Annotated in this window: 225 protein-coding genes, 2 tRNA genes, 2 pseudogenes and 1 riboswitch (2 of these 230 running past the window's edge); of the genes and pseudogenes, 173 read left to right on the top strand and 56 right to left on the bottom strand. The window is 45.3% G+C overall.

The window, feature by feature from the left end; genetic code table 11:
* From ACFVU8_RS09575 to ACFVU8_RS09490, 18 genes are all read left to right on the top strand, one after another.
* Window positions 1-376: the end of a phage minor capsid protein gene (locus tag ACFVU8_RS09575; RefSeq protein WP_387427039.1), read on the top strand. It extends 722 nt beyond the left edge of the window; only the last 376 of its 1,098 coding nucleotides appear in the window; the start codon falls outside the window, past its left edge; its stop codon occupies window positions 374-376.
* A gap of 179 nt (window positions 377-555) precedes the next feature.
* The gene (locus ACFVU8_RS09570; protein WP_387427036.1) at window positions 556-918 is read left to right on the top strand and encodes a hypothetical protein; all 363 of its coding nucleotides are present in this window, start codon (window positions 556-558) and stop codon (window positions 916-918) included.
* Window positions 919-1,038: 120 nt separating this feature from the next.
* Window positions 1,039-1,728 (top strand): scaffolding protein, encoded by a 690-nt coding sequence (locus ACFVU8_RS09565; RefSeq protein WP_387427034.1) that lies wholly within the window; start codon window positions 1,039-1,041, stop codon window positions 1,726-1,728.
* Between the two features lie 14 nt (window positions 1,729-1,742).
* Entirely contained in the window at window positions 1,743-2,120 is a 378-nt protein-coding gene (locus ACFVU8_RS09560) for a head decoration protein (RefSeq protein ID WP_387427032.1), read from the top strand.
* Window positions 2,121-2,150: 30 nt separating this feature from the next.
* The gene (locus ACFVU8_RS09555; protein ID WP_387427030.1) at window positions 2,151-3,284 is read left to right on the top strand and encodes a major capsid protein; all 1,134 of its coding nucleotides are present in this window, start codon (window positions 2,151-2,153) and stop codon (window positions 3,282-3,284) included.
* 61 nt (window positions 3,285-3,345) lie between these two features.
* The gene (locus ACFVU8_RS09550; protein WP_387427027.1) at window positions 3,346-3,696 is read left to right on the top strand and encodes a DUF7210 family protein; all 351 of its coding nucleotides are present in this window, start codon (window positions 3,346-3,348) and stop codon (window positions 3,694-3,696) included.
* 9 nt (window positions 3,697-3,705) lie between these two features.
* Window positions 3,706-4,089: a hypothetical protein gene (locus tag ACFVU8_RS09545; protein ID WP_387427025.1), complete on the top strand. Its 384-nt coding sequence runs from the start codon at window positions 3,706-3,708 to the stop codon at window positions 4,087-4,089.
* Window positions 4,086-4,403, top strand: coding sequence for a hypothetical protein (locus ACFVU8_RS09540; protein ID WP_387427023.1), 318 nt, complete (start codon window positions 4,086-4,088; stop codon window positions 4,401-4,403). Before ACFVU8_RS09545 ends, ACFVU8_RS09540 begins: the two co-directional genes overlap by 4 nt.
* Window positions 4,396-4,842, top strand: a complete 447-nt coding sequence (locus ACFVU8_RS09535) for a hypothetical protein (protein ID WP_387427020.1) — start codon at window positions 4,396-4,398, stop codon at window positions 4,840-4,842. Before ACFVU8_RS09540 ends, ACFVU8_RS09535 begins: the two co-directional genes overlap by 8 nt.
* A gap of 3 nt (window positions 4,843-4,845) precedes the next feature.
* Complete coding sequence (locus ACFVU8_RS09530) at window positions 4,846-5,247, top strand: minor capsid protein (RefSeq protein ID WP_387427236.1); 402 nt, start codon at window positions 4,846-4,848, stop codon at window positions 5,245-5,247.
* 3 nt (window positions 5,248-5,250) lie between these two features.
* On the top strand, window positions 5,251-5,808 hold the full coding sequence (locus ACFVU8_RS09525) for a hypothetical protein (RefSeq protein WP_387427017.1): 558 nt from the start codon (window positions 5,251-5,253) through the stop codon (window positions 5,806-5,808).
* An 82-nt stretch (window positions 5,809-5,890) separates the two neighbouring features.
* Window positions 5,891-6,316, top strand: a complete 426-nt coding sequence (locus ACFVU8_RS09520) for a hypothetical protein (protein ID WP_246317293.1) — start codon at window positions 5,891-5,893, stop codon at window positions 6,314-6,316.
* A gap of 56 nt (window positions 6,317-6,372) precedes the next feature.
* Window positions 6,373-6,615 carry a hypothetical protein gene (locus ACFVU8_RS09515; RefSeq protein WP_387427015.1) on the top strand — a complete coding sequence of 81 codons (243 nt, stop codon included), beginning with the start codon at window positions 6,373-6,375 and terminating at the stop codon, window positions 6,613-6,615.
* Window positions 6,616-6,618: 3 nt separating this feature from the next.
* A complete protein-coding gene (locus tag ACFVU8_RS09510; protein WP_387427013.1) occupies window positions 6,619-10,971 on the top strand; it encodes a hypothetical protein in 4,353 nt (1,450 codons plus the stop codon).
* On the top strand, window positions 10,968-11,762 hold the full coding sequence (locus tag ACFVU8_RS09505) for a phage tail domain-containing protein (RefSeq protein WP_387427011.1): 795 nt from the start codon (window positions 10,968-10,970) through the stop codon (window positions 11,760-11,762). The genes ACFVU8_RS09510 and ACFVU8_RS09505 overlap by 4 nt, the downstream gene beginning before the upstream one ends.
* 15 nt (window positions 11,763-11,777) lie before the next feature.
* The gene (locus tag ACFVU8_RS09500; protein WP_387427009.1) at window positions 11,778-13,460 is read left to right on the top strand and encodes a glycosyl hydrolase family 28-related protein; all 1,683 of its coding nucleotides are present in this window, start codon (window positions 11,778-11,780) and stop codon (window positions 13,458-13,460) included.
* Between the two features lie 13 nt (window positions 13,461-13,473).
* Entirely contained in the window at window positions 13,474-13,758 is a 285-nt protein-coding gene (locus tag ACFVU8_RS09495) for a hypothetical protein (RefSeq protein ID WP_387427007.1), read from the top strand.
* 66 nt (window positions 13,759-13,824) lie between these two features.
* A complete protein-coding gene (locus ACFVU8_RS09490) occupies window positions 13,825-14,976 on the top strand; it encodes an acyltransferase family protein (protein ID WP_387427006.1) in 1,152 nt (383 codons plus the stop codon).
* Between the two features lie 100 nt (window positions 14,977-15,076).
* Here ACFVU8_RS09490 and ACFVU8_RS09485 read toward each other — a convergent pair whose 3' ends face one another.
* A complete protein-coding gene (locus ACFVU8_RS09485) occupies window positions 15,077-15,670 on the bottom strand; it encodes a hypothetical protein (protein ID WP_387427004.1) in 594 nt (197 codons plus the stop codon).
* A gap of 287 nt (window positions 15,671-15,957) precedes the next feature.
* Between ACFVU8_RS09485 and ACFVU8_RS09480 the strand changes: the two genes are divergently transcribed.
* The 3 genes from ACFVU8_RS09480 (at window position 15,958) to ACFVU8_RS09470 (ending at window position 19,502) form a co-directional block, all read left to right on the top strand.
* The gene (locus tag ACFVU8_RS09480) at window positions 15,958-16,776 is read left to right on the top strand and encodes a DUF4393 domain-containing protein (protein ID WP_387427001.1); all 819 of its coding nucleotides are present in this window, start codon (window positions 15,958-15,960) and stop codon (window positions 16,774-16,776) included.
* 61 nt (window positions 16,777-16,837) lie between these two features.
* Entirely contained in the window at window positions 16,838-18,886 is a 2,049-nt protein-coding gene (locus ACFVU8_RS09475) for a phage tail protein (RefSeq protein WP_387426998.1), read from the top strand.
* A 64-nt stretch (window positions 18,887-18,950) separates the two neighbouring features.
* Complete coding sequence (locus tag ACFVU8_RS09470; RefSeq protein ID WP_387426995.1) at window positions 18,951-19,502, top strand: hypothetical protein; 552 nt, start codon at window positions 18,951-18,953, stop codon at window positions 19,500-19,502.
* A 117-nt stretch (window positions 19,503-19,619) separates the two neighbouring features.
* Here the strand turns inward: ACFVU8_RS09470 and ACFVU8_RS09465 are convergent, their stop codons facing one another.
* Window positions 19,620-20,351, bottom strand: coding sequence for a hypothetical protein (locus ACFVU8_RS09465; RefSeq protein WP_387426993.1), 732 nt, complete (start codon window positions 20,349-20,351; stop codon window positions 19,620-19,622).
* A gap of 164 nt (window positions 20,352-20,515) precedes the next feature.
* Here ACFVU8_RS09465 and ACFVU8_RS09460 point away from each other — a divergent pair, with 164 nt between their 5' ends.
* The 10 genes and pseudogenes from ACFVU8_RS09460 to ACFVU8_RS09415 all read left to right on the top strand — a co-directional run bounded on the left by ACFVU8_RS09460 (window position 20,516) and on the right by ACFVU8_RS09415 (window position 25,409).
* Window positions 20,516-20,815, top strand: coding sequence for an XRE family transcriptional regulator (locus ACFVU8_RS09460; protein WP_387426992.1), 300 nt, complete (start codon window positions 20,516-20,518; stop codon window positions 20,813-20,815).
* Window positions 20,816-20,837: 22 nt separating this feature from the next.
* Window positions 20,838-20,915: pseudogene (locus tag ACFVU8_RS09455) on the top strand (helix-turn-helix domain-containing protein); the annotation flags it as partial.
* 15 nt (window positions 20,916-20,930) lie between these two features.
* Complete coding sequence (locus ACFVU8_RS09450) at window positions 20,931-21,737, top strand: phage antirepressor KilAC domain-containing protein (RefSeq protein ID WP_387426990.1); 807 nt, start codon at window positions 20,931-20,933, stop codon at window positions 21,735-21,737.
* Between the two features lie 3 nt (window positions 21,738-21,740).
* Window positions 21,741-22,007 (top strand): hypothetical protein, encoded by a 267-nt coding sequence (locus ACFVU8_RS09445; protein ID WP_387426987.1) that lies wholly within the window; start codon window positions 21,741-21,743, stop codon window positions 22,005-22,007.
* A gap of 259 nt (window positions 22,008-22,266) precedes the next feature.
* Window positions 22,267-22,494: a hypothetical protein gene (locus tag ACFVU8_RS09440; protein ID WP_387426985.1), complete on the top strand. Its 228-nt coding sequence runs from the start codon at window positions 22,267-22,269 to the stop codon at window positions 22,492-22,494.
* A 107-nt stretch (window positions 22,495-22,601) separates the two neighbouring features.
* A complete protein-coding gene (locus ACFVU8_RS09435; RefSeq protein WP_387427234.1) occupies window positions 22,602-22,979 on the top strand; it encodes a phage holin family protein in 378 nt (125 codons plus the stop codon).
* On the top strand, window positions 22,979-23,668 hold the full coding sequence (locus ACFVU8_RS09430; protein ID WP_387426984.1) for a M15 family metallopeptidase: 690 nt from the start codon (window positions 22,979-22,981) through the stop codon (window positions 23,666-23,668). The genes ACFVU8_RS09435 and ACFVU8_RS09430 overlap by 1 nt, the downstream gene beginning before the upstream one ends.
* Window positions 23,669-23,955: 287 nt before the next feature.
* Window positions 23,956-24,384, top strand: coding sequence for a hypothetical protein (locus tag ACFVU8_RS09425; protein ID WP_387426981.1), 429 nt, complete (start codon window positions 23,956-23,958; stop codon window positions 24,382-24,384).
* Window positions 24,381-25,097, top strand: coding sequence for a hypothetical protein (locus ACFVU8_RS09420; RefSeq protein WP_387426980.1), 717 nt, complete (start codon window positions 24,381-24,383; stop codon window positions 25,095-25,097). The genes ACFVU8_RS09425 and ACFVU8_RS09420 overlap by 4 nt, the downstream gene beginning before the upstream one ends.
* 3 nt (window positions 25,098-25,100) lie before the next feature.
* Window positions 25,101-25,409: a hypothetical protein gene (locus ACFVU8_RS09415; protein WP_387426979.1), complete on the top strand. Its 309-nt coding sequence runs from the start codon at window positions 25,101-25,103 to the stop codon at window positions 25,407-25,409.
* Between the two features lie 246 nt (window positions 25,410-25,655).
* Here the strand turns inward: ACFVU8_RS09415 and ACFVU8_RS09410 are convergent, their stop codons facing one another.
* Window positions 25,656-26,771 (bottom strand): fibronectin type III domain-containing protein, encoded by a 1,116-nt coding sequence (locus ACFVU8_RS09410; RefSeq protein ID WP_387426977.1) that lies wholly within the window; start codon window positions 26,769-26,771, stop codon window positions 25,656-25,658.
* Window positions 26,772-26,980: 209 nt separating this feature from the next.
* On the opposite strand from ACFVU8_RS09410, the gene ACFVU8_RS09405 reads away from it, so the two are divergent.
* Genes ACFVU8_RS09405 through ACFVU8_RS09395 form a run of 3 tightly spaced genes read left to right on the top strand, consistent with a single transcriptional unit; the run spans window position 26,981 to window position 27,799 of the window.
* Window positions 26,981-27,178, top strand: coding sequence for a hypothetical protein (locus ACFVU8_RS09405; RefSeq protein ID WP_387426975.1), 198 nt, complete (start codon window positions 26,981-26,983; stop codon window positions 27,176-27,178).
* Complete coding sequence (locus ACFVU8_RS09400) at window positions 27,171-27,458, top strand: LexA family transcriptional regulator (protein ID WP_387426972.1); 288 nt, start codon at window positions 27,171-27,173, stop codon at window positions 27,456-27,458. Before ACFVU8_RS09405 ends, ACFVU8_RS09400 begins: the two co-directional genes overlap by 8 nt.
* Before the next feature lie 14 nt (window positions 27,459-27,472).
* Window positions 27,473-27,799, top strand: coding sequence for a YolD-like family protein (locus tag ACFVU8_RS09395; protein WP_387426971.1), 327 nt, complete (start codon window positions 27,473-27,475; stop codon window positions 27,797-27,799).
* 13 nt (window positions 27,800-27,812) lie between these two features.
* Here the strand turns inward: ACFVU8_RS09395 and ACFVU8_RS09390 are convergent, their stop codons facing one another.
* Window positions 27,813-28,034 (bottom strand): helix-turn-helix domain-containing protein, encoded by a 222-nt coding sequence (locus ACFVU8_RS09390; protein ID WP_387427232.1) that lies wholly within the window; start codon window positions 28,032-28,034, stop codon window positions 27,813-27,815.
* 128 nt (window positions 28,035-28,162) lie between these two features.
* Between ACFVU8_RS09390 and ACFVU8_RS09385 the strand changes: the two genes are divergently transcribed.
* From ACFVU8_RS09385 to ACFVU8_RS29980, 7 genes and pseudogenes are all read left to right on the top strand, one after another.
* Complete coding sequence (locus ACFVU8_RS09385; RefSeq protein ID WP_387426969.1) at window positions 28,163-28,405, top strand: DUF7667 family protein; 243 nt, start codon at window positions 28,163-28,165, stop codon at window positions 28,403-28,405.
* A gap of 426 nt (window positions 28,406-28,831) precedes the next feature.
* Window positions 28,832-29,185: a hypothetical protein gene (locus ACFVU8_RS09380; RefSeq protein ID WP_379468851.1), complete on the top strand. Its 354-nt coding sequence runs from the start codon at window positions 28,832-28,834 to the stop codon at window positions 29,183-29,185.
* Window positions 29,186-29,355: 170 nt separating this feature from the next.
* Window positions 29,356-30,000, top strand: coding sequence for a hypothetical protein (locus ACFVU8_RS09375; RefSeq protein WP_379468855.1), 645 nt, complete (start codon window positions 29,356-29,358; stop codon window positions 29,998-30,000).
* A 244-nt stretch (window positions 30,001-30,244) separates the two neighbouring features.
* Window positions 30,245-30,958: a tyrosine-type recombinase/integrase gene (locus ACFVU8_RS09370; RefSeq protein WP_387426967.1), complete on the top strand. Its 714-nt coding sequence runs from the start codon at window positions 30,245-30,247 to the stop codon at window positions 30,956-30,958.
* A gap of 350 nt (window positions 30,959-31,308) precedes the next feature.
* A complete protein-coding gene (locus tag ACFVU8_RS09365; protein ID WP_387426964.1) occupies window positions 31,309-32,148 on the top strand; it encodes a GNAT family N-acetyltransferase in 840 nt (279 codons plus the stop codon).
* A gap of 266 nt (window positions 32,149-32,414) precedes the next feature.
* Window positions 32,415-32,765, top strand: a complete 351-nt coding sequence (locus ACFVU8_RS09360; protein WP_387426962.1) for a hypothetical protein — start codon at window positions 32,415-32,417, stop codon at window positions 32,763-32,765.
* A 39-nt stretch (window positions 32,766-32,804) separates the two neighbouring features.
* A pseudogene (locus ACFVU8_RS29980) lies at window positions 32,805-33,086 on the top strand (serine hydrolase domain-containing protein); the annotation flags it as partial.
* 326 nt (window positions 33,087-33,412) lie between these two features.
* Here ACFVU8_RS29980 and ACFVU8_RS09350 read toward each other — a convergent pair.
* Complete coding sequence (locus ACFVU8_RS09350; protein ID WP_387426959.1) at window positions 33,413-34,291, bottom strand: MBL fold metallo-hydrolase; 879 nt, start codon at window positions 34,289-34,291, stop codon at window positions 33,413-33,415.
* Between the two features lie 244 nt (window positions 34,292-34,535).
* Here ACFVU8_RS09350 and ACFVU8_RS09345 point away from each other — a divergent pair, with 244 nt between their 5' ends.
* Entirely contained in the window at window positions 34,536-35,108 is a 573-nt protein-coding gene (locus ACFVU8_RS09345) for a TetR/AcrR family transcriptional regulator (RefSeq protein ID WP_387426957.1), read from the top strand.
* An 89-nt stretch (window positions 35,109-35,197) separates the two neighbouring features.
* On the opposite strand, the gene ACFVU8_RS09340 is transcribed toward ACFVU8_RS09345, so the two are convergent.
* The gene (locus tag ACFVU8_RS09340) at window positions 35,198-36,226 is read right to left on the bottom strand and encodes an NAD-dependent epimerase/dehydratase family protein (RefSeq protein WP_379468865.1); all 1,029 of its coding nucleotides are present in this window, start codon (window positions 36,224-36,226) and stop codon (window positions 35,198-35,200) included.
* A 492-nt stretch (window positions 36,227-36,718) separates the two neighbouring features.
* On the opposite strand from ACFVU8_RS09340, the gene ACFVU8_RS09335 reads away from it, so the two are divergent.
* Window positions 36,719-37,183 carry a DinB family protein gene (locus tag ACFVU8_RS09335; protein WP_379468867.1) on the top strand — a complete coding sequence of 155 codons (465 nt, stop codon included), beginning with the start codon at window positions 36,719-36,721 and terminating at the stop codon, window positions 37,181-37,183.
* A gap of 195 nt (window positions 37,184-37,378) precedes the next feature.
* Here the strand turns inward: ACFVU8_RS09335 and ACFVU8_RS09330 are convergent, their stop codons facing one another.
* Window positions 37,379-38,746, bottom strand: a complete 1,368-nt coding sequence (locus tag ACFVU8_RS09330; RefSeq protein ID WP_387426954.1) for an MFS transporter — start codon at window positions 38,744-38,746, stop codon at window positions 37,379-37,381.
* A 111-nt stretch (window positions 38,747-38,857) separates the two neighbouring features.
* Between ACFVU8_RS09330 and ACFVU8_RS09325 the strand changes: the two genes are divergently transcribed.
* The 6 genes from ACFVU8_RS09325 to ACFVU8_RS09300 all read left to right on the top strand — a co-directional run bounded on the left by ACFVU8_RS09325 (window position 38,858) and on the right by ACFVU8_RS09300 (window position 43,839).
* Window positions 38,858-39,745, top strand: coding sequence for a LysR family transcriptional regulator (locus ACFVU8_RS09325; protein WP_387426952.1), 888 nt, complete (start codon window positions 38,858-38,860; stop codon window positions 39,743-39,745).
* A 51-nt stretch (window positions 39,746-39,796) separates the two neighbouring features.
* The gene (locus ACFVU8_RS09320; protein WP_387426950.1) at window positions 39,797-40,219 is read left to right on the top strand and encodes an NUDIX domain-containing protein; all 423 of its coding nucleotides are present in this window, start codon (window positions 39,797-39,799) and stop codon (window positions 40,217-40,219) included.
* An 87-nt stretch (window positions 40,220-40,306) separates the two neighbouring features.
* On the top strand, window positions 40,307-40,876 hold the full coding sequence (locus tag ACFVU8_RS09315) for a helix-turn-helix domain-containing protein (protein WP_387427231.1): 570 nt from the start codon (window positions 40,307-40,309) through the stop codon (window positions 40,874-40,876).
* Window positions 40,877-41,069: 193 nt separating this feature from the next.
* Entirely contained in the window at window positions 41,070-42,311 is a 1,242-nt protein-coding gene (locus tag ACFVU8_RS09310; protein WP_387426947.1) for a CynX/NimT family MFS transporter, read from the top strand.
* Window positions 42,312-42,384: 73 nt separating this feature from the next.
* Complete coding sequence (locus tag ACFVU8_RS09305) at window positions 42,385-43,041, top strand: ArsR/SmtB family transcription factor (RefSeq protein ID WP_387426944.1); 657 nt, start codon at window positions 42,385-42,387, stop codon at window positions 43,039-43,041.
* Between the two features lie 66 nt (window positions 43,042-43,107).
* Entirely contained in the window at window positions 43,108-43,839 is a 732-nt protein-coding gene (locus tag ACFVU8_RS09300; protein ID WP_387426941.1) for a type 1 glutamine amidotransferase, read from the top strand.
* A 96-nt stretch (window positions 43,840-43,935) separates the two neighbouring features.
* On the opposite strand, the gene ACFVU8_RS09295 is transcribed toward ACFVU8_RS09300, so the two are convergent.
* Both ACFVU8_RS09295 and ACFVU8_RS09290 read right to left on the bottom strand, forming a co-directional pair.
* Window positions 43,936-44,799: an NmrA family NAD(P)-binding protein gene (locus ACFVU8_RS09295; RefSeq protein WP_387426939.1), complete on the bottom strand. Its 864-nt coding sequence runs from the start codon at window positions 44,797-44,799 to the stop codon at window positions 43,936-43,938.
* Between the two features lie 156 nt (window positions 44,800-44,955).
* Window positions 44,956-45,543 (bottom strand): TetR/AcrR family transcriptional regulator, encoded by a 588-nt coding sequence (locus ACFVU8_RS09290; RefSeq protein ID WP_387426936.1) that lies wholly within the window; start codon window positions 45,541-45,543, stop codon window positions 44,956-44,958.
* Window positions 45,544-45,755: 212 nt separating this feature from the next.
* Here ACFVU8_RS09290 and ACFVU8_RS09285 point away from each other — a divergent pair.
* The 8 genes from ACFVU8_RS09285 to ACFVU8_RS09250 all read left to right on the top strand — a co-directional run bounded on the left by ACFVU8_RS09285 (window position 45,756) and on the right by ACFVU8_RS09250 (window position 54,332).
* A tRNA-Leu gene (locus tag ACFVU8_RS09285) sits at window positions 45,756-45,839 on the top strand.
* A gap of 264 nt (window positions 45,840-46,103) precedes the next feature.
* Entirely contained in the window at window positions 46,104-46,649 is a 546-nt protein-coding gene (locus tag ACFVU8_RS09280; RefSeq protein WP_387426933.1) for a 5' nucleotidase, NT5C type, read from the top strand.
* Window positions 46,646-48,400, top strand: a complete 1,755-nt coding sequence (locus ACFVU8_RS09275; RefSeq protein ID WP_387426931.1) for a LamG-like jellyroll fold domain-containing protein — start codon at window positions 46,646-46,648, stop codon at window positions 48,398-48,400. Before ACFVU8_RS09280 ends, ACFVU8_RS09275 begins: the two co-directional genes overlap by 4 nt.
* A gap of 28 nt (window positions 48,401-48,428) precedes the next feature.
* Window positions 48,429-49,223 carry a DeoR/GlpR family DNA-binding transcription regulator gene (locus tag ACFVU8_RS09270; RefSeq protein WP_387426928.1) on the top strand — a complete coding sequence of 265 codons (795 nt, stop codon included), beginning with the start codon at window positions 48,429-48,431 and terminating at the stop codon, window positions 49,221-49,223.
* Window positions 49,224-49,252: 29 nt separating this feature from the next.
* Window positions 49,253-50,224: an ABC transporter permease gene (locus ACFVU8_RS09265; protein ID WP_376767068.1), complete on the top strand. Its 972-nt coding sequence runs from the start codon at window positions 49,253-49,255 to the stop codon at window positions 50,222-50,224.
* A 63-nt stretch (window positions 50,225-50,287) separates the two neighbouring features.
* The gene (locus ACFVU8_RS09260) at window positions 50,288-52,000 is read left to right on the top strand and encodes an extracellular solute-binding protein (protein ID WP_387426927.1); all 1,713 of its coding nucleotides are present in this window, start codon (window positions 50,288-50,290) and stop codon (window positions 51,998-52,000) included.
* Window positions 52,001-52,028: 28 nt separating this feature from the next.
* Entirely contained in the window at window positions 52,029-52,940 is a 912-nt protein-coding gene (locus ACFVU8_RS09255; protein ID WP_387426926.1) for a carbohydrate ABC transporter permease, read from the top strand.
* A gap of 24 nt (window positions 52,941-52,964) precedes the next feature.
* Window positions 52,965-54,332: an MATE family efflux transporter gene (locus ACFVU8_RS09250; RefSeq protein WP_387426925.1), complete on the top strand. Its 1,368-nt coding sequence runs from the start codon at window positions 52,965-52,967 to the stop codon at window positions 54,330-54,332.
* A gap of 53 nt (window positions 54,333-54,385) precedes the next feature.
* Here ACFVU8_RS09250 and ACFVU8_RS09245 read toward each other — a convergent pair whose 3' ends face one another.
* Both ACFVU8_RS09245 and ACFVU8_RS09240 read right to left on the bottom strand, forming a co-directional pair.
* Window positions 54,386-55,033 (bottom strand): FusB/FusC family EF-G-binding protein, encoded by a 648-nt coding sequence (locus ACFVU8_RS09245; protein ID WP_379466359.1) that lies wholly within the window; start codon window positions 55,031-55,033, stop codon window positions 54,386-54,388.
* Window positions 55,034-55,287: 254 nt separating this feature from the next.
* Window positions 55,288-55,869, bottom strand: a complete 582-nt coding sequence (locus tag ACFVU8_RS09240) for a LysE family transporter (RefSeq protein WP_387426924.1) — start codon at window positions 55,867-55,869, stop codon at window positions 55,288-55,290.
* Window positions 55,870-55,985: 116 nt separating this feature from the next.
* On the opposite strand from ACFVU8_RS09240, the gene ACFVU8_RS09235 reads away from it, so the two are divergent.
* On the top strand, window positions 55,986-56,546 hold the full coding sequence (locus ACFVU8_RS09235) for a helix-turn-helix domain-containing protein (RefSeq protein WP_175406440.1): 561 nt from the start codon (window positions 55,986-55,988) through the stop codon (window positions 56,544-56,546).
* Between the two features lie 103 nt (window positions 56,547-56,649).
* Here the strand turns inward: ACFVU8_RS09235 and ACFVU8_RS09230 are convergent, their stop codons facing one another.
* Entirely contained in the window at window positions 56,650-59,118 is a 2,469-nt protein-coding gene (locus tag ACFVU8_RS09230) for a beta-mannosidase (protein WP_387426923.1), read from the bottom strand.
* A 178-nt stretch (window positions 59,119-59,296) separates the two neighbouring features.
* Here ACFVU8_RS09230 and ACFVU8_RS09225 point away from each other — a divergent pair, with 178 nt between their 5' ends.
* Window positions 59,297-60,136 (top strand): helix-turn-helix domain-containing protein, encoded by an 840-nt coding sequence (locus tag ACFVU8_RS09225; RefSeq protein WP_379466356.1) that lies wholly within the window; start codon window positions 59,297-59,299, stop codon window positions 60,134-60,136.
* 114 nt (window positions 60,137-60,250) lie between these two features.
* The gene (locus ACFVU8_RS09220) at window positions 60,251-61,870 is read left to right on the top strand and encodes a carbohydrate-binding protein (RefSeq protein WP_387426921.1); all 1,620 of its coding nucleotides are present in this window, start codon (window positions 60,251-60,253) and stop codon (window positions 61,868-61,870) included.
* Window positions 61,871-62,109: 239 nt separating this feature from the next.
* Here ACFVU8_RS09220 and ACFVU8_RS09215 read toward each other — a convergent pair whose 3' ends face one another.
* Entirely contained in the window at window positions 62,110-62,586 is a 477-nt protein-coding gene (locus tag ACFVU8_RS09215; RefSeq protein WP_379466354.1) for a YbaK/EbsC family protein, read from the bottom strand.
* Between the two features lie 16 nt (window positions 62,587-62,602).
* Entirely contained in the window at window positions 62,603-63,196 is a 594-nt protein-coding gene (locus ACFVU8_RS09210; protein ID WP_379466353.1) for a LysE family transporter, read from the bottom strand.
* Between the two features lie 109 nt (window positions 63,197-63,305).
* Here ACFVU8_RS09210 and ACFVU8_RS09205 point away from each other — a divergent pair, with 109 nt between their 5' ends.
* Complete coding sequence (locus ACFVU8_RS09205) at window positions 63,306-64,190, top strand: LysR family transcriptional regulator (RefSeq protein WP_387426919.1); 885 nt, start codon at window positions 63,306-63,308, stop codon at window positions 64,188-64,190.
* Between the two features lie 75 nt (window positions 64,191-64,265).
* Here the strand turns inward: ACFVU8_RS09205 and ACFVU8_RS09200 are convergent, their stop codons facing one another.
* Window positions 64,266-65,147 (bottom strand): MetQ/NlpA family ABC transporter substrate-binding protein, encoded by an 882-nt coding sequence (locus ACFVU8_RS09200; protein ID WP_387426918.1) that lies wholly within the window; start codon window positions 65,145-65,147, stop codon window positions 64,266-64,268.
* Between the two features lie 256 nt (window positions 65,148-65,403).
* On the opposite strand from ACFVU8_RS09200, the gene ACFVU8_RS09195 reads away from it, so the two are divergent.
* The 9 genes from ACFVU8_RS09195 (at window position 65,404) to ACFVU8_RS09155 (ending at window position 75,619) form a co-directional block, all read left to right on the top strand.
* Window positions 65,404-66,756, top strand: a complete 1,353-nt coding sequence (locus ACFVU8_RS09195) for an LLM class flavin-dependent oxidoreductase (RefSeq protein WP_387426915.1) — start codon at window positions 65,404-65,406, stop codon at window positions 66,754-66,756.
* Between the two features lie 158 nt (window positions 66,757-66,914).
* On the top strand, window positions 66,915-67,583 hold the full coding sequence (locus tag ACFVU8_RS09190) for an S-layer homology domain-containing protein (protein ID WP_387426913.1): 669 nt from the start codon (window positions 66,915-66,917) through the stop codon (window positions 67,581-67,583).
* Window positions 67,584-67,819: 236 nt separating this feature from the next.
* Complete coding sequence (locus ACFVU8_RS09185) at window positions 67,820-68,536, top strand: cytochrome c biogenesis CcdA family protein (RefSeq protein ID WP_379466348.1); 717 nt, start codon at window positions 67,820-67,822, stop codon at window positions 68,534-68,536.
* A 15-nt stretch (window positions 68,537-68,551) separates the two neighbouring features.
* Window positions 68,552-69,094: a TlpA family protein disulfide reductase gene (locus tag ACFVU8_RS09180; protein WP_387426911.1), complete on the top strand. Its 543-nt coding sequence runs from the start codon at window positions 68,552-68,554 to the stop codon at window positions 69,092-69,094.
* Between the two features lie 24 nt (window positions 69,095-69,118).
* Window positions 69,119-70,240: a peptide-methionine (R)-S-oxide reductase MsrB gene (msrB, locus tag ACFVU8_RS09175; protein WP_387426909.1), complete on the top strand. Its 1,122-nt coding sequence runs from the start codon at window positions 69,119-69,121 to the stop codon at window positions 70,238-70,240.
* A gap of 21 nt (window positions 70,241-70,261) precedes the next feature.
* Entirely contained in the window at window positions 70,262-71,041 is a 780-nt protein-coding gene (locus ACFVU8_RS09170; RefSeq protein ID WP_175374428.1) for a response regulator transcription factor, read from the top strand.
* Window positions 71,041-72,771, top strand: coding sequence for a cache domain-containing sensor histidine kinase (locus ACFVU8_RS09165; RefSeq protein WP_379466345.1), 1,731 nt, complete (start codon window positions 71,041-71,043; stop codon window positions 72,769-72,771). The genes ACFVU8_RS09170 and ACFVU8_RS09165 overlap by 1 nt, the downstream gene beginning before the upstream one ends.
* A 26-nt stretch (window positions 72,772-72,797) precedes the next feature.
* Window positions 72,798-74,483, top strand: a complete 1,686-nt coding sequence (locus tag ACFVU8_RS09160; RefSeq protein WP_387426907.1) for a methyl-accepting chemotaxis protein — start codon at window positions 72,798-72,800, stop codon at window positions 74,481-74,483.
* Between the two features lie 209 nt (window positions 74,484-74,692).
* Entirely contained in the window at window positions 74,693-75,619 is a 927-nt protein-coding gene (locus ACFVU8_RS09155; protein WP_387426905.1) for a VanZ family protein, read from the top strand.
* A gap of 52 nt (window positions 75,620-75,671) precedes the next feature.
* Here ACFVU8_RS09155 and ACFVU8_RS09150 read toward each other — a convergent pair whose 3' ends face one another.
* On the bottom strand, window positions 75,672-76,361 hold the full coding sequence (locus tag ACFVU8_RS09150) for a DUF7002 family protein (protein ID WP_387426903.1): 690 nt from the start codon (window positions 76,359-76,361) through the stop codon (window positions 75,672-75,674).
* A 617-nt stretch (window positions 76,362-76,978) separates the two neighbouring features.
* Between ACFVU8_RS09150 and ACFVU8_RS09145 the strand changes: the two genes are divergently transcribed.
* Entirely contained in the window at window positions 76,979-77,929 is a 951-nt protein-coding gene (locus tag ACFVU8_RS09145) for a divergent polysaccharide deacetylase family protein (RefSeq protein ID WP_387426901.1), read from the top strand.
* Here the strand turns inward: ACFVU8_RS09145 and ACFVU8_RS09140 are convergent.
* Window positions 77,916-78,662, bottom strand: coding sequence for an N-acetylmuramoyl-L-alanine amidase family protein (locus ACFVU8_RS09140; protein WP_387426899.1), 747 nt, complete (start codon window positions 78,660-78,662; stop codon window positions 77,916-77,918). The genes ACFVU8_RS09145 and ACFVU8_RS09140 overlap by 14 nt on opposite strands.
* Window positions 78,663-78,850: 188 nt before the next feature.
* Here ACFVU8_RS09140 and ACFVU8_RS09135 point away from each other — a divergent pair, with 188 nt between their 5' ends.
* The gene (locus ACFVU8_RS09135; RefSeq protein ID WP_379466339.1) at window positions 78,851-79,072 is read left to right on the top strand and encodes a YqzE family protein; all 222 of its coding nucleotides are present in this window, start codon (window positions 78,851-78,853) and stop codon (window positions 79,070-79,072) included.
* A gap of 113 nt (window positions 79,073-79,185) precedes the next feature.
* On the opposite strand, the gene ACFVU8_RS09130 is transcribed toward ACFVU8_RS09135, so the two are convergent.
* From ACFVU8_RS09130 to ACFVU8_RS09120, 3 genes are all read right to left on the bottom strand, one after another.
* The gene (locus ACFVU8_RS09130) at window positions 79,186-80,208 is read right to left on the bottom strand and encodes a hypothetical protein (protein ID WP_387426897.1); all 1,023 of its coding nucleotides are present in this window, start codon (window positions 80,206-80,208) and stop codon (window positions 79,186-79,188) included.
* 138 nt (window positions 80,209-80,346) lie between these two features.
* A complete protein-coding gene (locus tag ACFVU8_RS09125) occupies window positions 80,347-81,414 on the bottom strand; it encodes a YqhG family protein (RefSeq protein WP_387426896.1) in 1,068 nt (355 codons plus the stop codon).
* Window positions 81,411-83,156, bottom strand: coding sequence for a DEAD/DEAH box helicase (locus ACFVU8_RS09120; RefSeq protein ID WP_387426894.1), 1,746 nt, complete (start codon window positions 83,154-83,156; stop codon window positions 81,411-81,413). The genes ACFVU8_RS09125 and ACFVU8_RS09120 overlap by 4 nt, the downstream gene beginning before the upstream one ends.
* Before the next feature lie 410 nt (window positions 83,157-83,566).
* Between ACFVU8_RS09120 and ACFVU8_RS09115 the strand changes: the two genes are divergently transcribed.
* Entirely contained in the window at window positions 83,567-84,328 is a 762-nt protein-coding gene (locus ACFVU8_RS09115; protein WP_387426893.1) for an SDR family oxidoreductase, read from the top strand.
* 451 nt (window positions 84,329-84,779) lie between these two features.
* A riboswitch (cyclic di-AMP (ydaO/yuaA leader) is annotated at window positions 84,780-84,916 on the top strand.
* 4 nt (window positions 84,917-84,920) lie between these two features.
* Window positions 84,921-85,397, top strand: coding sequence for a C40 family peptidase (locus ACFVU8_RS09110; protein WP_387427230.1), 477 nt, complete (start codon window positions 84,921-84,923; stop codon window positions 85,395-85,397).
* Between the two features lie 85 nt (window positions 85,398-85,482).
* Here the strand turns inward: ACFVU8_RS09110 and ACFVU8_RS09105 are convergent, their stop codons facing one another.
* Window positions 85,483-86,211 carry an SDR family oxidoreductase gene (locus tag ACFVU8_RS09105; RefSeq protein WP_387426892.1) on the bottom strand — a complete coding sequence of 243 codons (729 nt, stop codon included), beginning with the start codon at window positions 86,209-86,211 and terminating at the stop codon, window positions 85,483-85,485.
* Between the two features lie 172 nt (window positions 86,212-86,383).
* Here ACFVU8_RS09105 and ACFVU8_RS09100 point away from each other — a divergent pair, with 172 nt between their 5' ends.
* The gene (locus ACFVU8_RS09100) at window positions 86,384-86,755 is read left to right on the top strand and encodes a winged helix-turn-helix transcriptional regulator (protein WP_175374812.1); all 372 of its coding nucleotides are present in this window, start codon (window positions 86,384-86,386) and stop codon (window positions 86,753-86,755) included.
* 178 nt (window positions 86,756-86,933) lie between these two features.
* Here ACFVU8_RS09100 and thiD read toward each other — a convergent pair whose 3' ends face one another.
* Window positions 86,934-87,746: a bifunctional hydroxymethylpyrimidine kinase/phosphomethylpyrimidine kinase gene (gene thiD, locus ACFVU8_RS09095; protein WP_387426890.1), complete on the bottom strand. Its 813-nt coding sequence runs from the start codon at window positions 87,744-87,746 to the stop codon at window positions 86,934-86,936.
* A 197-nt stretch (window positions 87,747-87,943) separates the two neighbouring features.
* On the opposite strand from thiD, the gene ACFVU8_RS09090 reads away from it, so the two are divergent.
* Window positions 87,944-88,348 (top strand): CidA/LrgA family protein, encoded by a 405-nt coding sequence (locus ACFVU8_RS09090; RefSeq protein ID WP_387426889.1) that lies wholly within the window; start codon window positions 87,944-87,946, stop codon window positions 88,346-88,348.
* Window positions 88,348-89,034 (top strand): LrgB family protein, encoded by a 687-nt coding sequence (locus tag ACFVU8_RS09085; protein ID WP_379466382.1) that lies wholly within the window; start codon window positions 88,348-88,350, stop codon window positions 89,032-89,034. The genes ACFVU8_RS09090 and ACFVU8_RS09085 overlap by 1 nt, the downstream gene beginning before the upstream one ends.
* A gap of 58 nt (window positions 89,035-89,092) precedes the next feature.
* Here the strand turns inward: ACFVU8_RS09085 and ACFVU8_RS09080 are convergent, their stop codons facing one another.
* Window positions 89,093-90,439 carry a glycoside hydrolase family 30 protein gene (locus tag ACFVU8_RS09080; RefSeq protein ID WP_175374441.1) on the bottom strand — a complete coding sequence of 449 codons (1,347 nt, stop codon included), beginning with the start codon at window positions 90,437-90,439 and terminating at the stop codon, window positions 89,093-89,095.
* A gap of 129 nt (window positions 90,440-90,568) precedes the next feature.
* On the opposite strand from ACFVU8_RS09080, the gene ACFVU8_RS09075 reads away from it, so the two are divergent.
* Complete coding sequence (locus ACFVU8_RS09075) at window positions 90,569-91,363, top strand: AraC family transcriptional regulator (protein ID WP_066371368.1); 795 nt, start codon at window positions 90,569-90,571, stop codon at window positions 91,361-91,363.
* A 110-nt stretch (window positions 91,364-91,473) separates the two neighbouring features.
* Here the strand turns inward: ACFVU8_RS09075 and ACFVU8_RS09070 are convergent, their stop codons facing one another.
* Window positions 91,474-91,869, bottom strand: a complete 396-nt coding sequence (locus ACFVU8_RS09070) for a winged helix-turn-helix transcriptional regulator (RefSeq protein ID WP_175374443.1) — start codon at window positions 91,867-91,869, stop codon at window positions 91,474-91,476.
* A 114-nt stretch (window positions 91,870-91,983) separates the two neighbouring features.
* Here ACFVU8_RS09070 and ACFVU8_RS09065 point away from each other — a divergent pair, with 114 nt between their 5' ends.
* The 4 genes from ACFVU8_RS09065 to ACFVU8_RS09050 all read left to right on the top strand — a co-directional run bounded on the left by ACFVU8_RS09065 (window position 91,984) and on the right by ACFVU8_RS09050 (window position 94,870).
* A complete protein-coding gene (locus tag ACFVU8_RS09065; RefSeq protein WP_387426887.1) occupies window positions 91,984-92,679 on the top strand; it encodes an NAD(P)H-dependent oxidoreductase in 696 nt (231 codons plus the stop codon).
* Window positions 92,680-92,818: 139 nt separating this feature from the next.
* Window positions 92,819-93,724 carry an ArsR/SmtB family transcription factor gene (locus tag ACFVU8_RS09060; RefSeq protein WP_387426885.1) on the top strand — a complete coding sequence of 302 codons (906 nt, stop codon included), beginning with the start codon at window positions 92,819-92,821 and terminating at the stop codon, window positions 93,722-93,724.
* A 184-nt stretch (window positions 93,725-93,908) separates the two neighbouring features.
* Complete coding sequence (locus tag ACFVU8_RS09055; RefSeq protein WP_387426883.1) at window positions 93,909-94,088, top strand: hypothetical protein; 180 nt, start codon at window positions 93,909-93,911, stop codon at window positions 94,086-94,088.
* A gap of 119 nt (window positions 94,089-94,207) precedes the next feature.
* Window positions 94,208-94,870, top strand: coding sequence for a putative ABC transporter permease (locus ACFVU8_RS09050; protein ID WP_387426881.1), 663 nt, complete (start codon window positions 94,208-94,210; stop codon window positions 94,868-94,870).
* A 116-nt stretch (window positions 94,871-94,986) separates the two neighbouring features.
* Here the strand turns inward: ACFVU8_RS09050 and ACFVU8_RS09045 are convergent, their stop codons facing one another.
* Complete coding sequence (locus ACFVU8_RS09045) at window positions 94,987-95,163, bottom strand: hypothetical protein (RefSeq protein WP_175374447.1); 177 nt, start codon at window positions 95,161-95,163, stop codon at window positions 94,987-94,989.
* A 224-nt stretch (window positions 95,164-95,387) separates the two neighbouring features.
* On the opposite strand from ACFVU8_RS09045, the gene ACFVU8_RS09040 reads away from it, so the two are divergent.
* From ACFVU8_RS09040 to ACFVU8_RS09030, 3 genes are all read left to right on the top strand, one after another.
* Window positions 95,388-95,861 carry an NUDIX domain-containing protein gene (locus ACFVU8_RS09040; RefSeq protein WP_387426879.1) on the top strand — a complete coding sequence of 158 codons (474 nt, stop codon included), beginning with the start codon at window positions 95,388-95,390 and terminating at the stop codon, window positions 95,859-95,861.
* A gap of 78 nt (window positions 95,862-95,939) precedes the next feature.
* Window positions 95,940-96,341, top strand: coding sequence for a ribosomal maturation YjgA family protein (locus ACFVU8_RS09035; protein WP_175374449.1), 402 nt, complete (start codon window positions 95,940-95,942; stop codon window positions 96,339-96,341).
* 8 nt (window positions 96,342-96,349) lie between these two features.
* Window positions 96,350-97,141, top strand: a complete 792-nt coding sequence (locus ACFVU8_RS09030; protein ID WP_379466325.1) for a lipid II flippase Amj family protein — start codon at window positions 96,350-96,352, stop codon at window positions 97,139-97,141.
* 42 nt (window positions 97,142-97,183) lie between these two features.
* On the opposite strand, the gene ACFVU8_RS09025 is transcribed toward ACFVU8_RS09030, so the two are convergent.
* Window positions 97,184-98,023: a hypothetical protein gene (locus ACFVU8_RS09025; protein ID WP_379466324.1), complete on the bottom strand. Its 840-nt coding sequence runs from the start codon at window positions 98,021-98,023 to the stop codon at window positions 97,184-97,186.
* A 233-nt stretch (window positions 98,024-98,256) separates the two neighbouring features.
* On the opposite strand from ACFVU8_RS09025, the gene ACFVU8_RS09020 reads away from it, so the two are divergent.
* The 4 genes from ACFVU8_RS09020 to ACFVU8_RS09005 all read left to right on the top strand — a co-directional run bounded on the left by ACFVU8_RS09020 (window position 98,257) and on the right by ACFVU8_RS09005 (window position 100,565).
* A complete protein-coding gene (locus tag ACFVU8_RS09020; RefSeq protein WP_379466323.1) occupies window positions 98,257-99,117 on the top strand; it encodes an SDR family oxidoreductase in 861 nt (286 codons plus the stop codon).
* Between the two features lie 83 nt (window positions 99,118-99,200).
* Window positions 99,201-99,602 carry a DUF4265 domain-containing protein gene (locus ACFVU8_RS09015; RefSeq protein WP_379466322.1) on the top strand — a complete coding sequence of 134 codons (402 nt, stop codon included), beginning with the start codon at window positions 99,201-99,203 and terminating at the stop codon, window positions 99,600-99,602.
* A gap of 42 nt (window positions 99,603-99,644) precedes the next feature.
* Window positions 99,645-100,154, top strand: coding sequence for a signal peptidase I (gene lepB, locus ACFVU8_RS09010; protein WP_379466321.1), 510 nt, complete (start codon window positions 99,645-99,647; stop codon window positions 100,152-100,154).
* A 78-nt stretch (window positions 100,155-100,232) separates the two neighbouring features.
* Window positions 100,233-100,565: a DUF3024 domain-containing protein gene (locus ACFVU8_RS09005; RefSeq protein ID WP_379466320.1), complete on the top strand. Its 333-nt coding sequence runs from the start codon at window positions 100,233-100,235 to the stop codon at window positions 100,563-100,565.
* A 45-nt stretch (window positions 100,566-100,610) separates the two neighbouring features.
* Here the strand turns inward: ACFVU8_RS09005 and ACFVU8_RS09000 are convergent, their stop codons facing one another.
* Entirely contained in the window at window positions 100,611-100,913 is a 303-nt protein-coding gene (locus ACFVU8_RS09000) for a Dabb family protein (RefSeq protein WP_379466319.1), read from the bottom strand.
* A gap of 271 nt (window positions 100,914-101,184) precedes the next feature.
* On the opposite strand from ACFVU8_RS09000, the gene ACFVU8_RS08995 reads away from it, so the two are divergent.
* The 5 genes from ACFVU8_RS08995 (at window position 101,185) to ACFVU8_RS08975 (ending at window position 106,019) form a co-directional block, all read left to right on the top strand.
* The gene (locus tag ACFVU8_RS08995) at window positions 101,185-102,219 is read left to right on the top strand and encodes an HD-GYP domain-containing protein (RefSeq protein ID WP_379466318.1); all 1,035 of its coding nucleotides are present in this window, start codon (window positions 101,185-101,187) and stop codon (window positions 102,217-102,219) included.
* A gap of 140 nt (window positions 102,220-102,359) precedes the next feature.
* The gene (locus tag ACFVU8_RS08990) at window positions 102,360-103,100 is read left to right on the top strand and encodes a GTP pyrophosphokinase (RefSeq protein ID WP_387426877.1); all 741 of its coding nucleotides are present in this window, start codon (window positions 102,360-102,362) and stop codon (window positions 103,098-103,100) included.
* A gap of 219 nt (window positions 103,101-103,319) precedes the next feature.
* On the top strand, window positions 103,320-104,927 hold the full coding sequence (locus ACFVU8_RS08985; protein WP_387426875.1) for a sensor domain-containing diguanylate cyclase: 1,608 nt from the start codon (window positions 103,320-103,322) through the stop codon (window positions 104,925-104,927).
* Between the two features lie 34 nt (window positions 104,928-104,961).
* Entirely contained in the window at window positions 104,962-105,102 is a 141-nt protein-coding gene (locus tag ACFVU8_RS08980) for a hypothetical protein (protein ID WP_387426873.1), read from the top strand.
* 113 nt (window positions 105,103-105,215) lie between these two features.
* Window positions 105,216-106,019: a cupin domain-containing protein gene (locus ACFVU8_RS08975; protein ID WP_387427229.1), complete on the top strand. Its 804-nt coding sequence runs from the start codon at window positions 105,216-105,218 to the stop codon at window positions 106,017-106,019.
* Between the two features lie 76 nt (window positions 106,020-106,095).
* Here the strand turns inward: ACFVU8_RS08975 and ACFVU8_RS08970 are convergent, their stop codons facing one another.
* Entirely contained in the window at window positions 106,096-107,103 is a 1,008-nt protein-coding gene (locus ACFVU8_RS08970) for an acrylyl-CoA reductase family protein (protein ID WP_387426872.1), read from the bottom strand.
* Between the two features lie 121 nt (window positions 107,104-107,224).
* On the opposite strand from ACFVU8_RS08970, the gene ACFVU8_RS08965 reads away from it, so the two are divergent.
* From ACFVU8_RS08965 to ACFVU8_RS08955, 3 genes are all read left to right on the top strand, one after another.
* Window positions 107,225-107,836, top strand: coding sequence for a TetR/AcrR family transcriptional regulator (locus tag ACFVU8_RS08965; protein WP_387426871.1), 612 nt, complete (start codon window positions 107,225-107,227; stop codon window positions 107,834-107,836).
* A gap of 86 nt (window positions 107,837-107,922) precedes the next feature.
* Window positions 107,923-108,501 (top strand): histidine phosphatase family protein, encoded by a 579-nt coding sequence (locus tag ACFVU8_RS08960; protein WP_387426869.1) that lies wholly within the window; start codon window positions 107,923-107,925, stop codon window positions 108,499-108,501.
* Between the two features lie 616 nt (window positions 108,502-109,117).
* A complete protein-coding gene (locus ACFVU8_RS08955) occupies window positions 109,118-112,240 on the top strand; it encodes a P-loop NTPase family protein (protein WP_387426868.1) in 3,123 nt (1,040 codons plus the stop codon).
* 3 nt (window positions 112,241-112,243) lie between these two features.
* Here ACFVU8_RS08955 and ACFVU8_RS08950 read toward each other — a convergent pair whose 3' ends face one another.
* Entirely contained in the window at window positions 112,244-113,230 is a 987-nt protein-coding gene (locus ACFVU8_RS08950; protein WP_387426867.1) for a glycosyltransferase family 2 protein, read from the bottom strand.
* A gap of 26 nt (window positions 113,231-113,256) precedes the next feature.
* Window positions 113,257-114,201, bottom strand: a complete 945-nt coding sequence (locus tag ACFVU8_RS08945; protein WP_387426865.1) for a tyrosine-type recombinase/integrase — start codon at window positions 114,199-114,201, stop codon at window positions 113,257-113,259.
* A gap of 505 nt (window positions 114,202-114,706) precedes the next feature.
* Between ACFVU8_RS08945 and ACFVU8_RS08940 the strand changes: the two genes are divergently transcribed.
* Window positions 114,707-116,131: an NAD-dependent malic enzyme gene (locus tag ACFVU8_RS08940; RefSeq protein ID WP_175374462.1), complete on the top strand. Its 1,425-nt coding sequence runs from the start codon at window positions 114,707-114,709 to the stop codon at window positions 116,129-116,131.
* A gap of 92 nt (window positions 116,132-116,223) precedes the next feature.
* On the opposite strand, the gene ACFVU8_RS08935 is transcribed toward ACFVU8_RS08940, so the two are convergent.
* Window positions 116,224-116,760, bottom strand: a complete 537-nt coding sequence (locus ACFVU8_RS08935) for a GNAT family N-acetyltransferase (protein ID WP_387426864.1) — start codon at window positions 116,758-116,760, stop codon at window positions 116,224-116,226.
* Between the two features lie 174 nt (window positions 116,761-116,934).
* Here ACFVU8_RS08935 and ACFVU8_RS08930 point away from each other — a divergent pair, with 174 nt between their 5' ends.
* From ACFVU8_RS08930 to ACFVU8_RS08920, 3 genes are all read left to right on the top strand, one after another.
* Complete coding sequence (locus ACFVU8_RS08930; RefSeq protein ID WP_379466310.1) at window positions 116,935-117,381, top strand: hypothetical protein; 447 nt, start codon at window positions 116,935-116,937, stop codon at window positions 117,379-117,381.
* Window positions 117,382-117,398: 17 nt separating this feature from the next.
* Window positions 117,399-117,836: a GNAT family N-acetyltransferase gene (locus tag ACFVU8_RS08925; RefSeq protein WP_387426862.1), complete on the top strand. Its 438-nt coding sequence runs from the start codon at window positions 117,399-117,401 to the stop codon at window positions 117,834-117,836.
* A gap of 161 nt (window positions 117,837-117,997) precedes the next feature.
* On the top strand, window positions 117,998-118,489 hold the full coding sequence (locus ACFVU8_RS08920) for a DinB family protein (protein ID WP_387426861.1): 492 nt from the start codon (window positions 117,998-118,000) through the stop codon (window positions 118,487-118,489).
* A gap of 42 nt (window positions 118,490-118,531) precedes the next feature.
* On the opposite strand, the gene ACFVU8_RS08915 is transcribed toward ACFVU8_RS08920, so the two are convergent.
* Complete coding sequence (locus ACFVU8_RS08915; RefSeq protein WP_387426859.1) at window positions 118,532-120,220, bottom strand: ABC transporter substrate-binding protein; 1,689 nt, start codon at window positions 120,218-120,220, stop codon at window positions 118,532-118,534.
* A gap of 113 nt (window positions 120,221-120,333) precedes the next feature.
* On the opposite strand from ACFVU8_RS08915, the gene ACFVU8_RS08910 reads away from it, so the two are divergent.
* The 5 genes from ACFVU8_RS08910 (at window position 120,334) to ACFVU8_RS08890 (ending at window position 129,305) form a co-directional block, all read left to right on the top strand.
* Window positions 120,334-121,848: a DUF4153 domain-containing protein gene (locus ACFVU8_RS08910; protein ID WP_387426858.1), complete on the top strand. Its 1,515-nt coding sequence runs from the start codon at window positions 120,334-120,336 to the stop codon at window positions 121,846-121,848.
* 75 nt (window positions 121,849-121,923) lie between these two features.
* On the top strand, window positions 121,924-122,622 hold the full coding sequence (locus tag ACFVU8_RS08905) for a Crp/Fnr family transcriptional regulator (RefSeq protein ID WP_387426857.1): 699 nt from the start codon (window positions 121,924-121,926) through the stop codon (window positions 122,620-122,622).
* 576 nt (window positions 122,623-123,198) lie between these two features.
* On the top strand, window positions 123,199-127,197 hold the full coding sequence (locus tag ACFVU8_RS08900) for a discoidin domain-containing protein (protein WP_387426855.1): 3,999 nt from the start codon (window positions 123,199-123,201) through the stop codon (window positions 127,195-127,197).
* Between the two features lie 188 nt (window positions 127,198-127,385).
* Window positions 127,386-128,306 carry a cysteine synthase A gene (cysK, locus tag ACFVU8_RS08895; protein WP_387426854.1) on the top strand — a complete coding sequence of 307 codons (921 nt, stop codon included), beginning with the start codon at window positions 127,386-127,388 and terminating at the stop codon, window positions 128,304-128,306.
* Window positions 128,307-128,330: 24 nt separating this feature from the next.
* Entirely contained in the window at window positions 128,331-129,305 is a 975-nt protein-coding gene (locus tag ACFVU8_RS08890) for a hypothetical protein (RefSeq protein ID WP_387426853.1), read from the top strand.
* 187 nt (window positions 129,306-129,492) lie between these two features.
* Here ACFVU8_RS08890 and ACFVU8_RS08885 read toward each other — a convergent pair whose 3' ends face one another.
* Window positions 129,493-130,080: a sugar O-acetyltransferase gene (locus tag ACFVU8_RS08885; protein WP_387426851.1), complete on the bottom strand. Its 588-nt coding sequence runs from the start codon at window positions 130,078-130,080 to the stop codon at window positions 129,493-129,495.
* 246 nt (window positions 130,081-130,326) lie between these two features.
* Window positions 130,327-132,075, bottom strand: a complete 1,749-nt coding sequence (locus ACFVU8_RS08880; protein WP_387426849.1) for a glycoside hydrolase family 2 protein — start codon at window positions 132,073-132,075, stop codon at window positions 130,327-130,329.
* Between the two features lie 189 nt (window positions 132,076-132,264).
* Here ACFVU8_RS08880 and ACFVU8_RS08875 point away from each other — a divergent pair, with 189 nt between their 5' ends.
* The 3 genes from ACFVU8_RS08875 (at window position 132,265) to ACFVU8_RS08865 (ending at window position 135,820) form a co-directional block, all read left to right on the top strand.
* Complete coding sequence (locus ACFVU8_RS08875; RefSeq protein WP_387426847.1) at window positions 132,265-133,167, top strand: ArsR/SmtB family transcription factor; 903 nt, start codon at window positions 132,265-132,267, stop codon at window positions 133,165-133,167.
* A 148-nt stretch (window positions 133,168-133,315) separates the two neighbouring features.
* On the top strand, window positions 133,316-134,275 hold the full coding sequence (locus tag ACFVU8_RS08870; protein ID WP_246317488.1) for an ROK family protein: 960 nt from the start codon (window positions 133,316-133,318) through the stop codon (window positions 134,273-134,275).
* Between the two features lie 444 nt (window positions 134,276-134,719).
* Window positions 134,720-135,820 (top strand): DUF1648 domain-containing protein, encoded by a 1,101-nt coding sequence (locus tag ACFVU8_RS08865; protein WP_387426846.1) that lies wholly within the window; start codon window positions 134,720-134,722, stop codon window positions 135,818-135,820.
* A gap of 53 nt (window positions 135,821-135,873) precedes the next feature.
* Here the strand turns inward: ACFVU8_RS08865 and ACFVU8_RS08860 are convergent, their stop codons facing one another.
* A complete protein-coding gene (locus ACFVU8_RS08860; RefSeq protein WP_387426845.1) occupies window positions 135,874-136,110 on the bottom strand; it encodes a sigma factor-like helix-turn-helix DNA-binding protein in 237 nt (78 codons plus the stop codon).
* A 474-nt stretch (window positions 136,111-136,584) separates the two neighbouring features.
* The gene (locus ACFVU8_RS08855) at window positions 136,585-137,709 is read right to left on the bottom strand and encodes a DegT/DnrJ/EryC1/StrS family aminotransferase (protein ID WP_387426844.1); all 1,125 of its coding nucleotides are present in this window, start codon (window positions 137,707-137,709) and stop codon (window positions 136,585-136,587) included.
* 540 nt (window positions 137,710-138,249) lie between these two features.
* Between ACFVU8_RS08855 and ACFVU8_RS08850 the strand changes: the two genes are divergently transcribed.
* The 4 genes from ACFVU8_RS08850 (at window position 138,250) to ACFVU8_RS08835 (ending at window position 142,638) form a co-directional block, all read left to right on the top strand.
* Complete coding sequence (locus ACFVU8_RS08850) at window positions 138,250-139,065, top strand: DUF1648 domain-containing protein (protein WP_387426842.1); 816 nt, start codon at window positions 138,250-138,252, stop codon at window positions 139,063-139,065.
* A 723-nt stretch (window positions 139,066-139,788) separates the two neighbouring features.
* Window positions 139,789-140,526 (top strand): hypothetical protein, encoded by a 738-nt coding sequence (locus ACFVU8_RS08845; RefSeq protein WP_387426841.1) that lies wholly within the window; start codon window positions 139,789-139,791, stop codon window positions 140,524-140,526.
* Window positions 140,527-141,078: 552 nt separating this feature from the next.
* Window positions 141,079-141,720: a hypothetical protein gene (locus ACFVU8_RS08840; protein ID WP_387426840.1), complete on the top strand. Its 642-nt coding sequence runs from the start codon at window positions 141,079-141,081 to the stop codon at window positions 141,718-141,720.
* Between the two features lie 201 nt (window positions 141,721-141,921).
* Complete coding sequence (locus ACFVU8_RS08835) at window positions 141,922-142,638, top strand: endonuclease/exonuclease/phosphatase family protein (RefSeq protein ID WP_387426839.1); 717 nt, start codon at window positions 141,922-141,924, stop codon at window positions 142,636-142,638.
* A 117-nt stretch (window positions 142,639-142,755) separates the two neighbouring features.
* Here ACFVU8_RS08835 and ACFVU8_RS08830 read toward each other — a convergent pair whose 3' ends face one another.
* Window positions 142,756-143,976 (bottom strand): AfsR/SARP family transcriptional regulator, encoded by a 1,221-nt coding sequence (locus ACFVU8_RS08830; RefSeq protein WP_387426838.1) that lies wholly within the window; start codon window positions 143,974-143,976, stop codon window positions 142,756-142,758.
* A 378-nt stretch (window positions 143,977-144,354) separates the two neighbouring features.
* Here ACFVU8_RS08830 and ACFVU8_RS08825 point away from each other — a divergent pair, with 378 nt between their 5' ends.
* The 18 genes from ACFVU8_RS08825 (at window position 144,355) to ACFVU8_RS08740 (ending at window position 166,872) form a co-directional block, all read left to right on the top strand.
* Window positions 144,355-144,945 carry a hypothetical protein gene (locus ACFVU8_RS08825; RefSeq protein WP_387426837.1) on the top strand — a complete coding sequence of 197 codons (591 nt, stop codon included), beginning with the start codon at window positions 144,355-144,357 and terminating at the stop codon, window positions 144,943-144,945.
* A gap of 13 nt (window positions 144,946-144,958) precedes the next feature.
* Window positions 144,959-145,561, top strand: a complete 603-nt coding sequence (locus tag ACFVU8_RS08820) for a recombinase family protein (protein WP_387426836.1) — start codon at window positions 144,959-144,961, stop codon at window positions 145,559-145,561.
* A 20-nt stretch (window positions 145,562-145,581) separates the two neighbouring features.
* On the top strand, window positions 145,582-146,790 hold the full coding sequence (locus ACFVU8_RS08815) for a recombinase family protein (protein ID WP_387426834.1): 1,209 nt from the start codon (window positions 145,582-145,584) through the stop codon (window positions 146,788-146,790).
* 336 nt (window positions 146,791-147,126) lie between these two features.
* Entirely contained in the window at window positions 147,127-149,565 is a 2,439-nt protein-coding gene (locus ACFVU8_RS08810; RefSeq protein WP_387426832.1) for a type I restriction enzyme HsdR N-terminal domain-containing protein, read from the top strand.
* Window positions 149,566-149,971: 406 nt separating this feature from the next.
* Window positions 149,972-150,097, top strand: coding sequence for a hypothetical protein (locus tag ACFVU8_RS08805; RefSeq protein WP_387426831.1), 126 nt, complete (start codon window positions 149,972-149,974; stop codon window positions 150,095-150,097).
* Window positions 150,098-150,277: 180 nt separating this feature from the next.
* The gene (locus ACFVU8_RS08800) at window positions 150,278-152,356 is read left to right on the top strand and encodes an ATP-dependent nuclease (protein WP_387426829.1); all 2,079 of its coding nucleotides are present in this window, start codon (window positions 150,278-150,280) and stop codon (window positions 152,354-152,356) included.
* Window positions 152,338-154,290: a UvrD-helicase domain-containing protein gene (locus ACFVU8_RS08795; RefSeq protein ID WP_387426828.1), complete on the top strand. Its 1,953-nt coding sequence runs from the start codon at window positions 152,338-152,340 to the stop codon at window positions 154,288-154,290. Before ACFVU8_RS08800 ends, ACFVU8_RS08795 begins: the two co-directional genes overlap by 19 nt.
* Before the next feature lie 425 nt (window positions 154,291-154,715).
* The gene (locus ACFVU8_RS08790; RefSeq protein ID WP_387426826.1) at window positions 154,716-155,987 is read left to right on the top strand and encodes a DUF6602 domain-containing protein; all 1,272 of its coding nucleotides are present in this window, start codon (window positions 154,716-154,718) and stop codon (window positions 155,985-155,987) included.
* Window positions 155,988-156,317: 330 nt separating this feature from the next.
* Window positions 156,318-157,022, top strand: a complete 705-nt coding sequence (locus tag ACFVU8_RS08785; RefSeq protein WP_387426825.1) for a hypothetical protein — start codon at window positions 156,318-156,320, stop codon at window positions 157,020-157,022.
* A 15-nt stretch (window positions 157,023-157,037) separates the two neighbouring features.
* The gene (locus ACFVU8_RS08780) at window positions 157,038-158,186 is read left to right on the top strand and encodes a helix-turn-helix domain-containing protein (protein WP_387426824.1); all 1,149 of its coding nucleotides are present in this window, start codon (window positions 157,038-157,040) and stop codon (window positions 158,184-158,186) included.
* A gap of 749 nt (window positions 158,187-158,935) precedes the next feature.
* The gene (locus ACFVU8_RS08775; protein ID WP_387426822.1) at window positions 158,936-159,703 is read left to right on the top strand and encodes a hypothetical protein; all 768 of its coding nucleotides are present in this window, start codon (window positions 158,936-158,938) and stop codon (window positions 159,701-159,703) included.
* Between the two features lie 606 nt (window positions 159,704-160,309).
* Window positions 160,310-161,248, top strand: coding sequence for a hypothetical protein (locus ACFVU8_RS08770; protein WP_387426820.1), 939 nt, complete (start codon window positions 160,310-160,312; stop codon window positions 161,246-161,248).
* A 321-nt stretch (window positions 161,249-161,569) separates the two neighbouring features.
* On the top strand, window positions 161,570-161,815 hold the full coding sequence (locus ACFVU8_RS08765; protein ID WP_387426818.1) for a hypothetical protein: 246 nt from the start codon (window positions 161,570-161,572) through the stop codon (window positions 161,813-161,815).
* A 124-nt stretch (window positions 161,816-161,939) separates the two neighbouring features.
* Window positions 161,940-162,104 carry an AAC(3) family N-acetyltransferase gene (locus ACFVU8_RS08760; protein WP_387426817.1) on the top strand — a complete coding sequence of 55 codons (165 nt, stop codon included), beginning with the start codon at window positions 161,940-161,942 and terminating at the stop codon, window positions 162,102-162,104.
* Between the two features lie 387 nt (window positions 162,105-162,491).
* The gene (locus ACFVU8_RS08755) at window positions 162,492-163,310 is read left to right on the top strand and encodes a sensor histidine kinase (RefSeq protein WP_387426815.1); all 819 of its coding nucleotides are present in this window, start codon (window positions 162,492-162,494) and stop codon (window positions 163,308-163,310) included.
* On the top strand, window positions 163,307-163,975 hold the full coding sequence (locus tag ACFVU8_RS08750) for a response regulator (protein ID WP_175374482.1): 669 nt from the start codon (window positions 163,307-163,309) through the stop codon (window positions 163,973-163,975). The genes ACFVU8_RS08755 and ACFVU8_RS08750 overlap by 4 nt, the downstream gene beginning before the upstream one ends.
* 29 nt (window positions 163,976-164,004) lie before the next feature.
* Complete coding sequence (locus ACFVU8_RS08745; RefSeq protein ID WP_387426813.1) at window positions 164,005-164,625, top strand: YcnI family copper-binding membrane protein; 621 nt, start codon at window positions 164,005-164,007, stop codon at window positions 164,623-164,625.
* A 189-nt stretch (window positions 164,626-164,814) separates the two neighbouring features.
* Window positions 164,815-166,872 carry a methyl-accepting chemotaxis protein gene (locus ACFVU8_RS08740; protein WP_387426812.1) on the top strand — a complete coding sequence of 686 codons (2,058 nt, stop codon included), beginning with the start codon at window positions 164,815-164,817 and terminating at the stop codon, window positions 166,870-166,872.
* 163 nt (window positions 166,873-167,035) lie between these two features.
* On the opposite strand, the gene ACFVU8_RS08735 is transcribed toward ACFVU8_RS08740, so the two are convergent.
* Entirely contained in the window at window positions 167,036-168,097 is a 1,062-nt protein-coding gene (locus ACFVU8_RS08735; RefSeq protein WP_387426810.1) for an endonuclease/exonuclease/phosphatase family protein, read from the bottom strand.
* Between the two features lie 65 nt (window positions 168,098-168,162).
* Window positions 168,163-168,903, bottom strand: a complete 741-nt coding sequence (locus tag ACFVU8_RS08730) for an SDR family NAD(P)-dependent oxidoreductase (RefSeq protein WP_387426808.1) — start codon at window positions 168,901-168,903, stop codon at window positions 168,163-168,165.
* Window positions 168,904-169,037: 134 nt separating this feature from the next.
* On the opposite strand from ACFVU8_RS08730, the gene ACFVU8_RS08725 reads away from it, so the two are divergent.
* From ACFVU8_RS08725 to ACFVU8_RS08705, 5 genes are all read left to right on the top strand, one after another.
* The gene (locus ACFVU8_RS08725; RefSeq protein ID WP_387426807.1) at window positions 169,038-169,934 is read left to right on the top strand and encodes a LysR family transcriptional regulator; all 897 of its coding nucleotides are present in this window, start codon (window positions 169,038-169,040) and stop codon (window positions 169,932-169,934) included.
* Between the two features lie 75 nt (window positions 169,935-170,009).
* Window positions 170,010-170,336, top strand: a complete 327-nt coding sequence (locus ACFVU8_RS08720; protein WP_379466283.1) for a hypothetical protein — start codon at window positions 170,010-170,012, stop codon at window positions 170,334-170,336.
* A gap of 49 nt (window positions 170,337-170,385) precedes the next feature.
* Window positions 170,386-171,006, top strand: a complete 621-nt coding sequence (locus tag ACFVU8_RS08715) for a hypothetical protein (protein ID WP_387426805.1) — start codon at window positions 170,386-170,388, stop codon at window positions 171,004-171,006.
* A gap of 83 nt (window positions 171,007-171,089) precedes the next feature.
* Window positions 171,090-173,285 carry an alpha-galactosidase gene (locus ACFVU8_RS08710; RefSeq protein WP_387426803.1) on the top strand — a complete coding sequence of 732 codons (2,196 nt, stop codon included), beginning with the start codon at window positions 171,090-171,092 and terminating at the stop codon, window positions 173,283-173,285.
* Between the two features lie 296 nt (window positions 173,286-173,581).
* Window positions 173,582-174,142 carry a TetR/AcrR family transcriptional regulator gene (locus ACFVU8_RS08705; protein ID WP_175374489.1) on the top strand — a complete coding sequence of 187 codons (561 nt, stop codon included), beginning with the start codon at window positions 173,582-173,584 and terminating at the stop codon, window positions 174,140-174,142.
* Between the two features lie 216 nt (window positions 174,143-174,358).
* Here ACFVU8_RS08705 and ACFVU8_RS08700 read toward each other — a convergent pair whose 3' ends face one another.
* Window positions 174,359-174,976, bottom strand: coding sequence for a nitroreductase family protein (locus ACFVU8_RS08700; protein ID WP_066371026.1), 618 nt, complete (start codon window positions 174,974-174,976; stop codon window positions 174,359-174,361).
* Window positions 174,977-175,287: 311 nt separating this feature from the next.
* Here ACFVU8_RS08700 and ACFVU8_RS08695 point away from each other — a divergent pair, with 311 nt between their 5' ends.
* The 6 genes from ACFVU8_RS08695 (at window position 175,288) to ACFVU8_RS08670 (ending at window position 180,237) form a co-directional block, all read left to right on the top strand.
* The gene (locus ACFVU8_RS08695) at window positions 175,288-175,914 is read left to right on the top strand and encodes an SGNH/GDSL hydrolase family protein (protein WP_175374491.1); all 627 of its coding nucleotides are present in this window, start codon (window positions 175,288-175,290) and stop codon (window positions 175,912-175,914) included.
* 223 nt (window positions 175,915-176,137) lie between these two features.
* Window positions 176,138-176,542, top strand: a complete 405-nt coding sequence (locus ACFVU8_RS08690; RefSeq protein ID WP_387426801.1) for a YhfM domain-containing protein — start codon at window positions 176,138-176,140, stop codon at window positions 176,540-176,542.
* A 230-nt stretch (window positions 176,543-176,772) separates the two neighbouring features.
* Window positions 176,773-177,519 (top strand): type I methionyl aminopeptidase, encoded by a 747-nt coding sequence (gene map / locus ACFVU8_RS08685; protein WP_175374493.1) that lies wholly within the window; start codon window positions 176,773-176,775, stop codon window positions 177,517-177,519.
* Window positions 177,520-177,631: 112 nt separating this feature from the next.
* Entirely contained in the window at window positions 177,632-178,054 is a 423-nt protein-coding gene (locus ACFVU8_RS08680) for an Rrf2 family transcriptional regulator (RefSeq protein WP_387426799.1), read from the top strand.
* Between the two features lie 188 nt (window positions 178,055-178,242).
* Entirely contained in the window at window positions 178,243-179,100 is an 858-nt protein-coding gene (locus tag ACFVU8_RS08675; RefSeq protein ID WP_387426797.1) for a GNAT family N-acetyltransferase, read from the top strand.
* Window positions 179,101-179,370: 270 nt separating this feature from the next.
* Window positions 179,371-180,237 carry a VOC family protein gene (locus ACFVU8_RS08670; protein ID WP_379466273.1) on the top strand — a complete coding sequence of 289 codons (867 nt, stop codon included), beginning with the start codon at window positions 179,371-179,373 and terminating at the stop codon, window positions 180,235-180,237.
* Window positions 180,238-180,325: 88 nt separating this feature from the next.
* On the opposite strand, the gene ACFVU8_RS08665 is transcribed toward ACFVU8_RS08670, so the two are convergent.
* On the bottom strand, window positions 180,326-181,081 hold the full coding sequence (locus ACFVU8_RS08665) for an MBL fold metallo-hydrolase (RefSeq protein WP_387426795.1): 756 nt from the start codon (window positions 181,079-181,081) through the stop codon (window positions 180,326-180,328).
* A 309-nt stretch (window positions 181,082-181,390) separates the two neighbouring features.
* Here ACFVU8_RS08665 and ACFVU8_RS08660 point away from each other — a divergent pair, with 309 nt between their 5' ends.
* A complete protein-coding gene (locus tag ACFVU8_RS08660) occupies window positions 181,391-183,421 on the top strand; it encodes a Na+/H+ antiporter (RefSeq protein WP_483875051.1) in 2,031 nt (676 codons plus the stop codon).
* 57 nt (window positions 183,422-183,478) lie between these two features.
* Here ACFVU8_RS08660 and ACFVU8_RS08655 read toward each other — a convergent pair whose 3' ends face one another.
* Both ACFVU8_RS08655 and ACFVU8_RS08650 read right to left on the bottom strand, forming a co-directional pair.
* A complete protein-coding gene (locus tag ACFVU8_RS08655) occupies window positions 183,479-183,910 on the bottom strand; it encodes a threonine/serine exporter family protein (RefSeq protein WP_379466270.1) in 432 nt (143 codons plus the stop codon).
* 27 nt (window positions 183,911-183,937) lie between these two features.
* On the bottom strand, window positions 183,938-184,705 hold the full coding sequence (locus ACFVU8_RS08650) for a threonine/serine exporter family protein (protein ID WP_175374500.1): 768 nt from the start codon (window positions 184,703-184,705) through the stop codon (window positions 183,938-183,940).
* Window positions 184,706-184,942: 237 nt separating this feature from the next.
* Here ACFVU8_RS08650 and ACFVU8_RS08645 point away from each other — a divergent pair, with 237 nt between their 5' ends.
* Window positions 184,943-186,298: an arsenic transporter gene (locus ACFVU8_RS08645; RefSeq protein ID WP_387426792.1), complete on the top strand. Its 1,356-nt coding sequence runs from the start codon at window positions 184,943-184,945 to the stop codon at window positions 186,296-186,298.
* Between the two features lie 135 nt (window positions 186,299-186,433).
* On the opposite strand, the gene ACFVU8_RS08640 is transcribed toward ACFVU8_RS08645, so the two are convergent.
* Window positions 186,434-187,108 (bottom strand): hypothetical protein, encoded by a 675-nt coding sequence (locus ACFVU8_RS08640; RefSeq protein WP_379466268.1) that lies wholly within the window; start codon window positions 187,106-187,108, stop codon window positions 186,434-186,436.
* A gap of 167 nt (window positions 187,109-187,275) precedes the next feature.
* Between ACFVU8_RS08640 and ACFVU8_RS08635 the strand changes: the two genes are divergently transcribed.
* Window positions 187,276-187,587 carry a hypothetical protein gene (locus ACFVU8_RS08635; protein WP_379466267.1) on the top strand — a complete coding sequence of 104 codons (312 nt, stop codon included), beginning with the start codon at window positions 187,276-187,278 and terminating at the stop codon, window positions 187,585-187,587.
* A 110-nt stretch (window positions 187,588-187,697) separates the two neighbouring features.
* Here ACFVU8_RS08635 and ACFVU8_RS08630 read toward each other — a convergent pair whose 3' ends face one another.
* The 3 genes from ACFVU8_RS08630 to ACFVU8_RS08620 all read right to left on the bottom strand — a co-directional run bounded on the left by ACFVU8_RS08630 (window position 187,698) and on the right by ACFVU8_RS08620 (window position 190,366).
* Entirely contained in the window at window positions 187,698-188,960 is a 1,263-nt protein-coding gene (locus ACFVU8_RS08630; protein ID WP_387426790.1) for a DNA polymerase IV, read from the bottom strand.
* A gap of 129 nt (window positions 188,961-189,089) precedes the next feature.
* Window positions 189,090-189,671: a YitT family protein gene (locus ACFVU8_RS08625; protein WP_379466265.1), complete on the bottom strand. Its 582-nt coding sequence runs from the start codon at window positions 189,669-189,671 to the stop codon at window positions 189,090-189,092.
* A gap of 176 nt (window positions 189,672-189,847) precedes the next feature.
* Window positions 189,848-190,366, bottom strand: a complete 519-nt coding sequence (locus ACFVU8_RS08620; protein WP_175374503.1) for a DUF3231 family protein — start codon at window positions 190,364-190,366, stop codon at window positions 189,848-189,850.
* Between the two features lie 185 nt (window positions 190,367-190,551).
* Here ACFVU8_RS08620 and ACFVU8_RS08615 point away from each other — a divergent pair, with 185 nt between their 5' ends.
* From ACFVU8_RS08615 to ACFVU8_RS08590, 6 genes are all read left to right on the top strand, one after another.
* Entirely contained in the window at window positions 190,552-190,767 is a 216-nt protein-coding gene (locus ACFVU8_RS08615; protein ID WP_066370982.1) for a hypothetical protein, read from the top strand.
* Window positions 190,768-190,953: 186 nt separating this feature from the next.
* Window positions 190,954-191,976 carry an ABC transporter substrate-binding protein gene (locus ACFVU8_RS08610; protein ID WP_387426788.1) on the top strand — a complete coding sequence of 341 codons (1,023 nt, stop codon included), beginning with the start codon at window positions 190,954-190,956 and terminating at the stop codon, window positions 191,974-191,976.
* Window positions 191,977-192,128: 152 nt separating this feature from the next.
* Window positions 192,129-193,685, top strand: coding sequence for a helix-turn-helix domain-containing protein (locus ACFVU8_RS08605; RefSeq protein WP_387426786.1), 1,557 nt, complete (start codon window positions 192,129-192,131; stop codon window positions 193,683-193,685).
* Between the two features lie 156 nt (window positions 193,686-193,841).
* A complete protein-coding gene (locus ACFVU8_RS08600; protein WP_387426785.1) occupies window positions 193,842-194,309 on the top strand; it encodes a VOC family protein in 468 nt (155 codons plus the stop codon).
* Window positions 194,310-194,370: 61 nt separating this feature from the next.
* A complete protein-coding gene (gene pgsA / locus ACFVU8_RS08595; protein WP_387426783.1) occupies window positions 194,371-194,958 on the top strand; it encodes a CDP-diacylglycerol--glycerol-3-phosphate 3-phosphatidyltransferase in 588 nt (195 codons plus the stop codon).
* A gap of 132 nt (window positions 194,959-195,090) precedes the next feature.
* Window positions 195,091-195,162 (top strand) — tRNA-Val (locus tag ACFVU8_RS08590).
* Between the two features lie 292 nt (window positions 195,163-195,454).
* Here the strand turns inward: ACFVU8_RS08590 and ACFVU8_RS08585 are convergent.
* Window positions 195,455-199,366, bottom strand: a complete 3,912-nt coding sequence (locus tag ACFVU8_RS08585) for an Ig-like domain-containing protein (RefSeq protein WP_387426781.1) — start codon at window positions 199,364-199,366, stop codon at window positions 195,455-195,457.
* Window positions 199,367-199,483: 117 nt separating this feature from the next.
* Window positions 199,484-200,581, bottom strand: a complete 1,098-nt coding sequence (locus ACFVU8_RS08580) for a HupE/UreJ family protein (RefSeq protein ID WP_387426779.1) — start codon at window positions 200,579-200,581, stop codon at window positions 199,484-199,486.
* Window positions 200,582-200,783: 202 nt separating this feature from the next.
* Here ACFVU8_RS08580 and ACFVU8_RS08575 point away from each other — a divergent pair, with 202 nt between their 5' ends.
* Window positions 200,784-200,906 (top strand): hypothetical protein, encoded by a 123-nt coding sequence (locus tag ACFVU8_RS08575; protein WP_387426778.1) that lies wholly within the window; start codon window positions 200,784-200,786, stop codon window positions 200,904-200,906.
* A gap of 103 nt (window positions 200,907-201,009) precedes the next feature.
* Here the strand turns inward: ACFVU8_RS08575 and ACFVU8_RS08570 are convergent, their stop codons facing one another.
* Complete coding sequence (locus ACFVU8_RS08570) at window positions 201,010-201,201, bottom strand: hypothetical protein (RefSeq protein ID WP_387426777.1); 192 nt, start codon at window positions 201,199-201,201, stop codon at window positions 201,010-201,012.
* Between the two features lie 246 nt (window positions 201,202-201,447).
* Between ACFVU8_RS08570 and ACFVU8_RS08565 the strand changes: the two genes are divergently transcribed.
* The 5 genes from ACFVU8_RS08565 (at window position 201,448) to ACFVU8_RS08545 (ending at window position 205,046) form a co-directional block, all read left to right on the top strand.
* A complete protein-coding gene (locus tag ACFVU8_RS08565; RefSeq protein ID WP_387426775.1) occupies window positions 201,448-202,524 on the top strand; it encodes a site-2 protease family protein in 1,077 nt (358 codons plus the stop codon).
* A 92-nt stretch (window positions 202,525-202,616) separates the two neighbouring features.
* A complete protein-coding gene (locus ACFVU8_RS08560) occupies window positions 202,617-203,258 on the top strand; it encodes a stalk domain-containing protein (RefSeq protein ID WP_387426774.1) in 642 nt (213 codons plus the stop codon).
* 668 nt (window positions 203,259-203,926) lie between these two features.
* The gene (locus tag ACFVU8_RS08555; protein ID WP_379466254.1) at window positions 203,927-204,160 is read left to right on the top strand and encodes a hypothetical protein; all 234 of its coding nucleotides are present in this window, start codon (window positions 203,927-203,929) and stop codon (window positions 204,158-204,160) included.
* Window positions 204,161-204,268: 108 nt separating this feature from the next.
* Entirely contained in the window at window positions 204,269-204,712 is a 444-nt protein-coding gene (locus ACFVU8_RS08550; RefSeq protein ID WP_175374513.1) for a GNAT family N-acetyltransferase, read from the top strand.
* A 100-nt stretch (window positions 204,713-204,812) separates the two neighbouring features.
* On the top strand, window positions 204,813-205,046 hold the full coding sequence (locus ACFVU8_RS08545; RefSeq protein ID WP_175374823.1) for a DUF3892 domain-containing protein: 234 nt from the start codon (window positions 204,813-204,815) through the stop codon (window positions 205,044-205,046).
* A 78-nt stretch (window positions 205,047-205,124) separates the two neighbouring features.
* Here the strand turns inward: ACFVU8_RS08545 and ACFVU8_RS08540 are convergent, their stop codons facing one another.
* Complete coding sequence (locus tag ACFVU8_RS08540; RefSeq protein ID WP_387426772.1) at window positions 205,125-205,862, bottom strand: MBL fold metallo-hydrolase; 738 nt, start codon at window positions 205,860-205,862, stop codon at window positions 205,125-205,127.
* 167 nt (window positions 205,863-206,029) lie between these two features.
* Between ACFVU8_RS08540 and ACFVU8_RS08535 the strand changes: the two genes are divergently transcribed.
* Window positions 206,030-206,581: a copper amine oxidase gene (locus ACFVU8_RS08535; RefSeq protein WP_175374515.1), complete on the top strand. Its 552-nt coding sequence runs from the start codon at window positions 206,030-206,032 to the stop codon at window positions 206,579-206,581.
* A gap of 92 nt (window positions 206,582-206,673) precedes the next feature.
* Complete coding sequence (locus tag ACFVU8_RS08530; RefSeq protein WP_175374516.1) at window positions 206,674-206,997, top strand: DUF1292 domain-containing protein; 324 nt, start codon at window positions 206,674-206,676, stop codon at window positions 206,995-206,997.
* Window positions 206,998-207,121: 124 nt separating this feature from the next.
* Here ACFVU8_RS08530 and ACFVU8_RS08525 read toward each other — a convergent pair whose 3' ends face one another.
* On the bottom strand, window positions 207,122-208,597 hold the full coding sequence (locus ACFVU8_RS08525; RefSeq protein WP_175374517.1) for an aminotransferase class I/II-fold pyridoxal phosphate-dependent enzyme: 1,476 nt from the start codon (window positions 208,595-208,597) through the stop codon (window positions 207,122-207,124).
* 90 nt (window positions 208,598-208,687) lie between these two features.
* Between ACFVU8_RS08525 and ACFVU8_RS08520 the strand changes: the two genes are divergently transcribed.
* The 4 genes from ACFVU8_RS08520 to ACFVU8_RS08505 all read left to right on the top strand — a co-directional run bounded on the left by ACFVU8_RS08520 (window position 208,688) and on the right by ACFVU8_RS08505 (window position 213,369).
* Window positions 208,688-209,974 carry an MFS transporter gene (locus ACFVU8_RS08520; RefSeq protein ID WP_379466251.1) on the top strand — a complete coding sequence of 429 codons (1,287 nt, stop codon included), beginning with the start codon at window positions 208,688-208,690 and terminating at the stop codon, window positions 209,972-209,974.
* Window positions 209,975-210,313: 339 nt separating this feature from the next.
* The gene (locus ACFVU8_RS08515) at window positions 210,314-210,910 is read left to right on the top strand and encodes a hypothetical protein (protein ID WP_379466250.1); all 597 of its coding nucleotides are present in this window, start codon (window positions 210,314-210,316) and stop codon (window positions 210,908-210,910) included.
* Between the two features lie 347 nt (window positions 210,911-211,257).
* Window positions 211,258-212,673: an NADP-dependent phosphogluconate dehydrogenase gene (gndA, locus tag ACFVU8_RS08510; protein ID WP_175374520.1), complete on the top strand. Its 1,416-nt coding sequence runs from the start codon at window positions 211,258-211,260 to the stop codon at window positions 212,671-212,673.
* Window positions 212,674-212,862: 189 nt separating this feature from the next.
* Entirely contained in the window at window positions 212,863-213,369 is a 507-nt protein-coding gene (locus tag ACFVU8_RS08505; protein WP_175374521.1) for a shikimate kinase, read from the top strand.
* A 24-nt stretch (window positions 213,370-213,393) separates the two neighbouring features.
* Here the strand turns inward: ACFVU8_RS08505 and ACFVU8_RS08500 are convergent, their stop codons facing one another.
* Complete coding sequence (locus ACFVU8_RS08500; RefSeq protein ID WP_175374522.1) at window positions 213,394-213,708, bottom strand: rhodanese-like domain-containing protein; 315 nt, start codon at window positions 213,706-213,708, stop codon at window positions 213,394-213,396.
* 111 nt (window positions 213,709-213,819) lie between these two features.
* Here ACFVU8_RS08500 and aroA point away from each other — a divergent pair, with 111 nt between their 5' ends.
* From aroA to ACFVU8_RS08470, 6 genes are all read left to right on the top strand, one after another.
* On the top strand, window positions 213,820-215,112 hold the full coding sequence (gene aroA, locus ACFVU8_RS08495) for a 3-phosphoshikimate 1-carboxyvinyltransferase (protein ID WP_379466249.1): 1,293 nt from the start codon (window positions 213,820-213,822) through the stop codon (window positions 215,110-215,112).
* An 82-nt stretch (window positions 215,113-215,194) separates the two neighbouring features.
* On the top strand, window positions 215,195-215,629 hold the full coding sequence (locus tag ACFVU8_RS08490) for a CoA-binding protein (RefSeq protein WP_387426771.1): 435 nt from the start codon (window positions 215,195-215,197) through the stop codon (window positions 215,627-215,629).
* Window positions 215,630-215,853: 224 nt separating this feature from the next.
* Window positions 215,854-217,740: a glucose PTS transporter subunit IIA gene (locus ACFVU8_RS08485; protein WP_175374525.1), complete on the top strand. Its 1,887-nt coding sequence runs from the start codon at window positions 215,854-215,856 to the stop codon at window positions 217,738-217,740.
* Window positions 217,737-219,500 carry a phosphoenolpyruvate--protein phosphotransferase gene (ptsP, locus tag ACFVU8_RS08480; protein ID WP_379466247.1) on the top strand — a complete coding sequence of 588 codons (1,764 nt, stop codon included), beginning with the start codon at window positions 217,737-217,739 and terminating at the stop codon, window positions 219,498-219,500. The genes ACFVU8_RS08485 and ptsP overlap by 4 nt, the downstream gene beginning before the upstream one ends.
* Window positions 219,501-220,288: 788 nt before the next feature.
* A complete protein-coding gene (locus ACFVU8_RS08475) occupies window positions 220,289-220,807 on the top strand; it encodes an RNA polymerase sigma factor (RefSeq protein WP_387426770.1) in 519 nt (172 codons plus the stop codon).
* A gap of 1 nt (window position 220,808) precedes the next feature.
* Window positions 220,809-222,230, top strand: a complete 1,422-nt coding sequence (locus ACFVU8_RS08470) for a DUF4179 domain-containing protein (RefSeq protein ID WP_387426769.1) — start codon at window positions 220,809-220,811, stop codon at window positions 222,228-222,230.
* Between the two features lie 90 nt (window positions 222,231-222,320).
* On the opposite strand, the gene ACFVU8_RS08465 is transcribed toward ACFVU8_RS08470, so the two are convergent.
* Window positions 222,321-222,845, bottom strand: a complete 525-nt coding sequence (locus tag ACFVU8_RS08465; RefSeq protein WP_066370856.1) for a type 1 glutamine amidotransferase domain-containing protein — start codon at window positions 222,843-222,845, stop codon at window positions 222,321-222,323.
* Window positions 222,846-223,054: 209 nt separating this feature from the next.
* Here ACFVU8_RS08465 and ACFVU8_RS08460 point away from each other — a divergent pair, with 209 nt between their 5' ends.
* The 3 genes from ACFVU8_RS08460 (at window position 223,055) to ACFVU8_RS08450 (ending at window position 225,606) form a co-directional block, all read left to right on the top strand.
* Window positions 223,055-223,507 (top strand): hypothetical protein, encoded by a 453-nt coding sequence (locus tag ACFVU8_RS08460; protein WP_387426767.1) that lies wholly within the window; start codon window positions 223,055-223,057, stop codon window positions 223,505-223,507.
* A 295-nt stretch (window positions 223,508-223,802) separates the two neighbouring features.
* Complete coding sequence (ccpA, locus tag ACFVU8_RS08455; protein ID WP_066370851.1) at window positions 223,803-224,813, top strand: catabolite control protein A; 1,011 nt, start codon at window positions 223,803-223,805, stop codon at window positions 224,811-224,813.
* A 97-nt stretch (window positions 224,814-224,910) separates the two neighbouring features.
* A complete protein-coding gene (locus tag ACFVU8_RS08450) occupies window positions 224,911-225,606 on the top strand; it encodes a 5'-methylthioadenosine/adenosylhomocysteine nucleosidase (protein WP_387426766.1) in 696 nt (231 codons plus the stop codon).
* A gap of 13 nt (window positions 225,607-225,619) precedes the next feature.
* Here ACFVU8_RS08450 and ACFVU8_RS08445 read toward each other — a convergent pair whose 3' ends face one another.
* Window positions 225,620-226,252, bottom strand: coding sequence for a GNAT family N-acetyltransferase (locus ACFVU8_RS08445; protein WP_379466242.1), 633 nt, complete (start codon window positions 226,250-226,252; stop codon window positions 225,620-225,622).
* 163 nt (window positions 226,253-226,415) lie between these two features.
* On the opposite strand from ACFVU8_RS08445, the gene acsA reads away from it, so the two are divergent.
* Window positions 226,416-228,140: an acetate--CoA ligase gene (gene acsA, locus ACFVU8_RS08440; RefSeq protein WP_379466241.1), complete on the top strand. Its 1,725-nt coding sequence runs from the start codon at window positions 226,416-226,418 to the stop codon at window positions 228,138-228,140.
* A gap of 111 nt (window positions 228,141-228,251) precedes the next feature.
* Here acsA and ACFVU8_RS08435 read toward each other — a convergent pair whose 3' ends face one another.
* Window positions 228,252-230,686, bottom strand: partial view of a transglycosylase domain-containing protein gene (locus tag ACFVU8_RS08435; protein WP_387426765.1) — the 3' portion only. The gene runs 547 nt beyond the window's last position; only the last 2,435 of its 2,982 coding nucleotides appear in the window; the start codon falls outside the window, past its right edge — the gene reads right to left on this strand; the stop codon is at window positions 228,252-228,254.

Raw genomic sequence — 230,686 nt, 5'->3', positions numbered from 1 at the left:
GTATCACAGCCATTGCGTTCACTCCATGTCCGTATGGGTTGAGGAATTTACGCCTGCTGCCGAGGTTGAGCAGATGATTATAGCTTCAAACCGGGAGTTCGAGGACAACCGAACCGCGGCTAATATGAAACGGTACAACGAGCTGCAGCGGGAGAAATCCCGTAAGAATGCGACCCGTAAGCAGTGGATTAGGTACAAGGCCGTGCTGCCAGATGATACACCAGATCTGAGACAGTTCGCCAGCCACAAGGTGCGAGGGACAGCGAAGTATGCGGAACTGCAGGAGCTTTATCGGAAGGTGAACATTGAGATTAAGAAAAAGGAAGGTTCTCCAGGAGTGGGTCGAAAAAATGAAGCAACCCCAGCCAATACGTAAACCTCAGTGCTCCGGCTGCTTCCGCATCTTGAGACTTGATGAATGCCAGAAGAACGGATATTGGTGTGATTCTTGTGTGGGGAGGTTATACAGCCATCTCAACAAACAGGAATTAATTGTAGACAAGACACCCATTTTATGGTTATGACTTAGGTATCACATAAAAAGGAGTGTTTCTAATGTCGAATTATTTCGTTAAGGTGAAAAAGGTGCCATATAGAAGCGGGGACCACATCGCCTTTCGGGTTTACAAAGAAGAAGTAAGGATTATAGGTGGAGCAAGATGTCCACATTTAACAGTTGAACACTACGAGAGATTCGCATTCGACGAAAGTAGCAAGGTAGGCTTTTCTACGATCATATTAAGCAAAAATGAGACAGACCGGGATAAGTTTTTTGATCTCGGTGATCATTACACTGTTGGACAACTTACTGATTTAGCTGAAGAGATTCAGGTGAATTATAAGTCATATGAAGAACAGTATCATGCCTTTGTTTCTAGTTTAGTAGAGCACGGCTTTCAGGAAATTTTAGAACAATAGAAACATAGGCAAATCAAGTCGCTCATGATGAGCGACTTTTTCTTTTGTCCAAAACGCCGTGATGACGCTATAAAAGCTGCGGTAGGAGCCTACCCGGGCATAAAACAGGAGGTCAATATCATGAAAGAATATATCGCTAAAAAAGCATCCCGTTTCCCTTTGGATTTGCAGTTCTTTGCAGCAGACCCGCCAGCCGATCCACCAGCAGACCCGCCTGCTGATCCTCCGAAGGATAAGACCTTCACGCAGGCTGAATTGGATGCTGCCGTTCAGTCTCGCCTTTCCCGTGCTGAGAAGGCTGCTCAGAAGACACTGGCTAAGGAGCTCGGCTATGATTCCGTCGAAGCCATGCAAGCCGCCTTGAAGCCACCGAAAGACAAGGATAAGGACAAAGACAAGGGGCCACTTGATCCCGCAGAAATCAGCCGCCTGGTTGACGAGCAAATCAAGGAGCGAGAGAAGGAACAGAACGATAAGACCTTCAAACGCTTATTGACTGCCGAGGTAAAGGTGATGGCAAGCGAACTCGGGTTTGCCGATTGGGAGGATGCTTTTGCGCTCGCTGATCTGAAGGATGCCAAGGAAGATGACAAAGGCAACCTGACTGGAGTCAAGGAAGCACTAGAAGAGTTGGCTAAGAAGAAGCCACACCTGCTGAAAGCTAAACAAGGCGGTGGGGCGTTTGGTGCCAATATTTCTAGTAACACGGCTGACGATAAGAAGAAGCGTCGTGAAGAGATCGTCAAGCTGGCTCAAAATCGAGGCGCGTCCGGTGGTACAGCAGCTCACGATCCGTGGGCCAGAAAATAAGGAGGGAATAATTCATGAGACTGCAACCCAGACCACGCTTTACTGTACAGGATGAATATGAAATTCTGGCATCGTTCGAGGTCATCCGTGAGGTGACAAACGGTATTACTATTGATGCTGCTTCTGTTCCGGCAGATGCCAATGGTGACAAGATCATCAAGAAGGGCATGCCAATGGCGAAGCTGACCGCAACTGGAAAGTGGGTACCTTACAAGTCAGCTGGTACAGACGGTAGCGAGAATCCGACCGTCATCCTCAAACGCACTGTCAATGTAAAAGATGGCGATCACGTTGTCGGTGGTTATGAGGTCGCGAAGATCATCGCAGCGCGTGTGCCAGTCACTGTTGATGCCACGCTGCGCGGTAAAATGCCGCACATTGTTTTTGAATAATCCCTATATCCAGAAAGGACTGACACACATATGTCTAAACAAAGACGTTTTAAGCTGGACCTTCAGCATTTCGCAGCCGGTGATCCCATTGATTTGACGCTAGAAGAAGCGTTGTCTGGAGATGACTTGCTTGTCTATTCACGCAATCTTGAAACATCTAATGAATATATCAGCCCGATTCTCTTCCCGCCTCGTGAAGTAGCTGAGCTGACCGTAGACGTGATTCAAGAGGAGTCCGCAAGACTGCCAGTCATGGCGAAGATTGCCGAACTCGGTACGGAAGTTGAATATGCATCCCGGGAAGGCATGAAGGGTAGCCGCATTGAGATTCCTAAGATTCAGCTTGGCCGCTACATGGATGAGCGGCTTGTGCGTATGGCTCTTCAGGCATCACAAAGCTACGGTCTGCGGTCCGAAGAGGTTAATCAACTTCGCAATCGGCAGTTCAACGATGCGCAGTTTACTGTGGATGCTATCCGAGCGCGGCGCGAATGGACGGCACTTACGGCCGTTTGGAGCGGTAAGGTCGTATATAACGAGGGCAATGTTAAGGTCGATGTCGACTATGGATATACTGCTGAGCAAAAGCCAGTGCTTACGGGAAGTGACTTATGGAGTGATTTCATTAACTCCACGCCACTGAATGATATTCAGACATGGGTAGATGCATGGAGAGCAAAAGGCATCCGGCTTCGCCGCGCCATGACTTCCCAGAAGATCATCACATACCTGCGGCGGAACTTGGGTATCCGTCAACATTACCATGGCAATCCAAGTGGTAATGCACAACCGCCGCAATTGACCAAAGCACAATTGGATTCCGTTTTTGACGAGATGGAATTTCCAACCTTAGTCGCCTACGACACTCAGGCTCGTACTGAGGATCGTGCATTGACTGGCGGCAAGCTGGCATTTACTACTGTGCGTATGGTGCCGGAGAACCGTTTTATCCTTCTGCCTGATGGTCCACTTGGCAACTATCTGTGGGCTAAAACCACCGAGGAAATGATTGCTGAGATCGAAGCAGAGCAAACCGGCGACATGGGCATTTACGTGTTCCGCGATGTGACGAAGAACCCGATCCGCATTCGTACTGCCGGTGTGGCCCTGAACTTCCCTGCATTCGCATGGGCAGACAGTGTAGTTTCCGCGACTGTAATCTAAGGAGCTCCTCCCGGGGTTCCTTTTCTTTTTACCGATTACCAATTGAGAAAGGATGAATCAAGTGGATATTAAACTGAAAGGCGTTGTGAAACACGGCGGCAAGTGGAAGAAGCCAGGGGACATCGTCCGTAAGGTGGACGACGAGATTGCTGAGGAGCTACTTTCCAAAGGCCTCGCTGAGGAAGTAGAACCACTGCCTGAGGATGACACCGAGCTGCAGACTCTGCGGGAGCGAGCGAAGGCGCTCGGCATTGTGAATGCTGGCCGTCTGGGTGAAGCCAAGCTGAAGGAAGCTATCTCCGAGAAAGAGTCCGAACTGCAGATGAAGGCTGCTGAGCTCGGTATTGAGGGAACCGAAGACAAAACAGCTGAGGAATTGGTCGCGGCCATCGCTGAAGCTGAAAAGAAGTAGGTGACGGCCATGTTTACAATCGATGAGGTCAACGCGTGGATTGCAGACAACGTGCTGGATACCGTTGCTTGGGACAAGTTGCCTTTAAAGCAGCCTTTGGCCGTCAAGCAAGCGGAACGCAACCTCGCCCGTTGGTACCCGACTGTCGTATTGACCGTTGAGTTGGTCTCCCTGCAAGCTATTTGGGAAATGGAGGGGCTGGATCCGGCGCTTAAATATCAGAAGCACAGCGTTAAGTCAGTCAACGATAATGGCGAGGGTGTCACGTATAGCGGCATCCGTGATGTTGTGGCACCTGATGTACGGGATCTTCTGGGCAAGACGGCCAGTGAGATCGCCGAAGAGGAAGCAGCGGGTGGCACCGATCTCCAATATGGAGGGAGCCTGATATGAGCTTGTTTGGCTATCCGGCCACTGTCACGCATTATCATTCCGGTGTAGATGACTGGGGCCGACCGTTACCACCCGCAGAAACGGTGCGAGCTGCCAAGGTTGTGGAAGAGCAGCGGCTGATCAAGAATGCCAAGGGCGAGGAGATTCAGGTTGCGTATGCGATCCATATCGAGGGCGCTGTGACGATCGGATTCGACGATTACTTTCTATATAGTAATCAACTTGGAGCCGAGATCCGTATTGACGTGCAACATTATGAGATCCGAAAGTATCTTGGTACCGACGATGTGAAGAAGGTGATTGCATATGGCTAGCGGATTTAATTTTGAACTGGAGGGCCTGGACGCCATCTTCACAGCCTTGGATGCAACACTTGACGAGATTGACAGTCGGGTTGATAAGACACTGTACACTCTCGCCCTGAAGGTCATCTACGATGCTAAGAAGCTGGCACCGCTTGATCATGGAGATCTAGAAGCTGCGCTCACTATCGGGGAGGTCAAGCAGCTGATCGGCGTGTCGTACATCGACTTTGGGACAACTCCGGATGTTGATAGTTACGCCGTGATCCAGCATGAAGGTTTTTATAAGGATGCCAGCGGAGCTGTTCGTCTAATGGAGCCCGGGGAGAAGACGCTGTCCAAGGGTGCTTACAACGGCGAGATGCCGGGGGCTAAATTCTTGGAAAGGGCAATCAAGATGAACGAGAAGTTGATCATCGAAGAATTATCCAAAGTGTTGGGAGGCGGGTAGGTGATGGTTGCTAATGACCTGATTGCTTACCTGACGGCTTCCGGTTATACGGTTTACCCGGACGCGAACTTCCTTCCAGCGGATCTGCCGGAAACGAAGCTACCGTGTCTCTTCGTGTTTGGTACCGGTGGGTATGCGCCGCATGACTACGTACCGACAGAACGGCCGACATTCCAGGTAATAGTTAAGGGCAAGTCCTACAAAGCTGCCCCAAACAACATGGCGGCAGCAGAACTGATTGCCCAAGGATTGAAGAAACTGCTGCATCGTAAACCGAATTATACCGCCGGTGCAGTGCATGTTTTCTCCAGCACTGCTGCACAACCGCCAATCTACTTGGGGCTGGACGACAAAAACAGACCCACCTATTCAATCAATTTCATTTTCTATACAAGGGAGGATTAGTTCATGAGTGATGTGAAAAAAATCTATGCCGGACCCGGTATCTTTGAGTGGGGAGTAGATGATAAAGGTATTCTTGGGTCAGACGGCATCATTATCGACCTGACACAAGGGGGTATCAACTTCACCACAACAACTACTTACTTCGAGCCCACGACGGACCAGACCGGTACTGCCCCCGTGAAATCCATTGCGACGGGAACAACGGGGGCAATCAACTTCGAAACGCCGGATATGGACTTCGAGAAGGTCACGAAGTATAACCCAAATGCAACGAAGGTTGTAGATGGGGATGATGAGACTAAGGTGAAATATCAGGTATCTGGCCTTGCAGGTAAGGAGCTGCCTCAGAAGCGTGCAGTCATTAAACCGCAGGGAGTCACTGATCCTTCACGCTATATCTACCTTGAAAGTGTAGGTATCAAGTTTGATGTGAACGCTGGTTATAAACTAGATGACAACCTTAAGATGACGATCTCTGCTATGGTATACCCTGCCCTTGATGCAACACCGAAGGGTCTGTTGTATACTTGGGGCGACATCACAGTTACAGCTACAGCTTAATACATTGCGTTATATGATCACGGAGAGGGCGCTGGCTTTCTCCTTTTTTCTTTTTACAACGATTAAGGAGGAGGCGAACGCCTTGTTAAACATAGGAGCATTGTTAGGCAAAAAGGAAGTATTGAAGCTCGGCAGACGGCAGGTGACTGTTCCGAAGCTAACTCGCAACCGCATGAAGAAGCTTACTGACCACATCGGTACAATTGGAAATTTTTTGGTGCAGTTGTTCTTGACGCCGGAAACAGACCGTTCCGTATTTATCGTAGCCGGTGCGGATGTGGCCATCGACGAGATTTACGAACTGACCTCGCTGCTCAGCGACATAGACATTGAGGAGCTAAGTGAGCATGCCAGCCTGGCTGAGTGTTCGGAGTACCTGAAGCTTGCTTGGGAAAAGAACGACATGAACGCAGCCCTAAAAAACTTGACGGGCCTGATTCCGCCGGCGGCGCAGCAGTTCGTGCAGTCAATCGTCAAGCGAATGAATCAGGCCCTCCAAGAACAATAACCATCGATGAATTTATGTTGCGGGCTTGCATCATCCTGGGAAAGACGCAGCGTGAAGTGGAGAACGACTATTACCAGATCGATGTACCCCGTCTACTGCAAATCAAGGACCAAGTCCGGGCAGGGGAGCTGCTACAGTATCTGGATGTAGTATCATTGCCACATATCATCGACGATAAGGCGCGGGAAGAAGTGCTCAACCGGATTACCGCTGCGCTTCCGAAGCCACCTCCAGAGCCGCCGAAATCGGCAGAGGAACAGTATCAAGCGCAACTTGCGCGCATGAAGGGAGGAGGATGATGGTTGACGACGATGATCGGAGAACTACAAGCCCGGTTTACCGCTGATACACAGACGCTGAAACAGGAGATTCAGGCGGTCAAGCGGGATCTTGCTGGCATTGGCGAGCAGGGGAAGAAGTCAGCTTCTGACCTTCAGGCGATGAATGCTGCGCTCGAGGACATTTCCTCTAAAAAGGGCAAGGTCGGCCAACTTACTGCAGTGTTGGATAACATTAACGCTAAACTAGATATCCAACGGGCAAAATTGGCGGAACTGAAGCAATCCTATGACAATACGTTCGACCAAGGGAAGAAGAATAAGCTCCAGGAGCAGATCGTCAATACCGAGAGTGCCGTCCTTCGGCTTACTGCTGCTTCTGATAAGACGGCAAAACAAATCTGGGATCTTGAGGACAGTCTGGAGGCAGCATCTAAAGGCATGCAACAGATGTCTTCAGATTCCGGAGTGGCCGCTAAGTCGGTCGAAAAGGCTGGGGAAGCTGCTGGGAAGGTGAAGAACCAGGTGCAAGACTCTGCAAGCAGCATTGATACCCTGACATCTTCCCTTGCTGCGCTTGGCGCGGGTGCGCTACTGTCAAAGCTGACGAGCACCATTACAACCTTTGCGGGGGAAGCGCAGAATTTGTCCAACTCTTTTCAAGGCCTGACTAAAGTAGCTAAGGGTATGAACGTCAGCACTAGCGAATCCATCCAGTTGGCTGAAGATCTGTCCGACCGCTGGGGGCTTGATCAGACCGCGCTTAATAATACGGTGAAAACCTATGTATCTGCCGGTCTGACGTTGGATCAGACTAAGGAGATCATTACAGCAACGGCGGACGCTGCGACCTATAACCGGGAAGCGCATTTGTCCTGGGCAGAAGCCATTCAGCAAGTCGCGCAAGGCATCAAGTCAGGCAACTCTGACCTGACTGATGCAGCTGGTATAACGACAAACCTATCGGTTATGTACGACAGATATGCTAAATCGATCGGTACGACAGCAGACAAGCTCACGGATGCTCAAAAGGTGCAAGCGGCCTATAACGGAATCTTGCAGGAGTCGGCTATCTTCGCCGGAAATGCAGATGCTGCTATGACTGGTTACACAGGTGTACAGGCCACATTCAACAAGACTATTGCCGAAGCCCGAGCAGAACTCGGAGATGCGTTTATACCAGCGCTTCAGCAAGTCATGGCTTTGGTAAGTCCGCTAATTAAGGAATTTTCTCAATTTACCGAGGAGCATAAAGGATTGGTATCTGGCGTTAATGCCGGGACGGTCGCTGTACTGGCACTAGTGAGCGCGCTGCTGCTCTTGCCGCCGGCTATTAAAGCAGTAAAAGCTGTTCTCGCTCTTCTAGGGGCTTCAAGTGGTCCTATTGGTTGGAGCGTATTAGCGATCGGTGCGCTGGTGAGCGGAATAACCTATCTTGTCACCAAGAGCAGCGAGGCAAAGCAGGCTACTGCTGAACTGGTTGAGAAGCAAAAGGAACTGAACGCCGTGCTGGATAAAGCCGCTGTAGACAGAACCGCCAACGATGTAGACACACTCAGAGCAAAGACGGAAGAATTGACGACTGCGCTAGAGGAACGTGCGAAGCTACAGGAGCGGATTAATGAAATACAAGCGGCAGGGGAGCGGGGAGAGGGAACCCCGCAGATGCTGGCCGAAGCGATGGACATCAATAAGGCACTTAAAGAAATGGACGAGAAACTACGCGGAATGGGCTTCACTGGCGTAGAAAACGCAACGCAGAAGCTCGGAGAGATGAAAGCAGCAATCAAGTCCACAACGGACGTCATCACTGAGCAGGACAGGGCTGACGCCGCAGCGATTGCAACCAAGAAGACACAACTCACGCAGATGTCTGCGCTAGCTGCTGAATTCAAGAATCTCAATGGTTTGCAGACTCTGGACGCTTCCCAGAAGAACCGCTTGGTCGAGATCACCAATGACTTGATCAAGCAATACCCGCAGCTCAATGCTTACCAGGGCGAAGATGGGCGAATACGGGCTGACAACATAGATACGATTATCCAACAGATTAATGAGGATAAGAAATTCACAGAAGAAGCTGGTAAGCAGGCGTTATTGCGAATTAACAATTATAAAAAAGAGGTCGAGGCACAAGCAGCTGCGGTAAAAGCCCAGATAAACAACTATCAGAAGTTGATCGAAGCCATGGCTCTGGTTAACCAAAGCAAGGCAACAACCTTCTCGGAGAGCGTGCAACAAGGTGAGGCGAAAATGAGTGGCAAGACACCTGGTGTCATGGATATTGTTTATAATGACTGGCTAACCAAGACCGTGACGGAGGAGGCCAAGAAGAAGAAGGATGAGGCTGAAGCAGCGCTATCCAATTATAAGGAAACAATGAATGATATGGATAAGCTTGCGAACCAGGTGGAGAAGGGCATTCAGGAGTTCACCAAAGATATTGTTTCGCCAGACCCGAAGAAAGGGCCGAAACCTAAGAAAGGAAAGACCCCAGAGGAATTGGCGGCTGAAGCCCGTAAAAAGGCGTATGATGCTGATCTCAAAACTGTTCAGTTTCAGGCAGACTATTTTGACCTGTCTCCGGAAAAGCAACTTGAGAAGTATGAAGCCTTGCGTAAGAAGCACGCGCAGTTTCTGAAAGAGTCCATTGATGATGCTCGCACCTTGGCGCTGCAGATTAAGCGGCTGGGCGAAGACAGCATTCAGGCACAGTACGATTTTTCGGCCGAGTGGATCAAGCAGGAAGAGCGACGTATGGAAGATAGCGGAAAAACGGAGAAACAGATCGCAGAAATGCGGCTAAGCTCCTGGACGCGCATGCGTGACCGATATAAAAAGGACTCCGATGAGTACAAAAAAGCGGACGAAGAGGTATATAAGGCGCGCAAAGACGTAATCAAAAAGACTTACGACGCATCCGCCAAAGGAATCGACGAGGAGATGAGGCGTCAAGAGGACGCGGGAAAGACCGAACGCGAAATGGCGAACTCACGCCTTTATATGTGGGAAAACGTCCTGAAACGGTACAAGGAAGGCAGCGAAGAGTATAAGAAAGCAGATGATCAAGTACGGAAAGCCCGTAAGGATCTTGCTTCAGCAACGGAGAAGGAAACCAAAGAGACGTACGATATCCGTTCCAAACTTATTGATAAGGAAATCCGCAGACTCGAAGATACTGGTTCTACCGAGGGTGAGATCGCTAAGTATAAGGTAAAGGCGTGGACTGAGCTGCGTGATCAATACGGTAAGGACTCAGAGTTTTACGAGAAGGCCGATGAACAACTCTACCAAGCGCGAAAGTCCCTCGTGGATAAGACGACAAAGCTCGCGGATGATCTTGTCAAGGAAGAGAAGAAGCGGATTGATGGCGCTAAAAAGGCTGACTTAGCAGCAATTGAGGAGCGTAAGAAGAAGTACTTAGCTGCTCAGGATGAGAAGATCAAAGCGATTGATGATTTGTTGGCGAAGGAATCAGAAGCTAACAGTGATATCGACTTTGGAGAAGAGCTGGCGAAGAAGAATGCTAGAATTGACCTTCTCTCTTCTGCAGTAAGTAATGAAGGCAAGAAAGAACGGGAAAAGTTAATTGAAGAACGAAATAAATTCGTCCTTGATCACAACCGCGACTTGCGCAAGCGTGAGCTGGAGTCGCAGAAAACCGCGCTTCAGAAGGAAAAAGAGACCCAACTGGCTGCATTCGAGACAGAGAAAACGAATGCTGAAGCGCAGTATGACGCATTAACAGCGGCTTTTGACGCATACAGTGGCGACATTAAGGATATCGAGTCCGGTATTGCTGCGTTCCGGGTTTCCGAATCTGCTAAGGCTAATACTGAGATTCTGAAGGACTTGGACACCTTTGTCACTCAGTACAAGTCGAAAATGGCCGAGGTAACTGCAACAAAAGCGGCGTCACAGAAAGACCGGGACCTTGAAGAGTACAATGCGAATAAGGACGCCTGGGATCGAGCAAAAGCTACTGGCGACACTGCGAAAATGACGGAATTGTCGAAACGTAATCAAGAGCTGCGCGACCGTTACGGAATAACTGAAGACAGTGGCAAGAAGCTGCAGCAGTTTAGTGCTGGTGGTATTGTGCAGGGTCTATCAGGTGAAGCAGTCCCCGTTATCGCACACGCCGGTGAAATCGTTCTTAATCCACAGCAACAGCGTAGTCTTTTCCGGCTGCTCGATTCTGTTATGCCTTCAACAACTTCGACTGGTCCGGTGAAGTCTGAGACAGTCATCCATAATAGCTTTGACATGTCAGTTAATGGCGTCACTCTAGAGGACCGGGCAGACACTGAAATTATGTATTCAGAGCGTGAAAAGTCAGCCCGCCGGCTTCAGACGATGGGAGTGAAGTCCGGATGAACGATGTTTCTGTGAACGGCGTCTGGCTTTCAACCTTGAATATCCAATTGGTCAGCCGTGACATTCCTCCCTTACCAGAAACGGAAGAGAACACCGTCAAGATTGCGGGGAGAGACGGCGTGAAAAGCTTTGGTAGCACCTATTCGGCCCGGCCTATCAGTTTGGGTCTATTTGTCATGGGTGATGATTACGACGGCACTGTGGCAAAGCTGGCCAGTGTGTTCAGCATCCGGCGTGGTCCACTAATCATTGTCTTTGATGACAGACCAGGCAAGCGGTATATTGCCGAATATCGCGGATCAATGTCATTCGATACTTCCACAGGAAATCGATTGATCAATGTTCCGCTGAAAATGGACGATCCCTGGCCGGAGTCGCAGCAGGATACGGAGCTTAGGGAATACGGGCAGGGCCTTTCCTTCGGGGAGGGCTATTTTTATATCTCGGATTCTTCATTCTCCATTACGACGAGCGGGCAGATGGTAACGTTGGATAACATCGGTTCGGAGAGAACGTATCCGCTGATGAGAATTAGCGGATCATTTACGGACCTTTCGATTAGTGACGGTCGCCAGACCTTTACATTTACCGGGAGTATCGGTGCGAATGATGTTCTTGAGATCGACAGCGATCCGGACAAGTGTACGGTTAAACTTAATGGGACAAATGCTTGGGGCCGCAGCAATGGGGTGTTTTTCGAGCTTCTACCTGGTCAGACGACTTTCACAGTCTCTGCGACCGCGCCAGCGTTTGCCCTAGAAATCATCTATCGCTATAAATACGTGTTCTGAGAAAGGAGTGCGGATATGAACTTTAAACGCCGCATCATCACGAAGACGCTGGACCTGCTTAATCTCCAGCGACATAACGATAACTATGCGGAAATCGAGACTGATTTAACCGGCCACAACAACCGATTGATTACGGCTGAATCGGAATTGGTTGTCCAGGATAGACGAATCACCAATCATGAAGGTTCTCAAGTTGCGCATGCTGCGGAGCACATCACTTATGATGGTGCTGTTGTGGGAGCTAAAAACCTTAAGGACGCTGTGGATAAGCAGAAGCAGGCGGTTGATACGCTGGTTGTTAACGGCGACAGTAGCCCTGCGGCGGCCCAGGCCAAGATCGATACATTCGGAGTAGATCAGCCTACGCTTAAGGATCGACTGGACAAAGATTATCTCCGGACTGCTGCGCAGTTGGCGGAAACTGCGGATAATTTGATTGGACGGGGAGTCAATGTAAAATATCCACCTTCACCACTCATAGGTGTTAAAGGGGACGGAGTAACAAATGATCATGCTGCTTTCCAGACTTTGCTGGACTCAGGAACTGAATTCTTTGTACCTGATGGGACATACATCATAAATGGAGATTTGGTATTAAAAAATAACACCTCTTTTAGAGGACAAAGTCGCTACAATACTATTCTTAAGTTCGGGCCTGGCTACGGACTTAAGAATTCAACAGGATCGACATTTAACAGCATCGAGAACATCCGTATCATTGGTACAGAAGTCGGAGGAGCATTTTCGGGGATAGGAATTGATTTGAGTGAGTCAGAAAATGTATATCTAACAGACATTTATGTAACTAACTTTGCTAAAGGACTGAATTTATTTCGCGCATTTGCTACTCGTATTCGCGGCGCGAGAATATTTAATAATACGACAGGGGTTTATGAAACACAGTCTTATGCTTCGAGTATTTCTGATTCGGATATTGTATTGTCGGTGACAGGACTAGATACAACAGATATATCTATTTCAGATATTGAAATAGAATTTTGCTCTGATGCTGCTCTAAATGTTCGCGGCGGAAATGTTAGAGCCACAAACTTATACATTGAAGGTAGTTTGAATGCCGTCAGATTAAATAATATTGCTCACCTTGCGTATGTAAATGGGTATATTTCTGGATGCACGAATGCTTTTGTTGATAGTGGCTCTAATGCTACCGGATATCTCTATGTATCCCAGATCACTCTTAATGATATATCCGGGTATCATTTCAATATACCGACTATATCACAATTCCGAATGGAGACGATAAGATATACAGGAAGAGGCGGAGAATTGCCATCCGGTAATAATGTTTATGATACTAGGGACGGTGTAGAGGTCGAAGTGAAATATACAAGTAAAGGTGCTCTATATGATTTCAAATGCGGGCAACCGTCAGTTGGTGGATTTCCCTTCGCTTTAAATGTTGCAGACGTGTTGTTTTTGTCCATCACGGCCCAAACAGTTCCTGCTAACACACTTGTCGAATTATCCTTTCCGTTGGGTGTAACTTATAACGCGTTCAATGTGAAGCCAGAAATGAGCTTTAACGGGAGCGCAAAACCGCCTGCGGGGATGCTCTATATGGAGCCTTTCATTTATGGCACAAATCTCTACCTCAGGATACTGAATACCACATCAGCAGCGATAGCGCATCCTGCATTAGGATTCGGTGTTAATTTCATTCAGAAACAAAGACCTTAAGGATGGTGTAATTATGGGATTACAATTGGATGTGAATTTCAAAGGAATTAATGTCGAAGCGGCATATGCAAGGATTGAGTTGCTTCACGGAGGAAAGGAATCGATGGATATCCAACTTTACTACTATCCTAATCAAACGTTGGCGGGAACGTTAGACTGTTTTCAGATATCACATTTTAACTTCGTACCGGACATTTCGAATACGTCACAAAACTACCATAGGCAGGGGTACGAGTATCTCAAAACTCTGACGGAATTTAAAGGAGCAATCGACGTTCTAGAAGAAAATATAGCCTAACAATATACCTATAACTTCCTTTTGATGATATACTCCATAGAGATAATTTGGTAATGGAGGCTTATAATGAAAAGGAATGAAGGTCTAGATATTCTTCGCAGTACTGCAATTCTGTTAGTTCTAATTTGTCACGGAATTTCAGCGTTTTACATTAGAAGGTTTGAATCTGGAGAAACAATTCATGGGATCATGGAGGTTTCAGGGATTCTGGGGGTAGAGTTATTTTTTGTACTCAGCGGTTTCCTTATAGGGAAGATAATCATCAGAGATATTATTGGTACTCCAAAGTGGGCATCATTAAAGGTTTTTTATATTCGTAGATGGTATCGAACACTTCCGATTTATTACATGGTTCTTTTAGGGATGTTCATTATCCGTGGTCGAGACTTTTACTGGGGCAATTTGTTATTTATACAAAACTACAGTGCAGAACATTTGAGTGCATTCCCCGTTTCGTGGAGTCTATCTATAGAAGAATGGTTCTATTTAATCCTGCCCGTAATTTTTCTTATCTGCACAAAAATAATGGGCAGTCGTAAGAAAGCGATGTTTTTTGGTGTATGTTTTTCAATTATCATGATTGAATTGTCAGCGCGAATTATCTACACCTATTTAGTTGATCCTCAATTTGATTTTAATATTCGAAAACAAATCCATTTTAGAATGGATAGTATTGTTTTTGGTGTACTATTAGCAGGTATTAAACACTACTACAATGAAATTTATATGAAAGTATTCGCTTCTAAGTATTTTGCAGGATGTTCATTACTGTTATTTTTAATTAATTCATATGTTATGTTCATTTATTCTAAGTCTGGAGCTATCGATCATTCATTTTACGCAAGAACATTATTCTTTACTGTTTGCCCGATAACTATAATGTTTATTTTATCTTACTTGGAATCAAATACACGAGTTAATCAAAATTCTAAAGGTATTATCGCCAAAGTAGTGTTTATTTTTAGCATAACAAGCTATTCAGTTTATCTTTTGCACCCATATGTATTTATGGTTATAAATAAAATTTCAGATATTTTATCTTTACCGAGCACATTATTAATAATCATTGCTCTTTGGATCGTGAGTTTAGTAGCATGCCTTATTTTAGGCACCTTAATGTATAGGTTTGTTGAGAAACCAATCTTGAATTACAGAGACAAGATCACTTTGGTCAATAAGAATGAAAGTATAGAAAAGGTCTTGCCCAAGGTTGTTTAGTTTCTAGAGAGAGTTATAGAAATATAGTTTTTTAAGCGTAGTTGGACCATACTGTTCATGAACAAATACCGCCAGCTGCAACTGACGGTATTTGTTTTGATTAAGCAAACTGTGCTTTCGCTTCATTGACAAGGTTTTTTAAATAATCGTAATACACTGTGCTCAAGTTTAGAACAGAAGTGTCTTCATACGGAAGATTTTCAGGCAATCCGACTAATGAAAGCTGAACATCGACTGCTTCCTTGCCCAATGTAATGTAGTACTTCTCTTCTTCATCGAATTCGTTCTTGATTTTCCAGCCCGAACCTCCATTTTCATCCCCCATAAAAAAGCCGGTATAGTTTGGAGGTTTAGGCATGTACTCTAGAAAAAGAGTGCTAAAGTAAGTGATGTTTGTGGATACACTTGTATCAAGTCTTCCTTCATGAATAATTTGGTTTCGAACTTCGTTGAAAAATTTGAACAGAGGGTTTTCAATCATTTCTTGCTGTTTCGGCTTGTACCAAGTTTCAAAATCATCAACATGTGACTTTAGTTTTTGAATTGCAAAAGTAACGCTACGACCAAAAGTAATGATGTTTCTAATTGAAGCGTGTCTACGCTCTGGAAGATCATTTTTTAAATCTTTTAGAGCAAGTTCGACTGTTTTAAGTGTATCATCAATGTTTTTAAATACTGTTTGCTTTGATGACATTTCTACCCTCCTGGTATATAGTATGAGTGTGTGGTTGCATCGCACATACACCGAAGAGCGAACGATTGCGAATCAGGTAAGAGCTAGTAGGTGTCCACACTTGCTGTGAAATTGACTTTCCTCCTTTCCAATGAATGGCGATGACAAATCCATTCTATAGGGATTGGAGGATTTTTACTATTGCAAAAATCAAGGACCATACTACGCAACAAATCTTTCGAGAAAATGAGACAATTATTCCTTGCTTTCGTATTAGTTAGAAATAAATAATGCGAGGGTGGGAATATATGGATTTGTTGGGGCTTGGTAAGGTAACAGATAACGGACTAAAAATAATGAAGATGGTTTATCCGGATTTAGCTCAACCTGGAGTGCAGAAGGTAGGACAGGCTTTAGGCACAGTTTTGGATTTAGGAAATACTATTCTACTGCCATTAAAACTAGCTAATGCCAATGCTAATGTCTTCTTTCAGCATCATATGGATAATTATCGGAAAAAGATGGAGGCAATACCTGAGGAGAATGTAGGAGTTGTGCAGCCAACTATTGGTTTGAAAATACTTGACGAACTATTTACTGTGACAAACGAAGATATCGCGGAACTTTTCCTAAACTTATTGGTTAACGCTTCTACAGTTGAAAGGGCGAAATATGCTCATCCAGGTTTTATAGATGTAATCAAAAATTTGAGTTCAGATGAAGCGAAAATTTTCAATGAATTTTATATGAACAATCAGTACGTGTTGTTTACTGAATTAGTGGTTATTAATTTTGGAAGTTCAATATATTACGACGTTATTTCGTCGAATATAGTTGATCATGTTGAACTGGATTTTCCTGAAAATTCAAATTTCTATCTTAATAACCTATCTAGATGTGGATTAATTGCTAAATTTTTTAAATTTTTCAAAGAGGAAATTGGAGAATTTGAATCTCTTGATGAACGCTTATTAAGCGAAGTTAAGAGAGCGGAAGAGCAACTTGCTGCGAGCAATATGGAAACAGCAAGGGTTGAACTTCATAAAGGAAAATATGAAATCACCCCTTTCGGAGAAATATTCAAAGAAAGTATAACACTTACGGAAAAGTTGGAACTTAGTATTTAAAATATAAAATCAAGATGCCTTTCCAACTGGAGAGGCTTAGTTCATATAAGGAGCTCCCACAATGCAAAAACACCTCAAATCCTTCGACCGCAACCGATCCCCAACCGGTCTGCTGGTCGCATCTACCGATGTCCAGCGCCGTCGTCGGGTCAACAGCGATTACGAGATATCCTTCACAGTCTCGATGACCAGCGCTGACTACAAAGAAAAGATCATTCCTAAAGGCTACGTTCAGGATGAACGTGGCCAATTTTATGTCGTCCAGAGTCGTGGCCGGGACCGCAACAGCAAAGTAATCAGCGCCCAGGTCATCTGTACACACATCATGTTCAAGATGATCGACTTCAAGATTCCATACAATCAATATATCGACGAAGCCTATGGAGTTCATATCACTACTCTCCTGGACCGGATCACAGCTGCTACGGGCGGTGTTTATACCTTCGTGCTCCATGACGTGTTTGACCTTCGTGATGTTAAAGATTGGGGGAGAACAACGGCGCTTGCTGGGCTTAATGATGTCATTAATCTGTATGGCTGCGAGATCGAGCCGGACAACACGGTTATTCACCTGTATAAACGGATTGGTAAAGACGCTGGGTTCCAGTATCGTCTTGGCAAGAACATCATTAGCGATAGTTTCAAAGACGATGTTTCTAACCTGACGACCCGGCTGTTTTCCCAGATGAAGGACGGCCGGACATTCATAGGCTTATCTGCCGACTACCTGACAGCGGAGGAGCGCAGCCTACTGGAGTCCGTTCCCGGCGCCATCGTAGACAACAAGCTAGCCGTCAATTACCTGATCTCGCCGTATACACAGTATTGGGCCAACAACATTAATACTTTTTACGACGGGGAGCTAATCGACCAAAACATCGAGGACCCCAAGGAGCTGCTGATCGCCACCCGAGAAGCACTTCGAAAGAAGGAAATGCCTGAATTCGAGGTTGGCGTCAGTTCAGCGGATATACACAAGATTGATCCAGATGAGCAGCGGCCTGGTCTGGGCGACACAGTTTATGCCTATGATCCAGACATGGAGATGGTCAATATTAGCTGCCGGGTTTTGGAGCTGACGGAGTATCCGTTTGCCATGGATAAGCACTCTCAGGCCACGCTCTCCAATTACATGATGCGGGATGACACGCAGGTTCTTGCAGATTTGGAGCGTAGCAAGCATATCCTGAATGATCTCCTGTCCGGCGGCCGAGTACGTGCTTCAGCCTTTGAGGAATTCGCCAAACAGGCTGTTATCGACATCAACGCATCTAAGACTGAGATTAAGTATGACGGGCGGGGGATAGTGCTGCAAAGTACGGTCAACGCACTTGATCAGGTCATTATGACTTCTAACGGGATCATAGTTACTCGAGACGGTGGCGCTACAGCCATGACCGCGATTACGGCTAATGGGGTGTCTGCTCCGGCTGTGGTTGGTATTCTGGGTAACTTTGTAGAGATGAAGATAGGAGATGGGGAGAACGTTACTCAGATCAATCTGAACGGGATTGCTGCGGGGCGGTCGGACTTTCACTCGGCGCCGTTCCGCGTCTACATGAATGGTGATGTGGTGGCTCGGTCAATTACGCTGACAGGCTTGATCGAGGCTTCTTCAGTTTATGAGACCGACTTTTATGCTGGTACCATAACCGGGGCGAAGATCCGGACAGCTGCTCCTGGTATTTACCCGCGGGTAGAGATCGATCCTTCATCCATCGCGTTCGGGGTTTATTCGGATGAGCACAGCGGGATATTGATTCCGGCCTATGATGGGGGAGTTAGTAAGATCAGGTTTCTTGCTAACGGGAATGAGTCAACGATTTATAATTCGCCAGGCATTGGCTTTGCCATTGGCGCTTATGGGAATCTTACACTAGCGGGAAGTAACATTGATTTACGACCAACAAGTGGATATGTAAGAATTCAATCTTGGGATAGTATTTACAACGAATCCGCGCACACTACCTTACAGAATGAATTAAATGCACTCTGGTCGGCGCTAGCTGGAAAAGCTAACGCAAGTCATTCACACACCGTGAATCTCGGATCTCATAATCATGGCATTGCTGGTGCAGTTAACTGGGGCGGTACTTTCACAGTATCGTAGTATTGTAAAAATTACCTAGAAACACCGATAATAAAGATACAATTCTAGCAAAGGAGATGTGGCTTTGAAGAAGTTTATATCTGGTATTATTGTCGGTGTTTTATTGTTTGCAGGGGTAACAGCATTTGCAGATTCCTCGAGTCTAATTGGCCAGAAAGTGCAGGGGTTATTTTTAATTGAAAAGGGTGGAGCCAAGGTCGCTGATGCCGTAATTATCAATGGTTCGGCTTATGCTCCAGTTCGTGCTGTGGCTGAAGCTACAGGAGCATCATTAAAAGTGGAAGGGAAGAAGATTATTATGGGAGATACAACAACGGCTTCTGTTTCCGCATCTTCATCAGTTGTCTCCGGATCAATTGACGAACTGAAAACTTCTCGTCAAAACATAGTTGAGGCTATTTCAAAGAAAGAGTCTCATATAGCTGAATTTAAAAAATCGCAAGTTGATATGTGGGATGTTCTGATTTCAGAGAATCCTAATTCAACTACTATTCCTCAGTGGGAAGGTGCGAAAAAAGAAAGCGAGAAAATACTTAACCAACTCAGAGCGGAGCTGGCTACCCTTCAACAACAACTCGCAGACGTTGATGCTAAGATTGCTGGATTGCAGAAGTAATAATCATAATTTCCACTGGTGGGAAAGCAAAAAGGCCGCGTTCTTATGAGCAAGGCCTTTTTGTACTTTTAACAATCCATGGCAAACAGGTGAACCATCAACGGAATAATTATTAGATTATTTTCCAAAAGGCTTCTTGAAGAGAATATCCAAAATTGTAATAATGTCCTTTCTAGCTTCATCATCAAGTTTTATTTCGTTATAAGACAAAGGAGTTTCATCGCAAATAATCATCCGCAGATCCCTTTTGGTATGTATCTTATCGACGTAATTCATGGCTTCGTTATGTCGTAGCTGTACCTCATTGTATTTGTCTTCATAGAACTGATCTATATTTTTATCTGATAGATATGACTTGATAATTTCGAGTAGAGTTTGCTTATCTTTGAGTGAACTGTAAGCCAGACAATTTTCTCTTACCTGTTCTAAAGTTTTGAATTGGTTACTCTCTTCAAATAGAAGAACACCGATGTCCTCGAAAATTTGAAATATAAACCCTTTCTCTTCTGCGGACAGGTTGTTTTCGTCTTTAACTTTTATTGTGAGAAAGTTAATAATTTGTTCCTCAAGATATTCTTCAGCTTGGCTTACTCTTTTTAGCAGGTCTTGAATTTCAGGAGGAGCCTTTTCAATGTAACCTGCAAGTATAAGCGGTTGAGGATCTCCGCCAGTGATTTCTGCCAAAGCACGAGTAATATCTTCACCAGCTGGCGGATAAACTCCATTTTGGAGCTTACTAATATAGGATTTGTTTGTTGAATGTCCTTTTTCACGCATTCTCTCTTCAATCTTGCTCAACGAGAAGCCAGAATCTGAAATATATTTTTTTAAGATGTCTTTATACTGCATTTACTCACTCTCCTGTAACTATATTGTAGCTTTCGTTGTTGACTATAGTCAACGTTGTGAAGAAGAATCAATGTTATTAAGTATTGACAACGACCCATTGTTGTTATACATTAACTACATGGAGTCATTATGTAACAACGTTTTTTTTCGAAAGGAGGTCTGTAATGATGAAAGAAACCCGATATTCTCTAATCTTAAAGGAGTCGATTAAAGGTAAAAAAGTCTCATTGAGTAAACTAACCGCTCTGATCAAGGAACATGGGGTAAATACGAACAAGGCGTATATCAGTAAACTCCAAAATGGTAAATTACCACCCGCAGGAGACAAATTGAATAACGCGCTGGCAACAGCACTTGAAATTGATCCTGCTAAACTTAAGGCTGCAGCTTACATTGAAAAAATACCAACAGATGTTTTGAAAGAGCTGGTTAGTACTCAAAGCGAAATATTCAGCGAGGTGTGAAAATAGCGAGTGCCTCCATCTTGATACAATTGAAACTTTGTGTAACTTTTTTGAATGTGGTGTGGGGGAATTGTTGGGGCATGTAAAAGAAACTGGATGAGGGAGATGAAAAGGGATGAGTACGTTAATTCCAGTCGAACACAAGGGTCAGCGGGTTTTGTTGTCATCACAGTTAGCAGATTCATATCAAGCAGATCGCCAGCAAATCAGTTATAACTATAACCAGAATAAAAAACGATATATCGAAGGCAAACATTATTATATTCTTCAAGGTGATGAGAAGAGGGAGTTCCTAGACCGTCATGAAATTCACGATGGTTCAAAAAATGCAGTAGTTCTCTATCTCTGGACAGAAAAAGGCGCATGGCTTCACGCCAAGTCACTCAACACGGACCGGTCTTGGGAAGCATATGAAATGCTGGTTGATGATTATTATCGAGTGAAAGGTGAAGCAGGGCTTCAAATACCGCAATCTCTTCCTGAAGCACTGCGCCTAGCCACTGATCTAGCGGAGCAGAAACAAGCTCTTTTACTTGAAAGCCAGAAAAAAGACCAACTGATTCAAGAACTGAAGCCGAAGGCTGATTACACTGATGTAATTTTGCAAAACAAAGGTTTAGTTAACGTTAATCAGATAGCAAAGGATTATGGAATGAGCGCCACTGCATTTAATAAGCTGTTACATGAATTCAAGGTGCAGTACAAACAAGGAGAGCAGTGGCTTCTGTACAGTAATTATGATGATAAGGGATACGTACACTCAGATACAATAAACATTGTTCGAAGTGACGGCAGACCGGATGTGAATATGAGAACTAAATGGACTCAAAAAGGGCGGTTTTTCTTGTATGAGTTTCTGAAGAATGAAGGAATTATTCCAGTGATTGAAAGAACAGAGGAAGCAATAAGCATCGGAGGTTAATCAGTGTTTTATCTAAAAACTGAAGTAAATGGAAAAATGGAAAAAGTTGAGATATACGGAGATGAAATATTCACAGCATGCTTCAAATGCGGAGAAGAGATGCATATTGATGATGAGCGGATACTTGCCATCTATCAAGATGGTGGGGATTTTAGCTCGACATCAATAGCGCATGGCGATTGCGTAGAAAAGGCTAGATTGCAAGTAATTGACGGAGGAAAGAAAAGTTCGCCTTCTCGTTTCTTGGCGGAAGCGAAGGCGAACCAGTAAAACACAGAGGGCATTGCCCTTACAACAACATAATAACATCATACATCTTAGAAGTAAAACGGCATGTCCTCCTAATTGGAGGAAAGCAAATGGAGATCGATAAAGAATTCCTGGACAAAATACGGACAATTAAGGTTTTTGAGGGAGTTGATCCTATAGAAGTATACCAATTTATATTCAAGAAAATTGATGAAGTGCACTCATAGTTGTTATTTCAGAGTTCCGCAATGCGGGGCTCTTTTATTTTGCACGAAAGGAGGTGATTCCTCTGAAAATCACTAGCATTGGAGTATCCATTGATCTCACCCAGCCGGTGCAAGAAGTGGTAGACATTATTTCCATCGTTCTAAACCACCATCCCAAACGGCATCAGGAGATCCTTGAGGCGATTGATGTGAAGGTCTGCGAAGCGCTAGCCAATCTTCAAAAAGACAAAGAGCCGCCGGTAGAAGAAACTGAAACTAAAACAGAAGAAGCAGCGAACTAGCACGCCCAACATGGAGCGTGCTTTTTTTATGCCCTTGGGACCCCGGGGGCTATTTATATTGAGAGGACGGATGATTAGTGGAGAGCATAACTAAGATTTTGCTACCGATGTTAAGCGTTACTGCTGCATTTTTATTCGGGGGGTGGTCGGCACTGTTGACTATCTTGTTGGTATTTGTGGTTCTGGACTATCTTACTGGCGTAGCTGCAGCAGCCAAGGAGGGCAAGTTGAAGAGTAAGGTTGGACTATGGGGCATTGCGCGGAAGATCATCATCTTTGCTATTGTGGCCGTGGCGCACTTGGTTGACCAAGTATTAGGCGGAAACCATCTATTTAGAGATGCTGCGATTTTTTTCTACCTTTCAAACGAGCTTTTAAGTCTTATTGAAAACGCTGGTCGTCTGGATGCGCCAATCCCGCCGGGGTTGCGGCAGGCTGTGGAGGTTTTGCGTGGGAAATCAGGGGAGAAGGGTGCTGGGAAGTAATGCTGACATTGGAACAAGTAAAGAGTAAATCCTCATCCCGGCTATCTGGTTTACAGCCGGTTGTAGCTGCTGCAACAATTACGCTGATCGAGCGCTGTTTTGCACTGGGAATACCTATATTGATTACACAAGGGTTACGCACCATTGCGGAGCAGGACGCCTTGTACGCACAGGGCCGCACGAAGCCGGGGGCTATCGTGACCAATGCCAAGGGCGGATACAGTTATCACAATTTCGGACTGGCCATCGACTTTGCCTTGCTTCTGCCTGATGGTAAGTCTGTATCCTGGGATTTAAAGTGGGATGGCAACGGGAACAGGCAGGCGGATTGGCTGGAAGTAGTAGATGAGGCAAAGCGGCTGGGGTTCGGCTGGGGCGGAGATTGGACATCAAGTAAGGATTACCCGCATTTTGACATGACATTTGACCTGAGTACATCACAACTACGCGCTGGCATAAAACCTTCAGTTTCTGCGGTGGACAGGATATACAAATTGATTAAGCCAAAGGAGGAACCAGCAATGAGCAAAGAAGTGAAGGTTATCGTAAATGTGAACGGAAAGAAGGTGACTGACGGCGTACTAGACAACGGCACTACCTTTACACCGGCGCGCGCTGTGGCTGAAGCTCTTGGGGCTACAGTGACGTATGACGCTGTAACCAAGACAGTCAATATCACGTCAAAGTAAATTCTCAAATGCTCAGGAATATGCCCGCTGACTCCGGCTGGTAGGCTTTTTTTGTTTGTCTATCGAGTGCCTTTTTATTTAGAGCAGAATAATTATCGATTCATCCCTAAATCATCCCAAATAACACCAATTAAACGCTGTTGAGAAGGAGTTTTCTAATTATTATATAGATATATACTTAATAATCACGTTGAGATTAAAAAATGTATTGTCAAATTACTCTATTTCATAGATGATAGGTAATGGAAATAGCAGGAATTCAATACATAGTCTTGGAGGGAATTTTTATGCCACGTGTAAGTATGTTTGTCTACAGTGAATCAGCAGATCCGGAGGTGACTCCTCAAGGTCAAAAGCTCAAAATCATTAATCCTTACGCCACGCTGAATCCAATCTTCGTACCGGGAGCGTTCTCTTTTTCTATTTCGCTTGGACTGCAAGGTGTGGAACACGGTATAGAACACGCTTTGGTCATAACGTTTTCCTTAAACGAGGAAAATTCACCAAATATTATAGATACGGGGGAATTGCGGTTCAAAACTGAAAACGATCCGGCTAATATTAACATACCGGTTCAATATCAAGGGTTTGCTCTATCAATTGACTGTAAGAATGTTGTTTTCCGACAGAACGGAGAATATGTTTCAAAAGTTTACTTTAATGGCGATTTGATTGGTCAATTTCCGATATATTGTCACGGCAGAGAATTGATATGAATGTAACAGTAACATCCAGTAATAGTAATAGCGATGAATTTATGATTTATCCTAACGCACTATTGAATCAGAGCGTTGACGAAAATGAAAATAAGCCACAATTACTGAGTACACTTAAAGTCTTCATCGCAACTGCAGTTTCTGGTCTTGCAATTATGAATCCACTGTCGTTCAGTCAAATACAATCTACAACAACTAATGCGCTTCAAATGTCTGGAAGTGAGAACACTGCTTTTCAAACCAATGTTATTTCTTCCAATTCTTCAATGTTTAAGCGTTCTAGACCTAGTTGGGCTATAGTATCAGCTGAAACAATGAAGGTGAGTAATCCAGAAATAGTACAAGAAATTAATTCATCATCACCATCTTTACTGAACTATTTTGAAAAGAGTTTCTTTGTAAAGGATAGTAATGTGGTATCTTTTGACTCTCAGCCAGCATATGGTAATATGAAGTTAAAGACAGACGAACAATCAACGATAGAGAAGTTGGGGGCCGCAAACTATAGGAGGGCGGAACTTATGTTAGAAAAATTGATTAAAAATCGAGATTTTGTTGAGAAACAAGGTGTGAATATCGGTATTGCACTGGCTGTGATCTTAATGGTAATTCCAATTGTTTCACAAGTTCCTTTCAGTGCAACATTTCCTTCTGTTGTACTTAGCATCTCTTTAGCAGGATTTATGTTAATGAGACGTAAGTTAAGGGGGTAAGGAATGGACCCTCAATTACTTAATGCTGCAGGGAAAATTGCAAACTCACCAACGACTGAAACCATAGCTAAACGCCTTTGGCCATCAATGCTCTTTGTAATAATTATGACCATTATAGCTATAGGTATGCTTGCGTGGTTTACAAAGGAGGGTACCTCATCTAGATCAATAGGTTTTTGGTTGTTATTCTTACTTGATCTGGCGCTGACAGCCTTAGGAGCTTATGTAATGATAATGGATGCTCGGATTTTAAATGCTCAAGATAGAATTAACGCCTTAGGAGGGCAGGGATCGGATAGTGGAGGAGAATAAACTTACTAAACTGTTAATCTCCAACCGACTTTCTTAGTGTTTTCCTTTTTACAATCCAAGATATCCGTTTGGTTCCAGGAGCCCGATCCTAAAAAGATCATATGATGGACTATGGCGGTATTATCGAAGCCTATTCTCCAGAGAGTATCAAGATTGCAGGAAGTCGGTTTTTCAGGGATCAATTCGAATTTAGAGAAGAGATAAAACAACCCCGTCAACCTTAAGTGGTCGGCGGGGTTGTTTTGTTTATTTAGTCGTGTATTCACTTACTTCAAAGGTGAGGATTTTATCATGTATAACATATTCTGTTCTCTTGTTGAATGGACCCTTATTGTTGTTGTGCTTATCGATACCGTATCGAGCTGATCCGGAAGTAGTATCATACCAATTAAGGAATGCATCTACTTCTGCAATTGGCAGATCAAATTCTTTATTCATTCCTGTTGTAAGTGTAATGGTAAGGATAGCTCGGTCTCCTGTTGGTTCGGGATCGGGCTGAACAATCTTATGAGGAGTTGCTGATGCTTCGTTTGAATTAATGCTCTCTGTGGTATCTCTAAGCGCCGTAATAATGTAGTAATAGGTAATTCCGTTCACAACTGTATTATCTACATAAGTTACATCTGTAATGTTAGTAGCTATTGTAATGTAGGGGCCTCCTGAAACTAAAGAACGTTTTATAGTGTAAGAAGTAGCACTTGATACTGAAGTCCATGTAAGGTCTACATTTGCATTACCGGCGGTAGCGGTGAGATTAGTAGGAGGAGTCGGAGCTTCAATTATTTTTTCCATCATTTGAAGCTCATGAATTGTTAAATTTACTACTTGACTTATAGAACCATTATTTGCAGATACATTGATACGATAGAATTTATAAGCTGTATTATTTTCAAACGCATAAGATTTAGGTGTGTTTTTGACCCAAGTAGTGACATTGTTTTGACTGTCTAGTTTTATCCAATTAGCGTCATCGTTAGACCCCTCAAAGGTCCAATTTTTAGGCTGTGAACCAAACTCTGAAGTCCCAACGAAATCTCCATATCCTATAATATACTTTGATATTTTTCTTGGTGTTGGAAATTCATAGGCCAACCACCCAGTGGTTTTAGTAGTTCCCCAAGCAGTGTACACACCAGGAGATGTTGAATATTGCTGAATTCCATCAAATGCCTTCCAATTAGATGTTCCACCATCCCAGTATTCGCTTGAGGTTACTTTCCCTGATGGTGTTGTAGCTGAAGTCATTCTCGGAATAAGGTTCTCAGAATATCGTTCTTCTGCTAGGGATGTATTGACAGACACTGTTAAAGATAGAATCAACATTACAAAAAACATTGAAAAAAGACCAAATAATTTTTTCAAAAAAACAACTCCTTTTTTTATGCGAATAAACAATATCATAGTATATAAGGAATAATATAGTCTAAACATATATGCCTATATCTGCAATAATGTGATTGAAAGTTATAGATTTCTTTTTAATCCCAACTGAAAAATATGTTAAGTCTTGATTACAGAACATACGCTTGGTTATAATACAAACAACCGTTCTTATATTGGAGGCGATAAACATGAAAATGAGCATCGGCCAAACCATTGAAATCATATACCTGGACAAAGCAGGCAAGATCACGCAGCGGAAGATCGAAGTGCTCGGTATTCGTAACGGCCGCATAAGAGCTACTTGCTTAAATACAGGCGCACCCCGTGTATTTCTGGCTTCCAGCATCCTTTCATGGCAGCCTGTGGCGGAGAAGCGCTATGCTTAGCGACACTGCCCGCAAGTTGTTGATGATCATGCGGCATTCTTCGGTTCACCATGGCCATATGCCAACACTTGCAGAGCTCGAGAAAAAAAGTGGTCGGGTGCAATCTAAAATCAAAGAAGGGCTGCTGGAACTGGTGGATGAAAAATACATCCAATGGCAGCCAGGTAATCCACCTGAAAGTGCGAAAGTCATCGAGGGCTGGGAGCGGACCGAGGATCAGCCGGCAACAGTTTCATGGGGCATGGATGGGGGCCATATCGATTACTGGACTAATTATTAGGAAGGGCGGACATCATGGTACGTAAACTAGACAGTATATTTGACTGCAGCCGGATGATGCTTCCAGAGCACAAGCTGCGAATTATCAGTGACGAGAGAGCGCAGAGCCTACGTAGCAAGCCGGTGCTTGACTCACAAGAGTGGGAGCTGATCGATCAAGTACTCACTTACTCAAAGCGGTATAGGGAGCAGATAACGATCACTCAATTTGACCCAGTCCAGGACATTAAGCTTCGGGGCGTAGTGCTGGCCGTTGATAGGCAGCTGCGGCGGATTAAACTTCAGATGGAGTATGATTATGACTGGATCCAGATCGACGATGTAATTCAAGTGACTACATAATAAGACCCCGCCGTTATTCTGGCGGGGCTTCTTCGTCTTCTATGTATTCGAGTAATTCTCCGGTACTGACCTCTAGGTGCTTACATAACCTGTCCAGCGTCTCCATATCTACGCGCTTGGACGTATCATGGTACAGCCCCGATACCGTGTTAATGGCAAGTCCAGTTTCTCTAGCCACTCCCCTGATGGACTTTCCTTGCTGCTCCATTATCTCCCTGACATGATTAACGATCACGGACAAGCCTCCTTTTTCCAAAAGTATACATCACATAAATAAATGTATCAACTAACTAATACGCGTATCATCTTTCTGATACACCTGCATATGATGTATTAGGATGGTAATACAGGAGGTTGGTTATTATGTTGCCCGTACATTTAAGGTTAGCCGAAATCTTTCATATGAATATGAAGGGAGCACTCACACTGGAGGAAGCGAAGGAGCTGCAGTACTGCCTGCGCGAGAACGCCAGGTATTGCTGGGATTGCCTGATGATCGAGAATCAGTTCAGGCTGGCGAGTACGACGCATGATCATGAATGGCAGTTGGACCTGCAGAGAAAGTTGGAGGTTCTGAGGTTGACGGGAAGGGTGCCGAGGACTTAAACACTATAATAGAGTGAATTGAGATGGACGAAGTTGCGAGTGTGACTTTTAAAAAAGATCACGTAAAAGATCACACATTCGCCAACACCATGTAACATTAAATAAGCTATACATTCCTTCATATATCCATAAGCGCCAATTTCAACACTAGAAAACACCTTGTGAAACCACGAAAATCAAAGCGAATATTATATTTGGATATTTATTGAAAGAAAACAAGTAAGTATTGAGCAAAAGAAGAACGATAGTTGATTCAAACAAGGAGCAGTTTGCCACGGCAGAGCTCCTCCTTGTTTCCGTTAATCTATGCATGTTCAGTTCTTGGGTAAATTAGCCCAATAAATTCTATAAATAAGATTATCTATGGTGTAATATGTAAATATATTCTAAAAATACTAAAGCGTTATGAAATGGAGGACTAAACGAATGGAACGTACAATTCAATTAATGGAAACCCATCTAAATATCGATCTTGGAAATCCGCCCTTTTTAAAATTAGATAACGGGTTGCAAATTCCATACTCTTCGATTAAGGGGGTAACAACAGGTAGACCCATACCAAATGCTTTCAAGCTTTATGGTTTTTCTTTTGGAGGAAAAAGAAATGGATTATTTAGATTCAATGGAGGTTATCATCTCTACTTTTTTGATAATGAGGTTGATACCCTTCATTTTGACTTGAATAATTTTCTTGTTGGTAAATTTAAAATATCAAAGTTAATCATTGAAGTTAAAAAACCTGAAGAAATAAGTAAAACTATCTCCGAAAGATTGACGTGATAGTTCAATACCGAAAGGTCTACCGCACTGGCTTTTCTCAACTAACGGGCAGAATAGTGGAGTAAATATATGGTAAAATGGGTGTATAATATGCTCTCTTGATGGTTAAGGAGACCGACTTGGAATATTCTTAAGTTAATCGATGGAGTATTATACAAGGATAAGGTGTGATGCGGGTGACTGATTTTACAATGATAAAAAATCTGTTTCATATAACGAAACGAAATGGGTTTAGTCATGACGAGATACAAACCATTAAAAATAATTTTGGTGAATTGCCCCAGGTGTTTATAGATTATTATTTGGAACTCGGTAAAGACGAGCGGCTGAATCATACGCAAGATAGTTTGATCAAACCCGAGCAACTCCAATACTTCAAACATAGCGAATATTTAATTTTTTATTGCGAGAATCAACGTGTCTGTGTTTGGGGAATCCATAAAAACGATTTATCCAGGTCCAATCCACCTGTCTATATGAGTTACGATGAAAAGGTATGGAAAAAAGATTTTGAAACATTGACCGATTTTTTTCATGCGATGGCCTATTTGCAAACCGTATTCGCTCTTGAATACGGCTGTGATTCGTTCTATTCCATTGAACAAACCGACTTGGATTTTATTCGTGAAAATTTTAGTAATAAAGGTTTTTCCTTTCGGCATTGGATTGGCATCGAATTTTATGGGAATTACGATGATAGCATAATAACAGTGATGAAAAATAACGATAGTTTTGATTTGATCTATGCTTCAAGCAAAAAAGAACATTTTGATGAAATGGATCGGGTTCTCTCAAAACGGGGAGTAGTAATTTGAAATCAGATAAAGATAAATTTGTTGCAGCTACCTTCAAAACTAAAACCGATGGAAGGCTTGGTCCAATTATTATATATTGAACCTAGAAACTTGTTGGTCAACAATGATATTTTAGATGTATACTCTAATTTCTACGTTTTAAGCTAACTGGAAACACTAGTTTAATACAGCAGGCGTTTAAAACTCTCTTTAGAAGCAAACTAGATTTAATAGTTTCTAAAGGGAGGTTTTGTTATGAACTTAAATGAGTTGTGGAGTTTGTTATGAGGCTGACAAACGCATTCAAGGATTCAGTCCAAAAACATTAAAAGCATACGCTTTGCAGCACAAGATGTTGGTGCTGGAGCTAGGCAATCTCGATGTCACAGAGGTGACGTTAACCACACTGAAGGAATACTTGGCAAAACAAGCAGTTCGTTTGAAGCCAAACAGTCTTGGCCATCGAATTCGTTTTGTTCGTTCACTTTTTCGCTATGCTTATGAAGAGACTTATCTGACTTCAAATCCTTCTCTAAAATTGAGAGAACCCAAATTAGATAAGCGTATTCCTAAGTTTTTGATTGAGGAAGACGTCATACACTTAAAAATCTCATGTCAGTCACTCAGAGAAAGAGCACTGCTCGAGTTTCTCTACAGCACCGGCTGCCGGATTGGGGAGGTAGAAAAGATTAATGCCGAAGATATAAACTGGGAGAACTGTTCAGTAATCGTTAATGGCAAGGGATCGAAGCAAAGAGAAGTTTATTTTACAACAGAGTGCAAAGTATGGTTGAAAAAGTACTTGTCCAGCTGTACGGATTCCTGCAAAGCCTTATTTGTTGCATGCCAACTCCTTGATAATGGTGCTCCATTGGATTTCATTCAAGGAATGCTTGGTCATGAGAAGGCATCGACCACTCAAATCTACGCACAACTCCGAGGCGAACGGCGGAGAGAACTTTATCGACGTTACTTTTAGTTTGTAATGGCGACGGATCAGCTTTAGAATCCGTCGCCATTCAACTAAAGGGCAGGATATTTGAGAAAAATGTGGAAATATGATGTTTAGGGATTACCAAGAAATCGCATAGAGCATTTAAAAAAGATGTATGAAGGTTATCATGGTGTACCAACAAGTTACTTTTATAAGCTTAAATGGCTAAGAAAAATAGAAAACCTACTGAAGATTCACTAAAATCCGTACAGAAAAAAAACGGACATTCAACTAACTGGGAACTATAGTGCTGGGGCTGCCGCAGACGGCCCCTGTTCGAAACGAAACAAACCTTCTTGTATGCGTCACTTTAATCATAACGGAGGAGTGCCTAAATGTCTTTTATTCGCATTGAAAGAGATCAGTATCATGTTGTTAAGGGATTATTATCTGGGGAGGAATCGGCATTTACGCCCTTTCCACTCTCAATTTTAGAAGAAACGATTGATGGAATCGTCTATGTAGATAACCAAGATCATCCTCAGTGTGCCGCTGTAATGTCCAGCGATTTTATCGGGGGACGTTTGATTGGTCATGCTGTTAATAAAGCGTTTAACGAAGGATTTATTTCTACGATGAAAGATCATTTTTTCGTAAATGGTTCTGCCAATGACTTTAGATTATTCTGGTCAACCGCCTCCGAATCATGGGATGAAATCATTTTTCGCGTATTCGGTTACAGGGTTTTTTGTATTAGTAGGACACAATTTGAATTTGACCGTCATGTTTTCGAAAGTCTAGGACTAGTCGGAAATGACGAAGGCATGTTTAGAATGGATGCAGCGATGCTTCAGTCGTATGAACCACTACGTAGAGAGATAGAAGGTCTTTGGGGAAGTATAGAAAAATATCTACAGCATGATGTTGGATGGGTCGCTTTCTCATCAGATGGACAAGGGATAGGATTGTGTCATGCTGCATTTATTGGGGGCGGATTGGCAGAGCTCTCCATCCATGTGAATGAATCAGCGCGAGGTCAGGGTTTTGGCTTTCAACTTGCGAGAAATTTCATTGGGGATTGTTTGAATCGAGGTGTAATACCGAATTGGACTTGCGATACTCAGAACGTGCCTTCATTTCGAATGGCACAAAAATTAGGATTCAAAGAGAATAAAAAATACAATTTGTTCTCTTCGATCTATACCCCAATTTTGCATGAACCGAGTAGGACCTGACTCTTTATTAAACCTCAGGCTTTCCCCTTTCTTCAAAGCCATTCCCCTTCCGTGAGATGCCATCTAAAGCTTCAACTGCGGGCGGGAAATGCTATACCAATAAATTCCGATTCTCATTACCCTAACGGGACACGTTAGCTCAATAACGACACAAAGGCAGCCGGTCAATGGATCGACTGCCTTTGTTCAACTTATTACGGATTTATGAATAAGTTAATATCTAAACAATACATATCTTCAAGTATTCAAATAAGGAGAGTATTGCATTGATATTACTCAGAACAAAAAGGATCAAAATAATCGGCTTTTCTACCATTCTGATCTTCACTCTTGTTTTACTGTTCTTATATTTGATCTATGCTAAGCAAACAAATGCTGTATTAGTCAACTACTCAAATATGAAACAAATTGCTCATAATGTATACGTTGAACCTGAAATCAATGAGAGTGAAAAAGCAGGTCTCATCAATTATGTTCAATCATCTACTGTGAAAATTAATGCACTTTTGGGTCAAAAAGAATCGACCCCTGTTTTAATCTATGCAAAATCAAAAAAAGGCTGGCGTGTTATGAGGTTTCGAGGTGGTTGGTACACCTGGTTTATTAAAACTAATTGATTCTTTAAATAAAGGTGGAGATTTTAATGATGTTTATAAAGGGCAGATCTCCTGACGAAAACATACGATACTAACAGCGTGCAGTACACCCTTATCGATCATGGCTGTATCGTCGTATCCGGTCAATCCGGCAAGAATGATGAGCAGGGACAGAGGCCGCTCACGAAAGACACGATGTATGGGATCGGCTCGACGAGTAAAATGTTTACCACGGTTGCCGTTATGCAGTTGGTCGATCAAGGGGAAATCGATCGGGATACGTCGGTTGTCCAGTATATCCCCGAGTTTACGATGACGGATGAACGCTACAAACAGATTACTTCGTGGCCTGACGATGCGGACAACTCAATAGGCTACGGTCTCGGCTGGGACAGCGTTCATCTGTATCCTTTCAGTGAATACGGGATGAAGGCGTTGACCAAAGGCTGGGACACGTTTCTCTATCACGCGTCGCTCGTTGTGCTTCCCGAACAGGCACGGCGGCAGTTATTACTTATTTTCTCGTTTATCGCGTCCACCTGTTAAAATATTGAGATATTCATCATATTCTCTGGGTAGAAGTTAAGAATATTAAGAAATTTAGTTAAAAAGGAGGGGACAGGGCATGTTGCACCTGTACCCTTCTTTTTATCGTTCAAGCAGCTTCCTTACAATGTCGGTTGCCATTTTTCCGGAATATGCACAAAGTGATCTTCTTGTTTACGGATATGACCGAAGCCAGGGAAATCAAGGTGCATACCGGAAACAAGGAGTTTTTCCGTAGCTGCGAATTCCAAAATGCGTTTTCTTGTTTCGACACCCAGCTCAGGCAAAACATCCATGATAATTTTTTCTTCGGGTCTTAGCAACTGGATAGCTGCATTATGCAGAATGTCCCCCCAGATGAGCAGCTTCTCCCCATTCGATTCTATGAGATAAGCGGTATGACCTGGCGTATGGCCTGGTGCTTCAATAGCCTGAATACCGGAAACAGGTTCTTTGTCAGCGTTAGTAAAAGTACGGATCTGCCCTTGGTAAGGTGCAAACGCATCTTGTGCCATTTTAAAATTAGCGGATTCGATTTCATCTAATGGATTCTTAATGTTGCCATTGTCCATCCAGTAAGCATATTCGATATCCCGCACGACGACCTCTGCGTTTGGAAAAGCTTTCGTGCCATCGGTATGAATAAGACCATATGAATGATCGGGGTGGATGTGTGTCAATAGTACGGTTTCAATGTCATTAACATCTACGCCTGCTGCTTTAATATTTTGCAGTACAACGCCTACCCCCATGCCAAGACCAGCATCGATCAGGGTAAGTCGACCGTTCACATTGATAATGAAGCAATTCGTGTTTAGCACAAGCGGACTAGTCTCGAAATTGTTGTGCAGCAATTCTTTTCCTTTATCCTCTACTAACTCGTAGTAAGGCCAGAATGGAAGCGTGGAATTGCCATCGGAAACGACGGTAACGGCGACCTCACCGATCTTTTTATGATAAACCGCAGGCACTTGAGTAAGTGGTTGATTATTGTGGGACATGTTGTTTCCCTCCATTTGACTATTATGAGACTTTGCTTTACATACAAAAGCAACGCGTGTTACTTAAGCTGTAGTTGTAAGTTTAATAGCTAAAGAGGGCGGGTTCAACCAACAATAACGCTGATTTGTCGCTTAAGCAAAGGACTCACTAGATTTGTATTTAAAAGCTATCACTTGTTGTTAACGCGACAGTTGTTTATAATTGATAATTGCAGAAGCAACATATAGGGAGGAGAAGGGTTAGATGCCAAGCACGCAAATTAATCATTCTGATCCTCGTGTGATTAGAACACGCCAACTCATCGTAGAAGCATTTGACCATTTACTGCACAAACGTGACTTTAATTCCATAACAGTTAGTGATATTTCGAAACAGGCAACGATCAACAGAGCTACTTTTTATGCCCATTTCACTGATAAATATGCGCTCATTGATCGGTTTTTATCTAGTAGCTTTATGGATTTTGTATATAGAAGAGTCGATCCCAATGCTGAGTTCTCAGAAGAAACAATGAAAAATTTAGTTATCTCTTTATGCGAGTATCACGAGGCTTCGAATAAACGGTGTATGAAGAATTATGATACCGTTGCTTCTCTAGTAGAGAAAAATGTGAAGAATCAATTAGAGGATTTTATTTTACAGTTGATGGTCAAAGCTTGTGAGGATACGGATCAAGAAACATTGGAAATAGCGGCGAACATGCTGACTTGGTCCATATATGGGACTACGTATCGTTGGAACCTTAAGCGAAAGCCCGATTCCCCAGAGGATTTTGCGGTGAAAATATTGCCTATTTTGAAGGGCTATATCAAATGAGAACTGTGAGGACTTTTCCAGGTAATGATGAACAAAAAAAGTGTATCCTTCCGTAATGGAGAGGCTACACTTTTATTTATGTTTATATGTTATCTTTCGTTTTTATCCTGCAACATTTTTTCCATAGCTTGTATGACCGTAGTATTCGGTTCTGTATACTCATACGCGTACGCTTCAGGATAGTTCGTCTTGTACACTACACGGTTTAACATACGAGGTACCATATCTTGATAATATGATGTTGCATGACAATGGCTCAATATATCCGCCGCTTCTTCTCCAGGAATAATTCGAGCAACATCGCCTAATACGGATTTAATCTGCTCATCTGTAAATTGTTCTTTAATCAGACTTAAGAGAGTAGAGTATGTTGATTTAAAAGCAGAGGCGAAATGACGCGTCCCATTCGCTTCAGTCGATTTCATCAACGCAATATTCATTGCCGCTGCGTCGCGCACATCAACCCCATACAGTTGCGAATCTGCCATAGCTCTATCGCCGCGAAGCATGGCATAAATCATATCATTGTGCCAAGGAACAAAGCTTGGTCCCATAACATGCGTAGGGTGAATCGTGGTCATGATTATGTTGGTTGTATTTTCTTGAGAGCGGATAAACGACCAGGCTGCTTTTTCTTCCATCGTTTTTGAAACCATATTGTGGTCGAACAAGCCTTCCCTGTCTTCATTAGTCCAATCGTCTTCTGTAAACGTCGTTTTTGACAGATCTTCATTGCCGTATGCAATGGTTGACTCTGCAGTGGTGTGCACGATCTTTTTGACAGTGCCCGTATCAACAGCCATCTGTAAGAGCATGCGGATTCCTTTTTCTTTCGTGCGGCCCCTATCTTTAAATGTTTTGTCGTTTGGACTGGAGGCACTCCCCTGATTAAAGATCCATTTTGCCCCACTTAAAACTTCGTGCCAATTTTCTGTTTCACCCAGGTTTGCTTTGTAAAAGTTCACGTTTGGCAACAGCGTTTGAAGCTGCCCAGCTTTTGCTTCATTTCGGTACGTTCCGACAATCTGGTTATAACCCATATCTGTTAGCTTCTTGGCAACCCATGCGCCGATGTAACCTGTTACCCCAATAATGACAATCTTATCGTTTAGTTCCATTCTTTCGCATCCCCTCTCAACAAAATTGAATGCCGTTAATATCGCTTGATTATTGTGACTGTATTTCTCCAATATAATGTTAAGGCTTAAAGTCGACTTTAAGTCAAATTATATTTTGTTTTATATAAGACGAATTTAAGATTCTTACTTAAGGCTTGGGCGTCACTACGGTGAATGTTTGGACTTCCGGCCGCTGTTGTACCCAGATTTCTTCTTTGTAAACCGCTCTTAGCGGTTGAAATCTGGGTACAAAGGCGGGCGCTTCGCTCCTACAGTTCCAAACCTTCTCCTTCGTTCCTTCTCGCTCTGTGTTACTTTTTTATTCGTTTTATATAGTCAAGAAAATATTGAGCAGTAGATAGTAGACCAGAACTTAACCTTAATTTCTGGTTTGCAGAAAATAACATTGACTTAAAGTCCACTTTAAGGGTTATGATGGTGCACTGGCAAGAGCCAATAAAGGGTGTAAGCGAAATATTCAGGAGGTTCAAGATGAGCACGAAAAACGAGATTATTTTAGGGTATGGAGAATGGATCAACTTTGCAAAAAATCTTAATAAGTACGAAGAACAGTCATGGTTAACACCCCTGGGTCCGGAAAAGTGGACGGTGAAGGAGGTCGTCGGCCATATTGTACTGTGGGACAAGTATATTCATGACGAGGTTACTCGCGCCATTTTGCATAATAGTCCATTAGGGTTATCCGATGGTGAGGAGATCCAAGAATTCAACCGTAAAGCAGGGGAGTGGGCTTTAAGCAAAACAAAGGATGAAATCCTTGTTGATTTAATCTCCTCAAGAGAAGCTGTATTGGAAGATCTTCAGGCAATCCCGGAAGAAGCTTTCACCAATGTATACAATGATGTAGATGGAAATCCTTTTGTGCTAAAAGATTTTATTGTTGAAATGACACGTCATGATCATCATCACATGGGACAAGTAGAAAGAGTTTTGTAAAAACGATTCATTGGATAGCAATAAGCGGTTCAGTCAGCGTGGTAGCAGCCGTGGAGGTTCGAGTTCTATCGATCGTATCATCTAAATGAATTAAGAGGGACTTTAGATTACTCATGAGTAATTTAAAGTCCCTATTTTTTATTTTCCACCCATTCTAAAATTTCTTCTAGGGCAACTCCGTTTGCAAGTAACAATCTAGTGAGCCCGGTGCCGCCGGCTCATGAATACCAAGGACAATGCAATGACCGTGAGGATGATCCCCAGCACTTGGAATCCTGCGAAGTTGAATTTACCTCCCATCACGATCCCTATCAATAATGAAGAGAGGATGGTGCCCAGGTATCTTGATGTGTTAAATAGTCCGGAAGCGACACCGATGATTTCTTTCGGAGAACTTTGGAACAGAGCTGATTGCATCCCTACACTGTTCAACCCGTTGCTAATTCCGAATGCGGCCAATACCAAACTGACGCTAATAACCGGTGAGGTTGGATTCAAGGTCACGAGCCAGACCGAACCTAATGTCATCAGAATCGCAGACAGCAGCAATGCTGGCCTTGGTCCTGATTTATCGATCCATCTTCCTGCTATCGGCGAAGTAACTAGAGAGCATAAGCCTAAACTTAGCATGAGAATCCCTGTGTGGAACTCGTTGACATGACGAACCATTTGCAAGTAGGAGGGAAGTCCAAAAAAGAGCGAGTAATAGAGTACGTTAACAAGCATGAATTCGATATTTACCCAAGTCATCGCAGGATATTTGGCGAATGTACGTAAAGGAATAAAAGGTGACTTGGCTTTTAACTCATGCCATACGAACGTCCCTAGCAGAGCGAGCCCGATCAGTGAGATCATAACATTTCCTAATGAGATATACCCGGATGCTTTTGCAGAAAGTAATCCAAAGAGTATAGCAACCAGCCCCACTGTGAAGAGTAAGATCCCCGAGGCATCCATCAAATCAGACCATTTACGAAAGGACATGCCTGTTGCAACGTTTGTTGACGGTTCGTCCCCAGGAATATTCCTCCAGGATAATAGAAAGCTGAGTACTACGAATGGAATATTGACGAAAAAGATAGCCGGCCAGCCCCACCAATGAATGATGACCCCGCCAATAAAAGGTCCAATAGCAGCCGCTCCCGATAGGAAAATGGACAAAACAGACAGCGCAGTAGCTTGTCTCTCTGTAACATGAATTCGCACAATGGCCATGCCAACAGCAACCATCATGCTAGTTCCTATGGCTTGCACAATACGAAACACGATAAGCCAAGCAAAGGCTGGTGATACTGGAGCTAATAATGATGCGATGAAGGATACTACAAGCCCGGTCAGGAATATTTTCCTGCGGCCGAATAAATCACTGGCTTTTCCCATGACAGGTTGAGCGATGCTGCTTGCAATATAGAAAGAAAAAATAATCCAGGAAACACCTGTGTAGTCAAGCTGGAACATATTTTGCAAACTAGGAATAGCAACAGAAACCATAGAAGAATTTAATGGATTCAATAGTATTCCGAGCCCAACTGAAATCATTAACCACTTGCTGCGAACACTCATTATAAGTTCCCCCAATCGTAGTAATGCAATCGTACTTGAAATCCATTATTCGATCCAACGCATCCTATGCTATAATCTCATTGACTGAAAGGAATGAACGGAGGGCGTATAATGGAATTGCTTCAACTGCAATATTTTGTCGCGGTAGCCAGGTTGGAGCATATGACCGAAGCTGCACGAAGTCTCCATGTTACTCAATCGTCATTAAGCAAAACAATTCAACGCTTGGAGGAGGATATAGGGGTCCCTCTATTTGATCGAATTGGGCGGAAGCTGAGGTTAAATGAATTCGGAAGCAGATTCCTTCGCCGTGCAGAACGAGCTTTGTTCGAATTGGAACAGGGAAAGCAGGAGATTAGCGATTTATCCAGCCCGGAACATGGCACACTCGAATTAGCGGTGACGGCGGCAAGTGCGCTACCTAATATCCTGCGAGAGTTTCGGAAAAAGCGGCCCAATATCCAATTTCATGTGCAAATGCTGACCACGCAAGAAATGGTTACACTTCTTCATCGAGGAGAGGTCGATTTCTGCTTGTCTTCACCTCCTGTACAAGGAGATGATATTGAATGTAAAATTGTTTGCATCGATCCCATCCTTATAGCTGTTCCAATAGGACATCGACTGGCAGACCGAACTAGCGTGTCCTTAACAGAACTAAGGGATGAATGGTTTGTTGGTGTTAAGAGAGGCTACGGCACTCGTGATTTAGTGGACTCTGTATGCAACACGGCTGGATTTGTACCTAATTATGTGTATGAGGGCGATGAACCTGCAAGGCTAAGCGCTCTTGTGGAAGCCGAAATTGGCATAGCCTTTATCCCAAGTACGGCAAGGAATTCACGGGAACGAATCAAATATCTCCAAATAGAGGACCATGAATTGGTGCGAGAAATAGCCTTACTATGGCATAAGAGTCGTTATATCACGCGGGTTGCTGTAGAATTCCGTGAGGTAGTTGTAGAATATTTTGGAGCGCTATACGAACAGACCAATTAATCATGCTGCAATACGATATAATAAGCTTAATGTAAGAATAGGAGAGATACCATGGAAGCAGAAAAAAGACCAAGAGTTGGTGTAGGAGCCGTTATAAGAGATGAGAACAATCAGATCTTGCTAGTTTTACGTAAAAAACCACCTGAAGCCGGGCATTGGAGTTTACCCGGTGGCAAAGTTGATTATATGGAAACGATAGAACATGCCGTAATACGTGAAATTCGTGAAGAATTAGGGTTAGAAATCGAAATTGAACGATTACTGTGTGTGACGAATCATATCCTTCCAGCGGAAGACGTCCACTATGTAGCTCCAACATTTTTGGCTAATATTATTTCTGGGGATGTACAAAATCAAGAACCCCACGCGCTAGAGAAAGTACAGTGGTTTTCTATGCAGGATCTGCCAAATAAGATTACAATGACTACAGATTATGCGCTAAAACAGTTGAACAGCAGCATTAATTTGGAATAGAATAAGAATCGGCATCGCTAATCCCCATAGTCTATCCTTAAGCGGGTCCCGGAGAGAGATGCATGACTAGAAAGTGAGGTTGAACAAATACATATGGAAACCGATGATCCCAAGCAAATTGTTCTACAGGTTGGCGGTAGCCTCAAAAAACTTCGTAAAGAGAAGCGATTGAGTCTGGAGGAGCTATCCGAATTATCTGGGGTGAGTAAGCTGACCCTCGGAAACATAGAACGGGGTGAGACCAATCCAACCCTTGGACTGTTATGGAAAATATCCAAAAGCCTCTCGATTCCGCTCATGTCTTTGTTCTCAACAGAGAGTAAATCGCAAATATCCCGAGCTGGGCATGGCTTAAGGATCACGGGTGAACAGAAAACCTGGATTGTGGAGCCGATTTTTCAGAACACCAGTAATGAAATTGAGATGTGCCGGGCCTATTTGCAGCCGCATAGCTCCTACTTTCCGGAACCACATCATCAATACTCAACGGAAATTCTCACCGTCATGTCCGGGAGCATTACCATTCACGTGAATGAAGAAGCGCATACCCTGAATCAATATGACTCCATCAGTTTTAATGCAGAAGGTAAGCATTCCTATGTTAATCACTCGGATGATGAAGTAGTTCTTCATATTATTTTAAAATACAATTTGTAGTCCTCAGAGGCTATGACTTTCTCATAAGAATCACAATGACCTTCTATCTATTTGGGGATAGAGGGTTTTTGGTATGTTATATTTTATATAAAAATATATTATAGTTTACTTTATTTTATTATAAGTATATTATAATGTATGTGGTTCTTTAGATTACAGAATCTAGCCAACAATACATTAGGAGGGTTACAGCATGGCTTTATCGAATGAGCTTCATGAAAGACTGAATAGAGAATCAAGTCTAACTGCCCGGCGCACAGCGGGGTTGACCTTGATTATAGGAATTATTTTTATCGCAGCGAATCTGCGGACTCCACTCAGTTCGGTAGGTCCCCTCGTAGGACTTATACGCAGCAGTACACAGATTTCCAATACAATGGCAGGGATGATTACGACATTACCTTTGCTTGCGTTTGCTTTATTTTCAACATGGGTTCCCCGGTTAGGTCGTAAATTTGGCGTGGAACGGCTGATTATGGCCGCTGTGATTTGTCTTACATTTGGTATTGTATTAAGGTCTGTTCCTGGGGTGATCACTTTATATGCGGGAACTATTGTGCTTGGGCTGGCTATTGCTGTGTGCAATGTAATGCTGCCCAGTCTGATCAAACATGAATTTCCATCGCGGCTAGGGATGATGACAGGTGTATATTCCATTTCGATGAATTTGATGAGTGCCATCGCTTCCGGAATCAGTATCCCGCTTGCCGTTAATGCAGGACTTGGGTGGAGGGGGGCACTGGGGATTTGGGGCGTTCTGAGCTTTATCTCTATTGTCATGTGGTTGCCACAATGGAAACGGAAGGGAAAAGAAAACGGGGCAAGTACGATTCAAAATAATACGGTGGCCGGTGAACAGACCAGCTTGTGGCGTTCAGGATTGGCCTGGCAAGTGACCTTGTATATGGGTTTGCAATCTATGGTGTTCTATGTGGTGATCGCCTGGTTGCCAGAGATTCTGCTGCAGCAGGGCATTGGCTCGGGCCAATCCGGCTGGTTGTTATCGATTCTGCAATTGGCCATGCTTCCCTTTACTTTTATTGTACCAGTTATGGCAGGACGGATGTCTAATCAGCGTCCGCTTATTATAATGGCGTTTATTTTTATAATGTCTGGCGTTCTCGGTCTGCTCTATGGAAGCGTCCATTTAATTGCGTTGTGGGTCATCTTAGTAGGGATCGGCTGCAGCTTCGCTTTTGGTTTGGCGATGATGTTTTTTGGACTCCGTACGAAGGATGCCCATCAGGCGGCAGAATTGTCCGGTATGGCTCAATCCGTCGGTTATTTGCTGGCAGCAGCCGGTCCGATTCTCTTCGGTTACTTGCATGATATGACGCAGAGCTGGACTACGCCGCTTCTGATTCTGCTTGGAGCAACCGTGCTACTTCTTATTTTTGGCTTGGGTGCAGCAAGAGACCGGAAAATTAGTTCCTAGAATCCCCTTGACGAATAGACGGCTCATTATTATAATTCAAATAATTTATTGAATATGATAAAGGGGGAGCAAGATGACTCCAGAGCCGTCGGCAAGAGCGTTTAAGGATGAGTTGTATGGACAATTTGCTCGTATCGGGAAATGCCTGTCTAGTGATAAACGTCTGGAACTGCTGCATTTATTATCTCAGGGTCCCAAATCGGTAGAAAAGCTGGCCAAAGGAACAGAGATGAGCGTAGCGAATGTTTCGCGTCATCTTCAAGTGTTATTAGATGCCAGGCTGGTGAAATTTAGCAAGCAGGGGACGTATGTCATTTATACATTGGCGAACCCTGAAATTTTAGGATTTTTAAATTCCTTGTGGCGTTTATCCGAAAGTCAGCTGGCAGAAATTACGCGGATCAAATCGAATTTTATGAACAACTTTGAGGAAATACAGACACTTTCACTGAATGAGGTATTAAATAAAGTCGAAGACGGGAGTATTATTCTTCTCGATGTTCGTCCGGCAGAAGAGTTTGAAGCGGGTCATATTCCCGGGGCGGTTTCTGTACCGATGGAGGAACTGGATACTTATCTTCAAGGTCTTCCCAAGGATACCCGGATTGCGGCATACTGCCGGGGACCTTACTGCATTTTTTCAACTCAGGCTGTGGAAAAAATGCAGCAGGAGGGATTTACAGCGTTTCGTATAGAAGAGGGAGTATATGAATGGGGGCAAACCCGGTAAATTCATGTACCTCTCTTAGTTTGATTTATAGGTGGATGATGTACTAATCTTGCAGAAGACAAGAGAATGTGGGGTGGGAAATTGCAAATTCATTGCTTGCAGCATGTCCCGTTTGAATCGCCGGAGCACATTGCCGTTTGGGCCAGGAATAAGGGGCACCAGCTTAAGACCACGTTAATGTACGAAGAAGATCAGAGCCTGCCTGAGCATGATGATTATGATTTGCTTGTCGTTTTGGGTGGTCCGATGGGAGTGTATGATGAGGAAAATATCCCTTGGCTGAGTTTAGAGAAACAGTACATAAACCAGGCTATCCATGCTGGAAAGTTAGTGCTGGGTATCTGTTTGGGAGCTCAACTCATTGCTGAGCAAATTGGGGGAGTTGTGGAGAAGAACCCGTGGAGGGAGATTGGCTGGTTCCCGGTAGAACTGACCGACGCAGCCCAAGACTCTGTATTTTTCCAAACGTTCCCGCAGCAGTTTACACCATTTCATTGGCATGGGGATACCTTCCGTTTGCCGGCAGAAGCGAAGACGTTGGCGTTTAGCGCAGGGTGTGGTAACCAAGCCTTCGAATATAATGGTCATGTCGTTGGCTTGCAATTTCATTTGGAATCTAACGAAGACAGTATCCGTACAATCATAGAGCATAGCGAAGACGAAATGGAGCCGGGGAAATATGTTCAGACACCAGCGGAAATGCTGGGACAACCCGAACTAATCAACTTATCCAATGAGCTGCTGTTCACGCTGCTGGGGTTAATGGAAGAGAAGTTCCAATCGGCTGCTGAGCAGTAAAATAGAGGTGGAGCGCAAGGATGATCAATCCCTGTGCTCCACTTTTTTTGCTTTTAGTCGTCCCGGCCCAAGCCGCAGACAAGATCGGGACCCTCACTATATTAATTTATTTAAAGCTTCCTCTAACGTTACAGAACCCGTGATAAGCTCTGTTCCCTGACGTTCAAAGTCAATCCAGCCCGAGTTAAATCCATCCAGCATCTCCAGACGACCGTTCACGCGATCAGCAATTCCGCCTTGCTGAACAAAAGTATCTGCCCAATCCGAACGTGGAATCAGAATAGCTTCTACATTTCGGTTTAAAAGCTTGGCGAGCGTAGAAGCGATGTCTTTAGGCGAATACGCCGCAGGTCCTTGCAGTTCAAGGTAGCGGGTGCCTTCCCAAGTCTGCTGAAGTGTAGCGGCGGCAATTTTGCCAATATCCACAGTGGAGATCATGGGTATTTTACGATCCAGGGGTGCAAGATAAGCTTGGATATGCCCATTACTCATGGCGGGCTCAATATCCCACAGCGAATTTTCCATAAACCAGGCAGCCCGCAAAAAGGCTGAAGGGATCGATAACTGGCTTAATTCCTGCTCTAAAATATGCAATGAACCAATAATACCAAGACCCTGAGGATGTTGTGCGCCTACAGAAGATAAAGCAACAAATTTCTGGGGAGCTGCTGCTTCCAACGCCAAGCGAATAGATTTAACCACTTCTTTTGTTTCAGGAAAACCCTCTTCCGGATAAAAGTAAGGAGGATTCATCACAAAAACAGCCTCTGCTCCGGTAAAAGCGACTTGCAGAGCTGCCGAATCACGGTAGTCCGCAGTCACCACTTCCGCGCCTCGTTCTTTCCATGCGCTTGCCTTTTGTTCATCGCGAACAACAACTCTAACACTCTTGCCTTCTGCAAGAAGCTGATTAGCAACGGCTCCTCCGACTTGTCCTGTAACGCCCATGACTGTATACATCAATATCACTCCTTAAGATTTATGGGAGAAGTATATCATCGCAATTTACAAATTACAAGTTACAAAATAATTAAAACGTAACTTGTAGGTATAAAAACGCCAGCTGAACTTCGATCGGGGATAGATCGAGCCCATGCTGGCGTTACTGGCGATGGTTTATTTTGTTATAGATAATCCGTTCAATAAGACCTGCCAAATGGCTTGGAATTGCGCGTCGGAATGAGGTGATTCCCACTCTGCAGAATGGGCGGCATGATGGAATCTCGTTGTTGCGATAAATACGGCAGTAGCGGCCTGGCGGGGATCCTTGCAAGCGAAGATGCCGGACGATACCCCGTCTTCAATGATTAATGTTAGTTGATCTATTAGATGCTTAACATGGACTTCCAGTGCGCCTTCGGTCTCTGCGACCATAGCTGCGTACATGGCGAACAATTCAGGATCTTTTCTGGCGCGTTCCCGCTTGAATTCCCGTAAAGTATCCAGCCAACGGTACACTTTTTGATCGGCTGGGATATCCTCAGCAGCCACAACATTCAAAGAATCGAAGACGCTGTGCATCCAGCGTTCCACAACCGCTTTACGCAGTGCCGCTTTATTGTCGAAATATTTATACAACGCTGCATGGCTGACATGAAGCGCACGAGCGATATCAGATATGTTAGTCTTGGCGAGTCCGAACTTGCGGAAGACAGTCTCGGCAGTGTCAAGAATTACATCTTTGGACAACGATACATCAGTCATTAGGTTTAATCCCCTTAATATAATGGATTACAAATTACAGTTTACATATTACAACTATTATAGACGATGCTTGAACAGGAAAACAAAATAATTTGCATTGCTCCAGAGATGAAGGTTAAATGAACCACGTTGCGTAAAAAAAGACTTGCATTTTATCCAAAAAAGGCGTATAGTCTTACTTACCGGTGATTGAGATCACCACTAAATAATATGCGGTCGTGGCGGAATTGGCAGACGCGCACGGTTCAGGTCCGTGTGGTAGCAATACTGTGGAGGTTCGAGTCCTCTCGACCGCATCATAGTTAGTAAACAATGAGCTCTTGAATTGTCCTTGTGACGATTCGAGAGCTTTTTGTTTTAACCGAACCGAAGACAACCGTTCTTTCTTTGTGTAAAAAGAGAGAGCGGTTGTTTTTTTTGATTTACATTTTTTTAATGAAGTGTTGATTCTGTGCTGATATTTCTCCTTTAAAGTTGTGACATGTTCTTTTATTTGTTGTGAATTTGTGAGATTTAATAGAAAAACACACTGAAACGGTCATGGACAAAAGGAGCTACCTATGAAGCGAATTGCAATAGACATTGATGAAGTCATGGCAGATACAGCCATCTCACATCTGGAGCTGTTTAATCTGGAACACGGTGATAACGTGACACTGGAAGAACTGCAAGGAACCACCCTTGTCAACATTCGACCAGAGCGTCGCGAAGAAATCGAAAGCTACTATGAATCCGAGCAATTCTTTCGCCAGTTGAGTGTCATACCGGACAGTCAGAAGGTTATTCGGGAATTACAGAAACATTACGAGATTTTTATTGCCACAGCGGCGATGGAAGTTCCTGCGTCGTTCCAAGCGAAATATGAATGGCTTAAGGAGCATTTTTCCTCTATACCTGACAGCCATATTGTATTCTGCGGTGACAAAAGCATTATTCATGCCGACTATCTAATCGATGATAATGTGAAGCAACTAAAGCGATTCAAGGGGACAGGCATACTTTACAGTGCTGCTCACAATATTTTTGAAACGGGATATACCCGGGTGAATAACTGGCTTGAGGTACAAGAACTGTTGCTTGGAGAGCGAGCCGAGGTGAGGCGGTGACGAGGCATGGACGATCCTTGGGAACGCAGCGGCGGGAGAATCCAGTGGAGCCGCTTGCTCACTGGCGGTTTACCCCTGATGGAGTTGAGCATGGAAGTCTGCAGAAGGAGAATCTTGTTCTGCGGGACTATAGCGGTAAAGGAAATCGATTATTACTTACCTCTGTAAACCTGGTGCCAGGGCACAGCGTTACAGCCTCTGACCTTTTAACCTGGGAAACAGAAGAAGGGGAAGAAGGGTTGGCTTTTCGCAATGATCGCCTTCCCAAGGGCTCCGGTTATTATTTTTGGACAGAGCAAGAGGCTCCATTGAATAAGGAAAGCATGTTACAAGGCTTTACGATCGAGGCGATTATTCGTCTTCCCGATCCTTTCGATGAAGTTCGCCACAGCTGGATGGGTGTATTGACCCGCCAGGGACAGGGAGGAGAACTTGGACGAAGCGGTGAGCGTGAGCTCTTGTCCTCTCTATCCGTATCCAACTGCAAGGAGATACAGTGGGTCAGCCATCCGGAGAATTTACACACCTCGACAACGAACTGGACGCGCCAGTTGGAGGCAGGAGACTGGCATCATGTAGTGATTGTCAATGATACGCACCGTACCCTGTTATTTGTTAACGGCATCTGTGATTATAACAGCCCTTTGGAAGGTATTTCCGGAATCGCTGCGGTCAAGGAAAGAGGCTGGAACGTAGGCGCTTCCGAATGGGCTGGAGGAATTGATACTCTATTTACCGGGACGATTAGGGAGATTCGTGTTACAGGAGAAGCGCTCCACCCGGACGACTGGCTCTGTAAGATGGAGGCGGAGCAAGTGCTGGAAGGAAGCTTTGAGGGTGAGCCAGAGCTGCAGCGGGAAGAGAATTATCATTTTGTCTTTATTCCCGATCCTCAAATGCAAACCTATTTGAACCCGGAGATGCTTGAGGCCCAAACAGCCTGGATTGTTAAGCATGAGGATCACTTGCAGCTGGCTATGACCGCCTTTGTCGGTGATCTGGTACACCGGAGTGAGGTCGAAGTCGAATGGGAGCGTGCCTCGGTTGCCGTTGCCATGCTTGATCAAGGCAAGGTGTCTTACATGATGACAGCAGGCAATCACGATTACGATGAGCATCATACGTATTTACACTATTTTGGCCCTGAACGATTTCAGGATAAAAGCTACTACCGTGGTGCTTCACCCTCTCGTTACAGTTCTTATGGGTTGAAGCCGGCGGGAAGCTACACCTACTTATGGCTGATGGTTGATATGGAACATCTAGAGAAGGACATGGACTGGTGCCGGGACATTCTCGAAAGTCATCGGAATTATCCGACCATCCTTGTCTCGCACGATATTATGTATACGACCCGGCATCGGGCCATGAATCTCCCTGAACTATCAGAGAATGGTGTCTTAATCTGGAAGGAACTCGTACATCCCTACGATCAGGTGTTCATGACCGTGAACGGACACTTTAACGGTAATGTGCATCAGGTGCGTAAGAATGCCAGTGGGCAAGAGGTCATTCAGATCCTCGTTAATTACCAGGATCGTTATAGAGGGGGGAATGGTTGGCTGCGGCTTGCTGAATTTGATGAGGTGGATAACAGAATGAGATTCAGAAGCTTCTCGCCATGGGTAGCATCGCTGGGAGTTTATGAGACTTTAGAGTACCCGGATTACCGGTTTCTAACCGGACGGTATGACGAATTTGAGTTGGCACTTCCATTCAAAACAAGATTTGCATTTGCAGCACAGCAGTAAGGGGTACAGGAGAGGGGAATAGAAACAGATGTCATTGTTGGCCGAGGAACGAAGAGACTTCATTCTCGAACAAATCGATGCTCATGGCAAAGTAAGGGTAACGCTGCTGGCTGAGCAGCTTAAAGTATCGCAAGAGACTGTACGCCGGGACCTGTTCCAGCTGGAGGAAGAGGGGAAGCTGAAACGGGTCTATGGTGGAGGTGTCAAGACACAGTACGAAGGCGGGGAGCCGCCGTATCAACAGCGCAGCATAATGAATTATGAGGCCAAACAGATCATCGGGGGCAGGGCGGCAGAGCTGGTCCAAGATGGAGATACCATCTTTATGGATACCGGAACCACCATTTATGAAATGGCTAAGGCCTTGAAAGGTAAAAAGCAAATTACCGTCATTACGAATTCATTAACTGTGGCTAACCAGCTGTGCGAATCGATCGCCAAGGGACTCGTGCATGGCCGAGCTATCTTGCTGGGTGGAGAACTCTCACCTTTTCAACGTTCCGTAAGCGGGTATCTGTGTCAGGAAATGCTTAAAAATTTCTATGTGGACCATGCTTTTATCTCCATAGGCGGGATTTCCATCGATACTGGAATTAGCGATTATGACTTGAACGATTCTGTGATTTCTAGAATGGTAATGAATAGCGCCAAAGAAATCATTGTACTGGCGGATCACAGCAAGGTAGGTATTCAGGCTAGTTGTCATTTAGCTTCGCTTGAGAAAATCGACGTAATCGTAAGTGACAAAGTTTATCCTTCGCTTTGGGAGGCAGAATTGGAGCGTCAAGGCATTACTTGGATCACCGCCGATCATTCTGAATGAAGAAGCGCCTGTAAGGAGGAGAATGAACCATGAATATGAAACTATCGGCTGCTCCTATGAAAAGAAAGAGTACAGAGAGAGCTGCCGGCAGCAGGCCCCGGATCTGGAATCGATTGATTGGCCATTATCAGCTTTATCTGATGCTATTGCCTTGTATCGCATTTTTCATTATTTTCTCTTATATTCCTATGGGCGGAGTGGTTCTGGCCTTCAAAGACTATCAGTTCAACAAGGGAATATTCGGAAGTCCATGGGTTGGATTCACATATTTTGAGATGTTCTTTGAAGATCCGTTTAGTCTGCAAATTATTAAGAATACCATCATTATCAGTCTAATGAAGGTTTTTCTGGCCCTGCCGTTCCCGATATTGCTCGCTGTGATGCTCAATGAAATCAAGAGGAAAAGGCTGCTGCATGTGTTTCAGGGTATCGCTTATCTGCCTCATTTTCTGTCCTGGGTTATCGTAATCGGCCTGGTACAGCGGATTCTTTCGCCCGACACCGGCCTGGTTAATCAGGTGATTTCTTGGTTTGGCGGTGACGGGAGCACCTTCTTTTTAATGAAGGAGAATGCGTTCTATCCGGTCATGTTCTGGAGTTATATCTGGAAGGACATTGGCTGGAGTTCGATCATTTATTTTGCAGCTATTGTGGGGATTAATCCGGCCTTGTATGAAGCAGCAAAAATCGATGGCGCAGGAAGATTTCAACAGATGTGGCGTATTACGCTGCCTGGTATCCGTCCTACCATCATGATTATTTTCATTCTATCTCTAGGTAATATCTTATCGGCAGGATTTGATCAGATTTACCTGCTGAGAACACCGGGCAACATGAATCTTTCAGAAATTCTCGATACGTACCTCATTCATATGGGACTCGAGAGCGGACAGTTTGGATTCGGTACAGCTCTGGGTCTAATGCAAGGCTTTATCGGTCTGATTTTAGTACTAGTCGTCAATCGGATATCCCGTAAATGGTTCGAAACTTCATTATGGTGAGCTGGCGGACGTTGCAGTTTGGCCTTTCACAATAGAAAAGCTAGGGAGAGGGAGAAATCAACCATGATTAAGAAAAGTTACTCCAATTTGCTTCTGCTTCTACTGGTATTTGGAATGGTGTTAACGGCATGCGGAGGGAATGACGCTCAGAGTAGTTCTAATTCTGATACCGATTCGGCCAAGAAAGCCGGAAAGCCTGCAACCTGGATCGCGGACCGTACAATCAAAGGCTTGATCTTCATGGGCAGCGATGTAACAGAAGAGATGAATCCCGACATTATGAAGAAGCTCAAGGAGATGACAGGTATTGACCTGCAGCTCCAGGCTGTAGGTTTCGACGACTCTACGAAAGCACTGGCAGCCGGGCTGGCTTCGGGCGATCTGCCGGATTTTATCGGTTATTATCTGAATGATAGCGGCCGTCCGGAGATGGGGCTTATTAACAAGGCTGCTTCAGAGGATATGTTTTATGATGTCGCTCCAATGCTGAAAAACACAAAGGTATACAGTAAATATCTTGAAGATAACTATCTTCCTATTGATACGAAGTATGGTGTGATGTTCCGGCCAGAATATAACGGCGCTGCTTATAGTGTGCACATCAATATTCCAAGAGAAGGCGGATATGGGGTCAGGAAATATATCTCGGGACCGTATATCCGTAAAGATATTGCCGATGCCCTTGGTGTAGACCCGCGTAAAATTACAACCTCTGAGCAGCTTTATGAATTGGCTGAGAAAATTAAGGCAGGCGGGTTCAAAGATAAGAACGGCAAGGCTGTGTTTCCGATCGGACCTGTCCTTTGGGGAGGCTCTGACCGACAAGGGCTATATAATGACCTTGTATGGACAGGCTTTAACGGTGAAGGCTTCAAGCGCGACGCTAGCGGTAAAATCTTGCATGAGAGTCAAACAGACTATGGTCTAAAGCGCGTAGAATTTGTACAGAAGCTGCTAAAAGAAGGATTGATGCATCCGGAGTATTACACAATGGAAGAGACCCGTGTAAAAGAAGGCGTGCTTAATGATTCATTCGCGATTGTGGGGGAAATGCATAATTACGTTGACGAAGACAAGGATGGCCGGTATGTTCCGCTGGGTCCGTTGAACTCGGTAGACGGTCCTTATCAGATGGATTTGACTTATAAAAGCGGATACGGTGCATGGTCCATTCCTAAATCCACCAAAAATCCGGAAGATATTGTGAAGCTAGCTGATTTCCTCGCTACTCGTGAAGGTAAGCTGCTCTGGAATTATGGACTTGAGGGCCGGGATTATGATTTGAATTCCCAAGGAAATCCGGTACCAAAGAAACAAGTGCTTGATCTGCTGCAAAAAGACCCGGTTAGTGCAAAGAAGCTTGGATTTTCAGGGGTCGGTAACGGTTGGGGCTGGTTTCTTGGGGGTACAGATGTGGATGATCTCAAGGATTTTGGTGAGGCAACCTATGGCGCCAATGAGACTCCAGACCAAGATAAAGTACCACTTGAACTCGCTAAATACTGGGGATATGACGAAAAAAGGAGTCAAGCGAAAGTGAAAGACGGCTATTCAGCACTTGCCTTCATGGGAGAGTTCAGCAAAGGGAATCAATTGAGCATGGCGCTCGACAAGTACAAGGAGAGTGTGGTTCGAGCCTATTATGCTAAGGACATGACAGAGGCAAAGACGATACTGGATGCTGCGGCGAAGCAGCTTCAGATTGCAGGGCTTGATGATTACATCAAACTACTAGAGGAAAAAAGTAAGGACCCTAAAACTCAGCTGCTCTTTTAATTCTGTATGACAACGGGGGATACATGGCATGAAGAAAGCTTCGATGTTTTCTGCAGGTATGGAAAAGACAGTAGATGTGATGAATTATGGATTATTGATATTGTTGAGTCTTAGTATCCTATTGCCGCTTATTAATGTACTTGCGCTAGCCTTCAACGTGGGATCTGATGCGGCAAAGGGAGGCATTTATTTCTGGCCAAGAGAGTTTACGCTAGAGAACTTCCGTGAAGTATTCAACCAATCCAATATTCTGAATGGGTTTATGATTTCTATCTTTCGTACGGTCGTAGGTACCTTTCTGAGCGTGATCTTGACATCTATGGCCGCTTACGCGCTTAAGAGCCGCACTCTCCCGGGGCACAAGCAGCTGACCTTCCTGATTTTTTTCACGATGCTGTTTAGCGGCGGAATCATTCCTTATTATATTGTGCTCAAGAATCTTTCGCTTACGAATAGTATCTGGGTCTACATTATTCCGGCATTGTACAGTGTGTGGAACATGTTGATTATGCGGTCATTTTTTCAGCAGACACCGGAAGGTCTGGAAGAAGCCGCACGAATCGACGGCTGCAGCGACTTTGGCATTTTCTTTCGGATTATTGTCCCGGTCAGCAAACCTGTTTTTGCCACCATTGCTTTGTTTAATGCCGTAGAGCACTGGAATGATTGGTTTACAGGCGCCTTTTATGTCCGTGATTCCAATTTAAAGCCGCTCTCTACGGTACTGCAGGAGATGTTGACGAAACAGCAGGCGCTGGCAGATACCTTAATGAAAGCGAGCAATCCTGCACAATTGCAAATGATTGATAAGATCCAGGTTACTGGCACTTCCTTGAAGATGGCTACGATTATTATTGTAATTACACCCATTCTGATGATTTATCCGCTGCTGCAAAAGTATTTTGCCCAAGGTGTGATGATTGGTTCGATAAAAGAATAATGCTTGAAAGGAAGGAATTGAACTTTGCCGGATGAACGTAAAGATCGGCTGAAGAGTTATAGTCTGCTTTCTCTGACTTGGCCGATATTTCTGGAGAACCTGTTTGGAATGCTGCTTGGCATCGTCGATACGATGATGCTGAGCGGCTACTCCGATACAGCGGTTACGGCTGTAGGATTGGCCAATCAGGTGTTGACCATTGCCGGGATGTTCTTTGGATTTCTGACTGTAGGTACTGCTGTAGTGTTGAATCAATCTCTGGGTGCAGGCAGGCCGCAGGATGTGGAGAGGATAAGTGCGCTTTCTCTTACACTTAATGTAATTCTTGGCCTTCTCATAAGTATGACTTTGTTATTGTGCCCTGGTGTTTTTCTTAATGTGTTCAAATTATCGGGAGGGATCATGGAGCAAGGCAAGGTCTTTCTGTCGATCGTTGGTAGTTCGATGCTAATGGTTGCCATTAACATGACTTTAGGTACCATGCTCCGCTGCCGCGGCATCGTGAAGGAAATGATGCTGGTGTCCCTGGCCAGCAATGTTATCAATATTATCGGGGTGTATATTGTACTTAAACATCCCTTTGGTATGCCGGTTTTAGGTGTAGGAGGTGTAGCTGCTTCTACGTGGGTCTCAAGGTTGTTCGCATTGCTGGTATTGCTTATATTATGCAGTCGCAGTCTGCCTCATCGTGTCCGGCTGCTTCCACTAAAGAGCTTTCGGAAAGAAGATATCCGACTATTGTTTAAGCTGGGGCTTCCATCGGCAGGCGAACCCATATCGTATAATTTGTCACAGGGTGTGATTACCTATTTTATTTCCGTGCTAGGGGTAGCAGCGTTAACGACCAAGATCTATACACAGAATATAACCTCATTCGTTTTTGTGTTTTCAATGTCTATCGGTACGGCTACCCAGATCATTGTGGGTCATTTAATCGGCTCAAACCACAAGGAGGATGCCTACCGTTCAGGACTGCGAAGCTTAAAGACGGGGCTACTCGTGACAACGGCTGTCAGTATTTTGCTCTATTTTATCTCAAGTCCGTTACTTGGATTGTTTACTTCAGACACCGGGATCATTTCACTAGGCCGGGAATTATTCCTGTTATCCATTCTTCTGGAGCCGGCCAGAGCCTGTAATATGGTGCTGATCAGTTCCTTGAATGCGGCAGGAGATGTACGTTTTCCAGTTCTCATCGGGATCATTTCGATGTGGGGGATTAGTGTACCGATGGCATTTCTATTTGGTGTGGTGCTGCATTTTGGCTTGGCAGGTATCTGGCTTGCCTTTGCAATTGATGAGTGGATCAGGGCTTTAATGATGTTCTACCGATGGCGAAAGCAGGCCTGGAAGCGGCTAGTGATCGTCTCACAAGAACAGCTAAATATGTAAAAAAACCAAGAACCACATGCGAGCGTATGCTCGGTGTGGTTCTTGGTTCGTTGTTATTTTCGAACCGAAAGAATGAACTTCTCCAGCGGTCCTGTATCGGTAATAATCCCATTGCATTTATCGTTGTCCATACAGACGTATTGACCAACCGCAGAATAATTATCCGGCGAAGCGTTCGCAGGTTTGGTCTTGACCGAGAAGAAAGCAAGCTCTTGATGCCGATTGCAGAACAGGCAATACCCGCTCTTATGTGTCGGCGTAATTCTTCCCTCAATCCCAATGAACTGACCTTCGAATGGATATACAATGAATAATTTATTCGAAGCAATATCGATCCAGCTCAGATACGTCACAAATCGAAAATCGATGGATGAGAGATCAGGTACTTTTAGCTTCTTAGTCTTAGGGAACAACTTCTGAATTTGTTTTAGCGTAATCGTCGGATATGGCTCTAGGTAAGGCTCTAGTGCGCTGACATATCTCTGGAAATCATAACCAGACTCTAAGGTCGAGATTTGTTCCAGCATCTGCTGCTGCTCCTGTGTAATAGAAGGAAAGGCTTCAGTAACGATTGTTGCAGCACGAAATCTTACAGTCTCCAAAACTCTACGGTCTGCGACGGTGCGCAGTGTGTTCTGAAGGAATTCACTTTGTTTCTTAATAACGTTATATTGATGGTTTCTAATGAATGGTGTATTCATAGCTTTTCAGCCCCTTATTTTTAATGGAAAAATATAAGGTGCAAAGCCCATTATTAGAAACGATAATGTTAAGTTTGGGCGATGAAATCTGTTCTATCGCACCTCACACAAAGTATCGCCCTAGTATTAGGCTTTGCATGAGGACACCCTAGCTAATGAGCAATTCTGCGTTGCCATGTCTATACAACCCCCTGTCACATATCCTGAGGAAAGTATAGCATATAGGCCTAAAAGGCACAAAGTTTAGAGGAACGTTAGCTGAAGACAGATAGTGCGCTATACACTAGTAGTAATGCCATGACAATATTAAAAGCTTTTTGATACTTTAGCAGAAAGCTCTGGAAGAGAGAGCCGAACAGTGCCCAGCTAAAGGTGGCGAGAAAGCCGACAAAAGCAAGAAAGACAGCAAAGCCTATCAATCTGAAGTTCGAGTAATGGTAGGGTGTGATAAAGGTGGAGATGACAGTGATTCCATACAGGATCACTTTGGGATTAATGAATTGCAGCAATAATCCAGAGAAAAACGAGTTGTTATTGGAAGTAGAATCATCTCGTTGTTGGGAGCTGCTTCTAACAATCTTTACAGCCAGATACAGCATATATAGACATCCCAAAATGTTCATCCCAACTTTTATGCGTGGAATAAAATGGTATAATACCAGATTGAAATAGCTGGAGAGTAACATAATGGCTAAGAAACCTGCACCGACGCCTAAAATAAAAGGAAATGATCTTCTTAGGCCCATTCGGCTGGCATTTGACATGGCCATTATATTATTGGGGCCTGGTGTAAAGGTAGTAACGATGACATACGACAAAAACGGAATAAAAGACATGCTTGAAACCACTCCTCAAATATATGCTACAATTGAACAAAATGTACGTCATAACATTCTGTGCTTCATGATTGTACAATAAATACGCTATAACGCACAATAGCAGGGAGTTGAGTATTTTGGATAATATTCAGTTGATCTTCGCTAAAAATCTGAAAGCTTTGCGTAACCAGAGAAAGCTCAGCCTGGACAAAGTATCTGAATTGACAGGAATAAGTAAAACGATGTTGGGGCAGATCGAGCGGGGAGAGTCCAATCCATCGATTACAACGGTATGGAAGATTGCAAATGGGCTAAAGGTTTCGTTCACTGCTCTGATCAATCAATCCCAAACGGAAGCGGTGGTTGTAGCCAAAGAGGATATTCAATCTCTTACTGAAGAGGAAAAATACCGATTGTACCCGTTCTTTCCTTATGACGATGGAAGAAAATTCGAAATCTACACGGTAGATATTGATCCGGGAGGGGAGTTAATTTCCGAGCCGCACCAGGAGGGGACCGAAGAATACATTACTGTATTTGAAGGGGAGATGACGGTACTGGTTGGTGGCACTGAATATAAAGTTAAAGCTGGTGACGCCATTCGTTTCAAAGCGGACAGACCACACTCTTATTTCAACAGAGAAAATACAAAGTGCCAAATGAACATGGTCATATACTATGGCGGTAATCACTAGCGCTGAATAGCCCGAACAATGGGGAAGGCTTTGGCCGAAGCGTAGCATAACAAGAGGCTCGTAAACCAGCATTTGTAGCGGTTTACGAGCCTCTTTATGATTGTTATTCAAATGTATCAAACAAACTGCGAGCGGTAAGCTGCTCTTTAAAGGCTTCCAGTGTCAGCTGCTCTGATAGGCTATCTTTCGAGACGGTGACGGTTTTTGCGGCAGAAGCGGACAAGTCAAAGATGTTATCGCTCCAAAGGGAATCCGCATGGCTTAAACTAAGTTCCACAAATTTGGCGAGCGACTGGCTCTTAACTTCAACGATGAACTGATCTTCTGTCTCGGTGACAGAGGTGCTGATCTGTGGGTCCAGGTAATTAAAATGCTTGGATTTCACAAACAGTACAGTTCCTCCGCTGACCGATTGACCGTCTACGATATAGTCGAATTCCAGGTAGCTTTCTCTTTGCTTCTGCTTGGTGTCCAGTACAGAACCGAAATCCAGATTGGTGATCTCCTGTGTGGAAAGAGCATCAACGGATACCGCCAGCTCACCGCTCTGAATGAGTTCGGAACGGGTGTTCAGGAGACGCCAGCTTAGATGTCCTGTGGTTTCGTTCAAGGTTTCGTTGGTCACATGCAGCGAGACAGTGGTTCCTTCTTCGCACGCGGAGGCCAGTACCGGAGCGAAGAATCTTTTAGCCGCGTAATGACCTGCTTTCCATCTACCGAAATAGTCCAGACTGGACCAGGAAGCTACCGGCCAGATGTCATTCAGCTGCCAATAAATAGCGCCCATACATCTTCCGCGGTTTCTTCTCCAGTGCTCGATCCCATTGCGCATGCCTTCCGCCTGTATAAGCTGGGAGACATACAGCAGGTTATCGAAATCTTTCGGATACTTAAAATATTCGCTGATATAGTACAGAATCTTCTCATTGCCGGTACCGTTCTTCTGGTGAGACTCCATGACGTAGGAGAAAATATTCCGGTCTTCTGGCAGTGTGAACGACTCCACAGTTTTTAGTGACGGGAAGGATTGCAGACCAAACTCCGACATGAACCGCGGGAAAAGAGTTCTGAATTCGGTGATCGGCTTGCGTCCGTGCCAGACATCCCAATAATGCATATCCCCAATGTTCTCGTTGTTCGGGTCATCGAAGTTACCCGTGGAGGAAGGGGATGACCGCCAGTAGAAGGTGTTTGGATCAAGCGATTTGGACAACTCCGGCAAATACTCTTCGAATTGCTTGAGATAGTCTTGTTTCAGCTTTTCGCCGTACCGTTCTCCCCAGCCCCAATATGCCCAGGCATACTCCAGCTCATTGTTGCCGCTCCACAGACCGAGGGAGGCGTGGTGACGGATTCTTTTCATATTATCGATCGTTTCTAGCGTGATGCTGTCTTTGAACTCGTCGGTAAAATCGTAATTTCCACACGCATACATATGATCCTGCCACACAATCAAGCCATACTGGTCGCACAGATCATAGAAATAATCATCGGCATAATACCCGCCGCCCCACACACGGATACAGTTGTAGTTAGCTTCCACACAGCTTTTAATCAATTTTTCTGTTTTTTCATAGTTGATCCGCCCGAAGACGTTATCTTCCGGGATATAGTTCGCGCCCATGGCGAAGATGCTCTTACCGTTGACTTCAAACTCGAAGGACTCGCCCCAAGTATCTTTGACTTGCTTGACAGTTAGCGTGCGAAGACCGATCGTAAGTGTTTTGTCATCAATGACTTTAGCTCCGCTAGACAGTTCCACCTTTAAGGTATACAAAGGTTGACTGCCGAAATTGTTCGGCCACCAGATTTGCGGGTCGGTAATTGCCAGAGCCAGTGAGGTCTGAGAAAGGTTGACGGCGGACACCTGTTCGTACACTTGCCCATCCGGGGATTCCAGAACGGCCCGCAGGTGTAGTTCGGCTTCCGACCAATGTTGAAGATCTACCTTGATGTCCAGATGGACCTTGTTCTCGCTATGTGTCTGGGTCACATATACATCATCAATTCGCCCATTGTCATAGCCGTGAATGGTGATGTCCCGCCAAATCCCCGCATCGGGAATTTGCGGACCCCAATCCCAGCCGAACATACTGTGCGCCTTGCGGATATGAGAGATCCCTGGAACGGCATCCGCGCAGCTTGAGAGATGCTGTTCTTTTTCTTTTTCCAAAGCGTACAGGGTTGCCGATTGAATGAGGACATGGATCACATTGATCCCGGGAACGAGCACATCCTTTACGTCAACCTCATAGGTTCTGTGCATGTTATCCGCTTTCAAAACAAGCGTACCATTTATAGAAAGGTCACATAGGGTATCCAGCCCCTCGCAACGCAGCAGGACAACATCATGGTCCAGAAGATCTTTTTCCACGGAAAACTCTCTGGTGTATTCAAAATCGGATTTGGACAGCTCCAGCGCGTCATATTCATTATCTCTGAAGAACGGATCTTCCATTTGACCGGCCTGAAGTAAATCATTAAACACAGAGCCAGGAACGTTGCCGTTGATCCATTCCGAATCATCCGTTTTTTTCATCTGCCATATACCGCTAAGTGTTAACAATTGCATCTGCATTCCACCTGCTTTTTAAGAATTTTATTGTGCTATATTGGTATATAGTATCAGCTGAATATCAGGATAGTCTTGTATTGTTTCATCTTTTTTTGTGCTATATTAACATAGGATTTAACAGGAGATTGAAGAACAGGCCGTTGGCCGGAGTTGACATCATATGAGGTGAGAAGAATTGACACAAGCGACCCTTTTAAAAGCCGAAACGCTGATTGACCCCCAGGTACAGTCCACTTTTCATATTGAATATTCGATTAAGCACACCACACCGCTGCACTATCATGATTATTATGAAATTTTTATTATCACAGAAGGTAGATGCGTACATCATATTAATGGCGAGGCACAGGTTTTGGAGCCTAATACGATGGTGTTCATCCGCCCGGACGACATGCACTGGTATGACTTTTATGAGGAGAATGACTGCCAATTCATTAATGTTAACTTTTATAAAGAAGTGGTGGAGGATGCTTTTCATTATTTTGAAAATTCCGTCTTTGCCGGGAAGCTGAAAGGCTTGAAAATGCCGCCTTATGTCATTCTGCCGTCTTTCGATATGGAGACGCTCGTCCAGAAGAGCAAGCTGATTCATCTGTATACGAGCATAGATAAGCAGAGGGCCAGAATTTTAGCGCGCAGTTTTCTGACGGATGCGTTGACCTACTACTTTTTCAATGATCAGGATCAGAACCAGAAAGAGATCCCGCAGTGGCTGAATGCACTTCTTATGGACATGCAGAAAAAAGAAAATTTCACAGGCGGTCTGAGCCGCTTGAATGAAATATCCGATCATAGTGTTGGCCATATCAACCGCGTATTCAAGCAATATCTCCACACGACACCGACGGCGTACATCAATCAATTGAGGCTCGGTTATGCCAAAAATCTTTTGCTGACCACTAATCTGACGATTCTGGAAATCTCCTATGAAGCCGGATTTGACAATCTTAGTCACTTCTATCATTTGTTCAAAATACATTATGGAGCTTCCCCGGGGAAGATTCGTTCCCGTTAGGAAGCCCAGTGTGATTTCTGTATCATATATAAATTTAATAATGCATAAAAATTAATTGGCCGCTCTGCGTAACAACTCCAAGCGAATTTCAAAAAAAGAAATGGAGGTAGGGAAATGTCCAAAGTAACAAAATCGAATACATTGTTAACCCGGGTCTTTGCTATCTGTATGAGTTTCATATTCATAAGCTCTTTTTTTAGTTATGGTGCCAAGGCCGCAGAAGCCAGTCCGCAATTTAAAGTCATAGCTTTTTACAACGGAACTTGGGACGCAGCCCATATAAGCTTTGTAAACGAAGCAAACAGAAGGTTTCCTGAGTTTGCCAGCAGGTACAATTTTTCATACGAATCGACAAACGATTGGAGTAAATTAAATACTTCTAATCTTTCCCAGTACCAGGTTGTCATTTTTTTAGATGATGTACCTCCTGCTGCTCAAAGACCCGCATTTGAGCAATATATGAGAAATGGCGGAGGATGGCTGGGTTTTCATGTAAGTGCTTTCACCACAAACCCTTCTTCATGGAACTGGTACTATAACGAATTTTTGGGGTCGGGGGCCTTTAGATCAAACACGTGGTTCCCAACGCCAGCTACCTTGCGCCTTGAGAACAGTACCCATCCTGCCACCAGTAATATGCCGGCAACATTCAAAACCCCTGCAAGCGAATGGTATAGCTGGTCGGTTGATCTGCGCACCAAACCCAATATTGATATCCTATATTCCGTCGATCCTGTGAGTTTTCCTCTTGGTACGGATCCCAACCAATCTTGGTACAGTGGTTATTATCCTATAGTTTGGTCCAATAAAAATTATAAAATGATGTATGCCAATATGGGTCATAATGATATGAACTATGCAAACAACACAGCGAAATCCTATACTTTTTCTGATGAGACACAGAATAAACTTATTATTAATGCTCTTTTATGGATGGGTGGCGGTCAACAGCCTAGCACGTCCTTTAGTGTGCCGGGTACGATAGAAGCTGAGAATTATTCCAGCATGTCTGGAGTACAAACCCAGAATACTACGGATACAGGCGGTGGCCTAAATGTTGGCTGGATCGATCCCGGCGATTGGGTGAACTATCCCGTCAATGTCGCTTCCTCTAATACGTATAAAGTAAGTTACAGGGTAGCCAGTCCAAATGGAGGCGGCACCATTCAAGCTGAGAATGGTACTACAGGTCAGGTATTTGGTTCTGCCCAAGTCCCTGCTACAGGCGGTTGGCAGACCTGGACCACAATTTCCCATGATGTTAATCTTTCTGCTGGAGAGCAGCTTTTAAAATTATCATTTCCCTCTGGAGGGTTTAATCTTAACTGGATTAAAGTCGAGGAGAAAACACCGAGTATAAGAATTGAGGCAGAGAATTACATCGAAAGTAATGGCGTTCAGAAGCAAGACACAACAGACGTTGGTGGAGGGCAAAATGTGGGATGGATCGATCCTGGTGACTGGATGACTTATTCAACGCCAACTCCCCTTTCTCCGGGGACTTACACTATCAGCTATAGGGTAGCTAGCCCCAATGGCAGTCAAATTCAATTTGAACGGGCTGGCGGCGGAGCAATATTCGGCACCATTACAGTCCCGGCAACGGGAGGATGGCAGACCTGGACCACCATCTCGCATGATGTCCTGCTAACATCTACAGAACAGCAAATTGCGTTATCTTTTCCAACCTTAGGCGGCTTAAATGTGAATTGGTTTACGATTACTAAGAAGTAATAGGTTGTTTAAGCACAATGCTCCTATTTGCTGTTAAAACTATTTTATCCGGTGGTCAGAAACAGCGTTTAACCTAGGCGGTAGGCCTAATGAAGAATCCGGATATGCTTATCCTTGATGAGCCGACTTCCAACAAAGCCTCCAAACCGGCACTGAAGCGGGATGGAGGCTTCTATTTTTTTGAAGTATAGAAAGCCGTGGCGTGTTCTTGCGGCCATTAGTGGGCTTTGTTTATTGTTTTACTTGCTCTCTACTTGCTTCGCAATATCCACCCACTCGGTAGCATGGCCATGGGTGAAAAGTTCATCAGGCGTCAGCTCAACTACACTGGTGGGACTGCCGCATGCCGGGAACAGCGTATCAAAGCGCTTAACTGAGACATCGATATACACAGGAATGTGATCCGCGACAGCGAAGGGACAGACACCGCCAACCTGCTGATCCAGTTGTTCCTCCACTTCAGATGCCGTAAGCATCCTAGCCTTCATACCAAAGTAATGACGGAACTTCTTATTGTCGATACCCACGTCACCGGCCATTACGATCAGCATGCAACCCTCATCTTTTCTGAGACTAAGTGTCTTGGCAATTCGGGCGGGCACAACACCAATGGTATTAGCCGCTTCCTCAACCGTTGCACATGAACTGTCAAAATGCTTGATTCGACCGGTCATTCCCTGTTCTTCAAAATACGTAACAATCTTCTCATAGGACATTATTTCGGACTCCTTCTCAATCTAGCAGTAGATTAATAGCACTATAAACTAGCAATAACGCCATAATTACATTGACCACTCGCCAGTAGTTGTTAATGACATTATGAAGCAGCACGCCAGCGATAACCCATACATGTGTTGCCCCGTTACCGATTGCAGCCGACAAGAGGATAAAGCCGGCAATTGCAGGATACGAGGAATAATAGGGGAGAATGTAGGCGATGAAAACGGTCAGCCCCCATAATATTATTTTCACATTTACGAATTGCAAAATAAAGCCGCGCAAAAAGGATGACGAGCCTGATTCCTGATCTTCATTCTTTGCAGGTTTACTTGTGATCGTACGGAAGGCGAGGTACAAGATATACATACTGCCGACATATTTTAAATAGATCAGGATGCCAGGCAGATATCTTCCCAAGATTACGCTGAAGAAGCCGCAAAGGATCATTACTGCCAGAAAGCCAGTATAAATTCCGAGCAGCAGCGGCTTGCTTTTTTTCAACCCATAAGTACTGACTTCATTTAATGCGAGAATGTTGTTAGGTCCTGGCGAAAGAGCTGTCGTTATTGCATATGCGAAAAAAGAGATCCATAGTGTAATATTCAATTGAAAAGCACCTCCTTTTACGTTACGATAGCATAAATCGATATTTTAATATAATTGAAACAATGAATAATAAAATTCGATTCTATTGAACTGAAAGAAGGATATTCTCATGGAATTGAAATATTTGTACACAGTGAAAACCATTCTAGAAGCTGGAAGCTTTCAAAATGCCGCCCGGCAGCTAAACTATACACAGTCCACGATTACCTTTCAGATGCAGCAGCTTGAACAGGAACTAAACGTCAAGATCTTTGAAAAGATAGGACGGAAGATGGTACTGACGCAAGCCGGAAAAGAGATTTTGCCGCTGATCGATAACATAATTAAGTCTACTGAACAGATTAGTAACTATGGTAAAAGCACACTTGAAATTAGCGGTGACCTGAATGTTGCTATTCCTGAATCTCTATTGATCTATAAATTCCAGCCTCTACTAAAAGCTTTTAAGGAGCAGGCTCCGCGTGTGAAGTTATCCCTGCAAGCCCTAAACTGCTATGTCATTAAAGATAAAATCGTAAGCGGGGGAGCTGATCTGGGGATACACTATGATGTAGGGGGGAGTTCTGCCTCTGTAATGAACAGATCTTTGTCTGCACATAACCTGGTGTTGATCGCTTCACCGCTGCTGGTCGAAGATCAGCATAACTTTACGGCGAAGAATCAGGTTAAAGCAGTCAGCATGATCGTTAATGATCCAAGCAGTATTTTTCAGCAAAAATTCGATCAGTATATTAAAGACAAGAACATTGTAATGGACAACATCATTGAGGTCGGGAGCATTGAAGCAACGAAGCGCTGTGTAAGCAGTAATTTAGGAGTGGCCTATTTACCACGCTTTACAGTGGAAGAAGAGCTAAGGAATCAATCACTTATTGAACTGCCGACAGAGCTTGAATCTGAACGTATCACAGCGATCTGCTCCCATCATAAGAATAAGTGGCTTAGCCCAGCGATGGAGTTGTTTGTATCTTTGTTGGAAGAACATTTGGTATAGAAATGGCGTCTGAGGACAAAAGAAAAAGGATCAAAATATCTGGAAATCAGATATTTTGATCCTTTTTACGTTATGCTATTTCTTTCCGTATTCTTTATTAAATGTTTCTACAACATCATCAATGGTACGAGTGACAGGGATGAAGTTTCCTTCATATCTTTGCTGAATATACTCTTTGACTTTGTCAGAGTGAAGTACGGTGTTCAACTTCTTGAAAGCATCTGCTTTGTCTTTTAGAATATCCTCTTTCGTTGCCACCACGTTAACATAGGCGCTCTCTTGTTCGTTCTCATGGAATAGGGAGGTATCCAGCTTGTACCCTGCCTCAAGAGCTACACCATTATTAATAATGGCTGCGTCAACGTCATCCAGCACTCTTGGAAGCATACCGCTTTGCGCTGTAATAATGTCAAGCTTATGAGGGTTCTCAGCAATCTGATCCACCCCGCCCTTGGCAAGGTCGAAGTTCTCTGGCAGCTTAATGAGTTTGGCTGATTCAAGCAGCTTCAAGGCCCGGACCAGATTGGACTGATCGTTCGGAATCGCAATCTTGGCGCCGTCTTTAATCTCGTCTACATTCTTGATTTTCTTGGAGTAGATGCCGAGGGGGGCAATGATCGTCGTATCCGCCGCCACCAGAGAAGAATTGTGAATGCCATTCCAACTTGTCAGATAAGCGATATGCTGGAAGGCGTTGGCTTCGAGGTCTCCATCAGCGAGCGATTGGTTCATATCTACCTGACCAGATAGGGTGACGACCTCAATCTTCAATCCCTCTTCTTTGGCTTGATCCCGAACAAAGTTCCACAAATCGCTCTGAATATCTGTCGTTCCTATTTTCAGTGAAGCTTCACTGGCAGAGCCTGTCTCCTTGTTACTGCATGCAGATACCAGCAAAACTGCCAATACCATAGATCCTGTTAATAAAAGCCGACCCCATTTTGATTTCTTACTCATCTGTAAAGACCCTCCTAAAGTTGAATGAAAAATAATGACGCTTAATTCCTAGTAAACACATGAGAATTATTAAAATCATACCAGCTTTACTTCGAATGTCAATCCTTAGTTGCTCAATAGAGGAATTGATTTCCACTGCAATCTAATGTATCATAAATTCAAATTAAAACTGAGTATACCAATTTATTAACTATGTTTAACAGGTTCTTTTTTCCATCTGCAATCATTCAGGTCTATTACGGAGAGGATGAAATCTATGTCTGACGCTAGACAAATTAAAATCGGTTTATATATTGTCGGAACCGGCATGCATATCGGTTCGTGGCGGCTGCCGCAAGCACAAGCGGATGCCAGTATCGATGTAGGCTTTTATAAAAAAATCGCCCAGGAAGCCGAAAGAGGCCTGTTTGATGCGGCCTTTATCGCTGACAGTTTGGCTGTTGACGAGAATTCACATTCACAAATACTAAATAGATTTGACCCTACTGTCCTGATTACTGCTATTGCGGGTGCTACTAGCCATATCGGGGTTGTAGCCACTGCTTCCACCACCTATAACGAGCCCTATAATTTAGCCCGGCAATTCGCTTCGGTCGATATCATTAGTGGAGGGAGAGCTGGATGGAATGTGGTGACCACCGCTGATGCGACTGGACTTACTGCACTTAACTTCAGCCGGAAGGAGCATCTCCTTCATGATGACCGGTACAAGATTGCAGAGGAATTCATCGATGTAGTGAAGGGCTTATGGGATTCATGGGAAGAGGATGCTTTTATCCGCAACAAGGAAACTGGCGAATTTTATAATCCGGAGAAGGTGCATCTGCTCAATTATGAAGGCGAGTTCTTCCAAGTTAGGGGGCCGCTCAATATTGGACGCACTCCACAGGGTCATCCGGTGCTATTCCAGGCAGGCTCCTCCAACCCGGGGCAAGAACTGGCTGCAAGAACGGCTGAGGTGGTATTCAGTCACAAAAAATCGTTCGAAGAAGCCAAAGACTTCTACAAAGAATTGAAAGGCCGGATGTCCAAGTATGGACGGAGAGAGGACGAACTGCTTATTCTGCAGGGGATCTCTCCAATTATCGGGCGAACGGAAGCCGAGGCAGCAGAGAAGGCGGCGCTATTGGACTCGACGGTTATACAGGAGCAGGCCCTGAGATTCTTGTCCGGCTATGTGGGGAATGTCGATCTGACCGCTTACAGTCTGGATACTCCTGCATCGCAAGTGACTTGGCGGGAAGTGAACAGCATCCAGAGTGATTTTGATAGAATTCAAAAAATCATTCGTGAAGAGGACCTGACGATCGGAGAGCTTTATTCTAAAATCAGCAATGTGTCATCGGATGAGTCCCTGCGTGGAACACCGGAACAAGTGGCAGATACGCTGACGTATTGGTTTGAAAATGGCGCCGCCGACGGGTTTATATTCGTTCCGCCCGCACTGCCGGACAGCCTGACTGACTTTGTCGAGCTAGTCGTACCGATTCTTCAGGAACGGGGCATCTACCGGACGGAATATGACAGTACAACCTTGCGGGGACATTTGGGACTCTCTGTTCCGGTCAACCGCTATGCAAAACAACCATTGCCTGCAAGCCAGATTTAAAAGAGGAGCTATAAATCAACTCCAGAATATGCGGCAGGCAATAGATCAGAACGCAGATTAGTAGACTATTCAGTGGCTTCTCTTAAATCGCTGCAACATTATGTGCTAACACTCGTCAATAGGGTTGTAACATTCCAATTACTGGCGAGGAGACAGCAATGATGAACAAAAAATTTGCAATGCTTGGTGCTACGGCTATACTTACTCTCACGATTACTGGACAAAGCTTTGCCGCCGGGGTGGCATTTACCGATCTTGCAAATATCCCGGCCAAGGATAAGATCATCTCTTTGCAGCAAAAGGGCTACATACAGGGTGTTAGCAGTGATCGCTTTGATCCTAAGGGCACACTGACTGCAGCTCAGGGAATTCAGCTTCTTGTTAATGCCTTTGATTTGAATATTGATCTGTTGCGATTTATCAAAGAGCCGCATGCGACTGATTATTTCCCTAAAGCAAATGATGCTGCGTGGTATGCCAATACTCTGATCATTGCGGCCAACAACAACATTGACCTGTCCAAAGATCTGGACCCCGGAGCAGCATGGACCAAGGAAGAGTTCACCCACCATTTGATTCTGGCCATGGGGACGAGTAGCAATCTGCAGATGATCAAAATCAAGCCGATGGAATTTGGCGACCAGGGCCAGCTTAGCACTGCATTTGACGGGTCCGTTCAGCTTGCACTTGTGCTTGGAATTGCCAAGCTGGATCAGAACAACAATTTCAAGCCGCAGGAGAAGATCACACGCGCCGAAGCGGCGGAGCTGGTCTATAACGCGCTGGCATACATCGAGGAACACCCTGCGCCGGCGCAGGGTTCTTAAGTCGGGATGCTGGAAAAGAGACTTAACTAATCGCCCTCCCATCATAAACAGCTACAGCAGAAGACCACTTATCCTTCATTGGGTGAGTGGTCTTCTTGCGTGTTAGGTGGGCAATGCTTGTAGCAACACATGATTATTTTATAGAAAATGCTGATCAGCTTGGATGTTATATCTGGATAGATTAACCTACACTAGAAGTACGGCTAGAATGGAGTTTCTGTTAGGAGGCGAAAGTGGTGACGGAGTCGATTTATTTTGGAAGTGTGTTTACTGCGGGGGTACTGTCGTTTTTTTCCCCTTGTATATTGCCGTTACTGCCTGTGTATCTTGCCTACCTCGGCAGCTCAGAGCAGGGCAGCGGTCAAGAAGGGGTCTGGAAGCTGGGGAAGATGACAATCTCGCCACTGCTTATAGGTAGAACCTTGATGTTTATTCTGGGGCTTTCAGCAGTTTTCGTAATGCTTGGTTTCGGGGCAGGCGCACTTGGGGGAGTACTAGGGAGTTCGTATTTCATAACAGTCTGTGGAATCGTCGTTATCTTGTTCGGGATTTACCAGACGGGTGTGATCAAGCTTTCTTTTTTGGAAAAAGAAAAGCGCATAGACGCTGATTTACAGCATAAAAAAGGATTCGCGGGCGCTTTTCTGCTCGGGTTCACGTTCAGCTTCGGCTGGACCCCTTGTATCGGTCCTGTGCTTGCAGCTGTGCTGGGCCTTTCGGCAAGCGGCGGCTCGGCGGGAGCGGGAGGCATGTATATGCTGATCTATACCCTGGGCTTGGCGTTACCGTTTCTGGTCATGGCTATATTCTCCAGCCTGCTGTTAACGAAGGTGCGTCGGATTTATAAGCATATGCGCGTATTGAAGGCCATCTCAGGCATCGTATTAATTGTGATGGGACTGCTGCTGGTTAGCAATAAGCTGAACCTGATTACAACCTATTTTCAAGTGTAGAAGGAGGAAGGCGTCATGAAAAAGATGAAGACATGGGTCTGGGTCGCAATAGCTGCCCTACTAGTGATAGGCGCGATTGGTATTTATGGTAGAGAGGGTGTCACTTCAGCATCGGTAGCTGGAGGGGCAGTGAACAAGGGGCAGCCTGCACCAGCGTTCACGCTTAAAGATTTGCAGGGAAATGAAGTGTCCTTAGCTGATTTCAAAGGGCAGAAGGTATATGTGAAATTCTGGGCGTCCTGGTGCCCTATTTGCCTGGCTGGGCTGGATGAACTGGATCAGCTGTCGAGTGAGCAGCATGACTATAAGGTGCTGACGATCGTCAGTCCTGGATACAATGGGGAACAATCGGCTGCTGATTTTACAAACTGGTTCTCCAAAAGAGGGTACGACCATATTCAGGTGCTGTTGGATGACGGAGGTACTTTGACTCGTAAATTTGGCGTGAGAGGATATCCCTCTTCTTATTATATCGGTTCGGATGGCATTCTGGTCAAAAGCGCACCCGGACATAACACCAATGAAGTGATTGCCGAGACATTTCAATCCATACATTAAAACAGAAGGATACGGGAGGGAATTATGAAACGACTAGGACTGATAGGTTCAATGCTGCTATTGCTGGTACTAAGTGCTTGCACACCGTATAATTTAATCACTGAAGGAGCGGGAGGGATTGCTTCCGCAGGCGGGGGCACAGCGACAACGGCTTCTCTGCCGAATCCGAACAAGGAAGTGGATTACTCAGGGAGTGAACTGCGCGATATTTATTTTGCCGGCGGGTGCTTCTGGGGCATCGAAGCTTACATGGCCCGGGTATACGGGGTTAGCGATGCTGTGTCCGGCTATGCCAACGGTACCGGAGAGAATCCTTCTTATGAAGATGTTGTCCGCGGGGACAGGGGGTTCGCTGAGACGGTCAAGGTCAGCTATGATCCGAAGCGGGTGAGTCTCGAACAGCTTATCGCTGCATTCTTCAAGGTCATCGACCCGACAAGTGTCAATAAGCAAGGCAATGATCAGGGAATTCAATACCGGACTGGGATTTATTCGAACAATGCGGCGGATCTGACCGTGATTAAGGAAGCAATCGCGAAGGAACAGCTGAAATATGACAAGAAAATCGTTACCGAAGCACTGCCGCTAAGCAATTTCTATATGGCAGAAGAGTATCACCAGGATTATCTGGAGAAGAATCCGAACGGGTACTGCCACATTGATCTGAGCGTGGTGCAGGATGTAAATATTCACATTGATGCCGCTAAATATCCTAAGCCAAGCAATGAGGAACTGAAAAAGAAGCTGACCAAGATCCAGTATCAGGTAGCCGTACTAGCCGATACTGAGCATGCGTACTCGAATGAATATTGGGATCAATTTGAGCCGGGCATCTACGTAGATGTCACAACAGGTGAGCCGCTGTTCGCCAGCGCTGATAAATACGATGCCGGCTGCGGCTGGCCGAGCTTCACCAAGCCAATTATTCCGGAGGTAGTAACTTACGACGAGGATCACAGTTTTGGCATGACCCGTACAGAGGTACGGAGCCGGGCAGGGGATATTCATCTGGGTCATGTTTTCGATGATGGACCGGCAGACAAGGGCGGCAAACGCTTCTGCATCAACAGTGCTTCCATCCGTTTCGTTCCGCTGGCAGACATGGATAAGGAAGGGTATGGAGATCTGATTGTTGTCGCTAAATGAGGATGAAGGAGTCTAAAGGTTATGTATAAGCTGCTGCTTGTTGAAGACGAGGATCTGGTAAGAAACGGCATCAAGCGTTTCGTCCCTTTCGATGAACTTCATATTGGTGAAATCTATGAAGCCGCGAGCGGAGACGAAGGATTGCGGATTTTTGAGGAGCAGCTCCCGGATCTTGTGTTGCTGGATATTAACATGCCGCGCATGAACGGACTGGACTTTGCGACAAGAATCAAGGTGCTGAAGCCGGATGTCAAGATTGCGGTGATTACCGGTTATGATTATTATGACTATGCGGTAACCGCTTTGAAGATCGGGATCGATGATTATGTACTGAAGCCCGTCTCTAGAAAAGATGTGTTCGAGGTCTTGAGCAAACTGGTGAATAAACTTAAGAATGAGGGTCAGCAGACTGAACTGCTGACCCTTCTCAAGGATATGCAGTCACGGACAGGCGGAACCGTGCCGGTCAGTGAACCGGAAGGTGAAAAACAGCATGTGGCTCAGGTGATTGAGAGCAACCTCGCAAATCCGGAGTTCTCGCTAACCGCATTAGCGGAGCAGATGGGCTTCAGTTCAGGCTATATGAGTACATTGTTCAAAAAGCTGTTCAAGGTGTCTTTTCAGGACTATATCGTATCCCTCAGGCTGGAACGGGCCAAGCTGCAGCTACTGGCTTCAGATAAAAAGGTGTACGAAATTTCCGCGGACGCAGGGTTCGATAACCCGAACTATTTCAGTTCTTCTTTCAAGAAGAAATTTGGCATGTCGCCCCTGCAATACCGTGAAAGGATCAAAGAGTAATGAAACCCTTCTTTCGCTCGTTACAATTTCGGATTCTGTGGATTTACATACTGATAAGCATTCTGACGGTCGGGATTACGGGCAGTGTTCTTTATGTCGGTATATCCAGAGTGGTGATGAACCAGTCCGTAGAATCCAGTCAGATGGCGATTGCCAAGGGCGGCACGTATGTGGAGATGTATATTGACCGTCTCAACGTGCTGTCCACGATGCTAGCCCGCAATCCCGAGACCGTCCGCACACTGGCAGAAAAGAATAAGACCGGTGAGCGGGATGTCCTTCAGTTTATCCAGAATGTGCTGATTTCGGACCCGTTTATTCAGTCGGTGATCGTGATCGGCAAGGATGGCTATGTATTATCTAATGAACAAAAATTGAATATGAGACGTTCGTCGGATATGATGGAAGAGCCATGGTACGTAGCTGCCATACATAGTAACATTCCTGCGCTCACTTCTGCACGGATGCAGAAGTTCTCTATGGACAAGGATAACTGGGTGATTTCCTTGAGTCAGGAGGTCAAAGATGAGCGTGGGCAGAATCTTGGCGTTGTGCTGTTGGACATCAAATACAAGGGACTTGAGGACTATCTCAACGGCTTGGAGCTGGGCAGCAAAGGGTATGCTTTTATTATCAACAGCAATCATGAAATGGTCTATCATAAGGACGTTTCGTATTTTGTGGACAGCGCCAAGCAGAAGCAGCTGATTGCCATGAGTCAGCAGGCCCAGGGATATGATCTGAAGGAGAACCGTCTAGTCTACCAGACCCATCTGAAGGGGACAGATTGGACCCTGGTAGGCGTCAGTTCTTTGGACGGATTGCAGCAGATTCGCATGCAGCTGATGAAATCGTTTATTATGGTTGGCGCAGCACTGCTGCTGCTTATCTTGGTAACGTCGCCTTGGATTGCGAAGAGCATGACCCGGCCGATCCACCGGCTGGAGCAGGCGATGCAGCAGGTCGAGAGTGGACTACTGGCCATCAGTGTGCCTGAGACCGGTGTTACAGAGGTGCAGGGACTTGCCCGGCACTTCAACTCTATGGTACTGGAGATCCGTCAACTGCTGAAGGATATTGAGACCAAGGAGAGATCGCTGCGTCTGCATGAGCTCAGTGTGCTGCACAGCCAGATTAACCCGCATTTTCTATATAATACGCTGGATACGATTGTATGGATGGCGGAGTTTCAGGATACCGAGCGGGTCATATCAACGACGAAGGCGCTCGCCGAATTCTTCCAGCTGTCACTGAGCGGTGGTGAAGAATTTACGACGATTGAAAAAGAGATGGCGCATGTATCCAAGTATTTGATCATCCAAAAAGAACGGTATGGCGACAAATTGTCATACGAGCTGGGATATGATCCCGCTTTGTCGGATCTGGTCATTCCCAAAATCATTTTGCAGCCGATGGTTGAAAATGCGATTTACCATGGCATACGAGAGAAAAACGGACCGGGATCTCTTGAGATCAGCTGTGGCAGGACAGTCGAAGGCAGCGTACAGTTTATCATTAAGGATGACGGAGCAGGCTTTGATCCTGCCATTCTTGAAGCCGGCACTGAGGCTTCAAGGCAAGAGCCGGTACCACAGGTACGATCCAAGCTGGGCGGAATCGGCATTCACAACGTGGATGAACGTCTCAAGCTATATTACGGGCAGAATTACGGAGTTACGATCACTTCCGCGCCCGGACAAGGGACCGAAGTCAAAATCGTTATCCCCTGACCCGCATTTCGGAAGGGAGAGGAACAATGATGGATAATACACAGATAAACCAACCAATGACTGGCAGCACAACCCATAAGATCAAGCTTCCGTTCTGGAATCTGCCCCGTAAACTTAACCTCATGCTGCTGATTATGTTCGTCATGATGGTTACAATCATTATTACTGCTGTGCATTTACAGAACCGCAACTTGGTTATTGATGAAAACACGGAGCAGGCGCAGATGATGGTAAAAACCTTCGGTGCAGCGATTCAGACTAACGACGATAGCCTGCAGAACTACCTGGAGCAGCAGGTGCGGATGCAGCCGGAAATTGTATCCATGAAAATCTATGAGGCAGCGGAAGGCGGAAAGGTCATTGCTGCCAAGGATGGTTCGCTAGTGGGGCAGGCAATCACGTCAGAAGCGCTGAAAACCTTAAGTGATAACCGGGAGCAGAGCTTTTACAAGGATGAACAGCTACAATTTATCGCCCCCGTACATATTGATAATAAAACCGCTTATGTGGTGGATGTCGTATTTTCCTTAACACGGGAACTGAAATCCGCGGACAAGCTGTTGTTCAATACTTCGATCATCGGCTTGATTCTGTTGGCTTTATTCGCGTCTATCCAGTACTTTTTGATCCACCAGAAAATCTCCAAGCCGATCCGTGAGGTTATGGAGCTGGCGACAGAGATTTCTCGTGGTAATCTGCGGATCAAAATTCCTGTGCAGCGGCGCAAGGATGAGATCGGCCTTCTGTATCAAACTTTTGGCCAAATGACTGAGAGTCTGACACATCTGATCGGTAGCGTACGGTTCGGAACCGGGCAGGTTAGCAGGGCGGTCGATCGGCTGGTGGTAAACGCGGAAACAACCGAAGCAGCTGCGCAGGAGATTGCATCTAGTATTCAAGAGTTGTATGACGGCAGCAATCTGCAATTGCAGCTGTCACAGGACAATGCTGATGCCATGGAGGAGGCGGCCGGAGGCATTCAGCGCATTGCAGATTCATCCCAGAGTGTCGCTGATATCAGCGAAGAAGCGACGTCGTTGGCGCACCAAGGTGATACTTCGCTCGAAGAGACGATTCATCAGATGGGCCGGATCAAGTCTACCGTGAATCAGTTGAACGAAGTGCTGCATAACTTGACTGATAAAACAAAAAGAATTGACGAGATCCTCCAGATTATCCGGCAGATCTCTTCCCAGACCAATCTGCTCGCATTGAACGCAGCCATTGAGGCAGCGAGAGCCGGTGAATCTGGCCGTGGATTTGCCGTAGTGGCCGGAGAGATCCGCAAGCTCTCGGAGCAAACCGGCCTGTCGGCTGAGGAAATCTCCGGGCTGGTTCATACGCTGCAGACGGAGTCTGAAGCTGCTCTGAACTCCATGGGGGCGGTGAATGATGAAGTTACCGGCGGAATGCAATTGACAGAGGAAGCTGGAGTCATTCTCAAGAATATACGGGGTAAAATAGAGGCCGTATTCAACCGCATTCAGGAGGTATCCGCTGCCTCCCAGGAAATTTCTGCAGGAACGGAAGAAGCGACAGCTTCGATCGTGCAGATGACCGAGATTGCCCGGCAGTCATCCGAGAAGACATACTTATCTTCCGAAAGCGTCAAGAGCCAGATGAACCAGGTCAATGAAATGAAAGAAATGTCCGACCAAGTCAAGGTACTCTTAAGTAATCTTAAAGATACGGAAGCGGCATTTGTAATTTAATATGTGGCCATTGGCAAATGGCTGCAGTACTAGTAAGCAGCGAGTCTTCTTGTATAGAGGAGATTCGCTGCTTTTTGTTTATAATGGAATATTTTACAAATCAAAGGGAGCCAGTTATGATAAGAGTTAGAAGGCGCTTGTGAAAATAGGAGCATATTTTACTTGGGAGGTATGTGTAAATGGAACTCATCCAGAGGAGAAACAGCATAGTGAAAGTAGCTTTCTATCTGTTATTTGCCGGGTATGCTGTGATAGCCATCAACCTTATCCTATTCAAGACGATCCCTGTAACAGCAATTTTCAGCACACCTAGTTTTGCTTTGCGAAGTGTGAACCTCATTCCCTATCACATAATTACAACTTACTTCAGCGATGATTCTATAGGGTTAAAACGACTGCTGGAGAATACTTTGGGTAATATTGCCCTGTTTATTCCTTTGGGGGTTTTTGTATCTTACATGGGTGTAATACGCTCTTTTCGGTTCAAGGTTGGCATTTTGGTGGCCACGGCAGTATCGCTTGAGGTCATTCAGTACGTATTGGCACTCGGCAGCAGCGATATCGACGACGTTCTGTTGAATCTAATTGGAGGGCTGCTTGGGATTGCTGTGTATAAAGGGATCGAGCGGGGGACGAGTTCGAGAGAGCAGGTACTGAACGCTGTCGTTGTCTTTTTCCTTGTAACGGGGATTGGCGGTATAGCGGTGATTGGGATTGTGGATCGCAATCTCCTGCCGTTCGGTAATCAGAAGGTTGAATATATTGATGAGAACAAAGGAATTATGGCGGGACTGGATGAGAGTACAAGTGACCTGTTCGGTGATCTGAAGGCGGCGGAGCAAAGTACCATCACAGTCTATCAGAATCCTAAGTATATAACTACTGTATCAACATCGGAAACAGTGGATCCGGCCAGTGAGCTGTATACCGGCATCTCCCTGGATGCTGCAACGAAAATCTTCATCAGACATATAAGTTCAGTGAAAAATCAGCTGATTTCCAGATATGAGAAAGGTTCTGTGGCGGATTTGGCTTCTTTGATGGGACAAAAAGGCACAGCTCTTACGGTCAGAGTGTGGTTGTCCGATGATGATGTTCAGGTTGCTAAAGCTGTTCTGGTTAGTGTGTCGGATTGAGAAATAAAGTGGAGCTAATTGCAGTGAGATTGCGAGATCGTCGCAGTAGAAATCATTTATTGTCTTCACGTAGTTCCGCTAAAGTTTCGGTCAAGGCTTTCCACTGTTGTGGGACCAGCGACTCTGCTGTGCAATATACAGTCTGCAAGTATTTGCTGAGCGGTATTAATGGACCTTTGACCAGAATTTCTTTGATCTCGGAGGGCTTACCCGGGACAAAAGTGGCTGTTGATTGCCTGAAGCGATTGAGTGGGAGAAACATTTCGCAGGACTTCCGGTAGGACATCCGGTGGGGATACCGCGGAGAGCTCCCGGAATCATATTTGGAAAGCACAATGATGTCAAAATGATCCGTCAGTAGTGCAGCAGCATCCAGTTGGAGAATGGCAAAGGATTCATTAGGCTCCCGGCGGGAATACATACCGAGCATCGCCAGGCAATCGCGTTTAGTAGGCCAGAGGAATACATGACGGTCGAGACAGGTTCTAAATTGCTCCGGAGAAGTGTTAGGGTCCATTGCTTCGTCGGTAATGCGCAAATGAGCGTTCAGAACTACCGCTTGCTCATTGAACAGGGTGGTATGTTTCTCGCTGCGACGCATGCCTGCCGATAGCTGAGGCGCAATAACGGATGGCGGGTACAGGGCATCGAAATGGGCGATGGCTTGCAGATTGGATGCCCTGGTGAAGTGATATAACGACCGTCTAAATGGGCTTTTAGTGATGTCGGCAACAATGTCCATGGAATTAGATTCTCCAATGCAAGGGATCGGTATGCTTGAAGCTACATTTATTATTATGAGCCTTAAGTGGGAAAATAATTTTATTGAGGATTTATTTCTATAGCGGCTTATTGAGCTTTTCTTTTCTGTGTTTGCTTACGAGATCCATAATGAAACTTATGAGTACTATAATAATAGAATGGAATAAAGGCTTAACCATGCTTGCGTCATCATAAATAAAATAGGCGAATATGAAATTAGCTATAAAAATAAACAGATATCCGAGGATTATGATCATTCCTTTCTGAGTGATTAATTTTAGTTTATTTTCAATATTAAGGTAAAATATAATTGGATTCAATTGTATTATATAGCACATTAAACAACACAGCGTAAATTATCGCAAATGATGCAGACTTTTAAAATAACAGCATACTTGTACCCTAAGGAACAAAATGAACCTTTGGCTCACAAGAATTTCACCCCTTCAGGTGTTTTCCCGTTATCAAAGTCTCTCTTAAGCTCGACCGCGACCTTTCCAAGGCGAATGTTAATTATTGCGCAGTGTCACCCTACATAATTGCCCTCCAAACTTCAAACAATGAGAACACAATCCAAAGTGAGAAGGAGATGAGGGCATGAGGAAATACCAATGGCGTCATCGGCTCATGACCGGGGGGAGAAACATAGCTGTGCTGCTGTCCGCCGGATGCCTGGCGATATCCGGGAGCTATGCTGCATCAGCAGCCGAAGCGTTGAACGGTAAGACGGTACTGACTACGGATAGTACGGCTGCTGATGTCAATGGACAACCGAAGGCTTTGTTGAACGGTCCAAAAAGCACTGTACCAACGGGCAATGAGGCGAAGGGTTCTCGTCAGACCCGCAGCCGGGTGGCTATCATTATTGATGATTTTGGTAACGACATGAAGGGAACGGACGAAATCTTTTCCCTGCCGATTAAGCTCACCGTGGCGGTAATGCCGTTCCTGCCAACCTCCCAGCAGGACGCAAAACGTGCTCATGAGCGTGGAGACGATGTGCTGGTCCATCTGCCGATGGAGCCAAAGAGCGGCAGACCGGAGTGGCTGGGCCCAGGAGCAGTGCTGGCGAAGATGACCGACGCAGAGGTGCGGCAGAAAGTCGAGGCGGCGCTGGAAAATGTTCCTTATGCTATCGGCATTAACAATCATATGGGTTCAAAAGTGACGGGAGATCCCCGGATCATGGGTATTATATTGGCTGTCTGCAAGGAGCGTGGACTATTCTTCGTGGACAGCAAGACTAATTACCGTTCTGTGGTGGGCCAGGTTGCACAAGAGATCGGTTTGCCCCGTGTGGAGAACCATATTTTTCTGGATGATGTTCATACCGCGAGCCATGTGCGGAAGCAAATGCGTCTTGTGCAGGAGCGGGCGCTGAATCAGCGTTACTGCGTAACCATCGGGCACGTCGGTGTGCAAGGCAAAAATACCGCAGCGGGGATTCGCAGCGGCATTGAAGACATGAAGAGCACGGTCGACTTCATCGGGATCTCCGATCTTGTAAAAGAAGAATGGAAGTGGGCTCCCAAGCCTACACTTCCATAAGATAAGCGGCAATGCCGTTCGCTACAGCTTCGGCAATCTCCTGCTGGCCAGCAGGGCTGCACAATTTCGCCCGGTCCGTTGGACTGCTGATAAAACCCGCCTCGACGATTACCGTTGTGGCGGTTATTTTATTGAGCAGATAAAAGGGCTTGCCGGGTCTTGAATCCGTCTGCGTACCATACAGATGGTTCAACTGGCTCTGGATCGACTTGGCGAGCATGAAGCTGCGCCCTTCCTGACGATATAGCACCAGCGGTCCATGCTTGGACGGGGAAGAAGCCCAGTTGATATGGATGCTGACGACAATGTTGGCAGGCAATGTCTCGGCCAGCTCTTTGCGCTGGGCCAGATCGCGCAGATGACGGGAGGAGCTACGCAGCCAGTGGTTCTCTTCACTGGGCGCATAGTCGCCGTTACGGTTCAGAATCGCATCAAAACCATCGCTGCGCAGCAGCAGGAACAGTTTGCGGGAGATATCCAGTGTTATATCTTTTTCGAGAATTTTCCCATGGGAGGTACCGCCATCCACACCTCCGTGCCCGGCATCGATCAGGATCATCCGGTGGCCATGGCCCAGCATGTGGTGCCGCTCATCATTATGCTGCTGCTCCTGCGTGGAATGCACCGGTTCGGCTCCGGCATAGCCTGGAGTCAGCAGCAGCATTCCAGCCGCCCAGCAGAGACTGATCCGGCGTAGGAACCTGGAGGAGCCTGGCCTGATGGTCAACTTCATCTAAACACGCCTCCTTACTCTGAAATGGGAAAAAGATCTGGGAGTGGTTACACTGTTAGATTGTGCCGCTACAGGCAAACCTATACGAACCTCTTCCCCAGGGTTTAGTTTTTCTGATGAAGGAGCACACTATAGCTATAATGAAGTGTCCATCAGATCAAGGATAAACAGTGCAGGAGGTGGCCAATATGGCTTCAGGCGGCGATGAGCTGGTGAAGTATATCACCGAGAAAATAGTCGTATTTATCGAGGACCCGCGTAGCAGTATCCGTTCCCATAAGGAAATGGCGAAGCAGCCGTGGTCTGAGAAGTGGTTCGGTATGATCCCTATGGGTTGGTCTATTTGGAGGGGGAACTGGCCACGAAAGGAAAAGGACTCTGTATCCTCCTTTAACGGGCATGATGCATAGTCTGGCTCTAGTCCAGCCCACTAAAGCAAATAACCTTCCTTGTGCCAGAAATAGGCGCTGGAAGGTTATTTGTCATGTTCAGATATCCTCATGATCACATCATCATCGTATCTCTAATTGAATGACGCTGTACGATTGCCGGGTAACTTATGAAGCGTGCCGCTCTGGATCAATACGGACAGCGGCAAGTAACGTTTGCCTCCTGCCCCTGTAGCTGCGTATAGAGCCGTCTTGGCGTCTCCAGTTTTCTCTGCCGGCAGCCAGCTCTGGTAGCCTGTAATCGTAAAGGGCGCTCCGAACAGGTCATTGCGGCCCGCTGCCTGAAAGACAAGGCTTACGCCGGGAGCAATCTCAGCAGTAAAGCTGTCCGCATCCTTGACAGCCAGCTTGGGCGATGTCAGCCATAGCAAATCGGCATAAGGGTCGTCTGTTCCTCCGGTCCGGTAAGCAGTATGAGGGACGGTAGCCTTTTTACTGGTTACATCCTCTACACTGACTGTTGTATTCTTGAGTGCGTTATCCGCCTGGCTTAGCGTCCAGGGCAGGATCTGTGGTGCAGCGGCATCGATAAAAAGAAGCTTGCCGTCAATCTTTAATTTCCATACTGGCAGAAGGGGTGCATACAACGCTGTAAGTTCCAGAGTACCCGAATAAGTAGAAGAAATAAGTCCTTGCTGCACCAGTAACCGGTGCAGTTCACTCAAGCTGTAGGGGAGACCATAGGTTCCGGCTCCATATTCACTCAGTACATAGCCTCCATCCTCTGCGGCGGAGATAATCATATAACCGATGCGCTGCTTGCCGTTCATCACATTGACCAGCCAGCCATGCGTTCCGGGACCCAGTGGGTAATATTGAGGCTTTGCACTTGCCCATTCCTTGAAAGGGGCCTGCTCAGAGAGCTTCTCGATATTCGATTGGGCGAAGTCTTCCAGAGTGACAGGGGCGGAAGCCTCCTGAAACCGGAAGATGGGCGGTACCTCCTGTGAGACAGCCTGTACAACGCTTATTCGGCTACCAGTCGCAGCGAGCTGCGTTGGGAAACCAAAGCTTGCTGCTGCCAGTACCAGGCATAACAACAGCAGGAGGGAAGCTGGGAGCCTGCGGCGGCGTCCCCGCTGGACGAATATTTTCATATCACCGATCACCTTTCTTCTCCATGGGCTTACTGATATTGTAAAGGACAAGCTGTAAAAAGAGTGTTGCAAGCTGTCGCGGCCGGCTGCGGGAATTCCGCTGTTTTTTTGCCTGCTTTTAGCGAGCCGGGTCGCATTCTATGTCTTCCGCAAATGGAACAGTCCATAGGTCACCGCAGAAACTGCAATTTGCGGTTCATATTGCCATGAGGTTTCCTGCCGGCGCCGGGCATACTGCTCCTCGATCTCTTTACGCTTCTCTTCATCCGGTTCCTTGAGCAATTCTTCGTAATAGACGTCGATGATAGCTAGCTCTAGCCGCAATCGTTCACGAGCTTCTTCCGCCCAGCTATAATCCAGCTCTGCAAGACGAGCGGTAAGACTAGCCTCGAGCTGTTCCGCGCCTGCCGTCACCGACATTTCAAGCGGCTGTACATGGACATTCTCTGGGAGGCGTGGGGTCAGCTTGAGTGGTGACAGCTTGCTTCCAAATTCATAGGTGATGACACCTGTGAGCAAAGAGATTCCCATAAAATGCAGCTCCTCACGCTTCAGGTCACATGACATCTCCACCTTGTAATAGACTCCAAGCCACGGCTCATAGGCTGCTGAGAACAGGGTTGTCCGCTGGCGACTCCCAGGATCTTCGAACAAGTAGAGACACTTGCCTTCCTCGCGGGCAGCTTCCCAGATCTGGCGCAGCCGTTTGCTGCCATAGATAACATCCTCGCGCCTGATCATGCCGGGGCCTATCCGGGGAAGTGCGGGTACAACGCCGAAGTAGCGGGACAAAATGCTGTCCTGCGGATTGCCCGGAGGGGCGGGAGACCCGACAGAGCCTGCAGAAATGATGCCCGCAGGTTCTGTGGCGGCTTCTATTTCCGCAGGCTTGCTGGTTATTCCATGGCCGATGTCGGCCCTCATTAACCCCGGATTACCTAATCCTGGACTCCGGGGTGCCAAGGCGGCTTCAGCCTGACGGTCATATTGTTCAGGATTGAACACGAACGTGAATGACAGCGTCTCGGGTGCTACCCCGGTGCGTTCTACGAAGCCCCAATAATAGGGGCGATCCGTGAGCATCTGATCTGCACGGGGAGAGAGCTTGACTGTTACATGCAGGGGAGAGGTCTCAATAATCGAGCAGTCTGTGGCCTCAAGATAATCCATAACCTGCTTGCGCACTTGCTGTGGGGAGAGGGTCATATGGTTGTCTCACTTTCCTTCTTGATGCTGGTATTCAATTGACTTAGCGACTCACCAATATGGTTAAGACCACTGCGCAGCTGGTCCTCGTCTTGCGATTCCAGCATGATCTTGTACAGGCTCTTCTCCAGCGATTCCTTCTTCTCGAACTTTTCCAGAATGACGTCGAGTCCGCCGATGACCATCTCGAACATATTAATCTTCTCATGCAGCAGATGCAGGATATGCTCTTCAATGGTGCCTTGGGTCGACAGGTTATAGATCATCACGTCATTTTGCTGCCCCAGCCTGTGAACACGTCCGATCCGCTGCTCTACCCGCATGGGATTCCATGGCAGATCGAAGTTGATCATATGGTGGCAGAATTGCAGATTGATGCCCTCGCCGCCGGCTTCTGTGGCAATCATCACCTGGGCGCGGCCGCGGAACAGATCCATCATCCAGTCTTTTTTGCCACGGTTCATGCCCCCGGAATAGGTAACGCATTGCAGCCCGCCTTCACGGAAGTATTGCAGCAAATACTCCTGAGTGGCCCGATATTCAGTGAACACAATCACCTTTTCATTCATTTCACGGATCAGCGAGAGGGTCTTTTCCGCCTTGGTATTCGCTTTTACCGTACGAATCGTCTGGAGCAGTTCCATCATCCGGTCACGCTTAGGGGAATCCTCAGGCAATTTCTTGATCAGGTTCACCAAGGTGATAAAGACGGCATCCCGGCTGCTGCATACCTCCCGCTGTAGAGTGACAAGAGAGAGCATGCTGCTGAGATTCCCGCCAGCCTCTTGATACTGGTCTTTGACAAAGGCAGTAACCCCGTCATAGAGTCGCTTCTCTTCTTCCGACAGTGTGAGGGGGATGTTGCGGACTTTGCGTTTCGTAAAATTGACCGGCCCCTCTCCGCGGCGGTTGCGGATCATCAGCTTGGACAGCTCCCCGCGGAGCTGCTCTTCGTTCTTTGGCTGGCGCTTATCGACAACAAAGTTAGTGGCAAAATCTCCTTGATTCCCCAGCTGTCCCGGCTTCAGCAAAGTAATGAGATTGAACAGCTCGCCGAGGTCGTTCTGCACGGGGGTGGCGGTAAGCAGGAGGCAGTATTTTTTACGCAGCTGCTGTACGAACTGGTAATTGGTTGACTTCTTATTCTTGAGTTTATGGGCCTCGTCAATAATCAGCATGTCGTACTCGTTGTTCATCAGTACTTCTTTATGCGGATCACGTTTGGCAGTGTCCAGAGAAGCGACGACAATGTCGTTACCCCAGGAATAGGCTTTCTTCTGAGCAATGGCAGAAATGCCGAATTTGGCGTTCAACTCCCGAACCCATTGCAGCACTAAGGAGGCCGGAACGAGAATCAGTACCTTGGACACGAGTCCACGTACGAGATACTCCTTGAGGATCAGCCCGGCTTCGATCGTCTTGCCAAGTCCAACCTCATCGGCGAGAATGGCCCGACCCGACATTTGGAATAGCACCTTATGTGCTGTATCGATTTGGTGGGGAAGCGGGGAGAGGCCGGACAAATGCTTCATACATTGCAATTCGTCGAAGCTACTAACCAGACCGGCTTCTTCGCCCTGCACGGCCAGCTGTGACAATCGCCAGTCGCCCCAGGGTCCGCCTTTATCAAGCTTTGACTCCAAATCCTGTAGCCAGTTCCGGTTGAAAGAAAGAGGAACTGGCAGCACGGGTGCAGGCTGACTCGCCCCAGCGGGCAGAGAATTACGGAATAATTGCGTCATACGGCATTCTCCTCTCGCAGTGATTCATATTGAATGTGTAAGAGTAGTATGCGCGGAAAAGAGAGGATTCATAACCCGGGAGAGTAAAAGCGGGAGAGGGGGAGTAAGGAATTGCTCTGTCCATAGAAGATAAAATTCCCCTCTCATATGTACTCCTCTTTGATTTAGAGCTTCATGCATTGAAAGAACCGGGTAACATGTTTCGATAATTAAATGAGTGGGCAACATATTTAGGATGTATTTCGTGATGAACTAATGGTGGGACTAAAATACTTTACCGAACGTTCCCAACATGGTATGATGCATTTGGGATAAGAACATTAGCATGTTAGATTGTGATTGAGATAGATCATTTTTTAATTATATTGAGAACGAACATTCTCGAAAATAAAAGGAGATGGAAAATAAATATGACAACACAAGATCAAAAGGGAAAAGTGGCATTGATTACAGGAGCTACTCGTGGAATTGGTGTGGAAACCGCTCGTGGTCTTGGCAAAATAGGTGCTACCGTAATTATCGGCGCCCGCGATGAGGAAAAAGGACAAGCTGTTGCAGCGGAACTGAAACAAGAAGGATTAGATGTAGTAAGCGTTAAAATTGACGTGAATACCATCTCAGATCATGCTGCTGTGTATGACTACATTGAGAAGAACTTTGGGAAACTAGATATATTAATCAATAATGCGGGGATCTTATTGGATGAGGAAAGTGTATCGGTCGAAGTTGTTAACCGTACAAGTACACTCCCAATTGAACTTCTTAGAGAAACGTTCGATGTTAACTTTTTCTCACTGATCCAGCTGACACAAACCTTATTGCCGCTTATCCGTAAATCTGAAGCAGGCCGCATTGTAAATCTGTCCAGTATTCTCGGCTCTCTGACCGCGCATTCAGATCCTAGTGCTCCAATTTATTCAATGAAGACATTTGCATACAATGCTTCTAAAACAGCCTTGAATGCTTTTACTGTTCATTTAGCACACGAACTGAAGGACACGCCGATCAAGGTGAATTCCGTTCACCCGGGTTGGGTCCGCACTGGACTTGGAGGAGAGAAAGCCTCCTTGGATGAAAGAGAAGGAAGTCTGACCAGTATTAAGTTTGCTACACTGCCAGCCGATGGTCCAACAGGTGGTTTCTATCACCAAGATAAGCAACTGCCTTGGTAATGTCGATTTTAAAGAACGAACTCTCTGTAAAAGCGATTTAAGATTTCTAACTTTCTGTTATTGATTATATGTGCCAATAAAAGACGCTACTACTCCAATTCTTTGGTGTTTGTAGCGTCTTTTTGCTATTCCGAAAATATAACCTACACTAGAGATAGCTGCCTATAAGATTCTGGAAATGAAAATAGTTGTGACAAAATAGCTGATATATCCGCAGTGATTACAAGAATGTTACCAGTTTTTCATCTGCATATTCATGTACACATGCGGGACTGATAGAGGAAGAATTGCTAGAAAAAGCAGGGTCGATCCCCTGAAAAATAAGCGATAAATAGCAGTATAATCTATGAATATGTAGAAAGAATGTAAGAGCAAATAAAGTTGTGAATCTATCAAATGGCATTGACAGGAGGGGGACATCTATACTACTATACAAATAGTTACAAAATATTAATCAATGTTGCCGAATTTCAATCGTTGAAAACGGGGGAACCACATCTGGGTGAATTATTCCTGAAAGCAAGGGAATATAGGGAAACCTTTAACCGAACCCTCAGCTAACTCCGTAGGCATTTGAAGGGAGAATCACGGTCTGAAGAAGTTTATTGTTTCTGTACTTGGAGCCGCTATTCTATTAACTGCAGCACCAGCCGCATTTGCCAGTGACGTTAACGCTAAGATCGACAATGAAGTGAACCAACTCCTTGGTACTCCTTACGTATGGGGAGGCACAACAACAGCGGGTTTTGACTGTTCCGGATTTATTCTATACATATTCAACAAGTTCAATGCGGGAGATCTTCCGCGCACCTCGCAGTCCCAAGCTAAAGCGGGTACAGCTGTCGCTAAAGAAGATCTTCGTGTCGGAGATTTAGTATTTTTCAATACCCTTGGTAACGGAATTTCTCATGCAGGTATTTATATCGGTGATGGTGAGTTCGCTCATTCCTCCAGCAGCAAGGGCGTTCGCATCAGTAAATTGTCGGAATCGTATTATGCTGATCGTTATGTTACCGCACGCCGTGTCGTGAGTGAGACAAGCTATCTGGCCATGACTGGACAGAAATAATTCAGAAAATACATAGAAGGTGTCCCGAATTAGCCAGCTTTCTGGCTGTCCGGGGCACCTTTTGTTTTTAGAGTATGCTAAGAGATTAGCGTAAAATATAGCCGCCGTCCGGGAACAGGGTGCTGCCGGTGGTATATCCGTTCGTCATCAGGTATACAACAGTATGTGCGGCTTCTGCGGCTGTGCCGATCCGGCCGAGCAGGTTGATTTTGGCATAGGCGTTATAGGATTCGTCCCGAACCGCTTGTTCGGCGCCTTCCCAGTTAAATTCTGTGTGAATCGTTCCCGGGGAAATGACATTGACCCGAATAGGAGCCAGCTCCACCGCCAGCGCTTTACCTAGACTTTCGATGGCTCCATTGCAGGCAGCGTAGGAAGCGCCATCTGTGAGCGGTCTTTGCCCAAAGGCACCAGACATCAGTACGACCGAGCCATTGGGGCGCATCTGCGGGGCAGCATATTTTACAGCATTGTATTGCGGCCAGAATTTAGCGTCAAAGCAGCTGCGGGCAACCTCCGCACTTGACGTAATCGGCCCTCTGACATAGCTGGCGCCAGGCGTGAACAGATGATCGAATGGCCCAATTTGCTCGAAAAAGGATTTCAGCTGTTCCTCATCCTTGTTGTCCAAAGTATATATTTCTACGGAGTCTTCGCCCAGTCTTTCCTTTGCTAGTTCCAGTTTGTCCAAGGACCGACCTGCCAGAACGACGGATGCACCTTGTTCCACCGCTTGTTTGGCTGTTGCCAATCCAATCCCGGAGCTTCCTCCTATAATAACGACCCGCTGATTTTGTAGAGTAAGAGTTGACATGATAGGTTGTTCTCCTTTATTCGTTTGTTGGTTTCCATTCTATTATTGGGTAAAATAACGGCGCTGCACAGTACGCACTTTATTCGTACCCGGTACGAAAATTCGTACTATCAGGAGAGACGTGCAATTGAGGGGCGTCACAGGTATGATGGAGAGAACAGGAGAGGTGATGATGATGAAACGAAATTCGCAGGAGCCCAGACTGACAGGCGTTCTGGCAACCTTGGATGTTATTGGGGGCAAGTGGAAGCCGCTGATCCTGTTCATGCTGCTGGTGGACGGGACGCAGAGGTTCGGGGAACTGCGGCGGAGGATACCGGACGTGTCCCAGGGAACGCTCACAAAGCAGCTACGGGAGCTGGAGGAGGACGGGCTCATTGACCGGATCTTTTATCAGGAGATGCCTCCACGCGTGGAATACAGCCTGTCTGAGCACGGTAGAACGATTGCAGTAGTACTGGATAGCATGTGTGGTTGGGGCAGAAGCCATCTTAACTTCGTAAATGAACGTGAAGATGCTGAAACGACTGTCAGGGAGAACTGAGGGAACGGTAGCCTGAGGAAAATAGCCTGTAGGGCGCATTTAGGCAAATAGGGTGTCTACTCTCGTTAACAAGTTGAAAGCTGCTGAGCAGCTTACTATAGCCGTATAAAAAGAGCAGAGCCGAGGATATCGGCTCTGCTCTTTTGTATGACAAGATTGTTCGCCAGATGGGCGAGACCTATTGTTCCAGGCGGTGTCCGCCGTGGAAGACCGGTCCTACGTACTGGTTGAACGCGAAGCCGTTGCGGATGGCTGCAGAGACGAAGTCTTTCGCTTTGGCAACCGCTTCGTCTACGGTCAGGCCGTTCGCAAGTCCACCGGTAATCGCAGCCGCAAAGGTGCAGCCTGCGCCGTGGTTGTGTGCCGGTTCGATTTTATCCGCTTCGAAGACGGTGTAGTCTGTACCGTTAAAGAAGACGTCGATTGCTTTGGAGCCATCCAGTGCCTTACCGCCCTTAACAACAACATTGCGGGCACCCAGTCCGTGGATCAATCGTGCAGCTTCTTTCATATCTTCGATAGTAGTGAGTTTGCCGAGACCGGACAATACACCTGCTTCAAACAAGTTAGGTGTAACTACGGTGGCTAGAGGCAGCAGCAAATCGCGGATCGCTTGCGCGCTCTCCGGGTTCAGCACCTCGTCTTCACCTTTGCAGACCATAACAGGATCAATGACAACATTGCCCTGCAGATTCTCACGGATTGCTTGCTCGGCTACCTTAACAATTTCTACACTGCCCAGCATACCGGTCTTCATGGCATTAACTGGACCGCCAGCGAAAATGGTTTTAAGCTGCTCAGCAACGATAGCCGCATCCACAGGATAGACATTATGGTGCCAGCCGTTGTCCGGGTCCATTGTTACAATGGTGGTCAGCGCGCTGAAGCCGTACGTTCCATATTCCTCAAAAGTTTTCAGGTCAGCCTGAATGCCAGCGCCTCCGCTGGAGTCACTACCGGCAATGGTTAAAGTCTTGATTATTTTTGACAATGCAAACGTCCCCTTCTTCTATGTCTCAATTCATAAGTACGAATTGAATTGATTATAACAAAAATCGGCACTTAGTGAAAATACATCAGAGTTTCATATTATACATTGAAAAAATCATGAAATCTCTGTTAGTCTGATAGAGTCCATTTTTTACAATAACATAAGGATAGTTTACTCCGTGAAGGGACTTTTGTCTGATGAAGATTGTGCGAATTATTGCTCAGGTGGTACTGCTGTACTTATTCTCCCTGGCTGGCGAGGCTGTGAAGCAGCTTTTGCATCTTCCCATACCGGGAAGTATTATCGGCCTGTTGCTTCTTTTTATTCTGCTGCTGTGCCGGGTTGTGCCTGTCCGATGGATTGAGCACGGGTCTGCGGCGATCTTGGCGTATCTTCCCTTATTTTTTATTCCCGCGACAGCTGGTATTGTCGATCACTTAAGTCTGTTTAGCGGAAAAGGGCTGCTGCTGATTGTAGTGCTGGTCTTGAGTACGGCAGTCACAATTGGTGCGGCGGCGCATTCCAGCAGATGGTTTGCCAGATGGAGCATGGATGTACAAAGGGCCCTGCCAGGTACGGAAGAGAAAGGGAAGGAAGCTTGATGATTCTGACTGCGATTGCAATTGTATTTGCCAATGTAAGCATATATGTGGTGATGGCCTTGATCTATAAAAGATTTCGCATCCCTGTTCTAATGCCAGCCTTAACTGCGACGTTCCTGGTCGTCGTCCTGCTGCTGTACTTTGAAATTCCCTACGAGACTTACATGATCGGCGGACAGTGGATTAACAAGCTGCTGGGTCCCGCAGTGGTCTCTTTAGCATATCCGCTCTATAACCAGCGTCATGTGTTGCGCCGTAACCTTCCAGCGGTTCTGGGAGGTACATTAAGTGGTCTTCTGGTAGGGATGTTCAGCGGAATCCTGCTGGCTCTGCTGATGGGGTTTCCGAAGCAGTATATTCTTTCACTTCTGCCTAAGTCCATCACGACGCCGGTAGCGATCCAGATCTCTGGCAGCTTGGGAGGGGAGTCGTCCCTGACCTCTGTCTTTGTCATGATTGCCGGATTTACCGGTGCCATTGCCGGCCCATACATCCTGAAGCTGTTCAGAGTCCGCAGCGAGATCGGGATTGGAATTGGTCTAGGAACGGCTTCACATGCACTGGGAACGGCTAAGGCGCTGGAATATGGGGAACAGTCCTTGTCCATGAGCTCGGTCGCGATGACCGTGTGCGCTATTGCTGGCTCCTTTACTGCTCCACTTGTAGCCTGGCTGCTGTACCACTAGCAACATGGAAAACGGGTACCGTCCTAATAATAAGGAGGGTACCCGTTTTCTTGTTCACTTATTTGAACAGAAGTGTCTGGATCGCATGACCCGGAATGGAGGTCTCAGCCAGCTGTTCACGGCAACGGAGGGTGAACGGCAGCTCATTGTCTGTCCGGTTCATGACGACAACAGCAATGGTTCCGTCTGGGTTGCGGAACGCTGTTGTCTCCAGATGATCGGTGTACTTGGAGCTTCCAATGCGCTTAGCGCCTGGACGAATATATTTACTGAAATGCCCGATGTAATAGTAGGAGCTCTCGAAGATGAGTTCATCCTGTACGGTGTCGCCAATAATCGGGGCGTCGCAGAAGTTGCCTACATGGTTAGGACCACCTTGCTCGTCGAGCAGGATATTCCAGTCGGTCCAAGTAGACATCCAATTGTTCAGGTTACCGATGATGTCATGGCCATAACGCTCGCCTGTCTTCCAGGAACCGAGGTGAACGCCACCTTCCTGACAGCCTTCGCTGAAGAAGAGTTTCTTATCCGGGAAGCGGTCATGTACCGCAGACAACGCTTCAAAGTGATCTCCGGAGTACCAGTGGAAGCAGATGCCCCAGATGTACTTGGATGCAGCCTGGTCTTCAAAAGCAACCTTGGCACGGTCATAGACCCGTTCCTTGTTGTGATCCCAGATCAATACCTTAACGTGGGACAGGCCGGCTTTCTCCAGTGCAGGTCCGAGGTAATCGCGGACAAAATCCTTTTCTTCCTCAGCGGTGTAGATACAGGAATCCCAAATTTGTTGTGCTTTGGCTTCATTCTGTACGCTGACTCCCCAGATATCGATGCCTTCTTCGGCATAGGCCTGGATGTATTTAACGAAAAGATTGGCCCAGGCTTCTCTGTATTCCGGTTTGAGCTTGCCGCCATTGTTCATTTCACCATTCGTCTTCATGAAGGCTGGGGGGCTCCATGGTGAGGAGAAGAGACGGAAATCTGTACCTACTGCATTGGAAGCGCGCTTGATCAGCGGAATAATGGACGTGTGGTCACGGGAAATATCGAAAGTTGCTAACTCGGCATCTTGCTCTTCTACATAAGTGTAGTTGCCTAGTGAGAAGTCACAGCTTTGAATATGTGAGCGGCAAAGGGTGTAGCCAATGCCTTGCTCCCGATCGAAATAAGCATCAATGACTTTCTTCTGATTCTCTTCGCTTAGCTTGGCCAACGTTACTGCCGAAGCTTCGGTAAGCGCACCGCCAAAGCCTTCAATTTCCTGATATTCAAGATCATCATAAATATTGATCAGCGTGTTTTCTTTTTCCTCAGTGTCAGGAATGAAGGTAAGCGCTTGCTTTTCTGTCAGTCGATCTGCAGTATCTTTAGCGGTCTGGATGACGCGAATAGTTCCTTGGCTCATAGTGACGATAACCTCCTAGGTAATTTCATAAATTTATTATAGGAGGAATTCCGGCCTCCTTTGAAGAAACAATATGGCTAATAACCTCATCAATCTGGTCATGAAAGTGTAAAGAAAAGAGGAGTAACTATGGAAAAAATTGGCGTAAACATACAGCTCAGCGCCTACGTCAGCCATGATCAGCCCTTTCGGCAGTTATTCCGAAACGGTCTCGAAACCTATATCATCCGGCTCCAGGTAGAAGGCGAGTCCGAAGCGCTGATCGACGGCAAGATGGTGACCGTCCTCCCTGGGGACATGCTTTTATTCCCTCCGGGGGAGATCTACGATCTGCGGATCGGAGAGAAGCAAAGTCCGCTGGGCCACAGCGGCGATTATTTTGTCATGTGTACGGGTGACTGGGTGGATTACTGGTGGAACAAACGCGAGCGCCCGAAGAAGATCAGAATTGCTGATGTCGGCAAAATACACAGTGTATGGCAGCAGCTTATCCTTGAACAAAGAAGATTGGACGGAGGTAACGCGGAAATTCTTGAGGCCTTATTCAAGGCTTTATGTCTGCTTCTCGACCGGGCCATTGAAGAGGCACCTGTGACCTCATCCGCATCCCTGCTGCTTGCCCTTAAAATGAAAGGTTACATCGAAGAGCATGCTACCTCCGTCATTCGTCTAGAGGATGTGGCCTCCCATGCCGGGATCAGTCCGACAAGAGCCGTGCATCTGTTCAAGGCCCAGTTTGGTTATTCCGTGATCCAATATGCCAAGCAAATCCGTCTGGCCATGGCCCTGAGCCTTATGGATAACAGCAACTACACTCTGGAACGTATCGCAGAAGAATGCGGCTTTGGCAGTTACACGTATTTTCATAAGGTGTTCCGGGAGCGTTACGGTGTATCCCCTGGCGTGTACCGACGACGGGAATAGTTTCAGGGGCTGGAGTGAAACAACGCATGGCGTACCTAGTGTTCGCACGAAGTTGGATCTTCATACAATACAGCCCTATCCGCACGCTGAAAATAACCAAAAAACCGGCCTTATTGGCCGGCTTCTGTGTCTATGCGGCAGCTTTCTGTAGAAAGCTGTTTTATTTTATATTCCTCGCCCCAATCCTTCATAAGCATTATGATCGGAGTTAAGGTTCTTCCAAATTCGGTCAACGAATACTCCACTTTAGGAGGAACCTGATGGTACACTTCACGGTGCACTACACCGTCTTCTTCTAATTCACGAAGCTGCAGGGTCAGCATCCGCTGGGTAATTCCTGGACAGATTCGGCGGAATTCGCTGAATCGTTTGGTCCCATCCATTAGATGATACAGCAAAATTCCCTTCCATTTGCCACCGATGACATTCAGTGTATGTTCTACTGGGCAAGCCTGCCCTGTGTCCAGTGAGATATCGTCGCTAAAGCGGCTTTTTCGATTAGGCATGAGATCTTCTCCCCTTGGTATCATTTTATATACTACACCACATTAATGTGCGTACTTATAAAAATGAAGTATATAACTTAATATTAAAACTGTGATCGGTTATACGTCAATTCAATGAGAAGAAGAGAGGGATCAATAGTGGAAACAACATCTGTGAAAAAAGAAATCCTGTCAGCTTACAACTTCAGACATGCGACCAAAGAATTTGATGGTAGCAAAAAGATCAACGATGAGGATTTTGAATTTATATTGGAGACAGGACGATTGTCCCCAAGCTCCTTTGGCTTTGAACCATGGAAATTTGTGGTGGTTCAGAACCCGGTACTCCGTGAGAAATTGTATGACTATGCCTGGGGAGCGCAGAGACAGCTGCGGACGGCGAGCCATTTCGTACTTATTTTGTCCAGACTGCCTAAAGATCTGTTTCCTAACTCCGATTATCTCAGTGGACTAATGCAAAATGTTCAAAACATGCCACCTGAGGCCTTCGAGGGAAGGAAAAACAGGTTCGATGCGTTCCTGGAAAATGATTTTGAACTGAAAGATAATGAACGGGTGCTATTTGAATGGGGTTGCCGACAATCCTATATTGCGCTAGGCAATATGATGACGGCTGCAGCGCAAATTGGAGTGGACTCCTGTCCCATTGAGGGCTTTAACAAACGTAAGATTGAAGAAATCCTGTCCGCAGAAGGAATTATGGACGCCGATCACTTTGGCATTTCCTGTATGGTGGCGTTTGGCTATCGGCTTAACGATCCACGCGTGAAGATACGGCAAGACGCTGGTCAGGTAATCCAGTGGGTGTAAGAAAATGATATCAAGAACAGGCCGGAAAACTCCGTGCCTGTTTTTTTTATGAGACTCTCCAATCTTTATCCAAAATTATGTATTTATTCTGTTCCTTGATATATAATTTCATGACCATCATGATTATGGAGGTGTACACATGTACTTAACGACAGATACCCAATCCCTGCGGGTGTATGAAGCACTCGCCAGCGAAGTCCGTCTGCGGATTGTAGATCTGCTGGGTGAGCGGGAAATGCATATCAAGGAGCTGGCTGCAGAGCTTCATCTCAGCAGCGCAATTGTCAGTTCTCATGTAGTCAAATTGCAGAAAGCAGGCATTGTCAGCTCCAAAATGAGACGGATCGACGGGGGTACCTATAAATATTGTTCGCTGTCTGCGAACTATTTTCTGGTGAAGCTGGCCGGGGCAAGTGCAGTTGCCCGAAAAGTCGTCGAGGTGTCCGTCCCTGTCGGGCATTACACCGATCTGCAAGTCGCTCCTGGCTGTGGAATAATGGGCACTGATAAAGTGGTGGGCTACTGTGATGATGATACACGGAGGTTCAGAGACCCATGCCATGCTGATACAAGTGTCCTGTGGCTTGATAAGGGATACGTGGAATACAAAGTACCTAATTATCTTTTCAGGGACATCGCTGTGCAGGAGATTGAAATCTCCATGGAAATCGGCTCCGAGGCGTCGCATGTGAACGAGAAATGGCCGACAGACATTATCTTTACACTGAACGACAGAGATTTGGGGAGATGGACCGGACCTGGAGAGTCAAGCAAACTGAGGAATTCCCTGACCGCGGATTATTGGAAGAATGAAGTGAACCGGCGGGGGCTGCTAAAAGTGCTGCGGATTAACGCCAGCGGCACATTCATGGATGGACAACAGATTTCCGAGGTGACGCTGGCTGATATTTGCTGGCATCACGAGCAATGGACATTCAGGGTTACGGCTGCAGAAGTGAACCGAAGGCGGGGCCGACTGGCATTATACGGCTGCGGAAGCGGAAATTACGAGCAGGATATTGTGTTCAGAGTCTACAGCGAATGAGCCTATGAAGAAACTGCGATGCAATTGTTTTGTCGTTGCTGTTCGCACAGTTGTCAACGTCCAGGACTCCTCGGCGTTCCCAAGATCATCCGTCCGGAGCGTCATTGCGCCATGTTTGGAAACAACCTCAACGGGTAACGATAACTAAGAACCAACATCGTACAGCCCAAAAGGAGGATTCCACATGACGGATCATATTCAGAATGAAGCGGACATCCGCAATAAGAAAAATAAATCCGGCGATTCACTGGCGGAAATCAAGAAGATGGAGAGTGGGGTCGACATCGAGCCGCAGGCAGACGACTGGGTCGCTAAACCTGCGGAATCCGCGCATCCTGACCCGCTTCCAAAGAATCAGCACTAAGAACGCCGAACAGGCCATCCATATGGGTGGTCTGTTTTGTTATGCTTACAGCAAAAGGAAATGTGCCTAAAGCAGCCTGCCGATGAGGGTGATGTCTTTTTTGTGCGGAAGCGAAGGCATTGCAGAATATTGCCAGTGAAAGAAAGGCATACTATGCCCCGATGTTCATTCACCAGATGTACAGTCAGGGGGCGAGTTCCATTTCAATTTTCACTCGAACGCCGTTTATCTCATTATATAACTACGGGCCAGTTGCTGTGGTTAGCGAGTACTTTTTTTACTTTATGATGTATTCCTTTCTGGGCTGGGTACTCGAAGGAACCTACAATTTATATAGCCAGGGCACCTTTCACAAAGAAGGTTTTCTGCGAGGTCCATTCAAACCGATGTACGGCTTGGCTCCGCTATTGTTGCTGGCTGTTCGGGACTTGGAAGTATCGCTTCCAATATTCCTGTTGTGTGCCTTACTGATACCGTCAGCGGTTGAATACGCTAGTGGTTGGTTGCTGCAAAAAGCTTTTCACAAGCAATGGTGGGACTACTCCGGTATGTCTTACCAGCTTCACGGACATATTTGCCTGCGCTTTTCTTTATACTGGTGGATGTTGTCCATTGCTTGTATGTATGTGCTTCAGCCGCTCATGGTGTTGTTGTACCGTCAGGTGGGGGTGGTATGGCAGATAGCCATGCCGCTAGTGATCCTGTTATTTAGCGCAGATCTGCTATGGACCTGCTGGACCCGAGGTCGGGGGCAGAAAGAAGTGGAGCTTGGAGAGGGATGAAGGTTCTACTAAGATATAATGTCATGCAAGGCGAATACTCTTCATAATAATGAGAGGCTGGGCTTAACGATCAAAAGGGAACCCTGTACAAAGGTACAGGGCTCCCTTTTTTCATATTATTTATACGTATTCTGCTCATTCTTCTGGAATTTCTGATCATCACTACTGATCATTTCTTTCCGATGGTCCTTTTTCTTTTGTCCGAGCTGCTGGGCCTGCTGGCTTGTCACAGGTGTCGTTTCAAGGTCACTTACTGTGTTGATCAGGTTTTTATCCGGTTTGACTGGACTCATTGTGTAATCCTCCCTGGCATCGAATGATTGGCATGGTGCTTATCTATTGTGGCAGTAATCAGCCTGGAGTATGCAAATTCACGATAACAGGTGAGCGTTTTGTATGCTCTTGAACCGGTGGGAGAAAAAGTTAAGATGAACAAGGTCAACCGTGGGGCTTTGTCTAATATACATAGATAGTAGTTTAATTAAGGTCACGTCATAAACCCAAAGGATGGTTAGCCATGCCAATGTCTGAGTACTATCAAGGATTACGGGAAAAGATCGGACCAGAGTTGCTACTAATTCCCTCAGTAGCGGCCGTCATAAGAAATGAAGAAGATGAGATCTTGTTTATCCGCAAGCCGGGCGAGACACTATGGGGTCTGCCAGCAGGTGCCATCGAACCGGGAGAGAAACCATCTCGTTCTATACGCAGAGAGGTGTATGAAGAGACGGGACTCATGGTTAATCCGAACCGGATGATCGGCGTGTTTGGCGGTGAGAAATTTAGATTTGAGTATAACAATGGTCATCAGGTGGAGTATCTGGCCATGGTATTCGAATGTTCAATGATCAATAGAACGCTTGTGGGACTGGATGGAGAGGCGGAGGAACTGAAGTTTTTTAAGGAAGAAGAACTGCCTGAGCTAGCGATTCCTTATCCGAAAGAGATTTTTGCAAAGAACAGTTCTTCCTTAAAGCCGATATTTGAATAAAGCATCATTTGTTAGTAGAAGCCATGGACATCGATTTGGAGGCAATGATGAAAACATATACTTATAGGTATTTATATCATGTGGAGAACTAAACTAATCTACCTTGCCGCCGTTCTGCTCGTCATCGGGCTTGGCCTTGGCTCTAGAGCGTTTGCGGATGTGTTGCCGCTGTTTATCTCCAGGCATTTTGGTGATGCGCTATGGGGCAGTATGGTCTACTTTGGTTTCCGGCTGCTATTAACTAGACGACAGCTCTTGCTCTCCTTCTGGCTAAGTCTGCTGTTCAGTTATGGTATTGAATTCAGCCAGTTATATCAGGCGGACTGGATAAACAGCATACGCGCTACTGTACTGGGAGGCCTGGTATTAGGAAAAGGGTTCCTATGGATTGATCTACTCAGGTATACTATCGGAATTACTGTCGTCTTTGTTCTGGATAGAGCGATCTCGCAAGCTTATAAAGTCAAGCATTGGAGATGAATGAGAACATGACCAACAGTCTAATTATTGTATGCCTGCTCACCTTGATCATCCATACCGCGGAGACTCTATCCTATTCGATTAGATTTGCCGGGGTGAGACTAAACAAAATTGCGATTGCCTTATCCCTGACTGGAATCATTGTTCTAGTATCCAGAACGGCCAATATGATACAGGCCCCGCTGACAGCTAAATTCGTCGATTATGCCAAGGTGAATCCCCATTTCCCGCTGCTTAACTATTTAATGATTATTATGCTGGCTTCATCTCTGGGCACCTTAATTGCTATAGCTGTCTTTCCGACATTTGTGGGACTGTTCGAGAGGGTCATCTCCAAGCTGGAAATCGAAGGGTCAATTCCTAAGCTGCTGAACAGTGTCACGATAAGCCAGCTCAAGAACACCCGAAAGTACATAAGAAAACCAAAAGTAAGATTTTACAGCTTCAGGTATCTGGGCATTCCTAAACGTTTTATCGTCATGAATATCTTCGTTACGGCCTTCTACACCGTAGGTGTGCTGTCTTCGCTCTATGCTGCACATCTCGTTCCACAGTTCAGCACGACTGCCTCACAGGCATCAGGACTTATTAACGGGCTCGCAACGATTATGCTTACAGTATTCATTGACCCGCAGCTGGGGATTATTACGCACAAGGCCACTCAGCATGCCGAATATCGGGATCAGCTCGGGAAAATATATGTTGTGCTGATGGGCTCAAGATTCCTGGGCACCTTACTTGGCCAAGTTGTGTTGTATCCTGCTGCGCTCTTCATAAGCATGTTGGTCAAGCTAATCTGAAAATAAAATGTGGCCGCATAAATAGCCCATCAGCACCGGTGTTTATTTGGGAAGTTTCAGCTCCGCTGCACGGAGCAGGGTGGAGATCTGCTTCTCCCAGCCTATCAGCTTCAGTTGCAAGGCTTGAACGATTTTCATCTGGGCAAAAGAGGTTTCCATTCCGGCAGCAGCACCGGGTGCGTCACCTTGCTTCATTCCTGCCTGATAGCGCTTATGCGCTTCTGTGCGAAGCCTTTGTGCAGCAGTAAGCTCTTTATTCCCGGCGGTGGTCTCCTTCCGAAGTGCTGATATAGCTGCTAGAGTTTCCCTCGCTGGCTGGGTCTTGTCAGTGGTCTGCTTTCGGGCTACCGCCAATGCTTCAGATTTAGCTTTGATCTCTGCTTGTGCCGCTGCAGCCGCTGCTTTGAGCTTGTTGCGCTGCAGATCGAGGACCGTGGCATTCTTTAGATCTTTGGCTTTGCGTGCAGCCGCCGCCTGTTGTCCTAGTGTCTTATACTTCTCCAGCAGTGGCGTATGTTTCTTACGTACTGCATCGGCCTGCAGCTTCAAGTTGTCGATTAGAACCTGGTCGGTGGAATTGAGCTTCCCCTGGATTGCCTTCAGCTCGTCATTGTTCTGCTTGCGCAGCTTCTGGAGGATTCCTGTATTCAGTGTGATGTTTTCCTGCAAGGCAGAATAGTCGTTGTACAGATTACTAATCCGTTCCAGCGCCATGTCCCAATCTGATGCTGCCGCTTTGGCTTGAGGCAGATGCAGAAAAAGCAGGGATAGAGTTAGTAAAATAGCGGCAGCGAACGTTCGGTATACCGTTATTCCCTTTGTAACCGCTAAGCGATTCCCCTTTTTGTTACCTGCTTCGTCTGCAATCATTGGCTCCCACATTGATCTCAACCTCTTTTCTGAAATAGTAGTAGGCACAAAAAAAAGCACCCCCAAGAAAGGCATTTCTGCCTGTCCTGCGAGGTGCTTCGCCCGCAAATCTATCATATTTATGTTTTTACTATAACTTGAAAATTACTGGATAGTCAATCAGAAAATAGAACATTTGTTTTCTTTTTGATCATGAAATATACTTTTGTTAACATAAAATAACCTATTGATAAAGGAGGGCCAGGATGACTCCCTACCAAGAACGTTCGAAGGAACAGGTAGCCCTGATAACCGGAAGCTCCAGCGGCTTTGGGCTGCTGACAGCTATTACGCTTGCCAAGAAAGGCTTCAAAGTGGCTGCAACCATGCGAAATCTCAGCCGCAACAGTGAGCTTGAGCAACGTGCCCGGCAGGAGGGCGTGCTGGATAAGCTGTACTTTATACATATGGATGTAACAGACCAGGCTTCCATTGATATGGCTGTGGCTAAAGTGACCGCAACTTTTGGAAGAATAGATGTGCTGGTGAACAATGCAGGATACGCTGTGGGTGGATTCGTGGAAGAAGTGACAATGGACGATTGGCGCGGGCAGATCGAGACGAACCTGTTCGGTCTTATTGCTGTAACTAAGGCAGTGCTGCCGCTGATGCGTAGACAGGAAAGCGGGACAATTATCAACGTTGGAAGTATTAGCGGTCTGTCTGGATTCCCCGGATATGCGCCTTACGCTGCATCCAAATTCGCGGTGGAAGGTTTCAGTGAAAGCCTGCGCCACGAAATGTCGCCGTTTGGCATCAAGGTTGTCATCGTTGAACCGGGCTCATTCCGCACCGCCATCTGGGGCAAAGGACTGGACAGCATTACCACCCGCCCCGATTCACCGTACAGAGAGCGGCTCGATGCCGTACTGAGCTACACCAGAAAGACCGCAGAATCGGCCCCTGATCCGCAGCAGGTAGCAGATTTAATCGGGAGGATTGCAGGAATGTCTTCACCACGGTTACGTTATCCGATTGGAAAAGGAACGCGTATCCTGAGGTGGGCCAAGACGCTTCTGCCCTGGAAGTGGCTTGAAAGAATCATAGATATGAATTTGAAGAAGTAGTGAAGTTTTGTGTTTTTTGGGCTGAATAAGGTAAACTATCATATATGGATTTGATATTTAACAGAAAGAATTGAGGTATGCTGATGCCGAAGCCTTTGGAGCTGCATATATGTTTTGATGAGCGAGGATTTGAGATTGAGGTTCTGGATGTAACCCCGGTAGACCGGGACATGTACCGAATAGAAGAGACACCGATTTTTAATCCTGGCGTATCTATGGGGGATGTAATCCGGCTAAAGGAAGAGCGGGGTGTCTACTACTATCAGGAGACTGTACGGAAATCGGATTTAAAAAGATATGCCTGGTTGCTAACCCAAGATACCGCGTATTCACCGATTCTGGCCGCCTTCAAGCAGCGGGTTAATGGTGCTGGTGGAAGCTGGGAGCAGATTTTTGGCGGATTGGTCGTAATACATATTCCGCAGGACTCTGTGCTGGATGTGGAAGATGAAATGAACCGCATTATTGAATGCTTTGGAGAATGAAGAGCAAAGAGCTAATTATAGAGATTGGTGAGGTGAATAATCATGATGAAATATGCCAAGCAATGGGTGCCGACACTCGTGATTGCCCTTGTAGTTTCCTTATTCCTGAGAACCTATGTCGCTGAAGCGATGAAGGTCCCTACCGGGTCGATGATTCCGACCATCCAGATCAATGACCGTCTTATTGTTGAGAAACTGCTGTGGATGACTTCACTGGAGCATGGCGATATTGTGGTTTTCTACCCGCCGGTGCCGGGCGATGAAGGTAAACGCTATGTTAAGCGGCTTATCGGACTTCCTGGTGATACAATAGAGATCAAGGAGGGGGCTTTGTACAGAAACGGCCTCAAGGTAGATGAGCCTTATCTGAAAGAGCCGATGAACTATAGCTTTGGACCGGTTACGGTCCCGGCGGATCATTATTTCTTCCTCGGAGATAACCGGAATATCAGTTATGACGGCCATTTATGGGAGAAGCCGTTTGTTGCCAAGGATCAGTTGATTGGAAAAGTGATTGCGGAAATTCCGACTCACCTACTTTTTCAGCGTTAACGGCGTTCCCGGGTCAGATAATGTATATGTAAAAATGATAAAGTAACCTCTGGAATCTTCTTAAGAGGTGAGGATGAGATGCTGGATCCATTTACAAAGAAACGTATAGAGAAAATCATGGATCATTATATAAAAGTCCAGAACTCCGGGCGCTCTAACCCGCAGCGTAAACTCAAGTATCGGATACATGAGGATACGGTAACACTGCTGGATGAGCGTCCGATTCTTCTGAATGGGCAATGGATAGAATGGGGTATTGCCCAATTTTGCAGGAGTGATCAAGGTTGGGGCATTTACTGGCGGGACCTGAAGAACCACTGGCATGTTCTGGACAATGTTAAGCCCGACGCTGATTTTGAGAAACAGCTAAAGATTGTAGAGCAAGATTGCCAGGGGATCTTCGGAGCCTGAACGACTGCTGCAATTTTGTTATCGTAGATCGAGAGCCAGTTCCGGTTATTGGATGGGGTAGTCCGCCACGACGACATTATCCAGGATGTCTGTCAGCATTTGCACAAATGCTTGATGTTTCGGATGAGGGCCGTATTGGCGCAGGGCTTCCTTATTTTCAAAAGTTACCCGTAGTCCCAGTGTATAACCACGCATATTGTCTGTTTCCTCAGTCTCATTCACGCCGGCTGTAATTTGCACAATGCCCGGAATTTCCCCTTTAAAAGATAATAAAGTCTCCACAAGCTGAGGTCCTGTCGCTGGATCATAGTTGGCATTGAATTTAAAAAGAACCAAGTGTTCGAACATTGTAAAAACTCCTTTATACATGAAGTGTAGGGCTAATGGACGTTGCTGCTCTAGCTTACCACAAAGAATTTTGTCAACAAAACCTGAAAAACGCGAGATAAGGCTAACTTCTCTCTTTGATATGGGTAGTGCTGCTAAAGTCGGGATACTTTGGACCTAGTCTACGGCGTTTATGTGACTTTCACCATATTGTCAGGCCAAACGTTAATAGACTATGATCAAGTAAAAGCAACAGGAAAAAATTCCTATACATAAGAAGGGGTGCTGATTCTTGAAAGTTCATGTCACGGATCTAAAACACGGCGACTGTCTTCTGACAGACACTTTCAATAGTGTTGGTCTGCACGTGCTCCCGAAAGGGACTGTCGTCCAAAGTGAAGAAATCACCATCCTCATCCGGCACAAGATTGATTATGTGGATATTGAGCCGCGCTCCATGCAACTGGGGGGGCAAGTCAATAATCTAGGGCAGAATCTGAAAGCCAATCTGGATCTTACAATCCAGAACTACGAAGCCATTTTTCTGGAAGCACTTGCCAAGGGCAGTTTCACCCAAAGCATGGTTGACAATACGCTTCAGCCCTTACTAGAGAGTCTGGATGAGCAAAAGGATGTCGTTTCGCTCCTGCTTTTGTTTGAACGTGACGACGTAGATACATACAATCATTCCCTGCAAGTCGGATTACTATCGTATTATATCGCTTCCTGGATGGGCCATTCCAAGGCAGAGCGATATGAGATCAGCAGAGCAGGTTATCTGCATGACATTGGTAAAAGCCAGGTTCCGGCTGGAATTCTGCATCATACTGGCGCTCTAACGCCTTCACAAGAGGAAGAATTGAAACGTCACACTACATACGGCTACGAGATTATTCGTGAATCCATGAAGGATGAAACTACCGCTCTAGTGGCCCTCCAGCATCACGAGTTCGAAGATGGCAGCGGCTATCCGGGCAAACTGCACAAGAATGATATTCACCCCTATACACGGATCGTGTCTGTCGCCAACACTTACATGGGCATGACGGCTGCGAGAGCCAATCAACCTAAGCAAGGCCTTGTTACTGTACTGCGTAAGGTGCATGAGCTTGGGTTTGGCAAGCTGAACGGGAATGCAGTACAAGCGTTGACAGGACACCTGCTGCCTAACTTTGTCGGGAAGACAGTACAACTCAGCAATGGGGAGATGGGTACCATTGTCATGAACAATCCGCTGGACATGTTCAAACCGCTGGTGAAGGTGGATGAATCTTTTAGAGACTTGTCCAAAGAACGTAATCTGTCTGTTGAAGAAGTCTTTATCTAGTATGCTATGAAAATAAAGCTGTCCTTTGGTCTAACGACTAGAAGGGCAGTTTTATTGCTTTAAACCCCTTTTTCTTCCAAATTTGAATTCCGGTAGCGGATTGGCTATGATTAATTCATAACCTGATGAAGGAGATTTCCATGAAGACCGAAGATCAAATTGAGAAAATGAAGAGATTCCGTAACGAAATTACCCGGTTTATGCTGCTCTACAAGTTCGCACTGGATGAAATGGAGACCAAGGTTGAAATTCTGAAGCAGGAATTCCAGTCACTTCATGACTATAGTCCCATCGAGCATACGAAATCACGGTTGAAGTCTCCTGAGAGTATTATGAATAAAATGCTGCGCAAGAACTGCGAGATCTCGCTGGCCTCGGTGAAGCGTGATATTAAAGACATTGCGGGCCTGCGTATTACCTGCTCTTTTATTTCTGATATTTATCATGTTAGCGAGATGCTGCAGAAGCAGGATGACTTGACGGTGCTGGAGATCAAGGATTATATCAAGAATCCCAAGCCCAACGGCTATCAAAGCCTGCATCTGCTGATTCAAGTTCCGGTATTTATGTCCGACGGTCAGGAACTGGTGTGTGTCGAAGTACAGATCCGTACCATTGCTATGGATTTCTGGGCTAGCCTGGAGCATAAAATCTTCTATAAATACAACCAGTCCGTTCCCGAGCGCCTCACTCTCGAATTGAAACAGGCTGCTGAATCTGCGAACATGCTGGATGTGCAGATGGAACGACTACATCGCGAGATTAAGGAAATCAAGGATGCACAGGGTGAGGACGACATGATAGAAGACCTGAAGCGGATTATTATCAATAATCAGAAAATTGCCTTGCCTTCCGGCTTCCTCAAACTTTTAGGCGAATAACAAGACTTGTCTTTCTAACAGTCTCAATAGTGAGCAGAGCAGCGATTCTCCCGTTGGGGGATCGCTGCTCTGCGTTTTGGGTTATCATGGCTGAGAGCGTATAAGATAGATATGGCATTTTTTTCTTACCGTTCATGTGATGCTTTCGTTTATAATAAAATTAATCAAATTAACCATTGTTTTATTGTAAGGGTCACGTAAAAACACAGGGGGTGCAGGATGCCTTTACACCAAGAAGCCCATTTGGGTCGCAGACAAAAAATAGGCCTTACAGCGCTCCTCATTGGCTTGGTAACAATGGTCTTTGTCCTAACCTCAGCTATTCTTTTGATTGCATCTTACCAATCCGAGAAGGAATCCCTGACCGAAACGACATTGAATCTGAACTACGCGAATGCAAGTCGGATGAGTCAAACGGCAGAGTCACTCTTTCAATCCATGCTCAGCACCCTGGATTTTAGTGCGCATAACCTCATGAGTGCAGATGGACCAACGGAAGACCTGTACAATCATTATCTTGAGTTAATGCGACAAAGCAGTAGTTATTTCAATTCGATAGCTTTGGTGAACGAGAACGGGATGATCCGTAATGTGTCTCCAGAATCGCTGGGAACCGCCGGGCTACTGTATACCAGCAAACCAGTATTGGATGCTCTGGCCGCAAAGAAGACTTATATCTCACAGCCGTATATTACGAAAAACACCGCAAAAATGACTATGTTCATAAGCGAGCCCTTATTCGACAGTAAGGGGAGATATCAGGGGATGCTGGGTGCTACCGTATACCTTGAGGATAAGAATATCTTCAGTATGATTTTTGAAAATAATGAGAGGGATGAGACCGGCTCATATTATTATATCGTGGATTCTAAGGGGCATCTGCTGTATCACCCGGATAAAACGCGAATCGGTGAGGATATCAGTACTAATAAAGCGGTTGTGGAGCTAATGAAAGGTCACAGCGGCGAACAAGAGGTTATGAATACCGGCGGTGTGAAAATGCTGGCCGGATATGCTAATGTTCCCACTAGCGGCTGGGGGGTTGTGGTGGTGTCCCCTGTCGAGGTGATCCACAAGCAGATTATAGGCCATATGGAGAAAATCTTTTGGTATACTCTGCTACCTTTCGTGCTGTTGTTGGCCGTTGTAATTGTAGTGGCCCGCAGGCTTGCTAGTCCCTTCGTTTATCTCGCGAATTTGGTAAGCAAAGTCGGGAAGGGAAAGATCGAAATTCCTGCTGCCAGATCCCACTGGAACAGAGAAGCTGATTTGCTGACCAAGACGCTTTTTACAGCTCTAACTGTCATGCAGAAGCAGACGGATCAATTAACACGGCATGCCATGACGGATGCCTTGACCGGCCTTGCAAACCGCAGAGCTCTGGAGCTAATAATGGAGGAATGGATTGCAGAACGTACTCCGTTCTCTCTGATTGTAATGGACGTGGACAAATTCAAATTTGTTAATGATACCTATGGCCATCTCACTGGGGATGAGGTACTGAAGCGTGTTGCCACGGTTCTAGCGGCATCCGTCAGACCAGGCGATATTTGCAGCCGTTATGGCGGAGAGGAGTTTATTATTTTGCTGGCTAATACACGAGCGGAGGATGCTTATATTGTGGCTGAACGCTTCCGTTTAGCGCTGGCAGCAAGCGAGGCCCCAACCGTGACGCCAATAACCGTATCGCAGGGCATTGCCCAGTATCCAACCCATGGACAGTCCAGCGAAATGCTGCTGAGGAATGCGGATCAGGCGCTGTATTATGCCAAAAATACGGGAAGAAATAAAACGATAATCTCCGGCAGTGAATCGGAGCAAGCGTGATTTGTGCATTAACGACAGGATTGGAGGGTATCTTTTGTCGAACGATGTGCAAATTCTGGAGAATCCTGCGAACGCGGGTGCATTGCTTGGTAAGGAAAAGTTTGAAGTGATCGTCCTGCCGCTGCGAATTCGGTCGGATTCCGCGATTGCCCGGGTAATCGCCAGGGTTGGCTGATGGACTGGGCAATATAAAAAATCCGCACCTGGGCCTAGGCAAACACATATCTTACCTTAGAGAGTCCAAAATTGGGATGAACAGAAGGGTAGGAATGTACTTTGACTTCTTATATGGATTATACGTCTCCAGGGACGCAATTTACTGCGGATGTGAACAAAAGCCCGCTTTTCAAAAAAGATGATCGGAACTTTATCAATGTGCTGTCTGTTCAACAATTGAACACGCTGGAGAACACTTCACTGCTGGATATCTTCCTCAGTAAATCCAATGTGGTAGAACCCCATTATCATCAGAATGCGGCAGAACTGGTCTATTGCATCTGTGGTTCGGCTGTGGTTTCACTGATTAATCCGTTCACGAATGAGCTTTTGCACTTTCCGATCACCCCAGGCCAAGTAGCGAATGTTCCGCAAGGCTGGTGGCATTACGAGGTGGCTACGATGGATGACACGCATTTGCTGGCTATTTTTGATGCGCCAATTCCAGAGGTTATCCTGGGTTCGGATATTCTGAAGCTTACTCCGACCAATGTGCTCGCCCATACTTACTGCCTGGATGAAGCTAAAGTAAAAGACGCGCTCGCTCCTATTCAAAAGAAGACTTTCATCGGTCCACCGGTGGGCTGTGTAAAAGGGGCGGTCAAGGGCAAGATGGAGAATGCGATGCCGAATCTCCATCCTCATGGTCAATCTCCTTATGGAGCTAACCCTCAGCAGTATGGTCAATCTCCTCAGCCCCAATGGAATGCACCTCAACAAGGCTGGGCACAGACACCGCAGCCCTATGCACAAGCACCACAGCCCTATGGCCAACCCGTGTATACCCATCAAGTGTATGGACAGAGCAATCGGCAGCAGCCGTATGCACAACAGCAGCCGAACGTACAATACGCCGGAGCACCCGAATCATTCTAACCCTAAGATGTCAAAGGGCGTCCACCAAGCCGGAACAACGGCTGCGGTGACGCCCTTTATTTAGCATAAATGATCTTTAGGATAAAGAAACAAGCACACGTCCGCGGGTCCGGAAATTCAGAATATCCTCCAGCGCTTCAGGCAGTTCCTCCAGGGTCACTTCCCGGTCTACTAGAAGCTCCAGGTCATCAGGTTTTAAATCGCTTGCCATGCGTACCCAGACGCTTGCTCTAGTCTCCGCATCACAGAACACGGAATCAATACCTAGCAGGTTGACTCCCCTAAGGATAAACGGCAGAACGGTAGTCGGTAAGGCGGTCCCTGCGGTCAACCCGCTTGCAGCTACAGACCCTTTGTAAGCGAGCTTGCTCAGGACGGCTGACAGTGTAGTCCCTCCGACAGAATCGACGGCAGCCTGCCATAATTGTCTGTCCAGGGGTTTGGTGGATGTCCCAAGCACATCTTCACGGGAGAGGATTTCCACAGCGCCCAATGCTTGGAGATAGTCTCCGGCCGCGCTGTTTCCAGTACTGGCTGCGACGCTGTACTCCTTGGCAGCCAGCATGGCGATAGCAGCTCCGCCGACACCGCCGGTGGCTCCGGTGACCAGCACTTTTCCTTTTTCAGGAGACATTCCATGCTCTTCCAGTCCTTGAATGGACAAGGCAGCTGTAAAGCCGGCGGTGCCATAGATCATAGCTTCTCTTAAGCTAAGACCGTCCGGGAGGGGGGTGATCCAATCTGCGGGAATACGTGCATACTGGCTAAAGCCGCCAAAATGAGTTACGCCAATGCCATAGCCGCAAGCGATCACGGGCTGGCCTTCGGTAAAACGTTCGTCGCTAGACGAGACTACATAGCCTGACAAGTCTACGCCCGGGATGAATGGATATGATTTGAGAATTTTCCCATCAGGAATGCTGGCTAAACCATCCTTATAGTTTACACTGGAATAAGCGACCTTGATGATAACTTCTCCGGCAGGCAGGTCTGCCAAGGTAAGAGATTTGATGCCGACAGAGAAAGAGTTATCGGTCTTATCAACGATCAGGGCTTGAAATGAGTCTGGTAGTTGTGAGTTCATGTACGAAGGACTCCTTTGCTCGAAGTGAAATGTAAGACAGTTATATAATATTTATTCTGACCGGTCAACTTTTTTATGTCTGTGATATAATATGCATTATTACCCGTTTATTGGAGGTATTATGGTACGTTATAAGAAATCTGAGGAAAAACGCAAGCAAATCCTCTCCGCAGCCTTTCGGGCGTTGGCCGAATATGGATATGATGCCGTGACACTACAAGTCATAGCGGATCACGCCGAGGTGAGCAAGGGGGTAGTACATTACTATTTTGAGAATAAGGAAGCTGTCCTGACGGAGCTGCTGGAGTGGCTGACCGCCAGAATCTATGAAAAAGAACACGCAGCTGTTCAGCGACAGACGACGGCTAGCGGTAAGCTGGAAGCGTACATCGATGCCGTATTCGTTTCCCCGGAGAAGAATCGCTCCTTTTACCGGGTCTACCTGGATTTTCTGGCCCGGGCCAGCCGACTTCCTGTGTACCGTGAGATCAATCAGCGATTCTATGACAACTGTACCCGCATTAGCACAGAGGTGCTGTTGCTCGGTCAGGAGGAGGGGCTCTACGCCGCCCATCTCTCCCCGGATACAACGGCTCCAGTTATCCGGGCCGTGATTGACGGTTGTCTGATTCAATGGCTGATGTCGGATCGGGATGAGCTGCATGCTGTGTTTAAGAAATCCTGTTATGATGCGGTGTGGAATGTGCTTAGTAAGGGACCGGGACCCATTTGAGATTGGGGAGCTTTGCATACTGCACTCAAAGATCCAGGACAAGAAGCCATTGTTGAGCGGCTGCACGAACTTTATTGGGGAATGAGGTGGCAACGATAAGCGGAAATATGAAAATTGGACTGCTCAGACATTTCAAAGTTGATCTGCAGACAGAGGGAACATGGATGAGCGCGCAGCAATTTAACGCTTGGGTGGATGAATATAATACGTGCAGTATAGAAAGGCCTCCGGTCATAGATGTACTTGATGCAGACTGGAATCGATGCTTGTCGAGCAATCTATATCGAGCGGCTGAAACAGCCCAAACGATGTACACCGGAGAAATTGTTATAACGGACCAGCTCAGGGAGATCGATGTTCGTGCATTTACCAAACTCCCTATAAAGCTGCCTTTAAGCTGGTGGATGGTGATCGGAAGGCTAGCTTGGTATGGGTCACATCACTCTCAGCAAGAGAGCAGGAGAGAGACAATATTAAGGGCAAGAAGAGTCATTGATCAGATGGAGCAGGATCAGAATGCGGCCACATTGCTTGTGACTCACGGCGCCTTTATGAAGGTTCTTGGTAAGGAGCTGCTGCGGAGGGGGTACCAGGGGGAATCATTTACTGTTCCGAAAAATGGTGGTTTGTATACGTTTGAGAAGAGTCTTAGACTGGGTAGATAGCGGGCATAAAGCGAACTCTACCTGGATCTTCTGGTAGTGGCGGAACATATTCAACTGAATAGAAATAATCTGACTATCAGTTGTGGCTTAGATGCCGAAGCCGGTCATATTATCAGGGAGGGCTCCTGTTTCGTACCTTTCATGCGAGAAAACGGGTGATGTATACGGAATTATTGCTATCCTCGATAAGGAAGTACTTTCTGGGATTGCAGCAGACGAATGTCGAGGTTTAAGTTGTAATCGTCTTCTATGGAAAAAAAGTTTTGTCCCTTTGCCACCTATCTGATGTCTTTGGTACCGGTGCGGAGGAAGTTGCGGTGTTGAGGAGAATATTAAAGGTATAGTATGAAGGAATAGGCTAAAGGACACATCAAGACAGTAGGGCTGTAAAGTTCTGCTGTCTTATTTTGTCTACATTTGCTATATTTTTGAGTAATTTGGATGTATAAAAGGAGGATATTGGAATTAGAGGGCGAATAACTAATAACTGAATGTAATAAATGGTAGATCATACTTTTCGGTTTGTGATGATGAATTATAGTTCAAGTTCACTTTTACGAATCTAGTCTAATATCACCTAATAACTACGAATTATTTGGAGGTCAATACCAATAGTATGGATGAATTAAATTGGGAAGTTATTAAAGGCGGATTTAGTGGATTTGAAGAATTGGCCGTTGAGTATGTTCAAAATGAACATACAAGTCACACAGGATGGAAACCCACTGCTAAGACTCGTGATGGAAATAAAGATGCTTTTACAGTCAATGGATCTTATCCTACCATCATAATGGGTTATCTACCTGTGGAGGGGGCGCAAGAAGAATGGTGGATGGAAGCTAAATATTCTTTAAAATCACAAAATTTAACAAGATATAAGCTAGATGCAACTATTGTAAGTGCTATTCTGAAGGGAAATGTAACAAAAATTATTTTTGTCACTAATATAGATGTACATTCAAAAACTATTATAGATATACGGAATGCCCTAGAGGATTCAATCAATTGTAATGATGTTACTTTTTGTACAAAAAGTACGTTAGAATATTGGTTATTTAAGAACCCAAAAGTACTTGAAAAATATTTTGGCAGAACTCAAAGTAAGCTTCTTGTTCGAAAAAATATATTTGTAATTGAGAATATAGATTTTTATGTGGACCCATGCAAACACTTGTCTTTCAAAGAACCTATGAGAGCCTTATATACAGGTAAATCTTATGTTGCATCCTTTGCAGTTTTTAGTTCAAGTGACTGTAATGTTAAACTAAGTCTTGATAGTTCAATTAGATCTATGCTCAGTTGTAACACCCGGAAAATCAGCCTGAAAAAAGGTGAAAACTATGTTTTGGTGAGTGTAAAAGTAAAAGAAGGAATTAAGTATGAGAAAAGTTTAAATGGGATTGTATTTAAAATTAATAACGAAATTAATTGTATGACGAAAGTGGGAGTCATCATAATTCCATCCAATGGCCTCCCCCTCAACCTTCACTCGCAAAGGGCTATTATAGATCAGATTAGCGACCGATTTGAATTTTTTTCAAAGAGACCTGCTTTGGAAATACATAGCATACTGGGGGAATCAGGCGTTGGAAAAACTTATGTGCTGGATGAGATAGCGCGTACCCTGCCTTTGAAGAGGACCGCTACGCTTTTCCTCTCCTTTTCGAAAGATCCCGTCAGTAATCATACTTTATTAGTAGATTTCGTTCTATTTCTTTTATTTCCTTTTATTTCAGCAGGTGAGATTGACGCTGATTATTTATCTAAGCTAAAAAAGACGTTCTATGTAAGCGGCTATTTAATTGACATGGTTACCAATAAAAACAACCCAGACATGTTAATTAAACTTATCGAGACTTACAACTCTAGCTTAGAGCACAAATTATTCCCATTATTTTCATCAGCCAATCCAAAAGTAGTGATCATAGATGATTTGCACAAACTTTCTAATATCGGAATGCAATTCTTTTCTTCTCTAATATCCGAGTTAAGAGAATGTAATTCTCACGTGTTTTTTATTTTAAGTAGCAATGGTACTCAATCCCATTCTGAAGAAAAACTATTACTACCTGCTATCTCGGAATATCATTGCCAATTAACTATAAAAGACCTTATTAAAAGTGCCAACAAAAACACTTTAATCACTGATAATGTGGATGAAAACATAATTCGAATTTTATTTCCGAATGCAATAAATTTCTTCTTTTTTTTAGAATTTATAAGAAATTTTGAAACAATTAGCACAATAGGCGAGCTAATCTTTTTATTTAAATCTTTCCAAAGTAATGAACAGTCAGAAGAATACATTTTGGGTGCATTACAAAGATCATTTAATCAGAATAGCGATTCGCATAAGTGGTGTAATCAGATATTCAGATCTCTAAATGGAATTGACGGTGGAATAGAACCTAATGACTCGATTAAACTTCTTTTGGTTGAACGTCTGGTCAAATATAATACGGAAGGACGCATAGTACCGTATAACGATATGTATGTTGAGATATACAAAAAATATTATGGAGGGATTAGAAGTAGCTTACAAATGCATTACAGCAACAAATATGAAGAAATGCAGCATAAAATTTATTTTAACAATGACACCAAAGAATTAGAGACTACGGTGAACCAAATACTTGATTTAAAGAATTCCGAGCAGTATTACGCTATTATTTATATTCTCGAACAAGTATTTGAAAATACTGATCATCAACTAAAAGATCTTTTGCAAGATTCAATGTATTATAAATTGTATTTTGTTTATGCGTATGCTGTAGCTAATTCAAGCAAAAAGATATCTGGAAGTTCAGTATTCGAAAAAATATACGAAGAAACTAAAAATCATTCGGATTTTGAAGTTACAAGGATCTGTACAGATGCTATTTCCGAATTAATAAACAGTAGATACGAATCTTTGCGATTTCTAGAAACAGAATATTTAATCATTGATCTAAACAAAAAGCTGCTTACTTTGTGTAATTTTAATTATATTACTAGCCCCATGGAAGAACTAGATAGCTATATATTAGGAAGGATTATTAATTTGCTAATCCTATCGGAAAAAAAAGAAGCTACAGCAGAAAAAGAGTTTGAATTATTGGATAGTATGTTAAGTATTTCGCCAAAAAACTACGACTCCATGGTATCAGTGGTGTTCCGCTATGCCAGAACGCTATATGCACGTGATGCTTTGTATGCAGACGAATTATTGAATCGATGTTTGAAGATGCTAGCCAAATTACCAGGTAAGCATGAAAAGATAGCTAGCCTGATTTCTTTCGAAAACACATTTTTAAAAATAATACGTTCCGGTAATATATTCTTGATGCCTGAACTGCTTCAATACCATGAGAAATTAAAGCGAAATTTCTTTAACGACTACAGAAAAGGGATATTCGGCTTAATTGCAATCCTATATGTACATGGAGAAATAGATAAAGGAAATCACTATTTGTTCTCAGATGTCATGGTCGCCAGAAAGTTTAGGCCTAGGCAAGAGGGCTTCTACTATCAAACGTTGGCTTTATACGAGATGATTGCAGTAAATAATAAATTCAATGCTATAGAATTATTGAAAAAATCGCAAAATATTTTCAAAGAATTAACGGAATATGAGTCAATTATTATTCATAATATAGATGTTGTTAATCAAGGACGGTTTTCTCCAGAACGAATCGAGTTTTATCTTGGATCAGAAATGAGCAAGGATATGTACTATCTTGATCCACGGTGCTGTTGGTAAATCCTAAAGTATGTTAGTGTTTTGGATATTAGGTTGAATATGTTGACGTAGTTTTTCCGCTGTAACATATTCTAGATATTCGTCGAAGTCAATCAAGCGCTTTACCATTTCTAAAGCTTCCTTCATGTGCATTTTCTTTTCCAGATCACTATGAACATATTCAAAAATTTGTCTAATTATCAAATTAAAAAAATGTTCCCCAAACTTGTAGTAGTTAAATTTATATTTCTCGAAGCTATTTATATCTTTTAAGTGTTGACTAATTTCCGAGAAAACAGTGTAAAAATCGTTAATGTGCTTTTGAGAAAAGGATTGGACAATTGATCCGATTCTTTTATAGTGATGATAATAAACAGATGGGATACATAATAGTTTATTGGTAGCTAGAAGAGCCTTCCATGAAAAAAGTAAGTCTTCATAGTAGACATTCTCAATAAAACGAAGATTATTACAAATTAGAAAGTTTCGATTATAAACCCTATTTACTGATGAGGGGACGATATTGATACCGTAATCATATTGCTTTGTCATAATTTTGAAGGCAACTTCACCAGTTAAAGCAATCAGTGAGTCATATTTACATTTATACACTTTTTCTTTCATTTCAACTCCATAATCTCTCACTAATCCACACATGCCAATATCTGCTGATTCTCGCTCCATATGCTGAACAGCTACTTCGTAAAAATGAAGGTCTAACCAATCATCACTATCGCAAAAGGCAATATATTTACCGGTCGATATAAGTAGTCCAGCATTCCTAGCTCCTCCTGGGCCTAACTTCTCCTCCAGTTGGATGAATTTAATCTGTAACTCATCGATATATTTTTGTAACAAGGGGCGAATATCTGTTGTCGATCTGTCATCAACAACGATAATTTCTTTTTCATCTATTGTTTGATTAATCAAAGAGTCAAGACATTTTTCTATGTATTGTTCAGTATCACTTACAATAACAATAATACTGACTTTAGGCTGCGAATAAAGCATGAGTATTACCTCCAAATAATTCGTAGTTATTTGGAGGTAACAATCCGGTTACGGGGATTGAATTGGGAGAGGACGTCCCGTTTTCTTTTGACAGATACTTCGGTGTAGATCTCGGTGGTGCTTACGCTGGAGTGGCCCAGGATTTCTTGGACAGCGCGTAGATCAGCCCCGTTTTCTAGCAGCTGTGTTGCGAAAGAATGGCGCAGGTAGTGCGGTGTGGCTTTTTCATTAATGTTAGCGAGCTGCCTGTATTTCGTAAAAATATCCTCAACGCCATAAATAGATAACGCTTGGCCGTATTTGTTTACGAACAGGGTATCGACTTGGGGGCGGAAAAGCTCCCGAACGCTCAGCCATTCATTCAGTTTCTCAATAAGCTCTGTACTGGACAAATACAATAACCTCTCTTTGCGCCCCTTTCCGAAAATGACCACCACTCTATTTTTGAGATCAATATCCTGCAAATGAATTTGAGTCAGCTCTCCAATACGCATTCCTGTTGAAAATAATAGGTCGATTATCGCATCATTACGAATGGATAAACGTGTGCGAAAAGGAGTCTTTAATGTCTCACGGTCCAATTGTGGGGAGTGAAGCAATCGTTCGATTTCCTCTACCGCCAGTGTTTTCGGGATTCGTTTGGCCATTTTGAATTTTTTTCCGAAATTCTGAAGAGGGGATTGATCTAGCAACTCTTTTTGGACTAAAAATATAAAAAAGGCCTTAATTGATATGTATTTGCGTTTTATAGTCGAGTCTTTGAGTGTACCTGAACTGTTGAAGCTATGAAAATAGAGGTGAAGACTTTCGCTTGTGATGCCTTCTACAGCGTTCTCTATGAGCCAGAAGTGCAGCATGTTGAGGTCGGAAGTATAAGCTTTGATCGATTTGGACGAGAGATTCTTCTCTATGATTAGAAAGGAAATATATTTCTCAAGATATGCAGGCAGTTCAGAAGCGGGGAGCGTCATGGTATTCCTCCTGGTGTATGTATGTTATGTAGGTTCTACGACTGCTCAAATTATAGCAAAGTTTACCGCTAGAACGTTAGGATTATCCATGTATTTGCCATGAGGGCTTGTAATACACTTTTTAAGTGTATAAGCCGAACTAAAGAAAGTAATGAATAGCGATGAGGAGCGAAGGGGGAGGTTTGGAACTGTAGGAGCGAAGCGCTCGCCTTTGTGCCCAGATTTCAACCGCTAGAAGCGGTTTATAAAAAAGAAATCTGGGGACAACAGCGACCGGAAGTCCAAACATTCCACCGTAGTGACGATCGAGCTTTACGTTCGGTTCTTAAGTTCGTCTTATATAGCGGGTTATACTGTGTCTTAATGTCACTTCTTTTGGATATCCTGACAATGATCAGCCGATAGGTAGGGGATTGAAATTTCCATCTATTGTAATGGGAATCTATCTCCTATAGTATGAGAGTTGTACAGCGGAAGCAGAAATGGAGACAAGGGGGCAGAATGTATGTCGATAGCGACAACAATGATTATCCGACTGGAAATACGGAAATCGATTGCGTCTTTTGGTGATGTAGCATCCAGAATTGCTGAGGTGGGCGGTGATATTGTTGCGATTGACGTCATACGTGCGGGTAAGGATGTGACGACCCGTGATATTACGGTGAATGTACCGGATGCGGCGAACGGCGAGATTGTCGGTGTGTTATCGGACATGCCGGGTATCAAAGTAATCAACGTATCTGACCGGACTTTCCTGGCTCATCTTGGTGGTAAGATTGAGGTTACTCCGAAGATGCCGATCAAGAACCGGGAAGACCTGTCGCAGGTGTATACACCGGGCGTAGCCCGTGTCAGCATGGCCATTCATGAAGATCCTAACAAAGCGTATTCCCTGACGATGAAAAGAAACACTGTAGCTGTTGTAACTGACGGCACTGCGGTGCTGGGACTTGGTGATATCGGACCTGAAGCGGCGATGCCGGTGATGGAAGGTAAGGCAATGCTGTTCAAGCAACTGGCGAATATCGATGCATTTCCACTGTGCTTGAATACGAAGGATCCGGATGAAATTGTGAAAATTGTGAAAGCGGTTGCTCCTGGATTTGGCGGGATCAATCTTGAGGATATAAGTTCGCCGCGCTGTTTTGATATTGAGCGGAGGCTGGAGGAAGAGCTGGATATTCCTGTTTTTCATGATGACCAGCATGGCACAGCTGTTGTAGCTCTCGCCGGTCTGTTGAATGCGCTCAAGGTTGTGGACAAGGATATTGGAACTGCGCGCATTGTGGTGGTCGGTATTGGTGCGGCAGGTGTGTCCATCTGCAATCTGCTCCTGGCAGCGGGAGCCCGGAATATTTATGCGGTAGACCGGGAAGGCATTCTCTCGGCTAAAATACAATACAGCAACGCAGAGTGGAACAGGCTGGCTCAGCGTACGAATACCGAAGGGATTACCGGCGGCTTGCCGGAAGCGATCCGGGGCGCAGATGTGTTCATCGGGGTGGCTGGCGCCGGGATTTTGACTGTCGATCTGCTAAAAAGCATGGCTGAAGATAATATCGTTTTCGCAATGGCGAACCCTACGCCGGAGATTGAACCGGATCTGGCTGAACCGCATGTAAGGGTGCTGGCTACTGGACGAAGTGACTACCCGAACCAGATCAACAACGTGCTGTGCTTCCCGGGCATTTTCCGTGGAGCTTTAGATTGCAGAGCTAGGGCGGTTAATCTGGATATGAAGCTGGCCGCGGCTAAGGCCATTGCTTCTGTGGTGCAACCGGACGAATTGAATGAGCATTATATCATTCCAAGTATTTTTAATGACAAGGTGGTAGAGTATGTTCGTTCAGCTGTGATTAAGGCGGCGATTGCAACGGATACAGCCCGCCGGATTCCCCCGGATTTCTCTGCAGAAACGAAGGAAGAGTAGCACTAGGGGCTTGAATGAGGAGCAGCACTAGGGGCTTGAATGAAGAGAAGGGCAGCTGATTGGGCTGTCCTTCTTTGCTATGAATGTGGGGCTTATATACTGGCAGGAGAGGTTTCACGTAATGGCGAGTACAGATGGAAGTAAACAAGTTGATCTACGAGTTCTTGGTGCCTGGTAAAACCCAACCGGTTCAGCAGTTGGATAGATCGCTCGTTCTGGGGTTCCACTGTGGCTTCAATCATCGATAGTCCCATTTGTTCAAAACCAAATGAAATCACTGGGGACATGACCTCTGTCATAAATCCCTGACCCCAGTATGCTTTTGACAGGTCATATCCGATTTCCGCCTTGGCTTCGCCGTTACTCTGGGTTACCCAACAATGATAACCACAAGTGCCAATAAGCGTCCCAGTGATTGTCTCAAATATTCCCCAGCGGCACCCCGGGTGATCTATGCCAAATTGGATGATCTCCTCAGCTTCTTCCACGCTTTTGCAGGGTGAAATATCCATGAACCTCGTGACGTCCTCATCCGCAAAATGTTTATACACCTCATGGCTGTCTTCGATTGTTAACAATCTTAAGGTCAATCTGGCAGTTTGCAAGGATGGGAATTCAAAGTCAGACATCTTATCGGTCCTTTCGTTAGGAAAATAATAGTATTATCTAAGTTTAGTCCTGCGGACGATATAACTGGTAGGTAAAGTTCTTTTTGTTGTAAAATTATACTAATCGTACTAATCATACTTGGGCGATCTTGAGCCAGGCAGACAGTTACCTTAATCAAAAAACAGGAGGTCTGGATGATGATGAAGGCACTACGTGTTTTGCTGATAGGGGCGGTAATCCTATTGCTTCTTGTATCCTGTAACTCGAAGACTTATAAGTATAATTATACGTTTAATGGTGAGGGGGAGCAGTGGGCAGCCGAGTATGTACAGAAAGCATCAACGACGCTGACCGACAAGAAAGGCGTGAGGCCGGAGTACAGTTCTTCGAATGAGCGCACCTTCCAGCTCAAGTACAAGGGCAAGCAAACCGATCTCGGTGATATAAAAGAGTTGAAATACAGCTACAAAGGGACTACCGGAGGAGGTAGTAGCACTATTGAAGGTCCGGTTCACTTTGGTGATTTGAAATCAAGGTCTGTAAGTAACGGATCTATCGAGCAAGAGGACGCCGTAATTCAAGTTGAGGTTGAATGGGATGGACAGAAGGAGCAATTTGAACTGCAGGTTCCCAAAAAATAAATCGACGGAGGACAATCATGGTTATTCTTAAGGAAATTGAAGCGGACCAACTGGACGCATTAAACGATTTGTATCATGAACTGGTGGAGAGAGCGGCAGAGCGGAGTAAGCTTAAGGAAGTTTTTAAGCTGGTGAAGGCTGATAACCGGTATATTCTGCTGGGTGCTTTTATAGATGGAGAGCTGTTAGGGTCAGTAATGGGTATTCTGTGTTACGACCTTGTAGGGGATTGTCGACCGTTTATGGTGATTGAGAATGTTGTGGTCTCATCGCGTGCGCGCCGGCAAGGCGTTGGCAAGAAGCTAATGGTGCGGATAGAGGAAATAGCCCGCGAACGGGACTGCTATTACATGATTCTGGTCTCAGGCGAACAGCGGAAGGAAGCACATATATTCTATGAAACGCTGGGCTTCCGCGATGAGAAGGTAGAGGGTTACAGGAAGCATCTAAGTTAGGGGCTAACCAGAGTGGCTGCATGAGAGCCTTATGTGGTATGGGATGAGGGAGAGAGTAAGGAGAACGTACGCGGGATCGATTTTTTAAAGCTATCTTTTCCATACTGCGAGAACTCCCGCCATATTATACTCAGAATATTACTATCATGGAGGCGTATAATTTGGAGACTTTATTTCGTTATAACTGGATGGTTCGCGAGCAGTGGTACCGCTGGTGTGAGGATGTGCCGGAGGAAGAGCTTCTCAAAGTACGGACAGGCGGAGTAGGAAGCATTCTGAAGACGCTATTCCATGTTGCTGATGTCGAGTGGAGCTGGATTCAGTCCATTCAGGGCAAGCCGGATTTTCTGGAGGATTTCAATTTGTATCAAAGCCTGGCACAGGTGAGGGCGCTGGATGCACGTTTCCGGCACGATGTAGAGGGATTCGTATTAGGTTGGCGGGAAGAGCTGGAACGGAAAATGTTTGATGATCTGCTGCCGGATGGGCGGGTGCGCTCTCTGGCTTGGGGTGAGGTGCTCCGGCATGTGATTGCTCACGAGATTCATCATATGGGACAGCTATCCGTATGGGCCAGGGAGATCGGCAAGGCGCCGGTGTCGGCTAACCTGATAGAAAAAGGGTTGGTATTTAGTCTGCCTGGCAGGGAATAGCCCGCTATATTTAACCATTGAAGAAGCCTGGTAACTGTGAAGTTACCGGGCTTTCAAGTCTTCCGGAGGAAACCAGATATGACGCAGATCGACCCAGCCTTGGCTGTTGAAGGTGACGCCGCGAACCGAAGGGAGGTAGGCGGTTTGGGTCGGTTTTTCATATAAAATATGCAGATGATGCTCGTCCGTCAGACGCTTCTCAATCCGCTGAAAGATCTCGGCTCTGACGTGCGGATCGGGTTCGCGGGAGATTCTGTGAAGCATACCTTCGATATCGCCTCGCGTGTGTGCGTCCAGATGACGCGACAAGGTCTGGTAAAGGTCGAACAGCCGCAGCTGTTCATCCTGATCGCGGAATAGGGAGAAGACAATGAGATCTGATTCCAGGCGGATCGACCCTTTGAATTCCTCCGGGGAGACGGTGACGACCCTGCAGGAATAGCCGGCTGCAGTCAGTTTGAATGCAATATCCTCTGCATCGCCCCCATATTGGGGGATAGTAGCAATCTGCAGTGGGCCCACGTGGGGGGCGGAAACTTCCGGGATATTGCCAGCTGCTGCCCCTTGCAAACAGGAGATCAGATGACCACGGACCAATGGATCGCTCAGCGGTCCTTTTTTGTGTGTATTGCAGGTCACAAATTTGCGCGTGGAGGACTCGGAGTGCATGCGGCTCCAGCTGGAAGACTCGGGGGCGGATGGGTTCTGGATTACATGGAACGCAGCACCGGAATCGGCAGAGGATGCATCAATCTCCCAAGGCACATAGATGATCTCTACACGATCCAGGTGGGCCCTTCCCTGAAAATAATACGGGAACACTTCCAGCACACATAGATGCTCATGCATCTCAGTGACCTTAAACGGTCCTGTCCCGGCAGGCTGACGTCCCAGATCTGTACCACGCGCGCCTTCCCAGTCCCGGGGCACAATTGCCGCACGGCTGGTGCACAGGAAGGGCAGGAAGAGCTCGTTGGGCTTCTTGAGCTGTATCTGAACAGTCGTCGGACTAAGGGCGGTAACCGCCTGGATTTCCTTGAAAATATAACTGTAGAGCGTTCGCTGTGAAGTTTGCATCAGCCGCTCAAAGGAATAGACGACATCCTCGGCACCCAGCACCTTGCCGTGATGGAACAGAACCTCTTTACGCAGAAAGAAAGTCCATGTCGTCCGGCTCTCATCGGCCTCCCAGGCATGGGCAAGCCCAGGTCCGATCACGTTCTGTTCCCCGCTCTGACGCAGCAGACCATCAAATACATGGCTTGACACAAAAGACTCTGCCAGCAAATTCATATACAGCGGATCAAAGGTATGCAGTTGTTGTGTGACAGGCAGCCGCAAAGTATCAATCTGCTTGTCGCTGCGCATCTCGGAGTGATGGCCGAAATAGGCGAGCAGCCAGCCCTGAAGGGTGTCCTGAAGCGACGAGGACCGGGCGTGATCCCGAATACCCTCGATGGAACTGAGGATATCCTTGCGGCTGATCGCCTGCTTCATCGATTGCAGGGCAATCTCCTCGGAAGGCAGCAGAAAGCGCAGCGTGGAGCGCCGCCCCCGTCCGCGGCTCGATGTCCAGACGATCCAGCTCTGCTGGACCATTTTATTCACAACATGCAGGGCGTTACGGTGGGTGCAGCCCAAGGTTTGTGCCAGCTCGTCCAGGGTGACGGTTACTTCGGCGGCGCTCCCATAGCGGGAATGCAGCTTCAAATATTGGCTATGCAGCTTCACGAGAGAGGGTCCTCCTTGGAAAATAAGAAATAATAATTTCGATTTTTCTATTTATCTTCTTATTTTAACATTTAAAATAAGGATTAGATAGTAATATACTGGAGGTATTTACCATGTCTGAAAACGAAGTAAGGCGGATCCGCCCTCTTGTCGTATTGGGTGCTGCATTTTTGCTGGCTATCATTCACCAGTATCTGTTCTTTGGCGCACAACCCGGAATATCTTATCCGATCTTTGTGACCTTGTTTTACGTCTTTATACTGTACTATGCCCGGGAGCAAAGGCGTCCGTTCTCATGGTTCAGCTACTTATGGCTTGCTGCCATCGGTTTGCTCTCGCTAACGTATGTGTTGTTTCAGGATATGTTCTTCTTCGGCTTCAATTTGCTGGTTATCCCGATTCTGATTCTTTTACATATGACGTATATGCTGGGAGCAGACAGACTCTCCTGGGGCGAGGGAAAGCTGATTGTCAAGACGCTGGAACATTTTTTCCCGCAGAACTTTCGGCATTGGGCTACAGCCTTTGCCCAGTTGCGCAGCAAACAGGGTGGCAAAATCAAGGATGAGCGTAAGCAGGTTCTGATTAAGGTGTTGATTGGTTTGACCATTTCATGTCCGATCCTGCTGGTTGTAGTCTCGCTGCTTTCCTCTGCAGACGGCGTTTTCCTTCATCTGGTGCAGGAGTTTCCCAATATTTTAGGTAACTTGTCTCTGGGCGAGGGTTTTGTACGGGTGATGTGGGTACTATTGTTCGGACTTGGCTTTTTCGGCTTTGTCTGGGGCTTTGTTGATCCCAAGGATTACAGCTGGAATGCCCGGAATCCTGCACTAAAGCAGCTAAATATGGAGACACCGGAACTACCGGTGTTCAGAATCGATCCTGTGATCATGGCGACGATTCTCATTTCGATTAATATGGTTTACGTGCTGTTTGTGTTCGTGCAGTTCTCCTATTTGTTCGGTGCGTGGGAGGGAATCCTGCCAACGGGCAGCACGTATGCTGACTATGCACGGAGCGGTTTTTTCGAGTTAGTGATGGTGACAGGAATCAATTTCATCCTGCTTATGTTATGCCTTCTGCCTTCAGGTGAAGGACAAGGTCTGCTGAGAAGAATCACCCCTGTCCTGCTATACATCCTGGTAGCTTGTTCTGGTGTTATGCTGTATTCCGCCTTTACCCGGCTTTCGTTATATGAGGAAGCATACGGATATACCTACACGCGTTTTCTGGTGCATGCGTTTATGATTTTCCTGGGTCTTCTGCTTGGCCTGGCAGCGCTGCGGATTGGAAGCAAGAAGATTTCGCTGGCAAAATGTTATATCGTGCTTGGTCTGGTGTCGTACGTCGTGATGAACTATATCTGCCTGGACGTAATTGTCGCGAACAAGAATATTGAACGGTATGTCACTAGTGGCAAACTGGATGCCGATTATTTGTTTACATTATCGCCGCAAGCGATTCCGACTCTAATTGATTTCAGCCGTAGTCAGAATGGGATTCTGGATAATGGTTTGCGCAGGGAATGGGAAGTCAGCCAGACAGCTGAAAAATGGCAGTCGTTTAATGTATCACGCTACAGGGCAGAACATGAACTGAAAGAGTATTTTAAGGCAGAGACGAAATAAATCGCAAAAAAAGGACATATGTCCTTTTTTTGCGGGGCATTCTACATTACACTGAAGCATCGGAGGGATTGGCGAATGCAAATGATATATGACCGGGAGGCTGTTCGCCATCTGGCGGAAAAAAACGGTCTTGACGAAATTTTTGGCAATCCCATGATCGAGTCTATGGAGCTGCGATTGTACGGGAACGGCGAGGCAGTCTGCTCGGTTGGAGATAAGCTGGAATATCTGTTCATCCTGGTCCAGGGCAACCTTAAGATTCACACACTGCTGCCTAACGGGAAGTCAATGCTGGTACGTTTTGCGCGGCCGATGTCGATTATCGGGGATGTAGAGCTGCTGCGGGAATATCCCGTGAAGAACCAAGTAGAATCGGTGGGAGACAGCTTGATCCTGCTTGCCAGCCGAAGACGGCTGCTGAAGGAAATGGAGCATAATGCGGTGCTGCTGCGTTTTCTATACGGAGAACTGAGCCACAAGCTCTATACGCTGGGACAGACTTCTGCGCTGAATCTCTTGTATCCGGTCGAGAACCGGTTCGCGAGCTATCTGCTGTCTCTGCTCACGGACAGTGAGGGGATACGATACGTAGATGAGATTCGCACCTCCACGTTGACAGAAACAGCGGAGCTGCTCGGCACCAGCTACCGGCATCTGAACCGGATTGTTCGTAAATTTATTGAACAGGGCATCATCGAACGTAAGCATGGCCGCCTAAGCATTCTGGATGAAGGAAAGTTAGCTGAGCTGGCGAGCGGCAGTCTGTACGAATAGAGTGGCACAAATGCTATCAGAGATCGCTTTAAATCAGGCTGCGGCCGGAAGAAGCGGTCTTTTTGCTTTTTCTACGGGAAAAGGGTCAGTCTTTTGGAATAAGACTATTGGCATATTTTATCGAAATCGTAAGATACCACACACAAATCATAGAAATTGCCATCGACTGGAAGATTACTGTATCTTATATTATTACCATTATTAGTTAGTTTATAGTCATCCTCCGATGTTCGATCTTCTTATATTGCGTGTTGAGTTGCAGTTATGCATATTTACGCAAGCAAGGGGATCGTTCTTTTTTATGCGAAGATGCTGCTATTCTGCGTCTAAGAGGATCACTATCGGCTTTCTACTAGTAAAGAATGCTGCTTCATAAGGGTTTCTCTACGATTTCAGTATCCTGGAGGAGGCGGTAGATGACTTAAAGATCAGTTTTGAAAGCGTATACGGAATGGAAGTTTGCAAGATTTAGAGTCTGGGCATCCAAGACGTGTTTCTTTTCGAAAAGGTGCGTGTAGTCCAGAAGGTTGCAGAGGGTTCAAGCTTCACCATAAAAAATATGGAGGTTGGCTGTTCATGATAACAGGTCGCAAAGCTTCAACGGGAAGGTCAGTCCTGATGTACTGCCTGATTGCTGCATTATTTGTAGGCCAGTTAGCCTTTTTCCCGTCTGTGAGTTCAGCAGCCGGAAATTTGGCCCAAGGTAAGACGATTACAGCTAGCTCTGTTGGTGATGTATATGTGGCTTCTAACGCCAATGATAGTAACCAGGGAACGTATTGGGAGAGCAGCAGCAATGCTTTTCCACAGTGGCTTAAAGTGGATCTGGGTGAAGCCAGCAATGTCAACCAGGTCGTGCTGAAGCTGCCGTCCAATTGGGGGGCCAGAAATCAGACACTGTCTGTAGAGGGAAGCAGCAACGATTCCAGTTATAGCAATCTGGCATCTTCCAGCAGCTATGCTTTTAATCCATCCAATGGCAATACGGTAACCATCAATTTTGCAGCAGCAAGCGTAAGATATGTGCGACTGAATATTACTGCGAATACAGGCTGGCCAGCCGCACAAATCTCCGAGTTTGAAGTCTACGGTACGACCGCAACACCTTCTGGAGCGTATGAAGCCGAAGCGGCTGCGCTGTCCGGTGGTGCGAAGGTGAACACCGATCACACTGGCTACACTGGATCAGGATTTGTAGATGGATACCTGACGCAAGGTGCCACCACTACCTTCACAGTGAACGTTCCTACAGCCGGCAGCTATGACGCTGCGCTGCGTTATGCCAATGCTAGCGGAGGTGCCAAGACCATCAGCGTGTACGTCAACGGGACAAAGGTGAAGCAGACTTCTTTGCCGAATCTGGCCAACTGGGACACTTGGTCCACCAAGGTAGAGACACTGGCCTTGAATGCCGGAACTAACACGATTGCGTATAAGTATGATGCCGGGGACACTGGCAATGTAAATCTGGACAACCTTAATCTCACACCGGGCGTGGCGCCGACTGTAGCACCAACACCGTCCCCAACTGTAGCACCAACACCGTCCCCAACTGTAGCGCCAACACCATCACCGACAGTAGCGCCAACACCATCGCCGACAGTAGCGCCAACACCGTCTCCGACAGTGGCACCAACGCCGTCGCCGACAGTGGCACCAACGCCGTCGCCGACAGTAGCGCCAACGCCATCACCAACTGTAGCGCCAACGCCGTCTCCGACAGTAGCGCCAACACCGTCGCCGACCGTAACACCAACACCGACACCGACGACCGGACCAGGGTCCAACCTGGCGCTGAACAAACCGGTCACCGCTTCCTCTTCTGTATTTACTTTCGTAGCCACCAATGCCAATGACGGGGATTTGAATACTTACTGGGAAGGTGCGGGCGGAAGCTATCCGAATACGCTTAGTGTGAATTTGGGTGCGAATGCCAACCTTAGCTCCGTTGTATTGAAATTGAATCCATCTTCGGCCTGGTCTACGCGCACACAAACGATTCAGGTTCTTGGACGGGACCAGAACGGCACTACGTTCTCCAGTCTTGTACCGGCAACCGTCTATACTTTTAATCCAGCCACTGGCAATTCAGTGACCATACCGGTCAATGCTACTGCCAGCGAAGTTCAACTCAGAATTACGACAAATTCCGGCTCCAGTGCTGGGCAAATTGCTGAATTCCAAATCTTCGGCACGCCAGCTCCTAATCCGGATTTGACGATTACCGGGATATCCTGGTCTCCGGCAGCACCGATAGAGACGAATGCCATCACACTTAATGCTATTGTGAAAAATATCGGTACGGCTGCGTCTGGAGCCACGAATGTTAACTTCTACCTCGGTACGACGCTTGTCGGTACTGCCCCGGTTGGAGCCATTGCTGCAGGAGCTTTCACCAATGTCTCTGTGAACATCGGAGCTAAGGATGCAGCAGCTTATGCAGTAACTGCCAAGGTGGATGAGAATAACAGCATTATTGAGCTGGACAAATCCAACAACAGCTACACTAATCCGTCGCAGTTGACAGTTGCGGCAGTATCCAGCTCCGACCTGATTGCGGATTCCGTCAGCTGGTCGCCGAGCAACCCATCGCCAGGCAGCACGGTAAACTTCACGATTACGATCAAGAATCAGGGCACGGCAGCTTCTGCGTCAGGGGCTCATGCTGTTACCCTGACGATTACCGATGCCACAACCAATGCAGTAGTGAAGACCCTGAGCGGTTCTTACAATGGCGTGATTGCGAGCGGACAAACGACAGCCCCAATCAGTCTTGGTTCTTGGACAGCAGGCAACGGCAAGTACAACATCAAGAGCGAGATTGCTGTTGATGCCAATGAGCTTCCTGTAAAACAGGGCAACAACATCCAGAATCAATCTCTCTTCGTAGGCCGTGGTGCCAATATGCCTTACGATATGTACGAAGCTGAGGATGCTGTCATTGGCGGCGGTGCCGTCAAGCTTGCACCGAACCGCAACGTCGGCGATCTTGCCGGTGAGGCTTCCGGCCGAAGAGCAGTAACCCTGAATACCACAGGCAGCTACGTGGAATTCACTACTAAAGCCAGCACGAACACGCTGGTGACCCGTTTCTCCATTCCGGATTCCCCGAGTGGTGGAGGAACAGATGCTACACTTAACATTTATGTAAACGGTGTCTTCACAAAGGCGATCAATCTGACTTCCAAGTATGCCTGGTTGTATGGCTCGGAGACTAACCCGGGCAACACGCCAAGCGCAGGTTCACCGCGTCATATCTATGACGAAGCCAATATCATGTTCGACAGCACCATCCCGGCGGGAAGCAAGATTCGCCTGCAAAAGGATGCTGCCAATACGTCACAATATGCCATCGACTTTATCAACCTGGAGCAAGTGTCGCCAATTCCAAATCCTGACCCGGCCAAATATGTAGTGCCTACCGGATTTACTCATCAGGACGTGCAGAACGCACTGGATAAATTCCGCATGGATACTACCGGTAACCTCGTCGGTGTCTACCTGCCTGCCGGTACGTATGAGACTTCTAACAAGTTCCAGGTATACGGCAAGCCTGTAAAAATCATTGGCGCAGGACCATGGTATACACGTTTCGTGGCCCCAACCAATCAGAGCAATACAGATATCGGATTTAGAGCTACTGATACGGCGAACGGCTCTACTTTTGCCAATTTCGCTTACTTCGGTAACTATACTTCCCGTATCGATGGTCCGGGTAAAGTCTTTGATTTCTCTAATGTGGCCAACATTACCATCGACAACATCTGGACCGAGCATCAGGTCTGCATGTACTGGGGTGCTAATACGGACTACATGGTCATCAAGAATTCCCGTATCCGTAACACTTTTGCCGACGGAATCAATATGACAAACGGCAGTACGAACAACCTGGTCTCCAACATTGAAGCACGCGCCACCGGGGATGACAGCTTCGCCTTGTTCTCGGCCATCGATGCGGGCGGATCTGATATGAAGGACAATGTGTATGAGAATCTGACTTCACTCCTGACCTGGCGTGCAGCTGGACTTGCGGTGTACGGCGGTTATGCCAATACGTTCCGCAACATCTACATCGCTGATACGCTGGTATACTCCGGAGTTACGATCAGTTCGCTTGACTTTGGTTATCCGATGAATGGTTTCGGAGCTTCTCCAACCACGAATTTCCAGAACATTACGATTGAGCGGGCGGGCGGACATTTCTGGGGCGCACAGACCTTCCCGGCTATCTGGGTATTCTCGGCCTCCAAGGTGTTCCAGGGAATCCGGGTCAGCGATGTAGATATCATTGATCCAACATACCACGGCATTATGTTCCAGACGAACTATGTCGGCAATACACCGCAGTTCCCGGTAAAAGACACCATCTTCAATAACATCACGATCTCCGGTGCGAAAAAGAGCGGTGACGCGTTTGACGCAAAATCCGGCGTTGGTATCTGGGTGAATGAATCCGCTGAGCCGGGTCAAGGTCCGGCAGTTGGTTCAGTGACCTTCAACAACCTGAAGATTACGAATACCGTAACACCAATCAAGAACAACACCTCGACATTCACCATTAATGTAAATCCGTAAAGGTTCATGATTTGACCGGTTAAGCAGCCGGTTGCAACAAGCCGTCTTCCGCTTTTACAGGGGAGCGGCTTTTTGTCGTGAGGCCATTTCGTAGATGTTTTTGGATTCGACAGTAGCCTTATTCACAGTTACAATGTAGGAATAGCATGTTTAGGAAAAGAAATGAAATGGAATGAGGAGGCTGCACCATGTCCCCAAAAATAGTCAATAATATCACCGAACTGATCGGAGATACGCCGGTTGTGCGTCTGAACCGTCTTACCGGTCCCGGGGATGCGGAAGTTTATGTCAAGCTGGAAATGTACAATCCCAGCGGAAGTGTCAAGGACCGGGCCGCATACAATCTGATTCTGCAGGCGGAGCAAGAAGGGCTGCTGAAGCCTGGCGGCACAATTATTGAGCCGACCAGCGGAAATACAGGCATTGGGCTCGCTATGAATGCAGCCGCGAAGGGCTATAAGGCCATTCTGATTATGCCGGACAACATGACCAAGGAACGTATTAATATTCTAAAAGCCTACGGTGCTGATGTTGTGCTGACTCCCGCTGCGGATCGTATGCCGGGTGCCATCGCCAAAGCGCTGGAGCTTGGCCGAAGTATAGAGAACAGCTTCATTCCACAGCAATTTGAGAATAAGGCTAATCCCGATATTCACCGGATCACAACAGCGCCGGAAATTCTGGAGCAGATGGAAGGGCGACTGGATGTGTTCGTAGCTACTTCAGGTACAGGCGGAACGATCACCGGTACTGGGGAAGTGCTGCGCCGGGAACTCCCGGATATACGTATTCTTGTGGTGGAACCACAGGGCTCTCCGGTATTGTCGGGCGGAACCCCGGGTCCGCATAAGCTAGTGGGCACCAGTCCTGGCTTTGTTCCTGCGATTCTCAACACTGAGGTGTACGATGAAATTGTGCAGGTGGCGGATGAAGATGCTCTGGATATCGTAAGATCACTGGCGGCACAAGAAGGTATTCTAATCGGACCGTCCGGCGGCGCGGCAGTATGGACTGCTCTGCGGGAGACCCGGCGGCTCGGCCCAGGCAAGCGGGTGCTGTGTATTGCTCCGGATACCGGTGAGCGTTACTTGAGCATGGGGATTTTCTAATCCACTAACGGCGGAGGTACAGGAATGAAAAAATATGCGGGGATGACCGTTACTGCTGTGCTGGCAGTGATGCTGGCTGGATGTTCGGTTGTGAATCATACAGGGAGCGCTCAGACCGGTGGGAACGCTGCTCCGCAAGCGTCTTCGAGTCCAGCCGCTACAGAGACAGCTTCGCCGGAGCCTGTGGCAGAGGCTTCTCTGACTGCGGAGAACGCCGAAGCGGCAGAGGTTCTGGACACTGGGAAGTTGTCCGAGAATTTCGGGTTTGCCGATGCGGAGGGGAAGCAGATTCTGGTTACCGCACAGGAAGAGGGACAGGACAAGGCGCTATCACTGCTGGATCAGGCTATCGGCAACAACGGACAAGTGCTGACCGTGAAGTTCGTGAAATGGCAGCCCGGCAGTGAGGAGGGGACTGGACGGGAGATGGCGCATAACTTTGCGCATTTGCCAGGATACATCTTCACAGTCGAAGAAGGAAGCGCCGTCCCCGATGCCACCTATTATTTGACCACGGAAGCGGATTTCAACGCTAAGTCTCTACTAGACGTTAAGCCAGCCAATGAAGATTTGGCGCACCCTCCGGTAGTGGGTGAAGACGTGCGGAAGGCGATTGCTGCGGTCAAGAAGCGGGAGATTCAGAGCATCGGGAAGATTGCCGATCTGTCCCCGGACCGCGAGCTATATGTTGTCCAGTTTGTGCGGCAGGATAAGGATATGCTGTTCAGTCTTGTGTTGAAAGAAGGAGAATCCCTTGCTTTTATGGACTATCCCGCGGTTGTTCAGGATGACGATTACTCCGTATGGCGGGTGGATGATGGTGGAGAGGTATCTCCCGGCATGTTCTCGGTACTGTTTGCCGCCCAAAAAGCGGACGGTGTCCTGCTCGGGATCAACTGGTGGGGCGCAGAGGGGGTTAATACTTTTTTTCTGAATCAGCATGAAGCGACGTTTAAGGAACTGGACATTCAATATGGGCGTTATACCTCTCCTTTATAGAAGTGCTCAGAACGTTACATAATCCGCTAAACCAAGTGCACTGGATCGAACAGAACTCGTCTATAAATAATAAGCTCCCCTAACAGCAGGCAGGTTTAAATAATAACCTGTAGCTGAGGGGAGCTTTTTTATGATCCTATGTTTGGAACTCTAGCATGTGTTAGCGGATATGTATGGTTAACAGGCTTTAGCTTTTCCAATATTTTTTCTTATCTTCTTCAGTGATGGCTCTAATCACTTTGCATGGATTCCCCGCAGCAATCACTCCGGATGGGATATCGCGGTTGATCACACTGCCTGCTCCGATAACGCTATTATCCCCAATGGTCACTCCTGGCAAAACAACGACATTACCACCAAACCACACATTGTTGCCAACGGTAATCGGGTAGGCGTATTCCAAGCCTTGGTTACGTTGTTCAACATCCAATGGATGACCAGCGGTGTAAAAGCCACAGTTTGGAGCAATAAATACATTATCTCCAAACGTTACTTTGGCACAATCTAAAATAACGCAATTATGATTAGCGTAGAAATTTTCACCAAGCTCGATATTATATCCGTAATCACACCAGAACGGCTGCTCAATGTGAAAGTTCTTGCTGGCTTTCCCGACCAATTGTTTAATTACTGCTTTACGTTCATTTATGCTAGAGGGACGTAATTGATTGTAATCGTGACAGAGATCCTTAGCATATGTTCTTTCTCTAATAAGTAAGGGATCATTGTTGTTATCATATAGCAATCCTTTGCGTGCTTTCTCTTTTTCGTTCATGTTTATTCCTCCCGCTTCCAAGATCAATCTATATGATGATACCTACAATTTCCCATACAAGCAAGTAAATAAGGCACTGCATTACCTACTCAAACTGCTTGTCTCTCAGATAATCTAAATACCGTACAGCACCCTGATACTACAATAGATTCGAGGTGATTCCAATGTTATGTAACTGAGGGGTAACGTCATAGAAGCTGGAGAAAGCCATTAATGGACTTTCTCCAGCTTCTATTGTGACCTTTTCTAGTCCTCTATTGCCGCTTTTTTCGTATTAATTGCGCGAATGATCTCAGGATCTAGTTTGGGTGTTCTGTCGTAAGTATATAAGCCGTTGACTTCCAGCTCCACATCATACAGCTGTGTGTAACAGAATCCAAACATGCTGGTGTTATCGAGCAATGTGGTGGTGAGGCCGTCGTAGCGAGCTATGAATTCATCAAGACTCTGCGGGCGCTCCCCATAGCCCCAGGAGTCCTGATCCAGCTGACCAGGATTCCACCAGATCCCGCCGTATTCGCTGACGAAATAAGGCTGTCCTTCATACTTTTGGCGCTCGGGGAATGAGTTGAACACTTTGCCACCCTCGGCCATAGGGGCATAACGGGCCCGGAATGATTCCGTATTCTGGTCATAGTCGTGCACATCAAATATATCAGTCACAACGTGGAAATTGCCGCTCGTATCGATTACCGGCCGGGTTGGATCGATCGCTTTCGTGGTTTCGTACACAATTCGAAGTACCTCGTTATCCTGACGTGCGCCGTTACGGGAATCCCATGTCTCATTGAATGGACACCAGCCGATCACACTCGGGTGGTTAAAGTCGCGCTCAATACCCTCAATCCATTCCGGCAAAAATTGCGATAGTCCTTGGGCGGTAGATATATTCAAACCCCAGTTAGCATGCTCGCCCCACACGAGATATCCTAGCTTATCGGCCCAATACAAGAATCGGGGCTCGAACATCTTCTCATGGAGTCGTGCACCATTAAAGCCAAGCCCCAGCGATATTTCAATATCACGCTTCAAATCATCATCGGTTGGAGCCGTATATATACCTTCCGGATAGAAGCCTTGGTCGAGAACAAGTCGCTGAAAGACTGATTTTCCGTTAATTCGGACAGCCATTCCATCAAGCTGGATGGTACGAAGACCGAAATAGGAGACGGCTGAATCGATTATCGTGTCACCGCTGACTATTTTTAAATTCAAATCATACAAATTGGGTGAACCTGCTTGCCAAAGATGAGTCTCGGATAAAGGAAGCGTCAACTTAGTAGAGGAGCCACCACAGTTCACAGATACAGCGCCAACTATTTTTTTCCCGAAGAAAGCCTCACAAGTAAATTGCAACCCGTTCACCGCGCCATTAAATTTGGCTTCCAAATGAATGCAAGCGTTCTCAGTGTCAGGCGTTATGCGGAAGGAAGAGATATAAGTATCGGGTACGGATTCGAGCCATACGGTCTGCCAAATTCCGGTTGTCCGCGTATATTCGCAACCATGGGAATGATAGGCGGTGGATTGTTTACCACAGGGCTGTAGACCGGACCTATTATCGTCCTGAGCATATACGGTGATGATATTATCACCTTGCTTCAAGGCATTTGTGATATCGAACGAGAATGACGAGTAACCCCCGCGGTGTGTTCCGACAAACTGCTCGTTAACCCAAACCTCGGTTTCGTAATCGACAGCCCCGAAATGAAGCAGCGTTTTACGGCCCAACCATGCTTCAGGTGTCGTGAAGCTCCGCTTGTACCAGACAGCATTCATAAAATCAGTGTGGCCTATACCGGATAGTTTGCTTTCAGGGCAGAAGGGTACAAGGATCGATTGCTTCAACTGGATATCATCCTTCTGTAAACCACGAGCCTTTCCGCTACACCCTTGATCCATCTCAAACTGCCATTCTCCATTTAAATTCATCCACTGTTCTCGAACAAACTGAGGTCTTGGATATTCCGGGCGTGGCAACTTATTTGCTGACATAATCATTCTCCTTTTAGTTAATTTAAAAGTTAATTGATTAACAAATAATGATGATTCTCCATCATAATAAAGTCGCTATTTCTATCTGTCAAGTCATTATTCTCTCTGCAATCTGAAGGTGAAGTAGTTGATTGGTTAACATTTAGGTTATATAATTGATAAAAGACTTAGAAGAAGAGAGGCATCATCATGCAATCGATCGAAGTGAACAGCAGTAACTTGGCATTTCTGGAATGTTTATCGTCGGGTACCCGGATTAGAATCATTGAGTTATTGAATGACAGACCGATGAATATTGGAGAATTGGCTGAGGCCATCGACGTTTCTTCCGCCATTATTACGAAGCATATTCAGAAGATGGAGCGTGCGGGGATTATCTCGTGCGAGACCAGTGTCGGTAAGCGGGGAATGCAGAAGTTGTGTTCACTTCAGATGGATTCCATTAACCTTCAATTCAGAGTCACTAAGCCGCAACCTAAGAAAAGCTACAACGTCTCAATGCCAGTTGGCCAATATGCAGCCTTTGAAGTGAATCCAACCTGCGGACTGGCCTCCGAGTTGAAAATGATCGGCATGGTCGACGATCCGCGCTATTTTGCCGATCCCGAACATGTTCAGGCGAAGCATCTCTGGTTTGGTAGCGGGTGGATCGAGTATCGTATCCCCAATTTCCTGCTGAGTAATCAACTGCTCAAACGTTTGGAGATATCACTTGAGATATGTTCAGAAGCGCCGGGCTTTAACGAACAGTGGCCTTCAGATATTAGTTTTTTCATCAATGGAATCGAAGTAGGAATGTGGACGTCACCGGGGGATTTTGGCAGCAAGCCTGGTATATTTACTCCCGACTGGTGGCATCATGGTACGCAGCATGGTCTACTTAAGACGCTGGTTGTAATGGAAGAGGGCACTTACATGGATGGTGTCCGGATATCTGATGTGACAACTTCAATGCTCGGCATCAACTTTAGCAAAGAGGTAACGCTGCGGATAGCTTCGCCGACAAGTGCAGAAAACTGCGGAGGAGTTACGTTATTTGGTAAAGGGTTTGGAAATTACGACCAGGATATAGAGGTCAATATGTATTATTGATTGTTTCAATGTCTATTCATTTATATTATGCTTAATTAAAACACTTTTGATAATAGCTATAAAAGAGGTGTGTAAAATTAGTCAGATCACGAACAATTCGATTCGCGTTAAAAAAATCAACCAGGAACTGATAAAGCAAGCTTTAAAAATGATGAAGCAAGGTACAAAGTCTATGATTGCAAGTGCTACAGGTTTAAGTGTTGCTACCTGCGGCAATATTTTAAATGAATTTCTTGAAACAGGTGAAGTGATTGAAACTGAAATGGAGCAGCCAAACGGGGGAAGACCAGCGAAGCGCTTCGTATATAATTCCAATTTTGCCTACATCGCTTGTATATATATTAACGCTGAAGGGGATCAACACTCATTAACTTATCGGGTAGCGAACTTATCGGGTGAGGAGATTGATGCTGGTCTTCATGCCGTGGAGCTGGCCGACGTTACTGTTATTGAGCATGTAATCGAATCGCTGATCACCAAGCATCCCGAGATTAAGGCCCTTGGTATTGGGATTCCAGGTCTTGTTCATCAAGGGGTCATTAACGTTTGTGACATTGCAGAGTTAATTGATGTACCTTTAGAATCACGTTTAAAAGAGAAATATGAGATCGAGGTTACCGTTGACAATGATATGAACCTGACGGTTTATGGCTTTTATAAAAAGCAGGATTATGAAGAGGACAAAACCATTGTAGTGGTGACCTTCCCGCGGAATAACTTTCCCGGATCAGGCATGATGATTGACGGATATATTCATCGCGGAACAACCCAGTTTGCGGGGGAGGTATCCTTTCTGCCCTTTGGGATCTCACGTCAAGAGCAGTTTGCCAGGCTGCACCAGCAAGATACATTTGAGTCTTTGGCAGCCACGACGATTATGTCGCTCATTGCAGTTATTAACCCCGAGACGATAGCACTAACTGGAGAACTGGCGAAAGAAGAGCATATTAAGGGAATCTATCAGCTCTGCTCGGGCGTCATTCCTGATGAGCATATGCCACAAATTATCGTGTTAGATCATCCGCATGACCACTACATGAATGGATTAATTGCTGTCACGCTGGAAAGCTTGAGCTATAATCTGCAGTTGGTTGAGAGACGGCGGTAGGGTTATTGGAGAGGATAGTTATTGGATTAAACGCCTGAGAAGGCGTTTTTTTGTTGTGTGTAAGCTTATTAGTAATACTTTATTTGAATTAAAACATAGGTTAAAGGATATTTCTCGTATTAATCTCCCTTTGTTACAATCAGGTTGTTATCTAAAGGAGGTTATACAATCGCAGTAATCCGCACTCTTGCAGATACGAGGCGAGCATTTCGCCCAATTTTGCTACTGCTGGTTATCACACCCTTCATCCGAAAACCTGTCCTTTACCTACACAGAATTTCAAACAGATGTACTTGCCATAATTCAGTTGTCAGATGAGTAGCTCTGCGTATCAAAAAAATCTAGATAAATTGTTAATTTCACCCTTATAGTCACTAAAATCGATTATAATTAAATTTATGTTCAATTCGAATACACACTTATGTATAAGAGGAGGCGAATGATATGACGATAATGTCTGTTATAGTAATGATCTTTGTATTTGTACCTACCATTGTGCTCATGGTAAGCATGCCTTATTTAACAAGAGAGACGATTAGTTTTGGGGTCACCGTCAGCGCTGTACAATTCCACAGTGAGCCTCTGCGCCAGATGCGGAAGTCATATGCTAGGATTAGTGCTACCTTACATACCATCCTATTCATTGTTTGTATCATCTGCCTAATATACGGTGATGAACATTCCAAGCAACAAAGTTGGATCATTGTCACTTATTCACTCGCCATGGTCGTAATCTCCCTAGTCATAAACATTAGCTATCATTTCAAAATGAAAAGTTTACTACCTATGCTGCCGATTGCTCAGGAACCATCAATCATGGCAGTGGACACTGGTTTTTGGAAAAGAAACATTGGCTTGTCTAATAATTGGTTCCTCATTCATGTTTTAATTATTGTTGTTAGTAGTGTAACTGTGCTACTCAACTACGATCAGATTCCTGATCAAATTCCGATCCATTACAACAGCAGTTGGAACGTTGACCGCTATGCAGATAAATCTTATAGTTTTGTGTTTATGACTACGATAATACAAGTGTTCATAACACTGTTGTTCATATTTGAGAATTGGAGTATTCGCAGAGTGAAGCAGCAGGTTCAACCCACTGATCCGAACCGTTCCATTAGACAAGACGTAACTTTCCGCCGTGCTTGGTCATGTTTTATGATTACAGCAAGCTTTTTATTAGTTATCCTGTTTTCCGTCGTGCAACTAAACATGATATCTCTGCTTAACATCAATTTCGCTATCCCCATTATCCTAATCATAATAGCCTTTATCATGCTGTACACCTTTGTCTTATCGTTCTGGGCTGGTCAGGGCGGAAGCCGCTTGGAGCGATCTGCCGATTACTCCAATGTCAGACCTGTCCATGATGATGATAAATGGCTGTTAGGTATGATTTATTTCAATCGTAAGGATCCAAACCTAATCGTCGAGAAAAGGCTCGGAGTCGGCTGGGGATTAAATTTCGGTCACCCAGTAAGCTGGCTGATTTTGCTCGGAATTATTATACTATTAGTTGTGGTAACAAGGCTTAGAGGTTAGTACTCACCGGAGTATTCTAGCTTTCAACAAATAAATATCTTTTCGCTTCCAAATTAGACGCCATCCACATTAAGATTCTGTATATAGCCTTTCATTTTCTTCTTAGCTCGTTGAATTCTTTTTGTAACAGCAGCAACAGTATCATTAAAAGCATCAGCAATCTCCCTGCTCGTATAACCACAAATCACATTCAATATTAAATACTGTCGCTCAACTATAGATAACTTATATAGCAATTCCTGCAATTCATCGTGGAATATATTAGCAGATAGACTGACAGTGATATTCATAATGTCGTACCCTGTATAAGTACTGCCCTCGGTGCTTATCGTTACTGCGATCTCCTTCAATGCGGAATCTAGCTTCTCTTGTGTGCCTTTCTTTTTTACATATTGACTGTGTACGCGGGAAACATGCTCGCACAGTTACCGTACTAGCTCGGGCAAAGAAATGGGGATAAGAACAGATGGGAAAAGAACGAGGTCAAAAGTCCGGACAGGATAAAGAAAAAGAACTGTGTCAATAAAATGGGTGCTTAACCACCTGAACCAGGGCGGCAAGCCTGTCAATGGACTTACGAAAATCGGTATTTCCGCTGAGTGATAGTCCGCAATGCTCAGAGTCCATTCCTACTGGCATTGTTCACATGTGCTAAAATAATAACGGCTGCCCACTGGCAGCCGTTTCTAGTATAGTTTCCGTTAGTCCGATTAAAAATGTATCATCATGATGGTTGTCTTCCCGGGAAAGGCATATGGGATGGATTATGAATAGTTCAAAATGATGGAAGCGATGGTTTCTACATCTTTTTGGGTCATTTCCAAATGCAAAGGTAAAGATATAATGGTATGACTCAATCTTCCTGCATTTGGACAAGTGTTGGCCGACGAAGCAAAGATATTGTATTCCGTATTGTCGCGGTAATGGACGCCCGGATAGATCCCCTCATGATTCAATTGTTCAAACAGTTCATCTCTGTGATTCACTTCAATAACATACAAGTGTCTTGAGGAAAGGCAGCCGTCTGCCACCGGAATGGGTTTCACCTTGTCCTTGGCTTGCGCAAAACAGGCATCGTACCAGTCGGAAACTTTTCTTCTGTAAGCATTGTCTTCATCCAGATATTTGAGTTGAACCAAACCTATTGCAGCCATAATCGAGTTCCCGTGATACTTGTACCCCACATCTCCGATTTCGTACATCCATTTATAGTTCCCCTGAGATCTGCTGTAAGTATCTTTATCGATTCCCATCCATGAAAGCTTTCTGCATAAGAGATCATGTTCAGGTTCACGCAAACAAATCATGCCGGAATCTGCGGTTGGCAGGTTCTTTACCGCTTGAAAGGAGTAGACTACGGCATCCGCTTCTTTTCCAGGAACGACTCCGTCAAGAAGAGTGCCCGCCATATGGGCTGCATCAAGAATTAAGCTCAACCCATATTTAGCACAAAGTTCTACAATCCTTTTATATTGGCCAGTGTTCCCGCCCAAACCTACAAACATAACTGCCCGGGTACGGGCTGTAATCTTCTTTTCCACATCATCGGGATCTAGGCATAAATACTGATCGACATCTGCAAAAACGACATTTAGATGTTCATACAATATGCTTTGGTTGGTCGCAATAAAGGTCAATGGTGTCGAAATGATTTCATCTCCGTCTTTCCAACCATAATTCTCTTTTAATACTTTGATAGCCAAGTGAAGTCCGGAGGTCGCTGAATTTACATAGTGAGCTTGCGGTAATCCGGTATACTTTTTCCATTGCTCTTCAAACTCGACCGTTTTGTGTCCCAATCCCGTCCAACCTTTTTCGAGGCACTCGCGTATCCCGTCCAAGCACTCTTCCACTCGGTATACGGGTTTAAATAGTTGAATTCTACCCATTAATGAAAGAGCCCCTTTCCAAACCCAATACTTTGTCGTTGATTTATCTTATGTTTTTCTTTAAATACATGGCACGGCGATTGTCCTCTTAGGATGAATTACTATGAGACAAGCGAATAGAAACCAATATTTTCTCGTGGGTATTTCTATGCAAATATTTTAGTGAGGTAGGAATAAAAGCAATTGGGGCAGATACACCAGGTGTAGATATTTGCATGTTAGATGGGGGAATTCTAAGTGCTCTTGGTCATGTGGAATATTTTTTGCCGAACAATATTTTACTTACACAGAATTTAAAACAGATGTACTTGCCATAATTCAGTTGTCAGAGGAGTAGCTCTGCGTATAAAAATATGGTTAAATTGTTAATTTAGCCCTTGTAGTCACTAAAATTGATTATAATTAAATTTATGTTCAAGTCGATTACCTATCCTAAGTTAATAGGATACATACGCAAAAAGGCATAGTGATGAATCGCCTATGCTCTAAGGGTTAAAGAGTTTTCGAATACACACTTATGTAAAAGAGGAGGCGAATGATATGACGATAATGCCTGTTATAGTAATGATCTTTGTATTTGTACCTACCATTGTACTCATGGTAAGCATGCCTTATTTAACAAGAGAGACTATTAGTTTTGGGGTCACTGTCAGCGCTGTACAATTCCACAGTGAGCCTCTGCGCCAGATGCGGAAGTCATATGCTAGGATTAGTGCTACCTTGCATACCATCCTATTCATTGTTTGTATCATCTGCCTAATATACGGTGATGAACATTCCAAGCAACAAAGTTGGATCATTGTCACTTATTCACTCGCCATGGTCGTAATCTCCCTAGTCATAAACATTAGCTATCATTTCAAAATGAAAAATTTACTACCTATGCTGCCTATTGCTCCGGAATCATCGATCATGGCAGTGGACACTGGATTTCGGAAAAGAAATATTGGCTTATCCAGTAATTGGTTCCTCATTCATGTTTTAATTATTGTTGTTAGTATTGTAACTGTGCTACGCAACTACGATCAGATTCCTGATCAGATTCCGATCCATTTCAACAGCAGTTGGATCGTAGACCGCTATGTAGCTAAATCTTATAGTTCTGTGTTTATGCCTACGATAATACAAGTGTTCATAACACTTTTGTTCATATTTGAGAATTGGAGTATTCGCAGAGTGAAGCAGCAGGTTCAACTCACTGATCCGAACCGTTCCATTAGACAAGACGTAACTTTCCGCCGTACTTGGTCATGTTTTATGATTACAGCAAGCTTCTTATTAGTTATCCTGTTTTCCGTCGTGCAACTAAACATGATATCTCTGCTTAACATCAATTTCGCTATCCCCATTATCTAAATCATAATAGCCTTTATCATGTTATACGCCTTCGCCTTATCCTTCTGGGCTGGTCAGGGCGGAAGCCGCTTGGAGCGATCTGCCGATCACTCCAATGTCAGACCTGTCCATGATGATGATAAATGGCTGTTAGGTATGATTTATTTCAATCGTAAGGATCCAAACCTAATCGTCGAGAAAAGGCTCGGAGTCGGCTAGGGATTAAATTTCGGTCACCCAGTAAGCTGGCTGATTTTGCTCGGAATTATTGTACTGTTAGTTGTGGTAACAAGGCTTAGAGGTTAGTACTCACCGGAGTATTCCTGTCTTTTTATCTATTGGGTATAGCTAGTTGTTGATTCACACGTACCTCTCATTGATGAGATGTTTGCGTGAATCAAATATTTAGAAGCTTCTGTTGGAGTAATTGGCGGAGGCTTTTTGTTTGGAAGTATAGGACTAGTGATCGTCATATTCTTCCATTTCATTGTATAATGGAACTAGAATACATAGGTGGATTTTCAGCCCCTGTTTGTTCGTTTATTTAATTGTATTCTGTAAATTCACGAAGTTCGTGAATATTACGTTATAAGAAATTGGGGGCAAGACATGTAAAAACAAAGCTGACGCTTAAAATCTGATAAATAATCATTTAGTATAACGGATAGAATCCGCTTTTGCTTTAAATCCATGTTAAAAATCTATATTGAAATCTAATTGTGAGCATTGAGGGAGAGAAAGAAAATGAAAAATTTAATGGATTTCATAAAACAATACAAGTGGATAATAGTTGCATTTGTATCAGGTCCAGTTTTTGTGAATGTACTAATGCTGATCCCAGCAGTACCAAGGATTACAGCAGGAAATACTGAGCTTTGGTTGAGCTTCTTTGGAAACTATTCAGGCGGTATAATCGGAGGAATTGTTGCTCTATTAGTGACAAAATATCAGATCGATCAGCAAAAGAAAACTGACCATAATAAACGACTTTTAGAGCAACTTCCGACACTTCATGCCATAAAAATCGAGTTAGATAAGATCAGGAGTGTCATGGAAAATTACTCATCTTCATTTAATCAATTCACAGAGCTTCAAGAAGATAGTGTTAAGGGGAAACATCTAGTGTCTGATTGGAATCAGCAGTTGTTTGGCAATGTAGACTTGATAGTTGATGAAACTCTATTGGTGGATCTACTCTATTTTAGAGAAGAATATTTGGAAATTTGGGGGAGCCTGAGAGCTGATTTGGTCGGACTAATTTCGGAGTTAGAAACTTCGAAAAAGCTAAATACTGCTAATAGGCTGTTTGATAAACGAATACTTCAGAAAGAAGCAGAGTTAGCTATACTTATTATACAAATAGAAGCTGGGAAGCAGAGTGCTTGGGAAGCTATTTCTAGTGGAATGATTGTTACAAGGATTGATGCTTTGCTTAAGAAGCTTAAACAGGAAATCAGAGCGGCGAGCAACAGTAATACTTGATGTTCGCTTCATTTGATTATGATTTTTTATGCGAATTCCACCGTATATATGAAAAGAAGACCGGATAAGAAAAGATTTGAAGGTAAACTCGAGGGAGGCCCCCAACATTTTATAACACTGTATTCACGCATCGGGCTGACGCCCTTGGTCGCAGATGTGGGTTCGAGAAGCGGTTGCTGCGACAACCCTCTGCGGGAGTTCGTGAATGCGAGGAACGTTATCTGAAAGAACGCTAAATTAGGAATGAGGTAAATTCTCACGATGCAATATATATATAAGATTTTAGGTATATTAGGGATTTTATATACTATTATATCAATAATTTATTCATTTAATTATTTTTTCAGGTCTCGAAGAGAAAGAAATGCTGGGACAATCAATAATGATTATGATCTCCCGAGAAGAATAGTGACATATCGAAGACAACGGGGGCTAATTCATAGTTTATTTTATTTTAATTATGATATAACAAACAAAAGATTTTTTATCTACGGATTATGTTTATCGCTTATGCCATGGTTTGAATATATAAATAATTTTGGAATCAAACTATTGATAATAATTATCTTAACTTATGGAATTAGTGAATTTATCGCCTATTTTCCAAGGCAAGTGGATAGATTTTCTAAGTACGGCCAGTACATAATGAATTTATCGATTTTACTTACACTAATAACTACACTCATTTCCCAATTCACAACTATTAATAAGAATATGAATATTATTACATTTGCAATTCTTCTAATAATGTTTTTTTCATTTACATTTGTTAAGAGTGTTCTTGTAAACTTTACATTTTTCCCGTTTTTATTTTCTAACATAATATTTTTTGTATTATTGAATATTTTTAGTTTTGGATTGATTTTTGGTTTCGTCTATTTTGATAATAATGAGTATTTTAACTTCTACGCTGAGGCTGAATATAATCAATTAAATCATAATTTTGATGATAAATATTTATATTATTTTATGTTTATAATAATACAGAAAGGGTTAGCACCATTTTATAGTCTTTCGGAACTTCCACTGGATGAAGCAGCATTTGATAGTAAGGGATATATTGTTGTTATGCCATTTTTTGAGTATATAGTTGGTATACTATTTTCGGTTTGCATTATTAGTTTTATTGTTTCAAGCTTAGTAACAAGAACGATTTCTCCTGGCGAGAGCTCCGAAGAGCGTTCTATCAGCTAACACCATATGCACGCAGCGGGCTGAAGCCCTTGGTCACTGGATAATCACTTGGCAAAGGAGCTTATGCAAGTGACAACCTTGCGAGCCTAAGTCTGACGACCCGTTCCCGTTGGTCACTTAAGGATTTCGGGTTTGTGGATACAAGAATGTTAAGCGAAAGGCGAAGTAGCACATAAATCAATTATGTAGGTGGGATCAGAGATGATAATAGTCAGTTGGAATTGCAATATGGCTTTTCGAAAAAAGATATCTTATATCTCTCAATTTAAACCTGACATATTAATTATTCAGGAATGTGAAGATCCTGAACTCTTAGAGGCAAATAGATTCCCGTACCAGGTAAAGGACGTGCTTTGGTTTAGTAGTAATAATTCAAAAGGTATCGGTATTTTTTCATTTTCTACATACAAGCTTAAATTGCATGAAAAATATTATGAGGCTTTCAGATATGTTATTCCAATATCAATAGAAGGATTGCACAATCTTACACTATTTGCAGTTTGGGCTATGGATGATAAAGTCAATCTTCAAAACGGATATATTAGACAGATTTGGAATGCTATAAATTATTATGAAAATGAAATAGGAGATAATACAATTATTGCGGGTGATTTTAACAGCAATGCAATTTGGGATGCTTATAGGAGAATCGGAAACCATTCAGATTTAGTGAGATTATTGAAAGAAAAGAACATAAGAAGTGCATATCATTATTTTTTTAATAAGAATCCAGGGCAAGAAAGTCATCCAACATTTTATATGCATCGTAATGAAGAAAAAACATATCATATCGATTACTTTTTTCTTTCAGGACAGTTAATGAACTTAACGACAAAAGTTATTATTGGCGAATATTCAGATTGGATTAGTGTTAGCGATCATATGCCACTTTTAATTGAATTAAATCTAGATTTATAAAAAAGAGGAAAATGAATTGGATCTTTTACATAAATTAACTCCCACAGCTAAAGGAGTGGGAGTTTTTAACTATTCTTCTAATGAAATTTTGTTGCTTTAATTACTTCATTTGTTATACTACTCCAATCGACTATACCTCAAATACAAATCCCCAATTCGCTTCAACATCTCTTCATTATCCGGTTGAAAATGAACTGCCCATTCCATATACTCAATGGCCTTGCTTAATTGCTCTGATTCCAAGCTGACATCAGACATGAACTGACTAACCGTAAAAAGTTTTTCTTCCCATTTATCACGTTCTCTCAATATCCAATCATCGGATAATATTCTAAATGAGTTCTTATTTAGTTGCTCAAATATTTGTGAGCAAAGGTGTTGCTTATGTATGGAATCCTGTTCAATCCAAGCCTCATTCAGTACTTTAAGCAATGTGGTTAAGTCACATTCAATATTCCCACTCAAGTAGATATATTCCTTATCCAACCTAAGAAAATGGTATTCATCATTCTTAATGAGCTTTCGGAGATGCATTAAGTACATCCGTAAATTATGTCGTGCTTTTCCTGCTGCGACCTCACCCCATAGATCATCACATAGTTGTTCTCTTGTTACTGAGGGGTTCATGACCAAATAGATGAGAATTTGCTTGGCGTAACGCTGATTCCAGCCTTCAACAATCTGCTCTCCATTGGCGAATACTTGAAAATGATTCAATAAATCGACTCTTAATATGTTCTCAGATGTAACTTGGTTTTGTTCATCCAGCCTTTCAAATAGTTCACTATGCAGTGCTTGAAGAAACACATCTTCACTTTTGGGTGATGCATTGCCATTCTGAAAAAAGTGATGGATCTGCTTGTAGGTTTCTTCGGGCTGGTCATAAAACGTCATATTCGATGAATTGAGAATCGTCATACATTGCGAATTCGGAATATAAGCGGTCTGTAAACCGGATAAATAGGTCGGATAAATGGAGTCAAGATCACCTGAAACGATGACTACAGGCTTGGTATCTCGTTTAAGCTCCACAAAAATTCCATCATGAATGTCTACAAAAGCTTCCCAAAGCTCAAAATAGGTTTCAAGTGAAACCTTATAGAACCCCTCATACAATTTTTGTATCTCAGGACTATTTATATGCTTAAACTGAGCCGCAGAAGTGGAAATAAGGTGTAAGGAAGTGTCAATTATGGATAAACAAATGCTGCTGATATTTGCAGATGCCATTGAGCGAAAAAGGTTACTACGAGTTACGTTTACAACCAGAAGTGGAGAGGAACGGAGTAGACGATGTGCGCCGCTGGATTTAGCACCCAGTGAACGAGCAAAGATCAAATTTTACAAATATCATATGTGGGACTTGGATAGCGAGCCAAAACCACATTTACTGAGTTTGAGTCCAGAACAAGTCATCCATTTTGAGATAACCGCCGAGTCATTTATCCCGGAGCAAATTGTAACCTGGACAAGGAAGAACCCTTGGACAATCGTTAGGGATTGGGGAAACCTATCATAAAGCATTCAGGACAACTTTATTTAAATCAAGCTTTATTAGCCTGTAGTGTAGAAATTCACTATGGGCTTTGTTTTGCCTTTTAAATGAAGATACATAGCAAAATAGTTACTATATTAAGCGGAAGAAATGGTGTACGTGGGTCAAGTATGTTGATAAGATCGACTCAAGAAAAATACCAATTTATAGGAGTTAAAGCGATGGCAAATAAGAATAGGGTTTCAAGTAGAAATAGCCGTGGAAATAATCAGATTAAACAGGAAGGTGAACAAACAATGTCAAAACAGCTTCAAAGTGAAAATGAGCAGACAAGTATTGAGACAGAAGAAATTCAAGTTCATGAAGAGACAGGGCAAGAGCAAGTCCAACAAGAAGAGCCAGTCTTAGCCCAGGAAAAATCAACTCCACCTGGGGTAGCTAATGAGGATTTAGAGGAAAAGTCGATTATTCAAGAAGAACAGAAGATCGACCCTGGACAAGGGGATGGCAAACATCAGCAAGAAGATACGTCACAGCAAGAAGCAATATTAAATGAAGCAAATACACAAGAGTTGCAGCCAGAATTAAACGATGGCAAAGAAGAGCCGCCACTTGCCATTGAAGATATTGTAAAGCCGGGAAAATTCGGAGTAACGAACAGCCAAATGATCCCTGCCATTAAGCAAGTGATTGCGGTTGGCTCAGTAGGAAAGCTGAGGATGCTTCGCTCCATGTATTTGTATTCCTTCGAGAACTCACTAAGGTATCTGAAAAAGTCGGAGCGAGAATTCATTCAAAATAACCTGAAATAGAACAAGCCGGAGCATGGATGGTCATGTGCTCCGGCTTGTTTTTATTTTGTTAAATTTTCTGACTGTCTTGCGTAGAATGATGCACTTTGGGGAGAGGTATGTCTATCTCGGCCTCGGCTTGAACAGTTTGGCTCAATATTTCGATCACATGCTCATGAAATTGCCGCAACGCTTTGCCGGATGGTTGATTAACTTCTTTGATTACATATTCACATTTCTTCATGAATTGTCACTCCAAAATTTTACAGTTGTCATATTCGATGATGTGTCATCAAAAATGCTCAACATTCTATTTGGATGGCGGCAAAAATTTAACACGTTTGGAGTAGAAACTATTATGGAAAGCAAAACAATTAAACACGTAGCTGTCTATTTAAGAAAATCACGGGACGATGGTGAGTTTGAAGACGTTCTCTCCAAGCATAGGGATACCCTTCTGACCTTGGTCGAGAATCGAAATTGGACCTATAGGCTATATGAAGAAGTGGCCTCTGGTGAAAAGATAGAGTCACGTAAGGAAATGCAGAAGTTACTTCGGCATGTTGAAGACAAGCTCTATGATGGGGTAGTGGTCATGGATATTGACCGTTTAGGGCGTGGAGAAAACAAGGATTAGCACTCATAAAAGATACGTTTTTGAACTCCGAGACGGTAATCATTACACCGAATAAGATATACGATCTGGAAATAGACAATGACGATGTATCCTTTGACTTCATGTCCATTTTTGCCAGAATAGAGTACAAAACGATTAAACGAAGAATGAAGCAAGGCAAAGAGGCCGGGGCGAAGAAAGGCATGTGGACAAATGGAAAGCCACCGTTTCCATACTATTATGATAAGAACACAAGGTCGGTACTGGTGGATGAGACGAAGCGTCCGATTTACCGAGCGATTGTAGAGAAATATCTTAATGGAACAAACCTTGGTCATATTGCCATTTGGTTGACGGATAACAAGATACCCACGCCATACAACATTAAGCCCGATGGAAAGAACAAGGGATGGTCAAATATTACGGTTCAAAGATTGCTGGCAAGCGAGATCCATTTGGGTTATATCACTTATGGCAAAACCCGTTCCAAGCGTGGTCAGGTGGAACTTGTACCTGAAGAAGAGCGGATTAAAGTCATGGGAACACATGAAAAGCTGAAAACGCCTGAAGAACATGAAGTTATTATGGAGCGGCTGCTTAAGAATCGCATGCTGAACCCCAATTCAAGGCGTAACATTTTTCCTTTGTCAGGGTTGCTGTATTGTGAGAAATGCGGTTCACGGATGAGATTTAGAGTAGGTGAGAATAAGAAGCAAGGACAGCACTGGAGTGCATTGTGCTATCACCAGTATAAAGATGGTAGCAAATGCGAACAGCGCGGTAAGGTAATGGATGCTGATTTTTTTAATGCTCTGTATGATCGGATTATACATGTAGACCCGAATATTCTGCGGGAGATTGAGTTACATGGTGGTCGTTATAATGATACGCAGACGATCATTGAGGTGAAGGAACAGGAATTGAAGAAACAGAAGCGAGCGTTGGACAAGCTGCATGAATCTTATGAAGAGGACATGATAACGAAGCAGGTATTTTTGGAGCGTAAAGCTGTTCGGTCACGGCAGATACAGAAGCTGGGAGAAGAGTTAAAGGATTTGCGGAAGGTTGTAGTAGATGAAGGGGATTATCCGACTGTTGATCAGATATATGAACGGATAGGTGAGTTTAGAGGGTTGTGGAGTAAAGCAGTGACTAGTGAAGAGAAGAATCGGGCGTTGAAAAAGCTTGTGGAGCGGATTGTGTATGATCGGGAAGGGAATCGGGTGGAGTTGACGGTTTGTTATAGGTAAACCTATTAAGATTTACTCTTTATGAAGTCGTGCTTTAAATGGCACGGCTTGATAGGTGTTTAAATAGACTTAATAGAAAGTAGGTTAAACAGAGATTACACTAAAATGTTTTGATTTGAAGGAATAAATCGGAAATTTGTCGAATTTCCAATATTGTATATCATAAGCGTATTAAAAGGATTGGAGATAATTTAGTATGATAATTCTTCAATTCGAAAGATAAGTAAAAGTGCTGAAGTTTTCTGTTTTGCAGTTTGCCAATAACTTGCTAGAGAGCGGTTGAATCATAATCATATAGGACTGGGAGGATGAGGGTGGTATATGGGAAATAAATACATGAATGAAGAGCAAGTTAAAAATACTGTTATAGTCCCGTTTTTCTCCAAAATAGGTTTATTAACAGACAATGTAGAGTTTGAGACACATTTGACAATAAATATTCCACGACAAGGTGGGGTGAAGATAGGGGAAGAAATAGCTAAAAATGTTTACTCAGATATACTTTATAAAGCTTTAGTGAACGGTAGGTTGACAAATGTTATTTTAGTTGAAGTTAAGAGGGAGAATCACACGCTTAATGACAGAGATAAAGAACAAGCCATAAATTATGCTCGGTTACTTGATGAAATTGCTCCTTATTGTGTAGTAACTAACGGAAAAATGACAAAGATTTTTGATACCATAACAAAAGATGAATTAACTAATTCTGATTTGAGCAAGAGTAACTTCGTCACTGCAGGTTATAACCTAACAATGCCAGAAGATATCCGTGAAGTGGCTCTTAGAACTTTTATTGGTTTAGATCGAACGAATCTTCTTCGCTTTTGTCAGCTACAGAGCGAACGTAATTTTCAGGATATAAAATCAGAAAAGCTTTCAAGTAAAAGTATTATAGATGAACTTCATTGTAACAGAGCCAAATACATAGATGAGTTTAAGAACTTTTTAAAGTCGGGAAGCAAGATTTATGCAATAATTGGTAATTCGGGATATGGAAAAACTAATTATTTATACTCATTATGGCAACTATATCGAGATCGGTTTCCAATTTTGTTTTATAACGCAGGCTTATTAAATCAGAGAGTGATAACTTCAATCCAAGAGGATTTTCACTTTTTACTAGACAAGGAATACAGTTTAGCAGAATTAATCAGAAGATTTGACGATATTACTAAGAATAATGGGGATCAACGCTTTTTTATTGTAATTGATGGTTTAGATGAGCACCCCAACACGATGGAACTGCGGAATGAATTGAACGATCTAATAAAAAAAGTTCAAGATACAAATATTCATTTGATTATATCCTGTAAAACAACTGATGAATCTAATGATATTTGGAGCAGCTTGACTCATTTTAAGGGTTCGCTAAATTCTTTTGGAGAAAATATTTATACGTCAAGGAACTTGTCTTATCTAAACAGGAAAGGTGTTTATGTTGATAAGCTGGACGAAAAGGAATTGACCTTTTTATGGGAACGGTATAAAAAAACATTTAGAATTAAGGGGAGTTTGAAAAGCGAGAGTAGAGAGTTGGCAAAGCAACCCTTTCTAATGAGAATGCTTGCTGAGGTGTATCAAGATCAAGAAATTGCGAGCGAAATTACTGAAATAGAGCTGTACAAAAAATGGCTGCACCAAAAGCTCGGTCAGACCTCATCGCCAGATATGACTAGGCTTGTCCTAATAAAGATTGTAAATCAGATGGTAGAAGAAAAGAGGGAAAACTTAGAGTTCGATTTACTATTGAATTTGTTGTCAATAGTTGATAATGGATTTTCACATTTTCAGGAATTACTTAGAATAGGGGTAATACTCGTTACTAAAGATTCTAACGAAATCCAATATATCTCTATAAGTAACAATGCTTTAATGAAATATATTTATTGTTATGAGATATCAAAGTGGCATACAAAATTAATTATTGATTTAATTCAACCGTTTAATTCTTATATATGCGATGAATATCTTCGTCAATATCCGATTTTCTTAATTACTTTTAAACAAAGTCAGTTTAAGAATGAGCGTGAGATTTGGAGTGAAACGTATTCAAAGAGCGATCAACCTCTATGTATTAGTTGCAACACTAAAATAGTGACAGAAGATAAGGTTACTATTGTATTAAGGGTTGATAAAAATGATTTATCTAATGAAAATTTAGGTAATTTTCATATTATTCATGAAAAGTGTGCGTGGAATGGTCCAAGTATGTTTGATGTAAGACCAGAGATAAATCATGCAATACTGAATTGTGAGGACTTCTTAGGTGTATACAAAATTATTAGATTATTAAAGTCTATGACTGACAGCCAAAAGGCAGATGCAGCTCGACGCGCTAAGAAAGAAGAATTGCAAAGAGAACCGCACTTCAAATTTTTACCTTTGATTACATCAAAAGGTGAACCGTTTTGGGCGATAATGGAGTTTATGGACGAAGTTAATTCCGGGAATATGAGAACTCAAAAAATAAATGGAGAGGATCATTTATTATTTTTCGATACTAAGGCGAAAGCTGAATTTTATCTTGCTCTAAATCCAATTAATGAAGACTCTGAGATAAAAGAGCGTGTAATAGGCGTTGAAAGAAAGTATGTTAAGGGGTTGGAAGGCATTTACAGAGAAACGTCTGTTAATATGCCATCAATTGTAGTCCTAGTTGATTTTGAGATGGGTGGGAAAGCAATGGCTATTCCACTGGAATTTACAGAAGTAATTAATGTGGTGAATAGCGGGTTGTCATTTCTGGATTATATGAAAAGAAAACATCGGAAATGAGTAGTGAAGAAACGATTTTTTGGTAACCTAATGTAATTTGATCAATCTTTTAGTAGAAGCGGAACCGAGTTTAATTTTAGGTAGAAGTAATTTTTATTTTGTCACATAAGAATCAACTTTTCATGAAATTTTGTTGTCATTAGCCTGATACATGAGTGTATTGATAGATTTAGAGAGAAATGGAGCGTCGCGGTGACGAGTGAAGAGAAGAATAGGGCGTTGAAGAAGCTAGTGGAGCGGATTGTGTATGATCGGCAAGGGAATCGGGTGGAGTTGACGGTTTGTTATAGGTGAGGCGAGTAGTTTTGGAAGTCCTTTCCCCAGTCTTTACACATGTGGAGGTCGTATTAGGAATGCAACGAATAGATACGTAGAATTCCTTTGTTTTCAACAATTTGTGGGTTTTATGAACTTCACGAAGGATGGCGCAGATTTCAAAAATAAGGTGCTGAAGGACAAAATCGAGGTTTCGGTTTTGCTGGACCTTGGGTTTGACGTCGAGAGTGTAGACATGTCGGAGGACAGTGAATGAAAGTCAATAATTATGAGATAGAACTTCCAAGAGAGCGTCCTTTGTAGGGCGCTTTTTTGTTTCAAATAAAGACAAAATCCACACATTTATTCCAATATTTTCACGACTGTATGATACTATAGACATGTAGTAGCTTTTTACTAAGAGCAACATTATTTCATGTCTATGGGGGGATTTTTTGTGAAGCTAAAAAAAGTTTCGATTCGAAATTACAGAAGATTCTTAGATACATCGCTATCATTGGCTGATGACGTCACTTTGTTGGCTGGTGCTAACAACAGTGGAAAAACATCTTTAATTGAGCTTTTTGAAAATATCCTAAATACCGCGAAAACGGAATATTGTGTTTCTGATATACCTGTGACTCTCTCAAAAGAATGGGTTGATCAGGCTTATTCTATTTTTATTAATCATTTTGAAAAAAATGAAGATAGAGAGAAGACAATTCAAGCAATAGTAAATGATCTTTTTTGTTTAGATGCAATTCCAGGGAAAGAGAAAATCCTTATTTCACCTACAGTAGTTCAAATAAGGATTGATTATGAAGTCGATGAAGATATAAGAAATTTTGCTGATTATATTATGGATTTCGATCCTGACCAATGTTCTATATATTTTGAATACTCATTTGAGGTTACTTCTACTACTTTTAGCCAGTCACTGGACAAGGACTACGAAAAGTTGAGAAGCAGATATGAAAAGCTCTCTGGAGAAAGGGATCAAATTACAAAGGTTGGATTTTTTAAAGAAAAAATATTAGGTACATACGTTTCTAGTATTATTGAGAAGTGTTATTTTTCTGATATGCAATTTCAAAATAAAAATGAGATGGAACTTTCTCATTTTCGTAAGTTATTCAATCTATATAATATTTATGCGGGGAGACCATTAGAGGATCAGAATATAGGTCACTCAAAAAGCATTAGCAAAAATGTACTTGATCTTGCACATCATGATGATGCATGGAAAGCATTTCTAGGAGCATTACCAGATAAGATACTTCAACCAATTGAAGAACTAGGGATAACAGACATTGTAAGAAAGGTTTCGGTGGATGGACTTACCGAAACAATTTCATCAATAGCACAGGCTAATGGGGGGAATACAGGAAGTATAATGCTTGATTTAGAGATATCAGAGGAAACGATTAGCTCTCTTATAAACCAAATTACTCATGCCAAGTATGATCTAGAGGGGCATTATCTCAATGAAACATCACAAGGATTGGGATACAGTAATATGATCTTTATTCTGTTGCAGCTTGAAAGATACAAACGGAATATCGATCCATTGCTAGTTAATGTTTTTATTATTGAAGAGCCTGAATCACACATGCATCCACAAATGCAAAATGTTTTTGGGAAATTTCTGAAAAAATACTATCAAGAAAAAAAGATACAAGGGATAATAACCACTCATTCTAGCGAGATGGTCAGAGTAACTGAGATGAAAAATCTTAGAGTTGCAAGACCAATAACTCCTTTCGTAAGTTATATTTTTGATTTTTCATCTTTTAAAGAAAGTGTGAGTCAAGACCCTGTTCTTGATAATTTTTATGATTGGTTTTATGAAATTGGATTCTCTGATATAGTTTTTGCTGATAGAGTCATTATTTATGAAGGTGACACCGAGAGAATGCTAATTAGAAAACTCTTTACGTTAGATGAGTTTACAGTATTAAACCAACTATATATTGCATTTGTTCAAGTTGGAGGGGCATATGCACACAACTATAGAACGCTCATAGAGTTTATGGGAATAAAAACACTTATATTGACGGATCTTGATTATGATAAATCGGTAAAAACCGAAAGTCTCATAAGAGCTTCAGGAACAACGAATGCAACAATTAATAATTTTTACAAAGTAACATATCCTGAAGCCACACCAACTGTAGCAGATTTGTACGAGTGGAAAAAAAATGAGGAGAACATATTATTTGAGGGTTGTGCATATCTAAATTATCAAGGGGAAAAGGACAGCTTTGCTCGTACGTTAGAGGAAGCGATGCTTGCTAAGTATTATAAACTAACGGCATTTGAAGAAAAAAGTCGGGCAGATTGGATTAAATTAAGAAATGATACTAAGTTGAAGTTTACTGTTCCTCAAGAACAGGGACAATATACAATCAGGGATATTGTTGATCATAGTTCAAAAGGAAAAACGGATTTTATGTACTCAGTAATCCTAAACAATTTAACTAAAGATATGTTGCCAGATTATATTGAGGAGGGGCTGGCATGGTTGAAGAAACAGTAGAAAATATCTATTTAGTTAATGCCCCGGCTGGTAGTGGGAAGACAACAACAATTAAATCAATGATTTTTAAGCATCTAGTTGAATATCCCAACGACAATATTCTTTGTATAACATACACAAACAGGGCTGCAGAAGAACTGGGCAAGGATATGGATAGTAAAAAAGTTCATTTTTCAACGATTCATTCTTTTTTGCACAATTTTTTAAAAATTTATTTTTCACATGAACAGATAGTCAATTTGTACTTTGAGATATACGGTCCTGAAATAATGAGGAGAATTTCCAATGAAGATGGAGATGCAACGATAATCAGAAGTAATGAGAGATACATTGAGAAAAACGGTAGTTTGTCATTTGATGTTATTAAGGCAAATCTTAAGACCATACACTACAATGAGTCTCAATTTAACTCTTTATTTTATGGTGGTTTATCTCATGATGATTTAATAACGTTTTCTAAATCAGTTTTCGAGAAGTTTCCTGTGATTAACAGAAGATTGACGAAAAAATATCAACTTATTTTCATTGATGAGTATCAAGACTCTTCCGCAAATGTATTAAAATTATTTTATCAAGCAGTTCATGCTACATCGACAGAGCTATATTTTTTGGGGGATAAAATGCAACAAATATATAGGAATTATGATGGATCATTCGAGGATAAACTATTAACCCTAAACAAATCAGTCAAATTGAACACAAATTATAGATCAGTGCCTTCAGTTATTAATATCTTAAACAAATTGTATAATAATAGCTTATACAAGCAAGAGCCTGCAGAAAAAAATTTGAATACATCAGTTGATCACTTGCCTAGAATTGTTCTATGTGATGATATGTCGGAGAAGCTTAGGTTAGAGAAACAGAATTACCCTGATGCATTATTATTGTTCTTGCTTAATCAAAAACGATTTGACTCTATTGGAGCAGGGGATCTTTATAGAAAATACAACAATATGGAACGATATTCATTTATACAACAATATAGCGCTGTTGATGTGCTTATAAATGATTCGCAGGATAATCCAGATATTTTAGTTAAATTATTGTTCATGGTTAACCAAATTGCAGAGGATTATGGTGCCAAGAGCTTAGGGAATATAGTTCAGTTGTTCAAAAGGAATCCTAAGATATTTAATGATAGCGTATTTACAGTAAAAAAACATGAAGATAAGCGTAGACTGGATAATTTCTTACGAAAAATTTCGGAGGTATATAATGATACTGAAAGAGTTTATAGCATAAAATCAGTATTAAATGTTCTTTTGGAAACTGAACTGGTTAGACCAGAGTATATAAGCTCTATTATTGATGACGAAAACTACTCTTTAGTTTTAGATGTCAAACTAGAAGAGTTTCGGTTTCTTGCTCAATATTTAAAAACACCAAATGTATCAACACAACATGGCGTAAAGGGAGAGAGTCATGACACAGTTTTTTTTATAGCAGAGGATAATAATAACAAGCCATTAGTTCATATGTATAGGTTCTTTAAAATGTGGAGCAGTACGGAAGTGTCACTTAATGATTTTGAGTCCTTCTATTACGAATATGTTGAGTGGATAAATGAGACAATTTCTTACTTAGGGTTTAAATTATCTGAAATTAATAGTGCATTGCATAAAAAACACCAAGAATATCTAGAATCAAGAATTAATCAACTACTGAAGCACTTTGAAAATAATGAGTATTTTCAAAGTTTATGTGCTAGTGAATATAAAACATATTTAGATAATTCTATTGTTACAACAGCAAAAAAGTGTTTTAAAGAAAGCCAAGTATATGGCCCATTAAGTGCTTATCGTTTGTTTTATGTAGGTTGCTCCCGTGCACGTCGAAATTTGTCAATATTTATTGACAAATCTAAAATTGAAGGGTTTTCTTCTCAACTAATGAAGAAGTTTAATGAGACAGGATTTGAAATCATGGAATAAACAAATTGAATTTTTGTTCTCAAAAACACAAGAGAGTGTCCTTCACCGGACGCTCTCTTTTTATATAGATATCCATTATGAGCCGATTGCCCTGAAATTCAACACAGTCGGCTTTTTAACGTTGAAGGAAGACAACAATCGGAGTATACAGAGGGTGGACAACTAAATAACTAAGCTACAAATGGATATTGCAATTGAGATGCTAAGGATACACACAACGAGAAAAGTAGTTGATATTACTGGGATTAGAAGAGAGTACTCTTAAAAGAGAGATCCGAAGAAGAGGGTTACCGTAAAGCTACATCTAAACTTTAGCCCAGCTAAAACTATTAGAAAGTATAAGAATATTATCATTAGTTCAGCAAACATATGCTCTCTCTTTATAGTATACTGGAAACATAATGCAGTTGAGAGGTGGATTTAAATTGATTAGAACAGTAGCTGATCTATTGAATTCTCTTATGACCAAGGAGAAAGAATTATTGAAAAAATACAGCATAATTAAGCATGGTCCTACAATTGGCGGTATGTACGAAGGACTTACAGCGAGTCTCCTGAATAAAGCTATATTTGAAGGATTAGATATACGAATTGTGTCTGGCAAAATACGAAATGAAGAAGGCACCTTTAGTAATGAAATAGACTGTATGATAGTAGAGGGAGAAGGCGAAGCCATACCGTATACAGGCAAGTTTATATATGATCTCTCTCAAGTAATTGCAGTTCTAGAAGTTGAAAAAAACTTGTATCAAGATGACCTAATAGATGCCTACAATAAAATGAAGCAAATATACTCAATTACTGACCCTAGCAATGAATTGCTAAATATGAAGGCGTTTAGAGATGCATTTAGACATATAGTACAGAAAGAACTTCCTGACTATGAAGAAGTGACAGAACTGCCTTTGCATGAACAAATGATTTATCACAGTTTGTTAATAGAAGAAATGATGCCGGTTAGAATAGTATTTGGCTATTATGGATATTCGTCTGAATTTGCCCTAAGAGAAGCGTTTAATAAATATATAGAAAAAAACTCAGGTATTAGGGGATTTAGTCCAACTATCTTTCCCGATCTTATTATATGTAATAACAGTGTTTTAGCAAAGTTGGATGCTATGCCTTATATAAGTCCTCTGGATAGGGAAGGTAACTGGAATTTCTATGGTTCAACAACACATAATCCGTTTTTAATACTTCTAGAGTTTATTTGGACAAAGCTGAGCTATAGATACAACCTTAGCGATGATATCTTTGGCGAAGATCTTGATTTTGAAGCTTTCCATCCTTTTCTGCGGACTAAGGCCAAAAGAAGCGATGATAAAATAGGTTGGGAGACAAATTATATTTATATCCCGAAAGAAGGACTAGATCATGAGCCTTTATTTTGGGAGTGGAAGCCCGCGGAACTTGACGAGGTAGAATGGTTCATAATCAATTGGCTTTGCTTACATCAAGAGCTTAATACAGAGGAACTGGGATTCCAAAAATGGTTGGATCAAAAATGCGCAAAACTAGAAGATCTAATTAAGAGTCTGTCTGAAAAGAGACTGACTTCTTTTGAAAAAAATACATTTCATTTGTTGACTGATCAGTGTGAAGTTGTTACTGTTAACGGTAAGTGGTATGCTGCCGAAAATAAATCAGGTAGACTGACCAACTGGGTTAAAAAGATGATGCAAGGTAGTGATGAATAAACTGTATTTGTGTATAAACAACACTATCTAGGTAATAAAGACTGAGACTTTTTATTGCTGAGATACCAATCCAGCCTATAGATTCTTTGTAAAAGTTAAGACAATTCAGAAACCGAAGAGATTTTATTCAAGAGCAGGTTGAACTCCTTGGTGAGTTATATCCTGCTCTTTTTGGTAATACTGCAATGTAGAATTGGTCATAATGGGTTGACAATCAACTATAAAATAAGCTCTAACTTTACAAATTAAAATAAATATAACCATAACTAGACAAAAACATAGTTTTGGTATATCTTAGTAGTGAGGACATCAACGAGGGGGGGAATTTTTATGAGTATGGATATATATCAAAAATGTATGCTTCTTTTAGAGCAGAGAACAGTTATATGTGAAGGTATTAAAGCAGGATTTAAGAGACATCAGCTATACCTAGAACTATTTTCAGATATAGAAACAGATACTTCGAATCCCAAAAACCGTTATGACCTTGTTAACACGGAAGTAATTAATTCTATTAAGAAACATTCGCACCTGCAAATCGAGATTGAGAAGAAAAAGTCTGGATTCCATCCTTACATAGTATTAAGAGAAAAGCTAAGGAATATATCTGTTCTTGTCTTACCATTAGCAACTAAAAAAGACATGTTTGACAGTGCTAGTACCTACAGAATGAATTTTTCTGTCTCTAATATCCCAAGGTTAATTGAGGAAGGATTACCTGAAGATTCTCCGGATATTGATATTCAATACCAGCGGGCAATACATCCGTTGGGTACGGAGAATTATCCCTTTGGGCTAATTGTTGTATATGATCCTCATGATGGTTCAATCAGAGAAGGTGCGTTACTGCCTGATCATACGGACTGGATATTTTTAGAGGATACTACGAGTATGGTATTAAGTAATAGTTTAGACAATGTTAAGCCGATTAATGTTTATGAGAACAGTGACGATATCAAGATACCGTTTAAGGAGAAAGCGCATCAAACTGACGAGGATATCCCTCTAAAGCTGAAATTTGATCCGTCAGTATGAAAGTAGGAAAGTATTATGATTAAAGAAGATCAGAGAATCATCCCAGCTAGACTTAAAGAGGCTCGTTTAGTAAGAGGCCTAAGTATTAATGAACTCGCGTCTAGAGTAGGCCTTTCTAAACAAGCTATATCTCAATACGAGCTGGGAGAAAACGAACCAAAACCTGGTACGATGATGGGGATTATACGGGAGTTGGATTTCCCTAAGAGTTTTTTCTATAAGACTTATGAAGAACATATCATAGGTAATACTTTCTTTAGGGCATCTGCAGCAGCAACGAAAAAAAACAAGGAAATTCAATACAATAAATCAAAGCTTGCAGGATATATATATGATTATCTGCAAAAGTACATTGAATTCCCTGAGCTGAACTTACCTGATCTATCTTCATTTGATCAAGCTGATTGGGATGATGATTCTATAGAGATTCTCACGGAGAATGTCAGACAGTTTTGGGGACTTGGAGAAAATCCTATCAATAATATAGTTAATCTTATGGAACGAAACGGTATTGTTGTTTTTTCTATTGATATGGAGAGTTTGAAAGTAGACGCGTTCTGTCAATCCAGAAAAGGGCGTCCATATATTTTCTTAGGGAATGATAAGGAGTCTGCTGCAAGAAGACAATTTGATGCGGCTCATGAAATTGGCCATCGCTTGATGCACAATCATATTCACAACCAGGATATCCTCTCAAGAGAGGAATTCAAGATCATTGAGAATCAGGCGAATCGCTTTGCATCAGCATTACTATTACCTGCAAAGGCATTTGCAAAGACAGTTACTTCTACAAAGTTGATTCACTTTATAGAGTTGAAAAAATATTGGAAAGTATCAATCGCAGCTATGTTATATCGAGCTCAAGAATTAGGGATAATTGATCAGAGCAGATATACTTCTTTATTGAAGCAAATGTCCATTCACAAGATGAGATCAAAAGAACCGTTAGATGATGTGATTCCGATTCCTAAGCCTATTCTGTTGAATAAAGGCATAAAGATGTTACTACAGGATAATTTTAAAAATGAGCTGCAAATTATCAATGAAAGTGGTATACCGCGAGAGTTTATCGAAATGCTTTGTACCATGGATAAAGGTTCACTTAAACTTAAGGAGATCGAGCCTACGCTTAGACTGATTGTTAACAATCAAAAAGATGCATAAACTTCTTAGAGTCTGAAAAAAACTCGGAGGTTTATGTGCATATTGATTTTTACTGGTAGAGCTTCTTGCTATATCCAACTAGAGGCTTCCTGCTTTTTGGTATTAAGCGGGTGTAGGCATCCCCTGAATTTTAACTGAACATGAATATTTAAGAGAGCGTCCCTAGCTGGGCGCTTCTTTATATAAAAATATTCTTTAACAGCCGATTGCCTGAATTATAGCGCAATCGGCTTTTTTTCGTTGAAGGGAGGAAAACGAATGAAAAAGGTAGTCGCCCTTGCTCTATTGTAAAATAATGCATAATTCATCAAGTTGAAAAGGTGCGAAATTCCATAATAACTCGAAAACCACCAATAAATTAACTAAGGAGAAGTCAACGTATCTGTGCAAAACGCACATAAACCGGTGAACTGATCCCTTGGTCAGAAGCAGCTCTTGAAAACAATCCCACAACCTGGTCATATCTATTAAATATAGCTAATTATTAACCCACACGAACCTATCATTGATGAGATGTTTGCGTGAATCAATCATTCAAAGAAGCTTCTGCTGATGTTTTGGTGGGAGTTTTTTTGTTAAATCATGGAATTAACGATAGTAATATTCTACCACTTCATTGTATGATAAGACTGTAGTTTATAGGGAGGTTTGGTCGAATTATATTTGAATGTTAAGGGGAAACCGGTAATTTCACAAACTTCGTGAACATTACGTTATACGACATACTAACAAGTAAAGGAATGCAGAAAATGAGTTACTTTGGGATACAATTACCTGTTGTGATTTTGGCAATAATAACAGCGTTTGTTGGTTATCAATTTAATTATCGAGCGAAAAAGAAAGAGACTTATCTAAAGGAATTATCGCAGAGTTATCATGAAGTTTATTCCCCTATGTTTATTCGACTGAAAAAAATTGTTGATGAAAAAGAGCAAAGTAAGAAAAACAATCTTTTAGCTGATTTCTTTAATTATTATCAACAAAATGAATCTAAGATACGGTTTATTGGTTCAAGCTTTAACTTAGAGGCATACTTTAAGTTAGAATTAAGTTACTTTGAAAATCTGAATAATCCAGGAAGAGTTAGTGAAAAAGCATTATTTGATAGTTTAAATGGATTCTATGTCAGTATAGAAAATGAATTCTGGGAAGCACATGATACTATTTACGAAGATCATTTACAATTTAGAAGTTTGAACAAGAAGAATATTTTCTTCAGATTAATAATTGAACTGTTTATTTTAATGCATAACTTATCAACATTCATATTTTCACTTACAGGTTTATATCTTTATGCCTCAGTGTGGAACGAATATATTCAAAAAATTCCTAGCGAAGAGATATCCCAATGGTTAAATGTACCATTTTCAATATTTACTGTTCTTATGTCAATTGTTTTATACTCATTTACAAAGATGTTATATGTTTCAGTTAAGAAGGAAAACAAAAGAAGTAATAGTTCAATGAAAAGAATTTTTAGGAAAATCAGGTCTAAATTTCATTTTTGCAACTCATAGAAGCTTAGTACGTCGTATAATATTATATCCACGCTTCGGGCCTAACTGTTCTTGGTCCGTGAGAAGTAATTAGGAGTGTAAGCATATTGATGAGTTGAAGAAGTGGTTACCATTTGCTCAGAAAGAGCAATCAGAAGAAAATATTGAAGTAAAGTGAGAAACTCACATGAAATTTTTGAAGCGAGAGGACTTGAGACTTCTTATTTTTTCTCAAAGACACCAATCAATTTATTGGTTCTTCAGGTTTACATAATCCCAAAGAATAGGAAACGAAGTTCAAAACGAGATAAAGCTTAGAAAAAAAGATAAATTAATGATGTATAAGGACTTGTATCAAGATTGTATGAGCATTTTTTAAGTTGCTCTGGAAGTTGGAGACATCAGTTAACATCGTATTTACGCTTCGGGCTACGCCTATGGTTCGCAAGAAGTGGTAGGCCTAGAAGCTGAATCAGCTCACAACCCTGCGAGGCTAAGTCCGTCGGACCCGGCGCGGTGCGCCTTAAGCCTCTCGGGTTCGTAGATACAAAAACGTTATACGAAACTTCTGAAAGATCTTTTTATCATATCCCTCTTAAAATCAAATTACGATATAGGAGCAATTCGATGAATAAAAAAATTTTAGAAACTATAATTTCTTCACTATTATTAGGGGCAGGATCACTAATAATTAATTTGTTTTTTAGTTATTTGTTTGTAGACAAAGGTGTTGTACGAATTGGTGAACCAATAGAAGTAGGACAAAATCAGTTTCAAATTTCGATTTCTATATTAAATTCAAGCGATAAAAATATTAACAACATTGAAGTTAATTTACCATTGAATATTGAAAAAAAAGATATTATTTCTTCTCAACCAATTGTAATTAACAGAGTCAATGCTAATTACGGAATTAACAAGGGCTCAATCTTTAATATTCCTGATATTTTAGGAAATCAGAAATTAACGATGGTTGTTACAAGCTCTAAAATTATTTATAGTGATCAAGTGAAGATAAATAAAAATGGTAATAATATAGAGGTTGAATACTTCGATAAAGTCACAAGTCCGTTCAAAAAAAATATTACTAGTTTGGTGATTAACTCACTAATGTTTGTAGTTTTACTTATTGTAGCCAATTATTTAATAGACAGAAGAAGTCAAAAAAGAATAGAAGAATACAGAGAGATGGCAAATAAAAGAGAAAATGATTTGCAAGAGTACATTAAAATAATTAATGATGGACATGAAAAATTGAATAAGGATCGAGAGGAAATTAGTAAAGAAGTAGATAAACTACACGAAAAAATAAAAGAGATAACGTATAACAATACTAAATGGAGAATATTGTACTCTTCTAGGTTGAATGATTTTAGAAAAGAATTGACTTTCTGGAAAGATACAGTTAGGAGAGTTCTTTATAAAACAGGGGAAAACAACATTGATTCTCAAGAATTATTTAATATAGTTACAACAACTCTTCAAACATATCAAACTAAAGTGAATGCAGAGGATGATTATGAAACTCTAAAAGTAATGTCAAAAATGTTTGAAGAGAAAGTATAAATTTATATTAGACAATGGCTAACTATAAATGAAACTTATTTGTCAGTAATTCAAAGAGGTTAGAAGCAACGCATAACACTTCATTCACTCATCAGGGCTATCGCCCTTTGGTTGTCAGATGCATAACGATCGAAGAAGCTCCGACAACAAATGACCCAGCCTAAGATAAGAGCTATCTAAGGCTGGGTCATTTCGTGAATACGAGAAGTTGGACGAAATTTCTGATGTAAATTAAAAGTCTAACACTTCAAAAACGAGGTGTTTTAACTGGAACTAAGTATTCGTTCTCCACTGAAAGAGACAAAAAAACTGTATAGATATTTGACTTTTAATCAATTTGTTTCTTTGGTTGAACAAAAGAAATTTTACCTGGCTAGAGTTCAAAAATGGGATGACACTTGGGAATTACCCAGTTTTTCAATACCTACAAAACTAAAATCAGGTGAAATTACATACCATAGTAATATGGGTGGAAAATATTTGTATGGCTTATGCTGGACTCAATTAGGTGAGTCTGATGCAATGTGGAGAATCTATGCTCCACAAAAAGATGGAGTAATGAATTAAATTTCAAAACCCTAGAACAATTTTCAAGTGGTATATTTCAACTGTTTACTACTATAATAAACCATTCCTTTCTATTAGCTACAGCTATTCATTGACCCACACATACTCTTAGAGAAATATTTTCGTGATATTAAATGAAGCGGACGATTTTGGCCTGATTTTTGATGATTTCAAGTCCAATAGTAACTTGGTAAAAGAGGGACTAGTAGGAGAAGCTAAGAGTTATCTGATACCGCAGAGAGAAATGGTTGATTACGCCTTAGTGTGGATGAATCGGAATAGAAGATAAGTCCTTTTGAAAAAAGCCTACTTATAAGAAACTCCAATTATATAGACTCTTTCTAAAATCAGCTGAAAATGCACGCACAGAGCGGAGGGTCGGGGGGATTCTGGAGAAGCGAAGCGTTCGCCTTTAAAGCCCGATTACAACCTTTAACTCCTTTTACAATCCAGTAATCGGGCTTTAACAGCGATCGTAAGAACCCCCCGAACCCGCAGCGGCCTCATCCAGCGCCAACAGCTAATTTTAACTTTGACCCATTTTTAAATACTTAAAATTGTAACAATTATAGGGGCCGTATAGCCCTTTCGAGTCATGCTGACAACATCCTTGTGGTGCTATGGTAGATATTAAGGTTTTTGGGAGGGGACAGCCACGTATAAACGAATCAAGCTGATGATCTTGCTGCTTCCGACACTCATGGTCGGGGTCTGGGAGGTTGTCCGCCATCAATTTCTGATGGAATATATCTCTATGGATATGGGGAATTACTTGACACCGGTGCTTGTGTTTCTGCTAAGCATCGTGCTGCTTGTACCGCTGTTCTCGATCATGGAGCGGGGGCAGCAGGAGCTGGAGCAGGAGCGTGCGGTCAAGAACGCCATGGAGGCGCGGGAAAGATTGGCCAAGGAGCTGCATGACGGAATGGCGCAATCGCTGTTTCTGCTGTCGGTCAAAATCGACCGGTTGGAGAACAACCGTAAGAATGGTGAGGTCAGCGAGGACAGTGTGCGTCAGATTACGAAGACGGTACATGAAGTGGACCGCTACGTCCGTCAGGCGATAGCCAATCTCAAAATTCCAGTATCAGACCAGGTTCCATTCTCGCTGGAGCAATCCGTCAAAGGCCAGCTGGAGCAAATTGCAGGCGAGGTAATGATCGACGTCTCTCTGGATTGGACGTTACCGGATCTGGCGTTCACTGCCAAAGAAAAAGCCGAGCTGCTGTCATGCATCCGCGAAGCCATCATTAATGTACGGAAGCATACACGGGCAGCCAGGGTGTCGATCTCCGGCGAGGGCGACAAGGACCATTGGCGAGTGACGGTGATCGACGACGGCGAAGGTTTCCGGCATAACCCGTTTGAGGTGAGCGGTAGCTATGGTCTCCAGATTATGAAGGAACGTGCTGAAGGCATGGGCTGGGGACTGCGGGTAGATTCAGGAGACGAGGGAACCGTGGTGGAGATTACCAAAGGGGGCGTTCCGGTATGAAGCGATTCCGGGTTCTGATCGTAGATGACCATGCTCATGCGCGTGAAGCGATGAGTGAGATTTTATCCATGGATGACAGCTTTGAAGTCATAGGGGTGGTGGCGAGCGGGGCGGAAGCCATAGCTTTTACAGAGCAGTGGATGCCTGACCTCATCCTGATTGATATTCAGATGCCGGAGATGGACGGGCTGGAGACTACCCGGCGCATTAAACAGGGATATCCTTATGTGAAAATCGTGATTGTCACCGTCTCGGATGAAATCTCCTATCTGTTCGAAGCCTTGAAGCAGGGCGCACAGGGATATTTGCTGAAAAATCTCGCTCCGTCAACTTGGATTCAATATTTGCACTCCATTATGCATGAAGAGGTCCCGCTCAGCCGGGAGCTGGCCGTGCAGATCCTTAAGGAGTTTGCTGTTCCCTCTGTGATAGAGGAGAGAGAGGCATTAACCGCACGGGAGAAGGAGATACTAGACTGTGTATCATCCGGTTCCACGAACAGGGAGATCGGTGTCATTCTGGGCATATCGGAGCATACGGTGAAGAACCACTTGAAGAATATTTTGCAAAAGCTTCAGCTGCAGAACCGGACCCAGTTGACCAGATACGCATTAGAGCAGGGACTGGCATCACGATCCTTGCAATTCCCCAAAGAAAAATTATAAATATCACACGATTTAGAAGAGAGGCTACTATGAAAAATCTTTATCGCAAACTAATGACTTTGATCGCACCATCTGTCGCACTTGTACTGCTCTTCGCAGCTGTAGCGAGCGCGCATGTTACTGTTTCCCCATCCCAGTCGGGCGTAGGCGCATGGGAGACTTACACCTTAAAGGTACCTGTAGAGAAGGATTCACCTACCGTGCAGATCGATCTGCGTATGCCGGCAGGCGTGGAATTTAAGCAATATGAGGCCACTCCAGGCTGGAAAGTAACCATTGACGGCAATAAAGTGAGCTGGATCGCTACAGGAGACGGTATTCAGTCCGGACAGTTCCAGCGCTTCACGTTTACCGCCAAAAATCCGGATCAGGCTGGAAAAGTAGCTTGGGATGCTTATCAGCATTATGCAGATGGGTCCCTTGTACAATGGTCCGGTGAAGAAGGTAGCGAGAGCCCACACTCCATTACGGAAATCTCCGGTACTGCTGCGGCAGGCGGCCATTCCCACGGTATGGACATGGATATGGGAGAGGGTACGGATACAGCTACATCGTCTTCTACTTCTCCAGTTGGTTATATTGCGCTAATCGCTTCTATTTTGGCCTTGATCCTGGCAGTCATTGGACTGTTTAGACGCCGCCAAGCATAAGCATACGCTTTTCGATAACAATCTTTGTATATCCTATAAACCCTGATGCCCGAGCTGGCGTCAGGGTTTATTTTAATTTTATTTATTAAATAAAAACTCCTCTTAAATTAAGATCAATTTCTTCCGATAAAAATGAGAGAAATAGCATAAAAATGTATGCATAATTGAACAAGAGGGAGTTTAACCAAAGTGAACCAGTTAAAAAAAGGGGTCTTCACCATCAGAAACATGTCTCTTCGGATCAAACTTCCTGCACTGATCACCGGGTTGGTCATCATCGCCATGTTCGCACTGTCGATGGCCGTGTACAGTTTGGGATCTAACTTACTGCTGAAGAAAAGCAAGGATGAAATTATTGCCAGCGCCGATCGCATCGGGGAAGGACTATGGACAGCTGCTCAATTGCAGAAGCAGGCTTCGTACCTGATCTCGACGGACAGTCTCCTAGGTGATCTTCTGAAACTCAGAGCATCGGGTACCTTGTCAGACACGGAGTTTTTCTCTGACAAGAACACGCTATTGACTTCTGCCAATGAGAAATTGATAAAGATCCAGAAGGAAACTACGGGCAACCAGTCCTTGATTCTATTGGATGCCAAAGGAATTATGGTCGCTGGGAACAACACGGAATTGATTGGCAGCAACTTATCAGAGCGGGAGTATTACCAGAAGGCCATTACAGGTGAGGCATTTATCAGTGATGCGATCAAGTCTAAGAGCTCGGGCCAGATCGTGATTGTCTTCTCCCAGCCGGTTAAGGGACCAGACGGGAAGGTGATTGGTGTCTACGCATCCACGGTTGCGTCCGATTTCTTCACGGAGAAGCTCGGCAAGATTCAAATCAACGGGGAAGGCCGGATTGAAATTGTTAGCCGCAGTGGTATAGAGCTATATAACTCCAAGGATGAGTCACTGGTCGGAACCAAGATCGAAGGTATTGAAGATCTGTTGAAAATCAAGTCCGAGGGCGATATCGCTACAGGTATAATTGATGACGATAATGGTGAATATGTCCGCTATAACAAAATTCCGGATTCGGATTGGATAGTAGCCGTTATCGACACGTATAAAGATATTAAGAAACCGATTGAATTGATGTTGAATCAGCTGATCATAGTAACGGCTTTTGCGATTCTACTGACTATAATTTGCGGACTTCTGATTTCCCGCGCGATCACGAAACCGATTTTCCAACTCACCAAGCTGTTCCGTCAGCTATCTTCCGGTGACTTGTCGGTAACGGCAACGGGGCGCTACGATAGTGAATTTAGAGAACTCGCGGACAGCTTCAATGAAATGGTACGGCAGAACAAGGAATTGATCTCCAATATGAACATTTCGATAAATGTATTGAATGAAAGTACCGAGGATCTGGACAATGCCTCCAGACAGGCGGCGCAGTCTATTTCCGAGACGACTTCTACATCGACGGAAATTGCCAAGGCGATGGAATCGCAAGCCAATGATACCGAACTGATCGTGGATAAGTTTGTCAGCTTTGGTGACAAATTCGTCTCTATGAATGAAAAAGCTCAATCGGCTAAAGACCGGGCGGATGAAATCGTGGAAGTCTTCCATACCAGCAATCAGGTGGTAGAGGAGCTGGGCAAGATCAGTGAGAAGAATGGAACTGAAGTGCAAAAAATCTCGGTCATCACCCTGAAGCTGCAAGAAAGCTCTAATAACATCAGTAAAATTACCGGTGCGATCAATAATATCGCCAAACAGACCAATCTGCTTGCTTTGAATGCGTCCATCGAGGCTGCCAGAGCCGGAGAGTTCGGCCGAGGGTTCTCTGTCGTGGCTGCCGAGATTCGCAAGCTCGCGGAACAGAGTACCAGACAGGCAAGCGAAATTAACGAAATTATCGGACAGAACCTGGCGTTCGTGGAAGAGAATCATCAAAGTGTACAAGAAATTAAAGACATCACTGCCCTGCAAGATGAATATGTGGGTAGAACCAGAGAAGCTTTCCATACCGTGTATAAGAATGTACAAGATATCAATGCACAAATCATTGGAATGGCGGATGAAGTAACCCGTATGCAGCAGGATAAAGAAGAAATGCTGGAATCCTCGCAGAACCTGTCTGCTTCCGGTGAAGAAGTCTCTGCCTCTGTCCAGGAAGTGACAGCAACGATGCATGATCAGTCCGCGATGGTGCAGCAGCTTGCCGAAATGGTAGAAACCATTGACCTGCTGACCAAGGATCTGGCGAAGTCGTCAGCCAGGTTCAAGACGGAATAAGGAAATAGGGATCAGCTAAAAATCGATGCCTATAAGCCGTTGAACGAGCATGGCATGAAATAGATTGAATTTAAAACCTGCCAAGAGAGATCCCTGAATCCGCCTTACGTAGGAACGCAAAAAAACAAAAGGACCCATTAGGGTCCTTTTGTCATACATGCACCTATTTCAGCACAAACTGCGCGGTCACCGGATTATGGTCACTATTCGCAAAATTCAGCTCCTGGCCATGGACTGCAGTTACCTCTACGTTCGGTGAGACGAGAAAACCGTCAATGACGGCCCGGAAGTTCACGCCTTCGCTGTAAGAGACATCGAGGGTGCGGACAGAAGGGATTGCTGGATCAACCGCCCAATGAAAGCCTTGAGGAAGGAAGTCTGCTGGAAAAGGCTGAAGCCATGCCGGCCATCCCTGGGTGGTCTCGAACAGCTTTGAATCTGTGCCGGGCAAGGTATGATTCCAGTCCCCGCCGATGATAAGATAATTGCCGTGTTGGCTTTCTTTTTCGATATAAGCATTAAGATACTCTAACTGCTGCTTACGGATGTGGCCACCCTTGTCATAAGCGGACAGATGAGCATTGAGCAGTACTAATTCTTTGCCATTGTCCACTGGGAACCTGCTCTCAATGAACGCACGATCCAGCTCAAATAGCTGATAAGGCCAGCTTTCTTTGCCGGGCAGATCATAACGGAGATGACTGCTGGTTTTGGGCTTGGCCAAAGTTACCAACCCACTCTGTACGGAACCCATCGGATGAAGGACCGGAAGCGGAACCCACGGCGTTTTATAATTCAAAGCAAAGACATGGCTGTAATCCGGCATTTCTGAGGTAATATGGGAGACTTCGTCCACCTTGTAGCTTCTGGAAGACTTCACGTCCACTTCTTGCAGCAGGTAGATATCCGAAGTCGAATTCTTCAGAAAAGACGTGATTTCTTCAAGATTATTCACCGTTTGGGTCTTACTGCTGGAGCGGGCCATGCTGCCGCCGTCCATAAAGAAATCCTGACCTGCGTCCAGTCCGGCGTAACCGATATTAAAGGTGGTTACCTGTAAAGGCTGCCCTTGCTGTAGCACAGCTCCATTGTTGTTGTAGACGGTGAGCGGTGTAACTTCGGCGGGCTTGTAATCGGTTACCGTAACATAGACCAGAAAACAGCCAAGCGCCAACACGAGGGCAAGGCAGAGCCCTCCTATGATTTTGAATATACTGATCCCCATTTCATCTCTCCCTTTACCTTTGAATGTAACATATAGGGAGTAGTGGGGGCTAGATGATTCTATATTTACAAGGTTTGGCCGCTATCGGCGGTGATGATCTGTCCGGTCATCGCTTCCTGCTCCAGAGCGGCGCAGATCAAGGTGGATATATCCCCGGGCTCCGCGATACGCTGCAGGAGGAGGTTGGGAGCTAGCTTCTGCATTTGGTCTTCCCGCCCATTCCACCACCTTGTTGCGACAGCTCCCGGCACGACGCAGTTGACACGAATATGAGGGGAAAGGGCTCGGGCCAGAGACTTGGTCAGCCCATGTACGGCCGCCTTAGATACGGCATAAGGCAGAGAGGACCCCAGGCCGGTCTCACCGGCGATGCTGCCGAGATTGACGATGGCGCCCTGGCCGTTTTTCACCATATAAGTGGACACTGCTCTGGCACAGAAGAACATGCTTTTGACATTGGTGTCGTAGAGTTCGTCCCATACCTCCTCGGTAGCGGCTTCCAGATCTGTAAATGGAATATGCCTAGTGATTCCGGCGTTGTTGACGAGAAGATCAACGGTCCCGAACCGCTCAACGACATCTGCTACCATACCCCGTACTTCCTGATCACTCGCGACGTTGGCCTGTATGGTATAAGATTGACCGCCCTGGCCGGTAATCAATTGTACAGTCTCCTCGGCTTCAGCCTTGGAGCGGCTATAATTGACGGCAACCTTTGCGCCGCGTCGTGCCAGTTCCAGACAGGTGGCCCTGCCGATCCCCGTTCCGCCTCCGGTTACAATAGCTATTTTATTTGTTAATTCCATGTTGGGTTCTCTCCTTGTTATTGTTGTAGATACATATGATTTTATAACTGAGATGAGATTATGTATAATTGAATAATATGAATAGTTCGTTCATTTTTATTGAATTTATTACAGTGGAATTGCGAGGGAGCCTGATGGATCTTAAAGCGTACAAAACCTTTCAGAAGATTGTCAGCACCGGGAGCTTCAATCGTGCAGCCGAGGAGCTGAATTATGCCCAATCGACGGTCACCATGCAAATACAGAAGCTGGAGGCGGAGCTGGGTGTACAGCTGCTTGAACGCGGCAAACAGATTGTACTGACCGAGGCGGGGCGGCTATTCCATGAACAAGAACGGCAGATTCTTAAGGATATAGAGCGGCTGGAAAGCGACTTGGCGGAACTGCATACCGGCGATGCCGGGAGCGTACGGATAGGCGTTACAGACCCGACAGCTACCTACCGGCTGCCGGGTCTGCTGAAGACTTTTCTTAACCGCTACCCAAGGGTGGAGATAGAGGTGGAAATCGCCGGAACACAGGCGCTGAGTGAGCGACTGCTGCGAGGGGAGCTGGATTGGGCGTTGTGTTCTGCCCCGGAGCTGGGCACCGGACTTTATTTTGAGCCGCTGTTCGCAGAGCGATTCTTGCTGCTCCTGCCGGAAGGACATCCTTTGGCTGCCAGTCCGCGCATTACCCCGGAAGACCTCCGGGAACACCGTATTCTGATTACTGCAACCCATTGCCCTTACCGTAAAAAGCTGGAGAGTGTCCTGCAGGAATTCGGCGGCTCCCCACTGCATACGATGGTCATCGGCAGCATGGTCGCGCTTAAAGATTATGTTGCTGCTGGTCTTGGCATCGCTCTCGTGCCGGCGGTAATGCTCAATCCGGTGCCGCCTGGCACGGTGTCCCGGCAACTTGCAGGAACCCCCATCGATATGAGCTGCGGAATTCTGTGTAAGACCGCAGAATATCCATTGGTACGGTCCAGCGCCAAGCTATACCATTTTTTACGTCAAGAGCTGATGGAGCAGCCTGCATCTTCTTGATTGGTGGAAGATTGCAGCTGGTTTTTATTTACATATAGTTCCCGATGCTCTATTGTTCAGATAGGAGGGATGAATATGAACGAGTTTGATCGGCCTTACACGGGAAGAAGCACTAAAAGAGGCGGGGCGGGAAGATTTTTTTTATTCCTTATTGTGTTGTTAGTTGCTTTGTTAGCTACGAATCCTGGTAAAGAGGATTTTGTGGACTATGCCATCAAAAATATAAGCGAAGAGAGCGGCGGCAAACTGGGAGCGGGAATCGCTAATATGATCGGCAAGCCTGTGCTTAACTCGGTCACAGAACGGGAGAACTACATTTTGTTCTCTATTTTCAAGCTGCCTGTCTTGGATGGCTCTAATAACTATTTGGGGATATTCAAATTAATCTTCATCAAATTGTAACGATGCCCCTGGATATTATTGAGGAAAACGAAGAGGGGGAGCAAGAGGAATGAAGCTATTTCAACTGAAGTCAGGAGAAGCAGGGAAGCAGTGGCTGAAGGGGTTTTTAGAAGATCATTATGTATGCATCGGTTATCCGGGTCTTGGTGATCTGGAGGGGATCGACCGGGATGAGCTGGATGGAAGACTAGAGCAGGCATACGGATATCAGGGGCAGGAGCTGGCGGGGCATGCTGAGGTCGTCAACCTATTTGTCCATTCGATGCAGGATGGAGATTATCTGCTTCTTGCGGACGGAGACTGGGTACATCTTGGCGATCTTGGCGACTACTTTTATGATGAACGATTTGATATAGAGGGAGATGGCAGATGCCACCGGCGCGGGGTAACCTGGCTGACCAGTATTCCATACGCAGCTTTGAATTCTGTTGTAAAAGCACTGCTCGCTGAAGAGGCAACAGTCTCGATGTTCCAGGAACCGATTGCCGCAGCGCGTCTGGATCTTTGGATCAGGGACAGAGAGATGTCTGGCAATCTCCTGAATATAGGCGTTCGTGTGGATGAAGAGACAGTGGCTGAAGCGCTTGATATTCTGAAAAAAGCATTGAAAAGTCCTGATGCGGAGCGGCGTGAACGGGCAGCCATTGCAATATTACAATATGCCAAGTGAAATATTACTATATCGTAAATGAAGCGATTTCATAATATAATGGAGGTTGATTGATTACTAGCGCAACATCTACGGAGGGTATAATGGGAATTCAATATCTTGCAGAAGAACGTATTTTTCATCTACAGAGTAAAGAAACCAGCTATGTCATTCAACTTCTCCACACCGGAATCCCGGCGCATGTGTATTGGGGCCGCAAGATTCGTTCCGGTGCATTGTCATCTATTCTGAAGCGCACTGAGCGTTGTTCTTTCTCACCAAGTCCGTTCCCGGACGATATGACGCTTTCATATGATACGCTTGCTCAGGAATATCCGTCATACGGAGTGGGCGATTTCCGCAATCCGGCCTATCAGATTCAGGCGGAGAATGGAACTACTGCTTCTGAAGCTCTATATGATAAACACCGTATTTATAAAGGGAAGCCTGCCCTGGAAGGACTCCCGGCTACGTATACAGAACATGAAGATGAAGCTGAGACCTTGGAGCTTGAATTGGTAGACGCCGTTGCAGGACTCCGCATTATTTTATCCTACACAGTATTTGAGGAATTGAACGCGGTTACTCGTTCTGTTCGTTTTGTGAATGAAGGACAAGCATCCCTCAAGCTGCTACGCGGATATAGTATGAGCGTAGATTTCCGTTCTTCGGATTACGAATTGCTGCATTTGTCCGGAACATGGACACGTGAGCGGTATATAGAGCGCAGAGCGCTTGCTTCCGGCATGCAGGGAGTAGAGAGCCGCAGAGGATCGAGCAGCCATAACCAAAATCCATTCGTAGCCTTGCTGTCCCATGGTGCAGATGAGGACCACGGTGAAGTGTACGGTGTCAGCCTGGTATACAGTGGCAGCTTCTCCGCGCAGGTAGAAGTGGACTCTTACAAGACGACCCGTTTGTCTATGGGGATTAATTCTTTCGATTTCAACTGGTTGCTGGAAGCCGGACAGTCATTCCAGACTCCGGAAGCCGTGCTGGTATTTTCTCCAGATGGCATCGGAGCGATGTCCAGAACCTATCATAAATTGTATCGTACCCGCTTGGCCCGCGGTATTTACCGTGATCGCACCCGTCCGGTGCTGGTTAACAACTGGGAAGCAACTTATTTCGACTTCAATGCGGAGAAGATCGAGAACATCGCGCGTGCTGGTGCTGAACTGGGAATCGAGTTGTTCGTATTGGACGACGGCTGGTTTGGACACCGTGATAATGACCGCAGCTCGCTCGGCGACTGGTTCGTTGACCGGAAGAAGCTGCCGGAAGGTCTCGGAGATCTGGCAGAGCGCGTGAATAAGCTGGACATGCAATTCGGCCTCTGGTTCGAGCCGGAGATGATCTCCCCGGACAGCGAACTGTACCGTGAGCATCCAGAATGGTGCCTGCATGTGCCGGATCGTCGCCGTACCCTGGGCCGTACCCAATTGGTGCTGGACTTCTCCCGTGAGGATGTTTGCCAGGCCATTGGCGACCAGATCGTGGAAGTGCTGCGCAGCGCACCGATCACCTATGTTAAATGGGACATGAACCGCAATATGACCGAGATTGGCTCGGCGTTGCTGCCACCGGAAAGACAACGTGAGACCGCGCACCGTTATATGCTGGGTCTGTACGGAATGCTGGAGCGGATTACTTCTGAATTCCCAAATATTCTGTTCGAGAGCTGCTCCGGCGGTGGCGGACGTTTTGACCCGGGGATGCTGTATTACATGCCGCAAACCTGGACAAGCGACAATACAGATGCCGTCAGCAGACTAAAAATCCAGTACGGAACTAGCATCGTCTACCCGATTAGCTCCATGGGCAGCCACGTCTCTGCGGTTCCGAACCATCAGGTGCACCGCTCTACTTCCCTGGAAATGCGCGGGCATATCGCGATGTCCGGAAACTTCGGGTATGAGCTGGATCTGACCCAGTTTACTGAAGAAGAGAAGGCTGCTGTGAAGGAACAAGTGGCGCTCTACAAAGAGCTGCGTTCCCTGGTTCAATTCGGCGAGCAGTACAGATTGCTGAGTCCTTTTGAAGGCAATGAGACCGCCTGGATGATTGCTGCTGAGGACAAATCCGAAGCTGTAGTGGTGTATGCGCGTGTACTTGCCGAGCCGAATGATCCGCTTCATTATCTGCGCCTGAAGGGACTTGATCCTGAGGCTGATTATGAGTGGGTTGAAGGCGGAGGCGTATATGGCGGGGATCTGCTTATGTATGCCGGATTGCCACTGCCTGATCTTCAAGGAGACTTCCAAAGCGTGCTCTGGCGTTTTAAAAAAGTTCAAGAGTAATTTGATATAGCCAAACTTTATGTGAGGCTCCAAAAAGATGACTTCCGATATTTCGGAAGTCATCTTTTTATATCTGCCGGCCCTTCCCCGGTACGGTTTCCACTTGAAGCTATAGGGTCGTACCTTGCTGGCGTCAGTTCAAATTAAGCTAATTCAGAATAATTAAAGTATAAATGGGCTAAAGCTGTTATTATTTTTATAAACCTTAAAGTTGTACCAGAACATTGGGCTTTAACAGCGCTCGTAAGAACTCTTCGAACCTGTAGTGGTGCAAGAAACAGAAAGGATGTTTGGGATTGGGGAAAAGAGAAGATATCACCGATGCCACGCTGGATTTGATTGATGAGCTTGGATTGCAGTCGGTTACCATTGCTCAGATCTTGAAAAAGGCGAAGGTTGGCTCGGGTACGCTATTTAATTATTTTCGAACCAAGGACGAGCTCGTTCACGAAGTATACAGGCTGGCAAGAAATAAGATGGGCTATAGTCTGCTGGAGGGCTATGACTCCACTGCCAGTCTGTATGAGCGGTTTACCAGTCTTCATCGGAATCGAATACGCTTTGGAATGAAATACCGCAAGGAATTTCTGTTCAGTGACAGCTATTCCTTTTCGCCATATATACCACCGGAATTACGTAATATGGATGAGTCGGGTGAGATCCAGGAGATCATGTCCGTCTTGTCCGAAGGACAGAAACAAGGTCTGATCCGGGATATGGATGCCAAGCTGTGTCATCAGATTACCTATGGAATTGTAGCTTCGGTATTAAAGGGCTACTATATTCAAAAATACGAATTGGATGAAAAGAGGGAAAAGGAGACGCTGGAAGCTTGCTGGAAAGCGATTAAGCTGTGACCCAGCGTCTGAAGTCAATAAAACCCGCAGAACAGAGGACTTTGTGAGAGCCTCTCCGTCTGCGGGTCTTTTTTAATTACTAACAGCTGTATAAGCTGAACTTAAGAATTAGGCAAGCTGACTGGAGAATGCCCTGTAAAAATAAGGATATCATCAATCAGCAAGGTGCTATTCTTAAGTTCACTTTATATAATCACGTTACCTCAAGCTATCGGCTCAAAAAAATTCAACAAACTCATTGACCGGCTTACGGTAGCCGCGGGGTCTGATCTTGTGCTGGTTGTCCTTGCCGATGGTAATGAGCATCACCGGAACGAGGTTGTCCGGCAGATTCAGGACTTGTGCCACAGCGGCTGGATCGAACCCGATCATGGGGCAGGTATCCCAGCCCTTGTCTTTGGCAATCAACATGAACTGCATGGCGGATAGGGAGGCATTACGGATTGCTTCGTCGCGCTGGAACGCGTCATTGCCGATGTAAGCTCCGTTAATGGCCTCAATTTGCTCATTATATTCTTCTTCTGACATCGCACCGAGAAGCTTAAGACCGCCATAGATTTCCGGAGCCTGAAGATACGCGTGTTTATCACCCAGCACGACGATGACGGCGGATGCCGTATGAGTCTTGTACTGACCGTAGGCTGCCTCGCGAATCTCTTCTTTTATCTTTTCGCTGGCAACGACTTTGTAGTGGGTGTGCTGCAGGTTATAAGCAGATGGGGCCAGTCGGGCTAGAGAGAACATTTCCTCCAGCTCATGCTGAGGAATCTTGATGCCTTCCACAAAATTGTTAGCCGATCTGCGGGATTGAACCAAATCTGTAAATGTACTCATATTGAACGCCTCCAAAAATATATGTAGTGGTTAATAATCAATAGCTAGTATTAAATAATGAACTTACTATTAGTTACTCACTTAAAGTATCACACCTTTTGTCGGCCGTCAATGATGAAATATACTTTTTTTCTTGATAGTAGGTTTATATAGACTTAACTAAAAAACTTAACGTAAGGCTCACTATGAAAGCGTATGACATTTTTGATTAGGGTCTGCTATAATAGACTTCGTTAGAGGTGATCGGCTGGCAGAAACGGACGGGTTCGGTCACGCTACGCTACAGATGCAGTCAGAGGAGGATTCTATTCATGGCTTTTAAGAAAAATGACGTCATCCTGTTCCAGGGCGACAGTATTACAGACGCAGGACGCAATTATGAAGACGCTTTATCGCTGGGCTACGGCTATCCTTTATTGATCGCTAGCCGGCTTGGACATCTCTATCCAGAGAAGAACCTTACCTTCCTTAACCGGGGCATCAGCGGCCATCGTGCCGTGGATTTGCAGGGACGTTGGGACAAGGATTGTCTTGATCTGAAACCAACCTGGGTCTCCATTTATATCGGGATTAATGACACTTGGCGCCGCTATGATTCTGGAGATGCAACCTCGGCGGAGAAGTTCGAAGCTTCCTATCGTGATTTGATTGAACGCACGAAGAAGACGCTTGACGCGAAGCTGGTGCTGGTTGAGCCGTTTGTACTGCCTGTGCCGGAAGACCGGAAGGGTTGGCGCGAGGACCTGGATCCTAAAATTCATGTGGTGCGGGAGCTTGCCCGTGAATATGGAGCGCTCCTGGTTCCGCTTGATGGCCTGTTCGCTGCGGCATCCGCCACAGCTGAGCCTGCATACTGGGCACCGGATGGCGTTCACCCGTCTTCTGCGGGTCATGGACTGATTGCTGATGCCTGGTTGAAGACAGTTGGCGTGGAATAATTACAGACCAGACGGGTTGTTGTATCTGAACTACATATGAACTCATAAACGAAAGACTGAATCCGGCCCAAGTGACCGATTCAGTCTTTTTTTGAAGCAACCGCTATCGTTTTTTCGTACAAAATTTCATTCATGGAGTTTATCGTTTATAATGGATTGTACAGTTTTTTGGAGGTGATTTTCCATTCGTCATTTCTTTCTGATCGTATCCCTTCTTGCAGTGATGGTGTTAAGCGGATGCCAGAATGCTTTTGGATATATTAATGCAAGGTGGATTGATGAGATCAGCCTGACCTATCATCAACTGGACCAACAAACGGAGCAGCAAGCAGCGATTGTTGAGCCGAAGTCTATTTCTGAAGCTGCCCTGATCAAGACGGTAGCGGAGGCGATGAACAAGAGCAAGCGGATTCAGGGAGAGCTTGATTACGCTCCTGATTTCATAATGAAGCTGGTTTACGGGGACGGATACACTGAAGAATATGCCCTCGGCCTTGGAAAAGAGAAGGGACATAACGGGCTACTCGTTGCTAGCGTTAACAGCGGTAAAGGCTATTCCATACCGGCGAAGCATGCTGACAAACTCAGGGACATGATATACGGGGCGGTCAGTACGGATGGTGAATAGCCGGCTGCGAAATCCGTTCAAGCTACTGCTCCCATTAACGGGACGGGAGGAGTACCTGAAAGGGACTGAATTTCAGCGGGTTGATCCATAACGCAGACTGTAGGATTCTTTTCTCCATACATAAGGTAAAATGGAAGAGTTCAGTTCAAGTAGAGGGCAAACATGGAGTATTGCCGCATATGATGAGGTAAACATAAAGAGATTTTATTGGGCGAGAGGAATGTGAACTAATGATATGTAATACAGCGAAAGACCTGGAAGGCCTGAAGGCAGCAGGGAAAGTGGTGGGCTACACCATTGCCGAGATGAAAAAGAGTGTTGTGCCGGGAATGACTACGCGTGAGCTTGATGAGATTGGCGCGAAAATTCTGAAAGAGGCCGGGGCGGCGTCAGCTCCCCAAGTGACGTACAATTTTCCAGGAGCGACCTGCATCAGCGTTAATGAGGAGGTAGCTCATGGTATCCCTGGCTCCAGAGTGATTCAGGCGGGGGATCTTATCAACATCGATGTGTCCGCAGAATTGAACGGGTATTACGGAGATGCCGGGGTGTCCTTCCAGCTCCCGCCTTATAATGAGAAGCTTCAGCATTTGTGCCGCAGCACCGAAGAAACGATGATGAGCGTAATCAACCATCTCCGGGCCGGCATGAAGGTTAATGAGATCGGCAGAGTTATGGAGAGCGAGGCACGCAAGCGTGGGTACAGAGTGATACGTAATCTTTGCAGCCATGGAATTGGGAAATCCCTGCATGATAAGCCGAATGAAATTTTGCCATATTATGAACCCCGTATAACCACCGTTCTAAAAGAAGGGCAAGTTCTTACTGTGGAACCGTTCCTCTCTACCGGTGCAGAGTATGTAGATCCGCAAGCGGATGGATGGACGCTCAGTGTCGCAGATGACAGCCGGGTGGCGCAGTATGAACATACGATTATTGTAACTAAGGGCGAGCCGGTGATTCTGACGCGTGCTTAACAGCCATGGGCGTCTCTTCTCATAAGGTTAACAATGGAGTAGAATGTAACTATTACTGTTGCATTAAAAAGGGCGCCCTTATCTGAGAATGCTACTGTGAGGAGAGATCAACATGAACATCAGCACCCGGTTTGCGGTTGCTATTCATATTCTGACTTTGATTGACAGCAACAAGGATGGCAAAAGCACTTCGGAGTGGATTGCCAGCAGTGTTAACACGAATCCCGTGGTGATCCGCCGGATCACAGGGATGCTAAATAAAGCGGGTCTGGTGGATGTACGTCCGGGAGTGGCCGGTGCCAAGCTGGCACGCGATCCTGAGCAGATTACCCTGCTTGAGATTTATAAAGCGGTAAATGCCGTGGAGGAAGGTTCTCTTTTTGCCGTCCATGAGCATCCGAACCCTGACTGTCCGGTTGGTAAAAACATTGCCGGAGCGATTGTGCCGGTCTTTGGCCGTGCGCAAACAGCGATGGAGAATGTGCTTCAGGGCGTCACGCTCGCCGAGATTGCCAATGAAATGCCGGTGATCTGAGTATTGGGATAGAGAAGGGTACGTGTAAGGCCAGCGATATGTGGTGACACAAGCGCTGGTCTTTTTTTACGCTGGGGCATTGCTGTAAGGAACTTCCGGCAAGTGGTGGAATTTTCAGAATAGAATGGTTAGAATCCATTCAAGTGGAAGCTGTGCCTTTCGGCAGAAGAACATGGAGGGATCAACGATTGACGAACATAGCAGATATCCGCTACGAACCTTACAGTGAACAAGATTACAGCGCCGTCAGAGAGCTATTTAGCTGTGATGTCGATACAGGTGACAACATCCTTCGGGTGCTTGCTGAAGAACCGGAACTGTTTATCACTGCGTTTATTGAGGATAAGCTTGTTGCGCTAGCCCAAGTGAATAAGCCTGTCGTTCAGTCTTATTTAACTGTGTTTGTTGCTCCGGAGTTTCGCAGGCAGGGAATCGGTTCTGCAATCGTAAAGTATGCGGAAAACAAATTACGGGCGGGTGGAACCCAAAAGGTCAGGAGTTCTTTTCGTTCCGGTTCCGATCATTCATCATCGGTTGCTTTTGCGCGCAAGCTTGGCTATGATACATACTTCTCATCGGCTTATATGCAGCGTACCGGTGATCCTTTCTCCCTGAACGAGCTTCCTGTGAGACCGTATGTGGACGGTGACTATATAGCGAGTCAGTCGCTGTACGCCAAGGCTTTTCATGAAATGCGCGTTCGTGTCGGGTCCTTCCCTGATTCTGTGATTGCCGAGCCGAGTGAAGAGGAACGAAGTGTATGGGAAAAGGATGCAAATGATCGCTTTGTCTACATCATGAATGGGGAAATCGTCGCTTACAGCCATATCAGCGGTAATGAAATTAGCAGTATTTCCGTCCGTACAGACTTACAGGGGTTAGGGATTGGAAGAAAGTTTGTGATGTACTTATGCAACGAAATCTATCGACGTGGTAACGCAGACGTTACCCTTTGGTGTGTCGTCGGTAATGATGCCAGAAATCTCTATGACAGCCTTGGCTTCAAGGAAAAGCATACGATGGAATTTGTTCGGAAAACGTTGTGATTTCTATTGTATTTTCTTGAGTAAGTGTAGATAAATTCTAATGGAATGGGGCATTTCCAAAAGTCATGCGATGGCTGCTTGGGGATGTCTTTTTTCAAGTGTTTTCGTGGAGGTAATTGACAAACTTATGGAATGTTACTATACTAATTATAGTTAATATGTAACTTCAGTGGTTACAAATATGTATGTGAAGCGAGCAAGCTGAGAAAACTGGAAAGAATACTTATGGAGATGGACTTCGTACCGTACCTACCTTTAGGAGGAATTGATATGACTGCTACAGCGATATTGCATCAGGATACCGAAATTGGACTTGTACAGATCAGGGTCAGCAATCTGGAGCGTTCCCTTGCATTTTATCAAAATGTTGTCGGATTCAAGGTGCTGCGGCAGACAGCGCATGAGGCTGAATTGACGGCTGACGGGGAGACCGTATTAGTTATTCTGCGGGAGATTGAGAATGCCAAAGTACTCCGTCGTAATTCGGCAGCAGGACTGTATCACTTTGCAATTCTGGTGCCAGACCGTCCGAGCCTGGGCCTTGTTCTACGCAACCTGATTGCATCCGACATTCATGTAGGACAGGGAGATCATCTGGTCAGTGAGGCGCTATATATTCAGGATCCTGATAATAACGGCATTGAGCTGTACCGGGATCGTCCTCGCGAGACTTGGCAACGGGATCCGCAAGGGAACTATATCATGACCACCGATGCTGTTGATGTGGACGGCCTGCTGGCTGCTTCGGAAGGTCTGACCTGGAGTGGGCTTCCGTCAGGTACAGTCATTGGTCATGTGCACTTTCACGTCGGAAATCTGAATGAGGCGCGGAAGTTCTATATCGATCTGCTGGGATTCGAACAGGTGGCTCACTATGGCGATGCGGCATTGTTCATCTCGGCCGGAGGCTACCACCACCATATCGGGCTGAATATTTGGGCCGGAGAAGGCGCGCCTGCAGCGCCGGCGGATGCACCGAACATTGATTATTTCACCCTGCTGCTGCCTAGCGAAGAAGAGCGGGCCGCTGCCCTGGAACGTGTCCGTCAGGCAGGGTATGCCGTGGAAGAGCAAGATGGCGTACCAGCGATCAAGGACCCATGGAATATCGGGATCAGATTGATCGTGAAGCAATAAGACGAATAGTTTTGAAAAAAAAGGCAGGGCCGGTTAATTCCGGTCCTGCCTTTTTGCTGACCCTGTAATTACTGTTGCTGATTCTGCGTTACTGTTGTCCTTCGGACAATTCAGCAATTCGCCGATTGGCGTCCCCGCGATATATCCCGCCGTGGTAGCAGATCACCGTGTCTATGGGATAGTCGGCCAGCTTGGATAAAGAAGCCACCGCTGTTGCCATGTCAGGGGTAGACGAGCTATCCGGTCCATGAAGCTCACCCTCCCGGACGATCAATGCATCCCCCGCAATAAGTGTTCGGCTGGCCTGATGGTATAGGCAAAGATGTCCGGGACTGTGCCCAGGTGTATGAATGACAGTGATTCCGCCCGCTAGAAGAAGCTGCTCACCGTCTGCAAGGGTGTCATCCACTTTCCCCTTCGGCGGGTTCTTCAGCACGGATAGAAAGGCCTGCCACCATTCCGCGGGCACATGGGGCGGGAGCATCGCTTCGGCGGCAGCGAGCGCCTCCGGCGTATGCTTGAGCAGCATTTTTTCACCCTCGATATGGGGCTTCTCTAAGGCGTGCGCTAGAACGGTTGGTGTATTTCCGCGGCTAGTCAGAATAGCGGGCAGACTTCCGATATGATCCAGATCCTGATGGGTGATTAAGATGGTGCCAAGCTTGGACCAGGGAACGCCAGCCTTGTCGAAGGCCTCCTGGAAATTCTCCAGCAGACCCGGGTATCCGGTATCGATCAATACCGCAGTGTTCTCGTCATGGAGCAGGACAGGGTAGAGAGTATCACTTCCGCCCATAACCTGTGCCGTGATCTCCAGCATGTCTATTCCTTTGGCAATATGCATGGTATCCCTCCGTTTATGGATAAGAGTACTGCCGTGTGGCTAATGCATATCATAGCATTTTGAATATTAATTTCAATATGTAAATATTTAATCATACCACAAATAAATATTTTTGTCAATATATAATAAGTTCACTCTAAAGCTATAAATGGAAAAGTAACTATACATAGTCGAGAGGTGCCCCGTTAAGTATTTATGGAGACTCTGATCTTAAGAGAGGGAGAGCTTTCACTCTAAACGGAACTGCTCCGTCCTGCGATTTTGCCAGAAGTTAAGTTTACGCTATAATAATGGGATTACTTGGAGGAGATGATCAACTTGGAGACTTTACTTGCTGTACTGGTGCTGCTTGGGTTAATTGCAGTATCCAATATTGTGAACCGGTTTATACCGTTCGTACCTATTCCCCTAATACAAATTGGCCTCGGGGTACTTGTTGTATTAATCCCACCGGGGATACATATGGAATTGGAACCTGAATTGTTCTTCGTATTATTCATTGCGCCGTTACTGTTCAATGACGGAAGGCGCACGCCGCGGGCCGAACTGTGGAATCTGCGGGCGCCGATATTGATGCTTGCGCTGGGCCTGGTCTTTGCAACCGTTCTGGTAGCGGGCTATGCCATCCACTGGATGATCCCGAGCATTCCACTGGCAGCGGCTTTTGCGCTGGCAGCCATTCTGTCGCCTACCGATGCGGTGGCGGTTAGTGCTATTGCCGGACGTGTTCATCTGCCGAAGAGTATTCACAGGGTGCTTGAAGGGGAGTCGCTGATGAACGATGCTTCTGGCCTGGTGGCGTTCAAATTTGCAATTGCGGCCGCGGTGACCGGTGTCTTTTCCCTGCGTCAAGCGACATTCAGCTTTATTCTGATTGCAGTTGGCGGGCTGGTGGCGGGTGCTGTGCTGGCGTTCCTGCTTATTCGTCTGAGCGTGTTTATTCGTAAACTTGGTATGGAAGATGTAACGGTACATACATTGCTGCAAATTTTGACTCCTTTTATTATTTATCTCGTGAGTGAGGAACTGGGCCTGTCTGGTATCCTTGCGGTTGTTGCGGGTGGTGTCATCCATGCCATTGAGAAAGACCGGGCGGTATCGCCGCAGTATAAGCTTCAGCTCGTGTCGGCCAGTACCTGGTCTGTCCTGCTGTTTATCCTGAACGGGATGGTATTCCTTATTCTCGGGGTGTCCATTCCAGATGTTATCAGCGTAGTCTACCGTGACAGCGCCGTAGATAACTGGATGGTCTTTGGCTATGTACTTGCCATTACTGTGTTGCTCATTGTTTTGCGGTTCCTATGGGTGTATGGATTTACGCTATGGATGCATCGCGGGGAAAAGGCTGAAAAAAGATCTCTCAAAGAGGTGTTGATCACCTCGATTTCAGGAGTGCGCGGGGCGGTTACGCTGGCGGGTGCCTTCTCAATTCCGCTGGTGCTGGGTGATGGCTCCCCGTTCCCCGAACGGAATCTGATGATTTTCCTGGCGGCAGGCTGTATTCTGATGTCGCTGCTGATCGCCAGCATCTTTTTGCCGGCTCTGGCTGGTAAAGGAGAAGAGGGTGCTGGCTCGGAAGAAGGATCAGAGCAGGCTGCGAAGTCAGTGGTCATTGATGCCGGAATGGCGATGATGCGCAGTATGATGGATGGGGATTCGCGGGATTCGGCTCAGCCTGCTTTGAACGAATTTAAAGAGAAAATTCAGAAAATGAGTCTGCCGGGGCAGGATGATGATCCTGCAGCGGAACGAATGCGTCAACTGGGCATGGAGGCACGCATTGTCGGGCTGCATGCTGAGCGCAAGGCGCTGAATACTCTGATAGAGAAGGAAGAGGTTCCGGCGGGTGTAGCGGAGAAAATGACGGAGATGCTGGATTATACGGAAGCCTTCTTCGCCAAGCATTTGAACTCGCAGATCCGGCTGTCCTTGTCTGAGGTAGGGCGGGTGTTCTCTGGCATGTTCGCAGGGCAGCGTGGTCAAGTGGAAGGCTGGCAGGCTGCCGCCGCGCAGTATAAGGAAGTCTCCTGCAAAGCCAAGCTGGTCATGTCGCAGGCTGCCGTGGCAGCGATCCGGGACCACATGAATGAGGAGAACCGTGAAGCCTCCCAGCATGTGATCGACAGATATGAGATGCTGATGGCAAGGCTCAGTGGAGACAGTGGATGGACCCCGGATGGTGTGATGGATGCCCGGAAGCTGGAAGTTAAGCTGAAGGCCATTCAGGAGCAGCGCGACAAGGTGCAGCAGATGTATCAGGAGGGCGCGATTAACCGGAAGGTTGCGGGCAGACTGCGTCATTTTGTAGACCATTTGGAAGCTTCGATATGGGAGGATTAATGTAAAACACAAAGAGCCGCCGGGACAGCCCGTGCGGCTCTTTGTGTTTGTTGCTGCCTACAGTCCTTGCTTTCTCTTTCGGCGGAACATCTGTCCCAGCACCTCGCTCAGCACAAGGCCTGTAGCAATGGCTCCCGAGAGCAGCAATACCTGCGTAGCAATTTGCACGGCATCGATGTAGTCTTTCTCCACGAATTTGCGCATCGCATCATAAGCCATGCCACCGGGCACCATCGTGATGACCCCTCCGACACTAAAGATAATGACAGGCATCTTGAAGGAGCGGGCAAAAATCTGGCTGACCACGCCGACCACGACGGTCGCAAAGAAGGTGGCAATCACCGTATCCCATTGTTTGTCCAATAATAAGTACACCAGCCAGCCCACCATACCGGAAGTTCCGCATTGCAGCAGCGCACGCCTTGGCGCATTGAACAGGATGCAGAAGGTGGCGGCGGCAATAAAGCTGGTAATCAGTTGCAAAATCATGAGTCGCTAACCTCTTTCAAAGGGTGATTATAGCATCGACAGTACAAGTCCGATGCCTGTCCCGATCGCAAACGCAGTCAAAAAGGCGTCCGCACCCTTGGACAGTCCGGAGACCAGATGGCCGGCCATAAGGTCGCGGACTGCATTGGTAATGAGCAGACCCGGAACCAGCGGCATAACAGAGCCGATAATGATCTTGTCCATTTCGCGCCCCACGCCATACTTGACCGAAAAGAAGGTCGATAAACCGATCAGGAAGGCTGCGCCGAATTCCGCGAAGAATTTGACCTGGACGAGCCGGTGCAGGTAGATTACCGCCGCATAACCGAGGCCTGAGACGAATAGTGCGGGGAGCGCGTCCCAGAGGCTGCCCTTGAACATTACAGTGAAGCTGGCGCCTGTCAGTGCCGCGGCAACGATCTGCATCCATATGGGATAGGCATGGGCAGCATTGTCTACTTCCCCAAGCCGCGCCCGGGCTTCCTCTGCCGTGATTTGCCGTTCGCAGAGGCGGCGCGAGATGTCATTGACCTCTGATACCTTCTGCAAATCGGTGGTCCGCTCGGCAATGCGGAACAGCTTGGCCGGTTCTGTCCGGCTGGTCGCGAATACAATCACGGTCGGTGTCACATAACTGTGCGCATTCGGAAATCCCAAAGCATCGGCTATGCGGATCATCGTATCCTCGACACGGTAGGTTTCTGCGCCGCTTTGCAGCATGATTTTTCCAGCTAACAGACAAAGGTCGATAATTTCATGGGTGGAACTGTTGCTGATGATGCCTGTACTTTCCAACTTTCTGTGATCCTCCCCTGGAATAATATATATCCGATTGTCGCCTCATCGCCGGAAAATATCAACCCTAATATAAAATTTTAAATTAAACAGTACCTTTTTAGATAATTTAAAAGATACATATTTGTTGAATTGGCTGTATAACCAGTCCCGTCTATCGTGCGGTGAATATAAATATAGTGATTAGAGTGTAGCGCTTGTCTTATATTTTGAAAGGCACAAAGGAGGAGTGTAATCATGACTTTCGACATCGCAATGACTTTCTTTGTCTTCACTATGACCATGCTAATTATTTTTTGGAGACCTGGCGGTATAAATGAAGCATGGCCAGCATCAATCGGAGCTGCGATTATATTACTTACTGGAATCGTATCTGGCAATGAAGTTGTAGACATCATCGATAAGATTGGGGGCGCGTCTGTTACCATTATGGCGACTATTGTCATGGCTGTCATATTGGAAAGCTTTGGTTTTTTTAATTGGGCTGCTGCACGACTAGCGATCATGTCCAAAGGTTCAGGCTATCGGTTGTACTGGTATATTCAGCTACTATGCTTTTTAATGACTCTTTTATTTAATAATGACGGAAGTATCTTGATTACAACTCCTATTTTAATATTATTACTAAAAAATCTATGGTTAAAACCCCACCAAATGATTCCTTATCTATTAAGTGGTGCTTTGATCGCAACAGCTTCCAGCGCTCCTATCGGAGTAAGTAATATTGTTAATTTAATCGCATTGAAAATTGTTCATATGAGCCTGTACATGCATACAGCAATGATGTTTGTACCTGCAACTATTGGTTTACTTTTTATGTCGTGCCTAATGTTTTTTGTATTGAAAAAAAAGTTGCCGAAGGTATTGCCTGCTGCAACATATGATATAGAAGAGAGATTTTTCACTTACAACTTTCATCCATTGAAGAAGAGAATTTCTCTTGAAACCAAGAGAAAACGGACAATATTCATGCTGAAAGTATTACTGTTTGTTTTTGTACTGCGTTGTCTCCTCTTTGTTGCATCTTACTTTACGATTCCGGTTGAATGGGTCGCGGTGTTTGGTTCAAGTATTTTACTCCTATGGAGATGGTACCATCTGGGCACAAATCCTGTCGATATACTAAAGAAAGTACCGTGGCACATCTTAGTTTTCGCTTTCTCTATGTACGTTATTATATACGGACTTCATAATGCCGGACTAACAACCATGCTTGTGAGAATTTGTACCCCCATTGTAGAACAAGGATTACTGCAGGCGAGCTTTATCATGGGCGGACTAGTTTCGATTCTATCTAATGTTTTTAATAACCATCCTGCTTTAATGATCGGAACCATTACCTTAACCGAAATGGGACTTGACCCCATCACATTAAAAACGATCTATCTTGCTAATATTATAGGGAGCGATATGGGTTCCTTGCTATTCCCTATTGGAACACTTGCCTCTCTTATTTGGATGCATATCCTTAGACAAAAGAAGATTGGAATTAAATGGAGGGACTATTTACAAGTCTCCTTGATTGTAGTCCCATTAACAACTGTTGTAACTTTGTTTTTGTTATACTATTGGGTCCAACTGATTTTTGTTTAAAGGCTGTAGCGAAGAGGTTGTGATCACGGGCGCTGTAGCGTTCACTTGATGAAGAGCTTCAACCGTTCTTACAGCAGCATGAACGATTGAAGCTGGACTTCTTCTCATCATCTATATATTGGTTGTTTATCGACTTTATTTTCTTGGGTAGTTCACTGTCTGAATATGGTCTAGCGGTGCAAATATACTTTCACCAGTTGGAGTGACAAGCTCAAACATTGGAGCTTGGACTTTTTTTAATAATCCGGCCTTTTGAAAAGGAGCAGCCAGATCTATTACGATGGAACTCCCCTCCATTTTTTCTAGTTGCTGAATGAAGTTGGGCTCTGTCGATACAGCAGAGAGGTCTGAATTCAGCTTATCTTGCTTCAAGGAGTAAGGAACAAATTGTGGGGGATAGGGAACCAAATATTTAAGATGTTTCATATGAACGAGTATCGTATCAAAAATAGGAGAATAGAAGAGTAAATAATCTGCCAGAACTCTTTGAATATAACCGTGAAGTGTATGGGCTCCGGCAACATGAATTTCTGTAAAACTCCCCTGGCTATTCTCCACAAGCGTTTGAAGAGAGATGGTTGTTTCTTGACTGGTAGGTAAGGATATGGGGATATCGTTCTGTTCTCCGATAGCTTCCAGATTGTTTATTAAGGATTTAACGTGGGCAATCGGGATATACAGAAATTTTACTCCACTGCTAATAACTATAACATCAGTTCCCGTATCTACCAATGTCCCTTCTAAAGGCTGGGTAACTCCTGCAACCACTGCGACAACTTGTTTGCCTAGTAGACTATTTAGCAAGTTCATATGACATCTCTCCTTAGTTTTGGGTACAGATAATGTAAATATATGTGCTCTATAGATTAAAGTTATGGTTGTTTTAACTACTTATTAAAATAATAGTTGAATAACTAGTCGCAACTTCAGTGAATCGAATACTATGTATTATCTCAACTGGAAGGGAGTCAAGCAGGATGAAACATGCAGATTTGCGTATCGATCAGAAAGCTGGGGTTGGTCAGGGTTACTTTGTAGAAGAAGTTCCTTTTGGAATTGATGCTTTGGTACAGTTGAAGAACGAGGGCCAGAGAGTGCTTCAGCTTGTGATAACTCGCTACAATGCATCTTCCATTACGACTGATGTTTCACCGCATTCCGATTTTGCAATCGAGGTTGGTAATATTCAAACGATTGGGATTTTCGTTCCGGGCAGCGAGAGTGAAAAGGAAAAAGGAAAGGGACGACTGATTATCATCCCTAATTTTAAGAATATCAATCTTGTATAACTCTTAGTTTAAAGAGTCCTAACGAAAGTATTGTACAAAAATGTCGCATCCCCTGTTATTTTTTCAGGGGAGTGCGGTGTTTTTGTGTTTTTGGTAGACGATACACAGGTTCACTTGTAATGTCCGCCGATTTTGCCTGCCCGGTCCTTGATCAGTCCGGAATCGGTGAAGGAAGCCGCCCGCCCGATAATCGTATCACCATATTTGTTCTTCAGGTTGTCAGTGGCTCGCTCCAGCTCCCGATACCTAGGGCGGGTCTCAAACAGCGTCAGCTGGTACTGGTTCTCATCGCTAAGCTCAGACAGACTGAGGTTCACCCGGCGTACAGGCTGGCCGTCCCAATGTCGCCGGAAGAGGGCCACGGCCGCCTCGTATACAAGGCTTGTGGCGTTGGTGGGGTCACTCATTTTGCTTTGTCTGGAAAAGCCGGTTGGCGCTTCGAAGCTGGCGCCTTGGCAGCCAACGGATACGACGGCGCCATTCACCGCGAGGCGTCGGCAACGCCTGCATACCAGCTCTGCGAGTTCCAAGAGCACGGTCTTGATCTCAGCTAGCGTGTGATAATCGCGGGGCAGTGTCATCTGATGACCGACACTCTTGGGCGGAGCCTCGTAGGTTGCCGGATGCACGGGGCTATCGTCCAGACCACCGGCGATTCGCCAGTAGAGCTCTGCGTCAATATCGCAGTTCTTGTGGAACTTCTCACGCATGCGCCATTTCAGCTCGGCCAGGGGCATTTGGGCGAGATGGCCGATTGTTGTAAGGCCCATACTGTGAAAATGGGCTGACATGCGACGGCCCACCATGAACAGGTTGCCGATGGGCTGCGGCCAGAGCAGTTCCGGGAGCTGCTGACGTGCCAGGGTGAAGAGGCCGCCCTTGATTTTTTTGGCCCACAAATCGCAGGCCATCTTGGCCGTGACCTTGGAGTAGCTGATGCCGATCCGCGCATATACGCCGGTTTCTTTGGAGATTTGGTCCTGAATAGCAGTGGCAATCTGCTGCGGACTGCCGAACAGGGAGGTGCTGCCTGTAATATCTATAAACTGTTCGTCGATGGAGTAGGGCTCCACGAGGTCGCTGAAGGTGCGCAGAATGCCAGTGATTTGGGCGGAGACATCAATGTAATGCTGCATGCGGGGCCGGACCACGATGAGTTCAGGACATTTGGCCAAGGCTTCCTTCAGAGTCTCAGCAGTGCTTACACCCTGTTGCTTGGCGAGGGGGCAGGCGGCGAGAATAATACCGCTGCGTCTGGCCGGGTCTCCGGCAACGGCGAGGGGTTTGCCGTTGTATTGGGGATTGGCGGCCTTTTCGACTGAGGCATAGAAGCTTTGGCAGTCGGACAGCATAATGATGCGTTCTTTATTCATATTCGTCACTCTCCAGGTAAAGGCAGTAGAAGCAGATACGTAGAGGCGTTATTTTGACGGGCGGGATAGTTGATTGTTATTATAATACGAACATATGATCGTGTATATGCATATTTATTTCCATTCGTTTCAGTCTTGCAGGGTGCAAAGTCCGGTAGCCACTGCGCCGGAGGCGATGGTGAAGAGGGAGTGAACAAAGGTCTCCTTGGAGATCAGCAGGCCGCCAGCACCAATGATCATAGCATCCGTCACGAAGATGATGACCCCGACGTTCAGTGGCACATAGCGGGTAATAAAGTGGGCAAGCAGATCTGTGCCCCCGGTGCTGGCTTCAAAGTGCAGCATCAGCCCAAGGCCGAGTCCCATCAGAAATCCGCCGATAATTGCACTTGAGATGGGTCCAAGTTCTATGTAATAGAGGAAGTGGTACTGGAAAGGGGCCACGAGCTCAATAAGCAGAGATGAACATAACAGGCCTATCAGGCTATTGAGGAAGACATCGCGGTTCTTGAGCCAGGCCAGCAAAAACACGGGCAGGCTGCAGACCACAATGGCGATTCCGATATTGATACCATACAAATAGTTGATAATGAGAGCTATGCCGATAATTCCGCCATCCAGAACTTTATAAGGGACAAGGAAAAAGTTGGTCCCTGCGGCAATAAGCAAACTTCCCAGCAAAATGATGGCGTATTTGGACCATGACCTCATATTCAACATCTCCACATTTAGGCATGTCTTATGAATATGCTTGTCATTGGTAAAAAATTGCTTCTGAAAGAAGAAAAAGTCTTACCATGAACCTCCCATTACCATGGGCCGCGTAAGCGGAGGACGCCTTCCATAATGGAAAAAGACCCTGCTTGCGCAGGATCAGAGAGAAGGGATTAGACCGGCACGGGTTCCGGGCGTTTAAGCTGGAGCGGGGGCGGGATGAGCCAGCCCTTCTGCTTATTGATCCGTAGGAGTGCGAGTCCAAGGGAGGCCATGGCGGCATGAATCTTCATGAACAGGGCGCCGACATCCTCGCGGATAGACATGCCCATAATCTGGCTGCATTCGACGAGGCTCATGGCCACCCCGGCAGAGAGCGCAGCGGCAATCTCGGGATCGGAGAATCGGGCTCCTGCTGGAATGTCCGCCAGCTTGGTGGAAGGCCGATCCGGCAGTGTAGGGGTAGGGAAGACGCCGGAGGCTTTAAGGAGCTTGTCGCATTCTTTGATTTCCCCCTGGGCCTGATCCATCAGATCATCAATAATTTTCTTCAAGTCCTGATCGCCTGCATGATAATGGTAGGCCTGGAGGGCGGATAGCGTCATTTTTGCTTTGGCGGAAAATTGCCACACACCGAATATTTCGCCGTAGTGCATGGGTTCGTCTTTAGGATTGCCACTTAGAATGCCCATTGCGTATTGCTCCTTTATAAATAGTTTATGATCGTGTAAATAGCTTGTCCGGCAACAACTGTTTTATTCCGCTATTGCTGCGGGAGGGAATTTAAGGCTTGCAGCAGTGATTAAATACAGCTATATTATTAATAGTAATTATTACTATTAAATAAGCGCTAAGGTCAAGGAGCGAATAGAAGAAAATGGATTTTACATATAAAGTGCTGGAAAGTGATATCGATCTGCTGGCCTCGGCGTTATCCGAGACGCTTGTAGCGGTGGCTGTCAAAGGCGGGGAAGCAGAGGATATTCTGGAGCTTGGCGGACGGATTTGCGAGTATACCCCTAATTGTGTTCGCATCCGTGGGTTGTCATACAGCCGGGAGCTGTATGAATTTCGTGTTCTGACAGGCGGTTGAGTCTGGCAGAAGGCGAGAATAACAGCTCAATCACAACATAAGGGACCCCGCTGTCGACAAGCGGGAGCAATCGTTTGTATAAGAAATCGGGAGAAAAAGTGCATTGAACAAAGGATCAGCTGTAGGTTACCATTGTTCTTGTCATCATATGAGAATGATAATCAATTACAGTTGAGGTGGAGAAAGATGCTTAGATGGGGTCAAAAGGCTGCATGGACAGCTTTGTTAATGGTAGCAGTACTTGGGGTGACAGCTTGCGGGGCCAATAATACGCCTAAAGAAGCAACTGCAACGAATAATACAGAGAAGACTCAGCCAAGTACTGAGACGGCTGGCAAGACCGAGAACACAACTGAAGACAACGCTGAAGACAATGCAACACGGAAAGTAACCGATGAATTCGGAGAGGTGGAAATTCCGGTTCATCCGAAGCGCGTAGTCGGTCTGTATATTGAAGATTATCTAAAAGCACTGGGCGTCACACCGGTGGTCCAATGGTATCATCCGAACTGGGGCAAACAGGATTATCTTCATTTGGATGTTCCCTTGTTTGATTTTAGCGGCAACTTGGAAGCATTGCTGGACCAGGACCCTGACCTGATCATCGTGGATGGGAGCGTGGACAAGGAGAGGTACGATCAGTATTCCAAAATAGCACCCACCTACCGGTTGAAGGAAGCAGTTTTGCAGGACTCTGCGGAGATACTGAGGGCTATTGCGGATGTACTGGGCATCCCGGAGAAAGCGGAGACAGTGCTAGCAGAATACAAACAGAAGGTGGAAGATGTAAAGGCTAAGCTGCAGCAGGCGGTTGGAAAAGAAACCGTTGCGGTAATCAGGCTAAATGTTGCTGACAAGACATTGGCCCTGTTCGGGGTTAACAACCGGTTTACTGGCGTGCTTTACAAGGATTTTGGACTTAATCCAATACCTATGGTAGCTAATATGACGGATTATCAAGCGATTATCTCTGAAGAGGTTATTCCTGAGCTGGGAGCAGATCATCTCATCGTATTCCCTGCCAACGGCACCTGGGAAGACCCGGAGAATCAGGAAGCTTACAAGACATTGGAAGGTCCGCTGTGGAAAAACATCCCGGCGATCAAAAATGGCAAGGTGTATAAAATGGAGCGTTCCCATTGGCAAACGGGGGCGATCACCGCTAACTCCATGAAATTGGACGACCTGTTGAAATACATGGTGAAGTAAGACAAATATTAGAAGAAAGCTCCCGACTCCGGTTGAAGAGCTTTCTTTTTTGTTTTACACTAAATTAGTGAAAATCATTCTCAGTTAAGAAGGGGCGGAAGAACGTCGTGGATCATAGAGAGCCACCAAACAAGGAGGCGTTGTTATACGCTTTGAACCAAATAGAACTGCTAAACAGACCTGCACATTCCAAAGATATGCCTAAATTTTTTCAGGAATGGACCCTAGTGGTGGCAGTAGAAGGACAGGGAAGGCTGGTTGCAGATGGAACGGGATTTTCTCTAAAGCAAGGTGCCGGATTTCTGCTTTCTCCTGGCATGGCGGGGGGATTGGAATGCGGGGCGCGGGGACTGCGCTATTATCAGATTGGTTTTGAAGTGATTGGGCAAAGCGAGGCGGGATATAGGCGGGTTAGCTTGGCGGAAGCTGGAGAACTGGTGGTGCCTGGACCAGTGGATTGCCAACCGTTCTCTAAGTGTCTTTTGCTGCTGGAGACCCTTCATCAAGAGCAGGCCAGCAGCGGGGAGGCTGCCCGTCTTATGGGTCATATTCACTTTCTGGAGCTATTGCTGCTGCTCTATCGGCAGAGGACAACGGACAAGCATGAGCATACTGTTCGAAGTGCTGTAGAGCAGTCTATTGAACATTTAAAACAGCATTATAACGAGGTCTGGACGGTAGACCGTTTGGCAGACATAGCCAAGATTGGGCGTTCCCGGTACACCCAAATGTTCAAGGAGATTACGGGGCAATTCCCCCTGGATCACCTGAATGACCTGCGCATTGATCGTGCACAACAATTATTGTTGATGACGAATGACCGTCTTTACGACATTGCCCAGACGGTAGGCTACAGCAACGAGTATTATTTTAACCGGCGCTTTAAAGGGGCAGTAGGGGTTACACCAGGACAATACCGCCGCACCCACCAGGAGAATATTCGCGTGTTTGCTCCATTTATGGAGGACTATCTGCTGGCACTTGGCATCATTCCTGTTGCCCAGTATGCACACGCCCAGTGGGGCGTGCAAGACTATCTCGGCCTGCACCAGGTTCCGCCGTTTGAGATTTCGTCCGGGAACTGGGAGTCGCTCTCCCGTTATGAGCCCGAGCTGATCCTGTTGAATGATGGATACCAACGCTGGAGCCTGGAGCAATGCCGCACCGTAGCCCCACTATTTAAGGTGCCGATGATGAGCAGTGAGGACTGGCGCTCCACCCTGATGACCGTGGCCTCGGTGTTCGGAAGAACCGGCCAGGTGGACGAAATCATCAGTAGCTATGAGCACAAAGCCAAGGAAGCCAGACATCTGCTTACCCGTTCCGTTCGCGATCAGACCGTAGCCTTTCTTCGGCTTTCAGCTTGCGGGATTACGCTGTATGGCAGCGAAGATCTGGGCTATACGGCAGGTGTACTGCACCAAGATTTGGGCCTCCAGCCGTACCCGCTGGTGCAGCAGTTAGCCCGGGGCGAACGACGCATCAACCTCCCGCCAGACATGTTGGCCCGGCTGGATGCCGACCACCTGTTCATTACCTTCGATAAAGGCGAAGGAGAGGGCAGGGAACTGCTCCAGACGGAGCTCTGGCAAAGCCTGCCCGCGGTCCGCAATAACCACGTGTATGAGGTGGATTTTCTCAGCTGGATGAATTACGGGGTGCTGTCGCATAGAAGGAAGATTGATGATGTGCTGCGGGTGTTGGCTTGAGAGGATTTTATGAAAGAAGAGAGTAGCTATGATTGGAAGCTAAACGTGAGTTAAAGCCGGACCCATTGGTCGGGCTTTTTTAGCTTGCAATAGGATCGTATGTTCGTTATCATTCGAAGTAAATACTTGGAAGTTATGTATGGGAGATGATATGGAGTGCAATTAGGATGTACCTATTTAGTCGTTAAGGATATGAACCGGTCTATCGCCTTTTATGAGGCATTGCTGAATATGAAAGCTATATCCAAAAATCTCGAAAGATGGGCGCAATTTCATTGCGGAAATACCATTGCCCTGTGGAATCCGGAATATGACCAGCGGCTCATCAAGGATAGTGAAGATATATCCGTTCATTTTGATGAAGCGTATTTGAAATATAAACAAGATCACGCTACCCAATATGGTAACAATGTGGTTTTAAACTTCAATGTTCCTGACTTGCAGAGAGAGTATGAGCGAATTCAGTCATTGAATATTGGGACCGTGACCGAAATTCTATATATCAATGTGGTGCAGCCGTATTACTGCTTTATGCTGAATGATCCGGATGGGAATTTGATTGAGATTACAGGGGATTACCCACTCCTGAAAAGAGCAGATCACTCGCGTTCCAATAATGGATAACACATATTGTCATATTAAGGAATAATGTTATAATCTCTTTGACCCATGAAGGAGGGAATACATGAATTTAGCTAATAAAATAACCATCGCAAGAATACTATTAATTCCTATCTTTATTTTGCTCTTCCCTATATATCCTGAATGGTTAATCAAGGAAAATACTATCATACATCACATAGATCTCTATGGAATTTATTATGCTGCAGCAGTATTCTTACTTGCCTCAGTCACTGATAAATTAGACGGGTATGTTGCAAGAAAGTATAATCAGATAACAAACCTAGGAAAGCTGCTTGATCCATTAGCAGATAAACTCCTAATTTCCACAGCTTTAATTTTAATGGTAAGTCAGCAGTTAATATATACTTGGGTAGCCTTTGCTATTATAGCAAGGGAAATCATAATTACCGGGATTCGAATCGTGGCAGCATCTCAAAAAATCACGTTGCAGGCCGATCGATTCGGAAAAATAAAGATGGTATTTCAGGTTATTGCTGTATCAGCGGTTCTCTTGAATAACCTCTCATTCCGTTACATCACGGAAATTCGTGTCGATCAGGTACTTATGTATGCTGCATTAATTCTGACTATATATTCGGGCTATAACTATATAAAGAATAATTATCGAATGCTAAAACTTGAATCTTGATCAAGTGTGGTTATATTAGCTAACAAGGAAGCGGATGAGAGTTTATACTATCAGAACTAGTTCGGGTAGTTTTTTCTTTTAAAAAAATAATTGCATTTATTGCCCAATCTATGGTATATTATATTTCGTTGCAGGACGGTAGCTCAGCGGGAGAGCACTATCTTGACAGGGTAGGGGTCATGGGTTCGAACCCCATCCGTCCTATACGCAGAAAGCCTTGTATATCAAGGCTTTTTTTGTTTTGTTTAGAGATAAGTTGGAACGGGAGATCCAGACTAATCTAGCTCTTCCCAGTTTTACATCCCCAAAAATACAAAAGAAGCCCAAGATTTTTAAATAACCTGGGTCTATCCACACTCTGAAGGAACCAATACATCGTATTGGTTCTTTGTGCGGACTCCAGCTTTACCATTGTTCATTCAAATAAAAGAAAGCTGCCCCAAGTCATAACCACAAGAGGGTGACTTGGAACAGCTTCTAATAAAGTATCTGTTATTTAATCTTGCATATCTAACATTTTCACAATAACTGTTGCCGCTTCGGCCCGGCTTACCGGCTTATCGGGGCGGAATGAACCGTCTGCGTAGCCTTGGATAATTCCTCTGGTTGCAAGAGCCTTCAACGAATCAACAGCCCATGAAGAAATGTTTGCCTTGTCTTTGAAGTTTAATGTTCCTTCATTGCCTGTTGTCATATTTAATGCCCGGGCGATAATTACCGCCATTTGCTCCCGGGTAATCTTAAGCTCTGGCGCAAAGGATGATGCGCTCACGCCTTCAATGATACCTGCTTTAGCTGCTGTTCGAACCATGGCATCAGCCCAATGTCCGTTCATATCCTGGAACGATGGACCATTATCTTCCTTGAGCTTGAGTGCCTTCACGATAAGGGCAGCAAATTCAGCACGTGTCATTTCCCGTTCCGGCTTGAAGCTTCCGTCTGGATACCCGCTGACGATATCCAACTTGCTTAATTTGTCAACCGCTTCTTTTGCCCAATGCTTGGACAAATCATTAAACGTGACAGATCCGGTTGTCGGTACATTGCCCTCGGCTGGCTTTTGCGGCGAAGGGGTTGGCTTCGGCTGCTCAACAGACGGAGTTGGTGTTGGAGATGGTGTTGCTGCTGGTGTTGGCGTTGGAGCCGGAGTTATACCGCCGCCGCTGCTATTATCATTGTTGGAAGGAGGAGCGCTGACATCAATGCTGACTACAGCAATATTGGAGTCGGACACACCGTCATTCGCTTGGTAAGTAAATGTATCTGTTCCTGTAAAACCACTGTTCGGCACGTATTTAAATGCTCCATAGGTTGCATCCGTGACCGTTAGCAAACCGAATTTTGGTTGGTCAATGATCCGGTAAACGAGAGCATCCGAATCCATATCACGGGCATTCATGTGCCCATCAACTGCGTTATTCACCGTCGTTTGAAGCTGAACATTGCTTGCCACTGGTGCGCTGTTCGGTTCAATATGAACAAATACATAAGCTTCATTAGTTGTTCTGGTTTCATCGCTGATTTGGAAAGTGAACACGTCTATGCCGCTCTTTCCGGCATCCGGCTTGTACTCAAAAGCTCCGTTGCTTCCCTCTGTCACTGTCACGTGCCCTTTTTCAGGGAGTTTTAACAATTTAACATGTTTGATTTTATCATGATCTTCCTTGTACACGGCGTCGGAAACGGTAGCAGTTAATGTTTGGCCTTGCCGTACCGAGTATTCAAGATTCGAAGCCTTCCAGTCTCCTGAACCGACTGCAGAATCTTCAATCTGTACAATGACGGCAGCTTCCGCGGATTCATTTTTACCATCTGTTGCGTTATAAATGAAATAATCTGGACCCGTTTGTCCATTGTCCGGTACATATTGGAAAGCACCCGTGGACGGATCAATGAACTGAATCGTTCCTTTGCTTGGCTGTTTCAGTAATTTAAATGTAAGCATATCGCCATCTGCATCATCGGCTTTTAACATCCCGTTCAACGGTTTGCCAGGAGCCGTAGCTAGGCTAATATCATGTGCGACAGGGGGATTATTCTTGATAACCGTTATGCTAACACGGGCAATGTTAGAATACGCTTTGCCGTCATAAGCACGGTAAGTAAATTGGTCAGATCCGTTATAATCGCGGTTAGGAATATAAACGAATTTCCCCGTTTGCTTATCAACCGTTACCGAACCATTGGCTGGTTTATCCATAATTTCATACGATAACGGGTTCATGTCCGTATCAGTAGCGGATAGTATTCCATTGTATTCTTTGTTCTGATTTGTTTCTACGGTCATATCGTTACTGACGGGTATTTCATTCTCATTCATGAGGAACTCCGAATGATCCAATGCATGATCCGTAATGCGGATTTCATTAATCCCGCCATTGAATCCTTTTTCGAACACATTATCGTAAGCATATGCGCCGACGATCCACGGTACATATTTTCCATTTCTCATAGCTGTAGCTAATCCTAGAGGCTCCCCGGATTCACCTTCATCATTGCGAAGCACTGGAGATCCGTTAATGTACATCTTTGTCGAATGGGTATCGTTAACGATGGCTACGTGAACCCAGTCGAAGAACGTTTCACCCGACCAGTTTGTCTTAAGGCCGTTAAGATTTGTCGGGTAGGCTGCCCATTGCACCTCTTTGAGCGTAGAGATAGACAGTGTTGCAATAGGCTCTTCCTTGTCCCCGTCTGTTTTACCGGCTTCTGCTCCCGTACCTCCGCGCCCCAAGATACCCATCCAGCCGTTCTTCGACGCGTCGAAGTTTTTGGCTATCCGGAAATATGCTTCGATCGTATAACCATTTTGAAAGGTCATTTTATTCAACATTGCATCGTCACTTGTGCGAAGATAGGATAATTCCTCGGGCTTTTTACCATAAGAGGAAATCTCAAGACTACCGTTGCTTTTGGAAAAAGGAGACTTGTCATCGGACCACTTCATATCGATATCCGGAACATCTCTCGTCATAAGGTCAACTCGGTACAGATCATTGCCGTTGCCGGAAATATCCTTAACATTGAAGGAGCCGTCAGCCGGCTTTTCGAATCTCCAGTGCGCTACCTCTCCATTGCCGGCAGATGCATCGCGAATATTAATTGTTGCAGTTCCGACGTTGGAATCAACGAAGCCATCGTTGACTTTAAATGTGAATGTATCTGTACCCGTCATGCCCGCTGCCGGTGTATACAGGAAAGATCCGGTAGCAGCGTCGGTCAGCTTCACAGTGCCTTTTGTCGGAGGAGAGACGATTGAATAAGTTAATGCGTCCGCATCCTTATCCGTTGCCTTAAGCTTGGCGCTCAATGTTTTCCCATCGGCTGTGTTATAGAAGACGTCTGTCGCCTGCGGTGCGTTATTTTGTTCATCCCAAATTCCTTTGAACCGCTCTTTAAAGTCCATGTTCACAGTAAACTTGTTGTTGGGATCGGTTAACTCTTCAATGTCATAGGTTGCGTCACGCTGATCCGCAGGTAGATTCATAACCCACGGGGAGAACGTCTTGGCGGAAATTGTGCCGGCATCGAGATTGAACTCTAATGTTCGCATAATTCCGTTACCGCCCATGTAGTATCCCTGGTAATCAATAACCGACATAAGTACATCATGTCCACTATCATTTTTTTTGACCATTTGAGCACTTCCATGATGATGGCCATTGAGCGTCAGAAAGATTTGATCATTACCTTTTATCAATTGATCCCACAAAAATTGGCCGTTATCGGTCATCACGGCTGTTTTTCCATCGCTATCAATATTCAAAAGTTGGTGTGTTACTAAAATGGTTGGGTAATTTGGGTGGTCATGCAGAACTTGATTGGCCCACTTTAGGGTGTCTGAACCAGCTCTCCAGTCAATGAATAGTACGAGGAATGTCTTTCCGGCTCCTTGAAATGTATAGTAAGAGCTGTAGCCTTTAGGTGAGGTGGCGCCAAATCCAGGGTTGCTGCCCATGCGGGAAGCAGGCTTGAAGTATTGATTAAAAAATTGATTATATCTGTCATTATCGTCACGGCTATCGTCATCCAGCCAATCGGCAATATCGTGATTTCCTGTCGTATAGCCATAAGGAATCTTCGCATCATCCAATGTCTTCATTGATTTGTCTGCATTTTTCCACTCATATTCCTGTGTGCTTCGATCGACAATGTCACCCAAATGAGTGGTGAATACGATATTTTCGCTATACTGGAATTTTTTGATCCAGTCTGTTTGGGCATCAAATATTTCTGGTTTATATCTCGAATACATTTGGGTATCAGGCAATACAGCAATTTTGAACGTTCTCTCGGTAGCTGCTTGAGCCTTCTGAACAGTTGATCCCGCTAATGGGGATAATGTGATGGGCAGCAAAATTGCAAGAGAGCATAAAACCATGGATGCTTTTTTTAACAGTGACATCATGACGTCTATTCCCACCTTTTTGGTTTTGTATTCGATTTGAGTTTTTCAGAGGTATTTATGGAGTTCTCTACATGGTGCGTCACCTCCTTAACGAATGGATTAAACCTGCAGCATCGCTTAGAGAAACAACCGCTCGATCGACCAGAAAGCACCGATCAATGCTATGATGGTTGAAGCGATGATGACGCCTTGCCTTTGATAACGCGTGCGTTGGCTCCAAGTAAGCAAAGGAAGAAGCAGAGCTACTAGCGTAAGCTGTATGACCTCAATGCCGGCATTAAAGCTGACTAAGGAAACAGCCAAGTGAGATTTTGGAATATCCATCTCGCTTAAAATACCTGCGAAACCTAAACCATGAATAAGTCCGAATAAAAAAGTAATGAGTGTCCGGTGCGAGATTTTTTTAAGAAAGAGATTTTCAATCGCAACATAACATATGCTGAGCGCAATTGTGGCTTCCACAAAGCGTGAAGGTACGCTTACGATTCCTGTTACAGCGAGGGTGAGAGTGATGCTATGCGCAATGGTGAATGCAGTAATGATTGACGCATATTGTTTAAGAGTCTGTTTTCTAAGCAGCAGTGCTAACAAAAATAAAAGGTGATCATATCCCGTTAGAATATGCTCGGCTCCCAATAGCAAAAAATCAACCCAACTGCCGGGTAGGGCAGACTGATGTGCCCCCTCCTGAACTTCTCCCAAGACGGCTTGCCAATGTCTTTCGCCCCCTTTCAGTACAGTTTCAGTAACGGAATCTCCCTCTTTAAAAACAAGAAGATTCGTATAGTTAGAGCTATTCCCCATATACATGGCATCGTCCAGGCTTATGGTTTGTCCGTTCTTGGCGTTCGGAAAGTTATAAACGACTCGTACCAAAGTCAGTCCTAACTCCCGTTTATCTTCGAGCTCCATTGATTTTAATTGTCCTGCCTGTGCAACATTGTCGATTTTTACAGAGAGCATTTTCCGTATCCATTTGTCGATTGTTTCATTTGATTCCTGCAGTTTCTTTTTATCGATCAACCCCACATTTGTAGATTCGGTAACGGATAAAAGATCTATGGAGTATACAAACTCAACACCATTTCCGGTATTCGTTACGGTACTGTAACTCACACTTAACGGGTGAGCTGACACGGAAAACGGAGGTACAATGCATAAGGATAGTAAAAATAACAAACAACCGATTGTAATGCCCTTAAAAAATCGTTTCATTGATTTCCCATCGCCCCTCTGAGTTGTCCAATCTACAAATAGAGATTAATCGGCTAATGTGAATTTTGTTCTATATGATTTAAAAAATAATGTAAACGAAGCCGGATGGATGTAATACTTATGAAAAAAGAATTGTTTACAACATCGTGGTCAAAGGAGATGGACAGGATTATTTAGAAAAGATGGCATGCGTGGAGGAGATATGCCTACTGAGATTTCAGCGAATTTAAGAGGGGTTTTAAAAATGCAGATTTATTTTGAGGCTGCAGAGGCAAATTATAATAAGCAAATAGATTTAGTAGTAGCAGATGCTAAGTTGTTTTGAAAAATAATTAATAATTTCTTATATAAAAATCGAAAGAAGGCTGGCCCCTATTCATGGTTTAATAGGGTCAGCCTTCTTGTATTTTCGAACTATTAAAATTAGTTCAGTATTTTACTTCATCCTCATACCGATCACTAGGGAAATCACTGTTAACACTCTTCAGATATCCTGCGATGGTGAAGGAGGCGATGAGTCCGCCGATAACCCCCATGATGACTATGAAGAGGGAGAAGCCGTAGATACCGCCCAGCGCAAGAACAGATAATACGGTGATGATTAAACTAACCCATTTCATAGGACATTCTCCTTTAGGTTTTTTTATAATTATAGTATTAAAATGGAAATTGAACAATCATTTAGTTCTTATAACAACTTAACTGATTGTAAAAATTCGCGCGTTTAGGATGTGATGAAACTCTTTCACCATTTTCCCCGTATTACCCGGTACGAATATCCCCCCCCTTATATAGAAGGAATTTTTCTAATAGGTATGGTAAAATACGTAAATCTAATAACAAAACAATGAAGGAGCTCGAGACTGTTGCCGCAAAATGTGCCGAATAAAAAAACTTCCACTCCGCTGAAATGGCTGGGCGGTGGGGCAGCAATGCTCCTGTTGAAGGGAAAGGCGATTCTGTCGCTGTTGAAAATAAGCAAGATCGCAGGTCCGTTAATTTCGATGATGGTGTCCATTTGGGCGTATGCATTCATTTATCCATGGGGCTTCGCGATTGGCATCGTCCTGCTATTGCTCGTCCATGAGCTGGGTCACGTATTCGCGGCCAAGCGAATGGGGCTCCCTGTCAGTGCACCGCTATTTATTCCGTTTATGGGTGCTCTGATCGCGTTGAAACGGCAGCCGCTGGATGCCAAAAGTGAAGCGTACATTGCTTTCGGTGGTCCTATACTGGGTAGCATCGGGGCGACAGCCGTGTTTGGGGCCGCGTATTACTTGGACAGCCCTTTGCTGTACTCCTTGGCTTACGTGGGATTTTTGCTGAATCTGATTAATTTGCTGCCGATTCATCCGCTGGATGGCGGGCGAATTGTCACGGCGGTTACACGCTGGTTATGGCTGGTTGGACTTGTGGGTGGATTAGCGGTCATTATTTATCTGAAATCCATTTTGTTTTTGATTATCTGGGGTTTGTTCGCCTACGATTTGTATACCAAATACGTTAAACGGCGCAAGCAGAGCAAGAGACAGTTCGTAACGCGTAGCTTCATGATTCCTGTGGAGCGTCTTATCCAGGAAGGGTATATGATCCCGGGACCAGAGCACAAGCGGGAACTGCCTTTTACAACGTATAGCGATTTGAACCACCAGCAATACATCGGGGTGAAGTGGGATAGTCTGGATTATTATGGTACAGCTATGCTGCCGCAGCAGGTCATCCTGGAGAAAGTGAAGGTCACTCAGCTGGAGCGAATCGAACTGGAGAATGGACTGCATCTGAAGATGAGCTGTGAGATTGAGTGTACTCCTTTTGAGAATGACAAATATTATGATGTTCCTGCCCCAACTCGTTGGAAGTACGGAATAGCTTATTTTGCGCTAGCGGGCTTCCTGGGCGGCATGATGTATATGGTGCATCTGGTGGGGAATGTGAATATTTAATGGAGCAGTAAGGGAAGTCCAAAGGTTTGAAAAACTCCAGAGTGGTTAATAGATTATATTCGACAATGATTAACGTCTGGAGATGATTTTTGTTGAAAAAGACATGGGGTATTGCTTCCGCAGTTGTTGGCATGCTCGCTACAGGTTCGGCAGGCGTATATGCTGGCAGCAACCTGCAGCAGATTAAAGCCTTTCTTAATTATGGCATCGCCATTCAGGTCAATGGGACTGTGTATGCACCAGTAGATGGCAGCGGCAAGAAGCTCACGCCAATTACGTATGACGGTTTGACCTATCTGCCAACGCGTGCTATTGCCGGAGCGCTTGGGGTTCCCGTGTCTTATGATGCAGTAGCCAACAAGGTGATCATCGGCAGTGACCCGGGGAGTACAGGCGGTTCCCCAACAAGTAGCGTCAAAAAATCGAAGAATTTACCTGCAGATTTTCCGGTAGTCGGGGATGCCATCATTACGGATTTGACCGACAGTGTGGTGGACGGGAAGAAAAAGGTTGTACTGGTTTATTTGACGAAGGACAGCATTGAGACTATGGGGAAAAAGTATACCGATTATGTCGATGGAAAGAACATCACTCAAGCCTCGAAGGTTATAGACAAAAGTTCGATGGTGATTACCGGTAAGCTGGGCGGGAAAAGCCCGGTATCTATCATCGGGGGATTATCTGCATCCAAAGCAGGATACACTGAAATCACGATTACATGGTCAGAAGGATAGACGAAATCCAACTGCAGATATACTTATATACATAAGAATTGCAATATGAGCTGAACCCCATTTTCCGATTCCAAGCGGAGAGTGGGGTTTTGTTTTAGACTGGATCATAACGTTGATTTGTCTTTGTTTTTCCCTATCGAGAAATTATAGCGCGTTCTACTGATATCTTATACTTGGACACCCTAAGCAATTATATAGAACGGGCGGGCAGTAATAAGGATTCCCGATGTGCAATTAACGGCATTTTTGTACCTTAAATACTCTGCAGCTAAGGATTAATGGGAATTAAGTGCAATATTGTATGTTAAATTCGCAGTAACCCCCCTTTTGGCGCGATTTTTAGAAAATAAGATACAATAATGTCCTTATTATCCTTTTTATCTATTATTGAAGAAATATAAGGTACGAAAATGCTCTTAGTTGGGAAAGTGGACCATTTTCACTGTTAAGAAGATGGGTGCAGGAGATTAGGTACAACAGCAACCGGAAGTCTAAACATGCACAGTAGTGTAGGAGTGACGACCAACCCTTGAGTGAGAATCTTAAGAGCGTCTTATATGATCTTCTGCTTGATTTTTAATGTCCCTTCATAGAGCCTTGTTATAAAAACCTCTGAATCGTCAAAACTGTAGAGAAAGAGCTACAGAAAGGGCGAAAGGAGAATACCAATGAATATACAACCTTATCGACGTAGGGGATTGTCAGCATGGTGCTTGGGTCTATGCGCTGCTGCGCTAATCGGATTAACCGGGTGCAGTACGGATGCGCCGGCTTCGAGATACCAAGAGGTCAACAAGCTATCTACTCTGGATGGAGAGCTGGAGCACTCCCCGGAACCTTCGCCGGTGCTGATAGATGTCTACGACCGCTCGATCCCGCAGGAGGTTTATTCGGGCGATTAACCTATATCGCTGCCAATGCTGCCAGCTAGGCCTTAACTATACAGAAAAACGAATATTCTGTATAATAGACCGACTATTGTCTTTTACATAGAGAGGAGTTTTAAGGTCATGGCGGCAGAAATCGTACGTGTAACGAATGAGGAACAGCTCCGGCAGGGGTTTGATATTCGCAAGAAAGTGTTCGTGGAAGAACAGAAGGTACCGGAGGAAGAAGAGATCGATGAGTATGATGTGATCAGTCCGGATGTGCACCATATCCTATTGATAGATGACGGGATTCCGGTGGCGACAGGCCGATTGATCTATTATAAAGCAGCTACGGCCAAAATGCAGCGGATCGCTGTGATGAAAGATTACCGCTCCAAGGGGTATGGACGGGTGCTTCTCCTGGCGCTGGAAGAGCTTGCGCGTGAGCTGGGACTAGAATACTCCATTCTGGACGGACAATGCCAGGCGGAGAATTTCTATCGCAAGCTGGGATATGAAGTGATCTCGACAGAGCCGTTCTATGATGCAGGGATTCTGCATGTGCGGATGCAAAAAACGCTCTAGTCTCAGCTTAGTCAAGCGCATATTTCAATGATGCTGCGGACATGCTAAAGGTTGCCTGATGATGGCAAATCCATGTCCAAGGAGTTGATCTTGCGTGACGATCAGCGATGAACGCGAACGTTTTATAGCGACCCAGAAGAATGGGGATGGGGATCTGACGAGCTTTCAGACCTCTTCCGGGCGGGTGCTTGATTACGAGCAGGCCCTGCAGGAAGTACAGGCTGGCAAAATTGCCGGAGTCAATGTGTTCAAAGGCAAGGATGGTGCACTGCATATCCGCGGAGATGCGGACGGTGACCCGACCAACAATCTGGATCAGCTTCCGTTATTTTAGCGGTGATATCGATGGCCGGACAGGCGTCTTCTCGAAAGACGTTACTGTTCGGCCTTTTTATATACATAGGACTATGACTTATAGGGTGTACATCACATGCTGCTCCAGAAACTCCATCTCTCCGGTATGTCCTACATAATCCGGCTTTTCATCGCCATAGTGCATAAGGTAGATCAACTTCCGGACATCTTCCGGTAAAGATAGTAATTCTTCCAGCGTTGTATGAACATGTCCAGTTCCGGTGAGCTGACAGTCGTGCAGAATCCGGCGGATGCCCTGTTCCCGCACCAGATCGATCAGCAGATCGGGTTGAAATATGATATCTGCACTATAGAAAATATCGCCATTCACAATCAGGGAATAGCTGTCTTTGCCCGGTACATGTGGGGTTTGTAGCAACTCCAGCACAAGATCTTCGGACAGACGGTGGGGGACACTGGGAGATAGCGGTCTAACCTCGAAGATATCCTCCAATGAGGACACAACACCTTGCTGATACATACCGCCCATCAGCGTATGGTCCCACAAGGGCTCCACCAGAGCTTCCGGTAAAAGCAGGGTCATCTTGCGATTATATTTATGCTTAAGTGTAAGGGCCTGTTCTTCCAGTCCTCCGACATGGTCGGCGTGGATATGGGTAATCAGGGTGGCGTTGACATCCCGGAAGGATCTGTTCAGCTCGTGCATTGCCAGCGGGGCCGTAACGCCGCAGTCAATCATTAAGGTATAATTCTTGTCCAGGAGAAGCCCGTTGTTGTTGAAATAATTTTTGGCTAAGGCGTTGCCGGTACCAAGCATCTGCAGGCTTATACTCATCGGAAGAACCTCCAATAGTAGGGGATAGACATACTATATCATGGGTTTGTTTGCGTGATGTTATCAAGATGAGGGACAGGAATGAAACTTTTTCCTGACACAAGCGCAACTTGCAGGAGAGAAGCTAGTATACATTAACAGTATGAATTACTTGGGGGTTTCTAGCGATGAGATGGAAAAAAATAGCTTTATGTGTGCTCGTCTTTTCCCTGATGGGCGGCTCGTTACTATTCGCTGATTCGGTGAGCCAGAAGATTAAGGTCTGGAGCAACGGAAAAGAAATTACGGACGGCGGATATCTGATTGACGGGAAGACGTACATTCCTGCACGGGAGGCAGGCGGAGTTGTAATCTGGGATGGCTCCGGTAAAGTAACCATTCTCAAACCGAATGTGCATATTGTCCTCTTCAAGGGAGACACAGTGTTCGGCAATGTGAATTTGGGCAAGCTAAAGTTTAAGGTACTCTCGCAGGTAGATAGTCTGACAGACGAGATTTCTTCGGTCAAGGTGACAATCACGGATCCTTCGGGAAACAGCAAAGATATCGACTCGCGCAACATGGAAGGAACGAAGAAAGAGGATTTCTGGTTCTCCAGCTCCGAGATTACGTATGATTTCAAGGAAGCAGGAAAATACCGGGTAGGCTTCTATATCAGACCAACCAAGAATGGAGACTATGTTCTTGTGTCGGAGAAAGTCATAACTGCGCTAAATTAGTAAGGTTTGACCACTCCCAAAATTGACCTGAAGTTGTTATACGTGTTACGATACGATTTGTAGGCTAATACAATTCAAAGTGAGGTATTTCAATGAGCGATCACAAACATGAGCATGGCCATGAACATGGGGAAGCATGCGGTTGCGGACATGATCACGACCATGAGCACGAGGAGTTTGTGCTGACCTTGACGAACGAGCAGGGCGAAGATGTAGAGATGGTACTGGTAGAAACGTTTGACGTAGGCGAGAAGTTGTACGCGCTGCTGTTGGAACGCGAAAACCCTGAGGCGGATGGTATTATTCTGCGTCTAGAAGAAGAGAATGAAGAAATGGTGCTTTACAATATCGAAGATGAAGCTGAATGGAAAGCTGTTGAAGAAGCATACAACGAGCTGCTCGCCCAGCAAGAATAGATTTTCGGTGATAGAAAAGGACTGGTCCAGGATTTTCCTGGCAGTTGACTTCATAAGCAAAAACCCGATACTTTGCAGTATCGGGTTTTTGTATGGTTGGCGACAGGTGTGAAGAGAAAGCCGATCAGGAGATCGGCTCGGCCTCTACAACTACCTTCACATTGGTGATGGTGCGGTCCTCAGGTCCTTTTACCGGCAACCCGATTTCTACATGGTCGATGATATAATCGATATTATCTTGGGTAATAACTTCACCAGGGAGGAGAATCGGAATACCCGGCGGGTATACATAGATGAATTCCGCGATAATATAACCGGCTGATTCCCGGAACGGAACGAGCTGAGTATCTGCGTAGAACGCATCTCTTGGGATCAGGGCAAGCTGCGGAATCTCAGGCACCTGAACCTTGAGCTCGTATATTTCTCCCTTGCTGTAATGAATGGCAGACAATACCCGCAAGGCAGCAATTAACTTGTCCACTGATTCTTGGGTATCACCAGGGGTAATAAGGCAAAGAATATTATACATGTCGCTAAGCTCGACTTCGATGTTGTACTTGTCACGCAGCCAGTTCTCCGCTTCGTAGCCGGTAATACCGAGATGGCGGACATGAATGTTCAATTTGGTTGGGTCATGGTCAAAGGTAGCTTCTGTCCCGAGAATTTCTTTGCCAAAGCTGTAAAGGCCTTCAATGCTGTTGACAGCATCGCGGGCATAGTTGGACAGGCGAATCGCTTCCGCAGCAATCTCATGACCGTTTAGGGCGAGATTGCGTCTGGATGTGTCCAGTGAAGCAAGTAAAATGTAGGAAGTTGACGTCGTAGTCAGCATGCTGAGAATGGTCTGTACCCGCTGCGGGTTGATGAGGCCAGTCTTCGCATTGAGATTCAATACCGAGCTTTGGGTCATGGAGCCGCCCAGCTTATGTACACTGGTAGCTGCCATATCCGCGCCGGCCTGCATGGCCGATGTCGGCAGATCTTCATGAAAATGAATCAGTACTCCATGCGCCTCGTCCACAAGTACGGGGATACCATGACTGTGGGCCAGATTCACAATGGAACGCAGGTCGGCACATACGCCGAAATACGTCGGATTGATGACCAGAACGGCTTTGGCGTCCGAGTGACGCTTCAAGGCCCGCTCCAGGGCGCTGGTGGTTATGCCGTGATCTATCCCTAGATTCTCATCCTGAACAGGAGAGACGAACACAGGCTTGGCTCCGGAAAAAATAATGGCCGACATAACAGACTTATGAATGTTACGCGGTACAATGATTTTATCACCGGGCGAGCAAACAGAGAGGATCATCGTCATGATAGCGCTGCTCGTGCCTTGTACACTGAAATACGTGTAATCAGCGCCGAAAGCTTTTGCAGCCAGCTTCTGAGCTTCCTCTATCACGCCTTTGGGCTGATGAAGATCATCAAGCGGCGCGATATTGATCAGGTCTATGGATAGAGCATTATCGCCGATAAACTCACGGAATTCGGCATCGGTTCCTTGCCCCTTCTTATGCCCCGGAATATGGAATTGAACGGGATTGCCGGCGGCATGCTTTTTTAGAGCGCTGAAGAGGGGAGTACGGTGTTGATTCATTTAATGCTGTCACAACCTTTCGTGAAGAGTAATTTTTCAAGCAGACATCAGTATAACAAATCAATGACCATAATACTAGGATGTGATAGAATGTCCGGCAAAGCACAGCGGATGCATATTAATTTGACTTCGCCGTTTATCGTGAAAATGTGGGTTATCATCTTTTTAGTGGAGTTTGTAAAAGGATCTCTGTTAGTTGCCTTGCTCCCTGTCTATATGGAGCATATTCTTGGATTGTCGGTTACTGTCGTCGGATTTTCCTTCGCGCTGCAGTATTTGGGTGATAACTTGTTCCGCAGTCCTTCAGGCTGGGTGATGGAGCGGATCGGGTACCGCTGGACGATGACCGGCGCACTGCTCTTGATTCTGCTTGCTTTAACTTTGATTATCGTTGCTAAAAATGCGGCGTTGCTGTCGCTGGCCTGCCTCATTCTGGGGATCGGGACTTCCCCGCTCTGGCCCTGCGTCATGACTGGCGTAACGGAGCTGGCCGGCTCTACGCAAAGCGGCAGCAGTGGCGCAGCTATGGGCGCAGTGGAGATGGCCTCCCTGGCGGGGACCGGGATCGGACCCATTACAGTGAACTTTCTCATGGATCATGGCGGATACAGCTATCGAACAACCTTTTTTGTCCTGCTGGCCTGTGCAGTGGCTGTCGTTGTAGTGGCTCTGCTGCTGCCTAAGCGGATCGATCCGGATCATCCGGCACCTCTCAAGGTTGCTAATGCGGTGGATGGCGCAGGATCATCATCCAAAAAGGTCAACCCGCTACAGAGCCTGAAACGAACGCTCACGCAGCTCAAAACTACGCTCAAGGTGAGCAGGCTGCTCTACCCGGCGCTCTTTCTGCAGGCGTTCGCCATCGGACTGATGACACCGGTAGTCACACTGTTCGCACGCACAGAGCTACATGTCTCGCCAAATCAGTTCAGTCTTCTGCTTATTGCCGGAGGCGGGATCACGGTACTGACGCTTATTCCGGCAGGACGCCTTGTGGACCGTATCGGTACTACGTTGTTTCTCAACATCGGCTTCTTGCTGGCTGCGTTCTCTATGACGCTGTTCTCGATGGTGCGATGGCTGCCCTTTGTGTTCGGCGCCGTGGCTCTGGTCGGTATCAGCTATGCGCTGATCCTCCCCGCCTGGAACGCTTTTCTGGCCAAGCAGGTGCCTAAGGGGGAACGCGGGACGGTATGGGGGTTGTTCTTGACTCTCCAGGGTTCCGGAATGGTCGCAGGGCCGGTGCTATCGGGCAAGCTTTGGGATTCGGTAGGCCACGGGGTGCCTTTCCTGGTCAGCGCTTTTGTGATGCTTCTGTTGTTCGGCTTACATCTGCTTATCGTCCGTAGAACGGGCAGAAAGGTTCAGGCACTCTAACAAGCTGCTGGATCAAGCAAGTTATAGAACATAAATAAGCCGCTTGTTGCACGGATAAATTCCGTATAACAGGCGGCTTTTTATACAAATTAAAGGGGAAGAAGTTGAATGGACTTCTAAATTGTACGGAAAAACGTTTGGAGCAGGACCGTTGCGGGTAAAAATAGTCAATAAACCAAGTTACCGCTACATAAACTGAAGTATAAAATAAGAGTAAGAGTAACGCAAAACGCATTTTGTCGCCAGTGGAGGTTCTGCGGTCATTGTTGCTTCCGCATCAACGTAGCTTAGGCTTGTGAAGCTGGCTTTGCCGGAGCAAAGCAGTTAGGGGGGAGTGCCATGAACAAGAATGACGAGGTGGAATATTGCAATCTGGAGCTGAGGTTTGAGAGAGAGCATATCCAGGACCTGATTAAGGATTTGATTCAAGAAGGCTATTCCCTGTATTGGAGTGAGAACGAGAACGTCTTTGTTATATCCGTACGTACGGGACGCAAGCTGGTGAAGCTGCGCTTTCAGCGGATTAAGGAGGGCTACAAGCTGGTCGGAGACTATATGATCCGCGATGCCCGCCTGTCCGAGTGGATGGAGAAGCTGATCGGTGACAAGAGGGGCCACGCCATCGTCAAGCGGTTCCGCGACCGGCAGATTATAATTGAGAATATTTTATTCGGTGAAGTGATACGGCTTGTAGAAATCTCCGGCTATCAGCAGCGTGTGCTATTCCAGAAGGGGCCACTGTTGACCGATCAGGAGCTGACAAAGCTGTTCTACTCGGTGGAAGGGGAGGAACGAATTCGTTCTTGCCGGATTGAGGTTGACGAGCAGCTGGACCTGCTGAATGAGGCGCTGGCTACCGGGAATGCCGAACAGGCTGCTCAGTGCAAAGAAAAGCTTGCCTTACTGACCAAGGAATTGAACATGCTGGAATGGTGAATGCGGACAGCAAGAGCAGACCCTGAGGCACCCTGTGGTTGGGGTGTCTTCTGTTTGTGCTGAATTTATACGTTCAGGGGGTTCACTTCTGTGCGTAAAAACGTTAAAATAGTCATTGTGAATCTATTCCTGCCGAGAGCAAGAGAATAAAACGCTTTTCTATTTCGCCATGTGCTTTGCAGTCTCTGGCAAAGGGTGGTATTCTTACATATAGGCAAGTCAAGCTTGTCTATATTTCGACAGGAACGGACAGGCAGTACCTACAATGGGAGACAATGCCGTTTCTTCTCGATTCTGCGAGAAAATGGATTTCACAAAAATATAGGGTGCAAAGGGTGGAGGACCAGATGGCAAAACAACAAATCGGCGTTATTGGCTTGGCGGTAATGGGTAAGAACTTGGCTCTAAACATCGAGAGCAAAGGCTTTTCCGTATCGGTATTCAACCGTTCGCCTGAGAAGACTCATGAGCTTCTGAAAGAGGCAGAAGGCAAGAATTTGACAGGTGCCTTCTCCGTTGAGGAGTTTGTAGCTTCCTTAGAAACGCCGCGCAAAATTTTGATCATGGTACAAGCTGGTAAAGCAACTGACGCGACAATTGAGTCCTTGCTGCCACATCTTGACCAAGGCGATATCATCATCGACGGAGGTAATGCTTACTTCCCTGATACTGTTCGTCGCAGCAAAGATTTGGAAGAAAAAGGTTTCCGCTTCATCGGCGCAGGGGTATCCGGTGGCGAAGAAGGCGCACTTAAAGGACCTTCCATTATGCCAGGCGGACAAGAGAGCGCTTATAAGCTCGTAGAACCAATCTTGACAGCTATTTCCGCCAAAGTGGACGGAGAGGCTTGCTCTACATATATCGGACCGGACGGTGCTGGTCACTATGTGAAAATGGTGCACAACGGTATCGAGTACGGCGACATGCAGCTGATCTGTGAAGCATACCAACTGCTTAAAGATGTACTTGGTCTGGATGCAAAAGAACTGCACAGCATCTTCAAGGACTGGAACAGCGGCGAGCTGGACAGCTACCTGATCGAGATCACTACCGACATCTTCGCACAATATGACGCAGAAACCGGTAAGCCAATGGTGGATGTTATTCTTGACTCCGCTGGCCAAAAGGGTACTGGTAAATGGACAAGCCAAAGCTCGCTGGATCTCGGCGTGCCATTGTCCATGATCACTGAATCGGTATTCTCCCGCTTCTTGTCTGCTATGAAGGATGAGCGTGTTGAAGCCAGCAAAGTGCTGAGCGGTCCTGAGACCACTCCATTCCAAGGCGACAAAGCTGAGTTCATCGAGAACGTGCGTAAAGCATTGTTCGCAAGTAAAATCGTATCTTACGCACAAGGTTTTGCTCAACTGCGCGTAGCTTCCGATGAATACGGTTGGGATCTGAAATACGGCGAGCTGGCTAAAATCTGGCGCGGCGGTTGCATCATCCGTTCCCGTTTCCTTCAGAACATCACCGATGCTTACCAAAACAATGCGGATCTGAAGAACCTGTTGCTTGATCCGTTCTTCAAGGACATCATGAGCTCTTACCAGGATGCTTGGCGTAAAGTTATCGCATCTGCGGTTACTCTTGGCGTTCCAGTTCCTGGTTTCTCCAGCGCGCTGGCTTACTATGACAGCTACCGCACTGAGCGTCTGCCTGCGAACCTGCTTCAAGCACAACGCGATTACTTCGGCGCTCACACCTTCAAACGTGTGGACAAAGAAGGCGTGTTCCACCACAACTGGTTGTCTGCTGAGTAAGACAATTGGCATAGCCGTAACGGGCGGCCCGGAAGGCCCTGCAACAAGGGGAGCCTTCCGGGCTTTTTTTAAAACTATATATTTTATCCCACATAATATCCCGCTTGGCGACAGGCCAAGGAAAGCCGATTGTCTAATCTTTTAACCCTGTGTTATGATATGACAAATGTCGCGGCTTGGAGGAACGCAATGACTTCAAATAACATTATTCTAGTAGGCATGATGGCCACAGGAAAGTCTACGGTTGGAGCTATTTTAGCAGAGGAACTGGGCTATGAACTGGTCGACCTCGACCATGTCATTGCCGAGAGCGAAGACCGGAGTATCCCAGAGATATTCGCAGAAGAAGGCGAAGGCTACTTCAGAAGACTTGAATCAGAAACGCTGGAGCGTATGCTGCAAGGGGAGAAACGAGTGATTTCCACAGGCGGAGGCGCTGTACTGGCTGCTGGAAATGCCGAACTAATGCTGGCTAACGGCTTGGTAGTGGCACTTACTGCCGATGAGGAAGAGATTCTGGCGCGGGTCAGTGAAAATCTGGATCGTCCGCTGCTCGCCGGCAACGCGAAGGAACGGATCGCACGCATCATGGAAGAGCGCCGGGATGCTTACCGTTTTGCGCATTGCACGGTCGATACAACGGGTCTAACTGCTGTAGAAGTGTCTCAGCATATTTTAATGCATCAACGCGGTTGAGCTTTTAAGTGTATTGGTGAGACTTTAGTCTTCCGCGGTTTCATTCCAATCAATCATGCCACCGCTCAGGTTGGCAACGGAGTTATAACCGAACTGCTGCTGCAGGTATTCGCAGACACGTTGACTGCGGGCGCCGGAACGGCAAATGAAAACGACTTCGGCATCGGCGGGAATTTCCTCTGTCCGCTGCGGAATTTCGCCCATCGGGATATGTTGTGCGCCGGAAATCATGCCGAAGGCAACCTCATCATCTTCACGCACGTCGATAAGGACAAGCTCTTCGCCTGTGGCTAGACGCTGCCGCAATTCCTGTGCTGTAATTTGGGGTATAGGATTCATGGATGTGACCTCTTTTCGTCAGAAGAATGGTTTAATGATAACACAAGCATGGAATACCGTGTCAAACGGAGCCATACATAACTTATTATAAAAAAAGGAGCGCTAATTACTATGGACGTTATTGTCAGACCCACGCCAAACCTGCAAGGTGAAATCGGAGCCCTCTCTTCTAAAAACTACACTACCCGTTACCTGCTGGTTGCTGCCCTTTCCGAAGGAGTCAGCACGATCTATCATCCGGCTCACAGTGAGGACAGCGATGCTATCCGCCGCTGTATCGCCGATCTCGGCGCAGTGCTGACAGAAGATGATGAGAAGATTGTAGTGCAGGGCTTCGGTGCACGCCCGAGTAACGTTAAGGAACTGAATGTAGGCAATGCCGGAGCGGTGCTGCGTTTCCTGATGGCTGTCGCTGCGCTTAGCCCTGAAGTGACATTCGTGAACACGTATCCAGACTCGCTGGGCAAGCGTCCGCACGATGATCTCATTACTGCTCTTGGCCAGATTGGCGTAGAGGTAGAGCATAACGAAGGCAAACTGCCAATCACCATCCGTGGCGGCAAGCCAAAAGGTGGGAAAATCACCGTTTCCGGTGCAGTCAGCTCCCAATATCTTAGCGCTCTTCTCTTCCTGACACCTTTACTGGAAGAGGACAGCGAGATTATCGTGCTGGATGACCTGAAATCGAAGGTGGTTGTAGGTCAGACGCTGGAAGTTCTGGAACAGGCGGGAATCGTGGTACATGCTGCGGACGACTACATGTCGTTCAAGGTACCAGGCGGTCAGAAATATGCTGCCAAGACTTACACGGTGCAAGGAGACTATCCAGGTTCTGCTGCTGTTCTTGCTGCTGCCGCAGTAACGAAATCCGATGTGACGATTCAGCGTCTTGCGGAGAAGAGCAAGCAGGGAGAAAGAGCCATTGTTGATGTATTACGGATGATGGAAGTTCCTCTTACCCATGAGAATGATGTTGTACATGTACAAGGTAACGGCATCCTGAAAGCCGTGGAATTCGACGGAGATGCGGCGACGGATGCTGTACTGGCTATGGTAGCTGCTGCGGTATTTGCAGAGGGGACTTCACGTTTCTACAATGTGGAGAACCTGCGTTACAAGGAATGCGACCGGATCACCGACTATCTGGCAGAGCTGACCCGCGCTGGAGCAAAGGTTGAGGAGCGCCGTGACGAGATTATTGTACACGGACAGCCGGACGGGGTTGAAGGTGGAGTGACGATCAACGCTCACTACGATCACCGGGTAATCATGGCATTGACCGTTGTAGGCTTGCGGGCACGCCAGCCGCTGCTAATCAAGGATGCGCATCATGTGGCCAAGTCGTACCCGCAATATTTTGACCATCTGAAGGCGCTTGGTGCTGATGTGGAATGGGTAAAGTAACTAGATAGGGAGCTGTAATTCCCAAGATTTGATGATGCGCCATAGGATGAGATCAACCTTACTTAGAAAAGGGGATATGAACATGGGCTTTGAGAATCCTTCCCGGGAGCAGATCGGAGATATTCTAGCCTCCGCCGGGAACATTGCAGTGGTAGGGCTGTCGGATAAAACTGATCGCACCTCTTATATGGTGGCAGGGGCGATGCAGAGCAGAGGATACCGGATTATCCCGGTAAATCCTACGGTAGATGGAGAAATCCTCGGCGAGAAGTGTTACCACACGCTGGCGGAGATTCCTGAACCGGTAGATATGGTCAATGTCTTCCGCCGCAGTGAGTATTGTGCAGAGGTCGCGCAGGAAGCGGCTGACATCGGCGCACGTGTGCTTTGGCTGCAGCAAGGCATCATCAACCAGGAAGCGGCCGATATCGCGGCAGCAAGCGGTATGACGGCCATTATGGATCGTTGTATCAAGGTGGAGGAAGCTATCACGATGCACGGGCGCAGCCGCGCGTAAGCACTGCATCAAGTTCAATGGAATCTGAGTAGGCCTGAAAACGTCCTTCTACCGCAAGCGAATTGTGGTGAAGGACGTTTTTTGATAAATAAACGCTGCACAAACAGGTGGACATTCAGTATAATAGATGTCTGTGAGCAATCAAGGAAATGCTAGATGTATTCTTTTGACAAAACCTGCCACAGCGCGTACCATTTATTATAGTAAGAAAGGAGAGGGTCACCTTGAATTGGCTCGGATCACTGCAGCAATTGGGCAGAGCCATAATGCTTCCTACCATGGTGCTTCCGGCGGCAGCCATTCTGCTGAGTCTGGGCAGCCTGCCATGGTCTGCATGGGGACTTTCTTCAGTATCCGAAGTGGCTACATATGCTGGGCAAGGGGTATTCTACTTTATGCCCTATCTGTTCGCAGTAGGCGTGGCTTGGGGACTATCTAACCAGGCTGGACCAGCAGGGCTGGCCGCTCTTGCAGGCATGTTCACCTACGACCGGATTGTATCGGGGATGGGAGAAGGACATGTTCAGCCCGCAACACTTATCGGAATTCTGCTCGGGATTGTCGCCGGGGTAGCACATAACCGGTTCAAAAATATTAAGCTTCCAGAAGCGATTCAGTTTTTTGGCGGGTCGCGCTTTGTTTTGCTGTTCATGGGGTTGTTCTCGGCCCTGTTCGCTTGGGTGATGCTCGGTATTGCTCCGCTGCTCCAAAGCGGGCTGGATCATCTATTTCAGGGAATTCTAAGGACCGGCGGCTATGGCGTATTCCTGTATGGGGTACTATATAGGGTGCTGACAGCCTTTGGGCTACATCATATCCTGAACAATGTGTTCTGGTTCCAGATGGGCACGTATACGACGCCTGACGGAAGTGCTGTTGTACAGGGCGATCTGCCGCGTTTCTTCGCAGGTGACCCTACAGCGGGAATTTTTATGGCGGGACTATTCCCGATCATGATGTTCGCGCTCCCGGCCATTGCATTTGCAATCATTCAAGAAGCTCGTGAGGACTTGAAGCCGAAGATTAAGAAGACTTTTTTGCGTGCCGCACTGGTGTGCTTTCTGACCGGGGTGTCGGAGCAGATCGAATTTGCTTTTCTGTTCGCTTCGCCGTATCTGTTTGCCGTACATACCGTAATGTCTGGTCTGGCAATGGTGCTGACTTATTCACTTGGTATTCATCACGGATTCTCATATTCTGCCGGGGCCATAGATTTCTTCCTTAACCTGCACCTATCCCAGCGGGCGTGGCTGTTGATTCCGATAGGAATCGGCTATGGCATTGTGTATTATAATTTGTTCCGCTGGGCGATCCGCCGCTTTCAGATCCCGACACCAGGACGCGAGGAAGGCTCGGAGCTTGGCGATTGGGCAGGTAATATACCCTATCAGGCTCCTCTCATTCTGGAGGCGCTTGGAGGTAAGGAGAACATCGTACAGGTGCAGGCTTGCATCACCCGGTTGCGTCTGACCGTCCATAATGACCGTTATGTAGATGCCGGGGCGCTCAAAGGCCTTGGGTCTGCCGGGATTATCAAGCTTGGTGGCGGCAACGTGCAGGTGGTATTCGGTACCTACTCAGAGCTGATCCGCGAGGAGATCAATAAGCTGCTGCTGCGCGATCTGCCGCAGGTACTGTTCAGTGCCCCGATGCAGGGCCGGATGCTGCCAATCGAGGAAGTGCCGGATCATATTTTTGCGGCCAAACTGGTTGGCGACGGGGTGGCTTTTTTCCCGGAAAAGGGCGAGCTGGTCTCTCCGGTCTTCGGGAAGGTCATGCACGTATACCCAACCATGCATGCCGTGGGCATCTCGACACCGGAAGGGCTGGAGGTGCTTATGCACATCGGTATAGATACCTCGCAGCTAAAAGGTCCGTTCGAGGCGGTTGTGCAAGAGGGAGACAGTGTGGAGCCGGGTCAGCTGCTGGTCAAATTTGACCTCGGCTATTTGCGGGAGCATGCAGCTTCACTCGCTACACCGATGGTAATCACGAACCCTGACCGTGTTAAATCCTGGAGCTATGCTCCATTCAAAAATGTGAAAAAGGGGCAAACTTCTGTAATGTCCGTTGTATTACACGAAAGTAATGTTGGAGGGATTGAAGCATGATACAAGGCATAGGCGCCGCAGCAGGTGTTGCCATCGGGAAGGCTTTTGTCCTGCCCAATTGGGAATGGAGTCTGCCGGACACGCAGGTCAATCCGGTGGATCTCGCTAAAGAATTTGAGCGTTTATACGAAGGTATCCGCACCTCCAAGGATGAAATTGAGTTTATCAAGAGAGAGTTCAGGGAAGTCGTCGGACCGGAAGAATCCAGTATCTTCGACGCCCACCTGGCCATCCTCGATGATCCGGTGTTCATGAGTGAGATCCGGGGGATTATTGAACGTCAGTACAAGGCAGCGGAAGTGGCGGTTAAGGAAGCCATTGACCATTTTGTAGCCATGTTCGACCTGCTTGACGATGAATATATGAAGGAGCGGGCGGTGGACATCAAGGATGTCGGCAATCGTCTTCTGAAGCATTTACTGGGTGCACCAGAGGTTACCCTCCCGTCCGACACCCAGCCGTATATTCTCGTCGCCAAGGAGTTGTCTCCATCTCAGCTGGCTCATTTGAATCCTACCTATGTCCTTGGCATTGTGACGATGATGGGCGGCAAGACGTCGCATTCCTCGATCATGGCCCGGGCCTTGGGGATTCCGCTAGTTGCGGGGCTCGAGAACAAACTTTCAAACCCCATTCAAACGGGAGACATGCTGGTCATTGACGGAGATAACGGATCGATACAACTGCATCCAGACGAGGCTATGGTGATCGATTACACTTCTATCCGGGATAAACAGCATAAAAAGCGGGAGCAGCTAGAACTGCTGGCGACGGTGGAAGCCGTGACAAGAGACGGGGTGAACCTGAGTCTTGCTGGAAATATCAGCTCGGTGAAGGAACTGAATCTGGCGCTGAAATACGGCGCGGAGGGTGTTGGGTTATTCCGCACAGAATTCCTCTACATGGACCGCGATTCCTTTCCGAGTGAAGAAGAGCAGTTCGAGGTGTACAAACTGGTAGCGGAGAAGGTGGGGAATCATCCGGTGGTGATCCGCACCCTTGATATTGGGGGCGACAAGCATCTGGATTACTTCCAGCTGCCGGAGGAGCAGAATCCGTTCCTGGGGTACCGCGCGATCCGCATCAGTTTGGACCGGAAGGACATGTTCAAGACCCAGTTGACCGCGATTTTGCGAGCCAGCGTCTATGGGAAGGTCAAGATGATGTTCCCCATGATTTCTTCTCTGGAAGAGGTGCAGGCAGCCAAAGCTGTGCTGGCCGAAGTCATGGAGGAGCTGGAACAGCGGGGCGTGCCGTTTGACCGGAATATTCCGGTCGGGATTATGGTTGAAGTACCGGCGGCAGTCATGATCGTGGATATCTTGGCCGAGGAAGTAGATTTCTTCAGTATCGGCACGAATGATCTGGTGCAGTATGTACTGGCCGTAGATCGTATGAACGAGCAGATTGCCCATATGTACCACCCCTACCATCCCGCAGTTCTCCGCTTAATCCGTATGACGGTAGAAGCGGCGAAGCATGCCGGGATTGAGGTTAGCGTATGCGGGGAGATGGCTGCGGACGAGCGTTCGCTGCCGCTGTGGCTGGAGCTTGGCATTAACAATCTCAGCATGTCGCCACAGGCGCTGCTGAAGGTGAAGCACCGCACGCTGAACACCGTTGCCGCTGAGGCCCGGGAGGTAGCGAAGGCTTGCTTCCGGATGCGTACAAGCTCGGAGACGGAAGCGAAGCTCAGTGCATATGCCAAGGTTAGCGGCATTGCATTAGGCAGTTCGGAAGCGAAGGAGAAGACCTCCTGAGGCTTCCGAATCCCCTTTGCAGCATCAGCAGCAAAGAGAGAATTGATTAAAAGGACTCTCATATAGCAGGTTTTTTTCCTTGATGAGAAGCCCATTTGCTTAAAAATAATGCGGAAAATAGAACATGGCGGTGTTCAGGAGAGTTCCTGAACCCGCCATGTTCTATTTGTGTTCGACGACCACTTTCTGGAGCAGGGGATAGGCAAACCAAAGCCAAAGCCACTCGGTCATCAGGTGTGCAGATCCGGTAAAATAAAAGTAAACGCCATGCAGCGCTTAGACAACTGGAAATACTCCCGTTATGAATTCGAAAAAAGAAGTGTTTCCAAAAATAACTGGAAAAACTCCCGTTAATCTATAGGATCTCCTTCGATTCTCTTATAAAGAGGAAGAACAACTGGAGAATTTCCCTTTAGTCCGGGCAAAACCTTTGAAAGTGGAGAATTAACGGTACATTTTCCTGTTAAATCAAAGCCAAGCTTCCAAGCTAGAGCGTGAGGTCCTGAACCGGGCTCTGATCAAGTCCATCATGCTGCGCGACATGCCGACATACACACTGCGTTACAAGGTCTCGTTTTATTCGCAATTTCTGAGCCTCAGGTCCTGCGCTTTTTTGCTGTCTTGCTTGAAGGGAGTGTTCGCTTTTGGAACAATCTCTGTTTATCTTGATTAGAGGTTTATTTTTCCAAATAGCAAAACCGTTTGTGGCCTAACACAGTCAATATATAGGAGAACACAATGCAGAGGGCTTGGCAAAAATTCTGCATGGGGGGAGGAAAGCTGAAGGAATGGAAAGCATTATGAAAGTCCAGACAGCAAATACGGGTGAAGAGGAAGCATTCATGCAAATGGTGCTGGGGCAACAAAGACTTCTTTACGGGATCGCATACAGTTATTTGCGAAGTGAAGCGGATGCGTTTGAAGTATTACAAGAGGCTACCTGTCGGGCATGGACTAAACGCAGGAGCCTGAAAGATCCGGCACGGTTCACCCCTTGGCTTATCCGAATTGTCATCAATTGCTGCAATGATGAGCTTAAACGGAGAAAGCGGGTACTGACTGTAAAGCCGGCAGAAACGGTAAGCGACATGATGGAAATGAAAAGTGATCTTAGGCTGGATATGGAGCAGGCACTGGATGGGATGAAGCCTAAGTACCGGCAGGTGCTTGTACTTAAGTATTACCGGGACATGACAGTAACCGAGATTGCCGAAATATTGGACAGGCCGGAAGGAACGATCAAAACTTGGCTGAACAAAGGACTAAAACATTTGCGTGGCAAAATGAAAATTAAGGAGGGTGCATGATATGACTCTGAGCGAGGAGAAACTTCTTGAAGATTATTTTCACAAGTTGTCATTGGAAGCAAAACGGGTACCCGAGTCTCGGATTCATGCGAACGTTCATCTTGCCCTAAACAGGAGGTCACAACATGCCAGAAAGTTATGGGAAAAGCGCCTGTGGATAGCAGCAACTGCTGCAGTAATTACTTTGCTTTTGCTGGCTTCTGCGGGATCATGGATGGGGGAGGGTACGGGGCTGCGGAGTGCTCTCAGTTCTTTTTCGAAGACGGATCCATTGGAAAAATATCTTACCTTTTCGACTGAAGATACGACAGTATGGTCGGCTTATGAGGCCGGGTTAATGAAGCAGGTTGGTGTGTCTTCCGTGGAGAAGGAGGGACATGTGCTGACCGTTGACGGCGTGATAGCTGATGCAATGGGAATCATTATTCTGTATTCGGTAGACAACAAAACAGACCACAAAACGCGGGTCGATCATCTATCATTAACAGACAGTACGGGGGCAATAAAAGGTACTGCTCTGATTGGAACGCGGGAGAAATTGGGGTTAGGCAGTATCATGAATATAACGCGCCTGACATGGAGTGGTGAAGCCAAGGATTTGCCAGAAGAGGTGGAGGTTCAGCTTGCGATCGCCAAGAGCGCAGATAACGATACGCTGTTTGCAAAACCGGAGGGGCTCATAAATCTATCCGTCCCCATCAGACTAGACAAGAAAGCAATGGGAGAGGCTGGTCAAACCATTACGCTTAATCGATCATTCATGGTTGCAGGGCAAACGATAGATCTCAAGCAGATGTATATCGGTAGTACCGGCATCTATTTGGAAACAGCTTATAATAAAAATAATACACAAGACATTTTCGGAATGCTTAAGCCACGAATTTTGTTAGGAGATGACAGAGATACGGAAGGGTTCTATCTACCGAAGCAAATCCAGAAAGAGGGAAGGACATATAGTGTATTTAATAATGACAGCACCAAACCTAAAGCACCGCTGCGCCTGACTGTTGACGGAATCTATGCCTTGGAGCCTTCGAAGAGAGAACTAATCATTGATACAGATAAGCAGCAAATTCTGAAGGCGCCAGATAATGCACTCACAGTTGAAGTAGTACAGGATTCCGCTGAGCAGCAATTAATCGTTTTGAAGCACCATTTTACAGATAGTAACATATTAAGTCGTGAGGGTAATTTAATAATGAACATGTCGTTCAAGGATGGCAATGGAGAAGTACATAAATATGATCAGTCTCCTCACAACTTCGATCTTACGAATTTGTTTAAATCCAAACAAGAGGAATTGAATAAAAGCGGCCTTAATTTGTATTTGATCGGAAAAGAAAAACTCCCGCAGCCGTTGACCTTTACGCTGGACAGTTATCCTAACGCTATTAAGGACGTACAGACCATTCCGCTGCGCTGATAGATGCTTAAAAAAACAGCGGGCCCTGCCCTCAAGACGAGCTTGAGGGCAGGGCCCGCTATGTATTCTTTTAAGGGTTGACGTGCGGCCTTATTCCCCAGCCAGTGCGTCGCAAAAGGCTTTGCCGTATGGCGGCAAATCAGGCGGACGGCGGGCGGAGATAATGTGTCCGTCCGTCACCACAGGCTCGTCTTTCCAGATCGCGCCTGCATTTTCCATATCATCGCGGATTCCTGGAGTGGAAGTAACAGTCACACCCTCCAGAATTTTTGCCGAAATGAGCACCCAGCCGGCGTGGCAAATCTGCCCGATCGGTTTCTTCGCTGCATGGAAATCCTGCACGAGCTTCAGCACTTTGCTGTAGCGGCGGATTTTATCGGGCGCCCAGCCGCCCGGAACGAGAATGCCGTCATAATCGGCGGCATCAAGCTCGTCCCAGGAATATTCGGCTTTGGCGGGAACGCCATATTTGCCGATGTAGGTCTTGTCTTTTTCGAGTCCGGCCAGATGAACCTCCGCGCCTTCCTCCCGCACCCGGTAGACAGGGTACCAAAGCTCCAAATCCTCAAATTCGTCATCCACTAACGCAATGACCTTCTTGCCGTCGAGTCTCATTATTGGGGTCTCCTTCCTGCATCCATCTTCTATTCTTCTTTATTCTATCAAATTTAAAATTTTTAGTCACATGAGGAGTGGAGATGTCTAGTTCAATTGCCAAATAAATCATTATATGCAAATGAGAAGGATTCTGGAGAGTGAAGTCGAATATAGAAATAAAAAGTCGGAACCTGCGTGCTTTTTAATTTATGCTTGAGGTGTGACAGATGTGGAAAGATGACTTATTGGAGAAAGCATGCAGTTGCGGCGGTGACATGACTATACATATGCATACGCTAGTGTACAACACAAAGATCAAAATCACAGATGTCCCTGTGTATAACTGTGAGGGCTGTTCGCGTTACGAACCGTTGCCTGCCATTAAGCCCGCTTTGGGCGAACTTGTGCAGCAATTGGGTAGAGAGGGGACTGCGGGAAGTAAGGTTTCCTTGGCGGACGGCAGTGAGTGGGCCTTTGTATTGAAAGAGACATTTTCTAAATTTAGTGGCGAGAGTTTACCGGAACTTGAAGAGGAGATCCGCAAAGCGGTTCAGAGCCGGATTGATCTTTTGCTGGACATTTATAGGTTCGCGGGGGACTCCGAAGATGTTGAGTGGATGCGGGAAACGGGTGACCGGTTGTCACAATTGACCCTGCAATCGACACAAATTGTCAAATAAGTTACAAGAAAAGGATGCTCAGTGGATGTTTTCTTGTTTTCAAGAAATTTTTCTGCAAAATCAATGAAAATATTTCACGAAAGTTGGATTTTTCATGCACTTTTTGTTACGATATAAAGAGGTTACATGATTGCACCAATAGGGATGCAGGTTGTATGTGTTCCGGGGTAATGCTTCCGCTTTGAAAAGATTTTTGAAAGGAAAATGAAGCGTTATCATTGCACAAATGTACAAAGTGTCGTATCATAATTTTAATTAGTCGAACGATAAAATTTATCGCAATGGAGAGAGTAATTTGACGGTAACCATTTACGATGTAGCGCGAGAAGCAGGCGTATCTATGGCTACGGTATCACGGGTTGTGAACAATAACCCCAACGTGAAACCGCAGACCCGGAAGAAAGTGTTTGAAGCGATTGAGCGTTTGGGCTATCGTCCAAATGCCGTGGCAAGAGGACTTGCCAGTAAGAAAACGACAACTGTCGGTGTCGTCATTCCTGATATTTCCAACTCGATATTTGCAGAAATTGCACGCGGGATTGAAGATATTGCCAACATGTATCACTACAACATCATTCTCTGTAATGCGGACAAGCGTAAAGAGAAGGAAATTCGTGTCATTAACACGTTGCTTGAGAAACAAGTGGACGGGCTACTTTTCATGGGCGGTACGGTAACGGATGAGCACATTCAAGCATTCCAGACTTCTGCTGTGCCAATTGTACTCTGCGCAACCCGTGACGAGAAGGGCACGTATCCATCTGTGGATATCGACCACGAAACGGCAGCTTTCGACGCAGTGAACACCTTGATCCGCCACGGACACCGTGAGATTGCTATGATTAGTGGCACTCTGCAGGACCCGGCGAACGGCTATGCTCGATTCCAGGGGTACAAGAAAGCCTTGGAAGCAGCTGGCATTGAGTATCAGGAAGATCTGGTGCGTATCGGTAACTATCGCTACGAATCCGGTGTCGAGGCCATGAAGTACTTCCTCGGACTGAAGAAGAAGCCAACCGCTATTTTTGCCGCAACGGATGAAATGGCGATCGGTGCCATTCATAGTATCCAGGACGAAGGTCTGAAAGTTCCAGATGACTTCTCAATCATCAGCGTCGACAACATTCGGATGGCTTCCATGGTCCGTCCGCTGCTGACAACTGTAGCTCAACCAATGTACGATTTGGGTGCGGTAGCAATGAGACTTTTAACGAAGCTTATGAAGAAAGAGACTGTAGAGAACGCCCGTGTTATTTTGCCGCATGAGACGATTCTCCGCTTGTCTGTTAATCACCTGAATAAGTAATCACGGATTTGGATATGCATAGCATGGAAAGCTCCTTTTGGAGCTTTTTATGCTTTATACACTATAAATTTTATTTAACTACGGGAGGAATCTACATATGAGTGAAGTAATCGGAATTATCGGGGCTATGGATGAAGAAATTGAGTTGATGCTGAAAGAAATTAAAGACAGTAAAACAGTGGTCAAAGCAGGCATCAGCTACCACGTGGGTACTATTTTCGACAAATCTGTAGTGCTGTGCAGATCCGGAATCGGCAAAGTCAATGCAGCGGTCACCACACAAATCCTGCATGATTCCTTCGGGGTATCCAAGGTCCTGTTCACAGGCGTAGCCGGTGCAGTACACCCTGATCTGAACATTGGAGATATCGTGATCTCCTCGGAATGTATGCAGCATGACATGGATGTCACACCGCTTGGTTATCAAAAAGGGATCATTCCGGATCAGGAAGTATCCTCATTCCCTGCGGATGCTGCCCTGATTGCGTTGGCTGAAAAGTCTTGCCGTGAGCTGAACTGCCACTACGAGATCGGGAAAGTATTGTCCGGGGATCAATTTATTGCCAGCAGAGAGGTAGTAGCTTCGCTGAGACAAGAAATGGACGGCGCTTGTGTCGAAATGGAAGGAGCGGCGGTAGCTCAGGTGTGCTTCATGAACAATACACCTTTTGTTGTTATCCGCTCCATGTCTGACCGTGCTGATGGCTCTGCAGAGGTTAACTATAAAGAGTTTACCATTGAAGCTTCCCAGCGCTCCCATGCTATTCTGGCACAAATGCTGCAAGCCCTGTAATTTCTGCTAGTCCTTAATACATGAACCGCTGCCTGAAACGGACGCGGTCAAAGGTTTCCTGTGAGGACATCGGTACCTCCCGGCCAATGCGCACCATGAGGCAATTGGCCGGATGGGAACAAATCTCTGGATCATCCGTCGCATACCATACCATATCTACGGTTTTCATCAGCCTCTCCATCATCTGCCGGTAGCCCCACACATCCAGCCCGCTACCCTTCAAATCCCAATGCCAATAATATTCTGTAGTGAATACAATGCAGTTCTCAAGCTGTTCCCCTTCAAAGGCGGTGGAAATCATCAGCCTGCCAAGACCGGCTCCACGATATTCGTCGGCAACCTCAATCGCTCCCAGCTCGACAAGATCTTTCATACCGCCCTGAGACCACAATTCCATTTCGTCAGGATAATGAAAAGTTACATAACCTATGATAATTCCTTGATCTACTGCGGCAATAATACGCCCTTCAGGCAGTCCGGCAATCTCGATTAATGCTTCTAGCTGCTCTGAAGGCTTGCGAAAGGCATCCAGATCACGGTGAATGTCCAGCTCTTTGATGTCTTCAGGTGACAAGGGTCCGTTAACTGTGAGTGTTCTGCCGTTATAACTGAGGGAATGGCTAACCGGAATCTTACGGTGCTCCATAACCGACTCCTTTCAAAAACATTATAAAATATGGAATGTAACCGTTTGCTGTGATATACTGATTCAGACATAAAATATTCACAAATGCTGCATTGACATCATTAATTATGAAAGAAGTCTTACCCTTAAAGCTTAATTCAAAGAAGTGAGGGAGGCAAGAGTGATGGGTCAAGTCCACAGCGAAATTTTGCCGGGGCGTGTACAAAGCTCCAATATGCCGGATTATGCCCGGGCAGTAGCCGATTTTCGCTGGGAGGATGTGCACAGACATTTCTCCTGGTTTGAGACCGGCAAGGTCAACATGGCCCATGAAGCGGTGGATCGGCATGTACAGGAAGGACGGGGAAACGCCACAGCGCTGCTCTATAGCGATGCTGTACGCGCGGAAAGGTATACCTTTGCTGATCTACGGGAGCGGTCTAATCGGTTTGGAAATGTGCTACGGAAGTACGGAATCGGCAAAGGGGACAGGGTGTTTATTTTTATGCCGCGCCAGCCTGAGCTGTACTTCAGTTTGCTGGGTATTTTAAAAGTCGGAGCCGTGGTGGGTCCGCTCTTTGAAGCGTTCATGGAGACGGCTGTCAAGGACCGGCTTGAAGACAGTGGAGCCGTAGCGCTGGTAACAACTCCTGGACTGCTTCACCGGGTGAAACGCGAGGAACTTCCAAACTTGCGTCATATTATTCTGGTGGGAGACGGCCCGGATGCTTATGAGGGAATCTTGCGCTATGAGGAAGAAATGTCCCAGGCATCACCGGAGCTGGAACCAGAATGGCTGACGCTGGATGATGGCTTGATTATGCACTATACTTCAGGCTCTACGGGCAAGCCCAAAGGAGTCTATCACGTACAACGAGCAATGATACAACATTATTATACAGGTCAGGTAGTGCTGGATTTGCGTCCGGACGACATCTACTGGTGTACCGCAGATCCTGGATGGGTCACGGGCACATCGTACGGGATTTTTGCCCCATGGCTGAACGGGGTGACGAATGTGGTCCGGGGCGGCCGGTTCAGTCCGCAGGACTGGTATAAGACGATTGAACGCAATGCTGTCACGGTATGGTACAGTGCGCCAACGGCTTTCCGCATGCTGATGGGAGCCGGTGAGAGCCTCCTGCAGGACATTGATCTAAGCAGTCTGCGCCATGTCCTGTCTGTTGGAGAGCCGCTCAATCCAGAGGTGGTTCGCTGGGGCGACAAGTTCTACAATCAGCGTATTCACGATACCTGGTGGATGACGGAGACCGGCGCACAGCTGATTTGCAACTACCCGGCCATGGACATCAAGCCAGGCTCGATGGGCCGTCCATTGCCAGGTATAGAAGCTGCAATCTTGGATGACAAAGGTAATGTGCTGCCGCCGTATTCCATGGGAAATCTGGCGATCAAGACGTCCTGGCCGTCCATGATGAGTACTATCTGGAACAACCAGGCCAAGTATGAGGAATACTTCCGTATTCCGGGCTGGTACATCTCGGGAGACTCGGCGTACATGGACGAGGAGGGCTATTTCTGGTTTCAGGGCCGGATTGACGATGTCATCAACTCTTCGGGTGAGCGGATCGGCCCGTTCGAAGTGGAGAGCAAGCTGGTGGAGCATCCGGCGGTAGCGGAAGCCGGTGTCATCGGCAAGCCGGATGTGACACGAGGCGAGATTATCAAGGCCTTCATCTCCCTGCGCGAAGGCTACGAGCCTACAGCAGCGCTGAAGGAGGAAATCGCAGCTTTCGTTAAAGCAGGGCTCTCAGCCCACGCAGCGCCGCGTGAGATCGAATTCAGGGAGAAGCTGCCGAAGACTCGTTCCGGCAAAATTATGCGGCGGGTGCTCAAAGCCTGGGAGCTGCATCTTCCTACAGGTGACCTGTCAACGATTGAGGATTAGAACATATCGTTTGCACATAAAAACACCGTTCCTTTGACAATCAGGAACGGTGTTTTTGGTATGCTCTGAAAGGCTTCCGTAATTAAACCAGTTGCATAAGCAGTGAGGTCTTTAGTGGGTAGTTACGCTGCCTGTATTGGCACCGGTTCCGCCCGCGGAGTTGCCCCCGCTGTTATTCCCCGGATTGGCGCCTCCCGCAGGTGGGCTGTCTGTACTTCCTGGTTGCTGTAAAATCACACCGGGATCATCCGGACTGCCTACCTCTGGGTTATCAGAGCCTGGAGTAGGCTCACTGCCGCTATCCGTGGGTTCAGGTAAATCTGTCGGTTCCGGTGTAGCGATCGGCCCGCCAGCTATAGTGCCCGAAGCCGTCTCATGTCCGCCTACATCTACTGCAGTGACATAGAAGGTAGCATTGGCGCCAGCCGGTGTGCTTGACTGGAATACGGTGCCTTCACCTACTGACAGTACCGCTTGCTTCTGGAAGGAACCGCCGTTCAATGAACGGTACAGGCGATAGCCTACAACATCCGGCGAACCGCTTGGCGTGAAGGAGATTACCGCTTTGCCAGTGCTGTAAGACACATTGACATTACCCGGAGGGGTTGGCGGATTGCCATCATCTACACGTGGATCTACCTCAGTTGGCACATCGCTCTTCGCATCCGCCGGCATGTAATAGGACAGCGATTCATGATCTTTCATTTTTGTGAAAGCGGCTAACAGTTCTTTAACCAATTCTTGAATTGGCTTTTCGCGTTTCACAACAATTTTTTCTCTCAGGAAATCATCTGGCGTCCCATCATGCGGAATATAGTTGACGCCGTTATAGGTGATATATCTGGCTTTGGAAATGCCGTCATCACTGGTGGTTGGCACATATTTGGCATTGAACAAATCGGTATTAAACCGATCAGTCAGGCTAGTTGGAAGCTTGCCGCTGTATGCAGACACTGTTTTCTTCACAATGCCTTCCGGCTGTGTGAATTTATCGGTGACGAAGAGATCAGGCTGTTTATCAATGACCGCATTCATGACCTTAGCCCACAAGGATTGCGCCTGGCGTCTCTGAGTGTCGCCTTGCAGTGTGTTGATCTGCTCTTTGTAGCCGACCCACATTCCGAGTGTTACATCAGGCGTGTAGCCCATAAACCAAACATCCGCATAATTTTGCGTGGAGCCGGTTTTGCCGACGATCGGAATATCTTTGAAATGCTTGTATTTGCTTTTGACAGTGCTGGCCGTTCCGTCTGTAATTACAGTACGCAGCATATCCGTCATGAGATAAGCAGTCTGCTCGGAAAATACCTGTTCGGGATTAACCTTGTGCTGATAGACGATTTTGCCTTCCGAATCGACGATTTTATCGATCATATAGGCATCATTAAAAGCACCCTTGTTGCCGATTGCCGAATAGGCATTAGTCAATTCTTCGACCGATACACCATAGCGTAATCCGCCGAGAACCCCTGTTTTGGCACTGTAATCCTGTTCCTGAATCGTTGTAATACCAAGCTTCTTCGCAAAAGCCCAGGCATTATCAATTCCGACCTTCTCATTGAAGAGCTTCAGAGCCGGCAGGTTGAGCGATTTGTTCAGTGCATATCGGGCGGTGACAAGACCCTGGTAGCGATTATTGGAGTTCTTGGGGATGTGGAAGCCTTTCCCCCCATCTTTCAAAATAATCGGAGCATCATCCAGTATCCCCGCTGGCTGAATCAAACCAGCATCCAGGGCCGGCAGATAAGCCGCGATTGGCTTCATGGTGGACCCCGGTTGGCGAACCATCTGTGTAGCATAGTTCATCTGCTCGATGTTGAAATCGCGTCCTTCGATCATCCCGAGAATGGCCCCGGTCTTGTTATCAATCATCATACCCGCGGTCTGTTCGACTCCCTTGGTTTTACTGTCCTTGGTGAAGTTCGAACTATCCTCGGAGATGCTATGCATCGCGCTATATACCTTCTTGTCAATGGTAGTGTAGACGCGGTACCCACCAGTCATCAGCTGCTGCCTTGCTGCTTCCAGAAGCTGTTTGTTGTCTGTTGGGGTTTTGCTCGTGCTTGTACTTGTAGTTGTACTTGTGCCTGTACCTGTACCTGTGTTATCCGTCTTGTTCTGATTTAGTGACAGAAGGATCTCCGAAGCTTTGCGTTCGGTTTCGAGCATCAGGTACGGGTAAGTAGCATAAGCTTTCTTGGTGTACGGAGCCAGCGAGCCTTTGATGTCAAAGGTCAGCGCTTCATCATACTGGGATTGTGTAATCTTGTTCTCTTCGAGCATCCGGCGCAGTACAAGCCGCTGGCGGTCCATGGCCCGGTTAAATGCAGTTTCGTTGAACTCACCAGTGCCGCTGAATGCGGAATAGGCAGAAGGAAGCTGCGGAAGTCCTGCCAAATAAGCTGCCTGAGCTATATTCAGCTTATCCAGATTATCCTGACCGAATATTCCCTTGGCTGCAGCTTTGATCCCGTATACGTTGTATCCGTTGGACCCGTTGCCGAATGGTACCTTATTAAGATAAGCTGTTATAATTTCTTGTTTGG

The sequence above is a fragment of the Paenibacillus sp. NPDC058177 genome, from assembly GCF_042883835.1.
Taxonomy (GTDB): Bacteria; Bacillota; Bacilli; order Paenibacillales; family Paenibacillaceae; genus Paenibacillus_AQ; species Paenibacillus_AQ agri.
Note: the sequence above shows the minus strand (reverse complement) of the source record. Positions and strands in the feature narration are given on the sequence as shown.

What these genes read in the sequence shown, in the direction of transcription:
- ACFVU8_RS09190 (WP_387426913.1), top strand. Translation starts at nt 66,915, where the DNA reads ATGATGAACAAAAAATTTGCAATGCTTGGTGCTACGGCTATACTTACT.
- ACFVU8_RS08670 (WP_379466273.1), top strand. Translation starts at nt 179,371, where the DNA reads ATGACTGCTACAGCGATATTGCATCAGGATACCGAAATTGGACTTGTA.
- ACFVU8_RS09420 (WP_387426980.1), top strand. Translation starts at nt 24,381, where the DNA reads ATGAATGTAACAGTAACATCCAGTAATAGTAATAGCGATGAATTTATG.
- ACFVU8_RS08470 (WP_387426769.1), top strand. Translation starts at nt 220,809, where the DNA reads ATGACTCTGAGCGAGGAGAAACTTCTTGAAGATTATTTTCACAAGTTG.
- ACFVU8_RS09330 (WP_387426954.1), bottom strand. Translation starts at nt 38,746, where the DNA reads ATGAGTGTTCGCAGCAAGTGGTTAATGATTTCAGTTGGGCTCGGAATA.
- ACFVU8_RS09555 (WP_387427030.1), top strand. Translation starts at nt 2,151, where the DNA reads ATGTCTAAACAAAGACGTTTTAAGCTGGACCTTCAGCATTTCGCAGCC.
- ACFVU8_RS08725 (WP_387426807.1), top strand. Translation starts at nt 169,038, where the DNA reads ATGGATCTTAAAGCGTACAAAACCTTTCAGAAGATTGTCAGCACCGGG.
- ACFVU8_RS09385 (WP_387426969.1), top strand. Translation starts at nt 28,163, where the DNA reads ATGTTGCCCGTACATTTAAGGTTAGCCGAAATCTTTCATATGAATATG.
- gndA (WP_175374520.1), top strand. Translation starts at nt 211,258, where the DNA reads ATGGCAAAACAACAAATCGGCGTTATTGGCTTGGCGGTAATGGGTAAG.
- ACFVU8_RS09415 (WP_387426979.1), top strand. Translation starts at nt 25,101, where the DNA reads ATGGACCCTCAATTACTTAATGCTGCAGGGAAAATTGCAAACTCACCA.
- ACFVU8_RS08745 (WP_387426813.1), top strand. Translation starts at nt 164,005, where the DNA reads ATGAAAAATCTTTATCGCAAACTAATGACTTTGATCGCACCATCTGTC.
- ACFVU8_RS08625 (WP_379466265.1), bottom strand. Translation starts at nt 189,671, where the DNA reads ATGAGGTCATGGTCCAAATACGCCATCATTTTGCTGGGAAGTTTGCTT.
- ACFVU8_RS08770 (WP_387426820.1), top strand. Translation starts at nt 160,310, where the DNA reads ATGAATAAAAAAATTTTAGAAACTATAATTTCTTCACTATTATTAGGG.
- ACFVU8_RS09345 (WP_387426957.1), top strand. Translation starts at nt 34,536, where the DNA reads ATGCCAAGCACGCAAATTAATCATTCTGATCCTCGTGTGATTAGAACA.
- ACFVU8_RS09435 (WP_387427234.1), top strand. Translation starts at nt 22,602, where the DNA reads ATGTTAAGCGTTACTGCTGCATTTTTATTCGGGGGGTGGTCGGCACTG.
- ACFVU8_RS09220 (WP_387426921.1), top strand. Translation starts at nt 60,251, where the DNA reads ATGTCCAAAGTAACAAAATCGAATACATTGTTAACCCGGGTCTTTGCT.
- ACFVU8_RS08970 (WP_387426872.1), bottom strand. Translation starts at nt 107,103, where the DNA reads ATGAACTCACAACTACCAGACTCATTTCAAGCCCTGATCGTTGATAAG.
- ACFVU8_RS09160 (WP_387426907.1), top strand. Translation starts at nt 72,798, where the DNA reads ATGATGGATAATACACAGATAAACCAACCAATGACTGGCAGCACAACC.
- ACFVU8_RS09310 (WP_387426947.1), top strand. Translation starts at nt 41,070, where the DNA reads ATGGCTTTATCGAATGAGCTTCATGAAAGACTGAATAGAGAATCAAGT.
- ACFVU8_RS08630 (WP_387426790.1), bottom strand. Translation starts at nt 188,960, where the DNA reads ATGAATAAAGAACGCATCATTATGCTGTCCGACTGCCAAAGCTTCTAT.
- ACFVU8_RS09130 (WP_387426897.1), bottom strand. Translation starts at nt 80,208, where the DNA reads ATGAAAATATTCGTCCAGCGGGGACGCCGCCGCAGGCTCCCAGCTTCC.
- ACFVU8_RS08850 (WP_387426842.1), top strand. Translation starts at nt 138,250, where the DNA reads ATGACGATAATGCCTGTTATAGTAATGATCTTTGTATTTGTACCTACC.
- msrB (WP_387426909.1), top strand. Translation starts at nt 69,119, where the DNA reads ATGAAACGACTAGGACTGATAGGTTCAATGCTGCTATTGCTGGTACTA.
- ACFVU8_RS09370 (WP_387426967.1), top strand. Translation starts at nt 30,245, where the DNA reads ATGAGTTGTGGAGTTTGTTATGAGGCTGACAAACGCATTCAAGGATTC.
- ACFVU8_RS09120 (WP_387426894.1), bottom strand. Translation starts at nt 83,156, where the DNA reads ATGACGCAATTATTCCGTAATTCTCTGCCCGCTGGGGCGAGTCAGCCT.
- ACFVU8_RS08965 (WP_387426871.1), top strand. Translation starts at nt 107,225, where the DNA reads ATGGTACGTTATAAGAAATCTGAGGAAAAACGCAAGCAAATCCTCTCC.
- ACFVU8_RS09320 (WP_387426950.1), top strand. Translation starts at nt 39,797, where the DNA reads ATGGAAGCAGAAAAAAGACCAAGAGTTGGTGTAGGAGCCGTTATAAGA.
- ACFVU8_RS09200 (WP_387426918.1), bottom strand. Translation starts at nt 65,147, where the DNA reads ATGAGTAAGAAATCAAAATGGGGTCGGCTTTTATTAACAGGATCTATG.
- ACFVU8_RS08860 (WP_387426845.1), bottom strand. Translation starts at nt 136,110, where the DNA reads ATGAATATCACTGTCAGTCTATCTGCTAATATATTCCACGATGAATTG.
- ACFVU8_RS09305 (WP_387426944.1), top strand. Translation starts at nt 42,385, where the DNA reads ATGACTCCAGAGCCGTCGGCAAGAGCGTTTAAGGATGAGTTGTATGGA.
- ACFVU8_RS09260 (WP_387426927.1), top strand. Translation starts at nt 50,288, where the DNA reads ATGATTAAGAAAAGTTACTCCAATTTGCTTCTGCTTCTACTGGTATTT.
- ACFVU8_RS08820 (WP_387426836.1), top strand. Translation starts at nt 144,959, where the DNA reads ATGGATGGTCATGTGCTCCGGCTTGTTTTTATTTTGTTAAATTTTCTG.
- ACFVU8_RS08890 (WP_387426853.1), top strand. Translation starts at nt 128,331, where the DNA reads ATGAAAAAATATGCGGGGATGACCGTTACTGCTGTGCTGGCAGTGATG.
- ACFVU8_RS09105 (WP_387426892.1), bottom strand. Translation starts at nt 86,211, where the DNA reads ATGTCAACTCTTACTCTACAAAATCAGCGGGTCGTTATTATAGGAGGA.
- ACFVU8_RS09115 (WP_387426893.1), top strand. Translation starts at nt 83,567, where the DNA reads ATGACAACACAAGATCAAAAGGGAAAAGTGGCATTGATTACAGGAGCT.
- ACFVU8_RS08615 (WP_066370982.1), top strand. Translation starts at nt 190,552, where the DNA reads ATGGATTTTACATATAAAGTGCTGGAAAGTGATATCGATCTGCTGGCC.
- ACFVU8_RS09255 (WP_387426926.1), top strand. Translation starts at nt 52,029, where the DNA reads ATGAAGAAAGCTTCGATGTTTTCTGCAGGTATGGAAAAGACAGTAGAT.
- ACFVU8_RS08660 (WP_483875051.1), top strand. Translation starts at nt 181,391, where the DNA reads ATGATCAACTTGGAGACTTTACTTGCTGTACTGGTGCTGCTTGGGTTA.
- ACFVU8_RS09335 (WP_379468867.1), top strand. Translation starts at nt 36,719, where the DNA reads ATGAGCACGAAAAACGAGATTATTTTAGGGTATGGAGAATGGATCAAC.
- acsA (WP_379466241.1), top strand. Translation starts at nt 226,416, where the DNA reads ATGGGTCAAGTCCACAGCGAAATTTTGCCGGGGCGTGTACAAAGCTCC.
- ACFVU8_RS09265 (WP_376767068.1), top strand. Translation starts at nt 49,253, where the DNA reads ATGAATATGAAACTATCGGCTGCTCCTATGAAAAGAAAGAGTACAGAG.
- ACFVU8_RS08460 (WP_387426767.1), top strand. Translation starts at nt 223,055, where the DNA reads ATGTGGAAAGATGACTTATTGGAGAAAGCATGCAGTTGCGGCGGTGAC.
- ACFVU8_RS09500 (WP_387427009.1), top strand. Translation starts at nt 11,778, where the DNA reads ATGAACTTTAAACGCCGCATCATCACGAAGACGCTGGACCTGCTTAAT.
- ACFVU8_RS09180 (WP_387426911.1), top strand. Translation starts at nt 68,552, where the DNA reads ATGAAAAAGATGAAGACATGGGTCTGGGTCGCAATAGCTGCCCTACTA.
- ACFVU8_RS09565 (WP_387427034.1), top strand. Translation starts at nt 1,039, where the DNA reads ATGAAAGAATATATCGCTAAAAAAGCATCCCGTTTCCCTTTGGATTTG.
- ACFVU8_RS09395 (WP_387426971.1), top strand. Translation starts at nt 27,473, where the DNA reads ATGGTACGTAAACTAGACAGTATATTTGACTGCAGCCGGATGATGCTT.
- ACFVU8_RS08910 (WP_387426858.1), top strand. Translation starts at nt 120,334, where the DNA reads ATGTCTGAAAACGAAGTAAGGCGGATCCGCCCTCTTGTCGTATTGGGT.
- ACFVU8_RS08735 (WP_387426810.1), bottom strand. Translation starts at nt 168,097, where the DNA reads ATGGGGATCAGTATATTCAAAATCATAGGAGGGCTCTGCCTTGCCCTC.
- ACFVU8_RS09085 (WP_379466382.1), top strand. Translation starts at nt 88,348, where the DNA reads ATGATTCTGACTGCGATTGCAATTGTATTTGCCAATGTAAGCATATAT.
- ACFVU8_RS08525 (WP_175374517.1), bottom strand. Translation starts at nt 208,597, where the DNA reads ATGAATCAACACCGTACTCCCCTCTTCAGCGCTCTAAAAAAGCATGCC.
- ACFVU8_RS08875 (WP_387426847.1), top strand. Translation starts at nt 132,265, where the DNA reads ATGCAATCGATCGAAGTGAACAGCAGTAACTTGGCATTTCTGGAATGT.
- ACFVU8_RS09505 (WP_387427011.1), top strand. Translation starts at nt 10,968, where the DNA reads ATGAACGATGTTTCTGTGAACGGCGTCTGGCTTTCAACCTTGAATATC.
- ACFVU8_RS09245 (WP_379466359.1), bottom strand. Translation starts at nt 55,033, where the DNA reads ATGAATACACCATTCATTAGAAACCATCAATATAACGTTATTAAGAAA.
- ACFVU8_RS09135 (WP_379466339.1), top strand. Translation starts at nt 78,851, where the DNA reads ATGGCTTCAGGCGGCGATGAGCTGGTGAAGTATATCACCGAGAAAATA.
- ACFVU8_RS08655 (WP_379466270.1), bottom strand. Translation starts at nt 183,910, where the DNA reads ATGATTTTGCAACTGATTACCAGCTTTATTGCCGCCGCCACCTTCTGC.
- ACFVU8_RS09170 (WP_175374428.1), top strand. Translation starts at nt 70,262, where the DNA reads ATGTATAAGCTGCTGCTTGTTGAAGACGAGGATCTGGTAAGAAACGGC.
- ACFVU8_RS09125 (WP_387426896.1), bottom strand. Translation starts at nt 81,414, where the DNA reads ATGACCCTCTCCCCACAGCAAGTGCGCAAGCAGGTTATGGATTATCTT.
- ACFVU8_RS08950 (WP_387426867.1), bottom strand. Translation starts at nt 113,230, where the DNA reads ATGCTTTATTCGCAGCCTAAAGTCAGTATTATTGTTATTGTAAGTGAT.
- ACFVU8_RS08710 (WP_387426803.1), top strand. Translation starts at nt 171,090, where the DNA reads ATGGGAATTCAATATCTTGCAGAAGAACGTATTTTTCATCTACAGAGT.
- ACFVU8_RS09270 (WP_387426928.1), top strand. Translation starts at nt 48,429, where the DNA reads ATGTCATTGTTGGCCGAGGAACGAAGAGACTTCATTCTCGAACAAATC.
- ACFVU8_RS09045 (WP_175374447.1), bottom strand. Translation starts at nt 95,163, where the DNA reads ATGAGTCCAGTCAAACCGGATAAAAACCTGATCAACACAGTAAGTGAC.
- ACFVU8_RS09400 (WP_387426972.1), top strand. Translation starts at nt 27,171, where the DNA reads ATGCTTAGCGACACTGCCCGCAAGTTGTTGATGATCATGCGGCATTCT.
- ACFVU8_RS08490 (WP_387426771.1), top strand. Translation starts at nt 215,195, where the DNA reads ATGGGCTTTGAGAATCCTTCCCGGGAGCAGATCGGAGATATTCTAGCC.
- cysK (WP_387426854.1), top strand. Translation starts at nt 127,386, where the DNA reads ATGTCCCCAAAAATAGTCAATAATATCACCGAACTGATCGGAGATACG.
- ACFVU8_RS09060 (WP_387426885.1), top strand. Translation starts at nt 92,819, where the DNA reads ATGTACTTAACGACAGATACCCAATCCCTGCGGGTGTATGAAGCACTC.
- ACFVU8_RS08585 (WP_387426781.1), bottom strand. Translation starts at nt 199,366, where the DNA reads ATGATGTCACTGTTAAAAAAAGCATCCATGGTTTTATGCTCTCTTGCA.
- ACFVU8_RS08645 (WP_387426792.1), top strand. Translation starts at nt 184,943, where the DNA reads ATGACTTTCGACATCGCAATGACTTTCTTTGTCTTCACTATGACCATG.
- ACFVU8_RS09070 (WP_175374443.1), bottom strand. Translation starts at nt 91,869, where the DNA reads ATGCCTAATCGAAAAAGCCGCTTTAGCGACGATATCTCACTGGACACA.
- ACFVU8_RS09035 (WP_175374449.1), top strand. Translation starts at nt 95,940, where the DNA reads ATGTGGAGAACTAAACTAATCTACCTTGCCGCCGTTCTGCTCGTCATC.
- ACFVU8_RS08690 (WP_387426801.1), top strand. Translation starts at nt 176,138, where the DNA reads ATGGTGTTAAGCGGATGCCAGAATGCTTTTGGATATATTAATGCAAGG.
- ACFVU8_RS08680 (WP_387426799.1), top strand. Translation starts at nt 177,632, where the DNA reads ATGAACATCAGCACCCGGTTTGCGGTTGCTATTCATATTCTGACTTTG.
- ACFVU8_RS09375 (WP_379468855.1), top strand. Translation starts at nt 29,356, where the DNA reads ATGCGGGTGACTGATTTTACAATGATAAAAAATCTGTTTCATATAACG.
- ACFVU8_RS09350 (WP_387426959.1), bottom strand. Translation starts at nt 34,291, where the DNA reads ATGTCCCACAATAATCAACCACTTACTCAAGTGCCTGCGGTTTATCAT.
- ACFVU8_RS08835 (WP_387426839.1), top strand. Translation starts at nt 141,922, where the DNA reads ATGATAATAGTCAGTTGGAATTGCAATATGGCTTTTCGAAAAAAGATA.
- ACFVU8_RS09540 (WP_387427023.1), top strand. Translation starts at nt 4,086, where the DNA reads ATGAGCTTGTTTGGCTATCCGGCCACTGTCACGCATTATCATTCCGGT.
- ACFVU8_RS08975 (WP_387427229.1), top strand. Translation starts at nt 105,216, where the DNA reads ATGGATTATACGTCTCCAGGGACGCAATTTACTGCGGATGTGAACAAA.
- ACFVU8_RS08620 (WP_175374503.1), bottom strand. Translation starts at nt 190,366, where the DNA reads ATGGGCATTCTAAGTGGCAATCCTAAAGACGAACCCATGCACTACGGC.
- ACFVU8_RS09490 (WP_387427006.1), top strand. Translation starts at nt 13,825, where the DNA reads ATGAAAAGGAATGAAGGTCTAGATATTCTTCGCAGTACTGCAATTCTG.
- ACFVU8_RS09195 (WP_387426915.1), top strand. Translation starts at nt 65,404, where the DNA reads ATGTCTGACGCTAGACAAATTAAAATCGGTTTATATATTGTCGGAACC.
- ACFVU8_RS09040 (WP_387426879.1), top strand. Translation starts at nt 95,388, where the DNA reads ATGCCAATGTCTGAGTACTATCAAGGATTACGGGAAAAGATCGGACCA.
- ACFVU8_RS08665 (WP_387426795.1), bottom strand. Translation starts at nt 181,081, where the DNA reads ATGCATATTGCCAAAGGAATAGACATGCTGGAGATCACGGCACAGGTT.
- ACFVU8_RS08855 (WP_387426844.1), bottom strand. Translation starts at nt 137,709, where the DNA reads ATGGGTAGAATTCAACTATTTAAACCCGTATACCGAGTGGAAGAGTGC.
- ACFVU8_RS09450 (WP_387426990.1), top strand. Translation starts at nt 20,931, where the DNA reads ATGAGTACGTTAATTCCAGTCGAACACAAGGGTCAGCGGGTTTTGTTG.
- ACFVU8_RS09030 (WP_379466325.1), top strand. Translation starts at nt 96,350, where the DNA reads ATGACCAACAGTCTAATTATTGTATGCCTGCTCACCTTGATCATCCAT.
- ACFVU8_RS08550 (WP_175374513.1), top strand. Translation starts at nt 204,269, where the DNA reads ATGGCGGCAGAAATCGTACGTGTAACGAATGAGGAACAGCTCCGGCAG.
- ACFVU8_RS08805 (WP_387426831.1), top strand. Translation starts at nt 149,972, where the DNA reads ATGAACTTCACGAAGGATGGCGCAGATTTCAAAAATAAGGTGCTGAAG.
- ACFVU8_RS09560 (WP_387427032.1), top strand. Translation starts at nt 1,743, where the DNA reads ATGAGACTGCAACCCAGACCACGCTTTACTGTACAGGATGAATATGAA.
- ACFVU8_RS09215 (WP_379466354.1), bottom strand. Translation starts at nt 62,586, where the DNA reads ATGTCCTATGAGAAGATTGTTACGTATTTTGAAGAACAGGGAATGACC.
- lepB (WP_379466321.1), top strand. Translation starts at nt 99,645, where the DNA reads ATGATGAAATATGCCAAGCAATGGGTGCCGACACTCGTGATTGCCCTT.
- map (WP_175374493.1), top strand. Translation starts at nt 176,773, where the DNA reads ATGATATGTAATACAGCGAAAGACCTGGAAGGCCTGAAGGCAGCAGGG.
- ACFVU8_RS08955 (WP_387426868.1), top strand. Translation starts at nt 109,118, where the DNA reads ATGGATGAATTAAATTGGGAAGTTATTAAAGGCGGATTTAGTGGATTT.
- ACFVU8_RS09465 (WP_387426993.1), bottom strand. Translation starts at nt 20,351, where the DNA reads ATGCAGTATAAAGACATCTTAAAAAAATATATTTCAGATTCTGGCTTC.
- ACFVU8_RS08785 (WP_387426825.1), top strand. Translation starts at nt 156,318, where the DNA reads ATGAGTATGGATATATATCAAAAATGTATGCTTCTTTTAGAGCAGAGA.
- ACFVU8_RS08985 (WP_387426875.1), top strand. Translation starts at nt 103,320, where the DNA reads ATGCCTTTACACCAAGAAGCCCATTTGGGTCGCAGACAAAAAATAGGC.
- ACFVU8_RS09150 (WP_387426903.1), bottom strand. Translation starts at nt 76,361, where the DNA reads ATGGACATTGTTGCCGACATCACTAAAAGCCCATTTAGACGGTCGTTA.
- ACFVU8_RS09340 (WP_379468865.1), bottom strand. Translation starts at nt 36,226, where the DNA reads ATGGAACTAAACGATAAGATTGTCATTATTGGGGTAACAGGTTACATC.
- ACFVU8_RS08925 (WP_387426862.1), top strand. Translation starts at nt 117,399, where the DNA reads ATGGTTATTCTTAAGGAAATTGAAGCGGACCAACTGGACGCATTAAAC.
- ACFVU8_RS08695 (WP_175374491.1), top strand. Translation starts at nt 175,288, where the DNA reads ATGGCTTTTAAGAAAAATGACGTCATCCTGTTCCAGGGCGACAGTATT.
- ACFVU8_RS09205 (WP_387426919.1), top strand. Translation starts at nt 63,306, where the DNA reads ATGGAATTGAAATATTTGTACACAGTGAAAACCATTCTAGAAGCTGGA.
- ACFVU8_RS09480 (WP_387427001.1), top strand. Translation starts at nt 15,958, where the DNA reads ATGGATTTGTTGGGGCTTGGTAAGGTAACAGATAACGGACTAAAAATA.
- ACFVU8_RS08555 (WP_379466254.1), top strand. Translation starts at nt 203,927, where the DNA reads ATGAATATACAACCTTATCGACGTAGGGGATTGTCAGCATGGTGCTTG.
- ACFVU8_RS08610 (WP_387426788.1), top strand. Translation starts at nt 190,954, where the DNA reads ATGCTTAGATGGGGTCAAAAGGCTGCATGGACAGCTTTGTTAATGGTA.
- ACFVU8_RS08795 (WP_387426828.1), top strand. Translation starts at nt 152,338, where the DNA reads ATGGTTGAAGAAACAGTAGAAAATATCTATTTAGTTAATGCCCCGGCT.
- ACFVU8_RS08940 (WP_175374462.1), top strand. Translation starts at nt 114,707, where the DNA reads ATGTCGATAGCGACAACAATGATTATCCGACTGGAAATACGGAAATCG.
- ACFVU8_RS09495 (WP_387427007.1), top strand. Translation starts at nt 13,474, where the DNA reads ATGGGATTACAATTGGATGTGAATTTCAAAGGAATTAATGTCGAAGCG.
- ACFVU8_RS08750 (WP_175374482.1), top strand. Translation starts at nt 163,307, where the DNA reads ATGAAGCGATTCCGGGTTCTGATCGTAGATGACCATGCTCATGCGCGT.
- ACFVU8_RS08505 (WP_175374521.1), top strand. Translation starts at nt 212,863, where the DNA reads ATGACTTCAAATAACATTATTCTAGTAGGCATGATGGCCACAGGAAAG.
- ACFVU8_RS08530 (WP_175374516.1), top strand. Translation starts at nt 206,674, where the DNA reads ATGAGCGATCACAAACATGAGCATGGCCATGAACATGGGGAAGCATGC.
- ACFVU8_RS08930 (WP_379466310.1), top strand. Translation starts at nt 116,935, where the DNA reads ATGATGATGAAGGCACTACGTGTTTTGCTGATAGGGGCGGTAATCCTA.
- ACFVU8_RS08945 (WP_387426865.1), bottom strand. Translation starts at nt 114,201, where the DNA reads ATGACGCTCCCCGCTTCTGAACTGCCTGCATATCTTGAGAAATATATT.
- ACFVU8_RS08935 (WP_387426864.1), bottom strand. Translation starts at nt 116,760, where the DNA reads ATGTCTGACTTTGAATTCCCATCCTTGCAAACTGCCAGATTGACCTTA.
- ACFVU8_RS09380 (WP_379468851.1), top strand. Translation starts at nt 28,832, where the DNA reads ATGGAACGTACAATTCAATTAATGGAAACCCATCTAAATATCGATCTT.
- ACFVU8_RS09430 (WP_387426984.1), top strand. Translation starts at nt 22,979, where the DNA reads ATGCTGACATTGGAACAAGTAAAGAGTAAATCCTCATCCCGGCTATCT.
- ACFVU8_RS08700 (WP_066371026.1), bottom strand. Translation starts at nt 174,976, where the DNA reads ATGAGTACATTTACAGATTTGGTTCAATCCCGCAGATCGGCTAACAAT.
- ACFVU8_RS08475 (WP_387426770.1), top strand. Translation starts at nt 220,289, where the DNA reads ATGGAAAGCATTATGAAAGTCCAGACAGCAAATACGGGTGAAGAGGAA.
- ACFVU8_RS09080 (WP_175374441.1), bottom strand. Translation starts at nt 90,439, where the DNA reads ATGAGCCAAGGAACTATTCGCGTCATCCAGACCGCTAAAGATACTGCA.
- ACFVU8_RS08900 (WP_387426855.1), top strand. Translation starts at nt 123,199, where the DNA reads ATGATAACAGGTCGCAAAGCTTCAACGGGAAGGTCAGTCCTGATGTAC.
- ACFVU8_RS09535 (WP_387427020.1), top strand. Translation starts at nt 4,396, where the DNA reads ATGGCTAGCGGATTTAATTTTGAACTGGAGGGCCTGGACGCCATCTTC.
- ACFVU8_RS09065 (WP_387426887.1), top strand. Translation starts at nt 91,984, where the DNA reads ATGAGAAGAAGAGAGGGATCAATAGTGGAAACAACATCTGTGAAAAAA.
- ACFVU8_RS08870 (WP_246317488.1), top strand. Translation starts at nt 133,316, where the DNA reads ATGATGAAGCAAGGTACAAAGTCTATGATTGCAAGTGCTACAGGTTTA.
- ACFVU8_RS09165 (WP_379466345.1), top strand. Translation starts at nt 71,041, where the DNA reads ATGAAACCCTTCTTTCGCTCGTTACAATTTCGGATTCTGTGGATTTAC.
- ACFVU8_RS08715 (WP_387426805.1), top strand. Translation starts at nt 170,386, where the DNA reads ATGAAGCTATTTCAACTGAAGTCAGGAGAAGCAGGGAAGCAGTGGCTG.
- ACFVU8_RS08905 (WP_387426857.1), top strand. Translation starts at nt 121,924, where the DNA reads ATGCAAATGATATATGACCGGGAGGCTGTTCGCCATCTGGCGGAAAAA.
- ACFVU8_RS08810 (WP_387426832.1), top strand. Translation starts at nt 147,127, where the DNA reads ATGAATGAAGAGCAAGTTAAAAATACTGTTATAGTCCCGTTTTTCTCC.
- pgsA (WP_387426783.1), top strand. Translation starts at nt 194,371, where the DNA reads ATGAATTTAGCTAATAAAATAACCATCGCAAGAATACTATTAATTCCT.
- ptsP (WP_379466247.1), top strand. Translation starts at nt 217,737, where the DNA reads ATGATACAAGGCATAGGCGCCGCAGCAGGTGTTGCCATCGGGAAGGCT.
- ACFVU8_RS08450 (WP_387426766.1), top strand. Translation starts at nt 224,911, where the DNA reads ATGAGTGAAGTAATCGGAATTATCGGGGCTATGGATGAAGAAATTGAG.
- ACFVU8_RS09100 (WP_175374812.1), top strand. Translation starts at nt 86,384, where the DNA reads ATGATGAAACGAAATTCGCAGGAGCCCAGACTGACAGGCGTTCTGGCA.
- ACFVU8_RS09525 (WP_387427017.1), top strand. Translation starts at nt 5,251, where the DNA reads ATGAGTGATGTGAAAAAAATCTATGCCGGACCCGGTATCTTTGAGTGG.
- ACFVU8_RS09090 (WP_387426889.1), top strand. Translation starts at nt 87,944, where the DNA reads ATGAAGATTGTGCGAATTATTGCTCAGGTGGTACTGCTGTACTTATTC.
- ACFVU8_RS08990 (WP_387426877.1), top strand. Translation starts at nt 102,360, where the DNA reads ATGAAGACCGAAGATCAAATTGAGAAAATGAAGAGATTCCGTAACGAA.
- ACFVU8_RS09485 (WP_387427004.1), bottom strand. Translation starts at nt 15,670, where the DNA reads ATGTCATCAAAGCAAACAGTATTTAAAAACATTGATGATACACTTAAA.
- ACFVU8_RS09295 (WP_387426939.1), bottom strand. Translation starts at nt 44,799, where the DNA reads ATGTATACAGTCATGGGCGTTACAGGACAAGTCGGAGGAGCCGTTGCT.
- ACFVU8_RS08500 (WP_175374522.1), bottom strand. Translation starts at nt 213,708, where the DNA reads ATGAATCCTATACCCCAAATTACAGCACAGGAATTGCGGCAGCGTCTA.
- ACFVU8_RS08885 (WP_387426851.1), bottom strand. Translation starts at nt 130,080, where the DNA reads ATGAACGAAAAAGAGAAAGCACGCAAAGGATTGCTATATGATAACAAC.
- ACFVU8_RS08515 (WP_379466250.1), top strand. Translation starts at nt 210,314, where the DNA reads ATGAACAAGAATGACGAGGTGGAATATTGCAATCTGGAGCTGAGGTTT.
- ACFVU8_RS09075 (WP_066371368.1), top strand. Translation starts at nt 90,569, where the DNA reads ATGGAAAAAATTGGCGTAAACATACAGCTCAGCGCCTACGTCAGCCAT.
- ACFVU8_RS09005 (WP_379466320.1), top strand. Translation starts at nt 100,233, where the DNA reads ATGCTGGATCCATTTACAAAGAAACGTATAGAGAAAATCATGGATCAT.
- ACFVU8_RS08730 (WP_387426808.1), bottom strand. Translation starts at nt 168,903, where the DNA reads ATGGAATTAACAAATAAAATAGCTATTGTAACCGGAGGCGGAACGGGG.
- ACFVU8_RS09240 (WP_387426924.1), bottom strand. Translation starts at nt 55,869, where the DNA reads ATGTCTTTTATTCCGTTTTTGTCGTATGTCATCGTTACTACCTTTACA.
- ACFVU8_RS08445 (WP_379466242.1), bottom strand. Translation starts at nt 226,252, where the DNA reads ATGGAGCACCGTAAGATTCCGGTTAGCCATTCCCTCAGTTATAACGGC.
- ACFVU8_RS08520 (WP_379466251.1), top strand. Translation starts at nt 208,688, where the DNA reads ATGTCCGGCAAAGCACAGCGGATGCATATTAATTTGACTTCGCCGTTT.
- ACFVU8_RS09055 (WP_387426883.1), top strand. Translation starts at nt 93,909, where the DNA reads ATGACGGATCATATTCAGAATGAAGCGGACATCCGCAATAAGAAAAAT.
- ACFVU8_RS08465 (WP_066370856.1), bottom strand. Translation starts at nt 222,845, where the DNA reads ATGAGACTCGACGGCAAGAAGGTCATTGCGTTAGTGGATGACGAATTT.
- ACFVU8_RS09365 (WP_387426964.1), top strand. Translation starts at nt 31,309, where the DNA reads ATGTCTTTTATTCGCATTGAAAGAGATCAGTATCATGTTGTTAAGGGA.
- ACFVU8_RS08755 (WP_387426815.1), top strand. Translation starts at nt 162,492, where the DNA reads ATGATCTTGCTGCTTCCGACACTCATGGTCGGGGTCTGGGAGGTTGTC.
- ACFVU8_RS09140 (WP_387426899.1), bottom strand. Translation starts at nt 78,662, where the DNA reads ATGAAGTTGACCATCAGGCCAGGCTCCTCCAGGTTCCTACGCCGGATC.
- ACFVU8_RS09570 (WP_387427036.1), top strand. Translation starts at nt 556, where the DNA reads ATGTCGAATTATTTCGTTAAGGTGAAAAAGGTGCCATATAGAAGCGGG.
- ACFVU8_RS09460 (WP_387426992.1), top strand. Translation starts at nt 20,516, where the DNA reads ATGATGAAAGAAACCCGATATTCTCTAATCTTAAAGGAGTCGATTAAA.
- ACFVU8_RS08845 (WP_387426841.1), top strand. Translation starts at nt 139,789, where the DNA reads ATGAAAAATTTAATGGATTTCATAAAACAATACAAGTGGATAATAGTT.
- ACFVU8_RS08880 (WP_387426849.1), bottom strand. Translation starts at nt 132,075, where the DNA reads ATGTCAGCAAATAAGTTGCCACGCCCGGAATATCCAAGACCTCAGTTT.
- ACFVU8_RS08540 (WP_387426772.1), bottom strand. Translation starts at nt 205,862, where the DNA reads ATGAGTATAAGCCTGCAGATGCTTGGTACCGGCAACGCCTTAGCCAAA.
- ACFVU8_RS09300 (WP_387426941.1), top strand. Translation starts at nt 43,108, where the DNA reads ATGTGGGGTGGGAAATTGCAAATTCATTGCTTGCAGCATGTCCCGTTT.
- ACFVU8_RS09425 (WP_387426981.1), top strand. Translation starts at nt 23,956, where the DNA reads ATGCCACGTGTAAGTATGTTTGTCTACAGTGAATCAGCAGATCCGGAG.
- ACFVU8_RS08570 (WP_387426777.1), bottom strand. Translation starts at nt 201,201, where the DNA reads ATGAAATGGGTTAGTTTAATCATCACCGTATTATCTGTTCTTGCGCTG.
- ACFVU8_RS08780 (WP_387426824.1), top strand. Translation starts at nt 157,038, where the DNA reads ATGATTAAAGAAGATCAGAGAATCATCCCAGCTAGACTTAAAGAGGCT.
- ACFVU8_RS08720 (WP_379466283.1), top strand. Translation starts at nt 170,010, where the DNA reads ATGAACGAGTTTGATCGGCCTTACACGGGAAGAAGCACTAAAAGAGGC.
- ACFVU8_RS09290 (WP_387426936.1), bottom strand. Translation starts at nt 45,543, where the DNA reads ATGACTGATGTATCGTTGTCCAAAGATGTAATTCTTGACACTGCCGAG.
- ACFVU8_RS08825 (WP_387426837.1), top strand. Translation starts at nt 144,355, where the DNA reads ATGGCAAATAAGAATAGGGTTTCAAGTAGAAATAGCCGTGGAAATAAT.
- ACFVU8_RS09325 (WP_387426952.1), top strand. Translation starts at nt 38,858, where the DNA reads ATGGAATTGCTTCAACTGCAATATTTTGTCGCGGTAGCCAGGTTGGAG.
- ACFVU8_RS08865 (WP_387426846.1), top strand. Translation starts at nt 134,720, where the DNA reads ATGACGATAATGTCTGTTATAGTAATGATCTTTGTATTTGTACCTACC.
- ACFVU8_RS08535 (WP_175374515.1), top strand. Translation starts at nt 206,030, where the DNA reads ATGAGATGGAAAAAAATAGCTTTATGTGTGCTCGTCTTTTCCCTGATG.
- ACFVU8_RS08775 (WP_387426822.1), top strand. Translation starts at nt 158,936, where the DNA reads ATGAGTTACTTTGGGATACAATTACCTGTTGTGATTTTGGCAATAATA.
- ACFVU8_RS09020 (WP_379466323.1), top strand. Translation starts at nt 98,257, where the DNA reads ATGACTCCCTACCAAGAACGTTCGAAGGAACAGGTAGCCCTGATAACC.
- ACFVU8_RS09230 (WP_387426923.1), bottom strand. Translation starts at nt 59,118, where the DNA reads ATGCAATTGTTAACACTTAGCGGTATATGGCAGATGAAAAAAACGGAT.
- ACFVU8_RS08635 (WP_379466267.1), top strand. Translation starts at nt 187,276, where the DNA reads ATGAAACATGCAGATTTGCGTATCGATCAGAAAGCTGGGGTTGGTCAG.
- ACFVU8_RS09025 (WP_379466324.1), bottom strand. Translation starts at nt 98,023, where the DNA reads ATGTGGGAGCCAATGATTGCAGACGAAGCAGGTAACAAAAAGGGGAAT.
- aroA (WP_379466249.1), top strand. Translation starts at nt 213,820, where the DNA reads ATGGACGTTATTGTCAGACCCACGCCAAACCTGCAAGGTGAAATCGGA.
- ACFVU8_RS09000 (WP_379466319.1), bottom strand. Translation starts at nt 100,913, where the DNA reads ATGTTCGAACACTTGGTTCTTTTTAAATTCAATGCCAACTATGATCCA.
- ACFVU8_RS08580 (WP_387426779.1), bottom strand. Translation starts at nt 200,581, where the DNA reads ATGAAACGATTTTTTAAGGGCATTACAATCGGTTGTTTGTTATTTTTA.
- ACFVU8_RS09530 (WP_387427236.1), top strand. Translation starts at nt 4,846, where the DNA reads ATGGTTGCTAATGACCTGATTGCTTACCTGACGGCTTCCGGTTATACG.
- ACFVU8_RS09145 (WP_387426901.1), top strand. Translation starts at nt 76,979, where the DNA reads ATGAGGAAATACCAATGGCGTCATCGGCTCATGACCGGGGGGAGAAAC.
- ACFVU8_RS09015 (WP_379466322.1), top strand. Translation starts at nt 99,201, where the DNA reads ATGCCGAAGCCTTTGGAGCTGCATATATGTTTTGATGAGCGAGGATTT.
- ACFVU8_RS09280 (WP_387426933.1), top strand. Translation starts at nt 46,104, where the DNA reads ATGAAGCGAATTGCAATAGACATTGATGAAGTCATGGCAGATACAGCC.
- ACFVU8_RS08640 (WP_379466268.1), bottom strand. Translation starts at nt 187,108, where the DNA reads ATGAACTTGCTAAATAGTCTACTAGGCAAACAAGTTGTCGCAGTGGTT.
- ACFVU8_RS09475 (WP_387426998.1), top strand. Translation starts at nt 16,838, where the DNA reads ATGCAAAAACACCTCAAATCCTTCGACCGCAACCGATCCCCAACCGGT.
- ACFVU8_RS09545 (WP_387427025.1), top strand. Translation starts at nt 3,706, where the DNA reads ATGTTTACAATCGATGAGGTCAACGCGTGGATTGCAGACAACGTGCTG.
- ACFVU8_RS09405 (WP_387426975.1), top strand. Translation starts at nt 26,981, where the DNA reads ATGAAAATGAGCATCGGCCAAACCATTGAAATCATATACCTGGACAAA.
- ACFVU8_RS08575 (WP_387426778.1), top strand. Translation starts at nt 200,784, where the DNA reads ATGCCTACTGAGATTTCAGCGAATTTAAGAGGGGTTTTAAAAATGCAG.